Here is a 230,686-nt window from a genome sequence, read left to right on the forward strand (position 1 = left end):
ATGACGACGCCGCTCGGCGAGATGTTCATGTTCGCGATCGAAGGCGGCGATTTGACTCTGATGCAGCGCCGCGAGCTGCTCGATTGGACGATACGGCCGGCCTTGCGGACCGTTAAGGGCGTGGCGGATGTCAACGCCTTGGGCGGCGAGGTTCGCAGTTTCGAAGTGGTGCCGGACAACATTCGAATGGCGGCACGCCATATCGACATCGCACAACTCAGCGCGGCCTTGAAGAAAAACAATGCCAACGATGGCGCGGGGCGCTTGACCGAGGGCGAGGAGGCACTGATCGTCCGTGCGGAAGGCCGGATTCGCGACGAGCACGACATCGCGACGATCGTGGTCGCCGAGCGCGACGGTCTGCCGGTCAAAATCGAAGACGTCGCCGAAATCAGGATAGGCGCGCTGACTCGTTACGGCGCGGTCAGCAAGGATGGGGTCGGCGAGGCGGTCACCGCGGTGGTGCTGGGCTTGCGCGGCGCCAATGCTCGGCAGACCATCGCGCTGCTAGAGGAAAAATTGGGGCAATTGCAGCCCAGTTTGCCTGAAGGCGTTAAGATCAATGTGTTTTACAACCGGGGCGTGTTGGTCGGCAAGGCGGTCGCGACCGTATCCCAGGCGCTGCTCGAAGCGATCGTCCTGGTCGTAATTCTGCTGATTGTGTTTCTGGGCGATTTGCGGGCCGCGGTGACCGTGGCCTTGGCACTGCCGATGGCGGCGCTGATTACGTTTATCCTGATGCAGGCCTTCGGCATGTCGGCCAATCTAATGAGTCTGGGCGGCTTGGCGATTGCGATCGGCATGCTGGTGGACGGTGCCGTCGTGGTTGTCGAAAACATCATTACCCAACTCGCCGACCATCGTAAAGCCGAGCATTTGCCGCGCCTGCACCTGATTTATCGGGCGACCCGGGAAGTCGCCGCGCCGGTGACGTCGGGCATCCTGATCATTGTCATCGTATTTTTGCCGTTGTTGACGCTGCAAGGGCTGGAAGGCAAATTGTTCGGCCCGGTCGCGATGACGATCGTGTTCGCGCTGAGCGGTTCCTTGTTGTTGTCGCTGACGGTGATTCCGGTGTTGGCCTCGTTTCTGTTGAAGAATGTGTCGCACGAAGAGCCTTGGCTGCCGCGTAAATTACTGGCTTTGTATCAGCCGGTGTTGGCGTGGTGTTTGGCGAACGCCAAAACGGTGTTTATCGTCGCGGGAGGATTGTTGCTGGCAACGCTACTGGTTTTCAGTCGAATCGGCAGCACTTTCATACCGACGATGGACGAAGGCGACATTATCGTGCAACTCGAAAAATTGCCGTCGATTACGTTGGCGGATTCGGTGGCGCTGGATGTGCGGGTGCAGAAAAACATTCTCGAGCATGTTCCGGAAGTGGCTCACGTGGTGTCCAGGGTCGGCACCGACGAATTGGGTTTGGATCCGATGAGCCTCAACGACACGGATACCTTTTTAATTCTGAAACCGAAAGCCGAATGGCGGATGCATACCAAGGAAGCGCTGATCGAGGAAATCCGCAAGGTCATGCCGCACACGCCGGGTATTGCGTTCGGCTTTACCCAGCCCATCGAAATGCGGGTTTCCGAGATGTTGACCGGTACGCGCGGCGACGTGGCGATCAAGCTGTTCGGCAGCGATCTGAACGTGTTGAATCATAAGGCGGAGGAAATCGAAGCGGTATTGAAGACAATACCCGGCGCCAGCGACGTCTTCACTCGCAAAAACGAAGGCATGCAATTTCTGCAATTGAAAATCGACCGGTCGGCCGCCGGTCGTTACGGTTTGGATGCCGAAGGCATCGAGAATCTGCTCAGAGCGCAGATAGAAGGTTTGCAGCTCGGCATCGTTCAAGAAGGCGTCAAGCGCACACCGCTGTTACTGCGCGGCGCCAGCAACACCGCGAATTTCGATAATTTGCAAATCACGCTGCCGAGCGGCAGCCACATACCGATTTCGGCGGTAGCGAAAATCGAAGCGGTGGAAGGCGTGGTGTCGATAGATCGGGAAAAAGGCCAGCGCTTTGTCGTGATTCGCTGCAATGTCGAAGAGCGCGATCTGGTCGGTTTCGTCGAAGAGGCTCGCAAGACGGTCGCGGAACGTGTCCGACTGCCGACCGGTTTTCACGTCGAATTCGGCGGTCAGTTCGAGAACCAACAACGCGCCGCAGCCCGGCTCGGTTTGGTGATCCCGTTGGCGCTTGGCTTGATCTTCCTATTACTGTTTTCGACCTTCGGTTCGGTGCGGCAAGCCTTACTGGTGTTGTCTAACATTCCGTTGGCGATGGTGGGCGGCGTGTTCGGACTGTGGTTATCCGGGGAATATTTGTCGGTGCCGGCCTCGGTGGGTTTTATCGCGCTGCTCGGTATCGCGGTATTGAATGGCGTGGTGATGGTCAGTTACTTTAATCAGCTATGCGCGACCGGTCTGGAATTGTCGCGCGTCGTGATTGTCGGCTCTTGCCGTAGGCTGCGTCCGGTGCTAATGACGGCTAGTATCGCCGCGTTCGGCTTGATTCCGCTATTGTTCGCCTCGGGGCCGGGCTCGGAAGTGCAACGGCCCTTGGCCATCGTGGTCACCGGAGGGCTGGTGTCGTCGACGCTACTCACGCTGATTTTGTTGCCAATACTGTATCGTGCTTACGGGCGCGGCGAGGAGACCGCTGAATGAATCATGAGGCTTATCTGCTAATGGTCGACGTTCCACCGGATTTGGAGGAGCAATTCGTGGACTTTTTATTGGCGTTGGCGTGGCGGCAAAGTTTTTCCTGTATGCCGGCGAATATCCACGACGCGGACGACCAGGGCCTGTCGCTGGCCGAGCAGGTCAGCGGTTATCGGCGCAAGGTCCGCTTTCAAATTTTTATCGAAAAAACCAACATTTCCGGGTTATTGACTAAGCTAAAAGCGGACTTCGCGGGCGCCGGCTTAAAGTATTGGTTGTTGCCGGCATTGGAGCGCGGAAAAATCTGACCGCGAGGTATGCAGAATTCAGTACGGAATGCTACAGTTGTCTCGTATGTTTAAAAAACCGACCCTGTCACTTTGCAAGCGAACCGATGAACATATTTCTGAGAAGAATTCCGGCCAACACCAGACACTCCGAAATTACCGAATTCATTAGTCCGGCCTTGAAAAGCGGCTTTTTCCTGAAGCCGGGCCGGATAGTGGACGTGCAGATTCTGGCACTGCAAGACAGTCGCTTCGGTTCCATGGAGTATCACGGCTTGGTGACGCTGGATTCGGAGTTGACCGTGCAGCGGGTCATCAAGGGTTTGAAAAACCGGCGCTTTAACGGCCGGATGGTGGTCGTTAGACCTTATTACCATCGCAGTTGGTATAACGATCCCCGGCAGCATCAGCGAGCCGATAATGAATTTGTCGAAAAACGCAAGGGAGACCGGCGGCGCGGCAAATTTCTGCAAGTCGTCAAAAATGCGTCGGATCGATTCAATAGCGAGGACGACTTTGTCAACACGCTACAGCATCAGCAATTTTCGATTTCGTTTGTCGTGCCCGGCGATATGGAAGCGGCGGTGATGGAGTGTTTGGACGAGTTCGAAACCATGCGCTTGAACGGGGACGCGGCCAGTCACAAAATCGTCAAGCTGCCCAGCGAGCATGACGAAGCAGAGCCCAGAAATACCAGTTTTCAGATTTACTCGGAAAAAATTGTGATTTCCGCGCTTTTGGAGCGCTTAAAGGCTGAGTTCGCCGGCTCGGGTATCCATTATTGGATCATGCCGGTCGTCGAGAAAGGCGAGATTTGATGCTTTAAAGCGTTAGCCTACGTTGTTGGCGGGGAGCGCCAGCGATGTCGCGGCGCTCCCTGTATCCCGTAACGGATTATTTTTCCAGCAATTTAAATTTGTCCGGCTTGCCGTTCCATTCGTCGGCGTCCGGCATCGCGTCCTTGACTTCTGTGATCAACGGCCAGGTTTTGGCCAATTCGGCGTTCAACGCCGCGAAGTGCTCTTGGCCTTCCGGCAGCTCATCTTCGGCGTGAATCGCACCGGCCGGGCATTCCGGTTCGCACAGCGTGCAATCGATGCATTCGTCCGGATCGATAACCAGAAAATTGGGTCCTTCGTGAAAGCAGTCGACAGGGCATACGTCGACGCAATCGGTATATTTGCATTTGATGCAGTTTTCGGTAATTACAAATGCCATAGTGTTCTCCCAAAGTGGGGTGCGGGATTAAGCTGACGTACATCGCGCAAGCTTTATCGTTAAAGAGACGCCTGAAAGACAGGCGGCCAAATCGCAAAAAAGGCTGCTCGGAGACCTTGCGGTCTCGGGGCAGCCCCACTGTTTACTTGTCTTTGTTTTTGTTGCGTTCGTTGACTTCCTTGATCACTTCGTCGGCCACGTTTTTCGGGCAGGCGATGTAATGCGAGAATTCCATCGAGAATTGGCCGCGACCGGAGGTCATCGTCCGCAAGTCGCCGATGTAACCGAACATGTCGCTCAGCGGTACGTCCGCTTTGATGCGAACGCCGGTGACGCCTGGATCTTGGGATTTGATCATGCCGCGGCGGCGGTTCAAGTCGCCGATCACGTCGCCCACGTGTGCTTCCGGTGTGAACACGTCGACTTTCATGATCGGTTCCAGCAATTGCGGACCGGCTTTCGGAATCGATTGACGATACGCGGCGCGGGCGGCGATTTCGAACGCGATGGATGACGAGTCAACCGCGTGGAACGCACCGTCGGTCAGGTTGACTTTGAAGTCCAAGCAAGGGAAGCCCGCCAATACACCTTTCTCGATACTGGCTTTGAAACCTTTTTCGACGGCTGGCCAGTATTCGCGAGGTACGTTACCGCCGACAACCGAGGATTCGAATTGGAAGCCGCTGCCGGGTTCGCCGGGTTCGATGATGTAGTTGATTTTCGCGTATTGGCCTGAACCGCCGGATTGTTTTTTGTGGACGTATTCGTCTTCGATACGTTTGGTGATGGTTTCGCGGTAAGCCACCTGTGGTTTACCGACGTTCACTTCGACACCGTGGGTCCGTTTCAGGATGTCCACTTTAATATCCAAGTGCAGCTCGCCCATGCCTTTGATGATGGTTTCGCCGGATTCCTGGTCGGTTTCGACGCGGAATGACGGGTCTTCGGCGACCATTTTGCCGATCGCGATACCCATTTTTTCGTTGCTGCCCTTGTCTTTTGGCGAAATCGCAATCGAGATAACGGGGTCAGGGAATACCATCGGCTCCAATGTGGCCGGTTTGTCCGGATCGCACAAGGTGTGACCGGTTTGCACGCTTTTCAAACCGATCAACGCGACGATGTCGCCGGCTTGCGCGGTTTCGATTTCGTTACGGTCGTCGGCGTGCATTTCCACCATCCGGCCGACCCGCTCGGTTTTGCCTGTGTAGGTGTTCAGGACCGTGTCGCCTTTTTTCAGCTTGCCGGAGTAAATACGTACGAAGTTCAGCGCACCGAAACGGTCGTCCATGATTTTGAACACCAGGCCGCGGAATGGGCGCTCGGGGTCGACGATCGCGTGTTCGCCGGTCGGAACGCCTTCGATGTCGGTTTCCGGTTGCGGATTGACTTCGGTCGGGTTCGGCAGGTATTCGACGACGCCGTCCAATACCAATTGCACGCCTTTGTTTTTGAACGAAGAGCCGCAAAAGGTTGGGAAGAAATCCATCGCGATGGTGCCCTTGCGGATACACTTTTTGATTTCTTCGATGGTCGGCTCTTCGCCTTCCAGATATTTTTCCATGATGTCGTCGTCTTGATCGGCGACTTGGTCGATCAGTTTGGCGCGCCATTCTTCGACTTGCTCGACCATATCGGCCGGCACGTCTTGGATTTCATATTTCAACGGGTCGCCGGAGTTATCCCAAATCCAGGCTTTGCGGGTCAATAAGTCGATCACGCCGACAAAGTTTTCTTCCTCGCCGATCGGCAGGGTCATAACCACTGGTTTGGCGCCTAGTACGTCCTCGACTTGTTTGACGACGCGGTAGAAGTTCGCGCCCAAACGGTCCAGTTTGTTGACATAGATAACGCGAGCGACTTTGGAGTCGTTCGCATAGCGCCAGTTGGTTTCCGATTGCGGTTCAACGCCGCCGGAGCCGCAGAATACGCCGATACCGCCGTCCAACACTTTCAGCGAACGATACACTTCGATCGTAAAGTCGACGTGGCCCGGGGTGTCGATGATGTTGAAGCGGTGCGGCGGAAATTGGTTGGTACTACCCGGCCACATACAGGTGGTCGCGGCCGATTGAATGGTGATGCCGCGTTCTTGCTCTTGCACCATGAAGTCTGTGGTCGCCGCACCGTCGTGTACTTCGCCGATTTTGTGGATTTTTCCGGTCAGCTTCAAAATCCGCTCGGTCGTGGTGGTTTTACCGGCATCGACGTGAGCGAAGATCCCGATGTTTCTATAAAGCGATAGATCAGTCATGGTTATACTCTAAAAATGGACATAAAAATTCTTTAACCCCAGCACCATTGCCACGGTTTTAGTGGGTCACATAGCTGCTGTTCTAGCGAAGTATGCGGCCGGACTCCACTTTCCAAGCAACTTGGAAGTCAGCGAGCGGCTTCTTCAAAGACAAGGTCAATGAAAATCTTCACATTCTAACCGAAAAATCGGCAAAAACGGAATGTCAATTGTGTGACGGGTGTTTTCCGCCCAGGCCCGTCGCCGACTGTTGTTCCCGTAAGCGCATCAACGCATATAAGGATTGCAGGCAAGGCACATCCAAACCCAAACGTTCGGCGGCGCGGACAGTATTGCCGAGTATCGCCTCGGTTTCCATACCCTGGCCGGTTTCGAAATCCAGCAACATACTGGTTTTGTAGGGCGGCATGCTTCGAGTCATCGCGATATTTCGCTCGATAATGTCGGCAGGCAGCGGATGGCCGGCGGCTTCGGCGATGGCTTGGACTTCCGTCATGATACGTCTGATCAGCGATTCCTGGCTCTGCAGGATGGTCTGAGTCGCCAATCCGCCGGACAGCACCGACAGCGGGTTGAACGGCGCGTTCCAGACGCATTTTTGCCAACGGCCGCCGACGATGTCTTCGCAAGTTTCGGCCTCAATGCCGCTGGTCCGGTACAGGTCCGCCAGGCGGCGGGTTTTGTCCGAGACTCCGCTCGGCATATTGCCTAACAGCAGCCGGCCGTAGGCCAGATGTTGAATTTCGCCCGGTGCGATCCGGTTACAGCAAACGAAGGCCAGGCCGCTGATCAGTTCGTTATCGGGAAACGCGGCCTGCAACTCCGCTTCGATGTCGATGCCGTTTTGAATGAAGACGATCGCGGTATTTGGGCCAACCGCGTCGCGAATCAATTCGGCCCGGTCCAAATCGGGTTTGACCTTGGTACACAGCAGCAGGAAATCCGGCTCGCCGCCGTATTCGCCGGCGCGTTGCACCAGGCGCCGCGGAAAAAACCGCCAACTGCCCAGCTCCCGGCTGTCGATTCGGAAGCCTCGCCGTTTGACGGTCTCGAAATCCGAGCGGCAGGTCATCGTCACGTCGGCACCGGCCTTGGCCAGTAAGGCGCCGTAAAAGCCGCCGATCGCGCCGCTGCCCACCACCAATACTTTATTGCTCATAGCTCACCCGCCAAAATTTGTTTCAGGAACGGCACGGTCAGTTTGCGCTTCGCCGCCAGCGTCGCTTGGTCGATTTTGTCTAATAGCAGCCAAAGCGCGGGCAAATCGTGGACGTAGTGGTTCAGTAAAAACCGTCCGACCGATGCCGGAATGTCGAAACCCAGAAAATGCGCCTTGTGATTTAACGCCGCGATTAATTGATCGTCGCGCAAACTCTGGATTTTTAGCGTCAGTCCCCAACCCATTCGGGTTTTCAAATCCAGTAATTCGAAAGGCAGAAATTTAGGTGGACAATCGGCGGCTAATACCAGCTTGTTTCCGTTTTGGCGGTGGCGATTGTAGAAATTGAATAAAGCTTGCTGCCAATCGGCACGCCCTGCTAAAACAGGCAGGTCATCCAGGCAAACCAACGCCATGTCATCCAGGCCCTCCAGCACGGCCGGCGGCGGCAGACGGGCCGCGGTCAGGCACAGGTAAAATGGGTCCATGCCGATCGCCTTGGCGTGTTGGCAACATGCCTGCAGTAGATGGCTCTTGCCGCTGCCGGTATCGCCCCAAATGTACAATTGCTGTTCCCCGTTCGGTGCCGCCAAGCTTTGCAGTTGTCCGACGATTTCGGCGTTCTGGCCGGCGTAATAGCTCGCGAAGGTCTGATGGCTCTGGAATTCGAACTGAAGCGGCACTTGCATCGCGGCTAGCCTCTGATTTTCTCGGCTTTATAGACGTAAAGCCCCGCGCCGAAACACAGTAACAGGCTGAAGCCGACCTCGGCCAGTGCGTAGGTCCGGCTAGCCGGATCGACATAGGCTTCGATAATGCCATGCACGAAGTACGGCAAACTCAGGTAGCTCATCCAGGTGCAGCTTTTCAGGTCGCGGTTTAACAAGCCGCGCATCGGCAACAGCAATGGACCGGCGCTGACCAACAATACCAGTGCCGTTGGAATGTGCTTGGGCGGCGCCAGCAGCGTGGGCCAGGCCATCAATAACAAAAACAGGCCGAAAAATCCGGCCAGGCCGGCGTAGTAATAATGGATGCGTTGCATGAACGGGACAGGGCGTTGAGCGATTCGACAGGCGGCTATTATCACAGACTCGGCTCGGGAATGTTGGCCGGCTACCTTCTGCTGCCCGGGCGGCGCTAAGAAATCTTCGGTAGCAGCGCGTATAATCCCGCCATTTTACGACAAGGCAGATCCAGATGAGACCCAGCGGACGCACCCCCGAGCAACTGAGAGAAATACGCTTTACCTGCAATTACACCAAGCATGCCGAAGGCTCTGTGTTGGTAGAGTTCGGGGATACTCGGGTCTTGTGTACCGCCAGTGTCGACACTAGCGTGCCGCGCTTTCTGAAAGGCAAGGGCGAGGGCTGGATCACCGCCGAATACGGTATGTTGCCGCGTTCCACGCACAGCCGGATGGAGCGCGAAGCCGGTCGCGGCAAGCAGGGCGGGCGTACCCTGGAAATTCAACGCTTGATCGGCCGGTCGCTGCGTGCCGCTATCGACCTGAAAGCCTTGGGCGAAAACACGATCACCATCGATTGCGATGTGTTGCAGGCCGACGGCGGCACGCGCACTGCGTCGATTACCGGCGGCTTCGTGGCCTTGTCCATCGCCATCGAACATATGCTGAAAACCCAACGAATCAAGAAAAATCCGCTGCACGGCCAAGTGGCCTCGGTTTCGGTCGGAATCTACGGCGGCGTGCCGGTACTGGATTTGGATTATGCCGAGGATAGTCAGGCCGAAACCGACATGAACGTTGTGATGAACGATGCCGGTGCTTTCATTGAAATTCAGGGCACCGCCGAGGGGCATGCGTTCCGCAAGGACGAACTGAATGCGATGCTGGAGCTGGCCGAACTCGGCATACGCGAGTTACTGGACAAGCAAGCAGCGGCATTGCAAGCCGCCAAGACGCCGGCCGCCGCATGAGTTCCATCGTGCTGGCCAGTGGTAATGCCGGCAAGATTCGGGAAATTCAGGCGATTTTGCAAAACGATTTGATTCTGCCGCAATCGCAATTTCAGGTCGTCGAGCCGGAGGAAACCGGTTCGACCTTCGTCGAAAATGCCATCATCAAGGCGCGCAATGCCGCGCGGCATTGCGGGTTGCCGGCCATCGCCGATGACTCCGGCTTGGTCGTCGATGCGCTGGGCGGCGCGCCCGGTGTGCTGTCGGCCCGCTACGCCGGCGCGGCTGCGTCGGATAGCGACAACAACGCCAAGTTGCTCGATGCTCTGTCGGCTGTGCCCGACCACCAGCGCACGGCCCGCTTTGTCTGCGTAATGGTGTTCATGCGTCATGCCGACGATCCGACCCCGATCGTCGCTCAGGGCGTTTGGGAAGGGCGTATCCTACGCGAACCGCTCGGCGGCAACGGCTTTGGCTACGATCCGTTGTTTTGGGTGGAGGCCTTCGCAAGTTCTTCGGCGCAACTGGCGCCCGAGCAAAAAAATGCCGTCAGCCATCGCGGCCAGGCTCTGCAAGAGCTGCGCCGCCAACTCGGCGGCTTGTGAATAACCTACGCGGCATCGCCGAGCATTTTGCCGGCGGGCAGTCGGTGTTGGCCGTCGAATCGCTCGGCAATGGCCTGATCAACGATACTTACGCGGCGGCAACCGCAACCGGGCGGTTCGTGCTGCAGCGCTTGAATTCCGAGGTGTTCGCTCGGCCCGATTGGGTGATGGCCAACTTGCGGTGCCTGACGGCTCACGCCGCACGGTGCGCCGAAACTAGCGGCTTGCAAGTACCGGGCTTGTTGACCGGTGCGAACGGCGCCGACGTTCTAATCGACGATCAGGGATTTAGCTGGCGAGCCCTGGAGTATCTTGGCCCGTCGGAAAGCCGAGAGGCGCTCAGCCGTCCGGCCGAAGCGACAGCCGTCGGCGAGGCGCTGGCCCGGTTTCACCGCTTATGCGCGGATTTGCCGGGCGAAGCGCTGCACGATACCTTGCCCGGCTTTCACATTACGCCGACCTATTACGAGACGTATCTGCAACGCCTCGAGCTGCCGTTACGGGTGGCCGCCGACGCCGACTTTGGTGAATGCGTTGCCTATATTGAGAGCCACGCGGCCGCTATTCCGGTGCTGGAGCAAGCCAAACAGCGCGGCGAGCTGGTCGAGCGAGTGATCCACGGCGATCCCAAGCTCAATAATTTTCTGTTCCGGCCCGGTAGCGATAGCATTATCGGCCTGATCGACCTGGATACCGTCAAACCCGGCCTGCCGCACTACGACATCGGCGATTGTTTGCGCTCTTGTTGTCATACGGACGGCGACCGTTTCGATCTGTCCACCGCGCGGCGCGTTCTCGGCGGTTATTTGACGGTCTGCGGCGATCTTATCGATGCCGCCGCCGACGAAAGCCTGTATGCGGCCATCTGGTTGATTCCGTTCGAGCTGGGTTTGCGATTTTTCAGCGATTATCTGGATGGCAGTCGCTATTTCAAGGTGAGCGATCCGTTGCACAACTTGCGACGCGCCCTAGCGCAGTTTCGGCTGTGCGACAGCATCGCCGAGCAGCGCGCGGCGTTGGAAAGCAGCATTTCGAAAGCGCGGCGCGGGACGGTTTGACAATCCGCAAGGCGCGGGAACACTGGTTTATGTCAACAATCCGCCAGGAGACGATTATGACAACTACCGTGGTTTCCGGACTGCCTTCCGCCCGTTCCGAATTCTCCGACGCCGTGCTTGTCGGCGCTATCGTCGATCGCGTTTGCGAAAAGATGCTCGACGATTATCGGATCAACCGATTTTTCAACAATCGCCCGGTTGCCGAACACGCCAAGGCACTAAAGGCCTATTTGAACGTGGCCTTATCCAGCGACTTAGACGCGTCCAAGCTGTTGGATGCTTATTTCGCGGTGGCTTTCGGACGCGACAGTCCCAAGCCCAGGACGTCGGCCGGTCATAATTTCGTGCCTTTGCCGGACGTCGTCCGCGCGGAGGAAGCACGCGCGAACAACTTGTTATGTCCGGCGCATCGGTGTTTGATGAAATTCCATCCGGACGACGCGCATTACGACGTAGCGATGGCGCATTTGGCTGCCGTCTTGGGCGAGCTTAAGGTTAGCGAAGCCGGCACCTACCGCCTGACCATGCTGGCGGAATCCGTGAGGGATGCCGTGTTGGGGCGGCGCGTTTATGACCGTAAAGTGGCCTAGAATTCGCTTGAGCGGCGGCCAAAGCCCTGTCCTGATTCGGTCCGGTTCCCGCCGGGCGATTTTTTTTCTTTGGCGTCACCGCGGGAGTAAGATACGCCGCCCCGGACCGCGCGCAGCATTGGTCTCGGTCCGAAATCCACGACTCCTGGTGCTTTGCCATGGCCGTTGCCAATCTAAAATTTGCCGATCTTGTCGATGTCGCGAGTTTGCAGACATTGATGGACGGGTTATGCGAGCTGATTGGCATCGCCAACGCCGTCATCGATACCGACGGCGTCGTTATCACCCACTCCGGTTGGCAAGAAGCCTGCGCGCTCTATCATCGCGTCGATCCCCGCACTCGCGGCAATTGTTTGGACAGCGATACGGTATTGGCCGCCAGTTTGCTGAAGGGAGAGGCGTTTGCGATTTACGCTTGCCTGAACGGTTTGGTGGACTGCGCGATGCCGATTATCGTCGACGGTTATCATGTCGCGAATATTTTTACCGGCCAGTGTTTTACCGAGTCGCCCGACTCCGATTATTTCCGGGAGCGAGCACAGAATCTGAAATTCGATGAAGAAGCGTATTTGCGTGCCATCGCCAAGATTCCGGTGGTGCCTCGAGAGCGTTTGGAGAAAATCACCCGCATGTACGCCGATCTGGCGCAAATTCTCGGAGCATACGGACTGGATCGCTTGCGCCAGCGGCAGACCGCCGAGGAATTAGTGACGTTAAGTCAGCGGCTGGCTGAAAAAGTCGAGGAACGTACCCTGGAGTTGCACGAACGCAATAGTCAGTTGCAGCGCGAGAAGCAGGCATTGACGGATAGCGAGGCGCGCTTGCAGGCCTTATTCGAAAACATGAGCAGCGGTGTTGCCGTGTATTTGCCGATTGACGCCGAAGCCAGCGATTTCGTGTTTCTGGCCTTTAATAAAGCGGCCGAGGCAATTGACAAGATTCAGCGTGACCAAGTGATAGGCCGCCCGTTGAGTCAGGTGTTTCCGGGCGCCGCCGAATTCGGTTTGGCGGCGGTATTGCGCCGGGTCGCCGCGACGGGTCGGGCCGAGGCGTTTCCATCCGCGCATTACCGGGACGGACGGGTCGACGGCTGGCGCGACAACTACGTTTACCAATTGCCCAGCGGCGAATTGGTGGCGATTTACGACGATGTGACCGAACTTCGCGAGCGCGAAACCGTGCGTCAGGAACTGGATGCCCGCTTCCGCTCCACCTTCGACGCCGCCGCCATCGGCATGGCGTTGGTTTTACCGGATGGCCGTTTCATGCAAGTCAACGCCGCGTTGTGCAAGATCGTCGGTTACAGCGAGGCGGAATTGCTGGGTCTGACTTTTCAAGACATCACCCATCCCGACGATTTACAAACCGATTTGAGTCAAGTTCAAGCGCTGTTGGACGGTGACGGTACCGGCTATCAGATGGAAAAACGTTATTTTCATAAGGACGGCCGGCTGATTTGGATTTTGCTGAGCGTTTCGGCGGTTCGGGACGGCGAAGACCGGATTTTGTACTTCGTGTCGCAAGTACAGGACATCACCGATCGCCGACATTTGCTGGAACAATTGGAACGACAGGCTCATCTGGATTATCTGACCGGTATCCCCAATCGGCGGTACTTCATGGAGCAGGCCGAACTGGAACTGGCCAGGGTACAGCGTTACGGCAACCACTTGTCGGTGTTGATGCTGGATATCGATCGCTTCAAGGCCATTAACGATACTTACGGCCACGCGATCGGGGATAGGGTTTTGCAGAAAATGGGGCAAATCTTCATCGAGACGCTCCGCGAAATCGACATTCCCGGCCGCTTGGGCGGCGAGGAATTTGCGGTGTTGTTGCCTGAAACCGGTTTGCAAAAAGCGGTCGAAGTGGCCGACCGCTTGCGGGTCATCGTCGCCGCCAGCAAAATTGCGCTGGCGTCGGGGTTGCCGTTACGGTTCACCGTGTCCATCGGTATCGCTACGTTGCGCGAATCCAGCGTCAACATCGATACCTTGCTGAATCTGGCGGACCAAGCGCTATACCAAGCCAAGCAAACCGGGCGTAACAAGGTGTGCTGCCTCGAGGAATAACGGCAACGACAAACGAGAGTCGCGTCTCGCGCTAAACTTACCCGGTCCGACTTGACTTGCGTCGGTACTCTTATCGCGGATTTCGCATGTACCGATGCCATGGATCGCGACTAGCGGAATCGTGCCGGCGATTTGATCGGCGACAATTCCGGCCAATTTTCCGGCGATGCGATCGGTGATAGCATGCCGGCGCTTAGTCATCGTTGCCAACTCGAACCCAAGGATGTCATGAATTCGGAAATTTTCAGCAAGCTGCATATCGACGTCGCCCGCAACTCCACCGACGACTTCAACCTGTTTCACGACAGTAAGAAGTGGGGTCGGATCAGTCGGAATCCGTTCGCCGGCCCGATCGTGATGGGGTTTCAGTTGGAATCGCTGGTCGAGGGCAAAGTGGCGGATTTCCGCCGCGAGCTGGGTGAAGAGCGGTTGATTGCCGAGCACGGTCTGCATTTCAGCAATTACCAGTTTACTTTCGCCAACGCGGTCAAGCCGGGTCAACACGTGGCGGTCGAGATCAAACAGTCGCAATTCAAACTCGAACCCGAGCCGGTACTGAGCAACCGGATCGCGGTCAAGGCCGATGGCGGCCTGGCGTTGATGGGCTTTAAAAAGGAAACCACCCGGCCGTTGGTGACGGGCAAGCCGGATTTGCTCGGCATTGGCGAGATGCGGATCCAGCCGGATCGCTGCTTTCTGCCGAACGGCTATTTCCTGAAACGCAAGTTCATGATGAACAGCAATGCCAAGAATTTTCTGTGCGGCTCATTGCGGGATCAATCGGAATACATCGACGAAATTCAGGATGTCGTCGGTTTTCCGGAGTTGTTTCCTTGCGCGCTGTTGTCCAGTGCCTTATTGGAAAAAGCGTTGAAATGGCAGCACGACTTCGAGCGTAATCCGATGGTGTACACCTCTCACAAAATCAGCATCGACCGGCGGCTGTTGGCCGAATTACGCAGTAACGACGCTTTACATATTCTGATCAAACCGGCCGCCAATTGCGCCGAACACGATTTCGGCGATCTGCGCGCCACGCCGCTGGATTACGAATGTTACGGGCTATTTCGCGCGGACAACGCCTTGTTGTTCAGCGCCGAAATTTCGTTGGTGCCGCTGGAAACCATCTTGCAGGCCATGGCCGCTTCCGCTTGAAGCCGTATCCCGTCCAACGCCATTTCACCTCTCGAGGAAATTCAATGAAGTTTTTGTTTGCGATGTTGCCGCTGCTGATGTTGATCGGCTGCGAGCAACCGGTGCCGCCGCCGCCGCCGCCCAGGCCGGCATTGGTGACGACGGTGGGGGAACGCACTGCCGAAGCGCCGACCACGCTGGTCGGCGAGGTTCGTTCGCGATACGAAAGTGTGCAGGGTTTCAGGATCGCCGGCAAGATTATCGAACGCAACGTCGACGTCGGCGCCGTGGTCGTGGCCGGTCAGATGTTGGCGAAGTTGGATGCGGTCGATACCGGCTTGTCCACTCAGGCCGCCCAGGCCGAAGTGCGGGCCGCCGAAGCCGATCTGGCGCTGGCGCAGGCCGAATTGGACCGGCAGCGGCAATTGTACGCCCGCAAGTTTATCTCCAATCAGGCCTTGGATATTCAGGAAGCCCAGTACAAGGCCGCCGCCGCCCGCGCCAAGCAGGCACGCGCTCAGGCCGCCGTGACCGGCAATCAGTCGCGCTATACCCATCTATTGGCCGAACGCGACGGCGTGGTGACCGAGATCCGCGCCGAGCCGGGGCAGGTTGTCGCGGCTGGCGAACCCATCGTTCGGATCGCGGTGGCCGAAGCCAAGGAGGTAGCGATCGCGGTACCCGAGTCGCGGATGGCTGGAATTGCGGTCGATACGCCGGCTGAAGTCCGCTTATGGGCGTATCCGGGGGTGACGTATCAGGGCCGGGTCAGGGAGGTGGCGCCGGCCGCCGATAGCGCCACCCGCACCTTCCAGGTGCGGGTGGCGCTTCAGAATCCCGATGCGGCGGTACGCTTGGGCATGACGGCCGGGGTGCGTTTTTATCGGCAAGATACCGCCGCCTATTTGCTGCCGACGCCGGCGTTGACCGAGCGGGACGGACGGACGGTGGTTTGGGTCGTCAATCCAGCCAATGGCGAAGTGCGGCCCAGACCGGTGCGGGCCGGCGATTACCGTGAGGATGGCGTGCTGATCCTAGAGGGTTTGCAAAGTGGGGAGCAAGTCGTCGCGGCGGGTGTTCAGACCTTGGTGCCGGGCCAGATCGTCAGAGCGGTGCCGTCGCGGAGTCGGCCATGAAGGGATTCAACCTGTCCGAGTGGGCCTTGCGCCACCCGGCGCTGGTACTGTACGCGATGCTGGTAATGACGTTGGTCGGGATGGCGTCTTATACCAAGCTGGGGCAATCCGAGGACCCGCCGTTTACGTTCAAGATCATGGTGATAAGAACCGGTTGGCCTGGAGCTAGCGCGGAAGAGGTCGAGCGGCAGGTCACCGATAAACTCGAGAAAAAACTCCAGGAAGTGCCGTGGCTGGATACCTTGCGCAGCTACTCGCGAGCCGGCGAATCATTGATATTTCTGTCGGCCCTCGATTCGACGCCGCCCAGCGAAGTCCCCAATATTTTTTATCAGGCGCGGAAAAAGGTCGGCGATATTCGCTATACCCTGCCCGACGGCGTCGAAGGGCCAACCTTTAACGACGAATTCGGCGATGTCTACGGCAATTTATACGCGTTGACAGGGCCGGGTTACGACTACGCCGAATTGAAACGGCACGCCGAAACGGTACGCGCCGAATTGTTGCGGGTGCCGGACGTCGTCAAGGTGGATTTTTTCGGCGAGCAAAAACAGCGTATCTACGTCGATTTGTCGAATGCCAAGTTGGCGACGATGGGTATCGATGTGGTCAGCATGCTGCAGACCCTACAGGCCCAAAATCTGGTCACCGGCAGCGGCAGTTTCGACTCGCCCGACGAGCACGTCCGGATCGCCGTATCCGGTCGCTACGACCAGGTGGAGGCCTTGCGGGATGTGAGACTCCGGGTTAACAATCAGGAATTTCGCCTCGGCGATGTCGCGACAGTCGGCAGGGGCTACGAAGATCCGCCCAAGGACAAGGTGCGTTTTAACGGTCAAGAATCCTTATTGCTCGGTGTCGCCATGCGTGACGGCGGCGACATCATTCGGCTGGGCAAGGCTCTGGACGCCGCGGTCACCCAAATTCAAAGCCAGTTGCCGGTCGGTCTGGAACTGCATCCGGTTTCGTCTCAACCTAAAGCCGTGCAGCGATCGGTCAACGAATTCGTCAAATCGCTGGCGGAAGCGGTCGTGATCGTGTTGGCGGTTAGCTTGATGTCGCTGGGATTACGTACCGGCATCGTCGTGGCCATTAGCATACCGGTGGTATTGGCGATCACCTTTTGGCTCATGCATTTGTTCGGCGTCGGTTTGCATAAGATTTCGTTGGGCGCGTTGATTTTGGCGCTCGGCTTGCTAGTGGACGATGCCATCATCGCGGTCGAAATGATGGCTTCGAAAATGGAGCAGGGCTGGGAGCGTACCAGGGCGGCGGCCTTTGCCTATACCTCGACCGCGATGCCGATGCTCAGCGGTACCTTGGTCACCGCCGCCGGTTTTTTGCCGATCGCCACCGCCGAATCTTCGACCGGCGAATACACCCGCTCGATTTTCCAGGTGGTGGTGATTGCGTTGTTGGTGTCTTGGGTCGCTGCGGTGGTGTTTGTGCCTTATTTGGGATTTCGGCTACTGCCGAATTACCGAGATCGCCACGCCCGACCGTCGGTGTTTGCCCGCTGGTTGGCGCGCGCGGGAATCGGCAGCGAGGCGACCGGTCACGACGATTTGTACCAGACGCCTTTTTATCGCCGGTTTCGCGGGTTGGTGGCCGGCTGCGTCTCGCATCGTTGGTTGGTGATTACGATTACGTTGGCAATGTTCGTCGGGGCGATCGTCGGTTTTAAATTCGTGCAACAACAATTTTTTCCGGATTCGACCCGGCCCGAACTCGTCGTGGATCTACGTTTGGCCGAAGGCGTATCTTACGCGGCGACCGAAGCCGAGGTGAAAAAACTGGAAGATTGGTTGAGCCGGCAATCCGGCATCGAAAACTACGTGGCCTATGTGGGCAACGGCAGTCCGCGCTTTTATCTGCCGTTGGATCAACAGTTACCGCAGCGCAATTTTGCCCAATTCGTGGTTTTGACTCAGGGACCCGCGGAACGCGAGGCGCTGCGGCTTCGCTTGATTCAATTGTTCGAACAGGATTTCCCCAATTTGCGGGGCAGCGTTCTGCGTTTGGAAAACGGCCCGCCGGTCGGTTTTCCGGTGCAGTTTCGGGTATCCGGACCGGATTTGAGCGAATTGCGCCGTCTGGCTCGACAGGTGGCCGATACGATGCGCGCCACCCCTTATTTGTCCAATGTGCAATTGGACTGGGAGGAACCGGTCAAAGTCGTCAGGGTCGATGTCGATCAATCCAAGGCTCGTCTGCTCGGCATTGGCTCCAACGACATTGCCAATCTGATCAACGGCGCTTTGCAGGGATTGTACGTCACCGAGTTTCGCGAGGACATCGAGCGCATCGATTTGCTGATTCGCGGCACCAAGGTTGAGCGCCAGCATTTATCGCTATTGCAACATCTGATGTTGCCTACCAGGAGCGGGCATAGCGTGCCGCTGTCGCAAATCGCGATTCTGGAATACGGCTTTGAGGAGGGCGTGATCTGGCGCCGGAATCGGATTCCGACCGTGACGGTGCGGGCGAATCTGTACGGCGACATCCAGGCGCCGATGGTTTCGGCCCGGATCGAGGCCGATCTGGCCGAATTCAAACGTAAGCTGCCGGTCGGGTATCGCTTGGAAACCGGCGGCGCGGTCGAGGAGTCGGCGAAAGGCGGCGAGTCGGTGGCTGCCGGTATGCCGCTGTTCGTCATCAGCGTCTTGACGGTGTTGATGATTCAGTTGCAAAGTTTTTCCCGAGTCGCGTTGGTCGTATTGACCGCGCCGCTTGGCATGATAGGCGTGACACTGTTCTTGTTGCTGTTTCATCAGCCGTTCGGCTTTGTGGCGATGTTGGGCACGATCGCGTTGTCGGGCATGATCATGCGTAATTCGGTAATCCTGGTCGATCAAATCGATCAGGATAAAGCGGCCGGCCGTGCCGATTTCGATGCCATCGTCGATTCCACGGTGCGGCGTTTTCGCCCTATCGTGTTGACGGCGGCGGCGGCGATATTGGCGATGATTCCGCTGACGCGCAGCGCGTTTTTCGGCCCCATGGCGGTCGCCATCATGGGCGGGCTCACTGTGGCCACGTTGCTGACCCTATTGTTTTTGCCAGCCCTATATGCCGCCTGGTTTCGAGTCGAAATGCCGGAAGCGAGCGATTAGTCGTCGCATCTCCGTGTGCGGCGATCCTTTCAATTTTCAATGATAAACCGATTGCATGAGCAGAATTGTATCTTCGTTGCCTGGACGAATCAGAATACGCGACAAAGGCTTGCGGGACCCGGCTCGACAAACTCAACTTAGCCGGGAGTTGGCAAACATCACGGCGATTACCCAATGGCAAGCCAATCCACGCACCGGCAGTGTCGTCGTGAGTTTCGATCCCGGCGATATAGACATGGCGGTGCTGGAAACTCATCTCGATGCCGCCGTCGACAAGGTGTTGGGCGACACGTTAACGCCGCCGCTGTTGACCAAGAAGCGCATTAACCGTTACAACAAAATCGCCATGTTGGGGAGTCTGGCGGCCTCGCTGGCACTTACTACGGTGCGCCGAAAACGCTGGCGGCACTGGCATGCGGCGACGGGCTACCTGTTCGTCGCCAATTTAGGCGTGCATTTATATCTTTACCGGAAATCGCTATTTCGCTAAGTACCGCGCTCGCGGTTGTAAAAGGTGGAGCGTGCGACCTTGGAGTCCGCCGGCGACTTGGCTGGATTGCCAAAGTGATGGTGGCAATCGAGGCTGCGGGTTTTTGTATCTGAAAAAGGCATAATAGTATTCATTTTTATCATTAAAATGCCGACCGGTAACACTGGCATAATGTCCGCGCTTATCTGAATTAACGAAATAGAAGGCCGGAAATTATGAATTTAATGTATACGCTGTCGGGTTTTGTAGTCGGTTTGCTGGTGGGCGTGACCGGCGTCGGCGGCGGCTCTTTGATGACGCCGTTGTTGGTGTTCCTTTTCGGTTTCAAACCAGCCGTCGCGGTCGGTACCGATCTGTTATACGCGGCGATTACCAAAACCGCCGGCGTTTTTGTTCATCACGGTAAGCACAAGTCCGTGGATTGGCGCATCGTCGGTTGGCTCGCGCTGGGTAGCTTGCCGTTCGCGGGTATGACGCTTTACGTGCTGAAAAATCTGATGGCGGTCGGTAAGGAAACCACCGGTATGATTACTTTCACGTTGGGCGTGGCTTTGTTGCTGACGGCCTGCGCGTTGCTGGTTCGTAGCTGGATGCTACGTCATTCGGCGAAAGAAGAAATCGACGACGAGCATAGCAATCAGGATAACAGTGGCCGGTTTTCGCCGAGTTGGGAGCGATTTGCAACGGTGTTGACCGGCGCGATATTGGGCGTGTTGGTGACCCTGTCGTCGGTGGGAGCCGGTGCGCTGGGTACCGTCGCGCTGCTATTTCTATATCCGAGAATGACGACGCTGAAAATTGTCGGCACCGATCTGGCCCATGCGATTCCATTGACCGCAGTGGCCGGGCTTGGGCACTTGAGTCTCGGAAACTTCGATTTGCAATTGCTGTTGAGCTTGTTGGCGGGTTCTCTGCCGGGTATCTGGCTGGGTAGCCACTTGAGCGCGAAGATTCCGGAGCAATTTCTCCGTCCGGCCCTGGCAACCTTGTTGCTCGTGATCGGTTTGAAGTTTGTGCTGCAATAAACCGAGGTTCAACGCGTGCGGCAATACCGGTTGGCGCGTGCCGATTTTTGTCGATGATGCTGTTTGGCTGGATTGACTGAGTGCGGCAAGACGGCGTGGCGGGTCGTGGATTCGCCGGTCCGGCAATAGCGGGGTTCCGGACCACTCGATCAGATCGCCGGCCTCGAAGCGAGAAACCGGCGATTTTCAGGTTTGCGCGTGCTGGTTTATTCAGCTGAACGCGAGGCGCGTTTGCGGTCGTTCTCGGATAGCAGCTTTTTACGCAGGCGTATCGATTGCGGCGTGACTTCGACCAGTTCGTCCTCGTCGATGAATTCCAAGGCCTGTTCCAGCGTCATTTTTTGGATGCGGGTCAGGATCAGGTTTTCGTCGGTGCCGGCCGCGCGGATGTTGGTGAGCTGTTTGGCCTTGGTCGGGTTCACAACCAAATCGTTGGCGCGCGAATGAATGCCAACCAGCATGCCTTCGTAGACTTCGTCGGCATGCACGATGAACAATTCGCCGCGTTCTTGAAGGGCGAACAGCGCGTAGGCCAAAGCCTTGCCTTGAACCATCGAGACCAATACGCCGCGCTTGCGCACACCGAAGGTGCCGGGTTTGACCGGGCCGTAATGGTCGAAGACATGGTAGAACAAGCCGGAGCCGGAGGTGGCGGTCATGAACTCGGTCTGGAAACCGATCAGGCCGCGCGACGGTACCATATATTCCAGGCGGATACGGCCCTTGCCGTCCGGGACCATGTTCAGCAAATCGCCCTTGCGCTCGCCGAGTTTTTCCATGATCGCGCCCTGATGTTCGTCTTCCACTTCGATGGTGACCATTTCGAACGGTTCGGTGGTGACGCCGTCTTCTTCCTTGAAAATCACTTCAGGACGCGACACGCCTAATTCGAAGCCTTCGCGACGCATGTTTTCGATCAAAATCGACAAATGCAATTCGCCTCGGCCGGACACTTTAAATTTGTCCGGATCGCTGGTGTCCTCGACGCGCAATGCGACGTTGTGCTGCAATTCCTTGTGCAACCGATCGCGTATTTGCCGCGACGTGACGAACTTGCCTTCCTTGCCGGCGAACGGCGAGTTGTTGACCTGGAACGTCATGCTGACGGTCGGTTCGTCGACTTTCAGCGGCGGCAAGGCTTCGACCGCGTCCTGCTGACATAACGTGTCTGAAATTTCCAGTTTGTCGATACCGGTGAACGCGATGATGTCGCCGGCTTGCGCTTGCGGCACTTCGATACGTTCCAGCCCCTTGAAACCGAAGATTTGCAGCATTCGGCCGTTGCGGGTGGCGCCTTCTCGGTTGATCAAGGTCAGCGGTTGGTTGGTTTTGACGCTGCCGCGCTGGATGCGGCCGATGCCGATCACGCCGACATAGCTGTTGTAGTCCAGGCTGATGACTTGCATTTGGAACGGGCCGTCGATATTGACCGGCGGCGGACTCACCTTGTCGACGATGGTTTGGAACAGCGGGGTCATGTCGCCGCCCTCGACGGTGCTTTCCAGTTCCAGACCCGCGTAACCTTTCAGCGCCGAGGCATAGACGATCGGGAAATCCAATTGTTCGTCGGTGGCGCCGAGCCGGTCGAACAAATCGAAAGTTTGGTCGATGACCCAGTCCGGGCGGGCGCCGGGGCGGTCGACTTTGTTGATGACGACGATGGGTTTCAAGCCCAGGGCGAAGGCTTTCTGAGTCACGAAGCGGGTTTGCGGCATAGGGCCGTCCACGGCGTCGACCAGCAACAATACGCAATCGACCATGGACAGCACCCGCTCCACTTCGCCGCCGAAATCGGCGTGGCCCGGTGTGTCGACGATGTTGATGTGATAGCCGTTCCAGTCGATCGCGGTATTCTTCGCCAGAATGGTGATTCCGCGTTCTTTTTCCAGCGCGTTGGAGTCCATCACGCGTTCGTCGACTTTTTCGTGGGCGTCGAAGGTGCCGGATTGTTGCAGCAATTGATCGACGAGGGTGGTTTTGCCATGGTCAACGTGAGCGATGATGGCGATGTTTCTAAGTTTTTCTATCACAGGATTGTCGGATTTTTAGAGAATAGGGAAATCGATGTAGGTAGAGGCGCTTGCCTCGATACTGAAAAATACTTGCGACGGCTTAGCTTTGTTCCCAGGGCAGGCCGTGGAAACGCCAGCCGCCGAGTTTTCCGCGGTGTTTTTGCTCGTCCAGCGGGCCTTCGAAGCCTTCCAGGATGTTGACCAAATGCCGGTAGCCGGCCGCTTCCAGAGCTTTGGCGGCTTCGACCGAGCGGACGCCACTGCGGCATAACAACAAAATCGGCGCCGATGGGTCCGGGGCGTGTTGTTGCACCTGCTCCACGAAGGTCGGGTTGAGTTGCATGCCGGGGAATTCCTTCCAGGCGATGTGTATCGCTTTAGGCGGATGGCCGACGAAACCGTGTTCGATCGCGGTTCTAACGTCGATCAGTACTGCGGATGGGTTGTTCTGCAGTAAGGCCCAGGCTTGTTTGGGGTCGAGATTGTCTATCATGGTGTCGAGTCAAGGTTGGTATTCTGTCCGATGAAGGCCGCTTCGTTGCGTGGTCCGCGCCGCAAGTCGCCGGTGCGGGCGTATTCCCGGTAATATACCGGCGTCAGCGGGGCAAACAGTTGTAACAATTCGTTGCGGTTCAGCAGGAAAGCGGGGTTGCTGGGGCCGATCGGTTCCGGTTTGTCGCGGATAAAGGTTTGATAAAACAACAAGCCTTCGGGCTTCAAGGCCGTCATTATCGCATTACACAGGGTGCGGTCAAGAAAACGACTGATGACAATTACATCGAATAGCTGATTGCGCAAGCTGTCGGCTTCGATACGGTGTTGCCGGCAGGTGATGTCGAGCGATCTTAGCTTGGCGTGGGAGGCCAGTATTTCCAGTGCGCGCGCGGAGATGTCCCAGGCTTGGACGCGCAGGCCTTGCTCGGCTAAATACAAAGCATTTCCGCCTAATCCGCAAGCCAGATCCAGCGCAGAGCCCTCGGCCGGTAACAGGAAGGGGTGTTCAGCCAGCACTTCGGTCGGCGGTCCTGGTTGGTGGGCGGCTTGATAGATCGCGTCCCATTTTGCTTGCAGGTCGTTCACGGCGGATCCATGCCGATGCGATGCGGCAGCCAAGCTTGGATAAAGTCCAGAAAAGATCGTACCTTGGCCGACAAATATTTGCGGTGCGGATAAACCGCGTAAATTTCCAGCGGGGTGATGCCGTATTGTTCCATCACCACTTGCAAGCGACCTTGTTCGATGTCGCGGCCGACGATGTAGCGCGGCAGCATGATCAGGCCAAGGCCGTTGACGGCGGCATTGCGGATCGGGTCGGCCATATTGGCCTGCATCCGGCCGGTCACGGTCACTGTCCGTTCGCCGAGAATGCCTTTGAAACGCCATTTGTTACGTGGCGGAATCGCCCAGTTGATCAAGCAGCTATGATCCTCCAGGTCTTCCGGATCTTGAGGAGTGCCGTGCAGCTTCAGATATTCCGGCGAAGCGCAAACCACCAGCGACGAGGTGGCGATTTTGCGGGCGACCAAGCTGGTGTCGTTAAGTTGGCCCAGGTAAATCGCCAAATCGACGCCTTCGTCGATCAGGTCTACCTGGCCGCCTTTTAGCACCATATCGACCGACAGGTCCGGATAGTTTTTCAGATACTCGGTCAGTCCGGGCGAAATGTGGCTGGCGCCAATGACCGGCGGCGCCAGGATTTTCAACATGCCGCGCGGTTCGGTTTGCAAATGGGTGACCGCCGACTCCATCTCGGCGACGTCCAACAGCACCTGCTGACAGCGTTCCAAATAGGCTTCGCCGGCCTCGGTTAGACTTAGGCTGCGGGTGGTGCGGTTGAACAAGCGGGTGTTCAATTCGCTTTCGAGCTGCATGATGTGTTTGGTGGCCATCGCCCTGGAAATGTCCAAGTCCTTGGCGGCACCGGCAAAGCTACCGGCTTTGGCGACGCGTACAAACACATTCATGCTGGTCAGTTTATCCATCGAAACCTCCTTGGTCGTCTGGGGGGGATAGGCGTGCTAATACGCTAATTGTTTCTCTAATGGATACAATTTATTTAATAAATTCCGAATTGTAAACTTTTTTTTGTACTGTATAGTATGCGGCAACTGAAAAGCAAACAGATGGAATCTTGTCAAGGGCAAGGTTGAGAGGAGATGAAAGCGATGCAAGGCATGAAAAAAGATATTCTGATCGGTACTTTGTTTTTTGCCGGGATTTGGAACTTTATGTCCGGTTTGTTTTTGGTCTCGACGGTTCTGTTTGCGGCGACGTCGATGTTTAGCAATATGTCCAAAGCTCAGTCCAACGGCTGATCCCGAATTTGTAACTACCTCCTGGTGTTGTAATAACGAGCGGTAACCTCCTTCTTAAGTACTCCGCTTGGTTTTTTGCCTTCCACCGCGCAAGCGCTGGGAGGTTTTTTTTGCCCGTCGGTTTTTGCGGCGGTCGTGTTATGATTTTGACTTTATTAACCATTGTCCCTGGTTGAATGAGCGACGTTCTGCACCAACTTGCCGAAGTTCTCGAACAGCGCAAGCAACAATCCGCCGATCAGTCTTATGTGGCGGGTCTTTACGCCAAAGGTCTGGATCAAATCCTAAAAAAGATCGGCGAGGAGGCCACCGAGACGGTTATGGCCGCTAAAGACGGCGATCCGGAAAAGATTGTCTACGAAGTCGCCGACCTCTGGTTTCACAGCATGGTGTTGCTGGCGCATCAAGGGCTGGGCCCGGATGCCGTGTTGAACGAGTTGCGCCGGCGTTTCGGCTTGTCCGGACTTCAAGAAAAAGCGCAGCGTCAATCTTCCCAAACGAATTAATTAGGAGCGAGTCATGGGCTTCAGTATTCCGCATTTGTTAGTGGTGTTGGTGATCGTGGTTCTGGTCTTCGGTACCAAGCGCTTAAAAAACGTCGGTGCCGATCTGGGCGAGGCGATCAAGGGTTTTCGTTCGGCGGTCAAGGAAGGAGGTGAATCCGATAAGTCGTTAGCTAAGGAAAATGGCGAAACCCTGGAAGGCGAAGTGACTCATAAAGAAAAAGATCAGGTCTAAGCCATGTTCGAAGTCGGTTTTTCCGAGTTGCTGATGATAGGGCTAGTGGCCCTTCTGGTGCTGGGGCCCGAAAAGCTGCCTAAGGCCGCGCGCATCGCGGGTTTATGGGTGGGTAAGGCGCGCGGCATCATTTCGACCGCCAAGGCCGAAATCAAACAGGAATTGCAGGCCGAGGAAATGCGGCAATTGTTGCAACAGCGAATCGGAACCGACGAATTGCAACAGGCCTTGAGAGACACCCAGTCCGCCGTGGACGACATCAACTTTAGCTTGCAGGCGCCGACCGAGACCGATCAGCCCAATGACCCGCCCAAATCCGCAGGATAGCGAACAATCTTTTTTCAGTCATCTCGTCGAATTGCGCGACCGCCTGCTTAAGGTGGTGTTGTGCGTACTGTTGGTGTTCATCGGTACCGCCAGCTATGCCAACGAGATTTACGCCTATTTGGCGGAGCCGCTGTTGGCGCACATGCCTAAAAACAGCTCGATGATCGCTATCGACGTCGCTTCGCCGTTTTTCACGCCGTTCAAGCTGGCCTTCGTCGTCGCGGTGTTCGCCGCTATTCCGTTTATTCTCTATCAGTTTTGGGGCTTCGTCGCGCCGGGTTTATACCGCCATGAAAAGCTGATGGTATTGCCGCTATTGGTTGCCAGTACCTTGTTGTTTTACGGCGGCGCGGCATTTGCGTATTTTCTGGTGTTTCCGTTGGTGTTCGGTTATTTGACCGCGACCGCGCCGGCCGGGGTCGCTGTGATGACCGACATCGCCACCTATCTCGATTTTGTATTGGGGATGTTTTTTGCGTTCGGAGTTTGCTTCGAGGTACCGATTTTTACGATCGTACTGGTTTGGGCCGGCATCGTTTCGCCGGAAAGTTTGGCCGAAAAGCGTCCTTACGTCATCGTCGGTGTGTTTGTGGTTGCGATGTTTTTGACGCCGCCGGATGCTTTGTCGCAAACCTTGTTGGCCGTGCCTATGTGGATGCTGTTCGAGTCCGGCTTGTTGTTTTCCCGTTTGTTCGTGGGTAAGCGGAGCGATGAGTCGTCATGACGACGATAGCAGAGCGCTTCGCGGCGGTGACCGCCGAATTGCGTGCCGCCGAGATCGCCGTCGGCCGGGCGACCGGATGCGTGCGTTTGTTGGCAGTCAGTAAAACCAAACCCGCCGCCGACGTGGCCGCCGCCTATCGTTGGGGGCAGCGCCATTTCGGCGAAAATTACCTACAGGAGGCTTTGATAAAGCAGCAGGCATTGTCGGCGTTTGCGATCTCCTGGCATTTCATCGGGCCGATTCAATCCAATAAAACCAAGCCGATCGCCCAGCATTTCGCCTGGGTGCATAGCGTCGATCGACTGAAAATCGCCGAGCGGCTCAGCGAGCAGCGGCCGGATTATCTGCCGCCGTTGAATGTTTGCTTGCAAGTCAACATCAGCGGTGAAGCCAGTAAATCCGGTGTGGCGCTGGCCGAGCTGCCGGCGTTGGTCGAACAAGTGGCGAAGTTGCCCCGGTTGAGGTTGCGCGGCGTGATGGCCATACCCGAGCCGCAATCCGACTATGCCGCGCAATGCCAGCCTTACCGCTCGCTTTGCTCGGTGGTTCAGGCGTTGAATCTGCCTGGGTTGGATACCTTGTCTTATGGCATGAGTGGCGATTTGCGGGCCGCGGTCGCCGAAGGCTCGACGTTGGTGCGGATCGGCACGGCGCTGTTCGGCGAGCGTTCTAGCCTTCGCTAGGGTTTTCGTGGATAATGGCGAACATTTTTCGACGAATCCGCATCGACCGACGCAATGAAACAAACGCTGGAATCTCTGTTACAACAATCCGTTAACGCACTGAAAGCGGAAGGCATACTCGACAGCGATTTTGAAGCTCAAATCAATCTGGAGCGGACCAAGGACGCCCAGCACGGCGATTTCGCGACCAATCTAGCGATGTTGTTGGCCAAGCCGGCCAAATCCTCTCCCAGAGTTCTGGCCGAGAAAATCGTGGCAGCGTTGCCTGTCGATACGTTGGTTAGCAAAGTCGAGATCGCAGGCCCCGGCTTCATCAATTTTTTCATTAATCCCGACAGTCAGTTCGAAGTCGTCAAACAAGTCCTGGACGCCGGCGCCGGTTTCGGCTTGAGCACGATCGGCGCAGGCCAGCGGGTACAGGTCGAATTCGTTTCCGCCAATCCGACCGGGCCCTTGCATGTCGGGCACGGACGGGGAGCCGCCTACGGTTCGGCGGTGGCCGATCTGCTCGAAGCGGCCGGTTTCGAGGTCGAACGCGAGTATTACGTTAACGATGCCGGCCGACAGATGGATATTTTGGCCACCAGCGTCTGGCTACGCTATTTGGAGGCCGTAGGCGAAGTCTTGACGTTTCCGAGCAACGGCTATCGCGGCGAATACGTTCGCGACATCGCGGCGAATCTGCAGCGAAATGCCGGCGAGGCCTACCGTCGGCCAGTGGAGCAAGTGCTGGCGGATTTGCCCGCCGACGAGCCGCAAGGCGGCGATAAGGAAAAGCATATCGATGCGCTGATCGAACGCGCTAAAAGTTTGTTGGGTGCCGAGGCTTACGGCGCGGTATTCGATGCCGGCCTGAATGAGATTCTGGCTGATATCAAGGACGATCTCGAAGAATTCGGCGTTGGTTACCAGCACTGGTTTTCCGAACGCTCGCTGATGGACGACCGGTCGGTGCAAACCGCATTGAAGCGCTTGGAAGACGCCGGGTATTTGTACGTGCAGGACGGCGCCACTTGGTTCGCGTCCAGTCGGCTCGGCGACGAGAAGGATAGAGTGGTGGTGCGCGATAACGGGCAGACCACCTATTTTGCGTCCGATATTGCCTACCACATGAATAAGCTGGATCGAGGTTTCGACCGGATCGTCAACATTTGGGGTGCCGACCATCACGGTTACATTCCGAGGGTGAGGGCGGCGATGCAGGCGCTGGGCGCCGACGAGGCCAAATTGAAAGTGCTGCTGGTGCAATTCGCGGTGTTGTATCGCGGCGACGAGAAGGTGCAAATGTCCACGCGATCCGGCGAGTTCGTCACGCTACGCCAGCTTCGCGGCGAAGTCGGCAGGGATGCCTGCCGCTTTTTCTACGTCATGCGTAAGTCCGAGCAGCATATGGATTTCGACCTGAAATTGGCGACCTCGAAAACCAACGAAAATCCGGTGTACTACGTGCAATACGCGCACGCCAGGGTGTGCGCCGTGTTACGGCAGTTGGACGAGAAAGGCCGCCGCCGCGATCCGCAATTGGGCCTGGCCAATCTAAACTTGCTGACCGAGGAACAGGAAAGCGCGTTGTTGACCACCTTGGCTAAGTATCCGGAGGTGCTGGAAAAGGCCGCCGTTCAATATGAACCTCACCAATTGATTCAGTATCTACGCGAGTTGGCCAACCAGTTCCACGCTTATTACAACGCCCACCAATTCCTGGTCGATGACGAGCGCTTATGCAATGCCCGCCTGAATTTGATTTGCGCGGTCAAGCAGGTACTGGTTAATGGTTTGACCTTGCTGAAAATTAACGCTCCAGAAGCGATGTAAATGGCCAGAGATTACAAACATCGCGTCCAGTCGGCCAGTTATGCCAATAGCCGCAGGCGCCCCCAGAAAAAAGGGATAGCGCCGTGGCGTTGGTTGGTTGTGATCGGCTTGGTGGCGGCTTTTGTGGTGTTTTTGAATATGATCCGCAAAATGGTACCGGAACTGACCGCCGCCAAGCCGGAATCGGCGACGCCGCCGGCCGCCGAGATCGTCAAGCGCGAATTGCCGGTGCAAGCGCCGACGCCGGCCAAGGTGGATTCGAAAGAGACCAAGCCCGAGGAGGCTAAAGCCGAAACGGCCGCGCCGGCGGAGCCGGAAGAGCCGCGTTACGAGTTTTATACCATCCTGCCGCAGGCCGAAGTCGTGGTCCCCGATTACGAAATCAAGACACGGGTGCGCGAGCAGTTGGTCGGCAAAACCAAGGCGACCAAATACGTGATGCAGGCCGGCTCGTTTCGCGAGGCGGCGGAAGCGGAGCGGCATAAGGCCAAGCTGGCTTTGTTGGGGATAGAATCTCGCGTCGAGAAAGCGAAGGTCGGCGAAACCATTTGGCACCGTGTCAAGATTGGCCCCTATGACAACCCGGCCAGCGTATCGACGATCAAGGAATTGCTGCAGAAAAACGGCATCGGCGTGATTGTGACCGAGAACGGTCATTAGTCCGCTTATTTATTCAGATGCCGCTGCCGGCGGCGCGGCGCGATGATGCCGGTCGCCAGTGAAATTTCCCGCAAAAAGCATAACAATCCGGCAATCAATGCCAGCATCGCCGCGACGAATAGCGTCGACACCAAATTCGACAGATCCACCGTGACCTGGACGCCTAGGAACATCGTGACGATCGATAAGCAAATCAATAGCGCGCACACCGTGCACAACGTAATCGCCCAGCGAATCCAGAGGCCGCGTCTGGCCAGTGTTTGCATCTCGGCATAGTGTTTGTCGCCTTCCTCTCCGGCCAGCTTGGACAGCGTCCGAAACCGGTCTACAGCTCGGCCAAGCCGGTTAGTTAGGACACTCAACAAGCCGGCGACACCGGTCAGCAGAAACACCGGGGCAACCGCCTGTTGGATAACGTGGGCGACGGTGGGGATATTGTCTATGGCGTCCATCTGATTTTTTCCGCGAATGAATTGTATTTTGACCGAAGGTGGGGCCTGAACTATTCGGTCGGCTAAGCGATCGAACAGCTATCTTGTGGCCCGCGCATTGGTTTGGGGATTTTACAAATCCTGGTTGCATTTAGGCCAGTGCCGACTACATTGGCGGTTTAGCTTTACTCGTCGGCAGTCGTCTTTTTGGAGTTCCCCGGTGTCCTATCTTCGAATCCTCAACTTGGCGTTAATCGCTTTATTGGCGAGCGGCGTATGCTCGCGGGCCGGGCTGGCGGCGATTTCGCCGCTCTATCAGCCGTCGCCGGCGCTGGAGGCGGCCGATTTGGCGGTCATTGTAAATGACGCCGATCCGTTGAGCCGGCGCATTGGCGAATATTATCAGGTCAAGCGGCGCATCCCGGCCGATCAGATCATCCATGTCAGCTTCGCGCCGAATCGACCGGTCATGTCTAAGCAGGAATTCACGGCGCTGAAACAAAAGCTGGACCAGCGGACGCCGGAAGCCGTGCAAGCGTATGCGATCACTTGGTTGCAACCGTTCCGGGTTGAATGTATGTCGATTACGACCGCGCTGGCGGCCGGTTTCGATTCGGCGTTTTGCGCGAATGGCTGTCAGCAAACCCGTGGGAATCCGTATTACGCGTCCGAAACCGATCGTCCTTTTAAGGCGCACGGCTGGCGACCGACGATGGCGGTGGCCGGTGCGACGTTCGAGGAGGCCAAGCGCTTGATCGATACCGGTGTCGCCGCCGACTACAGTCAGCCCAAGGGCGCGGCCTATTTGCTGAAAACCTCGGATAAGGCGCGCAGCTCGCGGGCCGTTTTGTTTCCGGAAATCGCCAAGGGTTTGAGTCAGTTTTGGCCGGTGTATTATTTGGAACAGGATTACATTGCCGGTCGGCAGGATGTGATGTTTTATTTTACCGGCTTGACCAGAGTGCCGCATATTGCCGATAACCGCTATTTGCCCGGCGCGGTGGCCGATCATTTGACGTCGTCGGGCGGCGTGATGTCGGGCAGCGATCAAATGAACATTCGGGAATGGTTGCGGGCCGGGGCGACCGGCAGTTACGGCGCGGTGGTCGAGCCGTGTAATTTTCCGGCCAAGTTTTCCAATCCGGGTGTACTAATGTACTTTTATTTACGCGGCAGCAGCCTGATCGAGGCTTATTGGAAGAGCGTCGCGCAACCCGGTCAAGGTATTTTTGTCGGCGAGCCGCTGGCCAAACCGTTTGCCTACCCGCCGCGCGTCGGCGCGGAGCATTGAGTACTTTGCGTCAATCCGCGACGACAACCCGGTTGCGGCCGCCGTTTTTGGCCAGATACAGGGCCTGATCCGCGCGGGTAATCAAATCCAGGCGGTTATCGCCGTGCTCTGGATAGAGCGACATACCGATCGAGGCCGTGACGCTCGTTCTGGTCCCGGTTTCGGTTTTGTAAGACAGGCTTTCCACCGCCGACCGTAGCGAATTCAGGCGTTCGACGGCGGCGTCCACGGCGATTTCGGTCATGACGATGACGAATTCCTCGCCGCCGTATCGGCAGACGATGTCGTTGCCGCGCCGGAAGCGACTCATCAATTGCGCGACTTGCCTTAATACCTCGTCGCCGGTGTCGTGTCCGTAAGTGTCGTTCAGCCTCTTGAAGTGATCGATGTCCAGTATGGCGATTGCCAGCGTTTGGTCGGCTCGGTGCATACGGACCAGCTCCCGATCCACTGCTTCTTCTAGAAAACGGCGATTGAACAGTCCGGTCAACGGATCCCGTATCGATAGCGCATGCAATTCCTCGCGCAAGGTCAGATTGGCGAGCGCCAGACGGGCGCTGTCGGCCGCGGTTTCGGCAATCGAGAATTTGCGCTGAATTTCTTCCGGGTCCATACCGCCTAAGTGGTACTCGATGTGAATCAGGCCTAATCCGTGAGAGTGGGCCAGTAGCGGAATGCAAATATAAGCGGCGGTCGTTTGCTTAACGTGCCGGCAAATTGGATTGATGGCGCGTCCGTCGCCGGCGATATGAATTCGCCCGCGCCGCATGCCCCAGCAATCGTTCGGCATGAACAGTTTTTCCAAGTCCGTCCGGCCCCATTGATCCACCAGAGTCAGTGCGCGGGATTGCGGTTCCATGATGTAAACCCCGCCTTCGGTGTTGGGAAACAGTGCGACCAGCGCCGTTTTGATAATCGGGTAGGCTTCGTCCGTTTTCTGGCAGCTCTGCAACAAGTCCGTCATTTCCCGAATCAATTGCATTTGGGCGATCGCCGATTCGAGTTCCCGTTGGGCTTTTTTCAGCGCGGTGATGTCGCGCGCCGCCGCGAATAGGCCGGCAACATTGCCTTCCTCGTCCCGGTATACCGACGCGTTATAGAGCACCTCGGTGATTTTGCCGGAGGCGTGGCAGATTGCTAGCGGGTAGTCCATCACCGTGCCTTGCGAGAAGGCCAGCTGATAACCGTCTCGGGCTCTCTGTGGCTCGGTGAAGTAATTGGAAAAATCGCTGCCGATCAGGGCTTTTCGTGGGACGCCGGTGACTTTTTCGGTAGCTCGGTTTACATCCATGATTTTGCCGTCGGCGCTAATCGTTACCAAGGGGTCCAAACTGGCTTCTATCAGGCTGCGGGCGTAAGAGCTTCTAGAATGTTTCATGGCATGGGCTCCGGCGACGACGATATGGCGCTCCCTGCGACGCGCGACATAAGGCGGCTAGACGCGCGCTTGGTCTGGACGCGCGAAATCCTTGAGGTTTCAAGAGATTCTTCGAACGGCGATTTTACCTGCCTGGCGCCGGGATTATTCGTCCCAGTGGCCGAAGTATGCACGTTGCCGCAGTTCAGCGCGGCTCCGAACCGCCAGTTCGGCCGTTCGAAATTCCTCGGGAAGTTCCTCGGCGTCCGCTTGATAACCGATCGCCAGCATCGCCATCGGCGTGCATTGCTCGGGTAGGCCGAAAGCTTGCCGGGCCGCCGCCGCGTCGAAACCGCCCATTTGATGGCTCGCCAGGCCCAGCGCACCGGCTTGCAGGCATAGGTTTAAGGCCGCCGCCCCGGTATCGTACATCGCCCAACGGTTGGCTTGGCCGTTGTGGTTGAAGTTCGCCATCGCGACCGATAGGATTAGTACCGGCGCGTGGCGGGCCCATAGCCGATTTTTGTCGTTGATGATTTCCAAAGCCCGCGCCCAAGCGTCCGGGTGGGTGGATTTGTCGCAAACCACGAAGCGCCAGGGTTGATCGTTGAAGCAGGAGGGCGCCCAGCGCGCGGCTTCCAGTAACGCGGTCAGGTCTTCGGCCGATACCGGACGATCCGGGGCGAAAGCCCTGGGACTCCAGCGTTTGGCGATCAGTGGGTGAATGGCGACCGAGGTGAGGGCGGGTTTGTTGGACATCTCGACTCCTTGCCGCAGGTGTAGGGAAGTGACTTGCAAAAACCGAAATTAGCGCTAATATAATAGCGAATCAAAATTATAATAACGAGAAGGGGGTTCATTATGCCAAAAAGCACTCACTTTTGGACCATGATTTATTTCGGTATGGCCTTTATTGTGGCGCAGTTTGCCGAATCCGCCATCGCGATAACGGGGGATTCCGCCGCATTGCGAATGTCCAACCTTTTGGATTACGACCATCCGTTTACCGCGGTCGCCGTCAGCGCCTTGATTGCGGGCGTCTACTGGCTGTACTGGTTGCGACACAGGGTCTGACACGACTCTCTCTTTGACATCCGCGTCAAGCGGATAGCGCCCGTCGGATTCCGGCCGTCATTCGGCTGGATAACCGCAGTCCACGCTTTCTAGCGGTCAGTTAATGATGCTAGAATCGCTCGTTCAATTATGCCATTTAATTCATCAGGCTAATCGATACCGGCGCTTTTCGCTCGCTCGGCGTCGATTCGCCCATCCAGATACGAGCATGGACTACAAACAAACCCTGAACCTCCCCAAGACCGAGTTCGCGATGAAAGCCAATCTGGCCCAGCGCGAGCCGGAGATGCTGAAACAGTGGAACGAAAACCAGCTGTATCAAAAAATTCGCGAGGTTTGCGCCGGCCGGCCCAAGTTCGTGTTGCACGACGGCCCCCCTTACGCCAACGGCGCGATCCACATCGGTCATGCCGTCAATAAGGTCCTGAAAGATATCATCGTCAAATCGAAGACCCTGGCCGGTTTCGATGCACCCTATGTGCCGGGTTGGGACTGCCATGGTTTGCCTATCGAATTGATGGTTGAAAAGTCGGTCGGCAAGGCCGGCGTCAAGGTTTCGCCGGCCGAATTTCGCAAGGAATGCCGCGCTTACGCCAAGAAACAGGTTGGCATTCAAAAAGAAGAGTTCATTCGTCTCGGGGTATTGGGCGATTGGGACAATCCCTATCTGACGATGGATTTCGCCTTCGAGGCCGACATCGTCCGCGCCTTGGGTCGCATCGCCGCCAAGGGTCATCTCAGCAAGGGTTTCAAGCCGGTGCACTGGTGTACCGATTGCGGCTCGGCGCTCGCCGAGGCGGAAGTCGAATACGAGGACAAGCACTCGCCGGCGATCGATGTGCGCTTTGCCGTCGTCGACGAGCATGCCTTCATGGAAAAATGCCATCACGCCGGCGACCGCGAAGGTAAAGGCCCGCTGTCGGTGGTGATCTGGACCACCACGCCGTGGACCTTGCCCGCCAACCAGGCCGTGGCCTTGAATCCGGAGCTGGAATACGCCGTGGTGCAATGCGAGATCGACGGCCAGACCGAGCGGCTGCTATTGGCCGAGGCCTTGTTGAAAGACGCCGTGTTGCGTTACGGTATCGGCGAGCACCACATCGTCGGCTACTGCAAGGGCAACGCGCTGGAAGGCTTGTTGTTGGAGCATCCGTTCTATGACCGGCAAGTGCCTATCATCCTCGGCGAACACGTCACCACCGATGCCGGTACCGGCGCCGTGCATACCGCGCCCGGCCACGGCCAGGAAGACTACGTGGTCGGCATGAAATACGACCTGCCGGTCGATAATCCGGTCGGCGGTAACGGCGTGTTTCTGCCCGGTACCGAGTTATTCGCCGGCCTACACGTATTCAGTGCCAACGACAAAGTACTGGACGTGTTGCGCGAACGCGGAAAGCTGTTGCACCACCATGCCTTGCTACACAGCTACCCGCATTGCTGGCGGCACAAAACCCCGATCATCTTCCGCGCCACGCCGCAATGGTTTATTTCGATGAACCAAAATGGTCTGCGCGACACTGCATTGAACGAAGTCAAGCGCGTCGATTGGGTGCCGGATTGGGGCCAGGCACGCATCGAGGCGATGATTTCGAATCGCCCGGACTGGTGCGTCTCGCGCCAGCGCACCTGGGGTGTGCCGATTGCCTTTTTTGTGCATAAAGAAAGCGGCGAGCTGCATCCGCGCAGTGCCGAATTGATCGAACGAGTCGCGCAGCGTATCGAACAACACGGCATTGATGCCTGGTTCGAGCTGGATGCGGCTGAGTTATTGGGTGCCGAAGCGGAAGACTACGAAAAAGTCGCTGACACGTTGGATGTCTGGTTCGACTCCGGCGTGACCCACGCCGCCGTGTTGGAACGCCGCGAGCAACTGAAATTTCCGGCCGATTTGTATCTGGAAGGCTCGGACCAACATCGCGGTTGGTTCCAGTCGTCGCTGATGGCCTCGGTGGCGATGAACGACGTCGCGCCGTATAAGGAAGTGTTGACCCACGGCTTCACGGTCGATGCCGAAGGCAAGAAAATGTCCAAATCCAAGGGCAACGTGGTGCTGCCGCAAACGGTGATGAAATCGCTGGGCGCCGACGTGTTGCGGCTTTGGGTGGCCAGTACCGACTACCGCTACGAAATGTCGGTCTCCGACGAAATCTTGAAACGCACTTCCGACGCCTATCGCCGCTTGCGCAATACCGCGCGCTTTTTGCTGGCAAATCTGGACGGCTTCGATCCCGCGCATCATCTGGTCGCCAAGGATGACTTGCTGGCGCTGGACCGTTGGGTAGTCGACAAGGCCTGGCAGTTGCAGGAAGAAATCAAGGCCGCTTACGACAGCTACCAATTCCAGGTGATCTATCAAAAAGTGCTGAATTTTTGCAGCATAGACTTGGGTGGCTTCTATCTAGACATCGTCAAGGATAGGCAATACACCGCTAGGGAAGATTGTCTGGCGCGCCGCTCCGGCCAAACTGCGATGTATCACGTGGTGGAGGCGTTGGTACGCTGGCTGGCACCCATTACCAGCTATACCGCCGACGAAATCTGGTCTGTCATTCCCGGCCAGCGAGGCGAATCGGTATTTATGGAAACCTGGTACCAAGGCCTGTTCCCGTTGGAGGCCGATGCCACGATCAATCGCGACACTTGGGAGAAGGTCATGGCGGTGCGCGCGGCGGTTTCCAAGGAACTGGAAGCCCTGCGTAAAGACGGGGCGATTGGCGCGTCGTTGAATGCCGAAGTCGAACTTTACTGCGACGAGGTCTACGGCGCGGAATTGAACAAGCTGGGCAAGGAGCTGCACTTCATCTTCATTACGTCGAACGCCGGCGTTTCCGATATGCGATTCTGCCCGGACGATGCGGTCGCAACCGACATCGACGGCTTGAAGGTCAAGGTCAGCGTCTCCGAACAACAAAAATGCGTGCGCTGCTGGCATCAGCGCTACGACATCGGCGAACATCCGGAGCATCCGGAGTTGTGCGGCCGGTGCGTCGAGAACGTGGCGGGCGTAGGCGAGACGCGATTGTATGCTTAAGTGGTTATGGGTTTCCGTATTGGTGTTGGTGCTCGATCAGGCCAGCAAACTGGCGATCGACGCCCACTTTCAGCTCTACGAATCAATTCCGCTGTTGCCGAATTTCAATTTGACTTACGCCCGCAATACCGGCGCCGCGTTCAGTTTTCTGGCCCAGGTCGGGGGATGGCAGCGCTGGCTGTTCGCCGGACTGGCGGTAGTGATGAGCGGTATTATCGGCATTTGGCTGTACAGGCTGAAACGGCACGAAACCATGATGGCCTGGGCCTTGTCGCTGGTGTTGGGCGGCGCGATAGGCAACCTCATAGACCGAGTGGCCTATGGTTATGTGATCGATTTTCTCGATGTTTTTTACCGGGATTGGCACTGGCCCGTCTTTAATATTGCGGATTCGGCGATCTGCGTCGGCGTTGGCTTGATGGTGTTGGAGAGCTTCGGCATCGGGCGACGAACGGCGGAGGTTCTGGAGTAGCGTTGCGCCAACCAGTTGACTTGCCGCAACGAACCCTATCGGTTGCGCGATTGGTATCGGTAAATTGCGGCGTCGGTTGAGGATCTAAGGCTCGCCAGTTTGGCGAGCCTTTTTGTATCAAGCTTTCCGTAAGCGTTTGTAAGCGTTGATCAAACCATTGGTAGAAGAGTCGTGGTCGTCGATGACATCCTCATTCTTCAATTGCGGAAGAATGGCGCGAGCCAGCACTTTGCCGAGTTCCACGCCCATCTGGTCGAACGAATTGATGTTCCAGATCACGCCTTGCACAAAGATTTTGTGTTCGTAAAACGCGATCAGCATCCCTAGCGTTCTCGGCGTCAGCTTTTTGAATAAAAAGGCATTGGACGGTTTATTGCCTTCGAAAATTTTCGAGGCAATCAGCGCGTCGTCCAGATTAGGTTCGTGACTTAGGTCGTTACGGACTTCGGCTTCGGTCTTGCCGCGCATTAGCGCTTCGGCCTGCGCCAGGAAATTGGAAATCAGGATGTCGTGATGATCCGGCAAATCGTACTGGCTCTGAGCCGCCGCCAAAAAGTCGCCGGGTATCAGTTTGGTGCCTTGGTGGATCAACTGAAAAAACGCATGCTGACCGTTGGTGCCGGGCTGGCCCCAGATGATGGGGCCGGTGTTGTAATCGACTTTGTCGCCATTGACCGTCGCGCTCTTGCCGTTGCTTTCCATGTCGCCCTGCTGGAAATAGTCGGCGAAGTATTTTAGCGATTGCGCATACGGTAGGATTGCGTAGGTTTCGGCTTCGAAGAAGTTGTTATACCAAATCCCAAGTAGGCCCATGATGACCGGGATATTTTGCTGATAGGGCGCGGTACGAAAATGTTGGTCGGCCAAGTGCGCGCCCATCAACAGCTCCTCGAAGTTGTCCATCCCGATGTACAACGCGACCGACATGCCGATCACCGACCACAGCGAATAGCGGCCGCCGACCCAGTCCCAGAATTCGTACATATTCCGCGGGTCGATGCCGAATTCCTTGACCTTTTCTTCGTTGGTGGAAATCGCAATGAAGTGTTTGGCCATGTGTCCGGGGTCCCGCGCGGTTTTGAGAAACCAGTTGCGCGCCGAACGTGCGTTGGTCATGGTTTCCTGGGTCGTGAAGGTTTTGGATGAAATCAAAAACAGGGTGGTTTCCGGGTTTAGCGGCGCCAGGGTTTCGACGATGTCGGTCTGGTCGACATTCGAAACGAAGTGGGCTTTCAAGCCCTCCTTACCGTAGGGAGTTAGCGCGGTATCGACCATTTTCGGCCCCAAATCGGAGCCGCCAATGCCGATATTGACGATGTCGGTAATCGCCTTGCCGGTATAGCCGGTCCAGGCGCCGGAACGGACTTGTTCGGTGAATACCCGCATGCGCGACAACACGGCGTTGATTTCGGGCATGACGTCCTCGCCGCGAAAATAAACCGGCGTGTTGCTGCGATTTCGTAGCGCGGTATGCAAGACAGCGCGTTTTTCCGTGGTATTAATGATGGAGCCGGAGAACATCGCCTCGGTTTTTTCCTTCAGCTTGGCGCGTTCCGCAAGCTGAATCAACAGCGGCAGCGTTTCCTCGGTGATGAGATTCTTGGAGTAATCAAACAGTAAATCATTGAAGGTCACCGAGAAGTTGTCGAAGCGATGTTTATCCTTGTCGAACGCATCCTTCATGCAAAATTTGCCGGCAATTTGTTGGTGGTGTTGTTTGACGGCTTTCCATTCGGCGGATTCGATTAGTTTGGACATATATTAGTGAGACAGGATGAGAGATTCTTTCAGCTGATCAGAACAGATCGGCGCAGTTTGGGAGAGAATTCATAACCCCATTATAAAGATTGTCTTTGATTGCTGACAAAAAAAATTGAACATAGCCGGTCGCCAACTATTGCCTTTCTTTGGATAGGGTGATGTGCTAGAGTTAGCGCCGGTTTAAGGCCGATTCGAGCGGATTTCTTGCACGGCGGCTTTAACGATATTCGTGCATAAGTGCATGAATCATAATAAAAAATGATATTAGAACACGGGAAGGGTGTATATGAGAAACTCACGCATAGTTAGAAAAGGCTTGTTGGTATTGTGGGGTCTGTTTTTTTCCTCCGCGCTTTGGGCGCACGGTGGCGCGGCCGGTACCGATACGGACCAATGTAAATTCGAGCTGGAGAAAGACCACTGGATCCACTACACAGCCTATCAGCCCCAAGCTTATCCCGCCGAAGAATTCTGCGGCAATATCCCCGATACTGCTACGTTGACTCAATTGGTATTTGACTATCAAGATCAACGCTATCGCGGTATGGCGGTGGAATTCGAAGTCACCAAGGAGCCGGAAGGCAAACGGGTGTTTTTCCAGGGCGCCGAGAAACACAAATCCGGTACCGTCGTTCTGTCGTTGCCGCAGGGCGTGCCCGAGCAAGGCAAATACCTGATTCATATCACGCTGCTGCAAGATAACGGCGAGCGTTTGGACGCACACATGGGCTTTAAGGCTGGAGCAGGTCAACCGACTAGCAAAGGTAGCATGGGGTTGTACGCTTTGGTTTTGTTTGCCGGTCTGTACATTCTTTATCTGTCCAACGCCGGTTTCAAACGTCAAATCGACGGATTGTTGGGTAAAGCCAAGGAGTTTTAAGGCTTGCGGTATCCGCCATTCCGTCGGTGCTACGCGGCGGAATGGCTTGGGCATTACACACACGTGTATGCCCGCGTCGGAACAGTAGATGGACAGTATTAAGATTCGCCCCTCAGAGGTAAACCCGCCATGTTCGAAAAGAACAAACTCGCATTCCTAGCCCCGTTAATCTGCCTACTCTCGCTATCCTCGGCCCGCGCGGTCGAGATCGAGGATCACAACCAGATGATGAATCACGGCGACGGGCATCTGATGGACATGGAGGGCGCCATGGTGATGGGACAAAACACCGATACACTGCCCGGCGGCTGCGAAAAAATCGCCGCTACCAAAGAAATTACGGTTCGGGCTGGGCACAAGTATTCGGAGAAATTTCCTGGAACGATGTACGCGTTCGATCAGCAGGAGTTTCACTTCGAGCCTTGTACCAAACTCACCGTTCACTTCATCAATGAGGACCAAATTCGCCATCAATGGATGATGCACGGTCTGCCTAAGTATTTGTACCCGAAAGGCATGTTTCACCTGGAGGTCAGTGGTCCCGGTAAAGTGTCCGGCACTTTGATTTTGCCGCCCGGCGATAAAACCTATCTGGTGCATTGCGACATTGCCCAGCATATGGAAAAAGGCATGAAGGGCCAGTTGAAAGTCGGCAAGGGCAGTGAAGATTTGCCGAGTATTCCCGGCGTGACGCCAGCGGTGTTTCCGGACGATTACAGCGGAAAGGTTTACGATCCTAAAGTCGACGCTCCTGTGACGCCGGTTGCCCTCGCTCAGCCGCCGGCACAGCCTGCCGCGCCAGTCGCCGCGCCCGCTCCGGAGCCCGGCTTTATCTCCGGCGGCTCCGTGATCGGCTTGGCAATCGGTCTGGTATTGGCCCCCTGGCTGGTCAAGCGCTTTAAAGGCATGTCGGCCGGCGAAATCGTCGCGACATTGATTGAGCAAGCCGCTCATTTAGTGAGTGTCGCGATAGAGTTTATCGCTAAATTGATCAAATTGGTCGGTGGCAAAAAAGCGATTCCGCTCCCCGATAAATAATTCGTTACTTATCAAGCCCCTGAAACTTGCGGTTTCAGGGGCTTTTTTGCGGGACAAAACACCATGCCGTTCGAATCCTGGGGCCTGATCGGTTTATTCGCCAGCGCCTTTATCTCCTCGACCGTCGCGCCGGGCGGATCCGAAGCGGTGCTGGCCTATTTGGTAAGCCGGCACGGCCACTCGGTGCTAGAGCTGGTAGCGATCGCGAGTGTCGGTAATACCCTGGGGGCGCTGACCACCTGGTGGCTAGGACAGTGGGGGGCGCAAAAATACCCGGCTGAATCCCTGGTCAAAGATCGGCAAAGATCGTTGCAAACGATCCGGCGCTGGGGGGCTTGGGCCTTGCTGCTTTCTTGGTTGCCTTTAATTGGCGATGGCCTGTGTTTTGCCGCCGGCTGGTTGAGGTTATCCTTTTTGGCCTCGCTGACCGCGATATTTTTCGGTAAAGTGCTGCGCTATATTGCCGTGGCTTACGTTTTCGTTTGATCGCCTATGAGTTTTTTCTCGCTCCCTCATTTTCCGTCGGTCGACTGTCAGGCTGAACACCGCTCGCGCGACTACCAGATCGCCGCATTCACGTTCGTGACTACCACGATCTGTCTGACCACCGATGGCTTCGCGCCGCAATTCATGCAATATCTACTGGCGTTTTTCGGCTGGCTGTTTTTGTTTGCCTGGTTGCGCGGCGAATGTAAATACGTGCGGACCCAGGTTGCGGTCGCCGTGACGTTTGCGGTGATTGGCGAATATTTCGCGTCGGTCTACATGAAGGGCTACATCTACCGTTTCGGCAACGTACCGGCTTACGTGCCGGCCGGGCACGGTCTGGTCTACTTGACTGCCGTGGCTTTGGGGCGCTCCGGATTGTTTCAACGCCACGCTCGTCGGATCGCCGTGTTGGTGGTCGCTGCTTGCGGCGGTTGGGCGGCGGTCGGTCTGAGCGGCTTGGTACGGCTGGACATCATCGGCGCAGTGCTGTTTTTGGTGTTTTTAGCTTATCTGTTTAAAGGTCGCTCGCCGATGGTTTATCTCGGCGCGTTCTTTATTACCTCATGGCTGGAAATTGTCGGTACCGGCGCGGGCACCTGGGCTTGGGCCGAGATCGACCCGGCCTCGCATTTGCCCCAAGGTAATCCGCCCAGCGGCGTCGCGGCTTGGTATTGTCTGGTCGATGCGGTTGCGATTGCCGGCGCCGGGCCGGTACTGCAACTATTCGGCAAGACCGCGCAAGCCTTACAGCGGCAACGAGCTTGACGTAGTTGGGCGCGAACGTCTAGCCGAATTTATTGATTCGCCGATTCGGTCCGCACCTGGATCAAGTTAACCGAATCGCCGACGCGAATTTTGCCGCCCGTCAAGATCCGCGCCGTGACGCCGCCATGCCCTCGCAGCGCGTTATAACTCCCCATGCCCAACTCGGCCGCTATCTTTGAACAAGGATCGCAAGGACCGGTCACTTGCATGCGAACTTCCTCGCCTATCGCCCATTCCAACCAGACACCCGGAAACAGTGAGCGCATTCCGATCAGATTTATGCCGGACACCAGCAGATTTCGCCGCAAGCGAATCGGGTTCAATGTCGCAAGACCACACCAGTTGGCAACGAGAGGCAAGTGTTCGGCTTGGAACAACGTCAATTCGCGCTTCGATGCCTGCCGGCGGGTAGCGCGGTGGTCGCCGAGCAAGCCTCGTCCCGGTTCGGCGATGGCCTCGCCGACCGATAGCGCCGGTTCCCGGCGCAACGGGCGTAAGATGATCGCTTCGATACGGCCCGTGGTATTGAATTGCTGGCTGAGATCGCGGAGAGTCGTAATGGAGATCGGCGCGGATAAATTGGATGGCATAAGCCCTTGGTATTGGGGTTTCGGTAACCGGCGAGTGGTTCAGTCGGCCGTCAAGCGTTTTTGATATTCCATCGTCTATTCGTCGGCGCTTCTGGTACAAGCGTCCGCGGACGGGTGAGTAACTTCATTTCTTTTTCGGTCCGGTTAGGTTAGATTTTATCGGTCTTTATCGGCCGGAGCTCTTAGGATGTTTCATTCGGTTGCGATAGTAGCGTTGAACCTCACCCCCATCTCCATCGACCGAGAGTTGCCCCATGCCAGTCCGCTCAGTTTTGACGCCGCTCGATGTATTTTGTACCGTTTTATTGGTGGCGTTGCTAGGCGCGGTGATCTTTTTGACGCCGGTCGACATACCGGATGGCTTTCCATTCCGGGCCGAGGCCATACCGACGTCTAAGTTGGTCAAGGCGGCGCATCCGTCGGCGGCGACGTTCGCCGATCGGACCTGGGAGTCGGGATTAATGTTTTCCCATCAACAAGGCGACGAACATCTGGCCGGCATCGACGAGTCTTTAGGTTCGGGAGCGTGCGCGGCGGATTTTAATAACGACGGCTATGTGGACTTGTTTCTGGTGAACGGCTCCGGGCAAACCCGTTATTACGGCAAAGCGTATTGGTGGCAACAAGCCGAGGGTAATGCGCTTTTTTTGAATGAAGGCGGTCGTTTTAGAAATGCCACCGAAGAGAGCGGATTGGTCAGGACAATCTGGGGCATGGGCTGTTTGGCGGTTGATTTGGATAACGATGGCAACACCGATTTATTGGTGACCGGCAAAGACGGCAACCTGCTCTACCGCAATAGCGGCGCGGGGCGTTTCGTCGACGTGACGGCCGATGCCGGGTTTGCCGGCGACGGGTGGGCGACGTCGGCCGCGGCGGCCGACTTTAACCGCGACGGTCTGTTGGACCTCTACGTCGGCCAATTCGTCGATTTCGAGAAAGGTAAGAAAACCTTCGAAGCCAACAGCCAATTTGTCGGCGAAAAAAAAGGCGTGTTCGACGCTAGTCTGTATCCGGCGCTACCCAACCGTCTGTATTTGAATGACGGCGGCTTTAAATTCCGGGAAATCGCCGAGGCTGCGGGAGTTCGGGATGCCGACGGCCGCACCCTGGATGTGAGCTGGCAAGATTTGGATAGCGATGGTTGGCCGGATTTGTTGGTGAGTAACGATCGCGGCACCGGCTCTAACAGCGCTTATCTGAACCGGAGTGGTGAGCGGTTCGAAGCCGGAGGCCAAGCCTTGGGCTTGCGGTCGGCGTTGGGCAATCGCGGCATCGCCTCCGGTGACTTGGATGGCGATGGGCGTGGCGATCTGGCGGTGGCCAGCGCCGCCGGTGAAAATACGGTTGCGTTAATCCGGGAAACGGCGGCGGATGGGAGCGAGCATTTTAAGGATAAGGCCAAGGAAAACGGCATCGGCGCCAATCGCTATCTCAGTCTGTCCGGTTGGTCGCCGTTGATTCACGATTTCAATAACGATGGGTTTGACGACCTGCTTCTGGCCGCCGGACATTTGGAGCCCGATCCCGACACCGCCCGAATCAGCCAAGGGCAAGCCAAACAACTTTGGCTAAACGACGGCAACGGTCAATTTGTAGACGCGGGTAGCGAAGCGGGTTTGGCTCTGAAAGACGCTCAGTCGGCGCGCGGCGCGGTGGCTGCGGACTTCGACAACGATGGGGATATCGACGTCTACGTCAGTCATAACAACGATTTGGGCCAGTTTTTAGCGAACGAGTCGCCGCCTCGGCATTGGTTAGGCTTGAAATTGGTCGGCGAAAAATCCAACCGCGATGCAGTCGGCGCGGTCGTCCGTGTGTATGCGGCCGGACGAGTTCGAATCAAATCGGTGCTTAGCGGTGAAGGATTTTTGTCCGATAGCGACAAGCGTTTGGTGTTTGGGTTGGGAGACACCGCTGCGGTCGAAAGATTGGAAATCGCGTGGCCGAGCGGCCTTCGCCAGACGCTGCATCCAACCGTTATCGATCGTTATTGGTTGATACGCGAGGGGAGCGACGAACTCGTCGCATTGGGCGGATCGCAATCCGGTCCACCGGTGCGGCCGCAACTGAGATTGAAATTGGGGGCCGACCGTCCGGAACTGCGGATTCGCTATTTGCACCTGCTAGAGCATCGCCAGTCCGAAGCCGATATTTGGCCGGAATTGACGGCCGGCGCGCGCGATCCGGAGCCAGCGGTGCGACGCGCGGCTATCGATATCGCGGCTCGGGCCGGCAATGGGCGGGGATTAGGCCTACTGATCCAGTCCCTGGAAGATTCCGAGCCAGCCAATGCGGTCGCCGCGGTCGCCGGCCTGCGAAGTCTCGAGGACGAAGCGTCGGTGCGCTGGCTGCTCAGGGCGTTCTCGCGGGAGAGCGCCGAGGTCAAAATCGCACTCGCCGATACCTTTGCCTATTTCTTTCAGGAAGAAGAGGCGGTGGTTTACCGCAAGTATTTGGCGGTGCCGTATTTGATTCGCCTGCTGGAGGACGCCGAGCCGAGCGTGCGCGTCGCCGCCTCGCGGGCCTTGGCGAATGCTGAACGCTTTCGGGGTGTGCATGCCTTGCTTGCCGGCTTGAGCGACAGTGATGCCTCTGTCCGGGCGGAATTCGTCCGCGCCTTGGGATTGATAAGGCAGACCGAGGCTAGTCCAAAACTGGCTAAGCTACTAACCGATGAAACGCAGGAATCACAGGTTGTCGCCAATGTGTTCGTAGCTTTGAAGCGATTGGGCGATACGGAAAATGCCGGCAGATTGTCGGATTACATTGGTGGACGTGGCGATTTCTCGGGCTTGGCGCAAGACAAGCGGTTGGCGACGCTCGAATGTTTGCTGGCGCTTGGCGACGAAGCGGCGGTATTTAATGCCGATGAAATCAATTCGTTGGTTCGAGAAAGTTTCGGGCGAACGAAGCCGACTGAAACCGCGTTGCGCGCGCGTTGGATTTCTATTTGGCGGTATGTGGCCGACCCGGCGGGTTCGGCTTGGTTGGTGGCTCAAACCAGGGCCGCCGAAGCGGATATCCGCACAAGGGCTTTCTCGGCGCTATCGACTCAAAACCCTCGCGACACCGAGTTGTTGCGACAAGCCTGGCGCGACCCGGACGAGTCGATTCGCCGATGGGCGCTCATCGAGCTTCTGAAGCGAAAAATCGACCTGGCGCGCGACGAGTACCAGTCGATTTTGAAGAGTTCGGACTGGCGAGAAGTGGCTGTGGATGCCTGGATGGAGCAGGGTTTGCCCGGAGATTCGTCGCGCTTGCTAGAGGCGCTGTCGGCGGTGTTTCCAATGGCCGGCAAGCCGGCGACATTGGCATCGGTTTGCGGCAACTCCGACATGCGAATTCAAGCGCTTTGCCCGGTATTGTTGCTCGCCGATTCGAACGCCGAAAGCCGTCGGCTTGCTGGGCAACTGTTAGCAGACCGTTCGACGGCCTTATCCTTACGTCAGGCGGTGTTGGCGCGGTTGACGCCGGTCTTCGAGCCGGATGCGCTGAATGTCGTGTTTGCTCTGGCTCAGGCCAAAAAAGATCCGTTACGCCACGCGGCAATAGAGAAGTTGTTGACGTTTGATGGGGAATCGTTGGTCGCCTTTGCGCGGAAAATCGCCGACAATCCTAGCGAAGACCCTGAAATTCGATTCCTGGCCGTCGAGTTTTTACTGCGCAACGGTGATCAGGCTGCGCTGGACATACTGTACAGATAACACCACGCGGGGAAGCTTATGAACGTTTCGAATAGCCAAATGATCGCCGAGCGCCGCTTCGCCCGGCCCTTGGTCGCCGTGACGGCCGTGTTGGCGTTGAGCGGATATATCAGTTGGTGCTGGCCTGGGTTCTCGGTAACCGAGCAATGGCTGTATTTGCTGCATACCTTGTTGGGCCTGGTGGTCGCGGCGTTGCTGGCGCCATATTTGATCTTGCATTTTCGGCGCACGATAGGTCTCAGGCGTTCCTGGATTGCGTTTTCCGGCATCTTGACCGCGCTGCTGTTTTTGGCGCTTGCGCTGACCGGAGTTCAGATTGCTTGGCAAGGCCAGTCGGAAGCCGGACGCTGGATTTTCGAATCCCACGTAGGCTTGTCGGTCGGTGTGTTGCTAATGACGCTCGGACATGTGTTGTTTCACGCGGTGTCTTTGCCGGAACGCAGAAAACGAAACGAACCCAGCCGATTTCCCTCGCTAATCGGCGGAATGACAAAGGCGGTCATCGGCTCGGTGGTTGTCGCGGCGATAGCGGTGCTGGTGGCTAGCGCGGCTTATCAATGGCGCACAAGCCCTTATCGGGACGCGCCGGCCGTCGAGCCTTATCTCTACAGCTACGGCGAACATCCTTTTCGGCCCAGTCAAACCGAGACCAGTACCGGCGGTTTTTTCGATCCCCGGCGGATAGGGGCTTCCGAGCGGTGTGCCAGTTGTCATCGCGAGATCGCGGAACAGTGGAAGGCATCGATTCATTCCCAGGCCGCTTCCGACAAAACCTACCAAACCAATATCAAGCTGCTTTCAGAGCGCAAAAACATGGAAGCCACCCGCTATTGCGAAGGCTGCCACGCGCCGGCGGCATTGTTGAGCGGACAACTAACCACGGGCGGTAAGCTTGATACGCCAGGCCATCTGCAGGAAGGCGTCAGTTGCATGACTTGTCATGGCATCGAGCGCATTGAGCATCTAAAGGGCGTCGCCAGTTATCGATTCGCTCCGCCCCAACCATATTTGTTCAACGGCGCCGAGCGAGCGCTGCCGGTGTTTTTGCATAATCTGCTGATTCGCTTGAAACCCGAGCAGCACAGGGCCGATTTGGCCAGAAATGTGTTGTCGACGCCGGAAATGTGTGCGACGTGCCATGCTCAGTTTATGGACAAGGATTTTAATAACTGGGGTTGGGTGAAAATGCAGGACGATTACACGGCTTGGCTGAACGGACCGTATTCCGGCCAAACCCGACAGACTTTCGCTCATGCGCAACAACGCCGCTGTCAGGATTGCCATTTTCCGTTACAGCCGGGTAGCGACCCTTCCGCGAGTAGCAGCGGATTGATCAAGACCCATTTCAACGTCGGAGCCAACACGGCCATTCCCTGGGTGACTCGAAATCAGGCGCAACTTGAGCGAACGCGTCGGTTTTTGACGGCCGATCAAGTCAGGATCACTATTGACAAGCCGAATCGTAGTGACGCCGTTGAAAGCGCCCGTCATGTCGACCCGGCCTTGATCGCGTCTTCCGAGGCGCCGGCGTATTGCTACTTGGGCGAAGCCGTGACCTTGAAAGTCGCGGTGACTAATGCCCAAGTCGGTCATGCCTTTCCCGGTGGAACTACCGATATCAACGAAGCGTGGATACACTTTCTGGTTAAAGACGGTCAGGGCCGGACGGTCTACGAATCCGGACAATTGGATGCCGGCAACAATGTCGAACCGGCCGCGTATTTTTACCGCTCCATTCCAATCGATCGGATCGGCAACGCGGTTTGGCGCCACGACTTGTTCAACATGGTCGGCGACAGTTTCAAGCGCATCATTCCGCCTGGCGGTACCGATGTGACGAGCTACGTATTCAACGTGCCGGACGACATTAAAGGGCCACTAACCATCACGGCCGGCGTCAATTACCGCAAATTGAATAACCGTTATGCGCGTTGGGCGTTGAAGGATGAGCAAGTCGAGCTGCCCATCGTGGAAATGGCTTCGACATCGCTGGTTTTACCGGTGCGGATTAAACCGGAAGTGGTGAATAACCTCCAAGTCGATTCCGGCCGGTAAGTCATTACCGTGGCAGGGAGTTGTTGGTTTTTTTTACACTTTTTCTATATGGTTATGGTCTTCGTCTCTGTTTGAATATATAAGTTATTATTTATTCTATGGAATATTTTGAATGGAACGAAAATTGAGTGCCATTGGCTTCAACAAATTTATTCAGGATGTAGGACTATGCTGAAAACACGCCTATTCTTTTCAAGCTTAATACTCGCGGCATTGAGTTCCGCCAACCCTGCGGTGGCCGGCACCATCGTGAATGGCAGTTTTGACAACGATCTCTCCGGTTGGGCGGCATTGACCAGCGGAGGGAGTGCGCAATGGGAAGCCGGCGCCGCCGTTTTAGCGGGTGGACAAGGCGCAAATCCGTTCGCGGCCAGTCTGGTGCAAGGCGATGACGGTAGTTTTAGTTTTACTTCACCGATCATCCTTAGTGCCGGTAACGACTGGTTAAAGTTTGATGTCAGTTTCACTTCGCTAGGCGTTGATGCGCTGGAGACCCCAAGCGGATTTACCGACAATTTGACGCTTACCTTATACGACGCGGACGATATTACGGGCGCCAGCGATGCGTTGATCGCATCAATCGATTCGACGACCATTGGAGTGACCTCTATCGCTTTCGATCTGTCGGCGTTTATCGGTCGATCCGTCGCGTTTTCCTTCGAGTTTAACGACGAGAACGATGGTTTCGATTATTCGGCGGCCATAGACAACGTGCGTTTTGAAGCCAGTCCGGTACCCGTGCCGCCGTCGGTTTTATTCGAGGCCACAGCACTAGCCGGTTTCGCGGTTGCCTCTATCCGCCGTCGCAGAAACGCTTGATTTGATCTAGAAAGTTTGAATTGCCTCAGGTGTTGGCCGCTGATAGACTCGGCGGCCAATATTCGCGGGAAGTGTCGGAAGATTTTACGGATATAAATCTTCTCAGACGGCTAAGGTCGCGAATCGTAAACGACAAAGGTTCCCCTTGTAATGGGTGTCTAAGCGATCGATAAAAATTATAAAAGGAGTGAGGGATGTCGCCGAGCCAGCGAGCGATCAAGTCGAAAGTGGAGCTTGATCCAAATACGCCGATTCTAAAGTCAGGCGAGACGAGGACCGCAAATTCGGCAGTCTGGCTGTTGTTGCCTTTGCTCGTGCTGTCTTTTTTTTCCAAAACGGCTTTGAGCGTCGCGGCGACCAACTGGGAACCTGTCTCGACCAGCCAAGTGACGGTGAAGGTAGCCAACCCGGTGCGCAACCGACGTGCGGCGGACGCGACGGTGGCGGTGACGCTGAACAACGTCAGCGGCCAAAGCCTGAAAGGCCCGTTCCGGCTGGTCATCGTCGGCCTGAGCCCGGCGGCGAAAGTGGCTATCGGCAACGCCAGCGGCACCACCGCGGCCGGCGAAGCCTACTACGACCTGACCGGCTATCTCGGCAACGACTTCACGCCCGGCGGCGGCGGTCTGGTCTCGGTCATCGTCACCGGCGGCGGCCCCAATACCTTCAGCTTCACGACCCGGCTGGAACGCCAGGTGCAAAGCCCAGCCCTGGCCGTCAAAATCACCAGCCCGGCCACGCTCTTGACCGTCGGCCACACCCCGCAAACCGTCAAAGGCACCGTCAACGACCCCAGCGCCCAAGTCACCCTGAACGGCGCGCCGGTCACCCACGGCAACGGCAGCTTTCAAGCCGACGTCGCACTGGAAGAAGGCCACAACACCATCACCGCCCGAGCGGTCAACGCCCAGGGCGAAGACGTCAGCGACACCATCTCGCTATCGCTGGACATGACCCCGCCCTACCTGACCGTCGAATCGCCGAAAAATGGCGACACCGTGCGCACCGACCACATCGCCGTGTCCGGCCTGATCAACGACATCGTACGCGGCACCGTCGCCGCCGGCCAAGCCAACGTCAAAGTCAACGGCATCGCCGCCACGATCGCCAACCGCAGCTACCTGGCCCAAAACATCCCGCTCGCCGTCGGCACCAACACCCTCAAAATCGACGCCGCCGACAACGTCGGCAACACCAGCAGCCTCAGCCTGCAAGTCAGCTACCAACCGCTGGCGCCGCAACACATCGAACTGCTCGGCGGCCAAAACCAAAGCGGCAAGATCAACAGCGTGCTGGCCCAAACCCTCAAAGTCAAACTGCTGGACGGCGCCAACCAAGCGGTCGCGGGCAAACCCGTGATCTTCCGCGTCACCGAAGGCGACGGCATCGTCGGCGCCGGCAACAGCGACCAAGGCCAAGGCGTCCTGGTTCAAACCGACGCCCAAGGCATCGCCGCCACCGCCTTCAAACTCGGTAGCCGAGCCGGCAGCGGCAACCAACGGGTCCGCGCCACCTCGGTCGGCTTCGACGGCGAAGCCCTGTTTTATGCCAGCGCCACAGTCGGGGCCGGCGGCAAAGTCACCGTCAACAGCGGCAACAACCAACGCGGCGCGGTCAGCCAAGCGCTGCCGCTACCCTTCGTCGTCGCCGTGGTCGACGACGGCGCCAACGTCGTGCCCGGCGCCCAAATAGAATTCAAAGTCACCCAAGGCAGCGGCCGCTTCCAAAACGGCCAAACCACGCTGACCGCCACCACCGACAGCGACGGGCGGGCCACCGCCGAATTCACGCTGGGCAGCGAAGACGGCCTCGACGTCCACCGCGTCACCGCCACCCTGGTTGGCACCAGCCTCTACGCCGGCTTCACCGCCTCCGCGCTAAAAACCGGCAACGCCGGCCAAACCAGCATCAGCGGCGTCGTGCTCGACAACCAAGAACACCCGTTGCCGAACGTCACCGTCCGAGTCGACGGCACCACCCGCGAAGCACAAACCGACGCCCAAGGCCAATTCAAAATCAGCGAAGTCCCGGTCGGCGCGGTACGCCTGGTCGCCGACGGCAGCACCACCAGCGCCGAAGGCGAATGGCCCACGCTCGCCTTCAACCTCGTCACGATCGCCGGTGCCGACAACCCGCTGTCCGCGCCGATCTACCTGGTCAAACTCGACACCGTCAACGCCAAAACCGTCGGCGACCAAGACGTCACGCTGACCCTGCCCGACGTACCCGGCTTCGCGTTGGAAATCAAACGCGGCTCGGTCACCTTCCCGGACGGCAAGAAGACCGGGAAGCTCTCGGTCACGCCGGTCAACGCCAGCAAAATCCCGATGGCGCCGCCGAACGGCATGCAGCCGCAGTTTATTGTCACCATCCAACCGGTCGGGGCCAAATTCGACCCGCCGGCCCGGCTGACCCTGCCCAACGTCGACGGCCACAAACCCGGCGCGCAAGTGGAAATGTACTCCTACGACCACGACCTGGAAGAATTCGTAGCGATCGGCCTCGGCACGGTCAGCACCGACGGCAGCATCATTAAATCCAATGACGGCGTGGGAGTAATTAAGGCAGGGTGGCATTGTGGGAGTCAGCCGGGCGGGAGCGGGTGTGCGGCCAGTCCGGGGGAATGTCAAAAATGCGAGGGCAATTGTGTCATCGTCGATTTACCCAAGGTGCCGAACGTGGCGGGCGATTGCTTGAAACCCAAGGATTGCAAGTCCTCGGAAGCCGACCCGAGCGACGTTCCGGCTGATGTTGCCGGCGATTGTAAAAAGCCCGCTTGCCCGTCTCCAACCGTGGATACCAGCGACAAGCCGTCCGAGGAATGTAAACAATGTCAATCCGACGGCTCGATCGGTAACAAACCTGATGGTCAGTTTCCGGAATCGACAACGCGCTGTTGCTATCAAGGTGAATCGGTGCCGAAAACGCCGGCCGATTTTGCAAGCTTGGCGAAGTGCCCTCAAAAAACGCAGAACACCACACGAAATCATGAAATCGACGGTTGCTCCAATTCGCCCGACGACTTGGAGAGTTGGGACAACCTGCCGTTCGCCACGAATTACGACATGTACGTGACTAATCCGATCTGGGGTACCGTGTTGGGCACGATTTCCAATGCGACTGCCGCGACCCAGACCTTGCCGTGCAATTTGCACGACATTTGTTATCAAACCTGCGGCTCCAGCCAAGCTACTTGCGATGCCGCCTTGGGCGCCGGAATTACCGCGAGTTGCGATACCGGCTACCCCTTCCCCTGCCCTTATGCAACGGCGTCGCAATGTCTGGAATACGATGAGGAATACGCGAGTTGTCGTGGTATCGGCCCGGTCTATCAAGACGGGGTTGCCAATTTCGGTAGCTCGGCTTTTGAAGAACGGCAAACTCAGTATTGCGAGTGTTGCTAAGCGCCATGAAAACGATTAGCTGGGGAATCTTTTTAGTGCTGGCGGTGATGCTGCGAGTCGAACTCGCGGCGGCAGACGTCAAAGTCTTCGAGTCATTATTTGCTAGGTATCAGGCAAATATCGATCAACAGTTTATTCGAATGATTCCGGAGGACGCGGATTCCCCTGCGATCCTGTATAAAAAATATCTGGATCACCGCAAGGCAAAAGCGCTTCCAGGCCAGGCCGAAAGCGTCGAATATTTAATCTATGATAGCCGCGCCGGTAAATCGATTAGTTTATGGGAAGCGAGAGCGGCCGATAAAACCGTCGTTGGCAAGATCGTCAAGAGAGATGACGGATATCTGATACCTTTGCTGAACGGAAAAGATCTCAAGATATTTAAATACAGTCCGAAGCAACAAAAACTTGAATCGGTAAATTTGAAGCCGTTCGGTGTTAAGGCCGGTAATTCAGTCAAGCAACTTTTTCACATTTCTACCGGTTATATTGCCTTGGTTGACGCGGAAAAAACTTCAAAATTGGTTTTCCAGGCCTATGGCTCCGATGAGCAATTGTCCGTGGATTTTGCCTACCTCCAATTGCCGATCGTCGGAATAGAGGATGTTGCGGAGGCTAATGATACGATCTACATCGCAGCTAAGGCGAAAAAGAATTTGGATGAAGCAGCTAGCTTTCTTTTTAGAGTTAATAACAAGTTTGCGGCGGACAGCGTAAAAGTGGAAGGATTGGATGTTGATCCGAGATTAGCGCAGCATGCGTCGTTTATATCGACGACGCATGTTCAGCCCTCGCTACAAATAGTCAGTCGTAAGCGAAACCCTAGTCCGCCAAGTTTGTACTTGTATCGTGTTGGAGAGAAGGCCAAATTGATTTGGCATTTCGACTTCGATGAAATCGAAGCCGGGAGTCATTTGCAGATATCTGGAATTTGTCATGATAATTACCTGTTCGCAAGGCGAACAAAGCCAAACGGTAAAATTTCCGATACTGCTGAATTCAGATTACTGAATGCAGAGGGAAAGGAGTTGATGACTTGGACGAAGCAAATGATGACTAACGGATCACTGGTTGATGTTCGGCCTGAATCGATTGGACAAAGCGTTTTCTTAGTCAGCAATTTTTCAAAACTGGAAGATGCCCGCCGGCAGGACGGTTGGTACAGTTGGATGGGATTACAGATTGATAGAGTGCCGGTTTCAGAAGTATGTGCTACCAATCAAAAGGTTAATTGAAACAGTATTTCCGGCTCTTAACGAGTCTATGACTAATGCAGTTTTTCAAGAAATTCAGGTGTGTAAGGTATTGATTGAAGCTGAAATTCGACATGACGAATTAATCAGAGGCTTCTTAAGGTTTCAAGGTCCTAAAATTTAGCGAAGAAATTAGATTTAAAGCGCAGGATTTGATAATGCTTTCCGCGACATTAATTTAGCTTGAAGTTATTTAGGCAGGTTGCGAGGAATGACAAGTGATTAGAATTTTTCGGGGGTACTGATGTCGGTTTTTTGGCACGTATTGAGTAATACGATATCGAGAAAGTTAGTTGGCCAAGTTCGCGGTTCCGTATTGGTTAACTTTATAATGGTTCTGTCGGTAGTCTTAATTAGCTGGATCACCCCCCCGGCGGAAGCGGCGGCGAACTGGGAACCTGTCTCGACCAGCCAAGTGACGGTGAAGGTAGCCAACCCGGTGCGCAACCGACGTGCGGCGGACGCGACGGTGGCGGTGACGCTGAACAACGTCAGCGGCCAAAGCCTGAAAGGCCCGTTCCGGCTGGTCATCGTCGGCCTGAGCCCGGCGGCGAAAGTGGCTATCGGCAACGCCAGCGGCACCACCGCGGCCGGCGAAGCCTACTACGACCTGACCGGCTATCTCGGCAACGACTTCACGCCCGGCGGCGGCGGTCTGGTCTCGGTCATCGTCACCGGCGGCGGCCCCAATACCTTCAGCTTCACGACCCGGCTGGAACGCCAGGTGCAAAGCCCAGCCCTGGCCGTCAAAATCACCAGCCCGGCCACGCTCTTGACCGTCGGCCACACCCCGCAAACCGTCAAAGGCACCGTCAACGACCCCAGCGCCCAAGTCACCCTGAACGGCGCGCCGGTCACCCACGGCAACGGCAGCTTTCAAGCCGACGTCGCACTGGAAGAAGGCCACAACACCATCACCGCCCGAGCGGTCAACGCCCAGGGCGAAGACGTCAGCGACACCATCTCGCTATCGCTGGACATGACCCCGCCCTACCTGACCGTCGAATCGCCGAAAAATGGCGACACCGTGCGCACCGACCACATCGCCGTGTCCGGCCTGATCAACGACATCGTACGCGGCACCGTCGCCGCCGGCCAAGCCAACGTCAAAGTCAACGGCATCGCCGCCACGATCGCCAACCGCAGCTACCTGGCCCAAAACATCCCGCTCGCCGTCGGCACCAACACCCTCAAAATCGACGCCGCCGACAACGTCGGCAACACCAGCAGCCTCAGCCTGCAAGTCAGCTACCAACCGCTGGCGCCGCAACACATCGAACTGCTCGGCGGCCAAAACCAAAGCGGCAAGATCAACAGCGTGCTGGCCCAAACCCTCAAAGTCAAACTGCTGGACGGCGCCAACCAAGCGGTCGCGGGCAAACCCGTGATCTTCCGCGTCACCGAAGGCGACGGCATCGTCGGCGCCGGCAACAGCGACCAAGGCCAAGGCGTCCTGGTTCAAACCGACGCCCAAGGCATCGCCGCCACCGCCTTCAAACTCGGTAGCCGAGCCGGCAGCGGCAACCAACGGGTCCGCGCCACCTCGGTCGGCTTCGACGGCGAAGCCCTGTTTTATGCCAGCGCCACAGTCGGGGCCGGCGGCAAAGTCACCGTCAACAGCGGCAACAACCAACGCGGCGCGGTCAGCCAAGCGCTGCCGCTACCCTTCGTCGTCGCCGTGGTCGACGACGGCGCCAACGTCGTGCCCGGCGCCCAAATAGAATTCAAAGTCACCCAAGGCAGCGGCCGCTTCCAAAACGGCCAAACCACGCTGACCGCCACCACCGACAGCGACGGGCGGGCCACCGCCGAATTCACGCTGGGCAGCGAAGACGGCCTCGACGTCCACCGCGTCACCGCCACCCTGGTTGGCACCAGCCTCTACGCCGGCTTCACCGCCTCCGCGCTAAAAACCGGCAACGCCGGCCAAACCAGCATCAGCGGCGTCGTGCTCGACAACCAAGAACACCCGTTGCCGAACGTCACCGTCCGAGTCGACGGCACCACCCGCGAAGCACAAACCGACGCCCAAGGCCAATTCAAAATCAGCGAAGTCCCGGTCGGCGCGGTACGCCTGGTCGCCGACGGCAGCACCACCAGCGCCGAAGGCGAATGGCCCACGCTCGCCTTCAACCTCGTCACGATCGCCGGTGCCGACAACCCGCTGTCCGCGCCGATCTACCTGGTCAAACTCGACACCGTCAACGCCAAAACCGTCGGCGACCAAGACGTCACGCTGACCCTGCCCGACGTACCCGGCTTCGCGTTGGAAATCAAACGCGGCTCGGTCACCTTCCCGGACGGCAAGAAGACCGGGAAGCTCTCGGTCACGCCGGTCAACGCCAGCAAAATCCCGATGGCGCCGCCGAACGGCATGCAGCCGCAGTTTATTGTCACCATCCAACCGGTCGGGGCCAAATTCGACCCGCCGGCCCGGCTGACCCTGCCCAACGTCGACGGCCACAAACCCGGCGCGCAAGTGGAAATGTACTCCTACGACCACGACCTGGAAGAATTCGTAGCGATCGGCCTCGGCACGGTCAGCACCGACGGCAGCATCATTAAATCCAATGACGGCGTGGGAGTAATTAAGGCAGGGTGGCATTGCGGCAGTCAGCCGGGAGGGAGCGGCTGCGCATATAGCGCGGAATGCCAGACTTGTAGCGGAAACTGCCAGCTAAGCAATAAGCCGGATGGACCAATCGCTGGAGAGCCATGTGCCAGTTGTAGCAACGGCAGTAAGGTTCCTCCTCCCACGGATGGCGAATGTTGCACTCAGCCGGATATACAAAATGACTCTGATTATCAGGCGGGAACATTACTTGGCACGGTGACCTGTTGTCGAGGTGCGCCAATTTTATGTATGTATCCCGGTAATTTTCCTAGTAGAGGGAACGTTCTCGGTGACGCAATCGCTCAGCAATGCGTTGCTGTCCACGAAGGAAAGCATAAAGATCACGTTAATTGTGTTGGGGGGGACTGTAAAACTTGGCCTGGTTTCAAACCGGAAGTAAGCCAGGCTCAGGGCGAATGCGAAGCGAGTAAGGCTGAAAAGCAGTGCTTAGACAACGCTCGGTCTTCATGTAATTTGAGTCCCGATCCGGATGCCTGTAGAGCGGTAGTAGATCATTGGATTCAAGAAGCTATTTCATATGGCAATGGCTTCTTTACTCCGCCCGCCACCTGTTTCTAATGACTTTGTGAGGAACGCATAATGTTTTTTCAGAAAATAATAAATTTGGCGATTCTAGTTTTAATGGTGGATCTGGCTTGCGCGGAGCCAAACTGTACTGCTCTAGAATTATCAAAGGAACAGGTGGTGGATATTGTCAATGCCGAGAGACGGAGTAGAGGCGATTTGCCGAAAGCCTTTTCGGAAAGTCAATATACGTTGAACAGACATGGTTGTTATTATATTTTAATTGAGTCGGCGGTCCCCTTGCGTCCGGGTAAAAACATTGTTTTTAAACTGAATCAGAATGGTGTTATTGTTGATGCCATGCGCGGTCGATGACCTTGGAGATGCGATGAATAAAATTTTTCTGGTCTTGTTTGTTTTATTTTCGAATTCGGTTTTGGCGCAGGAATTAAGTTGCCCAGGTAGAGGACTTTCGGAATCTGAAATTATAGATATTGTAGAAAAGCAACGTGCGTTGAGGCCGGAGCTCCCTAAAAAATATGGCGTTTATGAAACCAGCGTCACGAGATTAAGGTGTCTATACGTGATGTACGAAAGACAGGTCCCGGTTGAGAATGGGATATACCAGACTTTTACTGTCGATCCATTTGGGGAGTTGATGGAGTATTACGTGAACAGGAAATAATGACTATTTTAAGTAGATACACCGTGGTGAATAAGTTAAGTGTGCTTGTGATTCTTTTGCTTGGATTAACAGAACTCGTTTGGGCAAAGGATGACTGGGTCGCCGACGAAATCTTTATGCAAATTTCGGAAATGCGCAAAGAAATTAGTGGGCTAAAGGAAAAAGTCGCTAATTTAGAGAAAAAATTAGCGGATGCCAAACCTAAAGTGGCACCTGTTTCCTTGTCCGATACCGAGGCAATGGCGTTGGGAAAGAGCGATGCACCCATAGCAATATTGGAGTTTTCGGATTACGAATGCCCATTTTGCGGAAAGCATTACAAAAACGTTTTCCCCAAACTGCGCGAAAGTTATATCGATAAAGGCAAGGTTAAATACGTTATGAAGGATTTCCCGCTGGATTTTCACGCGCATGCCAAAAAGGCCTCGCTGGCCGCGCGTTGCGCGGGCGAGCAGAAGCAATACTGGGCGATGCACGATGCAATTTTCGAGGCCCGCGGCCAGGCTAGCGACGAATTAATTGCCGGCGTTGCGCAACAACACAAATTGGATGAATCCGCATTGAAGAAGTGTCTTGATGACCCGGCGCAATTAACAAAGGTACAGAACGACATCGCGCTTGGCAGTCGTTTGGGCGTTAACGGTACGCCTGCGTTCTTAATTGGGCGGATCAAGGATAAACAGTTAGTCGATTACCGGCGCTTCGACGGCATGCAGTCGTTCGAAACCTTCGTCGCCGCGATCGACAGTTTAAAAAAGTAATATTCGAAGCGTCTGCGGTATCGGGAGATAAAGACGATGAACACTCAGGTCATGAAAGCTTTTTATGTGTTGGTCTTGTTGTTGGGGCTTGCTGGAAGCGGGCAATCGGCGGCCAACGTGCTGGATGAGAACTGCGTCGTCAATATTCTCAACCGAACCGTACAGGTCGGCAAGGATGGTGCTTGGTCGATGCCTAACGTGCCCTCGCAAATGGGCCGGGTCAGAGCCAGGGCGACTTGCACCAAGCTGGGCGACACCTTCTCCGGAGAAAGCGATTACTTCAATATTGTCCAAAACGGCATCGTTAACGTGCCGGACATCACGTTTGAGAATATTGAACCCATCCCTGTTAGCCTGAAGGTCAGCGAACCCACAGTCGAAACTCTCTCCAGCCAAGGCGCAACCGCGCAGTTAAAGGTTGAAGCAACCTACCGCGACGGTACCGTCAAAAACGTCACCGCCTCCTCGAACGGTACAAACTATAGTTCCAGCAACCCGGCTATTGTGTCGGTCAACGCCGAAGGCTTGGTTACCGCGGTCTCCAGCGGTAGCGTATTGATCACTGCCCGCAAGGATGAAGTCGTCGCCTTCAAACGCATCAGCGTGTCGACGACCGGAGATGCCGATAACGACGGTCTGCCGGACGATTTCGAGCTGGCCAACGGTTTGAACCCGAACGATCCTCTCGACGCGCAAGAAGACCCCGATAACGACGGTTTGACGACCAAACGCGAGTACCAGTTGGGTACTAATTTCCGTTTGGCGGATACCGACGGCGACGGCTTAAGCGACGGCATTGAAGTCGCCGGCTCCAACGGCTACACCACCGATCCGCTGAAAGCCGACAGCGACGGCGACGGCGTCAACGACAACGATGAAATCCTCGCTGGTTACAACCCGACCGACGGTACTGACGGCGGCGGTCGCAGTTTTGTCGAGCTGATCGTCGCGCCAGCTAATCCGACGATGACGTTCAATACGGTTTATAACGAGGCCAATTTACAGGTGAAAGTGTCCGGCAAGCGCGGAAACGGCACGCTTGAGGACATTACCGCTAAATCCACCGGCACTAGTTACAGCTCCAGCAACTTGAGCGTTGTTAGCTTCGGTGCCAAGGACGGTTTATTGTTTGCAGGCCAGGCCGGAACCGCGAATTTAACGGTTCGTAACGGCGGATTGGAAAAAACCGTCACAGTCACCGTCGGTTCGTTCAGCCCGACCGCGCTATCGTCGATTTCAATCCCCGGTTATGCCAACAATGTCGATGTGGCCGGCGATTTCGCTTACGTCGCCGCCGGTAGCAAGGGCTTACAAATCGTTAACGTGGCCAACCATGCCAGCCCGACGATAGTTGGCGGTTTGGATACTGCGGGTACCGCGATCGACGTCAGGGTGGTTGGTAACGTGGTTTATCTTGCCGACGGCGAAGATGGTTTGCAGATTATTGACGTCAGCGATCCGGCCAATCCTCTTCTACTCGCCTCTTACGAAACGGCGGGCGTCGCGCAAGACGTCAAAATCGACAACCAATTCGCCTACGTTGCCGACGGTAACGGTGGCCTGGAAATCGTGGATGTCCATAAACCCGCACAACCGATCGCGGCTGGCTCTCTCGGTGGACTCGGCGAAGCTAAAGGTGTGGATGCGCAAGGTAATATCGTGGCCGTGGTCGCTGGAACTTCGCTGCATATCATTGATGTAACCGACAAAGCCAATCCTGTTAAAAAAGGCAGCCTTAGTATCGGTCCGGTAAAAGACGTTGCCGTCAAGGACGGTTACGCGTATGTCTCGGCCTATACCTCCGGCTTCAAGGCAGTCAATATAGGCGATCCAACAAATCCTATCATCGTGGCTTCCGATGCGGCGTTTTATCCGTACGACGTTGAATTGACCGATAGCTTTGCGTTTTTCGCCGAAGTCTTGTTTGTCAATTCAGTCCCGTACGTCAATATCGAAGACCCGGAATCCGCGGTGTTTCAAGGCACTGTCGACTTTAGAAATTTCAACGACTACAACGGCACCGGCGTCGCGCTGGATTCCAACTACGTTTACTTGACCGCATCCAGTTCAATCTCCGATTTCGAAGCGAACGGTACCTCGACGTTATTGATCGGACAATACCGTTTGACCGAAGACAAAGGTGGCGTCGCGCCGACGATAGAAATCAGCGAGCCGCCGCAAGATACCATTGTTGTCGAGGGTAAAAAAGTTACCGTGACGGCGACCGCCGATGACGATATTGGAGTGAAGTCGGTATCGTTCATTGTAGATGGTCAGACGGTCTACACCGATACCTCTCGGCCTTATCAGTACCCGGTAACCGTGCCGTTCGGCACCGTCGGCAACACGATAACCGTGGTCGCCAAAGCAACCGATTTCGGCGGAAACCAACAAACCTCAACCAGTTTGACGCTGACCGTGCAAGCGGATACCGACCGGGATGGCTTGAGCGACGAACAAGAAGCTGTATACGGTTCGAACGTTAACGACACCGATTCCGACGACGATGGTCTTTCCGACGGCGACGAAGTCGACATGCACACCAACCCGATCGATACCGATTCCGACGACGACGGCGTTCCCGACGGGACCGAGGTGCAAAACGGTACCGATCCTTTGAATCCCGACGTAACGCCGCCGACGGTGTCCGGAACGTCGCCGGCCGACGCATCGATCGACATTCCGGAGAACAATCCGATCATTGTCAGCTTCGGCGAGCCTTTGTCCGCCAAATCGATTAATGCCGATTCTATTACCATTTTTCAAGGTTTGTTGGAAGGGGGCGCCAAGATTGCCGGGAAGGTGCGATTGTCGAGCGACGGCTTGCAACTGATTTTTACGCCCTCCGATTTATTGGCGGACTATACCGAATATAAGGTTGTAGTCGCTGGAGTGCGCGATCGCGCGGGAAATCCGATCGCGACTCCCTATTCGTTCCATTACAAAACCGGAAACACTGTCGATACGACGCCGCCCACGGTAGCGGCTATCGACCCAGCCGCCAACAGTACCGGCGTAGCAGTCAATGTTGTAGTCGGTATCCGCTTTAGCGAACCGGTGCATGGAGATACCGTTAACGATCAAAGCGTTCAACTCTACGATCAAGTCACGGGGCAACAAATTCTCGGCGTCGTAACGCTAAACGGCGACGGGCAAAGCGCGACCTTCGTTCCGAACGTCGCGTTGGCGGTTGGGCGGCAACACCGGATAGCCGTCACTAACGCCATCAAGGACTTGTTCGGAAACCCACTGGGCTACGTCAATTACTACTTCACGACCTCGTTTGACCGAGACGCGAATGGGCCACGCATCCTTGGATTCAGCGTCGGCGCAGCTCAACTCGACGTCCCGACGAACGCAGTGCTGCAAGTGCAATTCGACGAACCGGTGAGCGGTTTGAGCCTGAGTGGAGTGGAACTGCGCAAGGGCGGCGACGCGATCGCGGTGACCCGCGAGCTGAGCGGCGACCGGAAAACCCTGACGCTGAAGTTGCAACAACCGCTGCTGGCGAACACCGGCTACAGCCTGCACGTCGAAGGCGTGGAAGACCTGAGCGGCAACGTACTGGGCACGGCACAGGACAGAAGCTTCACGACCGGCGCGGGTGCCGACCTGCTCTCGACCAGTGTGGTGCAATACAGCCCGGCCAACAACACCAGCGGCATCGGCCTGAACAGCCCGGTGGTGATCACCTTTGCCGAACGGCTCAACCCGCTGGCATTGAACAGCGACACGATCGCGCTGTACGACGCGGTGACCGGGCAACGGCCGAGCGCGAGCTACGCGCTGAGCGCCGACGGCAAAACCGTCACGCTGACGCCGAACGCCGCGTTGACCGCCAACCGGCAGTATTATATTTACATCAGTAACTGGGCACCGCTACCGGACCAAGCCGGCAATCGGATCAACTACGCCAACTGGTACTTCCGGACCGGAAGCGCCAGCGACCAGGAAGTACCGCTGGTCAGCGGTCAAAACATCGTTGACGGCGCCAGCGGCATCGCGGTCAACGCCAAACTGCGCTTCGTGCTGGACGAACCGATCAGCGCCTTCAGCGTCGCCGGCAGCGTCCGGCTCAGCGTCGGCGGCGTCGACGTGGCCGGCACCGCCAGCCTGGGTAGCGACAACCGGACCATCACCTTCACCCCGAGCAGCACGCTGGCGATCAACAGCGACTACACCGTCGTGCTGGATGGCCTGTACGACTATATCGGCAACCGGCTGAGCACCGTAACCAGCCACTTCACGACCGGCGCCAGCGCCAGCGCCGACACCACCGGCGCGACGGTAACGATCAGCCCGGCCAACGCCGCCACCGGCGTTAGCGCCAGCGCGCCGATCACCTTCAGCTTCAGCGAAGCGATCGACCCGACCACCCTGGACAGCGGCATCGCCATCAGCGCCAGCGGCTATAGCGGCCAACTGGCCGGCAGCTTCGCGCAAAGCGGCAACGTCGTCACCTTCAGCCCATTGACCCCGCTGCCCGGCAACACCCAGATCAACATCACCGTCAACGGCGTCCTCGATCTGGCCGGCAACAGCAACAGCTACCGCTACCAATACTTCACCACCGGCACCGGCGGCGACAATACCGCGCCGCAACTGCTATCCATCACCCCGAACGACGGCGCGATGGACGTTTACGGCAACAACCCGATCGTCCTGACCTTCTCCGAATCGCTCAACCAAAGCACGGTCAGCAACAACGTCGGCTTGTTCGTCAACGGTGACGTCGTCAGACCGTCGATCAGCTACTCGGCCGACAGCCGCACCGTCACCCTCAACTACAACCTGCCGGCCTCGGCCCTGGTGACCGTCCTGCTGACCGACGACATCAAAGACCTCAGCGGCAACCGGCTAGCCGACACCGTCAAAGTCTTCACGACCGCGGCGGCCAACGACACCGGCCGGCCTAGCATCGCCACCGCCTTACCCGGCAACGGCGCCTACAACGTGCTGTCCAAAAACAAAATCGTGCTGTACAGCAACGAAGCGCTCAAAGCCAGCAGCCTGGCCGGCGCGCTGCACGTCTCGCAAAATGGCGTCCTGATCACCGGCAACCTGCAACTGATCGGCGACGGCCGCACCTTGGTCTACACCCCGGCGCAGCCCTGGGCGAAAGACGCGCGGATCGAAGTATTCTTGGACAGCACCGCCCAAGACCTGAGCGGCAATGCCCTGAACAGCTTCTACACCTCGTTCCGGACCGAAGAAGACCCGGCGACGAAAACCCCGTACGTCCTGGCGTTGAACACCGACGACGGCATCACGCTGCCGCTGAACCCGGCGATCGAGCTGCAATTCAACGAAGCGCTAGACCCGGCCACGGTCGACAACAGCCGCTTCGTCCTGCGCAACTACTACTACGGCGCCGAAATACCGACCACGGTCAGCCTGCTGAAAGGTAACCGCGTCGTCAGGCTCGTGCCCAACGCCGCGTTGCAAGCCAACCAAGGCTATCAAATCGGCATCCGCGCCGGGGTCAAAGACGCCAGCGGCGCCGAATCGACCTACAACAGCGACTACCTCTGGTACTTCGCGACGGCAGTCGGCGCCACGGCGGACAGCATCGCGCCGAAAGTCACGGCGCTCAGTCCGATCGACGGCGCCGGCCAAGTCGGCATCAACAACCGCGTCTCGATCCGCTTCGACGAAGCGGTCAGCCCGCTGAGCTTCCTCGGCGACGACGGCGACCAGCCGCTGGCGCAAGTGCCGAACTACGATGCGCGTAGCTACTCGCTCAGCTTCAGCGACGGCAACCGGCAAGTCAGCTACCTGCCGCACGAACCGTGGCCGGTGGACAGCGACGTCACGCTAACGGTGGATCAACCCCAAGACTACGCCGGCAACGCCGTGGTCAGCCGGAGCAGCCAATTCAGCACCGGCAACGGTCCGGATACCGCCTCGCCCAGCGTCGTGGAATGGAGCATGGCCGCGAGCGCGACCAACGTCCCGGTCAACGCCGTCTTCAAAGCACGGATGAGCGAAGCGATCGACCCGGTCACGGTCAACGACGGCGGTTTGTACCTGTACGACACCGTCACCGGCCAGCACGTCCCGGCGAGCCTCGACCTGAGCACCGACGGCCGCACGCTCACCCTCGTGCCGACGCAAGCCTTGGCGGTAGGGCGCAACTACTACTTCTACGTCTACTCCGTTCAAGACATGAACGGCAACAACGCCTATCAGAGCCGCTACTTCACGGCGGCACTGACGGCGGACAACCTGGCGCCCAACGTCGTCGGCTACAGCATCGTCGCCGACCAACTCGACGTCCCGACGAACGCAGTGCTGCAAGTGCAATTCGACGAACCGGTGAGCGGTTTGAGCTTGGGCGGAGTGGAACTGCGCAAGGGCGGCGACGCGATCGCGACGACCCGCGAGCTGAGCGGCGACCGGAAAACCCTGACGCTGAAGTTGCAACAACCGCTGCTGGCGAACACCGGCTACAGCCTGCACGTCGAAGGCGTGGAAGACCTGAGCGGCAACGTACTGGGCACGGCACAGGACAGAAGCTTCACGACCGGCGCGGGTGCCGACCTGCTCTCGACCAGTGTGGTGCAATACAGCCCGGCCAACAACACCAGCGGCATCGGCCTGAACAGCCCGGTGGTGATCACCTTTGCCGAACGGCTCAACCCGCTGGCATTGAACAGCGACACGATCGCGCTGTACGACGCGGTGACCGGGCAACGGCCGAGCGCGAGCTACGCGCTGAGCGCCGACGGCAAAACCGTCACGCTGACGCCGAACGCCGCGTTGACCGCCAACCGGCAGTATTATATTTACATCAGTAACTGGGCACCGCTACCGGACCAAGCCGGCAATCGGATCAACTACGCCAACTGGTACTTCCGGACCGGAAGCGCCAGCGACCAGGAAGTACCGCTGGTCAGCGGTCAAAACATCGTTGACGGCGCCAGCGGCATCGCGGTCAACGCCAAACTGCGCTTCGTGCTGGACGAACCGATCAGCGCCTTCAGCGTCGCCGGCAGCGTCCGGCTCAGCGTCGGCGGCGTCGACGTGGCCGGCACCGCCAGCCTGGGTAGCGACAACCGGACCATCACCTTCACCCCGAGCAGCACGCTGGCGATCAACAGCGACTACACCGTCGTGCTGGATGGCCTGTACGACTATATCGGCAACCGGCTGAGCACCGTAACCAGCCACTTCACGACCGGCGCCAGCGCCAGCGCCGACACCACCGGCGCGACGGTAACGATCAGCCCGGCCAACGCCGCCACCGGCGTTAGCGCCAGCGCGCCGATCACCTTCAGCTTCAGCGAAGCGATCGACCCGACCACCCTGGACAGCGGCATCGCCATCAGCGCCAGCGGCTATAGCGGCCAACTGGCCGGCAGCTTCGCGCAAAGCGGCAACGTCGTCACCTTCAGCCCATTGACCCCGCTGCCCGGCAACACCCAGATCAACATCACCGTCAACGGCGTCCTCGATCTGGCCGGCAACAGCAACAGCTACCGCTACCAATACTTCACCACCGGCACCGGCGGCGACAATACCGCGCCGCAACTGCTATCCATCACCCCGAACGACGGCGCGATGGACGTTTACGGCAACAACCCGATCGTCCTGACCTTCTCCGAATCGCTCAACCAAAGCACGGTCAGCAACAACGTCGGCTTGTTCGTCAACGGTGACGTCGTCAGACCGTCGATCAGCTACTCGGCCGACAGCCGCACCGTCACCCTCAACTACAACCTGCCGGCCTCGGCCCTGGTGACCGTCCTGCTGACCGACGACATCAAAGACCTCAGCGGCAACCGGCTAGCCGACACCGTCAAAGTCTTCACGACCGCGGCGGCCAACGACACCGGCCGGCCTAGCATCGCCACCGCCTTACCCGGCAACGGCGCCTACAACGTGCTGTCCAAAAACAAAATCGTGCTGTACAGCAACGAAGCGCTCAAAGCCAGCAGCCTGGCCGGCGCGCTGCACGTCTCGCAAAATGGCGTCCTGATCACCGGCAACCTGCAACTGATCGGCGACGGCCGCACCTTGGTCTACACCCCGGCGCAGCCCTGGGCGAAAGACGCGCGGATCGAAGTATTCTTGGACAGCACCGCCCAAGACCTGAGCGGCAATGCCCTGAACAGCTTCTACACCTCGTTCCGGACCGAAGAAGACCCGGCGACGAAAACCCCGTACGTCCTGGCGTTGAACACCGACGACGGCATCACGCTGCCGCTGAACCCGGCGATCGAGCTGCAATTCAACGAAGCGCTAGACCCGGCCACGGTCGACAACAGCCGCTTCGTCCTGCGCAACTACTACTACGGCGCCGAAATACCGACCACGGTCAGCCTGCTGAAAGGTAACCGCGTCGTCAGGCTCGTGCCCAACGCCGCGTTGCAAGCCAACCAAGGCTATCAAATCGGCATCCGCGCCGGGGTCAAAGACGCCAGCGGCGCCGAATCGACCTACAACAGCGACTACCTCTGGTACTTCGCGACGGCAGTCGGCGCCACGGCGGACAGCATCGCGCCGAAAGTCACGGCGCTCAGTCCGATCGACGGCGCCGGCCAAGTCGGCATCAACAACCGCGTCTCGATCCGCTTCGACGAAGCGGTCAGCCCGCTGAGCTTCCTCGGCGACGACGGCGACCAGCCGCTGGCGCAAGTGCCGAACTACGATGCGCGTAGCTACTCGCTCAGCTTCAGCGACGGCAACCGGCAAGTCAGCTACCTGCCGCACGAACCGTGGCCGGTGGACAGCGACGTCACGCTAACGGTGGATCAACCCCAAGACTACGCCGGCAACGCCGTGGTCAGCCGGAGCAGCCAATTCAGCACCGGCAACGGTCCGGATACCGCCTCGCCCAGCGTCGTGGAATGGAGCATGGCCGCGAGCGCGACCAACGTCCCGGTCAACGCCGTCTTCAAAGCACGGATGAGCGAAGCGATCGACCCGGTCACGGTCAACGACGGCGGTTTGTACCTGTACGACACCGTCACCGGCCAGCACGTCCCGGCGAGCCTCGACCTGAGCACCGACGGCCGCACGCTCACCCTCGTGCCGACGCAAGCCTTGGCGGTAGGGCGCAACTACTACTTCTACGTCTACTCCGTTCAAGACATGAACGGCAACAACGCCTATCAGAGCCGCTACTTCACGGCGGCACTGACGGCGGACAACCTGGCGCCCAACGTCGTCGGCTACAGCATCGTCGCCGACCAACTCGACGTCCCGACGAACGCAGTGCTGCAAGTGCAATTCGACGAACCGGTGAGCGGTTTGAGCTTGGGCGGAGTGGAACTGCGCAAGGGCGGCGACGCGATCGCGACGACCCGCGAGCTGAGCGGCGACCGGAAAACCCTGACGCTGAAGTTGCAACAACCGCTGCTGGCGAACACCGGCTACAGCCTGCACGTCGAAGGCGTGGAAGACCTGAGCGGCAACGTACTGGGCACGGCACAGGACAGAAGCTTCACGACCGGCGCGGGTGCCGACCTGCTCTCGACCAGTGTGGTGCAATACAGCCCGGCCAACAACACCAGCGGCATCGGCCTGAACAGCCCGGTGGTGATCACCTTTGCCGAACGGCTCAACCCGCTGGCATTGAACAGCGACACGATCGCGCTGTACGACGCGGTGACCGGGCAACGGCCGAGCGCGAGCTACGCGCTGAGCGCCGACGGCAAAACCGTCACGCTGACGCCGAACGCCGCGTTGACCGCCAACCGGCAATATTATATTTACATCAGTAACTGGGCGCCGCTACCGGACCAAGCCGGCAACCGGATCAACTACGCCAACTGGTACTTCCGGACCGGGACGGAATAGCAGAAGAGGGCAAATCGATGATGAAGTTTCCCAGGCGGGTTACCGAGCCATATGGCGTTTGGTCACCGCGCTTTAATACGCAAGCTATCGACCGGGTTGAATGACGATGAGGCTCCGGTTTAGTGTGGCTGCTTTGGCTATGTTACTAAGTGCTTGTTCGTCCGACGACAGTTCGTCGAACAAACAATCCGTACAACAGACGAGTGCAAGGCCGCCGACTTCCGGGGCGGGGGGCGGCGTGCCGCCGGTTGGGCAGAGCGTCGTACCCGGGATTTCGGATGAGCCGGTAAAACCTAACCGTAGCGAATTGCGGGTGATGACTGAAGACGCCAAGGCTACCGAAAACGCCGTCAAGAATGTTATTGAGCGCTTCGACGCTAATTTAAGCGATCATCAGGCTCGAGAATCCGCGCAAAACGAATTTAAAGCGATGCTGCCCGACTATAAGGAAAAGATGTTGCAAATCGGTAAGGCCAAAATGAAGGGCGAGTCACATCCAGTTGAAACGCCGTGAACACCCTATTTCGGAATGTCGTTAAAAATCCGCGGGGATTGATACATCGGAGTGATGATCTGTGATGGTTGCCGTTCTCGCGGCGCGTCGGCGTTCCTGCTCGGAATTCCGTAGTCGGCGCGGAGTATGCTGAGTAAGGTCTAATAATTTTTTAGGTATTGCAATAATTCCAATACGCGGCTTTTGATCAGAGCGGTTCGGTAGCCGTGACGGGAAATCGCTGAAGAAGAGCCGAATTGCTCGATGGTCCAATTTCCGTTAATAAAATCCAGTTCAGCATCGCGAAATTGTAGCCATAAGCGTTGCGAACGCAACAAGGTTTGTTTGCTCGGTTCGGGCAGATTTTTCTGCAGAGATGAATACGCGCGGTTAAGCGCCTTATCCAAAAACTCTGCGTAGTCGCGGTAAGCCTGATCGGTTTGTTCCGCGGTTTGCGCGTGTTGGTAAATTGCCTGTTCGAACGCATCGGCGCGAGATAGGAATTCCGCTGTAAGATCCGGGGTGTCGGGGTTGTCGATCGCGTGCGCGAAATTAAAACTTAAGCTCAACACAACCGCGATCAACGCGGAACGGCGACGGAATCCGATCATTTGCTCACCATTTTTTGTAAACGCCTTGTGAAAAAACCACCCATTCGCATGCGAGGCGATTCTCCAAGCCTTTCAATACCTTGCCTTGCGACTTATTCCAAGCCTTCCAGGCGGCTTCCAGATTGGGGTAATTGGTTTTCGCGGTGGGGTCGTTGATCATCTTAACCACTGAGGAACCGGCAAAGCCGTTGGCACCGGCGCCGATGTTGAAAGCCAGCATCACTAAGGCATCAAACTGGTGCTGTTCCAAGGAACTCGTAATCCCGCTACGAACCGCCGTGACAAACGGCGTGAGGTCCAGACCGAACAATGTTCTCGCGGTAAACTCGGTGATGCCGTTTTTGTACAAATTCCATTCGGCGGCTTTGATCAAATGCCCGTAACCGACGGTTGCTCCCGCGACCCATGCGTTAACCAAAAATGAGAAATCCCCCGGCTTAGCCGGGGAGACAGCAGGAGTTTGACATTTAGAGGAGTCCATCAGGAAACTCGAGAGCGTGAGCCGCCAAGCAAACGCAAGAGGAGAACCTGATGGACGAGAACGGTAAGCGATCTTTGAAGGACGCACTAGAACTGAAACGGACAATGACTTAACCGTTGGCGTACGATTAGTCCGTTAGGGCGTCGAGATTCCAAGGCAACAGCGCTTCGAACTCTTCGACAGTTTTTGCGGTGGGAAGCTTTCGGAACAGATCGACCAGATAGGTGTAAGGGTCGACGCTATTGGCCTTGCAGGTTTCGATCAACGAGTAAAGATTAGCGCTGGCACGGGCGCCGGCCACCGTATCGCAAAACAACCAATTGCGGCGGCCCACCACGAAGGGGCGTATGGCGTTTTCGCAGAGGTTGTTGTCGATGGGCCAAGCGCCGTTGTCGACGAAGCGGATCAGTTTGGACCACTGCGATGACAAGTAATGCAAAGCCTTGCCCAGCAAACTACCGGGGATTACCGCATGCAGATGTTGTAGCAGCAGGGCTTCGATTTTGACCAAAACCGGTCGGCTTTGCTCCTGGCGCCGCTGCCCACGCTGTTCGACGCTCAGGTCTTCCGTCTGAGTTTCAATCGCGTACAGTTCACCCATCGCCGCGATAAACTGCGTCGCCAGTTGCTCCGGGCCGCGCGCGGCTTTAGGAATGGCGGCTTCGGCCTCGACAAAATAACGCCGCGCATGCGCCCAACAGCCGAGGTGAATCGCACCCCGGCTGGCTGCAATGGCGTTATACACCTCATAGCCGTCGCTCATCAGTACCGCGCCGGGTTTGATGCCTTCATACAACGGCTGCGCATGCGTTCCGCCGCGCCCCGGCGTGTAGCTGAACAGCCGAATCGGCGGTCCGGAGCCGGTCATTTGTGCCCACAGATAGCTTTTGCTTTGCGCGGCTCGGCCGGATTCTTTGAGCACTTGAACCACGGTTTCATCGCCCAGGATCAGATCGGCATCGAGCAGATGGTCGCGCAGCAAGTTGATGATGGGTTGCACTGCGTCGCCAACCCGCACCATGCTAGCCGCCAGCGTGTTGCGCGACAGATCGCCGCCGAAACGGCTCAACAGCGCGGCTTGCCGATACAGCGGCAGGCTATCCTGGTATTTGGCGGTGACGACCCAGGCTAATGCCGTTTCGGTGAGTAAGCCTTTGGGGATGATGCGAACCGGTGCCGGCGTCACGCGAATGCTTTCATCGCAGCACGGGCAGGCATATTTGACGCGGTGATGTTGAATGACTCGCACCTGTTGCGGCACGATGTCGAGCTGCTCGCTGATTTCAGCGCCGATTTCCACCAGACGAGTACCGTCATGCGCACAGATGCGTTCGGCTTCCGCTAATTCATGGCGCACGATCTCACGCGGCAGATGCGGATCGAGCGGTTTGCGACCGCGTTTCTTACGGCGGTGACCGGCCACCTCGACCGCTTCGGGCGTGGCTTCCTCGGCGATTGGAGCACCGTTCGGCGCCAACACTTCGGCTTCGTTCAGGAACAGGTCGCGCTGGGCCGGATTGGCCCGCGCCTCGGATTTTGCGGCATACAGCCTATGCAGAAAGGCATCCACACGTTCTTTCAATAAATCCCGCTCGACCGTCACCAACCGCAGTTGACTCGCCAGCCGTTGCTGCTCGGCCAGCAAGGCTTGGTAGTCTTCGGTGGACAGCGTGATGGTGGGCGTCATGCCGTTATTTTACCGGCTTTACATCCGCGTTTCAGCCCACTTGGGTATAGGTTCGTGCCGGATGCGGCCGCATCGCGGCCAAGTCAATACCGGCTAACAACCAGTGGAGTTGCTCGACCGTCAACATCACAACTGCTGCCTCTTTCGGCCAGTGAAAACGGTCGGCTTCCAGCCGCTTGAGCATCAACCAAAAACCGGTGCGGTCCCACAACAGCAGTTTGATCCGATCCCGCCGGCGGTTGCTGAACACGTAGATGGCCGGCTCGAACGGATTCAAGCCTAATGCCTGCTCAACCAGCAGCGCTAAACCATTGATGGCCTTGCGGCCGTCGACCGGCTCGCGGTGCAGGTAGACCTTCAATCCTGCGTCGAAACGAAACATGGCAGCTCGGCCAACGCCTTCAAAATCACCGGCAGGTCGCTCAGTGCGACAGGCTGTAACGCGAGTTTAACGCCGTTGGGCAACTCCGCACTGAGCGCTGACTCAGCCGGTTTCTCTGCGCTCAGCGACTGAACGGGCACAAAAGCCGGCAACGTTAATGGACTGTTCGGATTCGGATGTCCTGTTTCTCGGTAATGCCCCATCCACTTGCGCAGCAGATTGGCATTGATACCGTATTGCAGAGCGATCTTGGCAACCGATGTGCCCGAATGCAAGCAAACTTTCACTAGCTCCCGCTTGGCTTCCGGATCATAAAGGCAACGGCCGTCTCGCCCGTGCCCCACGATTAATGGCCGCGATAATCGCGTGTTATGCTCCTTCATAGGTGTCCACCTGATTATAAGTGGACACTATCTTCGTTCCTTTCGAGCTGTTTATACAGATGCTGTTAAAGGACCGCTTACCGAGAACGAAAGCTTAAGCCACTCGAAATGGGAGTGCAAATATCACGTTGTGTTTATTCCCAAGTGCCGTCGCCGAACGCTGTATAGGGCGTTGCGCAAGCATTTGGGCGAGGTGTTTCGAAGGTTAGCGAGCCAGAAAGAAAGCCGAATATTGGAAGGGCATTTGATACCGGATCATGTGCATATGTTGATATCGATTCCACCGAAATATGCGGTGTCGCAGGTGATTGGCTACATCAAAGGGAAGAGTGCGATTCACTTGGCCCGTGTTTATGGTGAAAAGAAGCGTAACTTTGTCGGTCAACATTTCTGGGCGCGAGGGTATTTTGTTTCGACGGTGGGCCGGGACGAAAGGATGATACGGGAGTATATCCGTCATCAAGAACAGGAAGACCAACGAATCGAACAAATGAACCTTTGGCAATGAGTCGCCGCCTATTGGCGGCTAAAGTTAAAGGGCCGCGTTAGCGACCCTATTTACCGCTTTGAGCGGTTCACAACATAAAGCCCCCGGCTTTGCCGGGGGATATTTACTTTCCTTGCCGGTTTGGTCGTCGTATGGCTTTAAACGCAATGTTTCGATGTCTTTCAATAGCTTCAATCCGTCTCCGCTCAGGGCTAGTTCCTTGGCGGGGTTGGTGTCGCTTTGCAGCGAAGTGCCACTCAAGCTCGACCTGCCGGAGGAGACTTCCGCGAACAAGCAGGGTATCCAGTCGTGAGTATGTGCGGGCCGGGTAATGGGCTAAGCGACCGGCATAGCGTGCCTTGGTCGATATCGTTGTCGAACAATCCTTGTAACGGGCCTGGAATGCGGTAGCTCGCCATATCGAATTCTCATTGCAAAAAAGCGCGGCATACAAGCTGTCTGGAATGCGTGTTACCGGAGTATAGACCGGAATTGTTTCTCAGCAGGCATCGGGCCGATGCCGCAGTCCAAATTTTCCGGATAAAAAAACCGGTAGAGAGCCTAGCCCTCTACCGGTTTTTGCTCTACGGCCTTGGCTATTAGTGTACGTCTTTCCAGTACTCCTTCTTCAATAAGTAAGCGAGTGCGATGAACATCAGCAGGAAGAACAGCACGAATTTACCCATTTGCTGGCGTTCCAACTGCACCGGCTCGCCAACGTAGACTAGGAAGTTAACCAAGTCGGTCACCATCTTGTCGAATTCCTTGGGCGACAACTGGCCGGGTTGCTCCAATTTGAGCTCGGTGATCACGTCGCGACCGTCGACCTTATGAACCACTGCGGTCTGCGTGCCTTGCAACTGCCAGAATACGTTGGGCATGCCGACATCCGGAAAGACCGAGTTGTTGACGCCTAGCGGCTTGTTTTTGTCGTTGTAAAAGCTCCGCAGATAGGTATATAACCAGTCCGCGCCGCGTGAGCGGGCAATTAGCGACAGATCCGGCGGCGTAGTGCCAAACCACTTTTCGGCGTCGTGGGCATTCATCGCCGAATGCATCTGATCGTATATGCCGGCACCGAGCGGCGCGACGTTTTTCAGGATTTCGCTTTCATCCAGCTTTAAATCCATCGCGATGCGCTTGTAACGAATGTGCTTCGCGGAATGGCAGCCCAAGCAATAGGTGACGTAATGCTTGGCGCCGCGTTCCAACGATGCGGTGTCGCTGAGATCGATGTCCGGACTATCCAGTTCGATTCCGCTACTGGCGTTAACGCAAAAAGGCAGCAAAAACAAAAGAGTGCAGAGTATCTTTTTCATGGCTTAGTCCAGGCTCTTTTTCAGGTTTTTGACAAAACGAATCAGCACGGCTTGAACGCCGGCCCAATTCGGCCTTTTCTTGGCGATGGTTCCTCCTAAATTGTCGGGAACATGATGAACTTCGACGACTTCGTCTATCAGTGCCAATACCGCTGGAATGCGGTCTTCCAGCGTTGGTTGCTCCGTCAGGCGCTCGGGCAGCGGTTTGGTCTTCTCCCAGCGGGTATATAACGGCATCAGAAGGAAGAAGCCGAAGTAGATCGCGGTCAGGAAGCGGGCTACCGTCGTCGCCGCCGGCGTGGCCGGTTGGGTGCCCAAATAACCCAAGCCGATGAAGCTAATCACGAACAGCAACAGTGCTTTCTTGAACATACCGCCGCGATAGCGGATGGATTTGACCGGGCTGCGATCCAGCCAAGGCAGCATGAACAGCACTACGATCGCGCCGCCCATCGCGATGACGCCGGCGAACTTGTCGGGAACCGCGCGCAGAATCGCGTAGAACGGCGTGAAGTACCAGACCGGCGCGATGTGTTCCGGGGTCTTCAGCGGATCGGCCGGGATAAAGTTGGCGTGCTCCAAAAAGAATCCACCCATTTCCGGCATATAAAAAATTACCGTCGCGAAAAAGAACATGAACACGCCGACGCCAACGATGTCCTTGACGGTGTAGTACGGATGGAAGGGGATGCCGTCAATCGGATGTTCTTTCCAGTTCAGATTTTCCTTGATTTCGATGCCGTCCGGATTGTTCGAACCTACTTCGTGCAGTGCGACGATGTGCAGGAATACCAGAATCAGCAAAACCAGCGGCACCGCAATGACGTGGAACGCGAAGAAGCGGTTCAAGGTAGCGTCGGAAACCACGTAGTCGCCGCGGATCCACAGCGACAATTCGTCGCCGACTACCGGTATCGCGCTAAACAGCGAGATGATGACCTGCGCGCCCCAGTAGGACATTTGGCCCCAAGGCAGTAGATAGCCCATGAAAGCTTCGGCCATCAGGCACACGAAGATCAGCATGCCGAAAATCCAAATCAGCTCGCGCGGTTGTTTGAACGAGCCGTACATCAGGCCGCGGAACATGTGCAGATAGACGACGATGAAGAAGGCCGAGGCACCGGTGGAATGCATGTAACGCACCAGCCAGCCCCAGTTGACGTCGCGCATGATGTATTCGACCGAGTCGAAGGCCAGTTTGGCATCCGGTTTGTAATTCATTGTCAGCAGAATGCCGGTTATGAACTGGTTGACGAGTACGAACAGCGCCAGCGAGCCGAAGAAATACCAGACGTTGAAATTTTTCGGCGCGTAGTAATGCGCCATGTGTTCGTTCCACAAATCGGAGAGTGGAAAACGCTCCAGCAGCCAGTCGCTGCATTGATTCATTTTTTGCTTCATGCTGATTTCGCCTCGTTGTCTTCGCCGATCATGATCAGGCTGTCGGTCACATAACGGTAGGGTGGAATCTCGAGATTGGTCGGAGCCGGCACGCCGCGATAGACGCGGCCGGCTAAATCGAACCAGGAGCCGTGGCAAGGGCAGAAAAATCCGCCTTTCCAATCGGGGCCTAGATCGTTAGGGGCGATTTCCGGGCGAAACGTGGGCGAGCAGCCCAGATGGGTACACAGGCCGACCGCGACGAAAATTTCAGGTTTCAGCGCGCGCAACGAGTTTTTGGCGTAATCAGGTTGATGAGATTCGTTGGAGACAGGGTCTGCGAGTTTGCTGTCCAAAGTCGCCAGCGTAGATAAAACCTCCGGGGTTCGATTCAAAACCCAAACGGGTTTGCCGCGCCAAGCGACGCGGATCAATTGGCCGGACTCCATTTTGCTGATATCGACCTCGACCGGCGCGCCGGCGGCCATGGCCTTGGCGCTCGGCTGCATTTGCGAGAGAAAGGGAACGGCCAGATAGCCGGCCCCCACGGCTCCGACCACCGACAAAGCCGAGGTCAGAAACTGGCGTTTTGAATGATCGACGCCTTCTTGGTTCATAGGTAACACTCCTGCGTGATGTGCGGTGTATCGGGCAATACACCGATTATTATAGTTTTTGGCAAATATACCTTACTGGCCCGGATTAATGAAATGGTTCTTGGGCTGGCGGCCGCGCCTGGCGTGGGTTGCTGGCGGTTTTGGCCCAAACGGGGAGCTGGCGCCTTCAGCGCGGTAATTCGGCCAGAGCAGCGGCCAGCGCGTTCAGAAAACTCTGGTTTTCTTCGGGTTTGCCTATCGTGACACGTAGGCAGTCGCTTAGCACGCCGCCTTGGCCGGACAGATTCTTGATTAAAATTCCGCGGGCTTTCAGTCCGGCGAACAATTGGTCGGCTGTGCCAACCGGTGTGCGAAACAGGATGAAATTGGCCGAGCTGGGATAGACGGTCAGCGTCGGCCAGGCTTTTAAGGCCTTGGCCATTGCAGTTCGCTCGGCACGGATGGCTTGGGTTTGTTGCGCGAGGAAATCGCCGTGTTCCAACGCGAAGCCGACCGTCGCTTGGGTCAGGCTGTTGATGTTGTAAGGTAGACGGACTTTGTCAAGTTCGGCGACGATCTCGGCCGGGCCGGCCAAATAGCCCAGACGTAAACCCGCCAGACCGAGTTTGGAGACGGTACGCATCACTAGCAGATTGGGATAATTCCCTAATTCGCCGACGAAGCTGGCGTCGGCGAACGGCGCGTAAGCCTCGTCAACGACAACCAATCCCGGCGCCGCGGCGATGATGGTTTTGATGGCTTGGGCGTCGAACAGATTGCCGGTTGGGTTGTTCGGATAGGCGATGAAAATCGCCGCCGGCCGGGTGTCGGCGATGGCTGCCAGCATCGCGGACAAGTCCAACGCGAAATCGGTCGCCAACGGTACGCCGACATAATTTAGTCCCAGGCTACGGGCGATTTGTCGGTACATCACAAAGCCGGGTTCCGGAGCCAGTACCGTGGCATCGGCGGATAGCGCCATCAGCAGAATCTGGATGATTTCGTCCGAACCGTTCCCGAGCAATAGCGCGGCATGATCCGGAATCGCGTTCGCGCGTCTTAATTGTTCGCACAAGGCGGAACCGGTCGGGTCCGGATAGCGGTTGATCGGGCAGGCTTTCAACGATTCCAACCAGCGTTGCTGAATGTCTTCCGGCCAGGTGTACGGATTTTCCATCGCGTCGAGTTTGATCAAGTTGCGGGCATCGGCGACATGATAGGCCGACATGGCGAGAACTTCGGGGCGGAACAGCTTGGTAAGCGCGTGGTTAGGCATGGTGTCGAAATCGGCGAAATCGGAATGGGCGGCGAGGTACTAGGTCCGGTCAATCGGACGGCCGCAGGCAAATTGGGCCGATTCTACCAAAGCGGAGAGCGAAAGCCTAACCTCGGAAAACCGACGGTCCAGCGTCCCCGTTGACGCACATCGTTCGCTTCGGCGCGAGATCGATGCCGCGCGGATTCTAACACCGCTGGCGATAAGCAGGCAAAGCCCGGCCGCACCCTTCACAGAGTTCCAGAAGGTATGCGCGCAAATGGCCGAAAGCGAACGCCTCCATGCACAAATTCGAACACCGACTACATTTTTAGGCCTGGTTCTAAAGTAGCAAGTCAAGGCTCCGTCGTGCACAAACAAACCCACATTAGCTATCTCGACACGATTCGCGGCTTGGCGGCGTTGACCGTGGTCAGCGAGCATTATGTGATTGCTTATGGCTTGCCCTGTCAAACACCGTTATGCGAACAAATTTTGGATTTTTCGCCGTTGCATTTTTGGTGGGAAGGTTCCGCGGCGGTGTCGATGTTCTTCGTGTTGAGCGGTCTGGTGCTTTCCCTAAAGTACTTCCAGCATGGCCACATGCCGGACTTGACGCGCTTCGATTTGACACGGTTTTTGATCGGTCGAGTGTTTCGAATTTGGTTTCCTTACCTATTGGTGTTGGGGCTCAGCGCCGGATTGTTCAATCACACCTTCGGTCGCCCGGTACCGGTTACCGCGCTGGCGCCGACCGACTGGATCGTAAATATGTGGCATAAATTTCCGTTGGATGCGTCGGCGATGGTCAGGGAGGGCTTTTTGCTGGATATGCCGGATCTTATCGTGCTGTTGCCGCAATCCTGGACCCTGGGCGTCGAGTTGGTGTTGTCCCTGTTACTGCCGGTTGGCTTGCTGCTGGTCGATCGTGGCACGTCCTGGGTAGTCTTTTTCAGCGTGTTGGCCATTGCTTTGTTGGGCGTATCGGCCTTTTTGCTGCATTTTTTGTTGGGTTTGACCATTGCCCGCTATCTGCCTACGATCAAAGCCTATCTGGTCGGATCTCCGGCGCTACGGCGTTTCTTGTTAGGCGTGGGGGTTTTGTTTTATACCGGAGCAACTTTGCTACCCAAGCCGTGGATAGCGTGGAGCGACGGTCAATTGGTGTGGTTAGGAACCGGTCTGGGTGCCGGCATGATCTTGCTGTTCGTGCTTGCGTCGGTCCGCGTGCAGGCCATTTTGTCGAAGGCCTCGCTGCGGCAAATCGGCAAGGTTTCCTACAGCACCTACCTGATTCACATGGCGGTCCTGATATGTCTGACCCCTTACGTTTTGATGGGTCTGCAAGCGTTTAGCGAGAACCGCCTGTTCTTGTGGTTGGGGGGATGGTTGCTGACGATGTTGATCGTGCAAGGCTTGGCCTTGCTTTGTTATCGTCTTGTGGAGATCCCCAGTATAGTGGTCGGTCGTTGGTTGGCGGACCGCGTCGTGCTCGCAAGACACTGATCGTACCTCGGGCAATTGGAGCTTAGGAAGGCCGGAACGTCGCCTGGGATGGTTTGACTCGGTCCGGTGTTTTACGAAAAACACTGAGGCGAACGGGCCGTCGATGGCAAACGGCTCTGCCTCGGGTACTATGTTAACTATCATCGTAACCACTCAGCGCGACCATGTCTCTACTCAGATCGGTGCACACCGACATTGATGCCCGAGTCGCCGCGACCCGTACCGCGTATTCCGGTTGGCTGTGTCGGCGTGGTTGCGAAGGCTGCTGTCACAGGCTGGCGGACATCCCCAAAATCAGCCGTGCCGAGTGGGAGCTGCTGGCCGAAGGGCTAGCGTTGTTGCCGCCGGACGTGATGCGGACGGTGGGTCAAGAGATCGTTGATCTTGCTAAACAAGTCAATCGTCCGTTAGTTTGCCCGCTACTCGATCGCTCAACCGGCAGTTGCCGGGTTTACCTTCAGCGCCCGGTCGCCTGCCGCACTTACGGCTACTATGTGCAACGCGACAAAGGTTTGTACTGCAAAGATATCCAAGCTCAAGCCGACAGCGGCGTTTTAAACGATGTGGTTTGGGGTAATCACGATGCGATCGATAGACGGCTTGACGCGATGGGTGTGGCCAAGGCGTTAACGGAGTGGTTTCAAGAGTCGTTGCTTGCTGAGAATTCTGGATGATGTTTGAGTTGTGCCTGTCGCTGGGATGTAACTCCTACTGATTTGACGAAGCATTTGCGTGCGTTTCGAGGGAAATTAAGCAACTTCATGAGCTCTGTGCCGACCTTTCTTCGGCGAATCTCAACCGGTCCTGGTCTTGGACTCCAGTCGGCCATTCGAGCGGTCGACCATCTATTGCGGTCACTTAAAGGAACTTTCCCCAGTCTTGCATTGACTTAAGCTCGAGGACTCATGGAAAATAACCCGTTTAAATCTAATATCCGCCGGCGAACTCCGCAAATGCCCAGCAGCGCAAGCCCCGAAAACCATATCGTTTCCGTCAGCAACTTGAGCTTTGCCAGGGGCACTAGAAAAATTTTCGACGGCGTCGATCTGTCCATACAGCGCGGCAAAATCACTGCGATCATGGGGCCCAGTGGCACCGGTAAAACCACTTTGCTGAAACTGATCGGCGGCCAACTGGCGCCGGACCGGGGTCAAATTCTGGTCGATGGTCAAAACGTGCATCGCCTGAAAACCCGCGAGCTTTACGAATTGCGCAAGCGGATGGGCATGCTGTTTCAAAGCGGTGCCTTGCTGACCGACATGAACGTTTACGATAACGTGGCGTTTCCGTTGCGCGAGCACACTCATCTGCCGGAATCCATGATACGTACGCTGGTGCTGATGAAGTTGCATGCGGTCGGCTTGCGCGGTGCTCACCGTCTGATGCCCAACGAATTATCGGGCGGCATGGCGCGCCGGGTGGCTCTGGCTCGGGCCATCGCCCTCGATCCGTTGATGATTATGTACGACGAACCGTTTACCGGCCAGGACCCGATTTCGATGGGCGCATTAGTGCATTTGATCAAGTCGCTGAACGTGACATTGGGATTGACCAGCATCATCGTATCGCACGACGTGCAGGAAACCGCCGCGATCGCTGATTACATCTACGTCTTGTCGGAAGGCAAAATCGTCGGCCAGGGCACGCCGCAACAGTTGCGACAGTCGGACTCGGCTTGGGTGCAACAGTTTATGCACGGCGACGCGGACGGTCCGGTACACTTCCACTACCCAGCGCCCGATTACCTGGACGACCTGCTGGCCGGCAAAACTACCTTGTAATTAGCGATGCTAGAATTTTTGCAAAACCTGGGCAAAACCACCCGCGACAGCTTTGCCAAGCTCGGTCGCGGCGCGTTTTTCCTGTCCCATACCTTGACCGGCATCGGCGACGTGTTGCCGCGTCCCAATTTGCTGCTCAAACAACTGTATTCGGTCGGCGTTTTGTCCTTCCTAATCATCACCATTTCCGGTCTGTTCGTCGGCATGGTGCTCGGCTTGCAAGGCTTTAATATCCTGTCGGACTTCGGCGCCGAAGAGTCGCTGGGCGTGATGGTCGCCGCATCGCTGGTTCGAGAGTTGGGGCCGGTGGTGTCCGCTCTGTTGTTCGCCGGCCGGGCCGGTTCGGCGCTGACCGCCGAGATCGGTCTGATGAAGGCTACTGAACAACTGTCCGGCATGGAAATGATGGCGGTCGACCCGATCAAGCGCATCATTTCGCCGCGTTTTCTAGCCGGCTTCCTGTCGATGCCGCTGTTGGCGGCTTTGTTCAGCGCGATCGGCGTGATGGGCGGCCATCTGGTTGGCGTCGGCATGCTTGGCGTGGACGACGGCGCGTTTTGGGCGCAGATGCAAGCCAGCATCGATTTTCAGGAAGACATCGTCAACGGTGTCATCAAAAGCGTGGTATTCGGCTTCGTGGTGTCGTGGATTGCGCTATTCGAAGGTTACGACGCTATCCCAACGTCGGAGGGCGTCAGTCGCGCCACCACCCGTACCGTGGTCAACTCGGCGTTCTCGGTACTGGCTCTCGATTTCATACTAACCGCACTGATGTTTGGAGACATTTAACATGCAGCATTCCAAGACACAGGACACCTTGGTCGGCCTGTTCGTCGCTTGCGGCATTGCCGCACTGTTTTACATGGCCTTGCAGGTCAGCAACCTGGGTACTTATACCAGCGACGACAGCTATACCGTGATTGCCCGCTTTCAAAACTCCGGTGGTCTGAAAGTCAAGTCGCCGGTGTCCATCGCTGGGGTCCGCATCGGCAGGGTGTCGGCGATTACGTTGGACCACGAAAGCCACGAGTCTGTCGTGGAAATGCGCATAGAAGCCAAGTACGACAATCTGCCCGAAGATTCCGGTGCCAGTATTTATACGGCGGGTCTGCTAGGCGAGCAGTACATCAATATCGATCCGGGTTCGTCGGACAGTTTTTTAAAGGACAAGAGTAAGCTCGATATCACCAGCTCGGCCATCGTATTGGAGGAAATGATCAGTAAATTCATGATGAATAAGGCGGAAGGCAAGTAATGGCCGTATTGACGCTGAGCGAACTGGCGCCCGGTCACTACGCCGTCACCGGCAATTTGACCTTTGCCAGCATCGACAGACAATCCCTGAAATCGTTTAAGTTCCTGAAAGGCATGGACAGTATCTGCATCGACCTGGCTCAAGTCGGTACCACCGACAGTGCCGGTTTGGCTTTGATGATCGAATGGATCAAGCAGAGCCGGGCCAGCCGGGTGCGCCTGACTTTCAAAAACGTGCCGGCGCAACTGCTGGCGCTCGCCAAACTCAGCGGTTTCGACGAAACCGAATATTTTGCCAACCGCGGCTGATCGCGCCGCCAAACCATCGCATACACCCATGGATAAATTGTTAATAACCGGCGGTAAACCGCTGACCGGCGAACTGAGAATCTCCGGCGCCAAGAACGCCGCTTTGCCGATTCTAGCCGCCACCTTGCTGTCCGAAGTGCCGGTCAGCGTCGGCAACATTCCGCATTTGCACGACATCACCACCACAATGGAATTGCTGGGGCAAATGGGCGTCGGCTTGACCGTCGATGAGAAAATGAACATCGAAGTCGATTCCAGCACCATTCATAAGTACGAAGCGCCCTACGAATTGGTAAAAACCATGCGCGCGTCGATCCTGGTACTGGGCCCCTTGCTGGCTCGCTTCGGCGAGGCTTACGTGTCATTGCCGGGCGGTTGCGCGATCGGTACTCGGCCAGTCGATATTCACATCGATTCTCTGATCAAAATGGGCGCGGACATTACTGTCGAATCCGGTTACATCCACGCCAAAGCCAAGCGCCTGCAAGGCTGCAGGCTGGTGCTGGACAAAATCACCGTGACCGGTACCGAAAATATTCTGATGGCCGCCACGTTGGCCGAAGGCGTGACGATTATTGAAAACGCCGCCAAGGAACCGGAAGTCACCGATCTTGCACACTTTCTCAATAAAATGGGCGCCAAGATCACCGGCATTGGCACCGACATTCTGACAGTGGAAGGTGTCGAAAAGCTGGGCGTGGCCGGCCTGCACTACGACATCCTGCCGGACCGCATCGAGACCGGCACCTATCTGGTGGCCGGCGCGATCAGCCGCGGCCGGGTTAAACTGAAAAACACCGATCCGACGATTCTTGACGCGGTACTGGTCAAACTCAAGGAAGCCGGCGCCGACATCACCTGCGGCGAGAATTGGATCGAACTGGACATGCACGGCAAGCGACCCAAGGCGGTCACGGTGCGTACCGCGCCCTACCCCGCCTTCCCGACCGATATGCAGGCCCAGTTCACCGCGCTGAATTCGGTGGCCGAAGGCGTGGGCTTGATCACCGAGACCGTGTTCGAAAACCGCTTCATGCACGTCCAGGAATTGCAGCGGATGGGGGCGCAAATCAAATTGGAGTCCAATACCGCGATCTGTACCGGTATCGAACAAATGAAGGCCGCGCCGGTGATGGCGACAGATTTGCGGGCCTCGGCCAGCTTGGTTTTGGCCGGTTTGGCCGCCGAGGGCGAAACGCTGGTGGATCGGATCTATCATATCGACCGCGGCTACGACCACATTGAGGAAAAGCTGGCGCAACTGGGCGCCACCATTCGCCGCGTTCCCAACTAGCCAAGACATCCGCCATGCTGACCATCGCCGTATCCAAGGGCCGAATTTACGAAGAAGCCTTGCCGTTTTTGGAACAAGCCGGTATCACGCCGACCGACGATCCTGACAAAAGTCGCAAGCTGATTTTGCAAACTACCCGGTCCGACGTGCAATTGGTGATCATCCGCGCCACCGACGTGCCGACCTTCGTTGAATACGGCGCGGCGGATCTGGGCATTGCCGGCAAGGACGTGTTGCTGGAGCACGGCGCGGAAAGCCTGTACGAGCCGTTGGATTTAGGTATCGCCGGCTGCCGGCTGATGACCGCCGCGCCGGTCGGGGCCCCGGCCTTGAAGGCTAACTTGCGGGTGGCGACCAAATATGTCAAAACCGCCCGACGTTATTACGCCGACTTAGGGGTGCAAGCCGAAATCATTAAGCTCTACGGCTCGATGGAGCTGGCGCCGCTGGTAGGTTTGGCCGATTGCATAGTCGATCTGGTCGATACCGGGAACACGTTGAAAGCTAACGGTTTGGAGCCGCGCGAATTGATCGCTAACATCACCTCGCGGTTGGTGGTCAACAAGGCCGCGATGAAAATGAAACATCAGGCTATCCAGGCGTTAATCGACCAGTTCGAAACCACCTTAGCGCGGAGGTCCGCATGACCGCGATCAAGATGCTCAGACTCGACGGCAACTCCGCCGACTTTGAAAAACGCCTGCAAGCCCGTTTGGCTTGGGATGCCAGTGAAGACCTGGAGATCCACAAGCGCGTGTTGGACATTATCGGCGATGTCCGCAACCGCGGAGATCGGGCGTTAATAGACTACACCAACCGCTTCGACCGAACCGCCTTTAAATCCGGTGCGGAACTGGAGCTGTCCAGCGGCGAGCTGAAACTAGCTTGGGACACGCTGCCCAGCGCTCAAGCCATCGCCTTGCAAACCGCCGCCGACCGGGTAAGCGCCTACGCCGAGCATCAGAAGCTGCAATCCTGGCAATTCACCGAACTCGACGGCACGTTGTTGGGCCAAAAGGTCACTCCACTGGATAGGGCTGGTCTGTACGTGCCGGGCGGCAAGGCGGCGTATCCGTCGTCGGTATTGATGAACGCGATACCGGCCAAAGTGGCAGGCGTCGGCGAACTGGTCATGGTGGTGCCGACACCGGGCGGCGAAACTAATCCGTTGGTGCTGGCAGCCGCTTACGTGGCAAGGGTCGACCGGGTGTTCACGATCGGCGGCGCTCAAGCCGTCGCCGCACTGGCCTACGGCACCGAAACCGTGCCGGCCGTCGATAAGATCGTCGGCCCCGGCAATATTTACGTCGCGACCGCAAAAAAACTAGTGTTTGGCCAGGTCGGCATCGACATGATTGCCGGACCTTCCGAGATTTTGATCATTTGCGACGGTCAGACTAATCCGGATTGGATTGCGATGGATCTGTTTTCTCAAGCCGAGCACGACGAAAACGCCCAAGCCATTCTGATTAGTCAGGATGCGGTTTTTCTAGATAAGGTTGAAGCCAGCATTAACCAACTATTGCCGACGATGGAGCGGGCCGACATTATCCGTGCTTCCTTGACCGGTCGCGGCGCCTTCATCAAAGTCGCCGACTTGGCTCAAGCGGCCGAGGTTGCCAATCGCATCGCGCCGGAACATCTGGAGTTGTCGGTTGAAAACCCGGAGGCGCTGGCCGATAACATCCGTAACGCCGGGGCTATCTTCATGGGCCGCTACACCGCGGAAGCACTGGGTGACTATTGCGCCGGGCCTAATCACGTATTACCCACTTCGAGCACTGCCCGTTACTCGTCGCCGCTAGGCGTTTACGACTTCCAAAAGCGCAGCAGCCTGATCAACTGTTCCGCCGCCGGCGCGCACAATTTAGGCAAGATTGCGTCCGTGCTGGCGCGCGGGGAAAGTTTGACGGCACACGCGAGGTCGGCGGAGTTCAGGGTTTGATCCGGCGGTTGACACTCCGCACAGGGTCATTTTGCGGGTAATTCCATTGCATTGTTCCGTGCGTTCGGCGGTAGCAGGTTGCGTGGCTTGCGATTACGTCGTATCATAAGCGGCTGTCTATCAAGTTAAGTGGCCCCAAGCGGGTATGTGAGCGCTATGAAACCAGAAATCCACCCTCAATATAAACAAATTACAGTGACCTGCGGTTGCGGCAACACGTTCGAAACCGGTTCGGTTTTGGGTAATGACCTGCATATCGAGGTCTGTTCGTCTTGCCACCCTTTTTACACCGGCAAACAACGTGTCGTTGATACTTCTGGCCGGGTAGATAAGTTCCGTAAAAAATTCGGTAAGTAATTTGTTGTGTCCCTCGAGCCTCGGTAAGCGTTATTTGTAATTTGTACGCTTGCCGACGGTTCGCTGATGTTTGGCTGGGTTTTCCTCCGCCCTCTTTCAGTTAAAACAGCGCGTCTTCCGGGGTGAAGTCCTCAAACTCAGGTTCAAGTTTGGGTGTGGACATCGCGGTTGGCGCGGTCTCCTTCGCGAAATATTCCCAAATCCCGCCTTTTTGGTCTTGCGGTAACAGTAAGCCGTCCGAAGGATTGATGTAGGCTTGGACGATGCCTTCCGGTACCGTTAGCGGTTTTTCCGGAAAATGGTGCTGTATCGCTTTCATGAATTTTATCCACATCGGCAGCGCCGCTTTGCCGCCGGTTTCGCCGTGTCCAAGCGGCGCGGAGTTATCGAATCCAATCCATGCGGAGGCAACGATGCCGGTCGCAAAGCCATTAAACCAAGCGTCTCGTTGCGCGTTGGTTGTGCCGGTCTTACCCGCTAAATCTGCCCGGTTCAGTTGCTTGGCTTGAGTGGCGGTGCCGCGCTGTACCACGTCGCGTAGCAGGCTGTTCATCAAAAAATTGGTTTTCTCGGAAATAACTCGCGTGGCCATGTTCGGCCGGATTTCGCCGGTCGTCGCGCAGTCCTGGCAGGCCGTCGCCGGTTTCGCGGAGTATATCAGTCGATTCTCGCGATCTTCGATGCGTTCGATTAAATAAGGTTGAATCGAAAACCCGCCGTTGGCGAACACTGAATAGGCGGCCGCCATCTTTAGCGGTGACGCCGAGCCGCTACCCAGCGCGAGCGAAAACGTGGTCGGCAGTTGGTCCTTGTCGAATCCGAAGCGTTGGGCGGTATCGATAGCGTGAGGGATGCCGACTTCTTGCAACAAGCGTATCGAAACCAGATTGATCGATTCCCTTAGCGCCACTCGCAATGAGGTTGGCCCCAAATACCGGCGATTGTAGTTTTCAGGGCGCCAGTCGTTTTCCTGAGAGGGGTCTTCTATGACGATGGGAGCGTCGTTGATGATACTGGCCAGGGTGTAACCTTTTTCCAGCGCGGCCGTGTAGATGATGGGCTTGAAGCCCGAGCCGGGTTGTCGTTTGGATTGGGTCGCCCGGTTATACTTGCTGTGGTAAAAATCGAAGCCGCCGGCCAGGGCCAAAATAGCACCGTCATCGGGGTTCAAGGCTACGAACGCGCCTTCCACGGTGGGGATTTGGGTCAACGCCCAGCTTTGGTTTTCGAGTTGTCTGACCCAGATCAAGTCGTTGGTTTTAATAATGTCGCGGCTTTCCCGTGCAGTTTTTGCCGATGCCTTTGCCCAATTCACAGATTCCCAAGCCAGTTCGATATTGGTGCCATCGTGGAGCTTGGCCGCAACGCCGCTGTCAGTCAGACCGGTAACGATGGCTCGATGCGCGTCGCCGACCAGGGTGTCGCCGTCGCCCTGGCCATTTATATGAGGAGCATTTCGGTAGCCGTGACGTTCTTCGTACTCATGTAGCGTCGCTTGCAGGGCGCGATCAGCGGCAAGCTGAAATTCTTGGGTGATAGTCGTGTAAATTTTCAATCCTTGCGTGTAGGCATCTTCGCCGTATTTGGCCATGATCTCCTGTCTAGCCATTTCCGCGGCGTAGGGGGCCTGCATTGCGATGCCTGACGGTTGTTGGGCGGCGTCATCGCTCGTGCTTAGCGCCGCATCGTAGGCGCGCTGGCCGATATACCCAAGTTCCAGCATTCGTCTGAGTACGTAATTGCGACGCTGCAGCGCACGTTCCGGGTTCGTTAGCGGGTTATAAATTGACGGAGCCTTGGGAAGGCCGGCGATCATGGCCTGTTGCGCTAGCGTGAGCTGGTTTAGTTCCTTGCCGTAGTAGGTTTGCGCCGCGGCCGCCAGGCCATACGCGCGTTGCCCCATGTAAATTTTGTTTAAATACAGCTCGAGTATCTGATCTTTTGAATAGCGCTGTTCGATCTTTAGCGCCAGCATGATTTCCTTTAACTTGCGTAGGTAAGTCTTCTCATTACTCAGCAGGAAGTTTCTGGCGACCTGCATCGTAATCGTACTGCCGCCTTGACGCTTTTGTCCGGTCGAAATCAAGCGATTCGCGGCCCTGGCCAAGCCTTTGAAATCCACGCCGCCATGCTTGTAAAACCGGTCGTCTTCAGCGGCGATGAACGCCTGTAATTGGCGTTGAGGGACTTCGGCGATTTCGATAGGGATGCGGCGCTTTTCGCCGAATTGGCCGATCAACAAGCCCTCGCGGCTGTAGATGCTGATTGGTGTTTGATATTGGACGTTATCGAGCAGGGATATGTCAGGCAATTCTTTATCAAGCTCCAATAGGAAGTAGTAGCAGGCTACCGCCAGGGTGCCGACGAACGTGAAGATGACCAACATCAGCCATTTGAACAAGGTTTTGAGCAATGACTTCGGTTTGGGGGGCTTTTTTAACGGCACTGGCGGCGGGGCGTTTGGAGTTTACCGGAAATCGGCAAATATCAGCGTATAAGATCTTAGGAACAACTTAAAGTATGTTCTATAACTTACTGTCATAAATGTGTGAAAATCAAAAAATCTAACTATACTTCGGCTTTAAACGGGTGGCGCGTTGCGGCGCTGCTCCCGAATTGACTTTCAATGTTTGGTAAGGGTTTGTTCATGAGCTGGTTTAGCAGTGGTCAATCGGCTGTGCTCGGTGTGGATATTAGCACCGCGGCGGTAAAATTGTTGGAGTTAAGCCGGGTGGGCGCGCGTTACAAAGTCGAGAGCTATGCGGTGGCGCCTTTGCCGCAAGACGCTATCGTCGATAAGAACATTACTAACGTAGAGCAAATCGGCAGTGTGATCAAGACCGCCGTCAAGCAATCCGGAACGCGCGCCAAGCACGCTTGCGTGGCGGTGGCCGGTTCGTCGGTGATGACTAAAATCATTTCCATGCCGGCGTCGTTGTCGGAGGCGGAAATGGAAGAGCAAATCATGGTCGAGGCCGATCAGTACATTCCGTATTCCTTGGACGAGGTTAATCTCGATTTCGAAGTGCAGGGCGCTACCAAGGCCAACCCGCAAATGGTCGATGTGTTGTTAGCGGCGTCCAGACGTGAAAATATCGAAGACCGAGTGGCGGCCTTGGCTTACGCCGGGCTAAAGGCGGTCGTTGTCGATGTCGAGGCTTTTGCGATGGAAAACGCTTTCAAATTGTTGGCCGATCAATTGCCGGAGGCTGTCGAACACAAGACGGTTGCGATTGCCGATATCGGCGCCACGATGACCTCGCTGAATATTCTGCATGACGGCAAGACCGTCTATACCCGGGAACAAGGCTTTGGCGGCAAACAGTTAACCGAGGAAATACAGCGTCGCTACGGCTTGTCTTACGAAGAGGCGGGGTTGGCGAAAAAGCACGGCGGCTTGCCGGACAACTACGTCAGCGATGTTCTGGAACCTTTCAAAAAAGCCATGCTGCAACAAATTGCCAGATCGTTACAGTTTTTTGTGTCTTCCAGCGCTAACCGGGATGTCGATGCGTTGATCTTGGCTGGCGGTTGCGCCTCGATAGCCGGTTTGGACAAATTGGTGGAACGTGATTTGGGCATCGCTTCCTATATCGCCAACCCCTTCATCAACATGGCTCTGTCCAACAAGGTTAAGCCGCAGAGCCTGAATAACGATACTCCGGCGATGATGATCGCTTGCGGTTTGGCGCTGAGGAGCTTCGACTGATGGCGAAAATCAATTTACTGCCCTGGCGGGAAGAATTAAGGAAAAAGAAGCAGCAAGAGTTCGTCGCCGGTATCGGCGCGGGTGTGGCGGCGGCGTGCGCTATTTTGGGTTTGGTTTACCTCTATATCGAAGGATTGAAGGAATACCAAACCCGCCGCAATACTTTGTTGCAGAACGAGATCGCGATTTTGGATAAGCGGATTCAGGAGATCAAGGACATTGAAGACAAGAAAAACAAACTGTTGACCAAAATCGAAGTGATTCAAAAATTGCAAGAAAGTCGGCCGGAAGTGGTGCATTTGTTTGACGAGCTGGCCAGGACGACGCCGGAAGGGATCAATCTGAGTAAATTCAGTCAGGCCGGCAGCGATTTGACGTTGGTTGGCAAGGCGGAATCGAACGCCAGGGTCTCGGCCTATATGCGGGCTATCGACAATTCGCAATGGATCAATAGCTCGGTACTCACCGTGATTAAAGGTGAAGGCAAATCCGGCGGACAAATGAACGACTTCACGTTGACGGCAAAGCAAGGCCGAAAAACCGACAAGCCGGCGGGAGGTGCGGGCAAATGAATCTTTCCGAAATCAATTGGGATGTCAACGCGGCTGGAACTTGGCCAACGCCGTTAAAAGCGATTGCTATTCTGCTGATCGCGTTGGTCACCGGCGGTATCGGCGTGTATTTGTTGACGGTACCGCAACTGGAAGAACTCGATACGCTTGAGAAGCAGGAAGAAAGTCTGAAAACCGCATTCGAAGCCAAGCAAAAAAAGGCTGCGAATTTGCAGGATTATCGGGATCAGCTGGATCAGATCGAAGCATCGTTGGGCGAGATGCTCAAGCAAATGCCCACCAAAGCGGAGGTTGCCAGTTTGTTGGTGGATATTTCGCAGACCGGTTTGGCTAGTGGTTTGGAGTTCAAGTTGTTTCAACCAAGCGGCGAGATTAACCGCGAGTTCTATTCCGAGCTTCCCATTGCGATACAGGTTGTCGGCAAATACGAGGAATTGGGGTTGTTTGTCAGCGGATTGGCATCGTTGCCCCGAATTGTCACCGTTCATGACGTGGTGATGACGCCGCTCGGCAAGGACGGCATGATGACGATGAATGCGACGATCAAGACCTACAACGAAGGCGAGAGCGCTAGTAAGGGTCAACCCGCCAAACGACGGAGAGGCTGATGATGGGAAATCGGACGGCAAGGCCGAAATGGTCTGGCGCCTGTTTAGCGGGCATGACGCTACTGATGCTGGCGGGCTGCGATAACGACGACTTCAGTGATTTGAACAAATACATTCAAGAAATCAAAGCCAGGCCCAAGGGGGCAATTGAGCCGCTGCCGGAAATCAAAGTGGTCGAATCCTTTATTTTTAAACCGGATGGACTGCGTGATCCGTTCCAGCCGATTGAGCGTAAGGACAGCGAAGACAGTATCGATGTGTCCGGAGTTACCGGCGTCAAACCCGATGTCGAGCGGCGGAAGGAAGAGTTGGAAGCCTATCCGCTGGATTCTTTGCGGATGGTGGGTACCTTGCGCGACCCCAAAGGATTTTGGGGGTTAGTCCGGGCTCGCGACGGCACGATACATCGGGTTCAGGTGGGCAATCACCTGGGGCAGAATTACGGCAAGATCATTCGTATTGTCGAAGATAAGATTGAATTGATGGAAATTGTTCCGGATAAGCCGGGTACGTGGCGCGAACAACCGACTTCATTAGCGCTGGCTGGCGACAAAGGGTTATAAACATGGCGAAATTACGAAACACCTTAGAATCTCAATCCGCCGGCGCGGGGCGCCTATGGCCGCTGTTGCTGGTCTTGTTGTTGAGCTTGTCCTTGTCCTTGGCGAACGCCGAAGATGCCGCCATCAACAATCTTGAGTTTTCGACGTTAGCGGGTAATCAGGTGCAAATTCAATTGGATATGGTCGGAGAGGTTGTGACGCCGAAAATATTCGAAACCGATAATCCGAATCGGATCGCGCTGGATTTTGCCGGGGTCAAGAGTAATTTGGCCAAGAAAAGCTTTCCAATCAACCAAGGCGCGGTGGGTACGGTCTACGCGGTAGAGGCGTCGGGAAGGACGCGCGTCGTGGTTAATCTGCTGGAGAAGGTGCCTTATGAAATCAAGGCGGAAGCCGGCAAATTCTATTTGGTCTTAAAGTCGGCCGCCACCGTGGCGTCGGTCAGTCAGGTGTCGCCGTTAAAGCAAGCAGCCAAGGATTCGGTCGTCAGCAAATTTTTGCCCGAACAAACGATAAAAACCCTCGACTTTAGACGCGGCCCCAATGGCGAGGGGCGCTTGTTGTTGGGCCTGTCGAACGCGAACACGGTGGTCGATACCAAGCAGAACGCCGGCAAGGTGGTCCTCAACTTTTTGAACACCAAGCTGCCCGACTCATTGACCAAGAATTTCGATGTCTCCGATTTTGCCACTCCGGTGCAAAAGATCGAGGCCTTGCCCAAGGGCGAAAATGTGAGGCTGACGATTACCCCGAATAATGAAAATTACGAATATTCGTCCTATCAAGCGGACAACCTGCTGACGGTCGAGTTCCGGCCATTGACGCCCGCCGAGAAAGAGGCGCAGCAAAAGGAAAAATTTCCTTATATCGGCAATAAGTTGTCTTTAAATTTTCAGGACATTGAAGTCAGGTCCGTATTGCAAATTCTGGCCGATTTCACCGAACTCAATATTATTGCCGCCGACTCGGTAGCCGGCAACGTGACATTGCGTTTAAACGACGTGCCTTGGGATCAAGCGTTGGAGCTGATTCTGAAATCCAAGGGCTTGGCCAAACGTCAAAGCGGGAATGTGGTGATGGTGGCTCCTGTTGCGGAGATCATGAAAATCGAGCAGGAAGAGCTGGATTCCAAAAAAATCTTCGAAGAGCTCGAGCCTCTGAAGACCGAAAACATTCAAATCAATTACGCGAAGGCTGGAGAGATTTGCGGTGTGCTGATGGGGGTGGGCAATAGCTCGCAGGGCGGACAATCCGGCGCGGCAGGCAGTTCAGCAGGGAGCGGCGGTGGCGGCGGAGGTGGTTGCGGCGGTGGCGGTGGCGGAGGAAGCGGCGCGGGCGGTCAGTCTGGCGGAGCTGGTCAAGGCGGCGCTACCAGCATGCGTCTATTGTCCCCGCGCGGTACAGCTATCGTCGATGCTAGAACCAATACGCTGATTGTCAAGGATACCGCGAAGGCGATGGAGGACATTCACAAAATGGTTAAGTTGTTGGATGTGCCGGTTAGACAAGTGCTGATCGAATCTCGGATAGTGATTGCCGACACTAGTTTCGCGCAAAATTTGGGAACTAAGTTCGGAGTCGCCAACAAAGGCGCGGCGGGTGGCGGCAAGCAATATGGATTTACGGCATCCGGTGCGGAGACCAGTGAAAACTCGCAAATTCTGTCCGACTTGGGTACTGCTTTGGCGGCCTCCAGCGGAGGCTCTCTGGCCATGACCCTGGCTCGCGGCGCGGATTACATGCTGAATCTTGAAATTAGCGCGTTGCAAGACGATGGCAAGGGTGAGCTGGTATCGAATCCTCGGGTGATGACCAGCGATCGGGTGTTGGCCTCGATCAAACAGGGGGTGCAAATTCCCTATCAGACTCAGAGTCAGGCGACCGGTCCGGTGACGCAATTGGTCGATGCGGTTCTGGAGCTTAGTGTAACGCCGCAAATCACCCCCAGCGGTAGCGTCATTATGCAATTGGACATCAAAAAAGATTCGCCGGGTACGCCATTGGCAACCGGTGGCAATTCTACCGTGCCTATCGATACCCGGCAGTTGAAGACCAAGGTGCAAGTTGAGGACGGCGAGACAGTCGTGCTTGGCGGTATCTACGAGTCGACGGTTCAAGATTCCTACAATAGCGTGCCTTGGTTGGTCGATTTGCCGGTGGTTGGATGGATGTTCAAGAAAACCGTCAAGACCGACAACAAGAAGGAATTGCTAGTATTTATTACGCCTAAAGTCGTTAAGGAATCGTTGACGATCAAATAATCGGCGACTGCTTCGTAGGCTTGGGAGCGGGCCCGTATGGCCAATGGCAGGTGAATATTTGCGGACGGCCTATGTTATATTGGTCTACGTTGATCTTTTGATGTCTAACCTATGATTGTCTTTCGGCTTTTAATTGCTGTATTCGGGTGGTTGTTGTTGCAGGGCTGCGGTCAGACTGGCCCCTTGTACCACCCGGACAGTCCGCCGCCTATCTACGTACCCAAATAAGCCTCTATCCATGGATTTTTTTAATTATCGGCAGAGTACGCTCTACGCCGAAGGCGTGCCTGTCGATCAAATTGCGGCCGAGTACGGAACGCCTTGCTATATCTACTCGCGAGCGACATTGGAGCGCCACTGGCTAGCCTTCGATCAGGCCTTGGAAGGGCGCCGGCATTTAATCTGCTATGCGGTAAAAGCGAACTCCAATCTGGCGGTCCTTAATCTCCTGGCCAGATTGGGGTCGGGCTTCGATATCGTGTCGCAAGGTGAAATGCGGCGTGTTTTAGAGGCGGGTGGAAGTGCCGACCGAATTGTATTCTCCGGGGTTGGCAAGCGCGAAGACGAGATAGTCGCAGCGCTCAAGGTTGGAATTCGCTGTTTCAATGTCGAGGTTAGTGGTGAATTAGATCGGATTAACCGGCTAGCGGGAGAGTTGGGTGTAATTGCACCGGTGTCGTTCCGGGTCAATCCGGATGTGGATGCCAAAACTCACCCGTACATTTCCACCGGACTAAAGGAAAATAAATTCGGTGTTGATATTGCTTCGGCGCGGGATGAATACCTCCGCGCGGCCCGGATGCCTCATATTCGGGTGGTCGGCGTTGATTGCCATATTGGATCGCAATTGACCGAAACCGCGCCGTTTTTGGATGCCTTGGATAAAGTACTCGAATTGGTCGATCAGTTGGCTGGCGACGGCATTGTGCTTGAACATCTGGATTTGGGCGGTGGCTTGGGCATTTGTTACCGCAACGAGCAGCCACCGGAACCGGGAGAATATATTTCCGCCGTGTTAAGTCGCTTAGGCAATCGGAACATCGAAATCATGCTCGAACCGGGCCGTGCAATCGTCGGAAATGCCGGCATTCTGGTGACTCGGGTCGAATACTTAAAGCCGACCGAGAACAAAAATTTTGCGATCGTCGACGCAGCGATGAACGACCTGATCAGGCCGGCGTTGTATAGCGCTTGGCAAGACATTATCCCGGTACTCGCTGGGAGTGGTGCCGAGGAGCAGGTTTGGGATGTTGTCGGTCCGGTTTGCGAGACCGGGGACTTTCTCGGAAAGGAACGTCGATTGGGTTTAAGTCCAGGCGACTTGCTGGTGGTTCGGTCGTCGGGAGCGTATGGTTTCACGATGAGTTCGAATTACAATTCCCGTCCCAGGGTCGCCGAGGTCATGGTCGACGGCGATCGTTGTCATTTGATTCGGCAACGGGAACCCGTCGAAATGCTCTGGGCCGGTGAGCAAATATTGCCTTAGAAGCGCCCATGCGAATTCACTTCACCAAAATGCAGGGGCTGGGTAACGATTTTGTAGTTATCGATGCCATCAATCAGTCGGTACGGCTGGACGCGCGGCAAATTCGCTTTATCGCGGATCGGCATTTTGGCGTTGGTTGCGATCAGTTATTGTTGGTCGAGCCGCCTGTTAGCGAAAATGCCGATTTCAAATACCGGATTTTTAATGCCGATGGTAGCGAAGTTGCGCAATGCGGAAACGGCGCGCGTTGCTTCGCTCGTTTCGTGCTTGATCAAAGCTTAACCTCGAAACGTTCTATCGTCGTCGATACCGACGCCGGTCAGCTAGTGTTGAACGCGAATGAGGATGGCGACATCACCGTTAATATGGGCGTTCCGCGGTTCGAGCCTAAGCAAATTCCGTTGCTGATGCCGGAGGAAGCGCTGGTATACACCGTCTTTCTCAATGGAGATCAGGTAGCATTTTCCGCTCTGTCTATGGGGAATCCTCACGCGATCATTTGTGTTGAGGATATCGAAACGGCTCCGGTGAGTGCTCTAGGGAAAGTTCTGGAAAGTCATCCGCTGTTTCCCGAACGCGTCAATGTTGGCTTTATGAAGATCATGGATCGCCAGAGTGTTAAGCTCCGCGTGTATGAGCGAGGCGCCGCTGAAACCTTGGCATGCGGTAGTGGTGCTTGCGCGGCGGTGGTCGCGGGAATCGAGCGGGGGGCATTGGAACGGGTGGTTTCCGTGCAGTTGCCGGGAGGATCGTTAAAGATTGCTTGGCAAGGTCGCGGTCATTCCGTTTTTATGACGGGTCCTGCCGTTTCAGTATATGAGGGGCAAATTGAATTATGACTGGTGAAGCATTAACGGATCAGCAAGTGGAGGCGTATTTGCAAGCGCATCCCGATTTTTTTCAACACCATTTGTCGTTGCTGGAAAGAATGCAGATACCGCATCCCAGTGGAAATGCCGTTTCGTTGATCGCAAAGCAGTTGGAGATTTTTCGCGTTAAACACCAAGAGCAGGAAAACCAGCTGACCGCGTTGATCGAAATCGCCAGGGAAAACGACGCTTCGTTCGGGCGTATGCACGAATTAACGTTGGCAATGTTGGAGGCGAATTCGCTGGAGGATGTCGTAGCGAATTTAAGCGAAGTGCTAGCGGAGTGCTTTTTGACCGACTTTGTAGCGGTCAAGATTATCCGGGAGTACGCCGACAGTCCCATCGGGCAATTGTTTGTTTCGCCGGGGGACGAAGGGTTAAAGCTGTTTTCCGCCGAAATGTCCGGAGAGCTGCCTAAGTGCGGTCGGCCGACTCTGGCTCAGGCCAAATTCTTGTTTGGGGATATAGCGCCAGAGGTCAAGTCCTGCGCAATTATTCCGATGATGTACACCCAGCTGGAAGGATTGCTAGCTATCGGAAGTCGTGATGAAGGGCGTTTCCATTACAGTCTGGGAAGTCTTTTTTTAACCCAAATGGGAGAGATTGTAGGTACCCGTCTAATCTCGTTGATGCAGCGTGTGGAGTAAGCTGCGTGGAAGAGTCCTGCGAGGCAGTTTTACAAGCCTACCTTGACTATCTCTCTTCTGAGAGGCGATTAGCAGCGAATACGCTAAGTAGCTATCAGCGAGATTTGTCGCGGTTTGTAGGTTACTGTGGCCAAAAGCAGATTCCAGTATACGGCGTCAAAACGTCAGATGTTCGTCGTTATATTGCCGGTCGGCACCGCGACGGGTTGGACGCTAAGACCATTCAACGCGAATTGGCTGCCATTCGGGGATATTATCGGTACTTGGTGAGGACGGGAGTCTTGGATCAAAACCCTGCTTTGTCGGTTCGCGCGCCGAAGGGTGAGCGAAAAATGCCGAAGGTGCTGGATGTTGATCAGATGTGCGGTTTGCTCAGCGTCAACCCGAATTCGATATTGGAGATTCGGGACTTGGCAATGTTTGAATTATTCTATTCATCGGGGCTGCGGCTGACTGAGTTGGTCGGGCTGGATGTTCGCGATCTTGATTTAAACAGCGGAATGTTAAGGGTGCGTTTCGGTAAGGGAGGCAGGCAACGATTGCTGCCGATGGGAATGCGTGCCGTATCGGCGGTAAGGCATTGGCTGGAATATAGACCGTCTTCGGAGTGTCAGTCCCTTTTTGTAGGTTTAAAAGGTAATCGTTTAAGCCCTCGAAGTATTCAGTCTCGGTTAGATAGATGGGGTAAGAAGCAGGGCGCTGCTGAGCGCTTGCATCCTCATATGTTAAGGCATTCGTTTGCTAGTCATATGTTGGAAGCCAGTCACGATATTCGCGCTGTTCAAGAGTTGTTAGGGCACAGCAATTTAGGAACTACACAGATATATACCCATTTGGACTTTCGCTATTTGGCTGACATCTACGACAATGCGCACCCAAGAGCTAGGAAAGTGAAAAATAGTTGACAGATGATGGTATCTGGCTATAATGAGCGGCTCTTCGTTACTGACTGAGTTAGCGACGAAGAGCGGCAAGATTTGCCGGGCTTGCGGTAGTGTTGTGGTGGCTGGTTTTTCGGAAGTTGTTGGTTTCTGGCTTCGAAAATAAAGTGTTGACACTTTCTGAAAGTTCTGTAGAATATGTCGGCTCAACAGGGCGAGATGCTCTGGCTCTTTAACAAGATGAATCGAAATAATTTGTGTGGGTATGTGTGGCGATACGTTTCTGTTAGAAATTATCGGCGCAGAGAATCCACGTCAATTCGCAAGAAACGACGTTCTGTAGTCGAGCCAAGATTGGATACTAATCTTATTTAGTATCAAGCATTATTAAACTGAAGAGTTTGATCATGGCTCAGATTGAACGCTGGCGGTATGCTTAACACATGCAAGTCGAACGCTGAAGGGTGCTTGCACCCGGATGAGTGGCGGACGGGTGAGTAATGCATAGGAATCTGCCTATTAGTGGGGGATAACGTGGGGAAACTCACGCTAATACCGCATACGATCTACGGATGAAAGCCGGGGACCTTCGGGCCTGGCGCTAATAGATGAGCCTATGTCGGATTAGCTAGTTGGTGGGGTAAAGGCCTACCAAGGCGACGATCCGTAGCTGGTCTGAGAGGATGATCAGCCACACTGGGACTGAGACACGGCCCAGACTCCTACGGGAGGCAGCAGTGGGGAATATTGGACAATGGGCGAAAGCCTGATCCAGCAATACCGCGTGTGTGAAGAAGGCCTGAGGGTTGTAAAGCACTTTCAATAGGAAGGAATACCTATCGGTTAATACCCGATAGACTGACATTACCTATACAAGAAGCACCGGCTAACTCCGTGCCAGCAGCCGCGGTAATACGGAGGGTGCAAGCGTTAATCGGAATTACTGGGCGTAAAGCGTGCGTAGGCGGTTTTTTAAGTCAGATGTGAAAGCCCTGGGCTTAACCTGGGAACTGCATTTGATACTGGAAGACTAGAGTTGAGTAGAGGAGAGTGGAATTTCAGGTGTAGCGGTGAAATGCGTAGAGATCTGAAGGAACACCAGTGGCGAAGGCGGCTCTCTGGACTCAAACTGACGCTGAGGTACGAAAGCGTGGGTAGCAAACAGGATTAGATACCCTGGTAGTCCACGCCGTAAACGATGTCAACTAACTGTTGGGTTCTTAAAGAACTTAGTAGTGGAGCTAACGTATTAAGTTGACCGCCTGGGGAGTACGGCCGCAAGGCTAAAACTCAAATGAATTGACGGGGGCCCGCACAAGCGGTGGAGCATGTGGTTTAATTCGATGCAACGCGAAGAACCTTACCTACCCTTGACATCCTCGGAACTTGTCAGAGATGACTTGGTGCCTTCGGGAACCGAGAGACAGGTGCTGCATGGCTGTCGTCAGCTCGTGTTGTGAAATGTTGGGTTAAGTCCCGTAACGAGCGCAACCCTTATCCTTAGTTGCCAGCGAGTCAAGTCGGGAACTCTAGGGAGACTGCCGGTGATAAACCGGAGGAAGGTGGGGACGACGTCAAGTCATCATGGCCCTTATGGGTAGGGCTACACACGTGCTACAATGGTCGGTACAGAGGGCAGCAAACTCGCGAGAGCCAGCAAATCCCAAAAAGCCGATCCTAGTCCGGATTGCAGTCTGCAACTCGACTGCATGAAGTCGGAATCGCTAGTAATCGCGGATCAGAATGCCGCGGTGAATACGTTCCCGGGCCTTGTACACACCGCCCGTCACACCATGGGAGTGGGTTGCAAAAGAAGTAGGTAGTTTAACCTTCGGGAGGGCGCTTACCACTTTGTGATTCATGACTGGGGTGAAGTCGTAACAAGGTAGCCCTAGGGGAACCTGGGGCTGGATCACCTCCTTACAAAGACAGAACACTGTCACACGTACTCACAACAAATTATTTCGATTGAAAGACGCACCTGGGTCTGTAGCTCAGTTGGTTAGAGCGCACCCCTGATAAGGGTGAGGTCGGAGGTTCAAATCCTCCCAGACCCACCAACTAACGAAAAGGCGAAAGTCTGAATCTATTCGGGGCCATAGCTCAGCTGGGAGAGCGCCTGCCTTGCACGCAGGAGGTCGGGAGTTCGATCCTCCCTGGCTCCACCATCACGTGACGTCGATCTTAAGCCAAGATATCAACATCAACGCTATACAGCTTTTCGGTTAATAACCCAAGGCTCGATAGCATTGATATTCGTATCAATACGCTCTTTAACAATATGGAAATCTGTAACCTAAGTCTTGATCGGCTAACGATCAATACTTAAAAACGAGTTGCGGGCGGTAGCCAGCGGCTTTCGAAAGAAAGCGGCCCAAAACCTCCGTAAAACGTTCTCAAGCAACATCAGCGAACATGTCAGCGACTAAAAACCTTAATACAGACGTATTCGGGTTATATGGTCAAGTGAATAAGCGCATACGGTGGATGCCTAGGCAGTAAGAGGCGATGAAAGACGTGGTAGCCTGCGAAAAGCGTCGGGGAGGTGGCAAACAACCTGTGATCCGGCGATGTCTGAATGGGGAAACCCGGCGAGGATAACCTCGTCATCTTTGAGTGAATACATAGCTCACTGAAGCGAACCCGGAGAACTGAAACATCTAAGTACCCGGAGGAAAAGAAATCAACCGAGATTCCCTAAGTAGTGGCGAGCGAACGGGGACTAGCCCTTAAGCTAGGATAAGGTTAGTGGAACGGTCTGGAAAGTCCGGCGATACAGGGTGATAGCCCCGTACACGAAAACCTTTTTTTAGTGAAATCGAGTAGGTCGGCGCACGTGAAACGTTGACTGAATATGGGGGGACCATCCTCCAAGGCTAAATACTCCTTACTGACCGATAGTGAACCAGTACCGTGAGGGAAAGGCGAAAAGAACCGCGGAGAGCGGAGTGAAATAGAACCTGAAACCGTATGCGTACAAGCAGTGGGAGCCCCTTCGTGGGGTGACTGCGTACCTTTTGTATAATGGGTCAGCGACTTACATTTTGTGGCAAGCTTAACCGAATAGGGGAGGCGTAGGGAAACCGAGTCTTAATAGGGCGTTGAGTCGCAAGGTGTAGACCCGAAACCGGGCGATCTATCCATGACCAGGTTGAAGGTGTGGTAACACACACTGGAGGACCGAACCCACTCCCGTTGAAAAGGTAGGGGATGAGTTGTGGATCGGAGTGAAAGGCTAATCAAGCTCGGAGATAGCTGGTTCTCCTCGAAAGCTATTTAGGTAGCGCCTCGTGTATCACTGCTGGGGGTAGAGCACTGTTTCGGCTAGGGGGTCATCCCGACTTACCAACCCGATGCAAACTCCGAATACCAGCAAGTGTCAGCACGGGAGACACACGGCGGGTGATAAGGTCCGTCGTGAAAAGGGAAACAGCCCAGACCGTCAGCTAAGGTCCCCAAATCATAGCTCAGTGGGAAACGATGTGGAAAGGCACAGACAGCCAGGAGGTTGGCTTAGAAGCAGCCATCCTTTAAAGAAAGCGTAATAGCTCACTGGTCGAGTCGGTCTGCGCGGAAGATTTACCGGGGCTAAGCTATGTACCGAAGCTACGGATTCACGCTTTGCGTGAGTGGTAGAGGAGCGTTCCGTACGCCTGCGAAGGTCGATTGAGAAGTCGGCTGGAGGTATCGGAAGTGCGAATGCTGACATAAGTAACGATAAAGGGGGTGAAAAACCCCCTCGCCGTAAACCCAAGGTTTCCTGCGCAACGTTAATCGACGCAGGGTTAGTCGGCACCTAAGGCGAGGCCGAAAGGCGTAGTCGATGGAAAACAGGTTAATATTCCTGTACCAGTTGTAACTGCGATGGGGTGACGGAGAAGGCTATATCAGCGGTCGGTTGGAAGTGGCCGTTTAAGCGTGTAGGCAGGCATCTTAGGCAAATCCGGGATGCTATATGCTGAGGCGTGATGACGAGTGTCTCGAAAGAAACGCGAAGTGATAGATGCCCTGCTTCCAGGAAAAACCTCTAAGCTTCAGGTTACAAGTGGCCGTACCCTAAACCGACACAGGTGGGTGGGATGAAAATTCTAAGGCGCTTGAGAGAACCCAGGTGAAGGAACTAGGCAAAATGATACCGTAACTTCGGGAGAAGGTATGCCGTTGATAAGTGAAGTCCCTCGCGGATGGAGCGTAAGGCGGTTGCAAAAAATCGGTGGCTGCGACTGTTTAGCAAAAACATAGCACTCTGCAAACACGAAAGTGGACGTATAGGGTGTGACGCCTGCCCGGTGCTGGAAGGTTAATTGATGGGGTTAGCGTAAGCGAAGCTCTTGATCGAAGCCCCAGTAAACGGCGGCCGTAACTATAACGGTCCTAAGGTAGCGAAATTCCTTGTCGGGTAAGTTCCGACCTGCACGAATGGCGTAACGATGGCCACACTGTCTCCACCTGGGACTCAGTGAAATTGAAATCGCTGTGAAGATGCAGTGTACCCGCGGCTAGACGGAAAGACCCCGTGCACCTTTACTATAGCTTGACACTGGACTTTGAACCTACTTGTGTAGGATAGGTGGGAGGCTTTGAAGCAGGAACGCCAGTTCTTGTGGAGCCAACCTTGAAATACCACCCTGGTATGTTTGGAGTTCTAACCTCGATCCATTATCTGGATTAGGGACAGTGTCTGGTGGGTAGTTTGACTGGGGCGGTCTCCTCCCAAAGAGTAACGGAGGAGCACGAAGGTACCCTCAGCCTGGTCGGAAATCAGGCAATGAGTGCAAAGGCATAAGGGTGCTTGACTGCGAGACGGACAAGTCGAGCAGGTACGAAAGTAGGTCTTAGTGATCCGGTGGTTCTGTATGGAAGGGCCATCGCTCAACGGATAAAAGGTACGCCGGGGATAACAGGCTGATACCGCCCAAGAGTTCATATCGACGGCGGTGTTTGGCACCTCGATGTCGGCTCATCACATCCTGGGGCTGAAGCAGGTCCCAAGGGTATGGCTGTTCGCCATTTAAAGTGGTACGCGAGCTGGGTTCAGAACGTCGTGAGACAGTTCGGTCCCTATCTGCCGTGGGCGTTTGAGATTTGAGGGAAGCTGCTTCTAGTACGAGAGGACCGAAGTGGACGAACCTCTGGTGTTCCAGTTGTCCTGCCAAGGGCATTGCTGGGTAGCCACGTTCGGACAGGATAACCGCTGAAAGCATCTAAGCGGGAAGCCCCTCCCAAGATGAGATCTCACTGGGACTTTAAGTCCCCTGAAGGGCCGTTGGAGACGACAACGTTGATAGGCACGGTGTGGAAGTCCAGTAATGGGCGTAGCTAACGTGTACTAATTGCCCGTGAGGCTTGACCATATAACACCCAATGCGTTTGGGTTGTCTAAGACAATCGCTGAAAACAACGCAAGAGAACGAACTCGATACAGATTTCCATGAAAAGCAGGTCAAAGGCAAAACCACGTAAGCGCGAATGTCCGCACAAGCTGTGGTTAGATTAAATAATGCCTGAAGGCTAAGCCAAACGGCTTAACCGACCTGTTGCATGACAGTTGGTCAACAACCGACTTAACCAGTTTGCTTGGTGAACATAGCAAGCGTGAACCACCCGATCCCATCCCGAACTCGGAAGTGAAACCGCTTAGCGCCGATGATAGTGTGGCAGGTTGCCATGTGAAAGTAGGTCATCGCCAAGCGCCTATACCAAAAGCCCGCTTATTAATCTAATAGGCGGGCTTTTTTTGTCTTGCTCGATTAGTAACTGTCTATTTGGCGACTTATTCTGAACGATAGCCCATCGCTCGTTCCAACGCCCTTGAGCGCAAGGTGAAATAAGCTTCAAGCCGCGCTACTAGATTTTTATAAGGTGTGGCTAGGTATTCGGTTGGGAATGCTTCGTTAAGACGCGCAGATGGCACAACAACAAGCGAATTCAAGCCAGATCCAAAAAGACTGAAATAATCTCCATCTGCCGGCCTAAAATGCTTTTCTTGCGATTTCCATCGACCACATGCCAAGAATACCAGAATAAGAGCGATTTCATGTATGTAATGCTGTATGGACTCTAGAAGCGGTCTAACCCCTGCCAACTGGGCGTTTTCATTTGCCAATTCGCCAACAGAGCGATGCGTTAAGTATCCAAATTTATGGTCGGAGAGCTAAACCAGATTTAACGATATGGCTGAACGTAATATGCTGCTTAGGCGGGCGCAAGCACTTATTGTAGGAAACGATGAATTGACTTGACAAGGATTTGCAAGATGGTAGACTGCCTCGCACCTCAAGGGAGGGGGTGTCTTCTTAATTTAGAAGGCTTGAATTCAGGAAAAACAAAGAACTCCCGATATGATCGGGGATTTAGACAATCTTTTAGGAGGTAGAAATGGCTGCTACAACTGAATCAGTTAAGGCTGATGCTGCGGAAGCACCGCTTTTAAATCAAAAAAACCTGTGGGCAGGCATCGCACTGTACTTGGGTTTTTATTCATTCATTCGTTGGTACGAAGGCGTTTACGGCTGGTCAGCTGGTCTGGACTCATTCGCGCCTGAGTTCGAAACATACTGGATGAATATGCTGTACATCGAGATCGTAGTCGAAGTTATCCTGTTCGCAGGTATCAACGGCTATATCTGGAAAACTCGTGACCGTAAAGTAATGTCGATCACTCCACGTGAAGAGTTGCGTCGTCACTTTACTCACTGGACTTGGTTGGTTTGCTACGGTTGGGCAATCTACTGGGGTGCTTCTTACTTTACCGAGCAAGACGGCACATGGCACCAAACCATCGTTCGTGATACCGACTTTACCCCAAGTCACATCATCGAGTTCTATCTGTCTTACCCAATCTACATCATTACTGGTTCTGCTTCTTTCATGTACGCAAAAACCAGACTGCCTACCTATCAAGAAGGTTTGCACCTGATGTATTTGATCGCAGTTATCGGTCCATTCATGATTCTGCCAAACGTTGGTTTGAATGAATGGGGTCACACATTCTGGTTTATGGAAGAGTTGTTCGTTGCACCTTTGCACTACGGTTTCGTATTCTTTGGTTGGGCTGCTCTGGCTATAATGGGTGTTGTGAACACCGAAGTAATGGCAATTACCAAATTGCTGAAAAAAGACCTGGCTTAATTCAGGCTTTTAAAAGTAAAAACTATCTCCTTTCTTGCTCCGGTCCGCCATTGGTCGGAGCAGGATAAGAGAGTGGTAAAAAATATAATTTTAATTCTTTAGGAGGTAAGCTAATGAGCGCATCTCAATCAGCTGTACGTTCTCGTGCGGAAGCGGTACAAGTTTCCCGTACGTTTGACTGGATGATTCTTTTTACACTGTTCACAGCGGTTCTGGGCGGTTATCACATTCACTACATGTTGACCGGTGGTGACTGGGACTTCTGGACCGACTGGAAAGATAGACGTCTGTGGGTAACCGTGGCGCCTATCGTTTCTATTACTTTCCCTGCGGCTGTTCAAGCATGCTTGTGGTGGAGATACCGTTTGCCAGTCGGCGCAACTCTGTCTGTTGTTGCTCTGATGATTGGTGAGTGGATTAACCGTTACATGAACTTCTGGGGTTGGACATACTTCCCAGTCAATATCTGCTTCCCTTCAAACCTGATTCCTGGCGCAATCGTGCTGGATACAATCCTGATGTTGGGCAACAGCATGACTTTGACTGCGGTAGTTGGTGGCCTTGCTTATGGTCTGTTGTTCTACCCAGGTAACTGGCCAGTAATCGCACCTCTGCACGTTCCTGTAGAGTACAACGGTATGATGATGACTTTGGCTGACTTGCAAGGTTATCACTATGTTCGTACCGGTACTCCTGAGTACATCCGGATGGTTGAGAAAGGTACTTTAAGAACTTTCGGTAAAGACGTTGCTCCTGTATCAGCGTTCTTCTCCGGTTTCGTTTCTATCATCATCTACTTCTTGTGGCATTTCTTCGGCAGATGGTTTGCTAAAACCGATTTCATCGCTGACGACGCTTCTTAATTAGAACGGTTCGATAAAAATGAAGCTGGCAATTTAATTGCATATAGATTGCCAGAAAGTCTTAATTTAAATTCTCTAGTGATAGAGGAGGAAATATGAAAATAATAAAAGACAAAGTTGCAAAACTGTCCTTTGTCGCACTGTTGGTCGCAATGACAGCAGCGATGTTTTACGCTCCAACGGCATCTGCTCATGGTGAAAAGTCACAGGCTGCGTTTATGCGGATGCGGACTATTCACTGGTTTGACTTGAACTGGTCAAAAGAAGAAGTACCCGTTAACGAAACGATGACCATTTCTGGTAAGTTCCTGGTATTCGCAGGCTGGCCTGAAACCGTTGATAAACCAGAAGTTTCGTTCTTGAACGTTGGTATTCCTGGTCCAGTATTTATCCGTGCTGGTTCTTGGATTGGTGGCCAACTGGTTCCTCGTTCAGTTTCCTTGGAATTGGGTGAAGTATACGAATTTAAAGTTCTGCTGAAAGCTCGTCGTCCTGGTGACTGGCACGTTCATTCCATGATGAACGTACAAGGCGGTGGTCCTATCATCGGTCCTGGTAAATGGGTAACCATTACCGGTTCAATGAAAGAATTCGTAAACCCTGTTACCACTCTGACCGGTCAAACCATAGACCTGGAACACTACGCTCTGGATAACGTCTATTTCTGGCACGCAGTATGGTTCGTAATTGCGTTCGCTTGGTTGCTGTTCTGGATCAAACGTCCTCTGTTCGTTCCACGTCATATCGCTGTAAGCACCGGCAAAGCAGATTCTTTGATCTCAGCTGGTGACAAAAAAGTTGGTATGCTGTTCGCAGTTGGTACTATGGTTATCGTTGCCGCCTCAATGGGCACAACCAACGAAAAATACCCTGTAACAACTCCGCTGCAAGCTGGTTTGTTGCGTGGTATGAAAACTTATCAAATGCCAGAAGCTACTGTTTCTGTAAAAGTTGATGACGCTTCTTACCGTGTACCTGGTCGTGCGATGCAAATGACCTTGACTATCACCAACAACGGTGATTCTCCTGTTCGTTTGGGCGAGTTCAACACAGCGGGTGTTCGCTTCCTGGATCCTGCGGTTCATGAAGACGATACAGCTTATCCTGACGACTTGTTGGCTGAAGAAGGTCTGACTGTTAGCGATAACAGCCCTCTGGCTCCAGGCGAAACCCGCACTGTCGAAGTTACAGCTTCTGACGCTGCTTGGGAAGTATACCGTCTGGCCGACTTGATCTACGATCCAGACAGCCGCTTCGCTGGTCTGTTGTTCTTCTGGGATGCTAACGGCAGCCGTCAATTGGTAACTATTGACGCTCCGCTGATCCCGACTTTCATCTAATTAATGAAAGTCTAAGCGTAAAAGCTTAGAGGATTGAAAGCCCTCGCTATTGAAAAATAGCGGGGGTTTTTTTTTAATCTGTGTATTTAATTTGCCAGGCAACGCAATGCCCAAGGCTTAAATGTGTAGCACGGATTGAGGTTGTAACAGGATTATTTAAGAGCAAGGCATGAAAAAAATCTTATTAATTGTACTGTCAGTAACTATCTTGGCAGGATGTTCGGAAAAAGAAGACTATAAACTAGCCGTATTAGAACAAATGAAAGCAGATAAGGACATACAGGATTACAGAATATCACCGGAGATTATGACTAATTGCGTAGTAGCTTCAACGTCAAGCAATATGCCTGGATTGTTCTTATTAGATCCAGTACGTCGAGTAGCCTACAAAAATTACACAAAAATGTTGAGCTTGAATAAATCTCCTGATCCTAAAAAAACGCTATCGGAATTGAGAAGCGACTTTGGTGATCCAAAAAAACTTGCGGATGCACATTCAAATTACACCGAGAGCATAGTTGAATGTATGTCGAATCAGGTGACCAGCACCGAAGAGAGTAATCCGCAAAAATAAGATTTGCCGATAACTCAGTAGCCAAGCTTGTATCTGGTTAATACGTATCGCACAGGGGATAAAATGTGCACTACACTTTACGACGCAGAAAAATGAAGAACAAACCTTCGGCTATGTTTCGAAGCAAGCCGTCGTTCACAATTTGGATATTTTGTCAAAGTTAGGTAAACGCAAACTTTATGAACCTCACTCTGCAAGTGCTGACTTATAAAGGGGTGCCTATTGCTCAACCGCTGAACGCGGAATTCGATGAGAAAGGCGGGACGATAGGCAGAAAGCCGGGAAATACGTTAGTCTTGGTTGATCCAGAGAGCTTTATATCCGGTCACCACGCGAATATCTCTTTTCAAGCCAACTGCTTTTATATCCAAGATGCCAGTAAAAATGGCACACACTTGGTCAATGAGGGACTAACGTTAAATAATGAATTACACTTATTGCCTGATAATTCCTTAATACGTATCGGTGAGTACGAGCTTATCGCTAACTATCGAGTTAGCGAGCCAATTACTTCGCCGGTAACTGAAAACACAAGCGGAGCGTTTGAGTTTTCAATGCCGGGCCCTTTCAGTGCGGATAATTCTCCGTTTGCCGCAGTGCAAGATGACATTGCTCCGTTTCAAAAAAATGCGTTCGCCGAAGAGCTAATATCTTCTACCTTTAATGATAGCTTTACACCTCCTCCGGCATTAAGTGTTGGAGATGCGCCTAAGGATATTGGAGATTTATTGAAGGGACTCGATGCGCTGGCAAAAAGTAGTGACGAATCGGAACTATCACCCTTTCAGAGTGCCCCTGATTTCTGTATTGACGCACCAAGGGAGATACCTGAGATTAAGCAGTTTGAGGTAGAGGCACCGAAATCCAGTGTCGCGCAACCTTCGCCTTCTTTCCCCGAGGCTCCAAAACCGTTTACCGTAGCAAAGTCTGCAGATGAAGATGCTGTATACGGAACGGCAACTGACACGAAACACCTACTCTCATGTTTTTTGGAAGGCGCAGGTGTGCACGAAGCGGCGTTTTCAACGCCCGAGCAATGGCCCGAGGTTATGCGGACAGCTGGGATATTATTCCGGAGTTTAACTGTAGGCCTTATGGACGTGTTAAGGGCCCGGGCAGAAATGAAAAGCGAATTCAGAGTTTCGGTGACGACTATCAAATCATTCGACAACAACCCGTTAAAATTTAACCCGGATGTCGAAAGCGTGCTGAAACTAATGTTAATGCCTGGAAATCCAGCGTTTATCGACCCGAAATCAGCGGTGGATGAGGCGTATAACGACATTAGTTCGCATCAAATGGCCATGACTGCCGGAATACAGGCATCGCTTGTCGCGATATTAAAACGTTTCGATCCAGATTTATTCGAAAAGTCACTCGGTGAAGGTATCGTGTTTCAAAAGAAAGCGAAATGTTGGGATCAATACTGCGAAGCCTATCCGCATTTGACAAAATCGGCACAAGAGGATTTCTTCGGTGAAGAATTCGCTAACGCGTATGAAATGCAAATGAAATTGCTCATGCGCCGGTAAAAGGCCGGGAGCGGAGCGCTAAACGACTTCCCTGTAACTAGCAAAATGTTTGACTAAATATGTCTAATAACAACAGGATCGTTTGGTCCGAGGGTATGTTTCTTCGCCCGCAACATTTCCAGCAGCATGATCGCTATTTGGAAGCGCGGATAGACGGACGCTGTCATGGCATTCGTGCATTCGATTGGGGTTATTCTGCCCTGGAAATTGATCACGGATCATTGGCGATTGGAAAAATCTGCCTGTTAAGGGCAAGGGGAATCTTCCAAGACGGTACACCATATAATCTGCCTACGGAAGACGAATTACCGTTACCACTGGATATACCATCAGGGACTACTGACGAAAGGGTCTATTTAGCCTTGCCTATGCGTCGGTCAGAAGCTGCGGAAACCGATGACGAGTATACGCCCGATTCATTGGCTCGTTACCGGATAGCAACTAGGGATGTGAGAGATAGCAATGCTGGGAATGATGGACGCTACCCGGTTCAAATTGGGGTTATTCGCCCGCGCTTAATGTTGGAAAGCGAGGAGCGCTCGGGTTTTTTGTGTTTGGGCGTTGCTCGAATAATTGAAGTTCGCGCGGATAAAACTGTGCTACTGGATGAAAACTATATACCCCCTGTTTTAAAGGCGGGTGCGTGCGGCTTATTATCCGGCTTTTTACGAGAACTGAATGGTTTGTTACACACTCGTGGGGAAGCTTTGGCCTCGCGAGTATCCGGCGCATCGCAAGGTGCCGGGGTTGCGGAAGTCGCCGATTTCATGTTGCTGCAAACCATCAATCGCTACCAACCGCTGCTTCAGCACTTAGCCAACGAAACGAGTCTCCACCCGGAAAGCATGTTTAGTCTAAGCTTGCAAATCATGGGAGACCTCTCAACTTTTTACAGGCAGAACAAGCGTCCGGCGAAAATGCCGGACTACCAGCATGACGATTTACGGTTAAGCTTCATTCCGTTGATCGAAGAATTACGTCGGTTACTGAGTATGGTGCTTGAGCAGAACGCCATCCAGATTCCGCTAAACAAACATAGTCAATCCGTTTACTACTCCGGTCGTCCAGACGTCAAACTGTTGGATAGTGCGATATACGTGTTGGCGGCAGGCGCGCAGATTTCGTCGGAAATGCTACGTACTCACTTTCCGCCACAAGTCAAAATAGGTCCCGTCGAAGAAATCACTCAACTAGTGACAGCGGCGCTACCTGGAATCTCTATTCACCCACTACCGGTCGCCCCAAGACAGCTGCCCTATCACGCCGGCTATTCATATTTCGAACTCGACAAACATAGTCCGTACTGGAAGAAGATGGCGGATTCAGGTGGTTTCGCTTTCCATATCGGCGGTAATTTTCCAGGCTTGGAATTGGAATTTTGGGCCATCAAAAAAGGGTGATGATTATGGTGCAAGGTGGACCTTTCGGTGACGACGACAAAACCGTACTTCGGCCCATGCCTGGCGGGCGATCACCGGATGTCGGCGCCAGCCGGCCAGCCGCTCAGATTCAGCCCCCCCTAAATATTCAGGCGCCTGTCAACTTGATAGAGGCCTTGCCGTTTAGGCAATCCGGCTCCTTGGTCGATTTGGCTGCGGGCTTGTTGTCACTAGCGTCCAGATTGAAACAAACGGTAAGCTACCCTGCGGTTGATGAACTCAAGCAAAAATTGGGAAAGGAGGTGCGCGAGTTCGAAAACCGCACCTTGGCCGCCGGCATTCCGACTGAACAAGGCCGAATGGCCAGCTATTGTTTATGTACGTTTCTGGATGAAATCATTCAAAACACCCCTTGGGGCAGTCAAAGTAACTGGGGGCACCAGAGCTTGTTAATCGTGTTTCATAAGGAGGCCTGGGGTGGAGAGCGTTTTTTTCAAATCGTCGATTATCTGGTCAAGCAGCCGGCGCAAAGCTTGTCATTATTGGAGTTTTGCTATGTATTAATGAGTTTTGGGTTCGAAGGGAAATACCGAGTTATTCCGAATGGTTTAAACGATATAGAGCGCCAGCGCTTGGAGTTATATCAGCTCATCCAACGAGTTCGGGGCGACTTTGAACCGGAGTTGTCGCCACGCTGGCGCGGCCAAAATACTGGAAAAAGCAACTTGATGAAGCAGGTTCCCCTCTGGATATTCGGAGCGGTGGCGGCGGGTTTGCTGATACTGTGCTATCTAGGGTTTGCCTATTGGATCAATTCGACTTCAGACCCGGTATACCGAGATTTATTAACGTTGACCGCCGCGCCAGCCCAAACTACCGTTGATACGTCCGCGGCGCAATCTGCTCAAACGCAAGTAAAAGCCGTGCCGCATCTGGAGAGGTTCAAGCCGCTGCTGAAGGACGAAATCGCCGCGAATATGGTAGAAGTTGTCGATGATAGCGTCATTCGCGTCCGTAATTCGTTTCCATCCGGTAGCGATCAGGTGAAACCCGAGTTTCTGCCAATGCTCAAGAAAATCGCCAAGGAGCTGGAAAATGGTCAGGAGAGTATATTAGTAACCGGCCACACCGATGATAAGCCCATTGTGTCGGCCAAATTCCCGTCCAATTGGAGTCTGTCCACCGCTAGGGCAAAAAACGTATTGACTATTTTGCAACAGTCGGCCCAATTGGCAGGCACTGCCCGAGCCGAAGGCCGGGCTGACGGAGAGCCGCTGGAGCCTAACGATAGCCCGGAACACCGGGCGTTCAATCGTCGTGTCGATATTTTGGTGAAGTGAGATAGCCGCGTGGGACGGATTATGGTTTTCTTGAAAACAAAATGGGTGCTGGAACTGCTTGGCGTGCTTGCCGTTGCGCTGCTGATCTGGTTTATCGGTCCGTTGATTGCGATAGCCGGAGCAGTTCCGTTGGAGTCCGAATGGGCTCGCTGGTTGGCGATAGGGATTTTGGTCGCTGTCTGGTTGGCATATCGTATGCTGCATAAGGTACTCTCGACCAACCGCGAGAAAAAACTGATCGCGGACTTAGCGACGGCCGATGCCAACGACGCGGCTTCCGCCAGCGAAGCGGAATTGGACGTGCTGCGGCGCGGTTTTGAGGATGCCCTACAGCTATTAAAAACGCCGACCGGTAAATCGCGCGGTAGCCAGTATTTGTACGAGCTACCCTGGTACGCCATCATCGGTGCGCCGGGCTCCGGTAAAACTACCGCACTAATCAACTCCGGCTTGCATTTTCCTCTGGCCGAGCGCTTGGGCAAACATGCGATTAAAGGCGTCAGCGGGACCCGAGATTGTGATTGGTGGTTTAGCGACGAAGCAGTGCTGTTAGATACCGCCGGTCGATACACAACCCAAGATAGCCATCAGCAGGTCGATGCATCGGCTTGGCACGGCTTTTTGCAGTTGTTAAAAAAATACCGGCCGCGTAGGCCGTTAAACGGGGTTTTCGTCGCCGTCAGCGTCGGCGATTTAATGCGGCAAACCGAGGAAGAAATTCGCCAGCATGCCACGGCTGTGCGCCAGCGTATCATGGAACTAAACGGCCAATTGGGCGTGCAGTTGCCCGTTTATGTATTGTTCACCAAAACTGATTTGCTGGCCGGGTTTACCGACTTTTATGCCAATCTGAGCGAGGACGGGCGTGGACAGGTATGGGGTGAAACTTTTGCGCCGGGAGCGGGCGTTCAAGACCTGCCGCAGCACCTCGATCAATTTCGGCTCGCGTACGACGAATTGGTGGACCGCTTGCTGCAGCGCCGCCTGAAGCGCATGCAAGAAGAGCGCGACCTACAACGCCGTGCGGCGATATTCGATTTTCCGCAGCAAATGATGTTGTTGAAATCGTCAGCTTTGCAATTTCTCGAAACCACGTTTGCGGTTAGCCGATACGAGGAGCCGTTTTTACTACGCGGGGTTTATTTCAGTAGCGGTACTCAAGAAGGCACGCCTATCGACCGGGTGTTGTCAGCCTTGGCGAGCAGCTTTCGCTTGGAACGTCAGGCCGTGCCGATGATGAGCGGACGCGGCAAGAGTTTCTTTCTCGGCAAATTGCTCAAACAGGTCGTATTCCCGGAAGCCGATTTGGTGGGTGTCGATCCGAAGATCGAACGCCGCTATCGATTGTTGTCGCTTGGCGCTTACGCCGCCACGGCGGGCGTCGTCGCTATTGCCGTGGTTTGCTGGTTTGTTAGTCTGACCGCAAATAAACTGGCGCTGGCTGAAGTCGAGAAACATGTAGCCGCGTTTCGCGCCAGCAATGCGGTCGGCACGGACACCCGCAGCGGATTTATCGCGTTGTTGCCCAAACTCAATGCTCTTACCGATGCACGAGAGGTTTATCGCCAAGTGGGTTGGAGTGGGGGGGGCGGCCTCTACCAGGGCGACAAGATCGAAGCCGGTGTCAATGTGGCCTACGAAAAACTGCTTAGGGATAACTTCTTGCCGTTAGTTGTCGTGCGCTTAAAGGAACGTATGCAGGGCGACGAAGGCGCTAATCTGGATGTGTTATATCAGTTGTTGCGCGTATACCTGATGTTCGGCGATCCGAAGCGCATGGATATCAAGGTCGCGCAACCCTGGGTTAAGCTGGATTGGGAGCATCAGTTTTCCACGGACCCCGAAACGCAGGCCCAGTTGCTGACTCACTTGGACAATTTACTGGCGCTCGACTTGGATTCGGCGCCGATTGATAACAGCTTCGTCACGTCGGTTCGTAACAAACTAACCCAGGTGCCGCTGGTCAACCAAGTTTATAGCCGCTTCAAAAGCGAAGCCCTATTCGATCACGATCACGATGTCATATTGGCCGGCCAATTGGCGCCGAACGGCGATCGCGTATTTTCCGCCGCCAATGGCAAGGGCCTGGATAGTCTGATTGTGCCCGGTTTGTTTACCGGGTACGGCTATACTGACTGGTTTTTAAAGAAAGGCATGGATTACGTCAAGGAAGCCGCCTCGCAAAATTGGGTGCTGGGTGTCAGTGCCACCGATACGGTGTTGGAATTGGATCGCCTGTACGGCGACTTCAAACGCCTGTATCTGGCCGATTATCAAAAGATGTGGGATGGCGTGCTGACGGCGGTCAAGTTTCGACCGCAACCGAGCACGACGCAACTGGTCGATACCTTGGATCTGCTGTCCCGACCCGATTCGCCGTTAAAACTGCTGCTGGAGTTGGTCGAGAAAAATACCTCGTTGAGCAAGCTGTCGGCCAATCTGGCGGATAGTTTGACCAAAGCGGCCGGCGGCGGGTTAGCCGTTCCGGAAGCGGCAACCCAAAAGTTGCTTGCCATGGCCAAGCAAGGCGACAGCGGTATTGATCCGGTTAAAGCTTTGGAGGCTTATTTCGAGCCCTTCAACTTACAAGTGCGTGGCGCGGCCGATAGGCCTGCGCCGATAGCATCTACCCTGACCAGTCTGAAGAATTTGCACGACTATCTGATGCAGATCGGCGCGGCCAGTAATGCCGGAGGCCAGGCACTGTCCACCGAGGCCGCCAAAGCCGCCGGCGGCGGCATCGATCCCATCCAAGCCGCCAAAATGGAGTTCGCGCGTTTGCCAGGTCCGATCGCCGCGTCGTTGAACGCATTGACCGCGACTGGCGGCCAGCAAATCAAGACGGGCGCCAAGGGCCAGTTGAACGATTTGTTGAAGACTTCGGTCAGTTTGCCGTGCAAAGCCGCATTGACCGGTCGCTACCCGTTCGCAAAAAACACTCCGCAAGACGTGTTGATGGCCGACTTCGGCAAGGTCTTTGCCGCGAACGGCGTGGTAGATCAATTTTTCAACACCAATCTGAAGGCCTTTGTCGATACCGCGCAGGTGCAATGGCGGGAGTTGGCCTCCGATAACGCGCTGGGCTTGGCGCCGGCGAGCATCCGCCAATTCCAAATTGCCGCCAAAATTCGCGACGCGTTTTTCCCGAACGGCGGGGCGGTGCCGCAAGTGCAATTCGAGTTAAAACCGTTGACCCTGGACGACCGGATCGGGACTTTTCGGCTGAATGTCGAAGGCCAGGAGCTGGTTTACCGCCATGGTCCGGAGCAGTTGACCAAATTCCAATGGCCCGGCACCAACAACAGTGCCGGGGTTCGGGTCGTGTTCGAAGCCTTGGACGGCAAGCAAGTCAGTCGGACTAAGGAAGGGGCATGGGCTTTATTTCGGATGCTGGACGAATTCAATATCGAGCCGACTAGTCTGCCGGACCGCTTCAATTTGACCGTGCAATTGGAGGGTTATAGCGCCCGTTTCGAGCTGCGTGCCGCTAGCGTCAATAACCCGTTCGGCATCAGCGAGTACCAAACTTTTCGTTGTCCGGAGTCGTTGTGAGCGTTCCGGAAAATCACCGCGTCGGTTTTTTCGGCAAAGTACCGGCGCTGGGTGATTTTGTCAGTCGGCGCTTGCCCAGACAGTTTATCGATCCCTGGGATCAATGGCTGCAAGGATCGTTGCGTGCCAGCCAGGAAATGTTGGGCGACCAGTGGCTTTCGCTATTTCTGGTCAGCCCGATTTGGCGCTTTACACTTAGTCCCGGCCTTTGCGGGCCGTCGGCTTGGGCCGGCGTGATGATGCCCAGCGTCGACCGGGTGGGGCGTTATTATCCGCTGACCTTGGCGCAGGCGGTCGATGCCAATGCCGTTTCAGCTTTGTTTTTGCCGGAGTCCGATTGGTTTTCCCGTTTGGAGGAGGCGGCTTTGGCCGGCTTGGCCGAACAGTTTGATCTGGATGGCTTTGATCGCGAGATTCTGGCGATCGATGCGGCGTCGGCCGGTCAGTTCGCGCTGGATTCCCCGGGAGAACGCGTAGGTTCCGCTAAGCAAGCGGTTCGCTTCGACCTGGACTCATTGGCGCAGGTGGGCAACGTGTTCCCGCGCTTGAGTCAGTTGTTGCTTGACCGCTATTTGGGCAATTACAGCCTATGGGCTTGTCATGGCACTCAACAGGGCCGGCCGAATTTTTTGTATTGCGAAGGTTTGCCGCCACTCGATGCCTACGCTGGTTTCCTACAAGGCGCGCCGCGCCGCAGCAATGCTTGGCAGTGCCAGGTTTTCAGTCTTGCGACGCCGCCGGTTTCCGAGGCCGTCGGTGGCGTGAATTCGGAGCCGCCGCCGCTGCCACCGCTGCCGGAGTTATCCGGCGTTGTGCCGAGTTTGGCTTGGAATTCTCACGGGATTACCGTGGTGGGCAACAAGCGTAAACACAACGAGGACGCGATGCTGTGTCGACCAGGCCAGGGTTTATGGGTGGTGGCCGACGGTATGGGCGGCCACCAGTCCGGCGATTTGGCTAGCCGCCTGTTGGTAGACAGTCTCGCGGAAATGCCTGAATTGGCCGACTTGGATGCGGAAATTGCCTGGGTCGGTAGTCGTTTGATTAAGGTCAACGACGATTTGTGCCGTTTTGCGCTAAGTTTGCAGCAAGGTGCGGTGATCGGTACCACCGTGGTAGTGCTGCTGGCCAGGGGGCGCCAGTGCGCGGCGGTCTGGGCCGGGGACAGCCGCTTGTACCGGTTTCGGGCCGGCCGGATAGAGCAGGTCACCCGCGACCACACATTATTGGACGAATTGATGGAAACCGGTTTGATGAGCCGAGAAGACGCCTTGCAGCAAGTCGGCGCCAACGTAATTACTCGGGCAGTCGGCGGTCAGAGCAAGTTGGAACTGGATACACTGCGCTTCGTTGCCGAAGCCGGTGACCGCTATCTGTTATGTAGCGACGGATTGGATAAGGAGCTGGCTGACGATGAAATTGCCGACATGTTGGCCGGTGCCAGCTGCCAAACGGTTGCGGAAGCCTTGATCAATGCCGCGCTAAATCGCACGGGTCGGGACAATATTACCGTCGTCGTCGCCGAGTGGGCATGACTGCGGTTGAGTGGCTTCGCGAGCGGTGATAGTTTTATACTCATTTTTTGGAAAGCAGGGGGAAGGCCATGAACAATAACGCCAGTTGGTTGGGTTTAACGGTAATTGCCGGATTGCTGGCTACCGAGGTCTGGGCCGAAGACAAAAACTTCGGTAAGGCTACTCCCAATCCCAACGAGATTATCGAACATTTCAAGGAACCGGCGGCGCAGCCGGCACCGGCGGATGCCGACGATTACCAGGACGTACCCGAGTCCGAGTTAGAGAATGTCAGGGGGCTGAAGAAAATCAGCAATATCGACAAAGCCACCGGTCGTAAGGTGCAGTTACCGACGACGGTGGCCGAGAAGGCTATTTCGATGGAGATTTTGTTCGACTATAACTCAGCGACCCTGAATGCCCAGGCCAAGACTCAGTTGGAGCCGGTCGGTAAGGCCTTGGCTTCCGGCGAACTGGAAGGGATCAAATATCGGATCGAAGGTCATACGGATGTTGTCGGGGGTGATCAATTCAATATCGAATTGTCGAGGCGGCGCGCGGAGGCGGTTAAGGCGTATTTGATCGATAAATTCGGTGTTGCCGGCAATGCGATTCAGATTGAAGGGCGCGGAAGACAGGAATTGGCCGACGCCAAAAATCCAACCGCCGAGGCGAATCGACGGGTACGTATCGTCAGTCTGGGTAAGCAATAGCCACGATTTCGGCGGGACGAGAAGAGAATTCACTTGAGCGTAAGCAATCTGCCCGCTACTGATGCCGTGCCGGTCGAAATGACAGCCGTTGACGGAGAGCGTCCGTGACGCCTGCTGAAGACGACGACAAAACTCACTTGTTTACCGCAAGCGCGGGTCAGGGCGTGCCAGTCGCCGATGCGCCTAATTCCGACGCCACGGTATTGGCCAACGAGGCCACCGAACTCGCCAACGACAGGCTACCTCCGGCGTTTCAGCAAATCGCCCGCCCCCCGGCTATCGGCGATTTGCTGAAAGACCGTTTCGAGCTCATTCAAAGTTTGGGCGAGGGCGGTATGGGTATGGTGTTCAAGGCCGTTGATCGACGCAAAGTTGAAGCCAGGTCGAAAAACCCCTATGTCGCGATCAAGGTATTGAATCCCGCACTGGCGCTGAACGAAATGCTGGTGGCAGGTTTACAGCGCGAATGCGAAAAGGCCCAGGAACTCTCGCATCCCAACATCATCACGGTCTACGATTTCGATAGAGACGGCGATCACGTGTTCATGTCCATGGAATACCTGGCTGGTCGGTCTTTAAGCCAGTTGATCCGCGACGCCTCGGCGTCCGGTGGTGTTGCATTAAAGAGGGCCTGGCCGTTGATATTGAGCATGGGCGAGGCCTTGGCCTACGCGCATCGCAAGGGAATCGTGCATAGCGACTTCAAGCCGGCCAACGTGTTCGTCACCGAGGGCGGTGACGTCAAGGTGCTGGATTTCGGCATCGCTACCCGCACCAAACAAAGCGGCGATCCGGACGCAACGGTTTTCAATGCCCGGGTCGAAGGCGGGCACACGCCACCCTACGCCAGTTTCGAGATGATGAACGGTGCCCAGGCCGATCCGCGCGACGACATCTACGCTTTTGGGTTAGTGGTTTACGAATTATTAACCGGCCGGCATCCCTACGGCCGCAAACCAGCGTCTACCGTGTTCATCGGGCAGCAACGCGGGGAGAAGCTCGCGCCGGCACCGGTCAAGGGCCTGAATCGCCGCCAATGGCAATTGTTGAAATCGACCATCGAAATACTGCAGGAGCGTCGGCCCAAGGCGCTGGAAGAGTGGTTGGAACAATTCGATCCGGAAGCAGGTTGGTCGCCGCAATTGGTCGGTGGCAGCGTGGCGATCGCTTTGGTTTTGGCGGGCGGACTCGCCAATTGGTGGTTGACCCGGCAGTCGCCGGAACCGTTGCCCGCCTCCGACGCCCAACGTTGGCAGATCGCCGCTCCGCCTCAGGTTGCGGCGCCGCCTTCGGCCGATGCCGGCGCCGATCGGCAAGCGACCGTCGGCGACAGCGTCAAACTTGACGCTAGTGCTTCCAGATCCGGCGACGGGCAGCCGCTGACTTATACCTGGAAACTGGCGCAAATGCCGGATGGCAGTGCCGTTTCTTTGCAAAATGCGGATACAGCGCATCCCGAGTTGACTCCCGACAAAGCCGGCGATTACCGCGTGGAGTTGACGGTCATGGACGGCCATACCCGTTCGGCCGTCGATGTTGTCGAAGTCAGAGCGGAGGCGGTTAAGGCCGCAGAACCGAAGCATCAGGCGGCTAGTGCCGACGGCGTTCTCAGTTTGGCATCCAGTAAACCGCAGTATCGGATTGGAGAGGAGCTGAAGCTGACGCTCTATACGGCCAAGTCCGGCTATCTGCGCGTGGCTTACATCGGTGCGACCGGCGAAATCAGCGAGCTGTTGCCCAACCAATACCAGAATGGCAAAGTCAAGGCGGACACCGAATACCGAATTCCGCCGCGGCCCGACAAATTCAAGCTGGAAATCACCGGCCCGGTCGGTACCGACAACATCGTCGCCGTTTTCAGCGAGCAAGCCTTGCCAAATGTCGAGAGTATCGCCAATAGCGATGGTTCGTTAGTCCCGGCGATGCAGGTACCAGGCATTATATGGGTCCGGATTCAATACGAAGTCGCCAAGCGAAAATAGCCACCAGTGGATGCATTGTTTAAGTGGGTTGATGCGTGTCTTGGAAACATAACTTAGATTGACCGGATTCGTGCTTTTGGATAAAGTTACCTAAAGTTTTTTTCAAAAATGTGAGCTAATTAATAAAAGAGGGTTCGGTTGGGGATGGATGCCGTGTTTGCGTCAGTTCTGCCGACCGGGCGTTAAACCCGCATTCCCGAGCCGAAAAACTAAGGTTCCGCAACACTTTTATTAAACCTTAGGTGAGGCGCCGGCAACTTTTAATCCCAATGAGGTGTTTCGTTGTGGCAATCCATCGTAAGCACCCCGCGGATTTGGGTCTCGTAGCTGGGCTAGCGCTGGTGTGGTATGGCGTGGATGCTTACGCGGTCGGGGAAGTGGTTGTCGATTCGACGCTGAGAGCCGGACATACCCTCACGCCGAGCTCAGGCGTGACGACCATTACTGGTGAAACGGATGGTGTCAAATCCGGATCCAATCTGTTCTTCAGTTTTTCTAAGTTCAATCTCCCCGCAAATACCGATGAGGCGCGTTTCGTTTGTTCCGGCGCCAATTGCGGTGCCGGTTCAAGTGTGGATAACGTTATTGCCCGCGTAAATTTTGACGGCACTAATGGGGCATCCACGATCAACGGTATTGTTAGTTTTGGCAATCAACTGACCAATGCTAACTTTTGGTTGTTCAATCCCGAAGGAGTAGTGATTGGCGCGGGCGCTTCGATAAACGTGCCCGGATCGTTTCACGTTGGTAATGCCACGCAGGTTAGTTTTTCATCTAGCGAATTTAGTCTGGCCACGACGGATGTTAGTTCATTGAGCATCGCTCCTACCGGGTTCGGTTTCACCAGTGTTGATCCCGACGGCGCAGGGGTCAAGTCGAGTGTTTCCCCCTCCGGAAGCGTCAGTCTTAGCGGCGGTGCGATTAATACCGCCTCAGGATCGGTGGATATTCAAGGCTCCCAGGTTCTTTTAAATGGTTCGACGGTGACAGCGGGCGGTGCCGGTACTATTTCGATTTCAGGCACGAATTTATTAATTCAAGACGGATCGACGACGACATTGACGGGAGGAGGCGCGACACTTGTCAGTTCTAGCGGTGCGATCCAAATCGGGAGCGGCACCAACCTGCAAGCCGACAGCGTGACGGCCGGCACGACCTTAAGCAATGCCGGCACGCTCAGCGGTTCCGCCACGGCCGGCACCGACCTGACCAACTCCGGCGACATCGGCGGCAACGCCAGCGCCGGCACGGTACTGACCAATAGTGGCACCATCGACGGCAACGCGACAGGCGGCACCTCGGCCGGCGGCGTTGCGGGCCTGACCGCCGACGGCAACGGCAAGATTTACACCGTGGTGAACCAATTCGGCGGGACATTGGGCGACGCCGGCGGCGATACCGTCAGCAGCCAGAACGGCACGGATATTCAAAACTTCGGCGTGACCGGCGGCGCGGTGACAGCGGCGCGCTATCTGGACAACAGCGGCACGATCGGCGGCCTGGCCCGCGCCAATAACGGCGGCAGTCTCAGCGGCGTGACCAGCTTGACCAACGCCGTGGGCGGCAGTATCAACGGCGGCGCCCAAAGCCAAAACGCCACCGATCTGAACAACCAGGGATCGATCACCGGCACAGTCACCGCGTCGCGCAACTTGAGCAACAGCGGCACGATCACCGGCGACGCGACCGCTACCAGCGGAACGCTGAGCAATGCGGCAAGCCAAACCATCGCCGGCAACGCCAGCGCCGGCACGGTGCTGACCAACGCCGGTACGATCGGTGGCAGTGCCACAGCCGGCACCGACCTGACCAACAGCGCGACCGGTACGATCAACGGCAGCGCCGTGGCTACAACCGGAGACTTGCTCAACCAAGGCCTGATCGCGCTGACTGGGTCCACCGATCAAAGCGTGACAGCCGGCGGCGCACTGACCCTGGACGGCAACGGCAGCAGTACCGGCGTGGTCACCGTCAACAAAACCTCCGGTACGGTCACCGTCTCGTCCGGCGGCGCGCTGAACCTGGGCGACACCAACGTCGGAGCGATTCTTAAGAACGCTGGCAGCGGCGATTTGACCGTGACCAGCGGCACGACGCTGAGTATGACTGATGGCTCCAAAATCGAATCGAATAGCGGTGTACTACAAATTCAGGATGCGGTTGTTGACGTTGCCACCGCGTCAGGCAATGCGTCACTGTTACAAAGTGCTGGCCTGCGAACCTTGACGGCAAACGTGGATATCAGTAACCAGGGACAGTTTTCTGGGAATCTGGTCTCAACGGCAGGCAGTTTAACCAACGACGGCATGATCAACGGCTCCGCCACGGCCGACGTCGACCTGACCAATAGCGCGACCGGTACGATCAACGGCAGCGCCGTGGCGACAACCGGCAACTTGCTCAACCAAGGCCTGATCGCGCTGACTGGGTCCACCGATCAAAGCGTGACAGCCGGCGGCGCACTGACCCTGGACGGCAACGGCAGCAGTACCGGCGTGGTCACCGTCAACAAAACCTCCGGTACGGTCACCGTCTCGTCCGGCGGCGCGCTGAACCTGGGCGACACCAGCAGCGTCGGTGCGATCCGCAAGAGCGCCGGCAGTGGCGCTTTGACCGTGACCAGCGGCACGAGCCTGGGCGTGACCGCCGGATCGGCGATAGAGGACAGTAGCGGCGGGGCGGGGAATCTGACGGTAACGGTTGGCAGCGGCAACTTGGTGCTAAGCGGCGGTAGCGCCGTGACCAAAACTGGTGGCGGCGCGCTGAGCGTGGACGTGCAAGCCGGCGACCTGCAAATCAGCGGGGTCGGCAGCGAAATCAGCGCCGATCAATCGGGCGCTAGCGACAGCATCCGAGCCAGCGGCGCGATCCAAATCGGGAGCGACACCAACCTGCAAGCCGACAGCGTGACGGCCGGCACGACCTTAAGCAATGCCGGCACGCTCAGCGGTTCCGCGACAGCCGGTACCGATTTGACCAACACCAGCGACATCAGCGGCGACGCCAGCGCCGGCACGGTACTGACCAACAGCGGCACCATCAATGGCAACGCGACAGGCGGCACCTCGGTCGTTGGCGTCGCGGGCCTGAGCGCCGACGTCAACGGCAAGATTTACACCGTGGTGAACCAAAACGGCGCGACATTGGGCAATGCCGTCGGCGATACCGTCAGCAGCCAGAACGGCACGGATATTCAAAACCTCGGCGTGACCGGCGGCGCGGTGACAGCGGCGCGCTATCTGGACAACAGCGGCACGATCGGCGGCCTGGCCCGCGCCAACAACGGCGGCAGTCTCAGCGGCGTGACCAGCCTGACCAACGCCGTGGGCGGCAGTATCAACGGCGGCGCCCAAAGCCAAAACGCCACCGATCTGAACAACCAGGGATCGATCACCGGCACAGTCACCGCGTCGCGCAACTTGAGCAACAGCGGTACGATCACCGGCGACGCGACCGCCACCACCGGAACGCTGAGCAATGCGGCAAGCCAAACCATCACCGGCAACGCCAGCGCCGGCACGGTGCTGACCAACGCCGGTACGATCGGAGGTTCTGCCACGGCCGGCACCAATTTGAGCAACACTGGCGGTATCAGCGGCGCCGCGACGGCAACCGCCGGCACCTTGACCAATGCGGCCAACAAAACCATCGGCGGCAACGCCAGTGCCGGCACCGTGCTGACCAATAGCGGCACCATCAATGGCAATGCGACCGGCGGTATCTCGGCCGTTGGCGTCGCGGGCCTGACCGCCGACGGCAACGGCAAGATTTACACCGTGGTGAACCAAAACGGCGCGATATTGGGCAATGCCGACGGCGATACCGTCAGCAGCCAGAACGGTACGGATATTCAAAACTTCGGCGTGACCGGCGGTGCGGTGACAGCGGCGCGCTATCTGGACAACAGCGGCACGATCGGCGGCCTGGCCCGCGCCAATACCGGCGGCGGTCTCAGCGGCGTGACCAGCTTGACCAATGCCGGCATCATTAACGGTGGCGCCCAGAGCCAAACTAACACTGATTTGAACAACCAGGGATCGATTACCGGCACAGTCACCGCGTCGCGCAACTTGAGCAACAGCGGCACGATCACCGGCGACGCGACTGCCACCACCGGAACGCTGAGCAATGCGGCAAGCCAAACCATCACCGGCAACGCCAGCGCCGGCACGGTGCTGACCAACGCCGGTACGATCGGTGGCAGTGCCACGGCTGGCACCGACCTGACCAACAGCGCGACCGGTACGATCAACGGCAGCGCCGTGGCGACAACCGGCAACTTGCTCAACCAAGGCCTGATCGCGCTGACTGGGTCCGCCAATCAAAGCGTGACAGCCGGCGGCGCACTGACCTTGGACGGCAACGGTGCCAGCACTGGCGTGATCACCGTCAACAAAACCTCCGGTACGGTCACCGTCTCGTCCGGCGGCGCGCTGAACCTGGGCGACACCAGCAGCGTCGGTGCGATCCGCAAGAGCGCCGGCAGCGGCGCTTTGACCGTGACCAGCGGCACGAGCCTGGGCATGACCGCCGGCTCGGCGATAGAGGACAGTAGCGGCGGGGCGGGGAATCTGACGGTAACGGTTGGCAGCGGCAACTTGGTGCTAAGCGGCGGTAGCGCCGTGACCAAAACTGGTGGCGGCGCGCTGAGCGTGGACGTGCAAGCCGGCGACCTGCAAATCAGCGGAGTCGGCAGCGAAATCAGCGCCGATCAATCGGGCGCTAGCGACACCATCCACGCCAGCGGCGCGATCCAAATCGGGAGCGACACCAACCTGCAAGCCGACAGCGTGACGGCCGGCACGACCTTGAACAACGCCGGCACGATTACCGGTTCCGCGACAGCCGGCACCGACTTGACCAATACCGGCGACATTACCGGCAACGCCACGGCCAGCGTCGGCGGCTTGAACAACGCGGTGGGTAGCAGCATCGGCGGCAACGCCAGCGCCGGCACCAGTTTGAGCAACGATAGTACGATCGGCGGCAGCGCTACTGCCGGTACTGATTTGACTAACAACGGCGACATCGGCGGCGATGCTACCGCGACGGCGGGGGCTTTGACCAACGCGAGCGGCAAAACCATCGGCGGCAACGCCAGCGCCGGCACGGTGCTGACCAACGACGGGACGATCGGCAGTTCCGCGACGGCCGGTACCGACCTGACCAACACCGGCGGCATTACCGGCAACGCCACGGCCACCGCCGGTGGTTTGAGCAACGCGTTGGGCAGCAGCATCGGCGGCAACGCCAGCGCGGGCACCGGTTTGACCAACGATGGCATAATCAGCGGCAGCGCCACGGCGGGTAGCGATCTAACCAATAACGGAGGCATTGGCGGCAGTGCCGTCGCAAACGTCGGCAACTTAATCAATGGCTTGACTAGCGAGATAGGCGGCGACGCCAGTGCCGGAGCGGTATTGGACAATAGCGGCACGATCACCGGGAAAGCGACCGCGAATACCGGCGGTAGCCTGAATGGTGCCGTCGCGCTGACGAATAACGCGGCAGGCCGAATCGAGGGCGGCGCGGAAACTCGGAACGGCGGCCATCTCGACAATTTGGGTACTATCGTTGGCAGCGTGACGGCTGGCGGAGACTTAACTAACGACGGTGCGATTACCGGCGACGTCAATGCGAGCGGCAGCGTGTTTAATTTCGCCAGTCGTACGATTTCCGGCAACGTCGAAACTGGAACGAGTTTGATCAACGAAACCGGTGCCAGTATTTCGGGGTCGGCCAACGCCGGAAGCGACTTGACCAACGATGGGACGATAGGCGGTAACGCCAGCGCGGCGACCGGTACGTTGGCCAACGCCGGCAGCGTCGGCGGAAATGCGACGGCTACGTCAGGCGCACTGACCAATGCCGCGGCCGGTTCAATCAACGGTAACGCCAGCGCCGGGACGACGCTGGTTAACGCTGGCGACGTCGCTGGCTCCGCCACGGCGGGTACCGATCTAGTCAACACCGGCACGGTCGGTGCCGCCGCCATAGCCGGTGCGGGAGCGTTAACCAACAGCGGTAGCGTCGGCGCGTTCGCTAACGCCGCGAGTTCGCTAAGCAATACCGGAAGTATTTCCGGCAATGCCGATGCCGCTGACATCGATAATGCCGGCCAAATTGGCGGCGATGCGAGCGCCGGTAACGACCTGATCAATTCCGGCGCGATCTCAGGTAGCGCCAGGGCCGACCGCGATGTCGACAACCGGACCGGCGGCGTGGTCGGAAGCGGTATTCATGCCGGCCGGGATGCATTTAACAACGGCACTGTCCAGGCCGGGGGTATCTCCGCCGACCAGGATATTGCCAGCCTAGCCGACGGCGATATTACCGGTGCCGCGGCTGCCGGACGGGATTTGAGCAACGCCGGCCGAATTCGTGGCGGCGCTCAGGCCGGCGGAGCCTTGAATAACGCCGGACGGCTGGACGGGGACGCGGTGGCCGGTGGCAAAATCACGAATACCGGTACGATCAACGGTCGTGCGGACGCGGCCGGTTCCAGCAGTCAAGCGTTGTTAATCTCGCTCGAAGCCGACGGAAACCGCATCGGCTTGCTGAATACCGGTACGATCGACGACGGCGCGGAAAGCCTAAACGCTACCGATATCGACAATCGCGGCCGTATCGGCGGCGATGTCGCCGCCGCCGGCAATCTGACCAATGACGGCACCATTGGCGGCGACGCGGTGGCGCGAGGCGGTTATCTGCTGAACAATCGCGGCATCGTCGCGGGCGCCGACGTTGAAATCGACGGCGATGCCGAGGCTGCCAGTTATTTGGTCAATGCCGGCCGCATCGGCGGTCAGGCCTGGGCCAAGGCAGGCGATTTGACCAATGCCGAAGGCGGGCGGATCGGCGGCTTGGCCTTAGTCGGAGACGGGGCGCCGGCGGCGGGCGACACGGCCCATGCCGCGTTGACGATGGCGGCGCCGCCGGCCGACGCCGCCTACAATATCGTCAATGCCGGCAGGATCGACGGCGATACCAGCGCGCCGGGCAATATCGTCAATAGCGGCACGATAGGCGGGCGGACGACGGCCGGCGGCAACGTCGAAAATACCGGCACATTGGACGGCCGAGTTCGCGCCGGCGGTAGCGTCACCAACTCCGGTAACATCGACGGCGATATCATCGCCGGCGGCGATATCGACATCGGCGGCCGCGTGAATGCGGCCTTGCTGCAAGCTGGGAACAACATCCTGGTTTCCGGCAGTTTGACCGGTAGGGCCGATAGCGGCCTGACCCTACAGGCGGTGCAACTGATTTTGGCCGGCGCGCGGATTTACAGTCCGGCCGCAATGAACATCGGCACGCCGTTGCAAATCACCCAAGTGATTTTTTCAGGCGGAGGTACGACGGTTTGGGTGCATGGCGATTTGGGCGTTAAAAACGAGGTTTACTATCGGCTGCCGGAAGGCGGCGATTACGGCAATATTCTGGGTAGCGAGACCGGAAAACTTTGGGTGCAGGCCGACAATTTGAAAGCGATCAAAGCTAATCCGCAATACCAGGGCTATTTGGCACCGGCCGGTAGCAGCCGCTCCGATTGGACGCCGGCCGCCGGGTTGAACCTGTTCGTCAACGGTTTCCAAAGTGGACAGCCCGGTAATTTGGTCAATGTCGATGTCTCCATCGTCGCCAAACCGGTGGATTTGCCGGATGTTCCGAACGATCCCTGCGGTAACGGCAGTTCGCTGGAGTTTAAGCAGAGCAACGGCGTTGTTCTGGCTTACGAGCAAATTCTGCCGTTTTCGGTATTCGGCGATGCGCCGCTCTCGCTGAGTTTGGCGGCGGCCGATCGCTTAAGCGTAACTTTCGACGCCCCTTCGACCGGCCGTTCTTGCGGTAAGGCATAAGCGATGGCGATACGGCGAAAGCTTGGGATGTTGGACGGTCGCGGTTTGGTACAACGCGGAGCCAAGCCGGCGCCGGATGCGGGGACTGTCGGCCCGGACAGATTGAAGGCCGCCACGGCGCTCGCTAAGCGAAACCCGATTTGGTCTCGCCGCTTGGGAATTGGATTAGTGATTGCCGCCTTCGCGACCAAGACCGTGGCGGACGAACCGCCGCCGCTGAATGCCGACCCGACCAAGTCCCGACAGCCGACCTTGGCCCAGCCGGAGCGGCCGGCTGTTGGCAGCGGCGGTTTCGTGTTGCCGGAACTGCCTAAGTCGGGAGCCCCGGCGTCGACCGGCGGCAGCGTCGAGCTGCAGCGTGTCATTTTCGACGGAAATACTGTTTTCGAAGACGCGGAACTACAGAGCGTCGCGGCGGCATTTTTGCACCGTCGAATCGGCGCCGCCGACATCGAAATGCTACGACGCGCGGTCAGCCAATACTACATCGATCACGGCTATATCAATTCCGGCGCCGTGCTGGCGAGTCAGTCGCTGGCCGACGGCGTGCTGCACTTGAATATCGTCGAAGGGCGGTTGACCGAAGTCCGGCAGAGCGGGCAACAGCGTTTGCGCGAGGGGTATTTGCGAGACCGCTTGTTGGTTGGGGCCGGCGAACCGTTAAGGGTCGAGGATTTACAAGACAGTTATCGGCAATTGCTGGCCGACCCGCTGATTCAACAACTGAATGGTCGCTTGGTGCCGGGGGAAAAGCTGGGCGAGGCGATTTTGGATTTGCGAGTCGAGCGGGCCAGGCCTTACCAGTTATATTTGGGCGCCGACGATTACCAGACGCCGGCCGTGGGCGCATATACCGGCCGGGTCGGCGGTTGGGTCGACAACCTGTTGACTCTCGGCGAGCGGATCGACGGTCAGTTCATCGTCAATGAAGGCGTGCAGGGTTACAACACCGGTATCAGTGTGCCGCTGACCGCGCGCGATTTGCGGGCCAGTTTTCGCTACAGCGACACCTACAGCAGCATCGTCGAACCGCCGCTGGAGACTCTGAACATTACCAATCACATCGTCGGTTTCGAAGCCGGACTTAGCCATCCGATCTATCGGCGCTTTAACGACGATCTGACATTCAGCGTGAATATGGCGTTTCGCGAAAATCGCAGCCAAGTCAGTAATACTTGCCAACCGATTTCCGGCGGCGAAGGCTTGGGGTGCGCGACCCAAGCCAGCGTCATGCGAATTGCCCAGCATTTTTCGCATCGCGGCGAGGACACGGGATTGGTGTTTTGGTCTACCTTCAACGTCGGTTTGGATATGTTGGGGGCGACGACTAATCGACCGGGTTTGCCCAGCGGCCAATTTTTCAGTTGGTTGGGCCAGAGTTTGTTTTCGGTGAAGTTGCTGGAGAACGGCGCCGCCCTGTTGGTGAAGGCGAATATTCAGTTGGCGGATAAGCCGCTACTAAACTTGGAACGTTACGCGTTGGGCGGGGCCTACACGGTCAGAGGTTATCGGGAAAATACGTACGTGCGCGACAACGGCTTCAATGTCGGCGCTGAAGTCAAATATCCGCTTTACCTAGATGTCGGCGGCCGCGACGGCCTGCATTTGGTGCCGTTTATCCAATACGGCGGCGCTTGGGACAGCCCGACCGCGACCAATGCTCGGCCATCCACTCATTATCTGTATTCGGCCGGTATCGGCTTGCAGTGGCAGTTTCGAGGTTTGACGACCGAATTTTATTGGGCGCATGCGTTTACGCCGGTGCCGAATCGGCAGCGCAGCAGCCACAGTATTCAAGACGACGGTATCCATTTTCGGGTCAATTTCAACGTTTTTTAGCGGAATAGACCCTAGCGGAGTGGCGATATATCGCGAGTCTTACGAAATCCCGTGCCGATTTCGGTAGGCGAATGGCGGTTCTGACGTTCGGCGCTCCGCGAGATATTCGTTAAATCCTTTTCAGAACAAGTTGTTATCGGAAACGAGGCGGCTTTGGTCGTGGTTGGCACGCTTGTTGACATATTAAGCTGGTTGGAGACGCCAACCTCGACGCCGGAGCGACGATAGCGAAATCGGTTCTCGGCGGATCGGCAGGGGGATCGGTCGAATAGCCGCGATAGCGATTGCCGAAAATCCGGTCCAGCCATGGCCAATCCAAGACGAGGAAATCGAATTGCCAAATTTAATGCTAGAAGCGCAAATGCGGCTAGACTTGATTGCCATAACTGTTCTGGCGCTGGGAGTGGCGGTCGGAAATGCCGCGTCGGCCGAGATGCCGGTGCCGGTTTCCGCCGCCGAGATTCGATCGGTAGTCTTGCGCGGCGAGCAACTGCGAGACAACGGTGAGTTGCAAGCGGCGCAACAACAGTTCGATGCCGCGCTGCAAGCGGTGGTCGATGTTAAGGGCGATATAGGTTTATTGGCGGCGGTCGAGGCGGCGGCGGGTTACAACCTGTTCTTGTTGAACAGTAAAGAGGCCGCCGAACCCTTGCTCAAAGCCGCTTATCGGAATACCGAGACCGGGCCGGACTATTTACGCGGATTAGTTGGGCTCTATTTGAGCGAACTGGCTCTAGCCGGGGGCGATCGGCAACAGGCCTTGCAATACGCAGATCAGGCTGAAGCGGCATTGCGGAGCCAGGGCGACAGCCCGTTACGAATGAGCGTGGCGTTGAGTCGGACGGCGGCGGGTGAAGATAAAAGCGGTCGAGTTGCCGCATTGCTTGAGCTGGCTGCCAGAAGTGAAGGTTTGCCGAACGATTTTCCGGCGGCCAAGGTACGGCTGAAAACCGCCGAGGCTTTGCTGGCCGAGGCGGCGCCGAGCGATGGCCAGGGCTGGGTTGGCGCGGCGTATGCCGCACTGGACAAGGTGTTGGTGGGCGCTAACCCGCCGCCGCGCATGCGGGTGGAGGCCTTGTTGGGGATGGCTAGATTATATCGCCAGCAAAACCGCGATCGCGAGGCCCTGGCACTGACCGAGCAAGCGTTGGCCTTGGCCGGAGATCGACGCTACCTGGAATTGCTGGCCGAGCTTGAAGCACTGCAAGGCGACTTGTTGCTGCGTTTGGGACAACAGGTACCGGCGCTACGCGCCTACGAGCAGGCGGTGAACGATTTGTTGGCGATTCGGGGCGATTTGCCGATCAATTTACCCGATGGTCGCAGCGCGATCGATACCGTGATCGATCCGTTACACCGTGGCTACGTCGATTTGTTGTTACGGCAAGCCGGCACCGGCGATTCCGAGCAACAGGCGCTGAACAAGGCCATGTCCAGCATGGAAGCGATCAAGGAAGCCGATTTGCAGGACTTTTTTTTGGGGCGGTGTTCGATCTCGGTGCAAACCCGGGACGATTGGCGAGAACTGGCGTTTCCGGAAACCGTCATCGTTTACCCGATTTTGTTGACCGACAGGCTGGAGTTGTTGATGAAGCATGGCCCGCTCGTTGTGCGACGTAGCGTGCCGGTGTCGGCCGAGCGGGTACGCGAACAGGCGCAAATCCTGACGCAGCGCTTGCATGCCGGCAAGGACTACCGGGCTGCGGCCAAACAGCTTTACCAGTGGCTGTTCGAACCGATTGCCAACGATGTCGCGGCGGCCGGCGCGAAATTGCTGCTCTACGTGCCCGACCGCAATTTGCGGGCGGTGCCGTACTCGGTGTTACAGGATGGCGGCCGGTTTTTGGTCGAACAATACGCGATCGTGACATTGCCGGGTTTGACGTTTCAAAATTGGGACAAGCAGGTCGCGAAACGGAAGAACTTGCGGGCCCTGGTCGCCGGTTTGAGCCGGCCGGACGGCGCCGCGATCGACACGCTGCCAGACAACGTCGTCGAACGTTTGATCGGCAATAAACCCGCCGATGTCGCGCAGAAAGCCATGGACCGTTCGCGCTTGGTCGAAGAATTGAGCTTGCCCAATATCGAGCGGGAAATCGATTCGGTCGCGAAACGACAGAACAGCACGATGTTATTGAATAATCAATTCACGGCGTCGGCGTTGAAGAGGGATATAGAAACCGGCGATTACGCGAAGGTGCATATCGCTTCGCACGGGTATTTCGGTAAGAACGCCAAGGAAAGTTTCGTGATGGCTTACGATCAGAATCTGACCTTGCTGGATTTCGAGGGCAGCTTGGGTGGCGATCGGTTGAAGAGCGAACCTATCGATTTATTGACGCTGAGTGCTTGCGAAACGGCCGAAGGCGACGACCGGATGCTATTGGGTTTCAGCGGATTGGCGGTCAAGAGCAACGTTTTAAGCGCGGTCGGCAGCTTGTGGTCGATCAACGATCAGGCCGCCACCGAATTCATGCATTTGTTTTACGACGGATTGGGCAATTCCTTGAACAAGGCGGAAGCGATGCGCCAGGCGCAGATCGCGATGATCAAGTCCAAACGTTTTAAACACCCGTTTTTTTGGTCGCCGTTCATTCTGATCGGCGGGTGGCAATAACCGACCCTAACAGGAGCAGGACTGAACCATGGCCGATTTATCCGGTTTACTGGACGAGATTTCCGCCGACAACCCTTGCGGCGACAATCTGGAATACGACAACGCCAGGGTGGCGTTGGATACCGATATTCTAGGGACGCCGGAGAATCAATTTTCCGGCGAAAAAGCCATGCCGCCCAATTGGCGGCAAGTGCAAAAGGATGCGTTGGCCTTATTGGGGCGGTCTAAGGATCTGCAGGTCGCCCTATATTTAATCCGTTGTCTGATTCCGACCGAAGGCGTGCGCGGTTTTCGAGACGGTTTAAACCTGTTGACCGAGTGGATAGATCGCTACTGGGAGCACCTGCATCCCCAACTCGATCCCGACGATGGCCTCGATCCGACCCTCAGGATCAATATCATCGAAGAACTGAACAATTTCGATTGGGTGCTCAGGCCCTTAAGTCAGACGATGTTGGTTGAGTCAAAATCGGTGGGTCGGTTTTGTTTGCGCGATATGCAATACGCCACCGACAAGCTCGACCTCCCGGCTGGCCAGACCAAGCCGGAAATCAGCGCGATCAACGCGGCTTTTCTGGATGTCGAACTCGAGGAGCTCGCGGCCAATTTTCAAGCCATCAATGACAGCATGGCGCTATTGGACCGCTTGGATGCGGCCGTTGTCGATCGAGTAGGCAATAGCCAGGCGGCCAGTTTGAGCGCGGCCAAGGCCTTGTTTAAAGAGATTCGGCATTTTTTCGAGCAATTTGCCGGTAGCCGCTTGGCTGACCAAGCCGAGCCGGAAAGCGACGTTGCCGAGGAGGATGTGGCGGATGCCGGCGAAACGGTCCGAGTGTCCGCCAAGCCCAAGGCGGGGGTAGGCGAAATAGCGACGCGCCAGGATGTTTTGAAATCGCTGGATTTGATTTGCAAGTATTACGCGGAGAACGAACCCTCCAGTCCGGTACCGATTTTATTGTTGCGGGCAAAACACCTGGTGACCGCCGATTTTCGCGAAATTGTCCTAAATTTGATGCCGGATGCCCTGACGCATATCGATGCGTTGAAAGGCCCCGATCCACACTAACCTTTTTTGTAGTCGTTAAATATCTCAAGCGGAGAATATCATGGCAGAAAGCAGTCAAAAGTTTATTCAAAGGAACCGGGCGCCCCGGGTCCAGATCGAGTACGACGTCGAGTTGTACGGCTCGGAAAAAAAGGTGCAGTTGCCGTTCGTGATGGGCGTCATGTCCGATTTGTCCGGCAAGCCGGCGGAACCGTTGGCGCCGGTGGCGGATCGTAAGTTACTGGAAATCGATGTCGATAATTTCAACGAACGCTTGAAATCGATGAAGCCGCGCGTGGCTTTCCAGGTGGCGAATACTCTGACCGGCGAAGGAAACCTGAATGTCGATATTACCTTCGAAAGCATGGATGACTTTTCGCCGGCCGCCGTCGCCAAACGGGTCGCCGGCCTGGATAAAATCGTCGAAGCCCGCACGCAGTTGTCCAATCTGATCACTTATATGGACGGCAAGACCGGAGCGGAGGAATTGATTGCCAAATTGATCAACGATCCAGCGTTGCTGCAAACCTTGGCCGCCTCGGCCAAACCGGCCGACGCCGAAGGCAGCGAGGGTTAAGTCATGGCGGAATTGGAAAATCAAGCCGCGCAAGGCGCAACCCAAACTCTGGAACTGGACGACTTTTCGGCGCTGTTGGCGAAGGAATTCAAACCGGGCACCGAAGCCGCCAGCCAAGTCAATACCGCGGTCGGCACCTTGGCTCAATACGCGTTACAGGACGTCACCAAGGTCTCCGACGATGCGATCAAGAGTATCCAAGCCATCATTGCCGGCTTGGATCAAAAAATCACCGAGCAGCTTAACCTGGTTCTGCACCACCCGGATTTTCAAAAACTGGAAGGGGCTTGGCGAGGCCTGCACTATTTGGTGAACAACACCGAAACCGACGAGATGTTGAAAATCAAGGTATTGAACATCTCGAAAAACGAATTGGGTAAAACCCTGAAAAAATTCAAGGGAACGGCCTGGGATCAAAGCCCCTTGTTTAAAAAGATGTACGAAGAGGAATACGGCACCTTTGGCGGCGAACCCTTCGGCTGTCTGGTGGGCGACTACCACTTCGACCACAGCCCGCAAGATGTCGAGTTGTTAGGCGAGATGGCGAAAGTCAGCGCCGCCGCGCACGCGCCGTTCATCTCCGGCGTCGCGCCTTCGGTGTTGCAGATGGAAAGTTGGTCGGAGCTCGCCAATCCCCGCGATCTAACCAAGATTTTCCAAACGCCGGAGTATGCGGCCTGGCGCTCGTTGCGGGAGTCCGAGGACTCGCGTTACATCGGTCTGGCGATGCCGCGTTTCCTGAGCCGCTTGCCTTACGGTTCGAAAACCGATCCGGTCGAGGAGTTCGATTTCGAAGAAGATACGTCCGGCGCCGACAGCAGCAAGTACACCTGGGCCAACGCCGCGTACGCAATGGCGGTCAACATCAACCGCTCGTTCAAGCTTTACGGCTGGTGTTCGCAAATTCGCGGCATCGAGTCCGGCGGCGCGGTCGAAGGTTTGCCGGTGCACTCGTTCCCGACCGACGACGGCGGTGTCGATATGAAATGCCCGACCGAAATCGCAATCACCGACCGGCGCGAGGCCGAATTGGCGAAAAGCGGTTTCATGCCGTTGTTGCATAAGAAAAATACCGATTTCGCGGCCTTCATCGGCGCGCAGTCCTTGCAAAAACCGTTCGAATACCAGGACCCCGACGCGACGGCCAACGCCAACTTGGCGGCCCGCTTGCCTTACTTGTTCGCGACCTGTCGCTTCGCGCATTATTTGAAGTGCATCGTCCGCGATAAAGTCGGATCTTTCAAGGAGCGTCAAGACATGCAGGCTTGGCTGAATACTTGGATTAGTCAGTACGTGTTGACCAATCCGGCGGTAGCCACCGAAAAAGACAAGGCGCGCAGGCCGTTGGCGGGCGCGGAGGTGATTGTCGAGGAAGTGGAAGGCAACCCAGGCTACTATCAGTCCAAGTTCTTTCTGCGGCCGCATTATCAATTGGAAGGGTTGACGGTGTCCTTGCGCTTGACCTCTAAATTACCGTCACAAAAAGGTTAGACCGGTTCGGCGAACCGAGTTTGGTATGCGTTGGCGGCGGCCGCCTATTTGGTCGCCGCCAGCGGCAGATGTTTTATACATCCCGGCGCGCCGGGGCTATAAATCTCAGGGTAAAGATACCCGTTAAATTTTTTCTTAAAACTTGATCGGAAAGGAGAGCACCATGATTTTATTAAAATTCGCAACCGAAATTAAAGGCGACAGCACCGTAGCCAGCCACAAGGACTGGATTACGCTGGACAGCCTGCAAATGGGCGTGGGCCGGGCGATTTCGCAAAGTGGCGGCGGTAAGGACCGCGATACCAGTAATCCATCGTTTTCGGAAGTAACTTTTACCAAAAATATGGACGTGGCGTCGGTGGATTTGTGGATGCAAGCCATTTGCGGCAAAAGTTTGGGAACCGCAACCATTCACTTCATCCAAACCGGCGGCAGCGATGCCAAGGGCCAGGTTTATTTGGAAATCGAACTCGCGGATGCGATTATCAGCAGCTACAGTCAAGGTAGCGGCGGCGATCGTCCGACCGAGAGTATCTCGATCAATTTCAACGAAATTAAAATGAAATACAACTCGTTCGGCGAAGGCGAGGCACCGATTACCGGTGCGTTCAAAGGTTGGAGCGTCAAAGCCAACGAAACCGTTTAAGGGCCTATCCCCGGCGGTTTTCCGCCGGGGTTTTTCCATCTTTTGGAGTCATCCATGCAGGACGTTTCACGCTTGATTGCCGACGGCGACTTGGACGAGGCGTTGCGGAACACGCAACAACTCATCCGGCAAAACCCAGCGGAGCCTAAATCCCGCATCTTGCTGTTCCAGCTTTATTGCCTGATTGGTCAATGGGACAAAGCCCTGACCCAATTGAACGTGTTAAGGGACCTGGACAAGTCCACCCTGCTGATGGTCGGCACTTACGAACAAGTATTGCAATGCGAGGCATTGCGCAAGGATGTTTTCGCCGGACTGAAAACACCACTGATTTTCGGCGAGCCGCGGGAATGGCTGGCTTTGTTGCTGGAAGCGCTAAAGCTGGAAAATAACGGCAACTATCAACAGGCCGCCCAGATGCGCGGACAGGCCCTGGAGCAGGCGCCAGCCACCTCGGGGAGTGTCGACGGTACGCCGTTTGCGTGGATCGCCGATGCCGATAGCCGGCTTGGGCCGTGTTTGGAAGCGATCATGAATGGTCGCTATTACTGGATTCCTTTTTTGCAAATCGGCAAGATTCAGTTGGAGCCGCCCACGGATTTACGCGATTTGGTTTGGGTCCCTGCCCACTTTACCTGGGTCAACGGCGGCGAAGCGGACGGTTTGATTCCGACCCGTTATTCCGGTTCGGACGCATCCGACGACCCGCGGATACGCCTGTCGCGGCTGACCGACTGGCAAGCGGTCGCCGACGGAATCGTTCACGGACTTGGGCAACGTTTGTTGGCCACCGATGTCGACGATTACGCATTGCTGGATTTGCGCCTGATCGAATTGGCTAGCGAGTAGGGGCACGCGAAATGGCTGAATTGTTGCATTCCGAGCGCCTGCAACCCTCGTTACTGGATCGTCTGACCGACGATGCGCCGGAGAATCGGACCGAGGCGCGCGAGCAGCGGGTGATGTCGTTGCGTCAGTTGCGGCAAAGCGTGCTGCGCGATTTGAGTTGGTTGCTCAACACGGCGGCACTGGAGAGCATGGTGGATTTGTCCGAAGTGCCGCATGCCGCGCGTTCGGTGATCAATTTCGGTTCGCCGGTGTTTTCCGGCGTGGCGGTGACCGGCATCGACGTGCGTAAGGTCGAAACCAAGGTTCGGCAAGCCATCGCTCAGTTCGAACCGCGCATTTTGGCCGACAGCCTCAGCGTCGAATTGATCAAGGACAGCGAACAAATGAGCAATAAAGCGCTGTCGTTTCGAATAGAAGGCGATTTGTGGGCGCAACCGCTACCCGTGCATTTGTATATCCGTAGCGATCTGGATTTGGAAACCGGGGAAATCACCGTGAAGGATTGGGACGGTTAGGCGATGGACCCCAAGTTGCTGAAATATTACAACCGCGAGCTGCAATACGTGCGCGAGGTCGGTGCGGAATTCGCGGCCGAATATCCCAAGATTGCCAGCCGTCTCGGTCTAGACACTTTCGAATGCTCCGATCCCTATGTCGAACGCTTGTTCGAAGGCTTCGCCTTTATGGCGGCGCGGGTGCAGCTTAAGGTCGATGCCGAGTTTCCCAATTTTACTCAGCAATTGCTGCAAATCGTTTACCCGCATTATTTGTCGGCAACGCCGTCGATGGCGGTCGTCGAGTTCAAACCGGATTTTGCCGAAGCGGCCTTGGCCGACGGTGCGACGATTCCCAAGGGGACGGTGCTGCGTTCGCAAATTGCCAAGGGCGAACAGACGGCTTGCGAATATCGCACCTCGCAAGCGGTGGAATTGTTGCCGCTACAGATTGGCCAACTCGAATACCTGCCGACCCTGGCGGCGGTTTCGAGTCATGGCGTGTCGGCCGGCAAATATGCCGTGCCGGTCAAGGCGGCCTTTCGCATCGTGCTACGCAGCTTGGGCGGCGCCAAATTCAATAAAATCGCGCTCGACCGCTTGCCGCTGTTTCTGCGCGGGGCCGGCAATATTCCCTATCGGCTCTACGAACAATTGTTGGCCAATGTCGTCGGCATTGCCGGAAAACACACCCGAGCCAATGCTTCCACGGTGCGTTATTTGGACGGCGGTCGTCATTGGGTGCGAGGAATGGGCTTCGAGCCGGAAGAGGCCTTACTGCAACAAACGCCGAGGTCGTTCGACGGCTACCGGATTTTGCAGGAATATTTCGCGTTTCCGGAGCGGTATCTGTTTATCGAATTGGATGGCTTGACCGAACTGGCGGCGGCTTGCGACGGCGAGGAACTCGAATTGTTCGTGTTGCTGGACCGTAGCGACGCTCAATTGATTAACGTGCTGGATCAAAACAATCTAGCCTTATTTTGCGCGCCGGCCATCAATCTGTTCCCGAAGCGGACCGATCGGTTGCAGATCGATCAGCGCCAATCCGAATATCACATTGTCGTCGACCGCAGTCGCCCGATGGATTACGAAGTCTACAGCGTCGCCGAAGTGACCGGTTATAGCAAGGATCAGGGCAGCGAACGCGCGTTCCTGCCGTTCTACGGCTCGAAAACCGCTTACCAGGGCCACGGCGAGACCGCCTTCTACTCGCTCAGGCGCGTGAAACGGGTGCTGTCATCGAGACAGCGGCGTAAGGGCGTGCGCTCCAGCTATATCGGCAGCGAGGTGTTCGTCGCGTTGGTGGACGCCGCCGAAGCGCCGTATGCCGGCAATTTGGCGCAATTGGGGCTGGAGACGCTATGCACCAATCGCGACTTGCCGTTGGTGATGCCGGTCGGTCTCGGCGATACCGATTTTACGTTGCAGATTAGCGCCCCAGTCAAGGCGATACGTTGCATCGTCGGGCCTACCCGGCCGTTGCCGGCGGCCTACGAAGCGGACTCGGTCTGGCGTTTGGTAAACCATTTATCGCTGAATTATCTGTCGCTGATCGATACCGATCCGAAAGTCGGCGCCGGCGCGTTACGCGAACTATTAAGTCTGTACGCCGACCAGCGCGAGCCGGCCGTCAAAAAGCAGATCGAGGGCGTGATATCGGTCAACGCTAAAAACGTGGTCAGGCGTATCGACGCCAACGGCCCCATGGTCTTCGGCCGCGGGCTGGAAATTACCGTGGTGCTGGACGAGTCCGCCTTCGAGGGTGGCGGTTATTTTCTACTGGGTACGGTACTGGAACGCTTCTTCAGCCGTTATGTGTCGATCAATTCGTTCGTCGAAACCGTGATTCGCAGCACCGATAGAGGCGAGGTGGCGCGTTGGCCTGCGAGGATGGGATGTCGTCACACGATTTGATGGCCGAATTGATCAAGGACGCGTCGCGATTCGATTTTTTCGAGGCGATGCGCTTGATCGAGTGCGCCAATCCCGACAAGCCTCGGCTGGGAACCAGCGTTAAAGCCGTGGACGATCCGGTGCATTTATCGCAAGAGCCGGAGTTGGAATTCCCGGCTTCGACGGTGGCTCGCTACCACGCCGACGGCGCCAAGCCACGCTTGGCCGTGAATTTCATGGGTTTGTTCGGTCCCAACGGACCGTTACCCTTGCATTTGACCGAGTACGCCCGCGAACGTCTCCGACATCATCACGACCCGACCTTCGCGCGCTTTGTCGACGTGTTTCACCACCGGATGATAGGCCTGTTCTACCGGGCCTGGGCCAATGCTCGGCCGGAGGTGAGCTACGACAGGCCCGAGACCGACCGCTTCGGTTTCTACGTGGCGGCCCTGCAAGGCACGGCCGGCAACGCTTTTCAGGATCGCGACGCGCTGCCGGATCGGGCTCGGCTATTTTATGCCGGCCATTTTTCGGGACAGGCCAAGCACCCGGATGGGTTGCGGTCTATTCTTTCCGATATTTTGCGGGTTCCGGTGCGGATCGCCGAATTCGTCGGCGAATGGATGGATATACAGCCGCGCGAACAGACTCGTCTGGGCTTGAGCATGGTCACCGCCGCGCTGGGACAGTCCGCCGTGATCGGTGCCAGCGTGTTCGGTTGTCAGCACAAGTTCAGAGTCGTGCTGGGGCCGTTGCCGTTGGTTTTGTATTTGGCGCTGCTGCCGGGCGGGATCTTGCTGCCGCAACTGGTGGCCATCGTCCGGCAATACGCCGGCGACGAGTGGGTGTGGGATGCTCAACTGAGTTTGCAGGCCGATCAAGTGCCGGCCGAGCTCTGCTTGGGGCAACCGGCCCAGCCGGCCGTTCTGGCCGAGCGCGGTGGCGGGCAGCTGGGCTGGAGTCTGTGGTTGGGGCCACGCTCGACCTGCGCCGATGCCGACGATTTAACGCTTAACCCGTTCATCGCCGCTGTCGGCGCCCGATGAGCGATATCTAAAACGATAACGATGGGAACCAACGATGGCGGAAATTAGCCGAGTCAAGCTGTTCGGGAAGTTAAATAAGGTTTGCTACAAAGCCGTGGAAAGCGCGACGGTGTTTTGCAAATTACGCGGTAACCCTTATGTCGAACTGGTGCATTGGTTGAGCCAGTTGCTGCAATTGCCGGACTCCGATATTCACCGTCTGCTCAAGCATTACGGCTTGGACGGTTCGGTGATCGCCAAGGAAGTGACAGCGGCGTTGGACAAATTGCCGCGCGGTTCCACCGCCATTTCCGACTTCTCGCCGCACATTGAGGACAGTGTCGAGCGCGGCTGGGTTTACGGCACCTTGCTGTATGGCGAAAATCAAGTGCGTAGCGGGCATCTGTTGATCGGCATGTTGAAAACCAAGGCGCTACGCAACGAATTAATCGGCATTTCCCGCGAGTTCGACAAACTGAAACCGGACACCGTTACCGACGAATTTCCGAAAATCACCGCCGGTTCCCCGGAAGAAGGTTTGGCGGCCAGCGACGGCTCGCATATCGCCGCGACGCCCGGCGAGGCCAGCGGCGCGATCGCGCCGGCGGCGATGGGCAAGCAAGAAGCATTGAAGCAGTTTACCGTCGATCTGACCGAACAGGCCCGTAACGGCAAGATCGATCCGATTGTCGGTCGCGACGAGGAAATCCGCCAGGTTATCGACATCCTGATGCGCCGCCGCCAGAACAACCCGATCCTGACCGGCGAGGCGGGCGTCGGCAAGACCGCCGTCGTCGAAGGCTTCGCGCTGAAAATCGTTGCCGGCGACGTGCCGCCGTCGTTGCGGGACGTCAGTTTGCGCACCTTGGATGTCGGCTTGCTGCAAGCCGGCGCCAGCATGAAGGGCGAATTCGAAAACCGTTTGCGTCAAGTGATCGAAGAAGTTCAGGCTTCGCCGAAACCGATCATTTTGTTCATCGACGAAGCCCATACCCTGGTCGGCGCCGGCGGCGCGGCGGGTACCGGCGACGCGGCCAACCTGCTGAAACCGGCATTGGCGCGCGGCGCATTGCGTACCGTCGCGGCCACGACCTGGGCCGAATACAAAAAACATATCGAAAAAGATCCGGCCTTGACCCGCCGCTTTCAAGTCGTGCAAGTTCACGAACCCGACGAAGCCAAAGCCATCGGCATGATGCGCGGTGTCGTATCGGTGCAGGAGAAGCACCATCAAGTCTTGATTCTGGACGAGGCGCTGGAAGCCGCCGTCAAACTGTCGCATCGCTACATTCCGGCTCGGCAATTGCCGGATAAAGCGGTCAGCTTGCTGGATACCGCCTGCGCCCGTGTCGGCGTCAGTCAACACGCGGTGCCTGCGGAAGTCGACGATTGCCGCAAGCGCATCGACGCGCTGGAAACCGAACTGGCGATCATCGGCCGCGAGAAAGCCGTCGGCGTCGAAGTGGCGGGGCGCGAGGAACTGGCCAACGAAAAACTGGCCGCCGAACGCGAGCGCCTAGTCGGTTTGGAAGAGCGCTGGAATGCGGAGAAAGCATTGGTCGAACAGATTCTGGCGCTGCGCGGCAAGCTACGCGCAGCCGGGCACGCGGTGGACGGGGCCAGTGACGCCGAGGCCGGCGGCGAGGATCGCGACGCGTTGCTCGCCGAATTGAAAGCCCTGCAAACCCAGTTGCACGAACAACAAGGCGAATCGCCGTTGATTTTGCCGACCGTCGATCACCAGGCCGTGGCTTCGGTGGTGCAGGATTGGACCGGCATTCCGGTCGGCCGGATGGTCAAAAACGAAATCGAGACCGTGCTGAAATTGGCGGACAATCTGGAGCAACGCATCATCGGCCAACGCCACGCGTTGGAGATGATCGCCAAGCGCATCCAGACCTCGCGCGCCGGTCTCGACAACCCCAACAAACCGATCGGCGTGTTCATGCTGGCGGGTACCTCCGGCGTCGGCAAGACCGAAACCGCGCTGGCGCTGGCCGAAGCGCTCTACGGCGGCGAGCAAAACGTCATCACCATCAACATGAGCGAATACCAGGAAGCGCACACTGTCTCCACGCTGAAAGGCGCGCCTCCCGGCTACGTCGGTTACGGCGAGGGCGGCGTATTGACCGAAGCGGTCCGGCGGCGGCCCTACAGCGTCGTGTTGCTGGACGAAGTCGAAAAAGCTCATCCGGACGTGCACGAAATCTTCTTTCAAGTGTTCGACAAGGGCTGGATGGAAGACGGCGAGGGCCGGGTCATCGACTTCAAAAACACGCTGATCCTGCTGACCACCAACGCCGGTACCGATTTGATCGCGAACCTGTGCAAGGACCCGGACCTAATGCCGGAACCGGAAGGCATCGCCAAAGCCTTGCGCGAGCCCTTGTTGAAAGTGTTCCCGCCGGCGTTGTTGGGCCGTCTGGTTGTGATTCCGTACTACCCGCTCAGCGACGAAATGATAGGCGCGATCGCCCGCTTGCAGTTAAACCGGATCAAAAAGCGGGTGGAAGAATCCCACAAAGTGCCGTTCAGCTACGACGACGAGGTGATCAAACTCATCGCCAGCCGCTGCACAGAACTGGAAAGCGGCGGTCGAATGATAGACGCGATCCTGACCAATACCGTGTTGCCGAAAATCAGCGAGGAATTTTTGATCCGGATGATGGAAGGCACGCCGATCGAGCGAGTGCATGTCAAGGTCGAGGACGGGGAGTTTGGGTATGGGTTCCAGTGAATGGCCAAATCGGGTAGATATTATTTATTAACAAGTACTATTTGAAAATTGTGGCTAATTGAATATGTAGTGGAAATATCCATTCTTGAATATTGTTTTATTCAGGAGTGTTTCGCCTCGGGCTAGCAAGAGGTTTCAATTTCTGGGCTGAAGATTATTAGGGGGGATGATGTGTGACTTTGTCGATTTTAGTTGGGGGCGGTTGCCCAAATACTATTTGAATGCGCAGGTTGATAAACCGGATGCGAATATGTATTTCTATGAGTTGGAAACGCCTATTAAGGGCGGGAAGGGGTTTTTGGTCGATGATGAGAAAGTATCGGCGTTTGGGCGAACCGGCCAAAATAAGATCCAAAAGCCGCTTCATATTAACGTGACAAGGCAAAAGCATAGCTTTCAGGCTGGTTTTCATTTGACGTGGAAGATTAGAGGTGTTGGTGGTTTTCCTGGTATGCAAAAAGCATATTTTTTCTGGGATCTCGTGCCTGCTAGAAATGGGAATAGATCATTTGAGTACCGAAGTGGGAATTCCGGGAAGGTTTGTGTATCGGCAAATGGGTTCTACGAAGGAACTGATTCTCCGTTCGACGAGGCTTCGGACGCAAAAGTGTTAGAAGAACACTCCTTTAGAATAGCGTATGGATTCATTGAAAAAATTTGTAAATTAAATGGAGATATAATACATCCTGATTTGGCCTAATGAGCAATCTGGATGAAGCCTAATGATAGTCTGAGTAAGGGCTCTTCAAAATTGGCGGGGCTGATTAATAGATTATTCGATCGAGGCCTTTTTCTGAAATCGCACTAAATAAAAAGAAATATATTCAGCTAGTGGTCGGTATAGAGTATGGTTGCGAATTTTTTGGTGCTAATAAACCAGAGGGGGCTGCTGTTCGGATGCATTTAAGCGAATAAGCTAATAGAGAAGTTTAAAAGCCTAGTGCTTTGGAGTGTCTACGGGCGCTGTTTCTTTAGATATTTTCAATAAATCGAGTTTTAGGTAGTCTCTGATTTATTCGCAATATTAAATTTCAATAACAATTAAATCAATGGCTTAAGCATCAGTTTGTCTTGAAAAACTGAATTAATCAGAAGTTCCTTAGGCGCTTGGTTTTAAAGGTGTAGTGCTTTTGTTAAATGATTTCGGCGCCTACGCAGTAGGATACTGAGGGACATGTCACTGTGCTAAGTCTTTTTAAAATTATCCTCTTTCTTGGTCGAAAGATATATATGGGAGTCTGTTCATGCAAATGAGCAAAACGTTGGTACTTAACACGCTTTCCGGTTTAGGGGCTACCAATAATAATTGGGGTATTTGTGGAATCAATGCTTGCATGATGTTGCTGTTTGATTTTAGAGCCGGCCCGAGGAGACGTGAACTAATCAATCATACGCAATTTCATACGGTATTGATTGCCATCAGCAAATGGTTGGAAAAAATCGAGCAAACGGGTGACCCAATTAAGCAGAGTATCATCGCGTTTGCCGGCGATTTCGGTATGCCGAATGGGACTAAGTTGGTGTGGGACTATCAAAAAACCAGGGGAGAAATCCTGAAGGTTTTGTCTGGTGACAAATCTCAAGTCACCGAAGAGAATTTAGCGAAATTGGAAATTAATCTTCCGCTGCCGCCGGAAGCCGTGACGCACTTTTTAAATAGCATGTATGGCGTGGACGCCGCTTGGGAATCAACGAGTAGTCAGACGGCAACCGGTATTATCGGTGTCAAGAGTCCTTTAGCAAAAGGCAATACCAGTTATGGCGGATTGGGGCATTGGATTTATGGCGGAAGAGGTAAGTATTATACTTGGGGCTCGGGATACGACTCTATTAAAGAAATAAAGCCTTGGGATTTTGAAGCCGTGTATAGGGTTTATTTGAAGAGTAATTTGAACGTTAGGACGACAACCCAATCTCTGGGCTAGATTTGTCGATGTTTTGGGTTTGTCCTTGCGGAGTTAGACAAATGGTTCCACGACTCGGGTGTTTTCGGTGGGGGCGTAAATTACGATTGTTGTGTTATTTCTGGGTTCAGACTGAGTGACTCAATTGAGGTGGGGTAGCGTTAAATGGATTTCTTGTTTCTTTAATATGGTGCGTGTTTTAAAAATTATATATTCGGAGCAGTTAGATGGCTAATTGGATTATTTCTTGTCACGGTTACAGCGACGTTAAGTCAGGGAACAAATTAGCGCTTACCACGAGACAATCTTACGAGAATTGCGCTATACCCATGGGTGTCGAGTTGGTGACTTATACCGAGCAAGACCAGAATCTTTCGATGGCCGATGGTTGGGATCTTTGGACTAAACTGACCGGCAATCAGGAAGCGGCCGCTTATGCTCTTAGGCATAAAGGTAAAAAATGGCCGACGTCGATCATCAATTACGGTCTTAGTGGTCCCCACGACGCTTCGGATTACCAAGGGTGGCTTGATGCAAACGGCGACTACGCGTGCGGATTGTTTGAAGTTGGTAACCGGCAGCCGTTTTGGGCATTTCAAATTGGCGTGCAGGTTACCACGCTAAAGGATGTATTAAATCAAGCTAAGACGGCGAAGGTTGCCCGCGTTTATTATCTGGCCTGCCAGGAGTTGGGGTAGGCTTTTCGAACGTAGTGAGAATTGGCTGAATCGACTACGGAAAATGTAGTTCGTTGCTGGGCAAATTGAATTTTGAACGGATGGAAAGGCGACGAAACACCGTTGTTTGCTTGTTCGATGATTGGAAGGTTACGTTTCCATTTTTCCCACATATACAATCGACTGAAGAAAATATATGGCCACCTGTCTAGACTACGCAAAAATCGCCATCGCCGCTTATTACAAAAGCGCCAACCAATATTACGCCGAACCTCCCGGTCATATGGTGGACGATTGGCAGGTGCAGAAATGGGAATCGGGGACTTGGTACGGCGATGGTTTTCAAGGCGGCATATGGTGCAATAGCACCGACGTCGTGGTTGGTTGCTGCGGCACGAATCCGGGGCAAAAAGGAAAACTATTCTCCGATATTGGGGCGGATCTGAGAATCGGTTTGCGCATCCTGCCCAACCAATGTTCGTCGGCGCGGCAGATGCTGAAGGCCGCCAAGCAAATCGCCAACGGCCGGCGGTTGTCGTTAACCGGCCATTCGTTGGGCGGCGGTTTGGCGCAAGTGGTTGGCGTTTGGGAAGGCGTGCCGTTCGTGACGTTCAATGCGCCGGCGATGGCGCAAGTGATTAAGGCCGCGCACGTGAATATTCTAAAACCGCAAATGATGATTCGGACTTGGCAATCGAAAAGTGCGTCCGATTGCCCCGGCGTCAATTTTCGGATCGCCGGCGATCTAGTCAGCATCGAAGGTCTGGCCGGCGATCATGTCGGCATGGTGGTCGATTTGCCCAATGCCACCGGCGGCGGCGCTCACGGCAAAACCAATTGCTGGCAGGCGGTTTTGCAGACCGATTGGGCGAATATCGATCCTTTCGAAGCGCTGTAATGTTCGGCGCCCGCCAAGCGTATCCGGAGTGGCTCGAGAAATGCCAAGCACGTTTTGATTTCACTTGCTGGGATGACTTTTTGCAATCATTCGCCATCGGATTAGATCGACGTCGGCGACAGGAGACAACATGACAGGTGCGGTTACTTTACAAAAAGTGACGATACCCAAGGCGGTGCAAATCTGCCAGGATATTCAGCTCGACCCGGCGGCGATGCAATGCCTGGCGGCCGACACGACGCCGGTGGCGTTTTTGTTGGCTTTGATCGAACTGAAATTATTTCCGGACGCCGTACGTTTTCTGGCCCGGGCCTTACCCAAGCGCGAGGCGGCCTGGTGGGCCTGTGTCTGCGCGCGTAGCTCGATTGACGACAAAACGCCGCCTGAAGTCGTAAAGGCTCTGGAGGCCGCCGAGCTTTGGGTTTACAAACCGACCGAGCCCAACCGGCGCAACGCGAACGCGGCCGCTCACAGCGCGTCGTTCGAGAATCCGGCGGCTTGGGCGGCGATGGCCGCGTTCTGGAGCGACGGCAGCATGGCGCCGGAAGACGCGCCGTCGGTTCCGCCCGCCGACAACTTGACCGCCAAGGCCGTCGCCGGAGCGGTGATGCTGGCGGCGGTGCTCACTTATCCGGAGAAGGCCCAGGAGAAATACCGGTTTTTCCTGGAACAAGGCATCGACATCGCCAACGGCGGCAACGGCCGCATTTGGCAACCGACTTAATCAGGAGTAAAACCATGGGTCAGCCCGCCGCGCGCATCACCGATATGCATGTTTGCCCGATGTTTACCGGTCCGGTGCCGCACGTCGGCGGTCCGATATTGCCGCCGGGCGCGCCTACCGTGTTGATCGGCAAGATGCCGGCGGCGCGCGCGACCGACATGGCCGTCTGCGTCGGTCCGCCCGATACCATCGTCAAGGGCTCGGCGACAGTGATGATTGCCAACATGCCGGCCGCCCGGATGGGCGATAGTTGCGCTCACGGCGGAACGATCATCCTGGGCTGCCCAACGGTATTGATTGGCGGTTGATTCGCGCTCCAACCATTAAAACAGCGTTAGTTTTAGGATTTCAACATGGCTCTCATACAATCTCAACGTGCCGCAAAGGTGACTACCGCGCTCGGCGAAGGAGCCTTCGTGCTTTACCGGATGACCGGCACCGAACCGGTCAGCCGGTTGTTCGAATACGAGCTGGAATTACTGAGCGAAAGCGAAACTCTGGATTCTCAGGCCTTACTCGGTACCGGAGTGACGGTCGAACTGGCGCTGGAAGACAATGCCAGCCGGATCTTCAACGGTATCGTTACCCGGGTAAATCAGTTCGGCATGATAGGCGATTTGTATTACTACCGAGCCACCGTGCATCCCAAGCTATGGTTGCTGACGCGGGCCGCCAATTGTCGGGTGTTATCGCCGGCCATCGACGCCGATAGCGGTGCCAGCGAAGCCGCGCCGACCACGGTGCCGGAGATTGTCAAGAAAGTCTTGGCCCAGCACCAAGTCACCGATGTAATCCTGGATTTGCAGGAGACCTATCAGCCGCGCGAATTTTGCGTGCAATATCGGGAGACCGATTTCAATTTCATCAGCCGACTTCTGGAAGAAGAGGGTATCTATTACTACCACCGGCATAGCGTCGCCGGCCATACCCTGGTGTTATGCGACAACATGCTCGCCCACTTGCCCAGGCCGGTTAGCGCGACCGTCAAATACTACCCGCTGGCGAATCAAGGGGGGCGCGACGAGGAACACATGTTCGAATGGAGCATTAGCCGGCAAATCCAAACCGGCAAGTACTCGTTGAACGACTACAACTTCGAGACCCCCTCCGCCGATTTAAAAAACTCGACCACCATCGCGGGGACGCATGCCGGCGCGGACAAGGAGGTTTACGATTACCCTGGCGAATTTGCCGTGGGATCGGCCGGCGAGCGCTATTCCAAATTGCGGATGGAAGAAGTCCGCGCCGAACATGAACAAATCGTCGCTAGGGGTAATGTGCGAAATTTGGCGACCGGCTTGACCTTTACCTTGTCGCAATTCCCGCGCGACGATCAAAACCGCGAATATCTGGTTTTGGCCACGCAATTTCAGATTCAGAACAACGATTTCGGCGCGGGCGGCGGTGGCGATCCCGAAGAGTTTCAATGCACGTACACCTTGATCCCGACCAGCTACGTGTACCGTCCGCCCAGGATGACCAGAGTCCCCGTGGTACAGGGCGTGCAGACCGCCGTGGTGGTCGGCGCGGACGGAGACGAAATCCTGACCGACTCGTATGGTCGGGTCAAAATCCAGTTTTATTGGGATAGATTGGGTGTCAGGAACGAAAACAGCTCTTGCTGGGTTAGGGTCGCGCAAATCTGGGCCGGTAAGAACTGGGGTGGAATATTCATTCCGCGGGTTGGTCAGGAAGTGATCGTCGATTTTCTGGAAGGCAATCCGGACGCGCCGATCATTACCGGCCGGGTGTATAACAACGAAAATATGCCGCCCTACGCTCTGGATGCCAACAAGACGCAGAGCGGCATCAAAACGCGCAGCACGCCGGGAGGCTCCGACCAAAACTTTAACGAAATCCGCTTCGAGGACAAGAAAGACGAAGAAGAACTTTACGTCCACGCCGAGAAGAATTGTACCCGCATCGTCGAGAACAACGATGTCCAAAAAATCGGCTTCGAAAAGACAGACGCCGGCGACCAGACGATAGACATCTACAATCACCGCACCGTCACGCTGGATCAAGGCAACGATACGCTGACGATCAAAACCGGCAACCGCGTGGTCGAGGTCAAGCAAGGTAACGATAATTTGACCATCAGCACCGGCAATCGAACCGTCAAGCTCGATCAAGGTAACGATGATCTGACGATTAGTTCGGGAAACCGGACCGTATCGCTGGGCACGGGCAATCTGACGGTGAAATTGGATGGCGGTAGTATTTCGAACGAAGCCGCGCAAGGCATCGAACTCGTGGTCGGCTCTAACAGCGTCAAAATCGATCAGAGCGGCGTGACGATCAAGGGTGTGATGGTTAAGATTGAAGCCGATGCGCAGGCCGAACTGAAAAGCCCGATGACGACGGTCAGTGGCGACGGCATGATGACGGTCAAGGGCGGTATGGTGATGATCAACTGAGGCGGTCGCCGGCAACCTTGTTCGGTTCCGTTCGGAAATGGTTGCGCCAATTCATACTCACGATCATGAAAATACGGCATCGTCCCGGAACATGAAAGCCAGTGGAGTGGGAGCGGCTTTAGCCGCGATTGACAGGGCTCCGACCCTGGATTCGGTAGCGGCTCCTCTGACTTTTATATTACCGCTCGGGCGAGAAGGAATACCCGCAATGCATACATCGGTAACGGACCGCCAAAATCCCTCAATGTTGAAATTCGATCCCATCCAGGCTCTGTCGTGTTTCGCTCGACAAGCCGGGAGCTTCGACCGTGACTAGCTCTCGCGATCCCCGACCAACCGGCGCGGAACTCAGGCTCCGCAATTTGAACGACGGTACCACGACTCGCGACTTGTCGCCGCGGCCATTACCGGTCGGCGTCAAGTCGGCCAAACCCGGCGCTAGCCTTAAGTCTCCCCGCGTCCGCGTCGCGAAATCCGCGCCACCGACGCTCAAGCAGGGCCAGCAAGGCGACGACGTTCGCCGCCTGCAACGATTACTTAATGCCTGTCTGAAGCCCAGTCCGCAGTTGGACGATGGCATTTTTAATTTGGCCACGCTGCAAGCCGTGCGGCAATTTCAAACCGGCGTTGGCCTGACCGCCGACGGCATTGTCGGCATCGACACCTGGTTTTATTTGTTCAAGGGCGAATCGGTTCAAGGCGCGGCGTTGGCGGCGCCCAAGCCGGTTGCTCCCGGCAACGTGACGGCCGTATCGGCGGTGCCGGTCAAGCCCGGCGTCGCGGACTGGCCGCTGGCCGATAAATTTGCCGAGGTACTGCGCCGCACCTTGCCGTTGTTGCCGGCCGGTGTGCGCGGCGAATTCGAGGCGATGATCAGCCCGCAAAATTTGGGGATTACCGCCGGTGTATTGGTGGTTTGGGCGGGCTCCCATGCGTTTGGCGTCGGCGAGGTGGTCGATGTCGTGATGCTGATCGGCGGCGCGTTTTTCCTGGGAATGGCGGTATTCGACGTGGCGGCCGATATTGGCGACTTCTTGACGTTGACGATAGACGCCGGCAGCGACCGCGAACTCGACGAAGCCGCCCGCCATCTCGCGAGCGTGATCGCGGTAATCGGCGTCGCGGCGTTCTTTGCGCTGTTGGCGAAGGTGCGGGCCATGAAAGGACGCAAGGCCCAGGCGAGGGTGTCGGCGTCCGAGTCGCCCGGCAACGCCGTCACGCCCTCGGAAGCCGCACGCGGATCGGGCGGTACCGGCAACGCGAAGAGCCGAAGCCCAGCGCCACCGGCCGATGCGAATTCAGGACCGCCGACATCTAATCAGACGGCCAATACTCCGAGCAATTTATGCAAGAAAGAAGGTTGCCCGATTAGCATGGTCACCGGCGAGGAAATGCTGGAAAAGGTCGACTTTACCTGGGAAGGTCCGCTACCTCTCGACTGGCGACGGTTTTACCGTAGCGGCCAGTCCGACATCGACCGGCAACTGGGTTACGGTTGGCTGACGCCGCTGGACGAATGGCTGGAAATCGGCCAACGCGCAACCTTTTGCAATGCCGACGGCCAACGCATCGATTTGCCGCTGCCAGCGGTGGGTGGCTACAGCATCAATCTGCCGGAACAATTGCGCTTGTACCGGGAAAATGATCATTTTCGCCTGGTCGAGCAAAGCGGATTGGCGAAAACCTTCACCGGTCGGTCTGGCCGTTGCCCTCTGCGGGCCTGGCACAACAGCCAAGGCCAAAGCCTGTATTTTCATCGCGACGCCAACGGTGATGTCGAGCGCATCTCCTCTAGCTGGAACAAACATTTACTGTTCGAGCGCCAAGGCCGGCGCATCGTCGCGATTCGTCCCGGCAAACGTGTCGGAAGCGGATTCGAAGCGGCCGGCGAGCCGTTGGTGAGCTATCGGTATAGCGACGCAGGCGATTTAATCGGTGCTCGCGACCGGCTCGAGCAAGGCGAAACCTACGCCTATCGCAATCATGTCATCGCCCGCCGTACTCTGGCTAGCGGCTTTAACTTTTATTTCGAATGGGATCAAGACACGCCGCAAGGCAAATGTCTGCACAACTGGGGCGATAACGGCGTTTACGATTACCGCTTCGAATGGTTGCCGGACGGCGTCAGTCATGCCATCGACTCGCGCGGCGGCGTCGCGGTGTATCGGCACGATCCGCAAGGTTTGTTGCTGCTGGAACGTAGCTCGGAAGGCCGCGAAACCCGCCACAGTTACAATGTCGATAACCAACTGGCGCAAACCGTGGCGCCGGACGGCGGTATCACCCGGTTTAGCTACGATAAGGAAGGCCGCTTGATCGGCGTCTCCGATGCGCTGGGTTTTAGCCAGCGCGTCAAATACGACAAACAAGGCAATCCGGTCGAACTGATCGATGCCTTGGATCAGCGTTGGCTACGCCGCTACGACGCCAGCGGCCGACTGGAAGAAATCGTTGCCGCCAACGGCGCGATCACCCAATACCAATACAATGCCCAAGGCGTGCCGGTACGCATCACCGATGCGCTGGGCCGGACGCGCTCGCTGTTGTGGGACGAACAGTTGCGCCTGGTCGGCGAGATCGGCTTCGACGGCATCAAGACCCGCTACCAATACGACGATGACGATCGTATCGTCGCCATCGTCGATCAGGACAAACGCACCACGCGTTACGGCTACGATGCCGCAGGTCGGGTCACGGCCGTGCAACACGCGGACGGCAGCACTGTGCAATTGCGCTACAACGCTGCCGGCTTGTTGACCCATTACATCGACGGCCTGGGCAACACCACTGAATATCGCTACGACGACGGCCTGTCCCAGCCCACCGCCCGCATCGATCCGCTGGGTCATGAAATGCGTTATCGCTACGACAGCGAACGCAATCTGATCGGCCTGATCAACCCGAAAGGCGAAACCTACAGCCTCAACTACGACCGCGACGAAAACCTCATCGAAGAAATCGGCTTCGACGGCCGTATCCAGCGTTACCGCTACAACGCCGCCGGTGCGCTGGAAGCCTACCTGCAACCCGGCGCCGACGGCGATTGGAGCGTCACCCGCTTCGAACGCGACCGTCTCGGTCGGCTGCTAAAAAAGCGTGCCGCCGACGGCAGCCTGAGCCAATACGGCTACGATCCGCTGGGCCGCTTGCAACTAGCCAAAAATGCCGACAGCCTAGTGCTGTTGGGTTACAACGCCCTGGGCCAGATCAACCAGGAAAACCAGAACGGCGCCATCGTCCGCCACAAATACGACTTGCTGGGCCGGCGCATCCACACCGAAACACCGGACCGGCATCGCATCGACTACCGTTTCGGCGAGCGTTACCTGGACAGCATCGAATTCGACGGCCAAACCCTCACCAGCCACCGCTACGACGAACTGGGCCGGGAAATCGGCCGTAGCCAAGGCCAACTCAACACCGACTACGACTACGATCCGCTGGGCCGCTTGTTGCAGCAACGCGCCGCGCTCAAAGGCCAAGCGGTGCTCATCGGTCGCCAGTACAACTACGATGCGGCCGGTAAGCTCCGCGAACTGGACGACCTGCGCCAGGGCCGCAGCCAATACCACTACGATCCCGCCGCCCGGCTGATCCGCAGCGAAGGCCTTAGCCCGGAAAGCTTCGTCCACGATCCGGCCGGCAACCTGCTGGGCGCCAGTGCGGAAGGCGGCCGAATCGAAGGCGACCGCTTGCTGATGATGGGCGACCGGCACTACAGCTACGACGCCGCCGGCAACCTGATCGAAGAAAAACGCGGCAAGGCCGGCCAAATCGTCACCCGCTACCAGTACGATAGCGACAACCGCCTGATCCGCGCCGAAACCCCGCAAGGCGCCGCCCAATACCGCTACGACGCCCTGGGCCGGCGCATTGCCAAACACACCGCGCAAGGCGAAACCCGTTTTCAATACGACGGCCCGCGCCTGCTCGCAGAAACCGATAGCCAGCGCAGCCGTATCTACCTATTCGAACCCGGCAGCTTCCGGCCCTTGTTGCTGCACGAACAGGACAACACCCAAGCCAGCGGCACCACCTACCACTACCACCTGGATCATCTCGGCACCCCTAGGGAGTTGACCGACGGTCAAGGCCACATCGTCTGGTCTGCCCGCTACCGCGCCTACGGCAACCTAGCCCTGGCAGATATTGAGGAAATCGACAATCCGCTACGCTTTCAAGGCCAGTACTACGACGCCGAAACCGGTTTGCATTACAACCTGAACCGGTATTACGATCCGAATGCTGGAAGGTTTATTCATCAGGATCCGATTGGGTTGGAGGGTGGCACTAACGTTTACCGGTATGCGCCTAATCCTTTGAATTGGGTTGATCCTTTAGGCCTAGTTAATTTAAACACCAACTCGGCAACGGGAAATTTTGGAGTTTATGAAATTCAGATTGATGATGTGCTTTACAAATATGGGAAAGCTGACTTGAGTAGGGTAACGCAAAGCTCCGGCCTCCCTACTAGGTTGCATCAGCAAGTTGTAAAATTGGGAAAACAAAACCCCGATTCTGAGGTGGTTGGTAGAGTTATTGATAAAGGTATGTCTACGACAAAAGAGGCAAAGGCCGTGGAGACTAAGAAATTACAAGAGTATTTTGATCAGACTGGTAATATACCGGAAGGTAATAAGAAAAGCTTTAAGCCGACAAAAACTAAGGATTGTTGAAGCAATGAATATATCTACATGTCAAGTTTATCCGGAAGTTGATGTCAGTTATAAAATTCCTAGTTTTCTTATGAAAGAGTTGCGTAAAGGATTAAACTCCTTGGGTAAGGAAATAACTTCTTTTAAGGAAAAATTCAAAGGACAAGATTTTGAGCTTGGCATTGTTATTTCGGCAACGCGTGAAAAAGATAAGCCTTTAGTCATGGGGCCTACATTTTTTAATCGATATAGGCGTGTTGATTTTGTATTACATATTCCTTATAAAAAATTCGATAGCTCTTATGATGAGTTTTCTTATATTGTCGAAAACCTGCGAAGTGGATTGGTGAGTATTTTTGACAAATATAGTGAGGATAGCTCTGGTATAAATGAAGTCTTGCAGGGTATATTGGAAATGGCGCCGCATCCCTAAATCGGAATAGCCCGAATAGAAAGTGTTAGCGTCAGCGTAATCGCAGGCCTGGAAGTGTACTGATTCGCTGCAAAGTCCTGAATCAGAAAGTTTCGTCCTCGCTGGGCCGGCAACCTGATCGAAGAAAAGCGCGGCAAGGCCGGCCAAATCGTCACCCGCTACCAATACGACAGCGACAATCGCCTGATCTGCGCGGAAACCCCGCAAGGGACCGCCCGGTACCGCTACGACGCCCTGGGCCGGCGCATCGCCAAACACACCGCGCAAGGCGAAACCCGGTTTCAATACGACGGCTCGCGCCTGCTGGCGGAAACCGATAGCCAGCGCAGTCGTACCTATTTATTCGAACCCGGCTGCTTCCGGCCCTTGGCGCTGCACGAAAAAGACAACACCCAAGCCAGCGGCAGCACCTACCGCTACCACCTGGACCATCTCGGCACGCCTAGGGAACTGACCAACAACCAAGGCCACATCGTCTGGTCCGCCCGCTACCACGCCTACGGCAACCCCTGGCAGCCGTCGAAGCCATCGACAACCCGCTACGTATCCAAGGCAAGTATTACGACCAAGAAACCGGTTTGCAGGACACGCTTACGCGGATGGGGTTTTGCCGGCGCGGCGGATATTCGAAACCGATCCGTCTGTATCGCTCCGAGAGCCGACTCGTAACGTGTTTTACGGTTAAAATACTCCTTCTGTTTTCAATGCAAGCTGATCCGACACACCTCATGGACAAAACCTATTCCCCGCACGCGATCGAACAACGCTGGTACCAACATTGGGAAGACAGCGGCTATTTTGCCGCCAAGCGCGAAGGCGCATCGTATTGCATCATGATTCCGCCGCCCAACGTCACCGGCAGCTTGCACATGGGGCATGCGTTTCAAGACACCATTATGGATGCCTTGACCCGCTATCATCGGATGAAGGGACACAACGCCTTGTGGCAACCCGGCACCGATCACGCCGGCATCGCCACGCAAATGGTGGTGGAGCGCATCATTAACGCCGACGGCAAGACCCGCCACGATTACGGTCGCGACGCCTTCATCGAAAAAGTCTGGGAATGGAAGGAACAATCCGGCGGCACCATTACCCGCCAATTGCGGCGCATGGGTTCGTCGCTGGATTGGGAAAAAGAACGCTTCACGATGGACGACGGCATGTCGGCCGCAGTGCAGGAAGTGTTCATCAAATTGTACGAAGAGGGTTTGATCTATCGCGGTAAGCGTCTGGTGAACTGGGATCCGGTGTTGCACACCGCCGTTTCCGATCTGGAAGTATTGTCCGAGGAAGAAGCCGGCTCAATGTGGCACATGCGCTATCCGCTGTCCAACGGCACCGGTTATTTGATCGTAGCGACCACGCGCCCGGAAACCCTGCTCGGCGATGCGGCGGTGGCGGTGCATCCGGACGACGAGCGTTACAAACATTTGATCGGCGAGTTGGTGGAACTGCCGCTGACCGGCCGCTTGATCCCGATCATCGCCGACGATTATGTCGATCCCGAATTCGGTACCGGTTGCGTCAAGATTACCCCGGCCCACGACTTCAACGACTACGAAGTTTGGTCGCGGCACAAGCAGATGACCGTCATCGCCGATCAGCCGCACGGCGGCTTGATCAACATCTTCACCGTCGACGCGGCGATCAGAGCCAACGATGATGGTTTTGCAATCCTTCCGGAAGCTTACGTCGGCCTGGACCGCTTCGAAGCCCGCAAACGCATCGTGGCCGATCTGGACGCCCAAGGTCTGCTGGAAAAAATCGCCGATCATAAGTTGATGGTGCCGCGCGGCGACCGCACCGGCGCGGTGATCGAACCGTTTTTGACCAATCAGTGGTACGTCAAAATCGCACCATTAGCCAAGCCGGCCATCGAAGCCGTCGAAACCGGCGCGATCAAATTCGTGCCGGACAATTGGAAAAACACTTATTTCGAGTGGATGCGCAATATCCAGGATTGGTGTATCTCCCGGCAAATCTGGTGGGGCCACCGCATTCCGGCCTGGTACGACGATAAGGGCAATACATACGTCGGCCATAACGAAGCCGAAATTCGCGCCAAGCACGGTTTGGCCGCCGATTACCCGCTGTTCCAAGACGAAGACGTGCTGGATACCTGGTTCTCGTCCGCGTTGTGGCCGTTCTCGACGCTGGGCTGGCCGGACAAAACCCCTGAGCTGGCCGCCCATTATCCGACCAGCGTGTTGGTGACCGGTTTTGACATCATCTTCTTCTGGGTGGCGCGGATGATTATGATGGGTCTGAAGTTCATGGGCGACGTACCGTTCAAGGAAGTCTACATCCACGGTCTGGTGCGCGATGCCGAAGGCCAGAAGATGTCCAAGTCCAAGGGCAACGTACTCGACCCGATCGACATCATCGACGGTATCGAACTGGATGCCTTGGTCGAAAAACGCGTGTCGGGCATGATGCAACCGCATCTGGCCAAGAAAATCGAGCAAGCCACCCGCAAACAATTTCCGGACGGCATTCCGTCCTACGGCACCGACGCCTTGCGCTTTACCTTCGCTTCGCTAGCATCCACCGGTCGCGACATTCGCTTCGATTTGCAGCGCACCGAAGGCTACCGCAACTTCTGCAACAAGCTGTGGAACGCGGCGCGTTACGTGTTGATGAACACTGAAGAGCAAGATAACGGCGTCGATTGCGCCGAGTGCCGCTACAGCCAGGCGGATTTGTGGATTTTGTCGCGGTTGAACAAAACGATAGCCGCAACCACGGATGCCATCGACAGCTACCGCTTCGATCTGGCCGCGCAAGCGATCTACGAGTTTACCTGGAACGAATACTGCGACTGGTATCTGGAGCTGGCGAAAATCTCGTTGCAAAGCGACGATGCGCTATTGCAGCGTGGTACCCGGCAGACCCTGGTCAGGGTGCTGGAGACCGTGTTGCGCTTGGCGCACCCGATCATGCCGTTCATCACCGAGGAAATCTGGCAACGCGTAGCGCCGTTGGCCGGTGTCACCGCCGCGACCATCATGTTGCAATCCTATCCGGAAACGGATGCCGAAGCGGTTAACGCCGCCGCCGAAACTCAGGTGCAATGGGCGATGGCCTTCATTCTCGGCATCCGCCGTATCCGCGGTGAAATGAACATCGCACCGGGCAAGCCGCTGAACGTGTTGCTGCAAAACGGCTCCGTCACCGACCAAGCCAACCTCAAAGAGCTGGAAAGCTATTTGCTGAAACTGGGTCGCCTGGAAAACATCACTTGGCTGAACGCCGGCGATAACGCGCCGGAATCGGCGATTGCGCTGGTCGGCGATATGAAAATCCTGATCCCGATGGCCGGCTTGATCGACAAGGACGCCGAACTGGCAAGACTGGATAAAGAAATCCAGCGCATCGAAAAAGAACTGCCGCGCATCGAAGGCAAATTAGGCAACGCCGCCTTCGTCGACAAGGCGCCTGCCGACGTGATTGCCAAGGAACGGGAAAAACTGGCCGGTTTGCAATCATCATTAACGAATCTGAAGGAACAGTACGCGAAGATCAACGCGCTGTAGCGGATGCCCGGCAACATGCCAACGCCGCCTAAAACCCTGGACGAATGGGCCGAAATGCTCCGAGTCCAGGAAATGCCGATCTTTTCCAATACCGCCAGCCATATCTACGCTTATCTGGACGATCGCAATAAGGGGGCGATGGAGTTGGCGGCCATCATCCTGCAAGATCCCAACTTGACCGCGAAATTGCTCAAGGTCGGCAATAGCCCTTATTACAACCCGTCCAAGCAGAAAATGAACACGATCTCGCGCGCCATCGTGGTGTTGGGCGCCGAGGTGATTCGCGAACTGACTTTGGCCTGTTCGTTTTTCGAAGCGATACTGACGTCGTCCAACAAGGAGCGCGCCAACCGGGAAATCGCGTTGGCGCTGCATGCCGCCGTGCAGGCGCGGGAGTTGGCGGTCATCGTCGGCGATACTTCGCCGGAGGAAGTGTTCATCGCGGCGCTGTTGCACAACATTGGTCACATTGCGTTTTGGTGTTCGAATAATCCGCAGGCGCGTAAAATTCACGAATTGATCGAGCGTAGCGGTTTGCGGTCGAGTGAAGCGGAAAAGCAGGTGCTGGGCTTTTCATTACGCGATTTGGGCAAGCGCCTGGGCAAGTCCTGGCACTTAGGTGGACTGATAGAGGAGGCGATGAGCCGGCCGGAGGCGGCCGATTCGCGCATTCGTGCCGTAACGATGGGGCATAAGATCTGCGAAGCCTTGAAAGCCGGCGGCGATTCGGCATCGATGCGCGATTGTCTGAGTAAACTGGCCGGCATGACCGGTAAAACCACCGACGAACTTAGCGAACGCATCGAGAAAAGCACTCGGCAAGCGATACAGATTGCCCGCCAGTTCGGCGCCAACGATGCGTCGCGCTTTATCGGCGGCGGGTTGGCGGTCGCCAGGGCCGCCGACGAAGAAGCCGACGCCAAGCCTGACAAGAAACAACTGCAAATTCAAATTTTGCAAGACATCAGCAGCCACATCAGCGGCGCCATTGATTTGAACGTGTTGTTTCAGATGGTCTTGGAAGGCATACACCGCGGCGTCGAAATGGATAGAACGCTGTTTATGTTGCTGACGCCGGACAAGCACACGCTGAAGGAGAAGTTTTCGCTGGGATGGCAAAAGCCGGTCGGTGGCGAGAAAATCCAAGTGCACAACAGCGAAGCCCAGGCCAATTTGCTGTTCGGCGCGCTGAATCAATCCGAAGGCGTCTGGCAGTATCCGGATCAACAGCCCACCTTGTACACGGCGCAAATCGTCGAGCGTATCGGTCGCCATCCGTGCTTTGTTTTTCCGGTCCATGCCGAAAACAAAGCCATAGGCTTGATTTATTGCGACCGTTCGATTAATGGACTACCCTTATCCGGCGAAGATTTTACCGCCGCCAAGCACTTCGCCAAACAGGCTCATATCGGCCTTACGCTTTATCGGATGAAAGCCCATTAGCGAATGAACAGTCCAATACTCAGCAACTTGCGCGTCTTTCTGGTCGAGCCTTCCCACACTCAGCAGCACATTATTGTTCAGTATCTCAACCGTTGCGATATTCACGATATCGACATGATAGGCAGCGGTGCCGAGCTGTTCGAACGCCTGCGTCAGGAACGGCCGGATTTAATCATCAGCGCGATGTATTTACCGGATATGACCGGGGTCGAACTGGTTCACGAACTGCGGCAGGACTCGGCGTCCTACGAAATGGCTTTCTTGCTGATTTCCAGCGAAACCAACATCAAGTACTTGGAACCGATCCGGCAGGCCGGCGCGATTGCCATATTGCCCAAACCGTTCACGCTGCAAGCCTTGTCAACGGCTTTGCATTCGACGCTGGATTATGTCCATCCGGAAAAAGCGGCGTTGGAACATCTCGATATCGAGGACTTGCGAGTATTGCTGGTGGACGACAGCGAGTTCTCGTTGAAATATCTGACCAAGGTTTTCAACAACATCGGCATCGATCAAATCAGCACCGCGACCGACGGTCGTGAAGCGCTGGACTTGTTCAACCAGCAATATTTCGATTTGATCGTTACCGATCTGAACATGCCGGACATGGATGGCTTGCAGCTCGTCGATCATGTCCGCAAGCATCCGGAGCGCGGTAGCGTGCCGATTCTGATGGTCACCAGCGAGCAAAACCAGAATCGGCTCGCCGCCATTGAAAAATCGGAGGTTTCGGCAATACTGGACAAGCCGTTCGAGCCAATGTCGATAAAACGCCTACTGATCAATTTGCTGAATTAGATCGCGCATTTGGCGGCCGCGCCTTTGCGGAGGGCGTGGCATCAAATAATAACATTACAAATTTCGAGGCATTTTCAGCCTTCAGGCACGGTCAAATGAAACCAGCGATCACCCCGATCAATCAAGAACGCAAACTTGCCGAAGACGACTTTATCGTTTCCAAGACCGATACGGCGGGACGCATCACCTATGCCAACCGGATCTTCATGGAAATCGCCGGCTACCCCGAGCAAGAATTACTCGGGGTGCAGCACAACATCATCCGTCATCCCGAGATGCCGCGCGGCGTATTCCGGTTTATGTGGAATACCTTAAAAGCCGGCAACGAATTCTTTGGGTTCGCCAAAAACCTGTGCTCCGATGGTAGCTTTTATTGGGTTTTTGCCAATATTACGCCGGATTACGACAAGAATGGCAAATTGCAGGGCTACTATTCCGTGCGCCGTAATCCGCCGCGTTCGGCGCTCGAGGCGTTGATCCCAGTATACCAAGAGATGTTGGCGATCGAGAAAGCCAGTTCCGTAAAGGACGCTCCAGACAAATCGTTGGAATATCTACTGGATTTCGTTCAACAAACCGGTGCGAAGAATTATGACAGCCTGGTTCTGAGCCTCTACAAACCGCACGGAGTTTAAGTCATGAAGAAAAGGGCCAATTCCAACGCGAATATTCCGTTTCTGCGTACTCGCCTCAATTTTGCGGTAGCGATTATCCTGGTTTCGTCGATCGGACTTTTTCTCTACCACCTGCTTAGCGACGGATTCTCGATAGTCACGCTCGGTTTGACGCTGCCTTTACCGGCGGTGGCTTACTACCTTTGGAAAACCGGCAAGCAAAGTTTGACGGTGCTGGAAAGGATAGAAGACGTGTTGCGACTGACCAATAACGGCGAACTTTATCATCGCGTCACTCAAGTCCACGGCATGGGTGAAATCGGTAAGGTGGCCTGGGAGTTGAATGAAGCGCTGGATTTAATGGAAGCCTATTTCAAGGAGGTCAACTCCTGTTTCAAACATTCGGCGGAAGGCAATCACGGCCGTTACGCGTTGGTGGATGGCTTTCCGGGCCTGTTGAAGCAGTCGGCGGTTAGCGTTAACGACGCTATCAAACACATGCGGGAAAACGAGCGCTTGATGATTCGGCGGCGCTTGTCCGCTGGACTGCACGCCTTGAATACCACTAACTTGCTGGGCAATCTGAAGGGCAATCAAAGCGATTTGCTCAATATCACCGAACAGCTGGAAAAGGTCGAGATCATTGCCGCCGACACCGGCCGCAATGCCGATGCCAGCTTGTCGACCGTCGAAACCATCAGCGGGTCGCTGACCGACATCAACGCCAACGTCCACTCGGTGTCGGAAGTGATCGGCGCCTTGATCGCCGATAGCAAGAAAATCACCGAATCGCTGTCAATGATTACCGGCATTGCCGATCAAACCAACTTGTTGGCGCTGAACGCCTCTATCGAAGCCGCGCGTGCCGGCGAGCACGGTCGAGGCTTCGCGGTGGTGGCCGACGAAGTGAAGAATTTGTCCGAGCATACCAAGAATGCCGCGCTGGAGGTGTCGAAAACTTTGAACGCCTTCAACAAGCGGGTGCAACAGATGCACGCTGAAGCCGAAAATTCGGCAGGCCTGTCCCAGCAAATTCTCGAGCAGGTCAGCGCGTTTCGTCACCAATTCTCGAATCTGTCCGAATCCGCCAAGGCTTCCGTTGGCTACATAGCTTATGCCAAGGATAAATCTTTCGGGCTACTGACCAAGCTCGATCATATCGTTTACAAGCAAAACGGCTACATTTCGATCGAAGCCGCTGGAGAGTGTCCGCAGCAGCAAGCCATACTGGTCGACCATCACAATTGCCGTTTGGGCAAGTGGTATTACGAGGGCATGGGCCATCAAAGCTTCCGGACCACCCAGGCCTACGCGAAACTGTCGTTGCCGCACGGCGATGTCCATGACGCAACGCAAGCCGCTTTCAAAATTTCCAGGGATCGCTGGATGGAAGATCCCAGGCTACTCGACGAAATTATCAATCAAATGCGCCGAGCCGAGGACGCCAGCGCCATCGTGATGCAATGCATAGATGAAATGGTTCGCGAAAAACACGTCGACGATAAATATTAAAAAACCGTTGAGGCTTGCGAGAAAACTCGGCGGGCAACACATTCGGTCGCGCGGACGGATACGCCTATTCGCCTGCTCCGCGCCAAATCCCCCCAACGGACCAACACAACCAAGCCCAACGCAGCCAGTTGAGCAAGGCTCTGGCCAGCCACAGCGCCCAGGCCAGCATCAGCAGATGGTAGGCGAAAATCGGTAGGCTGACCACGCCGGCCGTCGGCAATCGCGCTGGATTGCGGTCTTGATACCAGTTCAGTCGATAGGCGTCGGAGTGATTTCCGGCAATTTGCATGTCCGGGGTGCCCAGCAATCCCTGTCGCACCGCTAGGCCTAGCAGGGTCAGCGCCAGCAAGCCTAACAAGGCCAAGCCGATCTGGCTGGCGTTAAAGGCCAGTCGGGAATGGGCCGGCCGTCGGGCGCGCCAATCCAGTGCAAACAAGCAAGCGACCACGGTCAGCGCGGCGGCGATATGTAGCTGGCTCAGGCCCACCAGCAACAAAAACCAGGCGCCGCCGCCGAGCGGCACGCGGCCAATTTTCGCTAAGCCCCAGGCCGCGCCGGCCAGCACGACCAATAAGCCCCAAATCAGCGCGGCCGGTCCGAAACGCGGTCCAACCGTCCAGACTGGCCAGCGATCACGAGGTATAGTCATATGGATATCGCTGTTGACGCTAGGCGTGCCCAAGTCCATCGGCGGGGTTTCCAACCAAAAGCCGGGCTCGGCGGCGGCTTGCCAATGGACTTCGATCCGTTGTTCGCCCGGATGAATCGGCAGACTCAGCGTCGCGCCTTGTTGGCGTATCGGTTGACTGGCGCCGTCTATCGTTACGCCTTGCAATTCAGCGCCGGCCGGCAGCGTCAGCTTATGCTGGCCGCCCTTGGAGCTACGTAAGTGCAGATTTAAGCGGCTATCGACGCCGCGTTGGCCAGGCGTAACCTCCAGATCGCTATGATCGATGGTCAGCGTATCGCCCGCTAGGGCCGCCGGCCTGTCTATGCTCAATTCGACCGTTTCGCCCGGCCACGGCCGCCACTCCGGCAGCCAGACGCCGGCATCGCCGTGATGAACCACCGCGATGCCGGCGATTCGTAAATGCCAAACCGGGCTGACGTCGGCTCGCCAGACTTCGGTCCATTGAGTCGTGTCCGGCGCCTTCAGCGTCAAATGCGCGGATTTTTCCAACAGCGATTCCCAAACCAAACCCTCTTGGCCGGCGGCCATATTGATCAGTACCTTGCCGTCCTTGACGCGGACCTCCGAGCTGGTGACCGCTTCGCCCGGCAATAGCGGCAACTCCAGCAAAACCGGCTGACCACTGGCAACCAATGGCTCGATGCGGGTGGTGACGCGCCAATCCAAGCCCAGATGCAAGGTCCGTTCGACTCGGACGAAAGCCGGTAGCGGTTTGGCCGCTTTTTGGCCTGGTTCGCCGGACTCGCGCGGCTCACGGCTAAATTCCAGCTGCGGTCCGGCCAAGCCGTCTTCATAGACGCCGCCGATCGTCCAGCCTAGGGCTTCCAGCGTGACATGGCGCGGCGCCAACGGTAGTGGTAGCGCGAACTTGTCCAGGTTGGCGTAGCGACCTTGCAATTTGAAAACATGCACGCCGGCCGGCACCAGCACGCTCAAGCCGCCATCTTCGCGGCGAATTGCTGTCCGGGCGGCGCTGCCGTCGACATCAATGCGTTCGGGAAACCAGATGCCCAACTTGGCGGGCAGCGGCACGGCCACTTCGCGCTCGGCGGCGATTCTCAGTTCGATGGTCAAGGTGTCCTGGCGGGCAAACACCTGCATCTCGGCAATCTGCGCGCATTGCGGGACGCAGGCTGGCGGCTCCAGCAGGCGAGTTTTCAGTTGTTCCAGCAAGGCCTGATCCGGCCAATCAGCGGCATGGACCGGTGGCTGGGGGGCGATCAGCAGGATCAAGATCAATGACGCGACCGAGCCTTTGCCCAGGCGCCAGGCGGGCAGTGTGAAGCCGGCCAGACGTAGGACCAATAAGGCCGCGATAGCCGTTTGCAGCACGCGTAGCAGCGCGGTGGCCCACGGCGGTAGATACCAGAACCGCAAGTGCTCGGTGCTATCGACCGGACCGTTCCAGTTTAAACGGACCCGTTGCCAATGCCAATTCGGCAAACCGGGGCCGGTTTGTAGATTGGCGTCCGGATCGATGCGGTCCAGGCCGGCGGCCGACGAGAGTGGCGCCGACATCGGCAAGGCTTTGCTCAAATACGCGCGCCTCGGCGCCTGCTCGGCAGCGGCGGTTTCGGCCAGTTCGGCGGGCGCCGCGGCCGTTATCGCGTCGGCGCCGGCCGGCACCTCGGAGTAGCCGAAATCATTGAAGGCCGCCGGCTCGGCCAGCTGCGGATAGACGGCCGCGCGCAATTGGTCAATCGCGAACGGCACCGCGACAATCACCAGAGCCGCCAAGCTGGCGCCGCGATACCAAGTCAGCCAGCGGGCCAAGCGTCCGCTCGGTACCACGCGAAGGAGTCCGGCGATGGCCAGACCGTTCGGCCACAACCAGCGCGGCGCATCGGCTTCGTGCCAGATCAAGACCAATCCGAGCAAGGCCAAGCCGCCCCAAGCCGGCGACCAGAGCCTGCCGGCCGCGATCGCGGCCAGCGCGACCAGAAACAAGTCCAGCAAAGTCCAGCGCGCCAGCCAGGTGTCCGAGCTGTTGTCGACGCCGGTCACGGCCAATAGTCGCCAACCCGGCGGCAGGTTGAGTTCGGCGCGCAGCGATTGAAAACGTTGCTGCCAGCCGTCGGCGGCTATTTCAGAGATGCCGTTTTCGATGCGGCTATCCGCGCTGAGCTCGATCGCGCCGCGCCGGACTTCGATGCCGTCGGATTGATCGAGCCGGGTCAGCAGTTGGTTTTGGCCGTTCAATTGCACCTGCCCGAGCCGGGTTTCCGGCAGCGCGTTCAGCCGCCAATCTCGGCTCATCGTGCCGCTGATCTTGTCGTTAACGGTGTAGCCGCCGCCGTCGAAATCCAGCCACAAGGTCCGGACCAGGGACAGTTGATTGGGTTCCGGCTCCGGATCGCCTCGACGCAGCAGTTTGAAATGCAGACTTTGCCCCGGTGTTACTTGATAGGTCGGCAAGTGCCGCCAGTCTTCGGGTAAATTGGTCTGGCTGCCGTCGATCGCCGGCAGATTGTCGATTTCCACCAGGCGCAGGGCAGGCATGGCTTGAAAGGTCCACAGTTCGGCGCTCGGCCATGAGGCTTCGCCGGTCGGCAAGGCCATCTCTTCGACGGGGCCGGGATGGCGGGCGAGCAATTCGACGCGCCAGCGTCCAGGGCGCAGTTGTAGCCAAAGCCGGCCGTCGCCGTCCAGCCGGGCCGGCAATGGGCTGGTCAGCTCGACGGGAATTAGGCCGGGCAGCAAGGCCAGCGGCAGCGCGATTTCCCGGGCGGCGCCGGATACTTCCAGATCGAGGCGAGTGAGCACTTGCAAGGGGATATCGTCGATGATTTGGCGGAATACTTGCACGTCCAAGCGATCCTGACCGGTGCCGCCGGCATCGGCGCGCGGCCAAACCGCGCCTTGCTCGATGGTCGGATAAGGAATGGTTAGTCCGGCCACGCTGAGTTGCAGCGGACCCACAATCTCCGGTAGCGCTAACTGTTCGGGTAGCTGTTGCCAGCGAAACTCGCCGGCGATCCGATAGCGTCCGGCCGGCAGATAGACCGCCGGCTTGCCGTTGCGAATCAATACCGGCAAGGCTTGCCGGTCGGCGCTTACCGCTTGCGGCCAATGGCGTTCGTCGCCGGGCAGTTCCAGCCAGTCGCGGCGATACAGGGTCCAGTCGCCGGCGAACCGGCCGCCGTCGCTTTCCAGTTGCAATTGCAACGGTCCCGGCCATAGGCACTGCTTGGATTGAAAGTCGTCGTGGGCGAACGGACAGCCGTGTTCGGGCTGGTCGTGCAGCACCCACTCGGCCCAGGGTACCAATGGGGCTGGCAGCGCATCGGGCGGGATGGCGCCGGCCGTACGCCAGAACCAGAGTCCGAAACATAACACCACGCACATCAATCGCCACATTCTTGCCTCCCGAATCAATTCCCGCTCAAGCGCCGATAACGGCGTCATTATGCGGCATGGATTGGTGCTTGTGAAAATCCGCGGTCGGTTTCAGAATGCCCAGCTTGTTTCCACTCTCCGCAAGGCAATTTCCGCGATGGCAAGTACGCTACTGGTAGTCGACGACCTTTCCGACTGGGGACCTTATTATCCCAGCGAACATGTCATCACTTTCGAAACCTATCTGGCAACCGCGTATGCCGATCCGGATCGGCGGATGCGGATCATCAATTTGTGCGGCGACTATGCCTATCTATCGGACGGGTACTACTGTTCGCTGCTCGCGGAAGCGCGCAATCACCATGTGATTCCGTCGGTAAAAGTCATCAACGATTTGGGCAAGAATGCCTTGTACCGTCTGCAACTGGAAGATTTTACCGAGCCTTTGCTGCGAGCATTCAAGAAGCAGAACAAGGATGGCGAGTTCGCGCTGTACAGCTATTTCGGCACCACACCCGATCCGGCGTTTCAAGAGTTGGCGCGCTTGCTGTTCGAGCGCTTTCCCTGCCCGATTCTCAAGATTACGCTCCGCCCGCAACAGCAATGGGAAATCACCGATTTGACCGCAGTATCGCCGCGGCAGTTGAACGACGACATGCAAACCTTGTTCGCCGACGCGCTGGACAAATTCAGCAAGAAAGTCTGGCGCAAGAGCCGGGCCCGAAAGTCCGCGCGATTCGATCTGGCGGTGCTGATCAACCCGGCCGAAACCTTGCCGCCCAGTAATCGCGGCGCGTTGAAGAAATTTATCCACGTCGGGCGGCGGATGGGCATCGACGTGGAACTGATCACCCAGAATCACTACGGCCGGATTCCCGAGTTCGACGGCTTGTTCATCCGCGAAACCACCGCCATAGACCACCACACTTACCGCTTCGCAAAAAAAGCCGAGGCCGAAGGCTTGGTGGTGATCGACGATCCCAATTCGATTTTGCGTTGCGCCAACAAAGTCTATTTGGCCGACCTGTTCCGTACCCACCGCGTGCCGTCGCCGCGCACGTGGATTTTGCACAAAGGCAATGCCGCGCATCTGGACCAATTGGAAGCCGCCGCCGGTTTCCCGGTGGTGATCAAGATTCCGGACGGTTCGTTCTCGCGGGGTATCGTCAAGGTGAATAATCGGGCGGAATTGGATCAAAAAGTCGCGGAACTATTTCAGCAATCGGCGTTGCTGTTGGCTCAGGAGTTTTTGTATACCGATTTCGACTGGCGTATCGGCGTGTTCAACCACAAGGCTTTGTACGCTTGCCGTTATTTCATGGTGAAAAATCATTGGCAGATTTACCGGCACGGCGCTAACCGCACCGATAGCGGCAGTTTCGCGACGTTACCGACCTTCGAAGTACCGAGGGTGGTGCTGGAGGCCGCGCTGAAAGCCACCCAGCCGATAGGCAACGGATTGTACGGCGTGGATGTCAAGGAAGTGGCCGGCAAGGGCTATGTCATCGAGGTCAACGACAATCCCAGCATCGACAGCGGCGTCGAGGACCAGTATCTGGGCGACGAACTTTACCGCGCCATCATGGCGGAATTTCTGCGGCGGATGGAAAACCGTGGTAAGGGTTTGGCGTGAATGCCCTGCTCGGCTTATTGGCGAGGCAGGGCTACGTAGAGTTAACCGCAAGTTAAAAAAGGCGGGAATAAAATCGATTCAGACAGGCTTCAATACCGTCCGTTGTTAACGTTTCTTCGCCACAATTCTCGCCCAGCGTGCAACTCAGGTTGCGCCAGCGATGCTTTTTGCTATAGGACTCTCCAGTCTGGGTTTTGATCCAGTCTAGAAAGCTAATACCTTCTAACGCCGACGTATAAAACTCACTGTAGCTTAATATCGTATGGTCACAACCGGGGTCGATATAGCTGCGATAATTGTGTGGCAGGTTGGTTTGATTAGCTACAGTCATTTCCAGCATACGAGTGCTCCAGGTCGCCAGGTCTGGTAAAGGTTGCGGGATTGGTTGCATAAGATTCCAAAATATTGCTTGAACATAATCGTATGCGTTGGTGTATTGGCTGAATCGATCTTCGGGATATTGATTAGCGAGTATCCTCAGTGCTGAAGGTATAAAATTTAAACCTTCAGTTACCTTCGATAATCGCCTTAATGCGGGGTGCAAGGTTTGCTCTATCGACCAGGATGTATTTGTTCCAAACAGTGAGTCTTGGATGAATTCATCGGTCAGTACTCCGATACTGCCGTCACTGACCAGAGAAGTTTTCGCATTGCGGCCCAGAATTTTCTTAATCCAGGGATAGTTCAGCGTACTACCGTATCCGCCAGCACTGGAGCCGGATACCAAAATTTTATCAAGATGTCTGTATCGGCTATCCAGGTAGTTCATCACGTACAGGAAGTTATCGAAACCGCGGTGATGAACAGTAAACACATCGGGAACGGCGTTGTTCGGACTGAGCTGCGGGTTGCTGTAAACGGTTTCTTTCGCCCCGATGAACACGTCGCCCGTACAGTAAGGTAGAAAGACTATTGTCCAGTCCTTGTATGGGTTGCTAGGGTTGTCTATCGCAAGAAGGCCATCCCAAGTTGCCGGATTATTGGCGAGATTGGTGCTCGGTATAAAAGTTGCCTGACTCGGATCGTTGCCGAATGCGGTGGAACAGGTGCTGTAATTCCAGCAAGCGCCACCTCCGTTGAAATACACCACCAACTTTTCAGAGTTGCCTGGCTTCAAATAAAACTTGTACCCATCCTCAAACGCGCAGCTCGGATGAATTCGCCGCGCTTGGCCGGTTACATTAACCCGATAGTCTCCAGGAGCAACGACAACTTCTTGCCAAGTGTCCTTGGCTTGCACACAGGTGGTGGCCAATAATGCGGCGGCACCAAAATAGCGCCAAAACTTCGAATTCATAGTTTTTCCTCGTAGTTATTGAACAAATTAAGAAACACCCCGATTCGCATCGAGTGGTTATAGGTTCGGTTCGACAAGTCATTCCGCCGGCTTGACCGCTAGCGCGGGCGGCGGCTCGGCGGATGCATCGGCAGCCAGTGTATTCCCCTTGATTTTCAAAGTCACCATGTTGTTTTGATGCGCGACCACCGGCGCGACGGCGCGCCATTGAGCGTTATCCAGCTTTCGAAAAGCCGCGAAAAACCCTAGTGAGCGAGTGTCGCCGGCGGGTTCGATATGTATCGCTTTGTTCTCGCCGGGTTTGATCAGCAATTCCTGCTTACGGACCAAATCGGCGGCCAGCGTGGCCTGATCTTTATCGAACAGTGCAAAAAAGTCCGCGCCATTGAACGAGCTTTGTTCACGCAGCTCGTAAACCCGCAGCAAAACCGGGGCGGCCTTGCCGTCGGTATCGGGGTTGATCATCGGCGCGCTTTCGATCTTCAGATCGACCTGAGTCGGCGGTAAGGGCGCCGGTTGCTCCGGGGTTTCGGCACATCCGAGAACCAGGAGTAAGGGCAAGTTGAACAACAGTCTGGTTAACCACATATTGAAAGTCTCATCGGTGTTGGTAGACGCCGAACGCCGCTTAGGATACGGCGTCAGGGTTTGCGGACAGTATAGTCCTATCCGGTGTTTCGGTGGATGGTAGGCGTCGGAGCCGGTTAGGCGAATCGCGCGCGGAAAATTTCTCTGCAACGGTCTGCAATCGCGGCACACTGGCGGAAACTTTTGCGGTGCTTTTGTCATCGCTGGCGCAAAGAACAAGGTTGCTGGCGAGGTTCGGACCGGGGGAGGAATGGAGGTTTCAAACGAGTGTCGTCTCAGTACTCGGTAGACCAATTTGCCGATATCAATGCCTGAACGCCTAGCAATGCGCAGGTTTTGTCGCGGGAACCTCTCCCTCCCTGGTGTCGCCGTTCGCGACGTATGTTAGTGGGTCGCGACGCCACCAAATCTCTAAGGACATCGAATGAAAACGATGAACACTCACTTGTTACTGGTCGCGCACGGCAGTCGCCGAGAACAAGCTAACGACGAGATTCGTCGATTGGCGGACACCTTGGCCATCGGCAGCCGTTATGCCGGTGTCGCGTGCGCATTCCTGGAAATTGCCGAACCGAGCATCTCGGACGGTTTACGTAGGCAAATTGCGGCCGGCGCGCGGCGTATTGTCGTCTTACCTTACTTTTTGGCGGCCGGTCGTCATGTTGGCATCGATATTCCGGCGCAAGTAGAGGGCATGCGCTGTCAGGCGCCGGAGGTCGAAATTCTGATTGCCGAGCATTTAGGCAGCGCGGCCGCGATGCGGCCGGTGTTACTCGATTTGGCGTTCGATTGTCTGGGCGAGCTTTCGTGAAAACATAGCGGATGAGAACAGCGATTTCGGTCGTTCCGGCGTGCTAGCGATTTTCATTTTTTTCGCTGATTTTGCTCGGGGCATAAAAAAGCCCGCATATTGCGGGCTTCGTCCGGTTTATTATTGTGTTTTGGACGTCTGTCGAATTGATTTCGACAGCTTAACTTGCTGCGCTTATTGTTGTTGTTTTACCAGCGAACTGGCCGCTCTCCTCCCCCGTTGAAAGATGACGATTCTTGCCAATCGCATCGACCTAATTCAAGGTGAATGCATTCTAAGAGATTAAAACCGGGTTGTCCAGAAAAACTGCGACAAATTGCCGCAGTTTTTTCCCGATTCCTCGCGGTCAATAGGCGGCGTCGTGATAAACGTTTTGCACGTCATCCAGTTCATTCAGCATATCTAAAAATTTTTCGAATAACACCGCGTCGTCGCCCGCGATCGGCGTTGAACCCTTCGGTAAAAACTGAATTTCATCGACTTCGAAATCGATTTCACCTAGCAAGTCGGTCAGCGCCTGCTTGGCTTTGAAATAGTCGGCTTGCGGCGTGAATACCGTTAACTTGCCTTCGTCGTTTTCAATATCGCTGACATCGACGTCGGCGCTCAGTAGGGCTTCGAGAACGCTGTCTTCGTCATCGTGGCGAAACGCCAGAATCGCGGCGTGATCGAACATGTGGCTGACGGTGCCCTGCGTACCTATCTTGCATTTGGTTTTAGTAAAACACAGACGTACGTCGCCGAAAGTGCGATTCGGATTATCGGTCAAGCAATCGACGATCACCATGCAACCGCCCGGGCCAAAACCTTCATAGCGAGCCGGCGCGAAATCCTCGCCGCCGCCGCCCTTGGCTTTGTCTAGGGCTTTGTCGATGACGTGGCCGGGGACCTGATCCTTTTTAGCCCGGTCGATAAGTCCGCGTAAGGTCAAATTGCCGGACGGGTCGACGCCGCCGGACTTGGCGCAGACATAAATTTCGCGGCCGTATTTGCTGTATACCTTGGTCTTCGCATCGGCCGTTTTGGCCATCGACACCTTTCTGTTCTGGTAGGCTCTACCCATCGGACTGCTGCTCCATAGACAACGCGGTTAAAGGCGCGGATTTTAACGCCAAGTATTTTTTCGCGGGAAACTTTTCGCTGTCGGCTGGTCAGCGGGGCGCGGTCGAGCCGATTGGCGAGGATGGCCTTGATGAATCTTCTTTGTATCCGACTCCGGCAAAAATACCGCAATCCGGTCCAACGTAGCCGAAAACCGGAAAAACTCCCGCACGATATTGAAATTTAATTTACTTTAACAATGAATTTTAACGGCTTGTTTTAAATTGTATTGTTGTTGTACTTCATTGATTGTGTTGCCAAAACCCCTGAAAGGGGCTATTGAGTTTTATCGGGAAAGTGGCAAACTCGCCAAACGGGAGGCTTTAATTGGGAGGTACTATGAAAATACTAGCTATCTTGGTCTTGGCGGGGCTCGGCTACGGCGCGGTCAGATTTATTCTTACAGTGGTTAAAGAACTGGCGTTGTTTGCCGTCGAAGCTTGGCGCGATATCGAGGTTGAGCAATAACGCTAACCAAAAATCAATTCATACAAAAGGGCTACGGGCCTATTATTGCAGATCAGCAAACAGCCGGGTAAAACCGGCTTTTTTGTGCCCTAGAGTCCGAGAAAGCCGAGCTTGGCTAATAAAGGAAGACGTAGCGTAAAACAGCTGTCGCAGTGTTGTTGGTGGTCAATTGCCGGTGAGATGTGGGTAGGCCCTGACAAAATTGAAACCGCTAGTCGTCCGAGATGTATTGGTACGCGGCCTACTCGCCGAACGATATACTTTGCATTTTCCGTCGGCATGCGACGTCGTCGCCATCAGTCTGTCCGAGTAGTTAGCCGGTTATAATGCGCGGCCAGTATTCGCCCTTTCCGTTGCCATGTCCGAAGATTATTACTTTTCTCCCGATCAAGCCGTCGAGTCTCTGAAAGTCCCGCCGCATTCGATCCAGGCCGAACAATCCGTGCTGGGTGGCCTGCTGCTGGATAATCGCACCTGGGATTCGGTGGCCGATAAAATCGTCGAGGGCGATTTTTACCGACGCGACCATCGTTTGATCTTTCGCGCGATCGCTCAATTGGCCGAGAAACAGGATCCGTTCGATGTCGTGACGATTTCGGAAGTCTTGGAAGCCACCGGCGAACTGCAGGACGGTGGCGGCCTCGCGTATCTGGCTTCACTGGCGCGCGACACGCCCAGCGCCGCCAATATCGTCGCCTATGCCAACATCGTCCGCGACCGCTCGGTCTTGCGGCAGCTGATTCATGTCGGTACCGAAATTTCCGACTCGGCCTTCACCACCGAAGGCCGGGAAACCGCCGATTTGTTGGAAAACGCCGAGCGCAAGGTATTCGAAATCGCCGAGCAACGCCAACGCGGTCAAGGCGGTTTTGCGTCGATCAAATCCTTGCTGGCCAAGGCGGTGGACAAGATCGAAATGCTGTACGAGCAGGACGGCGACATCACCGGCGCCAGTACCGGCTTCACCGACCTCGACGAAAAAACTTCCGGACTGCAACCGTCCGACTTGATTATCGTCGCCGGCAGGCCTTCGATGGGCAAGACCACGATCGCGATGAACATGGCCGAAAACGTGGCTTTGAAAAGCGGGATGCCGGTCGCCGTATTCAGTATGGAGATGCCGGGTGAAGCCCTGGCGATGCGGATGATGTCGTCGCTGGGCAGGATCGATCAGCACAAGGTGAGGACCGGCAAGCTCGACGACGACGATTGGCCCAGACTGACCTCGGCGATCAATCTGCTGGCCGAGACCAAAATGTTTATCGACGACACCCCGGCGCTGACGCCGACCGAGGTGCGTTCCCGCGCCCGCCGTTTGACCCGCGAGCACGGCCAACTGGGTTTGATCGTGCTCGATTACCTGCAGCTGATGCAATCGCCGTCCAGCGGCGATAACCGCGTCCAGCAGATTTCCGACATCTCGCGCGGCCTGAAGGCGCTGGCCAAGGAGCTGAACGTGCCGGTGATCGCTTTATCGCAGCTCAACCGGAATCTGGAGCAACGCCCGAATAAACGGCCGGTGATGTCGGATTTGCGCGAATCCGGCGCGATCGAGCAGGATGCCGATTTGATCATTTTCGTGTATCGCGACGAGGTGTATCACGAGGACAGTCCGGACAAAGGTATTGCCGAAGTCATCATCGGCAAGCAGCGGAACGGTCCGCTAGGCACGGTGCGACTGACCTTCCTCGGCCAATACACCCGCTTCGAAAACTTCGCGGGCGTTTATACCGGTAGCGAGGATTACGAATGACGCCGGCCGCTTACGTGCATCTGGATCTGGACGCCGCCCGCCACAATCTGGCCCAGGTTAAACGCTATGCGCCGAACAACCGGATCATGGCGGTCATCAAGGCCAACGGCTACGGCCACGGTATGGATAGAGTGGCGGCGGCGTTGGCCGAGGCCGACGGTTTCGCGGTGGCGCGGGTCGATGAAGGCGTGCGCTTGCGCGAGGCCGGATTCACGCAAGCGATTACGGTCTTGCAGGGCTTTGTCTGTCTGGACGAGCTGCGTTTGATGGTACGCCACAAACTAGCGGCGGTGATTCATACGCCGCAGCAAATCGGCATTTTGCGGCAACTGGCGCCGGAATCCGAAAAATTACCGGTTTGGTTGAAAATGGATACCGGTATGAACCGCCTGGGTTTCAAGGGCGGCGACTTTTTGGCCGCTTATCAGGCGCTGGCCGATTGTGTCGCCGTCGCGCAACCGATCAATCTGATTACCCATTTCGCCAACGCCGACGACTTGCTCGACGACAAAACCCGCCGCCAGATCGACGTATTCAACCATGCGGTCAAAGACTTCCCCGGTCAGCGTAGTATCGCTAATTCGGCCGGCATCATTGGCTGGCCCAACGTGTCTTCCAACTCGGCACAGGTTAGGGGGGGGGATTGGGTCAGGCCGGGATTGATGCTGTACGGCTGCTCGCCGTTTGCCGGTAAAACCGGCGCGGATTTCGGTCTGCGACCGGTGATGAGTCTGCATTCGCGGTTGATCGCGGTCAAGTATGTCGCCGCCGGCGAATCGGTCGGTTACAGCGGCACCTGGACTTGCCGGCAACCGACCCGGCTGGGCGTGGCGTCGATAGGCTATGGCGACGGCTATCACCGTCACACCCAAAGCGGCGCGCCGGTGTTGGTCAATGGTCGGCGTGTGCCGTTGATAGGCCGGGTGTCGATGGACATGATCACCGTCGATCTTAATAGCCAGCCGGACGCCCAGCCCGGCGATCCGGTCACGTTGTGGGGCGAGGCCTTGCCGGTCGAGGAAATCGCCCGTCACGCCGACACGATACCTTATACCTTACTCTGCGGGATTACCCAGCGGGTGCAAGTGATAGAACGAAGCCCGGCGGAAACTTTTGTCTCCGCGACGACCATGGCCGGTTGAGTTGGCCGTTGCATCGTGGACAGCCAGGCTTAACGCTGCTTATGCCCTTTGAAAAACGCCAGCGCGCTGGTCGGACCCGGTGCGCGAGGTAGCTCGCGATGTGCCGACACGAGGCGGTGCGGCTTGGCGAGGCTGTAGGCCTTGATCGCCGCCTGAAATCCCAAAGATGGATGATCCCAGTTTCAGGTGGTCGAGATGCGCTCGATTCGAGTTTCAGGCGATCAAAGCATGTCGTACAAACTGCGGAGTGCCACCGGCGAGAACTGTCCGAACCGGTTCTGTTCGATTGCGAACGACCGGTTCTTGACTAACGGGCTCTCGACCAGTTTGGTTCACGCTGCCGTCGCTAAGCGGCAATCCCGTTGTGCCGTAGCAAGGCGTCAATCCGTGGTTCGCGGCCGCGGAAGTTTTTAAATAAAGTCATCGCGTCGCTGCTGCCGCCTTGTTCCAGGATATTGCGCAGGAAGGATTCACCGGTAGCGCGATCGAAAATGCCTTTTTCCTCGAACAGCGAGAAGGCGTCGGCCGACAGGACTTCCGCCCATTTATAGCTGTAATAACCGGCCGCGTAACCGCCCGCGAAGATGTGCGAGAAGCTGTGGGCGAAGCGGTTGAATTCGGGCGGCTTGACCACCGCGACTTGCTCTCGCACTTGTTGCAAGGTCTGATATATCCGTCCGCCCTTGGCCGGGTCGTAGTGCTGGTGAATTTTGAAGTCGAACAGGCTGAATTCCAGTTGCCGCACCATCATCATGCCGGCCTGAAAGTTTTTCGCGGCCAGCATCTTATCGTACAGCGCATCCGGCAATGCCTCTCCGGTTTGGTAATGGCCGGAAATCAGGCCCAGGGCTTCCCTGTCCCAGCACCAGTTTTCCATGAACTGGCTGGGCAGTTCCACCGCGTCCCATTCCACGCCGTTGATGCCGGACACGCCGAGGTGGTCGATCCGGGTCAGCATGTGATGCAGACCGTGGCCGAATTCGTGGAACAGGGTTTCCACTTCGTCGTGAGTTAGCAGGGCGGGGGCGTTGCCGGACGGCGGTACGAGTTCCATACTCGTTACCGCACCCCCACCATCCCTGGCGATCGGCGGCGTGAAGTTGCAGGTCAGGTAGGCGACTGGCGTTTGCAGGCCGGTCGAGGTTTTCTTGCGGCAGACGCAATCGTCCATCCAGGCGCCGCCGCGCTTCTTGGCGCGGGCGTACAAGTCCAGGAAGAAGCGGCCGCGTAGTGCGCCGTCCTTGTCGGCGATTTGATAAAAGCGCACATCCGGGTGCCAGGCGTCGAACTCCTGGATTTCGCTGATTTGCAGACCATACAGGCGTTCGACGATCGCGAACAAGCCAGGTACGACTTTGTTGTCCGGAAAGTAGGTCTTCACTTCTTCTTGCGACAATTGATAGTAGTGCTGGCGCATTTTTTCCGAGTAGTAGCCGATGTCCCAGGCTTGCAGATCGTGCAGGCCGTGTTCCTGGGCGGCGTATTCCTTCAGCTCGGTCAGGTCGCGGCGCGCCTGGCGCCAGGATTTGTCGGCCAGGTCTTCCAGAAATTTGACCACATCGTCGGTGGACTTGGCCATTTTGGTGGCCAGCGAATATTCCGCGTAATTGCTGAATCCCAGCAATTGGGCCTTTTCGTGGCGCAGAGCCAAAATCTGCTCCATGATGTCGGTGTTGTCCCATTGGCCGGCGTGCGGACCCTGGTCGGATGCGCGGGTGCAGAAGGCTTCGTAATGCTCGCGCCGCAGTTCCCGATTGTCGGCGTAGGTCATGATCGCCAGATAGGACGGAAATTGTAGATTGATCAACCAGCCGTCCTTGCCTTCGGCTTCGGCAGCCTGCTTGGCTTGGGCAATGGCCGACTCGGGCAGGCCGGCCAAATCGTCGAGATGGGTAATTTGCTTGTGCCAGGCGTTGGTGGCGTCGAGCAGGTTTTCCTCGAACTGGCTGGCCAACTTGGACAGTTGCTGACTGATCTCCTTGTAGCGCGCTTGTTGCTCGGCTGGAAGGTCGACACCGGACAAATGAAAATCGCGTAGTGCGTTATCGATAATCTTTTGTTGGGCGGGTTCGAGATTGGCGAATTCATCGCTGTCGCGAATGGCTTTGTAGGCTTGTTGCAGCGCCTTGTTTTGGCCGGTTTCGGTGGCGTAGGCGCTGAGTTTGCCAAGGCAGGCGTTGTAGGCGTCGCGCATGGCGTCGCTGTTCACGACCGAATTCATGTGGCTGACCGGCGACCAAGCCTTGTTCAAGCGGTCTTCGGCTTCCTCGATGGGCTCGATCAGGTTATGCCAAGTGTAGGGGCCGCCGCCTGCTAGCTGGGTATCAATGGCGGCGCGAGCATTGGCCAGTAATTGATCGATCGCCGGTTCGACATGTTCGGGCAGAATTTTGGAAAATTGCGGGAGTTCGGTACGTTCTAATAAAGGATTGGTCATTACGGTAGCCGGAAAGTAATCGGAAAAAATCAGGATAACAGTTGCATCGCCACCTGCACGCGGGCCTGAGCCTTTTGTAACACGGAAAGCGAAAAATCGGGGTTGAGCTTGCCCTCGCTGAGTTTGGCGTAGGCCGGTATCGAGCAAATATAGGGTAGGTCGCGGGATTTGCCGCTACCGAAATAGCTGTGTAATTTGGCTAGCATGACAATGTCGCTCAGCGTCAGTTCCGAGCCGCTGTCATACAGCCAATTTTCGGCGAGTGGCGGAATGCCGGTTAGGGTTTCCGAGAAGCCCAAGGTATGCAGTACCAGAGTGCCGACCGGAGCGCGCAGATAGGTTAGCGAGGCTTGTAACTCCTCCAGGCTGGGGCTGGCGTCCGGGAAGTGTTCGGCAAAATGCAGTAGCGGTATCGCGCCAATGTCGGCGACCAAACCGGCCAGCAATGCGTCTTCCGGGTTGATGCGGCTGCACGCCTGGGCCAGCACGAAGCTGAGGCTGGAGACGTACAAACTGCTCCGCCATAACGCTTGCATGGCTTTCATCAGCGCTGGGTCCTTGCAATGGAACAGTTGCTTCAAGCTGATGCCCAGAACCAAGTTGCGAGTCGCGTTGAGGCCGATGCGCGATACCGCGTCGTGGCAATTGTGGATCGTGTTGCCGGTGGAATACAGAGCGCTGTTGGCAACCTGAATCAGTTTGGCGACGATGGGCGGATCGAGTTGAATAATTTCGACGGCGTCGGCTATCCCTATCTCCTTGCGCATCGCTTCCTTGAGTTTAAGCGCGACGTCGGGTAACGAGGGCAACCTTAACTGATTTTCCCGGTAGGCTTGGGCAAAGCTGACAAAGAACTGGTGGCCGTTCAACGACTCGGGGAGTTCGATATCCACCAGTTCAACACAGCTGGTCGATTCTCGGCAGTGGTCGGACCATAGCCGGTTCAGCTCTATCGAGACTTCCAGGATCAAGACGTCGTCGAGCGCGGTGGCGGTGGCGCCGCAACGCGTGGCGCTGTTTAACGGCAGATGGGCTCGCGGGGTGTCGGCGACGATTTCGTAGCTGCTTTCGCTGTCGGGTTGCATGTTGAGCCGCCCTCGCACTAAATAAAACACGCTGTCGGTGCGCTGGTCGAAGGTGAAAATCACCGAATGTTTGGCGTAGCGGAGGGTTTGGCGCGGCAGCGCGGCCAAATGCGCATCGTCGAGATTGCGTAGCGGAACGAATTGCTTGAGTTCCGCTGGAGGCAGGGATTGTTTGAGCCTCGACATCGGCGGTGTCACGCCCGGTATTTCCACCGGTATGTTTACGTTTTTCGCGGCGATGTTGGTTGGCGCCGAAGACGTTGGCGGCGGCGTTTTTTTGAAGAGGCGCGTGAACCAGTTCATGTCAGGCCCGGAAAAATGCCAAGGCCTCGGCGATTTGCTGTTTGGCGTCCTGCAGTACTTGCAGGGACATGTCGGGCGTTAACGCGCAGTCGTCCAGTTTATGAAAAGCCGGCAAGGTGTTCAGCGGCGGCAACTTGTGCATCCGGATGCCCCCCAACTGACTGTGAAATTTGGCTAACAATACAATGTCGTGCAATTGCAGGCCCTCGCCGGCGTCGTAATACCAGTTTCCGGTTTGCGCCGGAATTTGGATCAGCGTGTCCGGAAAATGCCATTTTTTCAGTATGAAAGTGCCGAATAGCCCCTGTAGGTAGTCGATGCAAGCGTCGAGTTCGGCCTCGGTGTACTCTGAAGCGGGCAGGCTACCAGCCAATGTAATGATAGGCAAGACGCCGATATTGTGAGTCAGGCCGGCAAGCAAGGCTTCGTCGGCGTTGATCTTTTTACCGAGACCGGCCAAGGTACAACTCAAACTGGCGATTTGTATGCTCTGCTTCCAGGCTTGCTGGGATTTTTGCTGAAGCACTTTATTGGTGCTGCGGAACAATTGGTGCAGGCTGACGCTGGTGACCAGATTTTGAGTAATTTTGAAGCCCAGATGATTGACCGCATCGTGGCTATTGCTGACCTGCTTTAAGCCTCGGTAGATCGGACTGTTGGCGACCTGTACCAGTTTGGACGAAATCGCCGGGTCCAGATTGACGATTTTCACCGCATCGGCGACGCTGATGTCTTTTTGCAATGCACTACGCAGCCTTAAGGCGACGTCGGGCAGGCTGGGGACTTGCAGCGCGTCGGCGTCGTAGGCCGCGCAAAGTTTCGCGAATAGCCGGCTATTACGCAGTTCGGCGGGCGGATTGGCGCGGTTTGCCAGCGGATTGTGTGGCTGAGCGCTGCTTTGTCGCAGTAACGATAGTGGTAGGTAAATCAGCTGGGATGGGGTTTGGGCAATGGCGCTGACGCTATGTTCGCCGTGAGCCGCCAACGGATAGCAGGCCTTGAAGGTATTCTCTTCAACCGTGTATCCGCCGTTGGCCGACTCCAGAAACACTTTGCCGCTGTAGAGATAAATCAAGGTGTCGGAGGCTTCGCCGCGATTGAAGACGATGTCCCCGGCATTGAACTGGCATAACGCAATCGGCAGTTTTATCAGTTCTTTGCTGTCCAGCTCGCCGATCGGGATCAGTTTGCGTAAAAACTCGATGGGCAGACGGTGGGCCGGACGTTCGCCGTTGCTTGCCGCGGCGACGGGTTTGGTCGCCGCCCGTTTAAATAACTTGCCGAACATATCAAGTGATGAAGGTGTTCAAAGCTTCCTGAATCTTGGCTTTGGCGTCGTGCAGGATCGCCAGCGTGTTTTCCGGCGATAGCGAAAAGGTTTTCAGTTTGGCCGCCGCCGGGATCGCGCTGATTGCGGGCAGATCGGCGTTGGCCTTTTTGCCGATCAAGGCATGTAGTCGAGAGAGCACGACAATGTCGGTCAGTGTTAACGTGTCACCGCTAGCGTGAAACCAATCGCTGGAATGTTTGGCCGCCTGAATGAACTCATCGGCAAAATCCCATTCCTTGAGCACGACCGCGCCGACGGGCGCTCTGACGACGGGGATCGCTTGTTCGATTTCGGTCTCATTGTGGTACTCGAGCGGCAAGTCCGCCACGAAGCTGAGAAACGGAATCACGCCAATGTCGCAGGTTAACCCGGCCAACAGCGCATCTTCCGGATTTTGTTGCTGGCTATGGCTGGCCAGCACGTGACAAAGGCTGGACAAATACAGGCTTTGTTTCCACAAATCTTCGAGGTAAGTCTTCAGCAGCGGCGATTTGGATTTGAAAATCTGCTTGATACTCAGTGCCGTGACCAAGCTGCGCGTGGCGTTCAGGCCGATGCGGATCACCGCATCCTTACAGTTTTTGGCGGGGACAGTGGTCAAGTACAACGGGCAGTTGGCCACTTCGATCAGTTTGGCCGAGATAGCCGGGTCGAGTTGAATGATCTTGACCGCGTCATCGATATTGACGTCTTTTTGGATGGCTTGGCGCAACTTGATCGCCACTTCCGGCAGCGACGGAATTTCCAGTTCGTGGTGGTGGTGCTGGAAATGGTCGGCGAACAGCGATAACAGGCGGTTACCTTGCAAGTCTTCCGGTACGTCCAGTTTGCCGTGGTCGAAGCGGCCGGAGGTGAGCATGATTTTTAACGACACCCGCAGAATACTAATGTCGGTTTTGGCGGTGGCCGTCGCGGTTTGTTTGGCGCCGCTACAGATCGGAAACTTGGCTTGCGCGCTGCCGGCGCTGATTTCGTAACCTTTACCGTGCTGATCGGCCAAAATCACGGTTCCGTCAAGCAAGAAAATCGCGCAGGTCGAAGGCTCGTTGACCGAAAACAGGGTTCGACCGGCTGAGTAGGTTTCGACGTGGTTCTCGGCCGCGAAGGTTTGCAGGATTTCTTCGCTCAGGTTTCTGATTGGGAAGAGTTGCCGCAAGGTTTCGGTCGTGATGGGCTGTGTTCCCAGCGGGGCTGGGGATTTGCCGGAGACTTTGCCGAATAATGATTTGATGGCCTTCATGTTGGTCCGTTAAGCAATGATGGATCGTGGAAGAGTGATTGTCGTTGGGGTGGACGGAGGTCAATCGTTTCGAAGCGGAGGCAGCGTTCGCTCGCGGTTCAGCAAATCGATGACCGGACGGGTGTCCGGTCTGACGCCCCGCCAAAGATAGAAGGCTTCGGCGGCCTGCTCCACCAGCATGCCCAAGCCGTCGAGGCAGAGCGAGGCGCCGTGCCGAAGGCCCCAGTTTACGAATGCGGTAGGCTGGTTGGCATAAGCCAAATCGTAGCAGCAGCCGCCGTCGGCGAGAATATCGTCGGCCAGCGGCGGCAGGTCGCCGCCCAAACTGGCGGAGGTTGCATTCAAAATGACGTCGAAGCGGCTGTTCAAATCGGCGTAGCCGCAGGCGTGCAACTCTCCAAGATCGGCAAACTCATCGGCAATGGCCTCGGCTTTTTCGAGTGTCCGATTGGCGATGACGAGCTGCGCCGGTGCCTGTTCCAGCAGCGGCGCGACGATACCGCGTGTCGCGCCGCCGGCCCCGAGCACTAAGATCCGGCTGGCACGCAACGGAATGCGATGGTTGATGGTCAAGTCGTTGAGCAGACCGACGCCGTCGGTATTGTCGCCGAGGATGCGGCCGTCGGCCTGGCGCGCCAGGGTGTTGACGGCTTTGGCGAGCAGGGCGCGGTCGCCGAGGCGGTCCGCGAATTGCCAGGCGAGTTCCTTGAGCGGCACCGTGCAATTGAGACCTTTGCCGCCGTCGGCAAAGAAGGTCTCGACCGCGGAACGAAATTGCTCGGCCGGTACGTCCGCCGCCCGGTATTGCAGACGTTGACCGGTTTGTTCGGCGAATAGGCCGTGGATGCGCGGCGATTTGCTGTGGTTAATCGGGTGGCCGAATACGGCGTATTGGTCGATGGCTGTCATTGGTCGGCTTGTTTGCGGGATTTGAATTCCCAATACAGGGTGACGATGACGAGCAGGCCGGCGAGCACGCTGACGGGCAACATGAACTGTTCAACGTAGGCGATAATAATTGCGCATGCGCCGAGAAACAGGCCGATCAAACCCAGTTGCCAGCCGATACGGATGCCGTCCAGCATCGTGGCCAACGACAGAATCAGCAACACCACCAGCGTCGCGGCGTTTTCGTCGATACGGCCCGATTTCTGCAGCAGAAACGCGCCGCCGGCGACCAATACCGCACTGGCCCAATGCAGCAATTGTTCCTTGAACGCAGCGGCGAAGTCGAACGTGTGGTTTTTGGCTTTCATCCGGCCGATGGCGATCGAAATGCCGGCGAATACGGTGACCATGAACAACCAGAAAGCGTAACCGTCTTCCGGCGAAAAGCGGGTGACGGCGATACCCAGCATGGACAGCAGCAGGAGCAGAATAAATACACCTTCCTCCAGCCGTGATTGCCGACGCTGTTCGGCATTGCGGATGTCGCGCGCGGTCGCCATGGCTTGTCGATCTAGGTTTGTTGCAGCCATTGTGCCGCCGGTTTGGCGAAGTAGGTCAAAATTGCGTCGCAGCCGGCCCGTTTGAAGGCGAGTAAGGATTCCAGCACGACCTGACGTTCGTCTAGCCAGCCGTTTTGGGCGGCGGCTTTCAGCATCGCGTATTCGCCGCTGACTTGGTAAGCGAACGTCGGAACGCCGAAACGATCCTTGGCGCGGCGAATGATGTCCAGATAGGGCATGCCCGGTTTAACCATGATCATGTCGGCGCCTTCTTGTAAATCGAGCGCGATTTCGCGGATCGCTTCGTCGGAATTGGCGGGGTCCATTTGGTAGCTGTATTTGTTGCCGCCGCCCAGATTGCCGGCCGAGCCGACCGCGTCGCGGAACGGGCCGTAGAAACTGGAGGCATATTTGGCCGAATAGGCCAGAATGCGGGTGTTTGGGTGGCCCTGGGACTCCAGGACGTTGCGGATCGCACCGATTCTGCCGTCCATCATGTCGGACGGCGCGACGATGTCGGCACCGGCCTCGGCATGGGATAGGGCTTGTTTGCGCAGCACGTCGACGGTGGCGTCGTTGACGACGTATCCGTCAGCGTCAATCAGGCCGTCCTGGCCGTGCGTGGTGAACGGGTCGAGCGCGACGTCGGTAATTACGCCGAGCTCCGGAAATTCAGATTTCAGCGCTCGCGTACAACGTTGCGCCAGGCCGTCGGGATTGTAGGCTTCTTCTGCGTTCAGCGATTTTTGACCGGGGTCGACGACCGGAAAGAGCGCGACGGCGGGGATACCCAACTTGACTAAGGATTCGGCTTCCCGCAACAGCCGGTCGATGGACAGGCGGCTGACGCCGGGCATCGACGCCACGGCTTGTTGGACGGATTGGCCTTCGACGACAAATAATGGGCAGATCAAGTCGTCGGTAGTCAGGCGGTTTTCCCGCATTAATCGGCGGGAAAAATTCTGGGAGCGCATGCGGCGCATCCGGGTGGTTGGGAAAAAGTCGTTAGGGGTAGACATCTTTTCCATAGTAAAATAGTGAGGTGTTTGCCGATCCTCCGCGGGTTGGTCGAGCCTGAGGCTGGGTTTTCCGCTTCGGACCTTAATTGTAGCAGTGTATGGTTTGGGAAGGCTGAAATTAGCGCCCTGTATCCTTATTAAGAGATGGTTTATATGTATATCAAACGTTATTTGCAGTTTTTATTGATGGCGATTTGGGCGGCGACGGCGTTGGGCTGGGCTTCCGGCGCGGCGGCGGAAGGCGAGCCGCAGAAGATTATCGAGGACGCCTCGAACAAGCTGAAGCAACGCATGCAGGAGCCTGGGTTTACGCAGGATTTCAAAAAAATCACGGTGTTCGTACACGACGTGATCTACCCGCATGTCGATTTCGACCTAATTTCGACGTTGGTGCTCGGCAAAATGTGGAAAGACGCTACGCCGGCCGAGAAGGACGGTTTTAAGAAGGAGTTCCAAACCCTGTTGATTCGCACCTATTCCAGAGCGTTTGTCGAGTTCAAGGACTGGTCGGTGCGTTTTCTGCCGGTTAGCAGCGAAGGCGACGATAAAAAGGTATTGATCAAAACCGAAATCTTGCAACCTGGCTTGCAACCGATTGCGGTCAACTACCGTATGCTGAACGAGAAAGGGGCTTGGAAAGTCTACGACATCCTGATCGAGGGTGTTAGCTTGGTCACCAACTATCGGACCAGCTTTAAAAACGAGGTCGAACGTTCCGGATCGTTGCAGGAAGTGATCAATCAGTTGGCCAAGCGCAATACCGAGGCGCTCAGCAACAACAACGTCCCCAACAATTCTTAAGCATTCGCCAGTCTTGCTTGGCCGCGCTTGTTCAAACCAGCGCGGTCGCTCCTCATGCCAGCTTCGAAAGATTCTTTATACGCCAGTCCGCTAGGCGAAATCGCGGCATTTAGCTTCGACGAGAACGTCGTCAAGGTCTTTCCGGACATGATTCGACGCTCGGTGCCGGGCTACGGCACGATGATTTCCGCAATTGGTTTGTTGGCCGGCCGTTACGCCCGCGAAAACAGTCGATGTTACGACTTGGGATGTTCGTTAGGTGCGGCGGCATTGGCCATGCGCGCCAACATTGCTGTCCGAAACTGCAAAATCGTCGCGGTCGACTGTTCGGAGGCGATGATCGAGCAATGTCGGCGCGATATTGAGCTGGCCCCGGCGGAGGTCGACATCGAATGGCGTTGCGCCGATATTCGCGATATTGAAATTCGCGATGCATCGGTGGTTGTGCTGAATTTCACGCTGCAATTCATACCTCTCGAAGACCGTGGTCGCTTTATCGCTGGGCTTTACGACGGCCTACTGCCTGGCGGCGTGTTGATCTTGTCCGAGAAGCTGGCGTTCGATGACAAACGTCAGCAGGATCTGCAAACCGAAATGCATCATCTGTTCAAGAAAGCGCAAGGGTATAGCGAACTGGAGATCAGTCAAAAGCGAACTGCGTTGGAGAACGTCTTGATACCGGAGACTTTCTCCGAGCATCGCGCGCGCCTGGAAGCAGCGGGGTTTTCCAGTGTCGAGGTTTGGTTCCAGTACTTCAATTTCGCGTCAATGATCGCGTTGAAATGATCGATTACCGGCCTTTATTCAACTTGCTTGTCGAGGCGGGAGGTCAGCGCTGGGCGGCATTATTGCCGAGGCAGTTAGCTACGGCATTCGATGAAACCGGGCATGGCGATTTGCGACGCTGGCGGAGCGTGGTCGATGCATTGCCGCCTCTGACACCGAGCGTTTGCGACTTGCTCGATCAAGTACAAATCGGCGGCGACTCGGACATTTCCGAAACGGCACGCTCCGAGTTACGCGAGCGGTTGATGGCCTTGCATCCTTGGCGGAAGGGGCCGTATCGTCTTTTCGGTATCGAGATCGACACCGAATGGCGCTCCGATTGGAAGTGGTGTCGTGTTAAAGATGCCATTGCGCCGTTGCGCAACCGATTGGTGCTGGATGTCGGTTGCGGAAACGGTTACTACGCCTGGCGGATGTGGGGCGCCGGCGCCAGAATGGTGATCGGTATCGATCCGACTCTGTTGAGCGTGATGCAATTTCAGGCGGTTCGTCGTCTGCACGGCGGCGATGCGCCAGTCTTCGTTTTGCCGCTGGGTATAGAGGATGTGCCGGCGGACTTGGGAATTTTCGATACGGTATTTTCGATGGGGGTTTTATATCACCGGCGTTCGCCGATCGATCATTTGCTGGAATTGAAAGGTTGCCTGAGGTCGGGTGGCGAGTTGGTGTTGGAAACGTTGGTGATCGACGGCGGGCCGGACCGCGTACTGTTGCCGGAACGACGTTATGCCAGCATGCGCAATGTTTGGTTTTTGCCGAGTTGTGAAGCAATGTTGGTTTGGTTGCGTCGTTGCGGTTTTCGAGACGTGCGATTAACGAGCGTTGAAAAAACGCGTGTGGAAGAGCAGCGTTCGACAGATTGGATGCGCTTTCAGTCGCTGACGGACTTTTTGGATCCTAACGACTCGGATAAGACTATCGAAGGCCTGCCGGCTCCTGTCAGAGCTGTGTTTGTCGCCACGGCATAGGGGTTAGTTATTTTCGGAATTTCGTATTGAAAAAATAGGTTTAGCTTCTACAATCGACTAGCTTTTCAAGTCATTCTTAATGGAATGAGCCGATTAAGCCTAATCTCTAACTAAATTACGAGGTCGAATTATGAAAAAGCTATTTCTGGTTCTATTGCTTTGTTCGTTTTGGGTGAATGCTGAACCCATCAATATCAATCAGGCAGACGCGGAAGCAATTTCCACTGCCTTAACCGGAGTCGGCCCGAAAAAAGCCGAGGCCATCGTGCAGTATCGCAAGGAGCATGGTGATTTTAAAAGTTTGAAGGATTTAGAGGCGGTCAAAGGCATTGGCGAAAAAACCGCTATGGCGAACGAGAAAAATATTCTGTTTGGCGATGGTGTGCCAGTTCCATCTGATACTAAAACGGAAAAAACGGAAAAAGCCGGTAAGGCAGCAAGCGCCGAGAAGCCGGACAAGGGTAAATCCGAAGTTAAGCCTAAATAACGCGACTGAACCGGCGCGCTTGCGCGCCGGATTTTGCGCTGTCAGCCGAACGTCGAGCTGTTCCAGCCCCAAAACTCAGCCGGACAATTACTGAACTCAATGTAAATTCGGTCGCCAGCGATGCCGAGTTCCTCGGACAATATTTGGCAGAGGGACGCTGAAAGCTTTGTGGCTTGGCTGGCGCTGAGCCCTATGCTTTTGCACTCCAAATAAGCTAAAGGAGAATCGCTGCCGGTAAACAGCATGAAGTGATTTCCGGAAATGTCGATCATGACATAGCGTTCCGGTTTTCCGGTCTCCTGGGCTAGCAAGCGCGAGAAGGCTTTCAGCAGGTTAGGAGATTGTTCGGCGGTAATAGGGATGTTAGTGCGCAGTTTCAGCATGGGCATGGTCGGTTCTCCTCAGGTTTGTATCGGCTGCTTATGACAATGATGGCCACTCCTCGAGAACCCGATATTGGCGGCGTCCGGAGTTTGATACCGACTCGGCCAGGCAAAAGCCGGTGGCGCGCCAAGTTATCGGTTCGAATTCGGTATCGAGTGGGCGTTTGATTTTACGACATAGCGTGATGTGTGGAGTGAAGGGGCGGTTGTCGATTGGTATGTCCAGCCCCTTGCTGATTCTGGTCAATTGTTCGGAAAGTTCGCTCGCGGCTGTTAATCCGTCGGTGGAGGTCAGGCAAAGTATGCTGGGTTTTTGCCAAAAATCGAGTCGGTCGAACGTCAGTTCGGCGCCGTGAAATTTGATGGTGTTGGCTCGTCTGCGCAGTTCCCGTTCTTGTTTGTGATTTACGGTGCCTAAAAACACCAACGTAACGTGCAAGTTGGAGATAGCCAGAGGAGTTATTGGGCGATCAAGGTGTTGAATTAGCTGCTGGAGTTTGGCTAGGGCGTCAAGTGGTGGCCAGAGCGCGAAAAATAAGCGTTTCATAGACAGTGCTAGGGTGAGCGGGTTGGTGTTTTAGAGTCAACTATCGTCCTGAAAAGGCGATTTCCCATCGGGAAATTTCGCGGTTTGCGATGTTGGGTTTTTCGGCTGATAAAATCATTGGTCCGAGTGCCCTGAAGCTTTGTATTTGGCGGCAGTCAAGCATTGACAGCCGTGCTATTTCTATCTTACAGTTACAGATGCATCACACGTACGTGACTAGCCTAGCGGGTTGTGGCAATTTGCGAGAATCAGCTATCAATAAAATAAAACTTTTCGGAGCACATCACATGGCAAGACCATTAATTCAAATGGCGTTGGACTCACTGGATTTCAACCAAACCGTCGCGCTGGCTGACCAAGTAGCCCCTTACGTCGACATTTTCGAAATTGGCACCCCTTGCATCAAATACAACGGTGTCAATTTGGTCAAAGAACTGAGACAACGTTACCCCGATAAATTGTTGTTGGTTGACCTGAAAACCATGGATGCCGGCGAATACGAAGCTGGTGCTTTCTACGCTGCCGGCGCGGACATCTGCACCGTATTGGGTGTTTCCGGTCTGGCTACTATTGGTGGCGTGATCAAGGCGGCTAAAAAATATGCTGCCGAAGTGCAAGTCGACTTGATTAACGTGCCTAACAAAGGCGAGTGCGCTCGCGAATCCGCGAAGCTGGGCGCCCAAATCATGGGTGTACACACCGGTCTGGACGCACAAGCGGCCGGTCAAACGCCTTTCACCGACTTGGCCGAAGTCGCCAACCTGGGCTTGAACGTTCGCGTTTCCGTTGCTGGCGGTATCAAACCAGCCACTATCGATCAAACCGTTAAAGCTGGAGCCAATATTATAGTTGTCGGCGCGGCTATCTACGGCGCTCCATCACCTGCCGAAGCGGCTCGTGAAATCCGTGAATTGGTCGACGTGGCGGCGGTGTAAGTCATGCATCAAGAGTTAGTCTTAAGCAAAATTTCCAGCATTCTGGAAGCGACACCCGATTCGCACGACAAAACTTTGGTCGACATGTTGGACCAGGCCAAGCGCGTGTTCATTTCTGGTGCTGGTCGCTCTAAATTGGTCGGTAATTTTTTCGCGATGCGGCTGATGCATGGTGGCTATGATGTCAGCGTTGTCGGTGAAATCGTCACGCCTAGTATTAAAGCCGGCGACTTGTTGATCATTATTTCCGGCTCCGGAGAAACTGAGCAGCTGGTGGCCTTCACCAAGAAAGCTAAAGAAGTGGGTGCGAAAATCGCGCTGATTTCGGCCAAAGACGATTCGACTATCGGCGATTTGGCCGACGTTACGTTGCAAATCGGTCGTGCCGAACAATACGGTAAAGTCAGAGGCATGCCTATGGGTACCGTATTTGAATTGTCTACTCTGCTTTTCCTCGAGGCTACGATTTCCCATGTCATTCATGAGAAGGGTATCCCGGAAGAAGAAATGAGATCGAGACACGCCAACTTGGAATAAGGACGGCGTCAAAGCCGCGGGCGTCACTTGTCGGTCGCGGCTTTGGACATTTACAAGGTATCAAGGTGATGCCAATTCCGGCAGTCTGTTAAACAGTAGCGTCGTGTTGGTTTTCCTTGCAATTACCAAGCCCCAGCCAGAGCGATGTTCTAGTTTACGGGCATCGTACCTAAAATAACAAAATAAAGGAGACCAACATGCCTTCGCGCCGAGACTTAGCGAACGCCATACGCGCACTCAGCATGGACGCCGTCCAAAAAGCCAACTCCGGCCACCCTGGTGCGCCGATGGGCATGGCCGACATCGCTGAAGTATTGTGGAACGATTTTCTGAGCCACAACCCCACCAACCCCAAATGGCCGAATCGCGACCGCTTTGTCCTGTCCAACGGTCACGGCTCCATGCTGATTTACTCGCTGTTGCACCTGAGCGGCTATAACCTGCCGATCGACCAGTTGAAACAGTTCCGGCAACTGCACTCCAAAACCCCGGGTCACCCGGAATACGGCTACACCGACGGCGTCGAAACCACCACCGGCCCGCTCGGCCAAGGCATCACCAATGCCGTCGGTTTCGCCATCGCCGAACGCGCGCTGGCCGGTCAATTCAACCGTCCGGGTCACGACATCGTCGACCACCACACCTACGTGTTCCTGGGCGACGGCTGCTTGATGGAAGGCATTTCCCACGAAGCCTGCTCGCTGGCCGGCTCCATGGGCCTGGGTAAACTGATCGCCATCTACGACGACAACAACATCTCCATCGACGGCGAAGTGCGCGGCCACGGCGACGTCCACGGCTGGTTCCTGGACGACACCCCGAAACGCTTCGAAGCCTACGGCTGGCACGTCATCCCCAAAGTCGACGGCCACGACCCGGAAGCCGTGAAGAAAGCCATCGAGGCCGCCAAAAGCGTCACCGATAAGCCCTCCATCCTCTGCTGCCAAACCATCATCGGTTTCGGCTCGCCGAACAAACAAGGCAAGGAAGAATGCCACGGAGCCGCCCTCGGTGAAGCCGAAGTCGCCGCCACCCGCGAAAAACTCGGTTGGCCGCACGCCCCATTCGAAATCCCCGCCGACATCTACGCCGGATGGGACGCCAAAGCCAAGGGCGCCGAACGCGAAGCCGCCTGGAACGCCCAATTCGCCGCCTACCAAGCCGCGCATCCGGCCCTGGCCGCCGAATTCGAACGCCGCGTCGTCAAAGGCCAACTGCCCGGCGACTGGAGCGAAAAAGCCAACGCCTTCATCGCCGACGTCAACGCCAAAGCCGAAACCATCGCCAGCCGCAAAGCCTCGCAAAACACCCTGAACGGCTTCGGCCCACTGTTGCCCGAACTCTTGGGCGGCTCCGCCGACCTGGCCGGTTCCAACCTGACCCTGTGGAAAGGCTGCAAAGACATCAACGCTGCGGGCCACGACGGCAACTACGCCTACTACGGCGTGCGCGAATTCGGCATGAGCGCCATCATGAACGGCATCGCCCTGCACGGCGGCTTCAAACCCTACGGCGCCACCTTCCTGATGTTCTCGGAATACGCCCGTAACGCGTTGCGGATGGCCGCGCTGATGAAAGCGCCGACCATCTTCGTCTACACCCACGACTCCATCGGTCTGGGCGAAGACGGCCCGACCCACCAACCGATCGAACAAACCGCCACGTTGCGCATGATCCCCAACATGCAAGTCTGGCGTCCGTGCGACGCGGTGGAATCGGCGGTCAGCTGGAAAGCCGCGATCGAACGCACCGACGGCCCGAGCACCCTGATCTTCTCCCGGCAAAACCTGCCGCACATGCCGCGCAGCCAAGCCCAGATCGACGCGATCGCCAAAGGCGGCTACATCCTGAGCGGCGAAGGCAATCCGGACGCCATCATCATCGCCACCGGCTCCGAAGTCGAACTGGCGGCGAAAGCGGCCGAAGCGTTGAGCGCCAAAGGCAAAAACATCCGCGTGGTGTCCATGCCGTCGACCAACGTGTTCGAAGCGCAAGATCAGGCGTACAAAGACAGCGTACTGCCGCCGAGCGTGACCGCGCGAGTGGTAGTCGAAGCCGGCGTGACCGATAGCTGGTGGAAATACGCGGGCAGCCAAGGCCGAGTGGTTGGCCTGGACCGCTTCGGCGAATCGGCCCCGGCCGGCCAACTCTTCAAAGAGTTCGGCTTTACCGTGGATAATGTCGTCGCTAATGTGGAAGCCGTACTTTAATTTTTATAAACAGTAGCAGGGGTTTAAATTGTTGGTTCGTCAATGATTTAAACCCTGTGTTTCTAACAGCATAGGTGAAAGACGTGAAAACAAGTGAATTGACGAAAGGTGTGATGGCAGCCCTGCTGCTGAGCAGCTCCATGGTCGTGGCTCAGGATTATCCCGCCGCCGACTATCAGCCTAAGGTGCTATACAGCAACCCGGACTACGCCAACAGTAGCTCGGCTAGCAATGTTGCCGCGCCGGCTGCTAAAGTGGTGGAAACTGTGGAGGCGGATCCTAATTATCCCGCTACCAATTTCCAGCCGAAAGTGTTGTATTCCGATTCGGCTTACAAGCATGACAAAACGGCTCCTTCGATAGGCGGAGCCGCGACAAGTGTTAGCAGTGCGAGTTCGGATGCTGTGGTCGAATCGGCCAGTGCCGAACCAGCCAAGGAATCGTCTAACAACGCCTTGTTGGGCTTGGTTGGGTTGGCTGCGGTTGGTTTTTTCTTGTACAGCAGGAAGTCAGGGTCCTCTTCGTCCGGAGCCGGTTCTTCATCCGATAGTTCGGCTACCTCCGGTGAGGCCACCGGTGTTGAAAAATACATCGATCGCCTGGGTATGAATAAAACCGGGGTTGCTAAATACTTGGAAAAACAAGGTTCCAACCAAACTACCGGTGTGGCCAGATACATGGCTAAGCAAATCGTGAAAGACCGGGAAGCGGCGGCAGCCAAAGCTACCGGCGTGGAAAAATATCTGCGCGACCGCGGCTAATATAATCTGCGATAGCCGATAGATGTTGGCGAGTTAGTTTTCGCGCCCGCGAAATCGATCGTCGGCTTTCTCCGAGTCGCCACTTCTCAAGGATGGACGCAAGCTATTTGCGTTGAACCTTGTGGAGTGGCGATTTGGTCTTTACCGGTCTTATTAATCAACCATCCTTTCGCGAGTTCGATGCGCCCGCTTTTCCGAGCTTGGGGCTTTCCGATAGCGAAAGACGAGTTTCATTTCAATCTGAGGATATTTTCATGGCAAAAAATTTATTGGAACAATTGCGCGAAATGACCGTCGTGGTCGCGGATACCGGCGACATTCAAGCGATCGAAACTTTCAAACCGCGCGACGCGACTACCAACCCGTCGTTGATTACCGCCGCCGCGCAGATGCCGCAATACCAAGGTATCGTTGACGATACGCTGAAGGGTGCTCGCGTAACCTTGGGTGCCGGTGCGTCTGCTGCTGAAGTAGCTTCACTGGCCTTCGATCGCTTGGCGGTTTCGTTCGGTTTGAAAATTCTGGAAATCATCGAGGGCCGCGTTTCAACCGAAGTGGACGCTCGCTTGTCCTACGATGTTGAAGGAACGATTGCCAAAGGCCGTGACATCATCGCTCAGTACAAAGCCGCCGGCATCGACACCGAAAAACGCATTCTGATCAAGATCGCCGCGACTTGGGAAGGTATTCAAGCTGCCGCCGTACTGGAAAAAGAAAACATTCATACTAATCTGACACTGTTGTTCGGCATCCACCAAGCAATTGCGTGCGCCGAAAATGGTATCCAACTGATCTCGCCATTCGTTGGCCGTATTCTGGATTGGTACAAAAAAGATACCGGCCGTGACTCGTACGCACCGTCCGAAGACCCTGGTGTATTGTCGGTCACCGAAATCTATAACTACTACAAAAAATTTGGTTATAAGACCGAAGTTATGGGCGCCAGCTTCCGTAACATTGGCGAAATCACCGAATTGGCGGGCTGCGATTTGTTGACGATTGCCCCTTCTCTGTTGGCCGAATTGCAATCAGTTGAAGGCGAATTACCACGTAAACTGGACGCAGCTAAAGCGGCGAGCGCGAATATCGAAAAGATTAGCGTGGACAAAGCGACTTTCGAACGTATGCATGAAGAAAACCGCATGGCGAACGATAAACTGAAGGAAGGTATTGACGGTTTTGCCAAGGCTCTGGAAGCTTTGGAGAAACTGCTGGCCGATCGTTTGGCCGTGCTGGAAGCTTAATTCCAGACATCGGATTTGCGCGTCGTAATTTGCGCGCGATCTTTTTCCGATACGAAAGGCCGCCGAATCGAGTAAGCGGCCTTTGTTCATTAATATAGGTAAGTTAAATGGCAAAAATTTTTGATGTAGTAAAACCCGGTGTCGTAACCGGAGAAGATGTGCAAAAAGTCTTCGCGATTTGCAAGGAAAACAAATTTGCGTTGCCAGCGGTCAATGTTATTAGTACGGATACGATCAACTCTGTGCTGGAAGCCGCCGCGAAAGCCAAGTCTCCGGTTATTGTGCAATTTTCTAATGGCGGTGCCGCGTTTGTTGCCGGTAAAGGCCTGAAGTTGGAAGGCCAAGGTTGCTCCATCGCCGGCGCTATTTCCGGTGCGCGCCACGTTCACGCGATGGCCGAGTTGTACGGCGTACCCGTCATCCTGCACACCGACCACGCGGCGAAAAAACTGCTGCCTTGGGTTGACGGCATGCTGGACGAGGGCGAGAAACATTTTGCGGCAACCGGTAAACCGTTGTTTAGCTCGCATATGCTGGATCTTTCAGAAGAGAGTTTGGCGGAAAACATCGAGATCTGCGGCAAATACTTGGAGCGGATGTCTAAAATGGGCATGACGCTGGAGATCGAACTGGGCTGCACCGGCGGCGAGGAAGACGGGGTTGACAATTCCGGAATGGACCACTCCGCGCTGTATACCCAACCGGAAGACGTGGCTTATGCTTACGAGCATTTGAGCAAAATCAGCCACCGTTTCACGATTGCTGCATCATTCGGGAACGTGCACGGCGTCTACTCGCCAGGTAACGTTAAACTGACCCCGAAAATTTTGGACAACTCGCAAAAATATGTGTCCGAAAAATTCGGTTTGCCGAACAACGCACTGACCTTCGTTTTCCACGGCGGATCGGGTTCTTCTCCGGAAGAAATTAAAGAATCCATCAGCTACGGCGTCGTCAAAATGAACATCGACACCGATACCCAATGGGCGTCTTGGGAAGGGGTGATGAATTATTACAAGAAAAACGAAGGCTATTTGCAAGGCCAAATCGGTAATCCGGAAGGCGCTGACAAACCGAACAAAAAATACTACGATCCGCGTGTGTGGCAACGTGCAGGCCAAGAAGGCATGGTGACCCGTTTGTTGCAAGCATTCCGCGAATTGAACGCGGTCGACTCGTTGTAATCCGTTCGTCCGGCTGCAAAGGTACTCGCGACCTTTGCAGTCTCGTCGCTTCACCTCCGTCAACTAATTGACGGCAAATCCCCGCAAAATCTATTTACGGCCATTCTTTAGGCTCGGCTGACGACATCCGCAGGCTATACTATCTTTTCGCGACCCCGGTGTTTCTTATATTATCCGGTGCCTCGACAGCGGTCCGGCGAGCTACGTTAGGACTTGAAGCAGTTCTTGGCACGACCGGTGCTTATTCAATTCAACAGGTGGAATATGGCAGAAGAGCAAGGTAAATCGGAAGGAAAAAAGTCGCCTTTAAAGTTGATTTTAATCATCGTGGTAGTGTTGTTGGCGATGGTGGCTGGCGCTGCAGGTGGCTATTTTTACATGGCGAAAAAAGCAGAATCCGAGCACGGTAAACCGGATAACGAAGTAAAGCACGAAGAGGAAAAACACGACGAGGAACACGCCGAAGCGGTTCCGGAGGTTTATTATGAATTACCCAGCCCCCTGTTGGTCAATTTCCCGGCGGGGGCTAGCGCTAAGGTCATCAAGATTTCCTTGACGATTTTGACCAAGGGCGAGGCTAGTATCGAAGCGATGAAAAAGCACGAGCCGATGATACGCAACAATTTGTTGATGGCGATCAGCACGATTGGCGCCGATAAGGCCAAAACCACCGAGGGTAAGCAGGAGTTGCGGGCGATGATGCTGGCGGAAATCGGCAAGGTATTGGAAAAAATGGCCGGTAAGAATACGGTCAAAGATGTCTATTTCACTGAATTTGTAATGCAATAAATGTCTACTGCCGATCTGTTATCGCAAGACGAAATAGATGCGCTGTTGCACGGCGTCGACGATGGCGACGTTGAAACCGGGCCCGATGACGACGACTTAAGTCGAGGTGCGGCCAGACCTTACGACTTTAACAGTCAGGAACGCATCGTTCGGGGGCGGATGCCGACCCTGGAAATGGTTAATGAGCGTTTCGCGCGGCATTTTAGGATTGCATTGTTTAATTTCTTGCGGCGGGCTGCGGAAATTTCGGTATCGGGCATTCAAGTACAAAAGTTTTCGGAGTTTATCCAGGGCTTGTTCGTACCGACCAATCTGAATGTTATCCGCATGTCGCCATTGCGGGGCCGAGCCTTGATTGTCATGGAGCCGAGGTTGGTATTTACCGCGGTGGACAACTTCTTTGGGGGGGGCGGGCAGTTTTACAACAAGGTTGAAGGCCGCGAGTTTACCCCGACAGAAATGCGGATTATTCGTCTGATCATCGATATGATCTTCAAGGATCTGGCTGAGGCCTGGAGACCGGTGATGGACATCGATTTCGAATACATCAATTCAGAGGTCAACCCGCAGTTCGCCAACATCGTCAGTCCTTCGGAAATCGTTGTGATTTCGACGATACACGTTGAACTGGAAGGCGGCGGAGGGGATATTAATATCGCGATGCCGTATTCGATGATAGAGCCTATCCGCGAATTGTTGGATGCGGTGACCAGTGATCGCGGCGAAGTGGACGGTCGTTGGCAAGAGTCTTTGCGTATCGAGGTGATGCGTAGCGAAGTGACCTTGAACAGCAATCTGATCGAAAAGGAAATGTTGATCAGCGATGTGATCGAATTAAAGAAGGGCGACGTGATACCGATCGATATGCCCGAAACCGTGGTCCTGGAAGTGGAGAGGGTGCCGGTTTTTCGCGGAAAGTTGGGTTTGTCCGATGGCAATTACGCGATCGAAATTACCGAAAAAATGAATTTGGACAACATTTAAACGATTGTAGGTTGTGGTCATGAGCGAAAACGACGAATTGGGCGACGACTGGGCGGCCGCGCTGAACGAGCAATCGGAAGCAGAGGCCGAAGCCGACTGGGGCGATGCGCTCAAGGAGCAAGCTGCCTCGGGGGCCGGAGGGTATACGGCTGCGGAGTTCCCGGAATTAGACGGAAAAGCCGGCCCGAAGGACGGCGCGCGCGGGGATGAAGTTAAACTGGATGTGATTCTGGATGTGCCGGTTACGGTTTCGTTGGAGATTGGCCGGACCAAGATCAACATCCGCAATTTGTTACAGCTTAACCAGGGGTCCGTGGTCGAACTGGACCGTTTCGCCGGCGAGCCGATGGACGTTTTGGTCAACGGAACCTTGGTCGCTCACGGCGAAGTAGTAGTGGTTAACGATAAGTTCGGTATACGTCTGACCGATATTATCAGTCCGTCCGAACGAGTTAGAAAGCTAGGCTGAGTGCCGTGCGGATTGCTTGCATGATCGGGTTGACGCTATCGGCGGGAGCGGCCGGCGCCGACGACGCCGCATCGCTGGCCCGAGCCGGCGGGCGCGTGGTTTCCCCGGCCGATGTCGGGCAGTGGTTGTTGGCATTATTGATTGTATTGGCGGTATTTTTTTTGGCGGCTTGGCTGTTGCGCAAGACCGGCGGTTTCGGAATATCCGCGAAGGGGCCGTTGGCTGTAGTCGCCGGCTTGCCGCTAGGTGTGCGCGAAAAGTTGGTGTTGGTCAGGGTCGGCGAAAAACAACTATTGTTGGGCGTCAGTAACGGCCGCATCGACAAATTATTGGAACTGGAAGGCGATCAGCGCTTGTTTCTGGGGGGCGCCGATACGGCAGATACCTCGCCCTTCGCGAAGAAATTGCTGGAAGTGCTACAAGGTAGGGTGGGCTGATGCGGTGGCGGCTGTGGGTCGGGCTGGTTGGCGCTGCCTTGCTGATGCTGGGGCCGGTCGCCGCGGACGCGGCGGGTATCGACGCGGTGACGGTGACGACCAATCCCAAGGGCGGAGAAACCTATTCGGTGACGATCCAAATCCTGGCGCTGATGACGATGCTGACCGTGTTGCCGGCATTGTTGCTGTCGATGACGGCATTTACCCGGATCATGATCGTGCTCGGTCTGTTAAGGCAAGCCATCGGCGCCGCCCAGGCGCCGAGCAATCAAGTGTTGCTGGGGCTGTCATTGTTTCTGACGATATTCATCATGATGCCGGTGTTCGAAAAGGTTAACGAAACCGCGGTACAGCCCTACCTGGAAGAAAAAATCGATACGCTGACCGCGTTGCAAAAAGCCTCCGAACCGTTCAGGCAGTTCATGCTCAAGCAGACGCGCGAGGCCGATTTGGACACCTTCGTGCGGATTTCCGGCCGGCAACAGATCGATAAGCCCGAGGATGTGCCGTTTTCGTTGCTGGTGCCGGCTTACCTGACCAGCGAGTTGAAGACCGCATTTCAAATCGGTTTCCTGATCTTTCTACCGTTTCTGGTGATCGATTTGGTGGTTGCCAGCGTGCTAATGTCGATGGGGATGATGATGCTGTCGCCGATGATCGTGGCTTTGCCGTTCAAGATCATGTTGTTCGTGTTGGCGGACGGTTGGACGATGGTGTTGGAAATGCTGGCTGCCAGTTTTTACGTTTAATGCGGGGGCGGCAATGACTAACGAGACTATTTCAATCATTGCCCAGGAAACCGTCTGGGTTTCTTTAAAATTGATGGGGCCGGTGCTGCTGACGTCGTTGTGCGTCGGCTTGTTGATTTCGATGTTTCAGGCCGCGACGTCGATACAGGAGCAAACCCTGACTTTTATCCCTAAATTGGCCTCCATCATTGTTGTGTTGATGATCGCCGGCCCCGGCATGTTGCAGACCCTGATCGATTACTTTCAGGATTTGATGCGAGACATTCCAACGCTGATAGGATGAATGTTCGCGAAGACGAATTGCTGGCTTATTTGACGACCTTTATTTGGCCGTTTTTTCGGATCAGTTCGATGTTCGTGACGATACCGGTATTCAGCGTTCGCGCCTTGCCGGCCAGAATTCGTGTGCTGGCCAGCTTATTGATTACCTTCACTTTATTACCGGCGTTGCCGGCGATGCCCGATGTCGAACTGTTCGGGTACGATGGCTTGGTCGTCGCGGTGCAACAGGTGGCATTAGGTATGACGACCGGTTTCATTCTGCAAATGGTCTTCTCGGTGATGTTGTTTGCCGGGCAAACCATCGCCTACAGCATGGGCTTGGGCTTTGCGTCGATGGTTGACCCTGCCACCGGTGTGCAAGTACCGGTTATCGCGCAGCTGTTTGTCATTGCCGGCAGCTTCAGTTTTTTGGCGGTGGACGGGCATTTATTGTTGATCGAGATGCTGGCGCGTAGCTTCCATGCCCTGCCGGTTTCGACCGAGGGCTTACGCAAGGAAGATCTGTGGTTGATCGTGATGTGGAGCGGTCAAATCTTTGCCGAGGGCTTGTTGTTGGCGCTGCCGGTGATGGCCGCGTTGCTGTTCGTCAATATCAGCTTCGGCGTTGCCTCCAAGGCGGCTCCGCAATTGCAAGTATTCGGCGTGGGTTTTCCAATCACGATATTGTTGGGCATGATCCTGGTCTGGATCGGTTTGCCGGTGTTGCTGGAAGGCTTTGGCGAAAGTTTGCGGGACGGCTTTGCTCTGGTTGGGCAAATCTTGAGGCTGGGCTGATGGCTGAAGATTCCGGCCAAGACAAAACCGAAGACCCTACTGGCAAGCGGCTCTCCGAGTCGCGTAAAAAAGGCCAGCTACCGCGGTCCAAGGAGCTTAACACCTTTGTCACGTTAATCGTGGCATCGGCGCTGTTCGTTTACATCGGCCGACATATGGCGGAGGGCCTGTTGGCGATGATGAAGCAACAATTCCGACTTAGCCGCGATCAGGTGTTCGATCCGGCGACACCGGTCGCCCACCTTAAGCTGGCCTTGGTCGACGGCTTCACGGTCGTGGCTCCGTTTATGCTGATTCTTCTGGTCGCCGATTTTTTGGCATCGCTACTCCTCGGCGGCTGGAATTTCGCCAGCGAAGCCTATCACCCCAAGTTTTCCAAGTTGAATCCGCTCGCCGGCATGAAACGTTTGGTCGGTATTCAGGGCGTTGTCGAATTGATCAAAGCCGTCATTAAAACGCTGCTGGTGGCGATCGTGGCGTGGAATTTATTCAAATTGCATTTCGACGACTTCATGGGTATTAGCCGGATACCGGTCGATCAAGCCATCTACCGGGTCGGCGATATTATCGTGGTCGGCCTGTTGATCATGAGCTCGACGCTAGCCTTGGTGGTGATGCTGGACGTGCCTTACCAGCTCTGGAACAACCAGCGCCATTTGAAAATGACTAAGCAGGAAGTGCGCGAGGAAGCCAAGGATCAGGAGGGCAGTCCAGAGGTTAAGGGCAAGATCCGGCGCATGCAAATGGAAGCGGCGCGGCGGCGCATGATGGACGCAGTGCCTAGCGCCGATGTCATCGTCACCAATCCGACGCATTTCGCGGTGGCGCTGAAATACGATCCCAGCGGGGCCGGCGCGCCGATTTTGGTCGCAAAAGGGACGGACTTGATTGCCAGCCAAATCCGCGAATTGGCGCTGGCGGCCAAAGTGCCGCTGGTGGCAGCCCCCGCGCTCGCGCGCGCCTTGTACTACTCTACCGAACTGAACCAAGAGGTGCCGCGCGGCCTGTTTTTGGCGGTCGCGCAAGTGCTGGCCTACGTGTTTCAATTGCGGGCCTCCACTCAACAAGGCTGGGGACGGCCGACGCCGCCGACCGACGTATATGTCCCAGACGATTTCAAGCAATAACTTATTCCGATGGATTTCAGCAAAATTCTTGCTACGCTAAAGTCGCTGACCGGCCTGGGGCTGGGCGCGCCACTATTGATTGTCATGTTGTTGGCGCTGCTGATATTGCCGCTGCCGCCGTTTTTGCTGGATCTGTTCTTCACCTTTAACATCGCGTTTTCGCTGATTATCCTGCTGGTTGTCATTTATACGCTGAAACCGCTGGAATTCGCGTCGTTTCCGACCGTGATTCTGATCGCCACTTTGTTACGGCTGGCCTTGAACGTCGCATCGACTCGTGTGGTGTTGATCCGCGGTCACGAGGGTGGCGATGCGGCGGGCAAGGTCATCGAAGCCTTCGGCTCGTTCGTGATCGGCGGCAATTTCGCGGTCGGTATCGTCGTGTTCGTGATTTTGGTCGTCATCAATTTTGTCGTCGTGACCAAGGGCGCCGGCCGGGTCGCCGAGGTGAGCGCCCGCTTTACGTTGGATGCGATGCCCGGCAAACAAATGGCGATCGACGCCGATTTGAATTCGGGTTTGATCAATCAGGACGAGGCTCGCGCTCGCCGTGAGGAAGTCGCCGCCGAGGCGGATTTTTACGGGTCGATGGACGGTGCCAGCAAGTTCGTACGCGGTGACGCGGTCGCGGGCATCATCATCTTGTTCGTCAACATGATCGGCGGTTTGGCGATCGGCGTCGGCCAGCACGACATGAGCTTCGCCAACGCGGCCAATGTTTACGTGTTGCTGACGATAGGCGACGGTTTGGTGGCGCAGATTCCGTCGTTGCTGTTGTCGGTGGCCTCGGCGATGGTAGTGACGCGGGTGCGCGGCTCCAAACAGGACATAGGCAAGCAGGTCACCTCGCAGTTGTTCGAGGACCCGCGTACCTTGCTGGTGACGGCGGCGGTGATGGGTTTGTTGGGCATTATCCCCGGCATGCCCAATCTGGTGTTCATACTGCTGGCCTTGTCCCTGGTGGGAGCCGCTTATTTGATCGATCGGCGCCGCAAGCTCGAGGAAGAAAAAGCGCTGGAAATGGAGCGGATGGTCTCGCCGCAGCAATTGGCCAAAACCGAAATCAAGGAGTTGGGTTGGGATGATGTGATGCCGGTCGATGCGATCGGCCTGGAAGTCGGTTATCGGTTGATTCCGTTGGTGGATCGCAACCAAGGCGGTCAATTGATGATGCGCATCAAGGGCGTGCGCAAGAAGCTGTCTCAGGAGCTGGGCTTTTTGATTCCGTCGGTGCATATTCGCGACAACTTGGATTTGTCGCCGACCGAATACCGGATTTCGTTGATGGGGGTGACGGTCGGCGAAGCCAGCATCATGCCGGAGAAAGAAATGGCGATCAATCCAGGGCGGGTGTTTGGCACGGTGCAAGGCACGGCCTGTAAGGACCCGGCGTTCGGTTTGGATGCTGTCTGGATCGACGCCGGCCAAAAGGATCAGGCGCAAACGCTGGGATACACTGTCGTCGATCCCAGCACCGTGGTCGCGACCCATTTAAGCCATATTCTGCAAAGCAACGCGCACGAACTGTTCGGGTACGAAGAAGCGCAGCAATTGCTCGACAATCTAAGCAAGTTGGCGCCGAAACTGGTCGAGGATTTGGTGCCTAAGACCCTGCCACTGGGAATCCTGGTTAAAGTGCTGCAAAACCTGCTGCAAGAGCGGGTGTCGATCCGGGATATGCGGACGATCGCCGAAACTTTGGCGGAGTACGGGGTCAAGAGTCAAGATCCGGACATCTTGACCTCCGCGGTTCGGGTGGCCTTGGGCCGATCTATTGTCCATGAAATCAATGGTGCGCAGGCCGAGATCCCGGTGATTACTCTCGATCCTGGCTTGGAACAGATATTGCATAAGTCATTGCAGACGGCGGGCGATGGCGGCGCGGGTTTGGAACCGGGCTTGGCCGAGCAGATGCACAGGTCGTTGGAGGAAAGTGCCCAGCACATGGAATTGGAAGGCCAAGTGCCGATATTGCTGGTGTCCTCCTTCATCAGGCCTTGGCTGGCGCGCTTCGTCCGTCATTCGATATCCGGCTTACATGTGCTGGCCTATAATGAAATTCCTCAAGATCGGCAGATCAGAGTGGTTTCCACGGTTGGGCAGCGTGCAAAATGAATTGAGGTTGCGCGATGAAAATTAAACGCTTTTTTGCGGCAGATATACGTCAGGCCATGCGTATGGTCAAAGAAGAGCTGGGAGCCGACGCGGTGATTATGTCGAACCGCTCAGTGGATGGTGGTGTCGAAATTGTGGCGGCCCGCGATTTTGATGAACAAGTCATTCATAAAAATCTGAAGCAGCGGGAACAAGAGAAACAGGCGGTCGCCGAACCCAAGAAGTTGGAGTTGCCGGATTTCGACGCTGAACAAAAGCCCGTCCACTTAGTCAGCAGCGCCAGAAAGCGCGGCGCCGAAAATTCGACACCAGTCAATCCGATCCGCCGCCATCTCGATCAATATATCGGCTACGCTGAAAAGCTGCAGGTTGCCAACGTTAATGCCCAAAAAATCGGCGAAAAACTGAAAGCCGCCGACAAACCAGCCGAGAAACCGGCTTGGGCGGGCGGTGACCCGAAAATCCGAACCGTCGCGGAAGCCAAGCCGGCCGCCCCCGCCAAACCAGCGGTCGCCGACCAGTTCATGGCCGAGATGCGTGGCGAGATGAAAGAGCTGAGGGCCATGCTGGATGCCAAATTGTCCGGTTTAGTCACGCAGTTGCCGCAATCGGCGGCGCCGGTTCGGCAAGCCTTGCAGGATCGGTTGATGGATAGCGGTTTTTCCCGGACGCTGGCCGGCAAGATCGCCAATCGATTGGGCGGTCACCAACAATTGGATACCGCCTTCGCTAAGTCGCGGGACATGTTGGCCGGCTTGCTGCCGATCGCCGACGACGATTTGCTGGAGTGCGGCGGTATCGCCGCCCTGGTCGGTTCCACCGGCGTCGGCAAGACCACGACGATCGCTAAACTGGCCGCCCAGTTTATTTTGAAACACGGTACCCGCCAGATCGCGCTGATTACCACCGACAACTTCCGAATCGGCGCCCACGAGCAGATCAACACCTATGGCCGTATTCTGGACGTGCCGGTGCGCGTCGCCAACGACGCCAACGAATTGCGGCGGCATATCGACAGTTTTTCAGACAAGCGTCTGATTTTGATCGATACCGCCGGCATGAGCCAGCGCGACATGCGCCTAGCCGAGCAACTGAAAACCCTCCAGCACGGCGATTTGCCGATACGCACGTATTTGGTGATGTCGGCGACAACCCAATACAAATCGATGTTGGAAATTATCGAGGCGTTCCGGATACTGGAACCGCAAGCGACTATACTTACCAAATTGGATGAGGCGGTCAGTAAGGCGACGGCGTTGTCGGCGATAATCGAGCGACGCATGCCGTTATCGTTCGTCACCGACGGTCAGCAAGTGCCGGAAGATATATTTCTGCCCGATGCCGGTGCTTTGATACGGCAATGTCTGGCCGACGCCGAAGAGGCGCCGGCGTACGAGGGCGAGAACCAAGACGACTGGATGGCGGAAAGCCATGCATAAGCCACTCGATCAGGCAGCCGGAATTAGACAAATGAGACAGATGAAACCAGTACGAGTAATCGCCGTGACTAGCGGCAAGGGTGGCGTCGGCAAAACCAACTTGTCCGTCAACATTGGTGTGGCCCTGGCCAAAATGGGACGGCGGGTGGCCATACTCGACGCCGACATGGGCTTGGCGAACGTCGATATTTTGTTGGGGATGTTTCCCGAATACAACCTGTCGCATGTTCTAAACGGCGAAAAGACGTTGCGGGAAATCATGATGACCGGACCCGCCGGCCTGAAGATTATCCCGGCGTCGTCGGGCATCCAGCGCATGTCCGATCTGTCGAATGTCGAACAGGCTGGCGTGATTAGGGCTTTTAGCGACATCGACAAGGATCTCGATGTGCTGATCGTCGATACGGCGGCCGGTATTTCGTCGAGCGTGGTCAATTTCGCTCGTGCCTGCCAGGAAGTGATCGTAGTGGTCTGCGACGAACCGACTTCGTTGGCCGATGCGTATGCCTATATCAAGTTGTTGAACCGTGACTACGGCTTGAACAGTTTTCATATTGTCACGAATATGGTGCAGTCCGCCGAACACGGGCAGGCCCTATTTACCAAACTGAGCAAGGTTACCGATCGCTATCTGGACGTGGCGCTACAATTTGTCGGCGCGGTTCCGCAAGATGAATATCTGCGGAAATCGGTACAGAAACAGCAGCCAGTCGTCGAAGCCTTTCCGCAGAGCAAGGCGGCCTTGGCGATTAAAAATCTAGCGAGAAAAATCGACAGTTGGCCGATCAAGCCCAAGGCCGGCGGCTATTTGGAGTTCTTTGTCGAGCGGATGATTCAATATAGCGCCAAAGAGGATGTTGCATGAGTGGAGCGGCAATGTACGCTGCCGTGCAGGCCGGAAATCTGGATAACTTGGTTATCCAGCACGCGCCGCTCGTCAAACGCATTGCCTACCATTTAATGGGTCGTTTGCCAGACACTGTACAAATCGATGACATGATTCAGTCCGGCATGCTCGGACTGTTGGAAGCGCTAAAGCATTACGACGCTGCTCAGGGTGCCAGTTTCGAAACCTACGCCGGCATCCGAATCCGCGGAGCGATGCTTGACGAATTACGCCGCTCCGATTGGACGCCGCGCTCGGTCCATAAAAAAGCCAGGGCGGCGGCCGAAGCGATTCGCGATGTGGAGAGCCGCCTGGGTCGAGATGCCAAGGATAGCGAAGTCGCCCGGCAGATGGGCATCAGCCTGGAGGAATACGGCCGGATTTTGCAGGACGCGATGTCTTGCAAAACCTTTAGCGTCGAAGAATTGGTGCAGGGCGAAGACGGCGTCATCGACGCGGTACACGATGGATTTCAGCCGGAAGAAGCGTTAATCCGGCAAAGTTTTCAACAAGCGCTGGCCAAGGCGATTGCCGAGTTGCCGGAGCGTGAGCGGTTGGTTATATCGTTGTATTACGACGACGAACTGAATTTGCGCGAGATTGGCAAGGTATTGGATGTCAGCGAATCCCGGGTCAGTCAAATATGCAGTCAAGCCCTGCTGCGGCTCCGGGCTAGGCTTGCAGATTGGCTGGAAGGAACAGATAATGAAAAGTCGGGTTAATTTGTGGTTATTGCCGAACGTTGGTTCGGTTTTTTCAGCGAATCGCCTCTTTCTCAAATGAATTAAGTAGTCAGGGTGGAGATTTTCCTTGGATAAGAATATGCGCATTCTGGTTGTCGACGACTTTTCGACAATGCGGAGAATTGTAAAAAACCTTTTGAAAGATCTGGGGTTTACGAACACTGTGGAAGCCGACGATGGCCGAACGGCGTTGCCGATACTCGAGAAGGGCGGTATCGATTTTCTGATTACCGACTGGAATATGCCGGGGATGACCGGTATCGATCTGCTAAGAGCGGTGCGAGCCCACCCGAGCCTGGCCAATCTACCGGTGCTGATGGTGACGGCGGAAGCCAAGCGGGAGCAGATTATCACCGCGGCCCAAGCCGGTGTGAACGGTTATGTGATCAAACCGTTTACGGCGGCAACGTTGAAAGAAAAAATCGAAAAGATTTTCGAGCGTATCGAAGGCTAATTGTCCGGAACGAGGCCCATGAATAGTGATTTGCTGAATTTGACCCGGAATTTGGTCGCGGCGCTGGAAAAGCAGGATGAAAACGAGGCGGATCGCCTGTTGGATCAAGTCGCCGGGCTCCGGGAGACGCAATTGTTCAAGGAAGTCGGTCGTTTGACTCGGCAGCTTCACGACACCATGGTCAGCTTTTCCGTCGACTCGAAAATTACCGAATTGACTGCCCACGACATTCCGGATGCCAAGGAGCGCTTGCATTATGTGATCGCGATGACCGAGCAGGCCGCCGACCAGACCTTGACCGCCGTCGAAGAATTGCTGCCGGTTTCCGATGAGTTGAGCGATAGGGCCAAACAATTGGCGCAACAGTGGAACCGGTTTTTAGATAGGGAAATGCCTTTCGAAGAGTTCAAGGCCATGAGCGTGGAACTCAGCCAGTATTTCAATCAAACCCAAGGTTCGTTTGAGCGGATTCAACAAGGTTTGAACGATATTCTGATGGCTCAAGGCTTTCAGGACATCACGGGCCAAATCATTCGTCGCGTCATCGACTTGGTTCAGGAATTGGAAACCAGCATGGTCAATTTGATCAGTATTTCCAGCTCGCGGGTCGTGCCGCATGCCGCTCGCGCCGAGTCGGCATCGCACGAATTGCCGGGGCCTGTAGTGCCGGGCGTGGACGACAAGGCTGGCGATGTCGCCACCAGTCAAGTGGATGTCGATGATTTGCTCTCCAGCTTGGGTTTCTGAGGAAAGACTATGGCGATCGATTTGGACGACGAAATTTTGCAGGATTTCTTGGTCGAAGCCGGAGAAATTCTGGAGTCACTTGGCGAACAATTGGTTGAACTAGAGCAATCGCCCAGTGATTTCGAACTGCTAAACGCGATTTTTCGCGGCTTTCATACCATCAAGGGTGGCGCCGGTTTTCTGTCGATTTCCGCACTGGTCGATATTTGTCACAGTGCCGAGGATGTATTCAATGTCTTGAGGCAGGGCGATCGCCAAGTTACTCCGGATTTGATGGATGCAATTCTGCAAGTCATCGACATCGTCAATGAGATGTTCAATATTGTGCGTACCGGCAACATGCCGAAAGCCGCCGATCAGGGGTTATTGCAGCGTTTGCACGGTTTCGCGACAGCTTCTTCCTCTGAAGATACGCTCCCGGAGCCGGAGCCGGAGCCGGAGCCGGAGCCGGAGTCTGATGCTGAGCAGGAGTCCGACCATTTGGAAGTCGTCGACCCACAGGGTTTGACGCCGCAGGAATTGGTTGCGCAAGAATTCGAGGCGATGCTGGATCCAGAGGAAATGGACGAATCCGAGACCGGAGCCAGCGACTTAATTACCGAACAAGAGTTCGAAGAACTGCTCGACGCATTGCACGGGAAGGGCGGTTCACCGACGGTGCCCGCATCCGCCAAGCCGGTTGCCGACGACGAAATCACCGAAGACGAGTTCGAAAATTTACTTGATGAGTTGCACGGCAAAGGCAAGTTTTCTGCCGCTCCCGTTGAGAACCCAAGCCCGGCCACCGATTCCGGAGACATCACCGACGAAGAATTCGAGCAGGTCCTGGACTCATTGCACGGAAAAGGTAGGTTCGATGCCGCGAATTTACCGTTAGGCGACATCGAGCCTATGGTTATCGATCCGGAACCGGTCGTGGAAGCCCCCAAACCGGAAACGGCAAAACCGGTCGTGCCCCGAGCCGAGGTCAGCAAACCCCTTTCGGACAACGAGCGGACCCCGGCCGCCAAGGTAGTCGGTGTTGAAAACGGCAATGCCAAGGCGACTCCTCAAGCCGATACCACGGTTAGGGTAGACACCCAGATCCTCGACGATATTATGAATATGGTGGGCGAGTTGGTCTTGGTCCGTAACCGGTTTCAGACCTTGAAGGCGACCGCCGAAGCCAACGAACAGCTTTCCAAGGCAATTTCCAATCTGGATGTCGTGACCGCCGATCTGCAACTTGCGGTGATGAAGACCCGAATGCAACCGATTAAAAAAGTGTTCGGTCGCTTTCCTCGGGTGGTACGCGATTTGGCCAGAAATTTGAAAAAGGAAATTCGCTTGGACTTGGTCGGCGAAGACACCGATCTGGATAAAAACTTGGTGGAGGCTTTGGCCGATCCGTTGGTGCATTTAGTTAGAAACGCCGTCGACCATGGCATAGAGTCTCCCAGCGAGCGCGAAGCGCAAGGCAAGCCCAGAGAGGGTGTCGTGGTATTGAAAGCGTCGCAGGAGGGCGACCACATCCAACTGTCGATCACCGATGACGGTAAGGGCATGAATGCCAACGTGCTGCGAGCGAAAGCGGTCGAAAAAGGTCTGATGGATGAAGAAAGCGCGGCCAGGCTGGACGACAAGGAGTGCTACAACCTGATCTTCGTGCCCGGTTTTTCGACGAAAAGCGAAATTTCCGATGTGTCCGGTCGCGGTGTCGGCATGGACGTTGTCAAAACCCGGATCGCCCAAATGAACGGTATCGTCGAGATCGATTCGGTCGAGGGGCGCGGCAGTACCATTATTATTAAAGTTCCGCTGACGCTGGCGATCATGCCGACTCTCATGGTCAAACTGGGCGGGCAGGCCTTTGCATTACCGTTGGCCAGCGTGTTGGAAATCCTCGATCTGGATTTGAGCAAAACCAACAAAGTGGACGGGCAGTTGGTCGTCATGGTTCGTAATAAGGCCTTGCCCTTGTTTTATCTTAGCGAATGGTTGGTGCAGACGCCTTATTACCGGACGTCGGAGGCGCAGGGTACCAGTCACGTCGTCGTGGTGAACGCCGGCGGTCGTCAGGTCGGCTTCGTCGTCGACCAGCTGGTCGGCCAGGAAGAGGTGGTTATCAAGGCATTAGGCGCAAAGTTGCACGGCTTGGATGGCTTATCGGGAGCTACGATCACCGGGGACGGAAAAATCGCGTTGATACTTGACGTGCCGGGTCTGGTGAAAAAATACGCGATCTGACGACTGCCATGACCATACGGGTTTTGGTGGTGGATGACTCCGACTTTATCTGCAAACGTATCCGGGACATTTTAGAGGAAGAGTCCGACTTTAAAGTGGTTGGGATTGCCGCAAACGGCAAGGAAGCGGTTCGGATGGCGGCCCTGTTAATGCCTGATGTGATCACGATGGATGTCGACATGCCGGTCATGGACGGCATCACCGCCGTCAGGCAAATCATGGCGACCCGGCCTTGCCCGATTCTGATGTTCTCGGCAATGACGCAGGTCGGCGCGAAGGCGACGCTGGATGCGCTGGAAGCCGGGGCCCTGGATTTTCTGCCGAAGCAGCTCGAAGATATCGACGCCAATCGCAAGCTTGCCTGTCAAACCTTGCGCTTGCGTCTGCGGCTATTGGCCGCGCAAGCGCGGCGAATGCCCGCCAAACCCGTCGCGGGTCCGGGTTACAGCTCTCCTACCGCACCCCGGCCCACCGATGTCGAGCGCCACCCGGCGGCGTCGCTCCGCGCTGAACATGGCGGCGAGTCGATCGAGCGTATTGATTTACTGGTTATCGCGGCTTCCACCGGCGGCCCGATGGCTATCCAGGACATTTTGACGCACTTGCCGCCAGCTTGCCGTTTTCCGATTGTGTTGATTCAGCATATGCCGGCGCATTTCACCAAGAGTTACGCCGATCGCTTGAATCAACTATGCGGTGTCGGGGTCAGGGAGGCCCAGGACCACGACGAACTGCAAAACGGCGTGGCTTTATTGGCGCCGGGGGGCGTACAGACCGAGTTCGTTCGCACCGCCGGCAAATTGACGGTGGCGTTGCGAAATAAAACGCCCGGTGAACTCTACGCGCCGGGGGTGGATATCGCCTTCGCCTCGTTGGCGGCTGAATTCAAAGGGCGTATGTTGGCGGTCGTATTGACCGGCATGGGGTCGGACGGGCGCGAAGGTGCCAAGCAACTCAAACGAGCGGGCGCCGCGATTTGGGCTCAGGATGAACGCAGTTGCGTGGTTTACGGCATGCCCAGAGCGATCGCCGAAGCCGGTTTGGCCGACAAAATTTATTCGTTGAGCGAAATCGCCAATCAATTCAAAAGACTGCATTAATGGATATTCTCAGCATTTTCGGAGTTCTGATAGGGTTTGCCGCGATCATCGGTGGCAACCTGATGGGTGGCGGCGAAATCGGATCGCTGGTCAACGTCCATGCCTTCGTGATTGTGGTTGGTGGTACGCTGGGAGCGACTCTGTTGCAGTTCCCCCCCAAGGTTTTTCTACGTAGCGTGCGCATCTTCGGTTGGATATTCGTGCCGCAGAACTTACAGCTGAAAAAGCAGATCGACAAAATCGTGCGCTGGAGCACCTTGGCCAGAAAAGAGGGCTTGCTGGGTTTGGAATCGGTGATAGAGTCCGAGAAGGACGGGTTCGCCAAGAAGGGTTTGCAACTGTTGGTGGACGGCAACGAGCCGGAAGTGATCCGCGATTGTCTGGACGTGGAATTAACCACTAAGGAACATCTGGACATGCAAGCCGCCAGGGTGTTCGAAGCGATGGGCGGTTACGCTCCGACGATAGGCATTATCGGCGCGGTGATCGGCTTGATCCATGTCATGCAGAATCTGGCCAAGCCCGAGCTGTTGGGCAGTGGTATCGCCACCGCCTTCGTGGCCACGATTTACGGCGTCGGCTTGGCGAACTTGTTGTTCATTCCGATTGCCAATAAGCTGAAAGCGTTGGTGTTCGAAGTCACTCAGGCCAGGGAAATGGTCATCGAAGGGATTTCGTCGATCGCCGAGGGTGAAAACCCGCGCAACATCGAATTGAAACTCTCCGGTTTTTTGCTGGATAAGTAACGATGGTACGCCGCCGCCGCAAACCGCCGCATCAGTCCGATAACCACGATCGCTGGATGGTGTCCTACGCCGATTTCGTCACGTTGCTGTTCGCGTTTTTCGTCGTGATGTACTCGATTTCGTCGGTCAACAAAGGCAAATACGAAACCTTTTCCGAATCTCTGGATCAGGCGCTGTTCCACAACGAGAAAGTCCAGCGCGACGCCGAGCCGATTCAAATCGGCGCCATTCCGACCACGGTTCAACCGATCGAGTTGCCCAACCTCGTTACGGCCGAGGAGCGTGAGCTGAGCGAGGAGATTATGCAGGAAAAGCGCCGTCTGGACGAAGTCTCCCAAGAATTTCAACGCGCGCTGCAACCCTTTGTCGAAAGCCAATTAGTCGGTATTAAAAAGCACGATTTTTGGGTGGAGCTGGAAATGAACAGCGAGTTGCTGTTTGCCAGCGGCAAGGCCGAATTGTCGGCGAAGGCGATCCCGGTGCTGCAAAAGGTCGCCGAGGCCATACGCGATGTGCCCAATGTCATCAATGTCGAGGGTTATACCGATAACGTGCCGATTTCGACCGGTTACTTTCCGTCCAACTGGGACCTGTCGTCGGCCAGGGCCACCAGCGTCGTCAAGGAATTGGTCAAGAACAACATACCGTCGACCCGTTTATCGGCGGTCGGCTATGGAGAATTTCATCCGATTGCCGATAACAATCACGAGGAAGGCCGCTTCAAGAATCGCCGCGTCGTATTGGTGTTGATGTCCCAGGCATTTGCCCGCTACGGTATGAGTGACGACGAACGCGCCAAGGCCTTGAATTTGGCGCCGCAGCCACCGGCGCCTCCCGAAGCGCCGGTCGCTCAACCGGCTCCATAAGCGGCGAATGTATGAAAATCTGGTCAGTATCCAATCAAAAAGGCGGGGTCGGTAAAACCACCACGGTCGTCACCTTGGGTGGATTGCTCAGCACTTGGGGCTTTCGCACGCTGTTGGTCGATCTCGATCCGCACGGCTCGTTGACCAGTTATTTCGGCATGAATCCGGAGGAAGTCGAACACGGCGTTTACAACTTGTTTCGGGATGCCAGCGAGAAAAAGAAGAATATCGATCCGGAGCTGTATGTCGCCCGCACCGATTTCGACGGAATCTCGGTGATGCCGGCTTCCACCGCGATTGCCACGCTGGATCGGCAGGTCGCGGCGATCGGCGGCATGGGCTTGGTGATTTCCACCGCGTTGCACAAACTTTCCGACCGTTACGATTACGTGATTATCGACAGCCCGCCAATGCTGGGTGTGTTGATGATCAACGCAATGGCGGCCTGCGAGCAACTGATCGTGCCGGTGTTGGCCGAGTTTTTGGCCCTGAAGGGGCTGGACCGTATGGTGCATACCATTCAAATGGTGTTTCATTCGCGCAAGACGCCGCCGCGTTTTACCATCGTGCCGACGATGTTCGACAAACGCACCAAGGCCGCCCGCGACGCGTTGGCGGCGCTGTATCGGCAATATCCCGACAACGTCTGGCCATCGGTGATTCCTGTCGATACTAAAGTCCGCGAAGCCAGCCGAGTCGGCGCTCCGCTGCCTTTGTTCGACAAAACCGCGCGGGCGGCCGAAGCCTATACCGAATTATTGGAATTGTTATTGCTTGAAAAAAGCGGCGACAACTCTTCGACACCGCATTCATGAAACAAGCAAAACCGCCTCCGCGCATCGTCCAGCAGCAACTTGCGCTGGACGCCTATCTGCAAACCTTATTGGAAGTCGTTCCGGAGGCGGACGAGGCCGATCTGGCTACCGTCGCGCCAGCAGAACAGCGGTCGGCGCAGACACTGGCGCCCGCTGTGGCGGTCCAAGCCGAGAAAGCGCTCATTCACTTGCCGGAGCCCGCGCTTGTCGCGCTAGAAAATCCGGCTAAACTTCAGGCATTGACGGTAATGCCCGATTGGGCGCTGACTGAATTCCAGGCTTTGTTTTTCAAGGTCGATCAATTGATATTGGCGGCGCCGCTGGTCGATTTGGCCAGAACCATCCGCCTTGAACGCAAACCCGGTAAAATTCCGGGCCAGCCCTCCTGGTTTCTGGGATTGCTCGACGATCAGGATAGCCGGATCGGCGTGCTCGACACCGGGCAATTGGTGTTCGGCAAGACGCGTGGTCAGCAACGCAATTTGGAGGAACGGCCGTTCAAGTGCGTGTTGGTGACTCAAGATAAAAAATGGGGTCTGGCTTGCGACGAAATTTTGTCGATAGGCAAACTGAAACCGGAAAAAGTTCGGTGGCGAACGGTCAGGCGCAAGCGCCCTTGGCTGATAGGCACCGTGATCGAAGAATTGACCGCGATCGTCGACGTCAAACAATTGGTGCCGCACCGCAAACCTCAGTAATCAATCCGGATGGAACAACATGAGCGAAGATAGAAAACAAAGCGATCCGATCATGCAATGGGTGACTTTTTGCCTGGGCGACGAAAAATACGGCATCAACGTGATGCAGGTTCAGGAAGTGCTGCGGGTAACCGAAATTGCTCCGGTGCCCGGCGCGCCGTCCTACGTGTTGGGTATCATCAATTTGCGCGGCAATGTCGTCACGGTTATCGACACCCGAAACCGGTTCGGTCTGCCGTCCAAGGAAACCGACGACGCCTCGCGGGTCGTCATCATCGAAACCGACCGACACATCATCGGTATCTTGGTGGATAGCGTTGCCGAAGTCGTCGAGATGCGGGCCTCCGAAATCGAGACCGCGCCGAATGTCGGTAACGAAGAGAGTTCCAAATACATCCAGGGCGTCACCAGCCGCGACAACCAGTTGTTGATCTTGGTCGATTTGAACAAATTCCTCAGCGACGACGAAAAAGCCGAATTGGACATGTTCTAGTTCGCCTAGTCGGTAAGGACCGGCGGCGATCGTTACCGAATAGCATTGCAGCCTCGGGAGGCTGGCCATGACTGAAATCACTCCGATTAGTCCCAACCCGCCGGTCATTGTCGTTCCTCGGGTCGAGCGCGACGAGCGCCAGCGTCGCGAGCAACGGCAACAACCGCCGACCAAGCCCAAATTGCCGCCAAACCGACAACCGGCCGAACACATAGACGAAAGAGTGTGATGAGCGAATATCTGCTTTGGGCTTTGACCGTAGCGGTCGTCGCGATGTTGTTGCTGATGCTCCGGTTGTTGCACGACCACCGCAAGCTCAGGCAAGCCTATGGTTTGCTGGAGGCGCAGATTCAGCGTAACCACGACGATTTGGCCGGATTGTGTTCGGCGGCGGTTGCGGTAGACCGGCGCTTGGCGAATGCCGACGCCAGACTGAATAGTATCGCCGAACGGGTTGCCGAGCGGCCGCGAGCCGCCCTGGACACGCCGGCGGTGGCCGAAGCCGTTGAGCGTCCCGCCCAAGGTTACGAAGATGTGATAGCGAAAATTCGCCGGGGTGTCGGCGTCGAGGATTTAGTGCGCGATTGCGGCTTGACGCGCGACGAAGCGGTGCTATTGACCCGCTTGCACGGCGGCCGGAGTCGTTTGTAATTCAAAGGTGTCGCCTACGCCGCGTTCGGCTCGAATCACAGCGGGGTCGGCGACTCGCGCCAACAGTCGTTGGTAGTTTTGGTCGTGGCGGCTCCGGTCGTTTTGGCGATGCCATAAATGCAGCACCGGTGCCGCGAAGCGGCCTTCCTTGCGGCGAATGCCGCAGTGCAGCAAACGGATCACCAAGTCCGAATCCTCGTACCCCCAGCCTTCGTAGATTTCATCGAAGCCGTTCACCCTGAAAAAGTCATCTTTCCAGACCGCCAGATTGCAAGTCATCGCGTTTTGCCAATGTTCGGCGCGCGCGTAGCGCCAAGCGGTCAATGGCAAATACAGCAAGGGCAGCCAGCGGTTGATCCGGCCGCACAGGCGTTGCACCAAGAAATACGCCTTGCTTCGACTGTGTAACGGCAAGCCTTGCCTTAACACCTGCTCGGTATAAGCCTGACTCAGCAGGCAGCGGTTCCCCGGCACGAAATAGCCGGTTTCGGCGAGTTGGCGGTGGCGGGCGACAAAGTCCGGCAAAGTCACACAGTCGCCGTCGACGAACAGCAGATAATCGCCCCGGCTGACCGCAACCGCCCGGTTACGTATCGTTCCGGCCCGGAAGCCGCGATCTTCGTGCCACACATGGCGGATCGGCCGGCTCGCAACGGCTTGCCATGCGGCAATCCGAGCGGCGGTTTCCGGTTGCGAGCCATCGTCGGCGACCAAGATTTCGAATTGACTGTCCGATTGCGCCAGTAAACCGGCCAAACAGGCATCCAGTGCCTCGGGCCAGTTGTAGGTGGCGACGATGACCGAAATCAGACCGTTCATCGATGTAAGCGGTGCAGTTCCCGCAATTTCAGATATTTGTAATACGCGCCCTCGGCATTGGAAATCGCCAGCATCAAGCCTTGCGGGCCGTCGAGAAAGCCGGCCTTGAGCACGTAGCCGCGGAAAAAAGTCCACAGCCCCTTGGCGATGGCCTTGCCAAGGCTGGCGCGCGCGCCGGCTTTGAACAGTTTCTCGGCACCCAGCGTCGAATAACTGTTGATTTTGTGCAGTACCTCTTCCGGATCGACGAAAGCCTCGTGTAACAACGGTTGGTTCAAACGGCCGATCGGGCCTTGCACTTCGACCCGTTCGTGAACTACCTCGTTGCTGAATCGGCCCGCGTCGCGCCGGAACAATCGCAAGACATAATCCGGCCACCAGCCGCTATGTTTAATCGGCCGGCCGCAGTAGCTGGACAGCCGGGGAATTTCGAAGCCTCGGATAGCATTTTGCCGGATGGCCTGTTGAATTTCCTCGGCCAAGGCCGGGCCGACTTCTTCGTCGGCGTCTAGCGATAACACCCAGTCGTGAGAGGCTTTATCCAAGGCCCGTTGCTTTTGCGGGCCGAAGCCGGGCCAGTCGGTCACGAACACTTGGTCGGTAAACTGCCGGGCTATCGCGACAGTGTCGTCGCTACTGCCCGAGTCGAGAACGACGATTTCGTCGGCCCAGGCCACCGAGGCCAGGCAGCGGCCGATATGGCCGGCTTCGTTTTTGGTGATGACGATGACGCTAAGCATCGTCAAGCTCGGCCGGTCGGCTCAGCAACGCGCCCAGAAAGAACGCCAACAGATAGCCCTCGGCGAACGTTTTGAAATGGGAATTGAACAGGCTGGAAGCACTGATCGCCACCAAAAAACTCGCGGCGATCGCGCCGTAAGGCCGATTCGCCAAGCCTTCCCGCAAGCCGACGCCGATGTAGGCTAAAAACAGCAGTACGCCGAAAATCCCGTTTTCGACCCAGATAAACAGATATTGGTTGTGCGGGTCGCCGGTACTCATCGCGTGCCAACCCTGACCGTTGAGTTTCGCCACTTGCTCGTAAGCCGGTTTGAAACCCGAGGTGCCATAGCCCAGCCAGGGATGCTCGCGGATCAATTGCCAGGTATTTCGGTAAAACACCACTCGCAGACCGATCGAGGTCTCGCTGGCGCTGGTTTGATAATGGGCTTGTTCGTCCAGCGTGACCTGTATCCGCTGTTGCACGGTGTCGGAGGTCGCGACGAACAGTGCAACCGCGACCGCCGCCGCACCGATGAAATACGGCAATTTCCGAAAACCGTACAGCGAGCCGAAAGCAAACACCGCCGCGACCGGCAGCGCCAGATAGCCGCTACGGGCGGTGCTGACGAAGAAAATATTGAACACGAACAGCGCGGCGGCGCTCCAGACCGCGATTTTCCAGCGCGGCGACAGTGGTTCGTGCAACACAAATATCGTACCCAGCAGCGCGGCCGTGAACGCCATGCTTTGCGTCGAATGATTGGTCATGAAGATGCCGGCGCCGCGGCCGCTACGCACCACCCAATCGGTCGCCCATAGTGGAATAGCGACGATAGCGGCGACGGCCATAACGCCGACGAAATAATAGACGAAGCTTTGTTGCCAGCGCCGCGATTGAAACAGGCCCAGCAGCATAAAGGCGTAAGCTAGTTTCTTCCAACTCGACAGGGTTTGCAGTTTGGCCGGCCAGTCCGTGTCGGCATAAAAGGTGCCGACGACCAGCCAGGCGTAAAACGCGACAATCATTTTGCCCAGCGGATGCCGCCACGATTGCCGCAGCGTGGCGAAGGCCTTTCCGGAAGCCAGCCAAGCCGCCAGCATGGCCACGCAAGCGATGCTGGTCGCGGCGGTGGACATCGGTACCGCGACGACCGCGAAAATCGCCAGTCCGCGGCTGACGTTCAGCGCGGTGTCGGAATAAGCGTGAGTCATGGAGTTAACGCCACAGTTGATAAATATATTTGCGTTTGAGTTTTTCCCAGCGGAATAGCCAACCTTTCAGCAACGGCGGCGGATCGCTTTCCAACGCGCTTCGAAACAAGCCGTTCTTGCTGCCTTGCTCGACGACCGGCTCTTCCAGCCATAGGATTTGAATGCCTAATTGCTTGTCGATGGTCTCGAACTGATTGTCGATCGGTTGCGCGATACGATTTTCGGTAATCCAATTCAGGCGTTTTTGCGCGGTGGCGGAGTCGATGATGTACGAATCGGCAAAGCGGCCGCGATGGCCGGGGTACAAATACTGGCCGGGGCGGCGCTGGCTTTTTGGCGTGAAAAAATTGCCGCCGGAACCGATGTAAATGACCTTGTGGCCTGGAAACCGCTCGCTTTGTTGCAGAGCCCGCGTTATGCCCAGCCGGAAGTCGGGACTGAACACCGCGTCGTCTTCCAATACCAGTGCGTGGCGGTCACCGGCGGCGGCGATGCGGCGTAGGGCTTCGACGTGCTTTAACGCGCACGATTGTTGGCCCGGCGTCAGGCCATCGGTGCTGAAGGTTTGACTTAGCATCTCGGTGGTCAATTCCTCGATATCCCAGTCCGTGACGAATTCGGCGCTCAAGCCGAATTCGGCCAATTGGCGTTCCATGAATTGGCGGCGCCCGGTGAAGGCTTTGACATTCAGTACCAGGATGCGGTCGAGCGTCGGCGATTCGGTCATGCAAAAGTCGAAAGTCATGGCTAAGGGACGATTATCGACGGTTTTACGTCAAAACACATCCGATTGTTCTCGTGATGCCGGACGATGGTCGCGGCTTCGCTGCTCCAGTCGGCGTCGATTGCGGCAATGACGCGCTCGGCCGGCAATTGTTCCAGGCAGTCGCTGCGGCTATCCCGGCGGCGCTCGCAACCTTCCAGTTGGCAGGGCAGGCAAGCGCGCGGCGCGGCGTCTTGAATCAGATGCACGTTGCCGACTTGGCCGGAGCCACACTTGGCAAACGGCGGCCTGTTTTCGGCGTAACCGGTCGGCCAGGGCGCCCATTTGCCGGGGTCGGTCGGCCCGAATAGCGCGAATACCGGCACGCCGGTCGCGGCGGCCAAATGGGTGATGCCGGTATCCGGGCCGACGAACAACGCAGCGTTGCCGATCAGCCGGCTCAGTTCGGCCAGGCTTGGACCACCGCTCAAATCCAAGACATCGCAAGCCAGGCCGGATTTGAATTCCGCCAAGACCTGGCGCTCGGCCGGCTGGCCGCTGCCGGTTAATACGATGCGATAGCCGCGATCGGCTAAAAATTCAGCCAGTTGCCGCCACTGCGCCAGCGGCCAGGCCTTGTAGCGCCATTGCGGTTGAATGTGCAGTACCGCATAGGCTTGGTTCGCTAGATCCGTGGGTAAGTCGAACGATGACTCGGAATAGGGCGGCGTCAGCCGGAATACCGGCGGAATGCCGAGGGGCGCGCAAAATCTCAGGTTTTCCAGCACCGCATGGCCGTAATCGTCGCCGAACACCAGCCAGCGGGTCAGCAAGCATTGCTTCCACCAAGCCTTGCCGGTTTGCTCCGGTACGAAGCCCAAACGGACTTTGCCGGCCGCCCAGGCATACAGCGTCGGCCGGTCGCCGGTCTGAGTCGAGATCGCCAAGTCGTAGCGGCGACATAATCGAGCCAGAATCGCCAATAATTCGAAAACCTTGGGTTTGGCCGGCACCGGAATCAGTGCGCTCACGTCCGGGTTGCCTTCCAGCATGCCGACGTTGCCGCGCGACAGCAGCACGTCGATGGCCGCGTCCGGATATGCCTGCTTTAGCGCGCTGAGCAAGGGCGTGGTCAACAGCGTGTCGCCCAGATAGCGCAGCGTTATCACCAAAATGCGTTTAGGTTGTATATTGAGCGGTTCGGGCGCCGGCATGCATTGTTGTGTCGATAATAAAGCCGTTATTTTAAAGGTAAACCGCATTGAGCAAGTCACAGAAATCACGCCAGACCATGACCGACAGTCAAGTCTACCAGCGCTTGATGCGCTTTGTGTTGCCGTACTGGCGGATGTTTCTGGTCAGCGCGTTCGGCTTTGCGATTTACGCCGCGACCGAGCCGGCCCTGGCGATGATCGTGCAGCGCATCATCGACAGTTTCAATCGCGAAGACCGCACCGGTATCGAATACCTGCCGCTACTGTTCGTCGGCTTGTTTCTAGTGCGCGGCGTCGGCTCCTTCCTCGGCAACTATTATCTGGCGCGGATTTCCGGCAACTTGATACACCGGTTGCGCTGCGACATCTTCGATCATTACACCGGTTTGTCGGTGCAGTATTTCGACAGCCATAACAGCGGTTACATGATTTCGCGGATCACCAACAACATCGGCGAAGTCACCCGTGCTACCTCGGATTCGATCCGTTCCTTCGTGCGGGAAGGCTTTACCGCGATAGGCTTGTTGGCCTATCTGGCGCACACCAATCTGCAGTTGTCGTTGGTGTTCCTGGCGATAGCGCCGGTGGTCGCGACGATGGTGCGCTACGTCGGCAAACGCTTGAAGCGCCTGAGCCGCAACATGCAGGACACCGTCGGCGATATTACTCACATTACCTCGGAAGTGGTGTCCGGCAATCGCATCGTCAAGAGTTTCGGCGGCGAAGATTACGAGCGCCGCCGCTTTCGCGACGCCAGCCTGGAAAATCGCCGCCAATACCGTAAGTTGATCATGACGGTGTCGCTGAACAACCCGTTGATGCAGTTGTTGATTTCGATCGCGCTGGCCGGCATGGTTTATCTGGCCTTGATCGTAATGCGCGACTCGACGCCGGGCGAATTCGCCGGCTTTTTCATGGCGGCGATTTTGTTGCCCAAGCCGATCCGCCAACTCAGCGACGCCAATTCCGAGATTCTGCGCGGCATCGCCGCCGCCGAATCCTTGTTCGAAGTGTTGGACGAACCGTTGGAACGGGATGGCGGGGATTACCAAACCGAGCGAGTTCAAGGCCGCATCGAGTTCAAAAACTTGCGCTTCAGTTACCCCGGCGCCGAGGTGCCTGCGCTGGGCGGCATCGACCTGACCATAGAACCCGGCCAGACCGTAGCCTTGGTTGGCGCGTCCGGCGGCGGCAAGAGTACCTTGATTAATCTGCTGCCGCGCTTTTACGACTATAGCGAGGGCGAGATCCTGATCGACGGCGTGGAGTTGAAACGCTATCAACTGGGCTGTCTGCGCCGGCAAATTGCGCTGGTGACCCAGCATGTCACGCTGTTCAACGCCAGCGTCGCCAACAATATCGCCTACGGCGCGTTGCAGGGCGCCGACCGCGCGGCGATCGAGCGGGCCGCCCGCGATGCTTACGCCACCGATTTCATCGAGCGGATGCCGGAAGGTCTGGATACCGAGATCGGCGAAAACGGCGTCAAATTGTCCGGCGGCCAACGCCAGCGCCTGGCCTTGGCGCGGGCGCTGCTAAAGGATGCGCCGATTTTGATTTTGGACGAAGCCACCTCGGCGTTGGATACCGAGTCCGAACGTTACATTCAAGCCGCGTTGAGCCGGGTGATACAGGGTCGAACCACGCTGGTGGTCGCGCATCGGCTATCGACGATCGAGGCCGCCGACGTGATTTTGGTGATGGACAAGGGCCGGATTGTCGAACGCGGCAGTCACGCCGAGTTGCTGGCCCGCGACGGTGCCTACGCCAAACTGCACCGGATGCAGTTCCAGCACGCCGACGCCGAAGGCGCCGGATAAATCCCCAACCGGCCGAACCCACCGGGTTCGGCCGTTCGCCCTCAATCCGCGCTTGTGAAAATCCACCTCGCCGGCCGGGTATTAGTTAACAGCCGCGCCACTCTCCGCTCTCTATAGTCGTACCGGGTAGAATCGAGGCAGGGGTGCTCTCCGATACCGGACTTTCAGTTCGCCACAAAACGCCAATTCGTTGGCGCGCCGGCCGCCGTCGTTGTTGGTGGCCATCGGCCATTTTCTCCGCCTCGTTCACGCCGCGTTCCGGCCGGTTCGCCCAACGAACCCGGCCGCCGACCATGTTTACGACGAGGGTACGACAATGGCTAAGTCCAATGAAAAAATGCAATTGCAGGTCAATTTCGAAAAGGCGCCGTGCCAGGAAATCCCGCTGGTCGGCTTCCTGTTCTCGCGGGGCGGACGCTTGCTGGAAAAGGCACCGGTCCAAAAAGGCCAGCTCGAACTCAAAACGCCCGACAAGAATCCTCGGGAATTGCGGCTGTTGATCGCCCCGGCGGCGGACGGTCGCATCGACGCGGTGACCACGCTGGCGGCCTTGGAAAAATTCAAGCCCTACGAGGCGAGTCTGGTTGCCAATCCGCGCGGCGGTTGGCTGGCGCTGACGATTCCCGACTTCGTCGCGTCGTTCTGGCGCTTGCGCATGTGCCGGATACGCGGTCGGGTCATCAAACAGTTCAGCATCGGCGACCTGACTCAGGATCGCGGTATCTGCAACGCGCGGGTACACGTTTGCGAAGTGGACAGAGTTCGCTGGTGGATAGACCGGATTCCGGACTGGGTGATTTTGAAAATTCCGGAAATCATCGTCGAACCGCAGTGGCCTATCCCGGTGCCGGAACCCGGTCCGGACTGGAGCGCGGTCGCCTTGAATCCGCAGCCCTTGCCGCCGGTGGAAAAGCCCGCATTCGGCGCGGTATCGGAACTGCGCCGCGACTGGTCCAGCCGCATCACCTTGGCGCAATCGGAGCGTTTGGCGGCCGTCTTGGACAGTAATGTCAGCCAGCGGCTGTTGTCGGGCAATGCACAGGCAATCCGCGGCGTGCTGGTCGAGCAGTTTCCGGTCTTCCACCCTTATTTTTGCGGCATCCCCTGGTTGTGGCCGTATTTTTACCGTTGCGACGAAATTGCGCTGACCTACACCGACCTTAACGGCGGCTTCGAAACCCAATACTGGTATTGGGACGACGGCGATCAACCGGATATCTATTTGTGGGTGGAATATCTGATCGACGGCGTTTGGACTACGGTCTATAAACCGGCAATTCCGTGCCATACCTACTGGAATTACGCCTGCGGCAGCTCGCTGACGGTGCGGATCACCGACCCGCGCGTGCGTTGGGAATGCAATGACGTGGTCGACGGCGACATCGTCTGGATCAAAACCATTGGCAGCAGCGCCAGCGTCGTGCATATTCAGCAAACCGATCTGAATGTGCCGGTACAGGGCAAAAACTTCAATCGGATCGGCTTGAGCGACGTGTCGGTGTGGGCCAGTCCGAATCCGGTCGGCGAGTTCCGGCGGCCGTTCGGCGGCGGATTGAGTTTTGTCGTGCAGTTCGGTAGCGGCTTGCCGAGCAACGGCATGTATTACTACCGCTGGAACTATCGCAAATTGCGCAACGCCGATCTGTCGCCGGCCGCGCCGATGTTGCCGGCATCGCTGCACGGCGGTCAGGCGCTTTACAAATCCTATACCTACGAATTCTTCGATGCCGCGCTGCATAAACACATCGGTGTCAATAGCTTCAAATTGGGGCCGGTGACGAAAAACGGCCATGACGATTTGTTCGTGATTCCGCCGGCCTATCCCAGCGCGGCGCCGGTCAGCGCGCCGGAATTGAATCCGCTGTGGGATCAGAACACCGTCACGGTCAGCTTCGATTCGGCCAAATTTGCCGACGGTTTGTACGAATTCACGTTGGAATTGTTCGACGTTAACGGCAACAAACTGACCGCGATCCCGCGCCAGTTATTCCAAGTGCCGGACTATGCGAGTTTCGCGCCGTCGCTGGATGCGCCCGACGCTTATGTCCAACTCAGCGCGCCGGGCAGCGCGTCCGCTTATCGGATGAACGCGCGGATCGACAATCAACGTTGCGAGGCGCAAATTTACCAAATCAAGGTTAACGGCAGCGAAGTGGCCAGCAATTGTTGCGGATTCGTGCCGTATCCGCCGAATGCCAACATCGAAGTGGCATTCCGGGCCTACCATCCGCACAACTTCGCGACCTTCGATTTCGTCGTGCAGAAAGGGACTTGCGACGATCCGGTGCAATCGGCGTTAACCCACGCCGCCGGCCTGGTGATCGGCGATGTCGGCGTTTACGGCCGAGATGCCAGCAGCATTTACCGCCACGGTTTTACCCCGGCGCAATTGTTGGGAATCTGTAGCGCGGAAGGCAAGGCCGCGTTTGCCGAGCAACTCGGCGTTTCGGTGTTGACCACCGACGGCAGTTATCGGTTGTACACGCTGGATGCCTCGGCGCTGGCGGCGTTCGCACTGGAGCCGGTGTAAGCGCTTAACCGGGCGAGTTCGTCGAATCACGCTCGGACAACGCGATGCCGGACGACGCTTAGCCGATGTTTTACCGTTCGCACGGCGCGCCGCGCACGAACAGCAGCGCGCCGGACTCGGATTCGGCGTTGCCGTGCCGGCTGCCGGCCGGCGCCATCTGATAGTCGCCCGGCAGCAGCAAAATGTCGCCCAAATACAGGTCGCCGGATAGCAGGATGCACTCTTCATCGATCGGATGAGCATGACCGCTAATGCGGCTGCCGGGGGCGAAGCGGTAGTAACTGGATTCCAGTTCGCCGTCGCGATACAGCACCCATTGTTCTATGCCGGGCGCCAGTTCGCGCCAGTCCGCCGCCGAATTCAGGTAACAGCTTTGCGAGCGGTCCGCGCCCGGCAGCAGGCCGCCCAAGACTTCCCGGATCACGCCGGGCGTATCGCCGAGCGAGGTGCCGCGCAGAAAGGCCAGCGCTCCGGTTTCGGAATGGATGGCGCCGTGCCGGCTGCCGGCCGGCGACACATGGTAGTCGAATTGGCCCAATCGCAGGTCGTCCATCGTCAATTCGCCGTGCAGTACGATTCCTTCCTCCAGCCAGTTATGGCGGTGCGGCATCAGCGAGGCTCCCGCCGCGAAGTCAATCAACACCGATCCGCCTCGAGGCCCGTCCCACAGGGTTTTGTAACGCACGCCGGATTTCAAATCCCGCCAGACGCCGTGGCGGGTGCGTACCGTCAACAAACCGGCGTGACTCGCCAGACTGTCGGCGACTTTGGTCAGCAAACCTTGACGCATCGCTTCGCGTTGCGGCGCGGCGACCGGCAGCGGCGTCAGCGCGTCCAGCAGTTGCGCGGCAATCGGCTCGGCGGCGTCGGTGGGCTTGCGGGGTGGGTTGTCGGTCATTCGCGATAATCCTCGCCTAGGTTGATCGATAAAGACTGTTGCATGCCGAGCAAGGCTCGACGGATGTGCGACTTGACCGTGCCCAACGGCAAACCGCTGCACTGCGCGATTTCCTCGTGGCTCAGCCCGCGCAGAAATGCCAGCGACACCAATTGCCGGGGTATCGGGTCCAGGGCGGCGAGCGCGGCATGCACGCGATGGCCTTGTTGGGTGGCGGCCAACACGTCGATCGGTGCTTGCCCGCCTGGCCCTTCGATCGCCGCCCATGCTTCCGGTTCCAAGTCGGTCAGGTCCGAGTCGAATTGGCGCAGCAAGTCCAAGGCCCGACTGCGCGCGATGGTCAGGACCCAGGCCTTGACCGTGCCGCGTTCCGGATCGAAGCGCGGCGCTTGCCGCCAGACCTGCCAGAAGGTGTCCTGCACCACTTCTTCCGCGCTGGCCGGTTGTTTCAGAATACGCAAGGCCACACCGTAAACCTGCTCGACCATCGCGTCGTACAAGATTCCCAGCGCCGCCTGATCTTGATCGACGATGCCGGCCAACGCTTGCCGCAACGCGGTATCGGCGGCCATGTTGGCATCGAGGTCGGGAATCGGGTGGGTTTCGGTCATGTCGCCGTCGTGGTGGTTATAAGTGCTATACGCCATTCGTCCGAGTTTGGATGCAGCGGGGCCAAGTTGGCTTCGGCAGTCGCGATGAACTCATCGCATCGGCGTATCGCGCGGAGGGCGGCAAATGCCGGGAAATTTCGGCGTTTTTGTCTCCCGTACGGCCATAAGCCGGCGCTATCCAAAAATTTATCACCGCTGTTGCATCCAAATCAGCGGAGTCCCCGTAGTAGTCATTGCAGGCCAGGCACCGATGCGCGTTAGCGCGGTTGGTCGCCGAAGAGGCTTGCATTTTGACCCATGACGAGGACATTCCTATGAAAACACAACTCTACGCGGCGATCCTGAGCGGCTGCCTGATCGGCGGGCCGGCCGGGGCCGCCGATTTCGATTTTGCCGGCAATTTCAGCCGGGACAACTCGGTGGTCCGCTTCGATTTCAGTATCGCCAATCCCGGCAACGTCACGTTGTTTACGGCGTCGTGGCTGACGGGCGGTTTCGATCCGATTTTGACGCTTTGGGACGCCAGCGGTCAACTGCTGGCCGAACAGGACGACGGCAACGGCGGCGGAATCGCATTCTCGAACGGCGTGCCGCTGAGCTACGGCGAATTCGACAGCTATCTGACGACCAATTTGGTGGCCGGCGATTACATCGCCACGTTGACGCAATACGACAACTTGGCGGTTTCCAGCGCGCTGGCCGACGGATTTTTACGCGATGCCGATCCCTGGTTCACCCAGGTGTTCGGATGCGGTAACGCTCAGTTCTGCGAGGGTTCGCTAGTCGATGGCAACGGCGATTTGGTCGATGCCAATCGCACGTCGGCCTGGGACTTTCATATCGTCGGCGTCGATGCCGCGCAAGCCGCGACGGTTCCGGAGCCGCCGACCGCGATGCTTTTGCTGGCGTCGGCGATGTTTTTTGGCTTGGGCCGCTGGGCGCAACCGCGTAACCGGGGCGGCATGACCTCGGCCATTGTTTAAACGTTTGGGAGCATGACCATGAAATCGATAAATCGCTATAGCCTAAGTCTGATCGCCACGTTGCTCGCCTGCGGCGCATCGTCCACGCAAGCCGCCAACCACCGCGAAGCACCGTTGACCGCGCTGGATGCCAAGGCCGACATCACCGATTGGTTTGCGTTCGTCAGTTACGACGATCCCAGCAAAGTCACGATGATTTTGAATGTCGATCCCTTGCTGGACCCGAGCAACGGCCCGAATTATTTTCCGTTCGATCCGGAAATCCTCTACGAAATGAAAGTGGACAACGATTTCGACGCCGACGAAGACCTAACCTTGCAATTCCGTTTTAAAACCGAATCCCGCTTGCCGGGCGTGTTTACCGGCTTCGTCGGCATCGGCGACGGTCTGAACACACCGTTCAATTCGCCGGTGCCGCTGCCGGCCGGCACGCCGCTGGTACCGGCGGCGATTTCCGCGTTGGATGGGCCGGGCTCGGAAGGCTTGGGCTTGCGGCAGAGCTACACGGTGACGCTGATCAAGGGTAAGGGTAAAAACCGTCAGGTGCTCGAGTTGAACGGCGGGCAAAAACTCTATGCGGTGCCGTCCAACGTCGGGCCGCGCACGATGCCGGATTATCCGGCGCTGGCCAAACAAGGTATTTACGACTTGGCTGGCGGTATTAAAGTGTTTGCCGGCACCGTCGACGATCCGTTTTACATCGATTTGGGTGCGGCCTTCGATACCTTGAATTTTCGGAGCGGCGCTTCCGGAGTCGGCGTGGCCGGCGTGTTGAGCGACGCGCAAAGCGCCGACGACGCGCGTAACTTCGCGCCCGACGACGTGGCCGGTTTCAACGTCAATGCTATCGCCATCGAACTGCCGATCGCAATGTTGACCCAGGACGGCAAATTGCACGGCGCCAACGAGGCTTTCGCGGTCGTCGGTACTTATGCCACCACATCGCGGCCGCGTACCAAATCCTATGCCGAAAAACCCGGCGGCCGGCCCAAATTGGCCAACGCTTATACGCAAATTCAGCGGATGGGCAATCCTTTGGTCAACGAATTGCTGATCGGTACCGGCGACAAGGACAAGTTCAGCATGAGCGAACCCAAGCAAGACGGCGATTACGCCGCCTACGTCGTTGATCCGTTGATCGCGCGGGTCCTTAATGCCGCGACGGCCGGCGTGCTGCCGGTGCCGGCGCCGCCGCGCGTCAATCCGGACCAACCGGCGTTCGATTTAGGCCCGTTGGTGTTTTACTCGGCGCCGATTTGTCCGGCCTGCACCAGCGAGCAACGCGGGCCGATCGCCGATTTACTCAGGCTGAACACCGGCATCGCCCCCGCATCCGCGACCGCGCGTAAACGGATGGGTTTTCTGGCGGGCGATAGCGCGGGTTTTCCGAACGGCCGGCGGGTATCCGACGACGTCCTGGACATCACCGCGCAAGTCGCGGTCGGCGTGCTGCGCGCCGGTTTCGGCGCGTTTCCCAACAACCGGGTCGGCGATGGGGTCAACGCCAACGACCGAAATTATCAGGAGGGTTTTCCCTACGTGGCCTTCGCCAATAGCGGCCGGCAAAGTCGGCACGTCGATCCCGGCGAAGCCGGTTGCGCCGACAGTTTGACCTCGGCGGCGGCCAATTGCCCGGAGCAATAGTCGTTGGTCGGTCGGGCGCCGAAGTTTGGCGCCCCCATGATGCTAACCAACGATCATGAATCGTTTTTGGAAGCGAAATAAGGCGTTGGCTGAGCGGAGTCGAAATAAGGCGGTGGCTGAGCGGAGTCGAAGCCAGGGATTTCGCTCGACGCCGCTCAGCGAACGGCATAGCTGACATTGAGGTGTTCATCCCCTCACTCCGTCGGGAGAGGGTGTGTTTACTTCGCGTTGAATAGTTAGCCAATTTGAATGCAAACAGGAGCTATCGATGAGACATTTACTATTGACGGTGCTACTGGCGTTCGGACCGATTGCCTTGGGTCAAGCCTTCGTACCGGCGGACGACGATCGGGTTTTGGAAGTACTGCCTGAGCGCGGCGGCGATGCGCAACTTCGCGCGTTGCGCGAACAACTGCGGGCGATGCCGGACGACCGGGCGCGGGCTTTGCAGTTAGTGGAGCGTTACATCGCGTTGGGACGGGCGGAGGCCGATCCGCGTTATTTCGGCCGTGCCGAGGCGGTGTTGGCACCGTTGGCTCGCGCTAACCCGTCTCCCGAGATTCTGACCTTGCGCGCCGTGCTGGCCCAGAATCGCCACGATTTTTCGGCGGCTCTGGCCGATTTGCGGCGAGCGCTGGCTTTAAGACCCAGGCTGATTGGGGCCTGGCTGACGCAGGCGGCAATTCATCAGGTGCAGGGACGTTATCCCGAGGCGCTGCAAAGCTGTTTGACCGTCAGCCGCCTGGCGGCCGGTTGGTCCGGGCGGGTGTGCGTCGAGTCCGTGTTGGCCGACAGCGGCCAGCTCGAACCGGCTTACCGGCGCTTGGCGGCGTTGTTGTCGGTTGCCGGCCCGGAGTCGGCCGACGAAAGGCAATGGGCCTGGACCGTGCTCGCTGAAATGGCGGAGCGGCTGGGCGATACCGGTGCGGCCGAACGCCACTACCGGCGGGCCTTGGCTATCGGCCGGTTGAGTGCGTACCCATTGGCCGGTTTTGCCGATTTTTTGCTGGATAGACAGCGCTATGCCGAAGTGCTTGAGTTGTTGACCGGCGAGCAGCGCGCCGACGGCTTGTTGTTGAGGTTGGCCTTGGCGGAGCGGCAGTTGGGGCATTCCGAAGCCGAAGGGCACCGGCGGACGCTGGCGGCGCGTTTTGCCGACAGTCGTCGCAGGGGCGATACCAGTCACCAGGGCGAAGAAGCCCGGTTTGAATTGCAATTGAATAGCGAACCCGAACAGGCTTTGGCGCTGGCCGCCGCCAATTGGCAAGTGCAGCGCGAGCCGCGCGATGCCCGTATCTTGCTGGAAGCGGCGATTGCGGCCGGCAAGTTCGACGCCGCTCGCGACGTATTGACGTTTTTGGCGCGAACCGGCTTGGAAGATGTGCGTTTGCGGGACCTGGCGGCACAGCTCGCCGGGAGGGCGACATGAGACGCTGGCTCGTATTTCTGATATTGATCCTCGGCAATTGCGCCGCTTCGGCGCACAAGGCCAGCGATGCGTATTTGAGCTTGACCTGGAACGGCGAACGCTGGGTCGGCCGCTGGGACATGGCGCTACGCGATTTGCAGGAAGCGGTCGGTCTGGACCAGGACGATGACGGCCGCATTACCTGGCGGGAGTTGCGCGAGCACGGCGATGCCGTCACGGCGCATGCGTTAAGCCGTTTGGACATCAGCGGCGACGGCCGGGTCTGCCGCTTGGACGGCGAGGGCTTGCGGGTCGACGAACACAGCGATGGCGGTTACGCGGTACTGGATTTTCGGGTGGATTGTCCGGCGACCGTGCGGCAATGGGTGGTCGATTACCGCTGGTTTTTCGAATTCGACGCGCGCCATCGCGGCTTGTTCAGTCTAGTTGCACCCAGCGGCACGCGCGGCGCGATGTTTAGTCCCGAGCAACCGACGCAGACCTTCGAGCTTGCCGGCAAAGGTGGCATCTGGCCTGAGCTGGCGGCGTTTGTCCAAGAGGGGATGACGCACATCTGGGCCGGCTACGATCATCTGCTGTTTTTGTTGAGTTTGCTATTGCCGGCGGCGTTGGCGCGCGACGGTTTGACCTGGCGGCGCAAGGGGAATCTCGCCGAAATTGGCACCGATGTGTTGGCGGTGGTGACGGCGTTTACGCTGGCCCACTCGCTGACGCTGGCGTTGACGGTTTGGCAATATTTGGCGCTGCCTAGTCGTTGGGTCGAAGCGGCGATTGCCGCTTCGGTGGCGGTCGCCGCGCTGAACAACATCTATGCCTGGTTTACCGAACGCCGGGTGTGGTTGGCCTTTGGTTTCGGATTGATTCACGGCATGGGCATCGCCGGCGTGCTGTTGGATCTGGCGTTGCCGAAATCCGGGCAAGCGTTGGCCTTGCTGGGGTTTAATCTCGGCGTCGAATTGGGGCAATTGGCGATTATCGCGGTTGCTTTGCCGTTGATCTATTGGGGTAGCCGGCAGCGCTATTATCCGGTTTGGGTCTTGAAATACGGCTCGACCGGTATTGTAGGGCTAGCGCTGATTTGGTTGGTCGAGCGCGGTTTGGATGTGGCGATATTGCCGAGTTGACCAAGTCGCGATTGTCGTCGGCGGAACTGGGTATGTCGTTGGGAACCGGTTGAGGCCGGTAATCGATTCGTAATCTTGGCGTAAAGCAGCCGCGCGGATTCGATTAGGTTTTAACTTCGATGACCAGATTTTTTTGCGGCGACTGCGGCGGGATGGGGTGGGTGGCATTGGGATACCACGCCAGGATTTGCTTCACATAGTTCTGAGTTTCGGTATAAGGCGGAATGCCCTTATAGCGCTCGACGGCTTTCTCGCCGGCATTGTATGCGGCCAGAACCAGATCGACCTTGCCTTCGAAATGGCGCAACAGCCAATGCAGATAAGCCGTGCC

189 protein-coding genes, 2 tRNA genes and 3 rRNA genes (2 of these 194 only partly in view) are annotated in these 230,686 nt (G+C 56.2%); 148 read left to right on the top strand and 46 right to left on the bottom strand.

Annotated features, from left to right (window positions below):
• The 3 genes from ACQE3D_RS01520 to ACQE3D_RS01530 all read left to right on the top strand — a co-directional run.
• Nucleotides 1–2,673, top strand: the 3' portion of a protein-coding gene (locus tag ACQE3D_RS01520) for an efflux RND transporter permease subunit (protein WP_313729286.1). It extends 390 nt beyond the left edge of the window; the window shows 2,673 of its 3,063 coding nt (coding positions 391–3,063); its start codon lies off the left edge, out of view; the stop codon is at nt 2,671–2,673.
• Nucleotides 2,670–2,975, top strand: coding sequence for a DUF3240 family protein (locus ACQE3D_RS01525; RefSeq protein ID WP_064025324.1), 306 nt, complete (start codon nt 2,670–2,672; stop codon nt 2,973–2,975). The genes ACQE3D_RS01520 and ACQE3D_RS01525 overlap by 4 nt, the downstream gene beginning before the upstream one ends.
• Nucleotides 2,976–3,061: 86 nt before the next feature.
• Nucleotides 3,062–3,772, top strand: coding sequence for a DUF3240 family protein (locus tag ACQE3D_RS01530; protein WP_064025322.1), 711 nt, complete (start codon nt 3,062–3,064; stop codon nt 3,770–3,772).
• A 76-nt stretch (nt 3,773–3,848) separates the two neighbouring features.
• Here the strand turns inward: ACQE3D_RS01530 and fdxA are convergent, their stop codons facing one another.
• The 5 genes from fdxA to ACQE3D_RS01555 form a co-directional block, all read right to left on the bottom strand.
• The gene (gene fdxA, locus ACQE3D_RS01535; protein ID WP_064025319.1) at nt 3,849–4,172 is read right to left on the bottom strand and encodes a ferredoxin FdxA; all 324 of its coding nucleotides are present in this window, start codon (nt 4,170–4,172) and stop codon (nt 3,849–3,851) included.
• Nucleotides 4,173–4,314: 142 nt separating this feature from the next.
• Nucleotides 4,315–6,426 (bottom strand): elongation factor G, encoded by a 2,112-nt coding sequence (fusA, locus tag ACQE3D_RS01540; protein ID WP_071160258.1) that lies wholly within the window; start codon nt 6,424–6,426, stop codon nt 4,315–4,317.
• 205 nt (nt 6,427–6,631) lie between these two features.
• Nucleotides 6,632–7,585 carry a ketopantoate reductase family protein gene (locus ACQE3D_RS01545; protein ID WP_313729285.1) on the bottom strand — a complete coding sequence of 318 codons (954 nt, stop codon included), beginning with the start codon at nt 7,583–7,585 and terminating at the stop codon, nt 6,632–6,634.
• Nucleotides 7,582–8,274 (bottom strand): DnaA regulatory inactivator Hda, encoded by a 693-nt coding sequence (gene hda, locus ACQE3D_RS01550; protein ID WP_071160262.1) that lies wholly within the window; start codon nt 8,272–8,274, stop codon nt 7,582–7,584. Before hda ends, ACQE3D_RS01545 begins: the two co-directional genes overlap by 4 nt.
• 5 nt (nt 8,275–8,279) lie before the next feature.
• Nucleotides 8,280–8,630 carry a DUF2069 domain-containing protein gene (locus tag ACQE3D_RS01555; protein WP_064025311.1) on the bottom strand — a complete coding sequence of 117 codons (351 nt, stop codon included), beginning with the start codon at nt 8,628–8,630 and terminating at the stop codon, nt 8,280–8,282.
• Between the two features lie 155 nt (nt 8,631–8,785).
• On the opposite strand from ACQE3D_RS01555, the gene rph reads away from it, so the two are divergent.
• From rph to ACQE3D_RS01605, 10 genes are all read left to right on the top strand, one after another.
• The gene (gene rph, locus ACQE3D_RS01560) at nt 8,786–9,523 is read left to right on the top strand and encodes a ribonuclease PH (protein ID WP_064025309.1); all 738 of its coding nucleotides are present in this window, start codon (nt 8,786–8,788) and stop codon (nt 9,521–9,523) included.
• Complete coding sequence (gene rdgB / locus ACQE3D_RS01565) at nt 9,520–10,107, top strand: RdgB/HAM1 family non-canonical purine NTP pyrophosphatase (protein WP_281022029.1); 588 nt, start codon at nt 9,520–9,522, stop codon at nt 10,105–10,107. The genes rph and rdgB overlap by 4 nt, the downstream gene beginning before the upstream one ends.
• Complete coding sequence (locus ACQE3D_RS01570) at nt 10,104–11,165, top strand: phosphotransferase enzyme family protein (RefSeq protein WP_313729284.1); 1,062 nt, start codon at nt 10,104–10,106, stop codon at nt 11,163–11,165. The genes rdgB and ACQE3D_RS01570 overlap by 4 nt, the downstream gene beginning before the upstream one ends.
• Nucleotides 11,166–11,221: 56 nt before the next feature.
• The gene (locus ACQE3D_RS01575; RefSeq protein ID WP_281022031.1) at nt 11,222–11,755 is read left to right on the top strand and encodes a hypothetical protein; all 534 of its coding nucleotides are present in this window, start codon (nt 11,222–11,224) and stop codon (nt 11,753–11,755) included.
• Nucleotides 11,756–11,913: 158 nt separating this feature from the next.
• Nucleotides 11,914–13,827, top strand: coding sequence for a diguanylate cyclase (locus tag ACQE3D_RS01580; protein ID WP_313729283.1), 1,914 nt, complete (start codon nt 11,914–11,916; stop codon nt 13,825–13,827).
• Nucleotides 13,828–14,055: 228 nt separating this feature from the next.
• Complete coding sequence (locus tag ACQE3D_RS01585; protein ID WP_427501175.1) at nt 14,056–14,982, top strand: hypothetical protein; 927 nt, start codon at nt 14,056–14,058, stop codon at nt 14,980–14,982.
• A 44-nt stretch (nt 14,983–15,026) separates the two neighbouring features.
• On the top strand, nt 15,027–16,097 hold the full coding sequence (locus ACQE3D_RS01590) for an efflux RND transporter periplasmic adaptor subunit (protein WP_064025301.1): 1,071 nt from the start codon (nt 15,027–15,029) through the stop codon (nt 16,095–16,097).
• A complete protein-coding gene (locus ACQE3D_RS01595) occupies nt 16,094–19,210 on the top strand; it encodes an efflux RND transporter permease subunit (protein WP_071160274.1) in 3,117 nt (1,038 codons plus the stop codon). Before ACQE3D_RS01590 ends, ACQE3D_RS01595 begins: the two co-directional genes overlap by 4 nt.
• A 55-nt stretch (nt 19,211–19,265) precedes the next feature.
• Nucleotides 19,266–19,700: an HMA2 domain-containing protein gene (locus tag ACQE3D_RS01600; protein WP_313729281.1), complete on the top strand. Its 435-nt coding sequence runs from the start codon at nt 19,266–19,268 to the stop codon at nt 19,698–19,700.
• 215 nt (nt 19,701–19,915) lie between these two features.
• Complete coding sequence (locus tag ACQE3D_RS01605; protein WP_064029022.1) at nt 19,916–20,725, top strand: sulfite exporter TauE/SafE family protein; 810 nt, start codon at nt 19,916–19,918, stop codon at nt 20,723–20,725.
• A gap of 206 nt (nt 20,726–20,931) precedes the next feature.
• Here the strand turns inward: ACQE3D_RS01605 and typA are convergent, their stop codons facing one another.
• From typA to ACQE3D_RS01625, 4 genes are all read right to left on the bottom strand, one after another.
• Nucleotides 20,932–22,755: a translational GTPase TypA gene (gene typA, locus ACQE3D_RS01610; RefSeq protein WP_064029024.1), complete on the bottom strand. Its 1,824-nt coding sequence runs from the start codon at nt 22,753–22,755 to the stop codon at nt 20,932–20,934.
• Nucleotides 22,756–22,837: 82 nt separating this feature from the next.
• Nucleotides 22,838–23,230 (bottom strand): rhodanese-like domain-containing protein, encoded by a 393-nt coding sequence (locus tag ACQE3D_RS01615; RefSeq protein ID WP_064029026.1) that lies wholly within the window; start codon nt 23,228–23,230, stop codon nt 22,838–22,840.
• A complete protein-coding gene (locus ACQE3D_RS01620) occupies nt 23,227–23,817 on the bottom strand; it encodes a class I SAM-dependent methyltransferase (RefSeq protein ID WP_313729280.1) in 591 nt (196 codons plus the stop codon). The genes ACQE3D_RS01615 and ACQE3D_RS01620 overlap by 4 nt, the downstream gene beginning before the upstream one ends.
• The gene (locus ACQE3D_RS01625) at nt 23,814–24,719 is read right to left on the bottom strand and encodes a LysR family transcriptional regulator (RefSeq protein ID WP_064029030.1); all 906 of its coding nucleotides are present in this window, start codon (nt 24,717–24,719) and stop codon (nt 23,814–23,816) included. Before ACQE3D_RS01625 ends, ACQE3D_RS01620 begins: the two co-directional genes overlap by 4 nt.
• A gap of 174 nt (nt 24,720–24,893) precedes the next feature.
• Between ACQE3D_RS01625 and ACQE3D_RS01630 the strand changes: the two genes are divergently transcribed.
• From ACQE3D_RS01630 to ACQE3D_RS01665, 8 genes are all read left to right on the top strand, one after another.
• Entirely contained in the window at nt 24,894–25,052 is a 159-nt protein-coding gene (locus ACQE3D_RS01630; protein WP_313729279.1) for a hypothetical protein, read from the top strand.
• 176 nt (nt 25,053–25,228) lie between these two features.
• A complete protein-coding gene (locus ACQE3D_RS01635; protein ID WP_064029032.1) occupies nt 25,229–25,558 on the top strand; it encodes a phosphoribosyl-ATP diphosphatase in 330 nt (109 codons plus the stop codon).
• Nucleotides 25,559–25,571: 13 nt separating this feature from the next.
• A complete protein-coding gene (gene tatA / locus ACQE3D_RS01640) occupies nt 25,572–25,790 on the top strand; it encodes a Sec-independent protein translocase subunit TatA (protein WP_064029034.1) in 219 nt (72 codons plus the stop codon).
• A gap of 3 nt (nt 25,791–25,793) precedes the next feature.
• A complete protein-coding gene (gene tatB / locus ACQE3D_RS01645; RefSeq protein WP_313729278.1) occupies nt 25,794–26,117 on the top strand; it encodes a Sec-independent protein translocase protein TatB in 324 nt (107 codons plus the stop codon).
• Nucleotides 26,092–26,841, top strand: a complete 750-nt coding sequence (gene tatC, locus ACQE3D_RS01650) for a twin-arginine translocase subunit TatC (RefSeq protein WP_064029038.1) — start codon at nt 26,092–26,094, stop codon at nt 26,839–26,841. The genes tatB and tatC overlap by 26 nt, the downstream gene beginning before the upstream one ends.
• Entirely contained in the window at nt 26,838–27,524 is a 687-nt protein-coding gene (locus tag ACQE3D_RS01655) for a YggS family pyridoxal phosphate-dependent enzyme (protein ID WP_313729277.1), read from the top strand. The genes tatC and ACQE3D_RS01655 overlap by 4 nt, the downstream gene beginning before the upstream one ends.
• A 54-nt stretch (nt 27,525–27,578) precedes the next feature.
• Nucleotides 27,579–29,339: an arginine--tRNA ligase gene (gene argS / locus ACQE3D_RS01660; RefSeq protein ID WP_313729276.1), complete on the top strand. Its 1,761-nt coding sequence runs from the start codon at nt 27,579–27,581 to the stop codon at nt 29,337–29,339.
• The gene (locus tag ACQE3D_RS01665) at nt 29,340–29,999 is read left to right on the top strand and encodes an SPOR domain-containing protein (RefSeq protein ID WP_313729275.1); all 660 of its coding nucleotides are present in this window, start codon (nt 29,340–29,342) and stop codon (nt 29,997–29,999) included.
• Nucleotides 30,000–30,004: 5 nt separating this feature from the next.
• On the opposite strand, the gene ACQE3D_RS01670 is transcribed toward ACQE3D_RS01665, so the two are convergent.
• On the bottom strand, nt 30,005–30,451 hold the full coding sequence (locus ACQE3D_RS01670) for a DUF2721 domain-containing protein (RefSeq protein ID WP_064029046.1): 447 nt from the start codon (nt 30,449–30,451) through the stop codon (nt 30,005–30,007).
• A gap of 199 nt (nt 30,452–30,650) precedes the next feature.
• Between ACQE3D_RS01670 and ACQE3D_RS01675 the strand changes: the two genes are divergently transcribed.
• The gene (locus ACQE3D_RS01675) at nt 30,651–31,721 is read left to right on the top strand and encodes a TIGR03790 family protein (protein ID WP_313729274.1); all 1,071 of its coding nucleotides are present in this window, start codon (nt 30,651–30,653) and stop codon (nt 31,719–31,721) included.
• 10 nt (nt 31,722–31,731) lie between these two features.
• Here ACQE3D_RS01675 and ACQE3D_RS01680 read toward each other — a convergent pair whose 3' ends face one another.
• A complete protein-coding gene (locus ACQE3D_RS01680) occupies nt 31,732–33,099 on the bottom strand; it encodes a sensor domain-containing diguanylate cyclase (protein WP_064029048.1) in 1,368 nt (455 codons plus the stop codon).
• 144 nt (nt 33,100–33,243) lie between these two features.
• Nucleotides 33,244–33,837, bottom strand: a complete 594-nt coding sequence (locus tag ACQE3D_RS01685) for a nitroreductase family protein (RefSeq protein ID WP_313729273.1) — start codon at nt 33,835–33,837, stop codon at nt 33,244–33,246.
• Nucleotides 33,838–33,939: 102 nt separating this feature from the next.
• Between ACQE3D_RS01685 and ACQE3D_RS01690 the strand changes: the two genes are divergently transcribed.
• From ACQE3D_RS01690 to lspA, 3 genes are all read left to right on the top strand, one after another.
• Nucleotides 33,940–34,152, top strand: a complete 213-nt coding sequence (locus tag ACQE3D_RS01690) for a hypothetical protein (protein WP_139306337.1) — start codon at nt 33,940–33,942, stop codon at nt 34,150–34,152.
• A 208-nt stretch (nt 34,153–34,360) separates the two neighbouring features.
• Nucleotides 34,361–37,186: an isoleucine--tRNA ligase gene (gene ileS, locus ACQE3D_RS01695; RefSeq protein ID WP_313729272.1), complete on the top strand. Its 2,826-nt coding sequence runs from the start codon at nt 34,361–34,363 to the stop codon at nt 37,184–37,186.
• Complete coding sequence (gene lspA, locus ACQE3D_RS01700; RefSeq protein WP_071160292.1) at nt 37,179–37,658, top strand: signal peptidase II; 480 nt, start codon at nt 37,179–37,181, stop codon at nt 37,656–37,658. The genes ileS and lspA overlap by 8 nt, the downstream gene beginning before the upstream one ends.
• Nucleotides 37,659–37,775: 117 nt before the next feature.
• On the opposite strand, the gene pgi is transcribed toward lspA, so the two are convergent.
• Entirely contained in the window at nt 37,776–39,416 is a 1,641-nt protein-coding gene (gene pgi / locus ACQE3D_RS01705) for a glucose-6-phosphate isomerase (protein ID WP_064029058.1), read from the bottom strand.
• Nucleotides 39,417–39,705: 289 nt separating this feature from the next.
• Here pgi and ACQE3D_RS01710 point away from each other — a divergent pair, with 289 nt between their 5' ends.
• The 4 genes from ACQE3D_RS01710 (at nt 39,706) to ACQE3D_RS01725 (ending at nt 42,591) form a co-directional block, all read left to right on the top strand.
• On the top strand, nt 39,706–40,299 hold the full coding sequence (locus tag ACQE3D_RS01710; RefSeq protein ID WP_064029060.1) for a hypothetical protein: 594 nt from the start codon (nt 39,706–39,708) through the stop codon (nt 40,297–40,299).
• 129 nt (nt 40,300–40,428) lie between these two features.
• The gene (locus tag ACQE3D_RS01715) at nt 40,429–41,337 is read left to right on the top strand and encodes a cupredoxin domain-containing protein (protein ID WP_313729271.1); all 909 of its coding nucleotides are present in this window, start codon (nt 40,429–40,431) and stop codon (nt 41,335–41,337) included.
• Nucleotides 41,338–41,400: 63 nt separating this feature from the next.
• A complete protein-coding gene (locus ACQE3D_RS01720; protein WP_064029063.1) occupies nt 41,401–41,823 on the top strand; it encodes a YqaA family protein in 423 nt (140 codons plus the stop codon).
• Between the two features lie 6 nt (nt 41,824–41,829).
• Entirely contained in the window at nt 41,830–42,591 is a 762-nt protein-coding gene (locus ACQE3D_RS01725; RefSeq protein ID WP_064029065.1) for a hypothetical protein, read from the top strand.
• A gap of 29 nt (nt 42,592–42,620) precedes the next feature.
• Here the strand turns inward: ACQE3D_RS01725 and ACQE3D_RS01730 are convergent, their stop codons facing one another.
• On the bottom strand, nt 42,621–43,181 hold the full coding sequence (locus ACQE3D_RS01730; protein ID WP_313729270.1) for an MOSC domain-containing protein: 561 nt from the start codon (nt 43,179–43,181) through the stop codon (nt 42,621–42,623).
• 254 nt (nt 43,182–43,435) lie between these two features.
• Between ACQE3D_RS01730 and ACQE3D_RS01735 the strand changes: the two genes are divergently transcribed.
• The 11 genes from ACQE3D_RS01735 to ACQE3D_RS01785 all read left to right on the top strand — a co-directional run bounded on the left by ACQE3D_RS01735 (nt 43,436) and on the right by ACQE3D_RS01785 (nt 69,319).
• Entirely contained in the window at nt 43,436–46,888 is a 3,453-nt protein-coding gene (locus tag ACQE3D_RS01735) for an FG-GAP-like repeat-containing protein (protein ID WP_313729269.1), read from the top strand.
• An 18-nt stretch (nt 46,889–46,906) separates the two neighbouring features.
• A complete protein-coding gene (locus ACQE3D_RS01740; protein ID WP_313729268.1) occupies nt 46,907–48,943 on the top strand; it encodes a cytochrome c family protein in 2,037 nt (678 codons plus the stop codon).
• A 108-nt stretch (nt 48,944–49,051) separates the two neighbouring features.
• Nucleotides 49,052–49,762, top strand: a complete 711-nt coding sequence (locus ACQE3D_RS01745) for a hypothetical protein (RefSeq protein ID WP_313729267.1) — start codon at nt 49,052–49,054, stop codon at nt 49,760–49,762.
• Nucleotides 49,763–49,956: 194 nt separating this feature from the next.
• Nucleotides 49,957–53,166: a carboxypeptidase regulatory-like domain-containing protein gene (locus ACQE3D_RS01750; RefSeq protein ID WP_313729266.1), complete on the top strand. Its 3,210-nt coding sequence runs from the start codon at nt 49,957–49,959 to the stop codon at nt 53,164–53,166.
• 5 nt (nt 53,167–53,171) lie between these two features.
• Nucleotides 53,172–54,401: a hypothetical protein gene (locus tag ACQE3D_RS01755; RefSeq protein ID WP_313729265.1), complete on the top strand. Its 1,230-nt coding sequence runs from the start codon at nt 53,172–53,174 to the stop codon at nt 54,399–54,401.
• Between the two features lie 349 nt (nt 54,402–54,750).
• Nucleotides 54,751–57,612, top strand: coding sequence for a carboxypeptidase regulatory-like domain-containing protein (locus ACQE3D_RS01760; RefSeq protein ID WP_313729264.1), 2,862 nt, complete (start codon nt 54,751–54,753; stop codon nt 57,610–57,612).
• A gap of 21 nt (nt 57,613–57,633) precedes the next feature.
• Nucleotides 57,634–57,933: a hypothetical protein gene (locus ACQE3D_RS01765; protein ID WP_071159947.1), complete on the top strand. Its 300-nt coding sequence runs from the start codon at nt 57,634–57,636 to the stop codon at nt 57,931–57,933.
• Between the two features lie 13 nt (nt 57,934–57,946).
• The gene (locus ACQE3D_RS01770) at nt 57,947–58,243 is read left to right on the top strand and encodes a hypothetical protein (RefSeq protein ID WP_139306314.1); all 297 of its coding nucleotides are present in this window, start codon (nt 57,947–57,949) and stop codon (nt 58,241–58,243) included.
• On the top strand, nt 58,243–59,004 hold the full coding sequence (locus ACQE3D_RS01775; RefSeq protein ID WP_313729263.1) for a DsbA family protein: 762 nt from the start codon (nt 58,243–58,245) through the stop codon (nt 59,002–59,004). The genes ACQE3D_RS01770 and ACQE3D_RS01775 overlap by 1 nt, the downstream gene beginning before the upstream one ends.
• 36 nt (nt 59,005–59,040) lie before the next feature.
• A complete protein-coding gene (locus ACQE3D_RS01780; RefSeq protein ID WP_427551378.1) occupies nt 59,041–68,805 on the top strand; it encodes an Ig-like domain-containing protein in 9,765 nt (3,254 codons plus the stop codon).
• 316 nt (nt 68,806–69,121) lie between these two features.
• Nucleotides 69,122–69,319 (top strand): hypothetical protein, encoded by a 198-nt coding sequence (locus ACQE3D_RS01785; RefSeq protein ID WP_313729261.1) that lies wholly within the window; start codon nt 69,122–69,124, stop codon nt 69,317–69,319.
• Between the two features lie 140 nt (nt 69,320–69,459).
• Here the strand turns inward: ACQE3D_RS01785 and ACQE3D_RS01790 are convergent, their stop codons facing one another.
• The 5 genes from ACQE3D_RS01790 to ACQE3D_RS01810 are packed head-to-tail and all read right to left on the bottom strand — an operon-like array spanning nt 69,460 to nt 72,842.
• The gene (locus ACQE3D_RS01790) at nt 69,460–69,909 is read right to left on the bottom strand and encodes a lysozyme inhibitor LprI family protein (protein WP_313729260.1); all 450 of its coding nucleotides are present in this window, start codon (nt 69,907–69,909) and stop codon (nt 69,460–69,462) included.
• A 4-nt stretch (nt 69,910–69,913) separates the two neighbouring features.
• Nucleotides 69,914–70,495: a lysozyme gene (locus ACQE3D_RS01795; RefSeq protein ID WP_313729259.1), complete on the bottom strand. Its 582-nt coding sequence runs from the start codon at nt 70,493–70,495 to the stop codon at nt 69,914–69,916.
• 22 nt (nt 70,496–70,517) lie between these two features.
• On the bottom strand, nt 70,518–72,077 hold the full coding sequence (gene tnpC, locus ACQE3D_RS01800) for an IS66 family transposase (RefSeq protein WP_313728405.1): 1,560 nt from the start codon (nt 72,075–72,077) through the stop codon (nt 70,518–70,520).
• A 31-nt stretch (nt 72,078–72,108) separates the two neighbouring features.
• Nucleotides 72,109–72,459, bottom strand: coding sequence for an IS66 family insertion sequence element accessory protein TnpB (gene tnpB, locus ACQE3D_RS01805; protein WP_313727828.1), 351 nt, complete (start codon nt 72,457–72,459; stop codon nt 72,109–72,111).
• Nucleotides 72,435–72,842: a transposase gene (locus ACQE3D_RS01810; protein WP_231883784.1), complete on the bottom strand. Its 408-nt coding sequence runs from the start codon at nt 72,840–72,842 to the stop codon at nt 72,435–72,437. The genes tnpB and ACQE3D_RS01810 overlap by 25 nt, the downstream gene beginning before the upstream one ends.
• Before the next feature lie 16 nt (nt 72,843–72,858).
• On the opposite strand from ACQE3D_RS01810, the gene tnpA reads away from it, so the two are divergent.
• Nucleotides 72,859–73,350, top strand: a complete 492-nt coding sequence (gene tnpA / locus ACQE3D_RS01815; RefSeq protein WP_313729469.1) for an IS200/IS605 family transposase — start codon at nt 72,859–72,861, stop codon at nt 73,348–73,350.
• Nucleotides 73,351–73,374: 24 nt separating this feature from the next.
• Here tnpA and ACQE3D_RS01820 read toward each other — a convergent pair whose 3' ends face one another.
• The 5 genes from ACQE3D_RS01820 to hisC all read right to left on the bottom strand — a co-directional run bounded on the left by ACQE3D_RS01820 (nt 73,375) and on the right by hisC (nt 77,900).
• Nucleotides 73,375–73,623 carry a hypothetical protein gene (locus tag ACQE3D_RS01820; protein ID WP_313729258.1) on the bottom strand — a complete coding sequence of 83 codons (249 nt, stop codon included), beginning with the start codon at nt 73,621–73,623 and terminating at the stop codon, nt 73,375–73,377.
• 305 nt (nt 73,624–73,928) lie between these two features.
• Nucleotides 73,929–74,648 (bottom strand): cytochrome c1, encoded by a 720-nt coding sequence (locus ACQE3D_RS01825; RefSeq protein WP_064031248.1) that lies wholly within the window; start codon nt 74,646–74,648, stop codon nt 73,929–73,931.
• A gap of 3 nt (nt 74,649–74,651) precedes the next feature.
• Entirely contained in the window at nt 74,652–76,049 is a 1,398-nt protein-coding gene (locus tag ACQE3D_RS01830; protein WP_313729257.1) for a cytochrome b, read from the bottom strand.
• Nucleotides 76,046–76,645: a ubiquinol-cytochrome c reductase iron-sulfur subunit gene (petA, locus tag ACQE3D_RS01835; RefSeq protein ID WP_064031250.1), complete on the bottom strand. Its 600-nt coding sequence runs from the start codon at nt 76,643–76,645 to the stop codon at nt 76,046–76,048. The genes ACQE3D_RS01830 and petA overlap by 4 nt, the downstream gene beginning before the upstream one ends.
• 166 nt (nt 76,646–76,811) lie before the next feature.
• Nucleotides 76,812–77,900: a histidinol-phosphate transaminase gene (gene hisC, locus ACQE3D_RS01840; protein ID WP_313729256.1), complete on the bottom strand. Its 1,089-nt coding sequence runs from the start codon at nt 77,898–77,900 to the stop codon at nt 76,812–76,814.
• 348 nt (nt 77,901–78,248) lie between these two features.
• Here hisC and ACQE3D_RS01845 point away from each other — a divergent pair, with 348 nt between their 5' ends.
• The 10 genes from ACQE3D_RS01845 to rpmE all read left to right on the top strand — a co-directional run bounded on the left by ACQE3D_RS01845 (nt 78,249) and on the right by rpmE (nt 86,325).
• A complete protein-coding gene (locus tag ACQE3D_RS01845; protein WP_313729255.1) occupies nt 78,249–79,385 on the top strand; it encodes an acyltransferase family protein in 1,137 nt (378 codons plus the stop codon).
• 164 nt (nt 79,386–79,549) lie between these two features.
• Complete coding sequence (locus tag ACQE3D_RS01850) at nt 79,550–80,059, top strand: YkgJ family cysteine cluster protein (protein ID WP_313729254.1); 510 nt, start codon at nt 79,550–79,552, stop codon at nt 80,057–80,059.
• 279 nt (nt 80,060–80,338) lie between these two features.
• Entirely contained in the window at nt 80,339–81,166 is an 828-nt protein-coding gene (locus ACQE3D_RS01855) for an ABC transporter ATP-binding protein (protein ID WP_071158608.1), read from the top strand.
• A 6-nt stretch (nt 81,167–81,172) separates the two neighbouring features.
• Nucleotides 81,173–81,955: a lipid asymmetry maintenance ABC transporter permease subunit MlaE gene (gene mlaE, locus ACQE3D_RS01860; RefSeq protein WP_064031254.1), complete on the top strand. Its 783-nt coding sequence runs from the start codon at nt 81,173–81,175 to the stop codon at nt 81,953–81,955.
• 1 nt (nt 81,956) lies between these two features.
• Nucleotides 81,957–82,421 carry an outer membrane lipid asymmetry maintenance protein MlaD gene (gene mlaD / locus ACQE3D_RS01865; protein ID WP_071158594.1) on the top strand — a complete coding sequence of 155 codons (465 nt, stop codon included), beginning with the start codon at nt 81,957–81,959 and terminating at the stop codon, nt 82,419–82,421.
• The gene (locus ACQE3D_RS01870) at nt 82,421–82,729 is read left to right on the top strand and encodes an STAS domain-containing protein (RefSeq protein WP_064031256.1); all 309 of its coding nucleotides are present in this window, start codon (nt 82,421–82,423) and stop codon (nt 82,727–82,729) included. Before mlaD ends, ACQE3D_RS01870 begins: the two co-directional genes overlap by 1 nt.
• A gap of 28 nt (nt 82,730–82,757) precedes the next feature.
• A complete protein-coding gene (murA, locus tag ACQE3D_RS01875; RefSeq protein ID WP_313729253.1) occupies nt 82,758–84,023 on the top strand; it encodes a UDP-N-acetylglucosamine 1-carboxyvinyltransferase in 1,266 nt (421 codons plus the stop codon).
• Between the two features lie 14 nt (nt 84,024–84,037).
• A complete protein-coding gene (gene hisG / locus ACQE3D_RS01880) occupies nt 84,038–84,670 on the top strand; it encodes an ATP phosphoribosyltransferase (RefSeq protein ID WP_071158592.1) in 633 nt (210 codons plus the stop codon).
• The gene (hisD, locus tag ACQE3D_RS01885) at nt 84,667–85,968 is read left to right on the top strand and encodes a histidinol dehydrogenase (protein ID WP_409521096.1); all 1,302 of its coding nucleotides are present in this window, start codon (nt 84,667–84,669) and stop codon (nt 85,966–85,968) included. The genes hisG and hisD overlap by 4 nt, the downstream gene beginning before the upstream one ends.
• Before the next feature lie 156 nt (nt 85,969–86,124).
• A complete protein-coding gene (rpmE, locus tag ACQE3D_RS01890; protein ID WP_082885273.1) occupies nt 86,125–86,325 on the top strand; it encodes a 50S ribosomal protein L31 in 201 nt (66 codons plus the stop codon).
• 100 nt (nt 86,326–86,425) lie between these two features.
• On the opposite strand, the gene ACQE3D_RS01895 is transcribed toward rpmE, so the two are convergent.
• Nucleotides 86,426–88,738, bottom strand: coding sequence for a penicillin-binding protein 1A (locus tag ACQE3D_RS01895; RefSeq protein WP_313729252.1), 2,313 nt, complete (start codon nt 88,736–88,738; stop codon nt 86,426–86,428).
• Nucleotides 88,739–88,972: 234 nt separating this feature from the next.
• On the opposite strand from ACQE3D_RS01895, the gene ACQE3D_RS01900 reads away from it, so the two are divergent.
• From ACQE3D_RS01900 to ACQE3D_RS02160, 53 genes are all read left to right on the top strand, one after another.
• The gene (locus tag ACQE3D_RS01900; protein ID WP_064024049.1) at nt 88,973–90,034 is read left to right on the top strand and encodes a pilus assembly protein PilM; all 1,062 of its coding nucleotides are present in this window, start codon (nt 88,973–88,975) and stop codon (nt 90,032–90,034) included.
• Nucleotides 90,034–90,606: a PilN domain-containing protein gene (locus ACQE3D_RS01905; RefSeq protein ID WP_064024031.1), complete on the top strand. Its 573-nt coding sequence runs from the start codon at nt 90,034–90,036 to the stop codon at nt 90,604–90,606. The genes ACQE3D_RS01900 and ACQE3D_RS01905 overlap by 1 nt, the downstream gene beginning before the upstream one ends.
• On the top strand, nt 90,603–91,214 hold the full coding sequence (locus tag ACQE3D_RS01910) for a type 4a pilus biogenesis protein PilO (protein ID WP_064024033.1): 612 nt from the start codon (nt 90,603–90,605) through the stop codon (nt 91,212–91,214). The genes ACQE3D_RS01905 and ACQE3D_RS01910 overlap by 4 nt, the downstream gene beginning before the upstream one ends.
• A 2-nt stretch (nt 91,215–91,216) precedes the next feature.
• Nucleotides 91,217–91,777: a pilus assembly protein PilP gene (locus ACQE3D_RS01915; protein ID WP_082885274.1), complete on the top strand. Its 561-nt coding sequence runs from the start codon at nt 91,217–91,219 to the stop codon at nt 91,775–91,777.
• 2 nt (nt 91,778–91,779) lie between these two features.
• Complete coding sequence (gene pilQ, locus ACQE3D_RS01920; RefSeq protein ID WP_313729251.1) at nt 91,780–94,038, top strand: type IV pilus secretin PilQ; 2,259 nt, start codon at nt 91,780–91,782, stop codon at nt 94,036–94,038.
• Between the two features lie 111 nt (nt 94,039–94,149).
• Nucleotides 94,150–94,266, top strand: coding sequence for an LPS translocon maturation chaperone LptM (lptM, locus tag ACQE3D_RS01925; protein WP_139306267.1), 117 nt, complete (start codon nt 94,150–94,152; stop codon nt 94,264–94,266).
• 10 nt (nt 94,267–94,276) lie between these two features.
• The gene (lysA, locus tag ACQE3D_RS01930) at nt 94,277–95,524 is read left to right on the top strand and encodes a diaminopimelate decarboxylase (protein WP_313729250.1); all 1,248 of its coding nucleotides are present in this window, start codon (nt 94,277–94,279) and stop codon (nt 95,522–95,524) included.
• 8 nt (nt 95,525–95,532) lie between these two features.
• Nucleotides 95,533–96,363, top strand: a complete 831-nt coding sequence (gene dapF, locus ACQE3D_RS01935) for a diaminopimelate epimerase (protein ID WP_313729249.1) — start codon at nt 95,533–95,535, stop codon at nt 96,361–96,363.
• Entirely contained in the window at nt 96,360–97,040 is a 681-nt protein-coding gene (locus ACQE3D_RS01940) for a DUF484 family protein (protein ID WP_064024044.1), read from the top strand. The genes dapF and ACQE3D_RS01940 overlap by 4 nt, the downstream gene beginning before the upstream one ends.
• Before the next feature lie 5 nt (nt 97,041–97,045).
• Nucleotides 97,046–97,945, top strand: a complete 900-nt coding sequence (gene xerC / locus ACQE3D_RS01945; protein WP_313729248.1) for a tyrosine recombinase XerC — start codon at nt 97,046–97,048, stop codon at nt 97,943–97,945.
• A 365-nt stretch (nt 97,946–98,310) separates the two neighbouring features.
• Nucleotides 98,311–99,844, top strand: a 16S ribosomal RNA gene (locus ACQE3D_RS01950).
• 60 nt (nt 99,845–99,904) lie between these two features.
• Nucleotides 99,905–99,981 (top strand) — tRNA-Ile (locus ACQE3D_RS01955).
• 32 nt (nt 99,982–100,013) lie between these two features.
• Nucleotides 100,014–100,089: transfer RNA gene (locus ACQE3D_RS01960), tRNA-Ala, on the top strand.
• A gap of 292 nt (nt 100,090–100,381) precedes the next feature.
• Nucleotides 100,382–103,275, top strand: a 23S ribosomal RNA gene (locus tag ACQE3D_RS01965).
• 222 nt (nt 103,276–103,497) lie between these two features.
• Nucleotides 103,498–103,613: ribosomal RNA gene (rrf, locus tag ACQE3D_RS01970) — 5S ribosomal RNA — on the top strand.
• The 16S, 23S and 5S rRNA genes sit together here with 2 tRNA genes alongside, the layout of an rRNA operon.
• A gap of 686 nt (nt 103,614–104,299) precedes the next feature.
• On the top strand, nt 104,300–105,052 hold the full coding sequence (gene amoC / locus ACQE3D_RS01975) for a bacterial ammonia monooxygenase, subunit AmoC (RefSeq protein WP_064028760.1): 753 nt from the start codon (nt 104,300–104,302) through the stop codon (nt 105,050–105,052).
• 113 nt (nt 105,053–105,165) lie between these two features.
• Nucleotides 105,166–105,915 (top strand): bacterial ammonia monooxygenase, subunit AmoA, encoded by a 750-nt coding sequence (amoA, locus tag ACQE3D_RS01980; protein WP_064028762.1) that lies wholly within the window; start codon nt 105,166–105,168, stop codon nt 105,913–105,915.
• A 95-nt stretch (nt 105,916–106,010) separates the two neighbouring features.
• The gene (gene amoB / locus ACQE3D_RS01985) at nt 106,011–107,255 is read left to right on the top strand and encodes a bacterial ammonia monooxygenase, subunit AmoB (protein ID WP_064028764.1); all 1,245 of its coding nucleotides are present in this window, start codon (nt 106,011–106,013) and stop codon (nt 107,253–107,255) included.
• Between the two features lie 169 nt (nt 107,256–107,424).
• Nucleotides 107,425–107,829: a hypothetical protein gene (locus tag ACQE3D_RS01990; RefSeq protein ID WP_313729247.1), complete on the top strand. Its 405-nt coding sequence runs from the start codon at nt 107,425–107,427 to the stop codon at nt 107,827–107,829.
• Nucleotides 107,830–108,008: 179 nt separating this feature from the next.
• Nucleotides 108,009–109,361: a type VI secretion system-associated FHA domain protein TagH gene (tagH, locus tag ACQE3D_RS01995; RefSeq protein ID WP_313729246.1), complete on the top strand. Its 1,353-nt coding sequence runs from the start codon at nt 108,009–108,011 to the stop codon at nt 109,359–109,361.
• Between the two features lie 59 nt (nt 109,362–109,420).
• Nucleotides 109,421–110,761: a type VI secretion system baseplate subunit TssK gene (gene tssK, locus ACQE3D_RS02000; RefSeq protein WP_071156213.1), complete on the top strand. Its 1,341-nt coding sequence runs from the start codon at nt 109,421–109,423 to the stop codon at nt 110,759–110,761.
• Nucleotides 110,762–110,817: 56 nt separating this feature from the next.
• On the top strand, nt 110,818–112,080 hold the full coding sequence (gene icmH, locus ACQE3D_RS02005) for a type IVB secretion system protein IcmH/DotU (RefSeq protein ID WP_231883660.1): 1,263 nt from the start codon (nt 110,818–110,820) through the stop codon (nt 112,078–112,080).
• 21 nt (nt 112,081–112,101) lie between these two features.
• The gene (tssM, locus tag ACQE3D_RS02010) at nt 112,102–115,632 is read left to right on the top strand and encodes a type VI secretion system membrane subunit TssM (protein ID WP_313729244.1); all 3,531 of its coding nucleotides are present in this window, start codon (nt 112,102–112,104) and stop codon (nt 115,630–115,632) included.
• Nucleotides 115,629–117,167 carry a type VI secretion system-associated protein TagF gene (gene tagF, locus ACQE3D_RS02015; protein ID WP_313729243.1) on the top strand — a complete coding sequence of 513 codons (1,539 nt, stop codon included), beginning with the start codon at nt 115,629–115,631 and terminating at the stop codon, nt 117,165–117,167. The genes tssM and tagF overlap by 4 nt, the downstream gene beginning before the upstream one ends.
• 68 nt (nt 117,168–117,235) lie before the next feature.
• On the top strand, nt 117,236–117,859 hold the full coding sequence (locus ACQE3D_RS02020) for an OmpA family protein (protein ID WP_313729242.1): 624 nt from the start codon (nt 117,236–117,238) through the stop codon (nt 117,857–117,859).
• Between the two features lie 104 nt (nt 117,860–117,963).
• Nucleotides 117,964–119,841, top strand: coding sequence for a protein kinase domain-containing protein (locus ACQE3D_RS02025; protein ID WP_313729241.1), 1,878 nt, complete (start codon nt 117,964–117,966; stop codon nt 119,839–119,841).
• 812 nt (nt 119,842–120,653) lie between these two features.
• Nucleotides 120,654–127,700, top strand: a complete 7,047-nt coding sequence (locus ACQE3D_RS02030; protein WP_313729240.1) for a hypothetical protein — start codon at nt 120,654–120,656, stop codon at nt 127,698–127,700.
• Between the two features lie 3 nt (nt 127,701–127,703).
• A complete protein-coding gene (locus ACQE3D_RS02035; RefSeq protein WP_281022071.1) occupies nt 127,704–129,539 on the top strand; it encodes a ShlB/FhaC/HecB family hemolysin secretion/activation protein in 1,836 nt (611 codons plus the stop codon).
• Between the two features lie 334 nt (nt 129,540–129,873).
• Nucleotides 129,874–132,156 carry a CHAT domain-containing protein gene (locus ACQE3D_RS02040; protein ID WP_313729239.1) on the top strand — a complete coding sequence of 761 codons (2,283 nt, stop codon included), beginning with the start codon at nt 129,874–129,876 and terminating at the stop codon, nt 132,154–132,156.
• 28 nt (nt 132,157–132,184) lie between these two features.
• Nucleotides 132,185–133,222 (top strand): type VI secretion system protein TssA, encoded by a 1,038-nt coding sequence (gene tssA, locus ACQE3D_RS02045; RefSeq protein ID WP_281022073.1) that lies wholly within the window; start codon nt 132,185–132,187, stop codon nt 133,220–133,222.
• Between the two features lie 40 nt (nt 133,223–133,262).
• The gene (gene tssB / locus ACQE3D_RS02050; protein ID WP_064030005.1) at nt 133,263–133,778 is read left to right on the top strand and encodes a type VI secretion system contractile sheath small subunit; all 516 of its coding nucleotides are present in this window, start codon (nt 133,263–133,265) and stop codon (nt 133,776–133,778) included.
• A 3-nt stretch (nt 133,779–133,781) separates the two neighbouring features.
• Nucleotides 133,782–135,269, top strand: a complete 1,488-nt coding sequence (gene tssC, locus ACQE3D_RS02055; protein WP_064030003.1) for a type VI secretion system contractile sheath large subunit — start codon at nt 133,782–133,784, stop codon at nt 135,267–135,269.
• Between the two features lie 163 nt (nt 135,270–135,432).
• Nucleotides 135,433–135,915 carry a type VI secretion system tube protein Hcp gene (locus ACQE3D_RS02060; RefSeq protein WP_064030001.1) on the top strand — a complete coding sequence of 161 codons (483 nt, stop codon included), beginning with the start codon at nt 135,433–135,435 and terminating at the stop codon, nt 135,913–135,915.
• A gap of 54 nt (nt 135,916–135,969) precedes the next feature.
• A complete protein-coding gene (locus tag ACQE3D_RS02065) occupies nt 135,970–136,764 on the top strand; it encodes a type VI secretion system accessory protein TagJ (protein WP_313729237.1) in 795 nt (264 codons plus the stop codon).
• Between the two features lie 11 nt (nt 136,765–136,775).
• Nucleotides 136,776–137,279, top strand: coding sequence for a type VI secretion system baseplate subunit TssE (tssE, locus tag ACQE3D_RS02070; protein ID WP_071156198.1), 504 nt, complete (start codon nt 136,776–136,778; stop codon nt 137,277–137,279).
• Between the two features lie 3 nt (nt 137,280–137,282).
• The gene (gene tssF, locus ACQE3D_RS02075; RefSeq protein WP_281022076.1) at nt 137,283–139,175 is read left to right on the top strand and encodes a type VI secretion system baseplate subunit TssF; all 1,893 of its coding nucleotides are present in this window, start codon (nt 137,283–137,285) and stop codon (nt 139,173–139,175) included.
• Nucleotides 139,157–140,203, top strand: a complete 1,047-nt coding sequence (tssG, locus tag ACQE3D_RS02080; RefSeq protein ID WP_064029991.1) for a type VI secretion system baseplate subunit TssG — start codon at nt 139,157–139,159, stop codon at nt 140,201–140,203. Before tssF ends, tssG begins: the two co-directional genes overlap by 19 nt.
• A gap of 34 nt (nt 140,204–140,237) precedes the next feature.
• Nucleotides 140,238–142,919, top strand: a complete 2,682-nt coding sequence (tssH, locus tag ACQE3D_RS02085) for a type VI secretion system ATPase TssH (RefSeq protein ID WP_313729236.1) — start codon at nt 140,238–140,240, stop codon at nt 142,917–142,919.
• Between the two features lie 169 nt (nt 142,920–143,088).
• Nucleotides 143,089–143,619 (top strand): hypothetical protein, encoded by a 531-nt coding sequence (locus tag ACQE3D_RS02090; protein ID WP_313729235.1) that lies wholly within the window; start codon nt 143,089–143,091, stop codon nt 143,617–143,619.
• A 544-nt stretch (nt 143,620–144,163) separates the two neighbouring features.
• Nucleotides 144,164–144,844: a hypothetical protein gene (locus ACQE3D_RS02095; protein ID WP_313729234.1), complete on the top strand. Its 681-nt coding sequence runs from the start codon at nt 144,164–144,166 to the stop codon at nt 144,842–144,844.
• A 206-nt stretch (nt 144,845–145,050) separates the two neighbouring features.
• Nucleotides 145,051–145,521 carry a putative adhesin gene (locus tag ACQE3D_RS02100; protein WP_281022082.1) on the top strand — a complete coding sequence of 157 codons (471 nt, stop codon included), beginning with the start codon at nt 145,051–145,053 and terminating at the stop codon, nt 145,519–145,521.
• A 175-nt stretch (nt 145,522–145,696) separates the two neighbouring features.
• Entirely contained in the window at nt 145,697–146,398 is a 702-nt protein-coding gene (locus ACQE3D_RS02105; protein WP_313729233.1) for a hypothetical protein, read from the top strand.
• A gap of 130 nt (nt 146,399–146,528) precedes the next feature.
• On the top strand, nt 146,529–147,122 hold the full coding sequence (locus ACQE3D_RS02110) for a DUF6931 family protein (protein WP_064029981.1): 594 nt from the start codon (nt 146,529–146,531) through the stop codon (nt 147,120–147,122).
• Between the two features lie 14 nt (nt 147,123–147,136).
• The gene (locus ACQE3D_RS02115; RefSeq protein WP_064029979.1) at nt 147,137–147,430 is read left to right on the top strand and encodes a PAAR domain-containing protein; all 294 of its coding nucleotides are present in this window, start codon (nt 147,137–147,139) and stop codon (nt 147,428–147,430) included.
• A gap of 45 nt (nt 147,431–147,475) precedes the next feature.
• The gene (locus ACQE3D_RS02120; protein WP_313729232.1) at nt 147,476–149,539 is read left to right on the top strand and encodes a type VI secretion system Vgr family protein; all 2,064 of its coding nucleotides are present in this window, start codon (nt 147,476–147,478) and stop codon (nt 149,537–149,539) included.
• 308 nt (nt 149,540–149,847) lie between these two features.
• A complete protein-coding gene (locus ACQE3D_RS02125) occupies nt 149,848–154,215 on the top strand; it encodes an RHS repeat-associated core domain-containing protein (protein ID WP_313729231.1) in 4,368 nt (1,455 codons plus the stop codon).
• A 4-nt stretch (nt 154,216–154,219) separates the two neighbouring features.
• On the top strand, nt 154,220–154,627 hold the full coding sequence (locus tag ACQE3D_RS02130) for a hypothetical protein (protein WP_157197912.1): 408 nt from the start codon (nt 154,220–154,222) through the stop codon (nt 154,625–154,627).
• 366 nt (nt 154,628–154,993) lie between these two features.
• Nucleotides 154,994–155,296, top strand: coding sequence for an RHS domain-containing protein (locus ACQE3D_RS02135; protein ID WP_313729230.1), 303 nt, complete (start codon nt 154,994–154,996; stop codon nt 155,294–155,296).
• Between the two features lie 59 nt (nt 155,297–155,355).
• Entirely contained in the window at nt 155,356–158,163 is a 2,808-nt protein-coding gene (locus ACQE3D_RS02140; protein WP_313729229.1) for a valine--tRNA ligase, read from the top strand.
• Between the two features lie 15 nt (nt 158,164–158,178).
• Nucleotides 158,179–159,606, top strand: coding sequence for an HDOD domain-containing protein (locus ACQE3D_RS02145; RefSeq protein ID WP_231883693.1), 1,428 nt, complete (start codon nt 158,179–158,181; stop codon nt 159,604–159,606).
• 3 nt (nt 159,607–159,609) lie between these two features.
• Entirely contained in the window at nt 159,610–160,404 is a 795-nt protein-coding gene (locus ACQE3D_RS02150; protein WP_064029959.1) for a response regulator, read from the top strand.
• A 95-nt stretch (nt 160,405–160,499) separates the two neighbouring features.
• Complete coding sequence (locus ACQE3D_RS02155; RefSeq protein WP_313729228.1) at nt 160,500–161,039, top strand: PAS domain-containing protein; 540 nt, start codon at nt 160,500–160,502, stop codon at nt 161,037–161,039.
• Nucleotides 161,040–161,042: 3 nt separating this feature from the next.
• Complete coding sequence (locus tag ACQE3D_RS02160) at nt 161,043–162,530, top strand: methyl-accepting chemotaxis protein (protein WP_064029955.1); 1,488 nt, start codon at nt 161,043–161,045, stop codon at nt 162,528–162,530.
• Between the two features lie 64 nt (nt 162,531–162,594).
• On the opposite strand, the gene ACQE3D_RS02165 is transcribed toward ACQE3D_RS02160, so the two are convergent.
• On the bottom strand, nt 162,595–166,578 hold the full coding sequence (locus ACQE3D_RS02165) for a hypothetical protein (RefSeq protein ID WP_313729227.1): 3,984 nt from the start codon (nt 166,576–166,578) through the stop codon (nt 162,595–162,597).
• Nucleotides 166,579–166,714: 136 nt separating this feature from the next.
• Between ACQE3D_RS02165 and ACQE3D_RS02170 the strand changes: the two genes are divergently transcribed.
• Entirely contained in the window at nt 166,715–168,190 is a 1,476-nt protein-coding gene (locus ACQE3D_RS02170) for a RimK family protein (RefSeq protein ID WP_313729226.1), read from the top strand.
• A 52-nt stretch (nt 168,191–168,242) separates the two neighbouring features.
• Here ACQE3D_RS02170 and ACQE3D_RS02175 read toward each other — a convergent pair whose 3' ends face one another.
• Both ACQE3D_RS02175 and tssJ read right to left on the bottom strand, forming a co-directional pair.
• On the bottom strand, nt 168,243–169,487 hold the full coding sequence (locus ACQE3D_RS02175) for a pectin acetylesterase-family hydrolase (RefSeq protein ID WP_071156173.1): 1,245 nt from the start codon (nt 169,485–169,487) through the stop codon (nt 168,243–168,245).
• A gap of 78 nt (nt 169,488–169,565) precedes the next feature.
• The gene (tssJ, locus tag ACQE3D_RS02180; RefSeq protein WP_064029949.1) at nt 169,566–170,075 is read right to left on the bottom strand and encodes a type VI secretion system lipoprotein TssJ; all 510 of its coding nucleotides are present in this window, start codon (nt 170,073–170,075) and stop codon (nt 169,566–169,568) included.
• 424 nt (nt 170,076–170,499) lie between these two features.
• On the opposite strand from tssJ, the gene ACQE3D_RS02185 reads away from it, so the two are divergent.
• Nucleotides 170,500–170,886, top strand: coding sequence for a sirohydrochlorin chelatase (locus tag ACQE3D_RS02185; RefSeq protein ID WP_313729225.1), 387 nt, complete (start codon nt 170,500–170,502; stop codon nt 170,884–170,886).
• A 346-nt stretch (nt 170,887–171,232) separates the two neighbouring features.
• Here the strand turns inward: ACQE3D_RS02185 and ACQE3D_RS02190 are convergent, their stop codons facing one another.
• Nucleotides 171,233–171,949, bottom strand: coding sequence for a YebC/PmpR family DNA-binding transcriptional regulator (locus ACQE3D_RS02190; protein WP_064029947.1), 717 nt, complete (start codon nt 171,947–171,949; stop codon nt 171,233–171,235).
• A 377-nt stretch (nt 171,950–172,326) separates the two neighbouring features.
• Here ACQE3D_RS02190 and ACQE3D_RS02195 point away from each other — a divergent pair, with 377 nt between their 5' ends.
• The 3 genes from ACQE3D_RS02195 (at nt 172,327) to alr (ending at nt 175,350) form a co-directional block, all read left to right on the top strand.
• Entirely contained in the window at nt 172,327–172,455 is a 129-nt protein-coding gene (locus ACQE3D_RS02195) for a hypothetical protein (protein ID WP_313729224.1), read from the top strand.
• A gap of 358 nt (nt 172,456–172,813) precedes the next feature.
• Nucleotides 172,814–174,208, top strand: a complete 1,395-nt coding sequence (gene dnaB, locus ACQE3D_RS02200) for a replicative DNA helicase (protein WP_064029946.1) — start codon at nt 172,814–172,816, stop codon at nt 174,206–174,208.
• Nucleotides 174,205–175,350: an alanine racemase gene (alr, locus tag ACQE3D_RS02205; protein WP_071156165.1), complete on the top strand. Its 1,146-nt coding sequence runs from the start codon at nt 174,205–174,207 to the stop codon at nt 175,348–175,350. Before dnaB ends, alr begins: the two co-directional genes overlap by 4 nt.
• Before the next feature lie 346 nt (nt 175,351–175,696).
• On the opposite strand, the gene prlC is transcribed toward alr, so the two are convergent.
• The 7 genes from prlC to hemB are packed head-to-tail and all read right to left on the bottom strand — an operon-like array spanning nt 175,697 to nt 184,221.
• On the bottom strand, nt 175,697–177,787 hold the full coding sequence (prlC, locus tag ACQE3D_RS02210) for an oligopeptidase A (protein WP_313729223.1): 2,091 nt from the start codon (nt 177,785–177,787) through the stop codon (nt 175,697–175,699).
• Nucleotides 177,788–177,816: 29 nt separating this feature from the next.
• Nucleotides 177,817–179,175, bottom strand: coding sequence for an HDOD domain-containing protein (locus ACQE3D_RS02215; RefSeq protein WP_313729222.1), 1,359 nt, complete (start codon nt 179,173–179,175; stop codon nt 177,817–177,819).
• Nucleotide 179,176: 1 nt separating this feature from the next.
• Nucleotides 179,177–180,463, bottom strand: a complete 1,287-nt coding sequence (locus ACQE3D_RS02220; RefSeq protein WP_281022097.1) for an HDOD domain-containing protein — start codon at nt 180,461–180,463, stop codon at nt 179,177–179,179.
• A gap of 1 nt (nt 180,464) precedes the next feature.
• Nucleotides 180,465–181,745 carry an HDOD domain-containing protein gene (locus tag ACQE3D_RS02225; RefSeq protein WP_071156157.1) on the bottom strand — a complete coding sequence of 427 codons (1,281 nt, stop codon included), beginning with the start codon at nt 181,743–181,745 and terminating at the stop codon, nt 180,465–180,467.
• A gap of 60 nt (nt 181,746–181,805) precedes the next feature.
• Nucleotides 181,806–182,654 carry a shikimate dehydrogenase gene (gene aroE, locus ACQE3D_RS02230; protein WP_071156155.1) on the bottom strand — a complete coding sequence of 283 codons (849 nt, stop codon included), beginning with the start codon at nt 182,652–182,654 and terminating at the stop codon, nt 181,806–181,808.
• On the bottom strand, nt 182,651–183,223 hold the full coding sequence (locus tag ACQE3D_RS02235; protein WP_313729221.1) for a hypothetical protein: 573 nt from the start codon (nt 183,221–183,223) through the stop codon (nt 182,651–182,653). The genes aroE and ACQE3D_RS02235 overlap by 4 nt, the downstream gene beginning before the upstream one ends.
• A complete protein-coding gene (gene hemB, locus ACQE3D_RS02240; protein WP_313729220.1) occupies nt 183,205–184,221 on the bottom strand; it encodes a porphobilinogen synthase in 1,017 nt (338 codons plus the stop codon). The genes ACQE3D_RS02235 and hemB overlap by 19 nt, the downstream gene beginning before the upstream one ends.
• Nucleotides 184,222–184,365: 144 nt before the next feature.
• Between hemB and ACQE3D_RS02245 the strand changes: the two genes are divergently transcribed.
• The 4 genes from ACQE3D_RS02245 to ACQE3D_RS02260 all read left to right on the top strand — a co-directional run bounded on the left by ACQE3D_RS02245 (nt 184,366) and on the right by ACQE3D_RS02260 (nt 187,254).
• Complete coding sequence (locus tag ACQE3D_RS02245) at nt 184,366–185,013, top strand: MlaC/ttg2D family ABC transporter substrate-binding protein (protein WP_064029930.1); 648 nt, start codon at nt 184,366–184,368, stop codon at nt 185,011–185,013.
• A 54-nt stretch (nt 185,014–185,067) separates the two neighbouring features.
• Nucleotides 185,068–185,799 (top strand): carboxy-S-adenosyl-L-methionine synthase CmoA, encoded by a 732-nt coding sequence (cmoA, locus tag ACQE3D_RS02250; protein ID WP_064029928.1) that lies wholly within the window; start codon nt 185,068–185,070, stop codon nt 185,797–185,799.
• The gene (cmoB, locus tag ACQE3D_RS02255; RefSeq protein ID WP_409521104.1) at nt 185,799–186,767 is read left to right on the top strand and encodes a tRNA 5-methoxyuridine(34)/uridine 5-oxyacetic acid(34) synthase CmoB; all 969 of its coding nucleotides are present in this window, start codon (nt 185,799–185,801) and stop codon (nt 186,765–186,767) included. Before cmoA ends, cmoB begins: the two co-directional genes overlap by 1 nt.
• Before the next feature lie 130 nt (nt 186,768–186,897).
• A complete protein-coding gene (locus ACQE3D_RS02260; protein ID WP_071156151.1) occupies nt 186,898–187,254 on the top strand; it encodes a ComEA family DNA-binding protein in 357 nt (118 codons plus the stop codon).
• 41 nt (nt 187,255–187,295) lie between these two features.
• On the opposite strand, the gene ACQE3D_RS02265 is transcribed toward ACQE3D_RS02260, so the two are convergent.
• Both ACQE3D_RS02265 and thpR read right to left on the bottom strand, forming a co-directional pair.
• Entirely contained in the window at nt 187,296–187,643 is a 348-nt protein-coding gene (locus ACQE3D_RS02265; protein WP_313729218.1) for a phenylpyruvate tautomerase MIF-related protein, read from the bottom strand.
• 31 nt (nt 187,644–187,674) lie between these two features.
• Nucleotides 187,675–188,184: an RNA 2',3'-cyclic phosphodiesterase gene (thpR, locus tag ACQE3D_RS02270; protein ID WP_313729217.1), complete on the bottom strand. Its 510-nt coding sequence runs from the start codon at nt 188,182–188,184 to the stop codon at nt 187,675–187,677.
• A gap of 287 nt (nt 188,185–188,471) precedes the next feature.
• On the opposite strand from thpR, the gene hxlA reads away from it, so the two are divergent.
• The 29 genes from hxlA to ACQE3D_RS02415 all read left to right on the top strand — a co-directional run bounded on the left by hxlA (nt 188,472) and on the right by ACQE3D_RS02415 (nt 214,645).
• Entirely contained in the window at nt 188,472–189,119 is a 648-nt protein-coding gene (gene hxlA / locus ACQE3D_RS02275; RefSeq protein WP_064029921.1) for a 3-hexulose-6-phosphate synthase, read from the top strand.
• Between the two features lie 3 nt (nt 189,120–189,122).
• Entirely contained in the window at nt 189,123–189,656 is a 534-nt protein-coding gene (hxlB, locus tag ACQE3D_RS02280) for a 6-phospho-3-hexuloisomerase (RefSeq protein ID WP_071156145.1), read from the top strand.
• Between the two features lie 182 nt (nt 189,657–189,838).
• On the top strand, nt 189,839–191,866 hold the full coding sequence (tkt, locus tag ACQE3D_RS02285; RefSeq protein WP_313729465.1) for a transketolase: 2,028 nt from the start codon (nt 189,839–189,841) through the stop codon (nt 191,864–191,866).
• A 74-nt stretch (nt 191,867–191,940) separates the two neighbouring features.
• On the top strand, nt 191,941–192,627 hold the full coding sequence (locus ACQE3D_RS02290; RefSeq protein ID WP_313729216.1) for a hypothetical protein: 687 nt from the start codon (nt 191,941–191,943) through the stop codon (nt 192,625–192,627).
• Nucleotides 192,628–192,881: 254 nt separating this feature from the next.
• Nucleotides 192,882–193,871, top strand: a complete 990-nt coding sequence (locus ACQE3D_RS02295) for a transaldolase (RefSeq protein ID WP_064025095.1) — start codon at nt 192,882–192,884, stop codon at nt 193,869–193,871.
• 107 nt (nt 193,872–193,978) lie between these two features.
• Nucleotides 193,979–195,055: a class II fructose-bisphosphate aldolase gene (gene fbaA / locus ACQE3D_RS02300; protein ID WP_064025093.1), complete on the top strand. Its 1,077-nt coding sequence runs from the start codon at nt 193,979–193,981 to the stop codon at nt 195,053–195,055.
• Nucleotides 195,056–195,319: 264 nt separating this feature from the next.
• Nucleotides 195,320–195,844 (top strand): flagellar basal body-associated FliL family protein, encoded by a 525-nt coding sequence (locus tag ACQE3D_RS02305; protein WP_071154989.1) that lies wholly within the window; start codon nt 195,320–195,322, stop codon nt 195,842–195,844.
• The gene (fliM, locus tag ACQE3D_RS02310; protein ID WP_071154988.1) at nt 195,845–196,828 is read left to right on the top strand and encodes a flagellar motor switch protein FliM; all 984 of its coding nucleotides are present in this window, start codon (nt 195,845–195,847) and stop codon (nt 196,826–196,828) included.
• A 19-nt stretch (nt 196,829–196,847) separates the two neighbouring features.
• A complete protein-coding gene (gene fliN, locus ACQE3D_RS02315) occupies nt 196,848–197,297 on the top strand; it encodes a flagellar motor switch protein FliN (RefSeq protein WP_064025086.1) in 450 nt (149 codons plus the stop codon).
• Nucleotides 197,298–197,317: 20 nt separating this feature from the next.
• Entirely contained in the window at nt 197,318–197,734 is a 417-nt protein-coding gene (fliO, locus tag ACQE3D_RS02320) for a flagellar biosynthetic protein FliO (protein ID WP_313729215.1), read from the top strand.
• A 44-nt stretch (nt 197,735–197,778) separates the two neighbouring features.
• The gene (gene fliP / locus ACQE3D_RS02325) at nt 197,779–198,483 is read left to right on the top strand and encodes a flagellar type III secretion system pore protein FliP (RefSeq protein WP_254786662.1); all 705 of its coding nucleotides are present in this window, start codon (nt 197,779–197,781) and stop codon (nt 198,481–198,483) included.
• Nucleotides 198,484–198,496: 13 nt separating this feature from the next.
• Complete coding sequence (fliQ, locus tag ACQE3D_RS02330) at nt 198,497–198,766, top strand: flagellar biosynthesis protein FliQ (protein WP_064025080.1); 270 nt, start codon at nt 198,497–198,499, stop codon at nt 198,764–198,766.
• A complete protein-coding gene (gene fliR, locus ACQE3D_RS02335; protein ID WP_064025078.1) occupies nt 198,763–199,539 on the top strand; it encodes a flagellar biosynthetic protein FliR in 777 nt (258 codons plus the stop codon). The genes fliQ and fliR overlap by 4 nt, the downstream gene beginning before the upstream one ends.
• Nucleotides 199,539–200,666 (top strand): flagellar biosynthesis protein FlhB, encoded by a 1,128-nt coding sequence (flhB, locus tag ACQE3D_RS02340; protein ID WP_281022104.1) that lies wholly within the window; start codon nt 199,539–199,541, stop codon nt 200,664–200,666. The genes fliR and flhB overlap by 1 nt, the downstream gene beginning before the upstream one ends.
• 9 nt (nt 200,667–200,675) lie before the next feature.
• Nucleotides 200,676–202,781, top strand: a complete 2,106-nt coding sequence (gene flhA / locus ACQE3D_RS02345) for a flagellar biosynthesis protein FlhA (protein WP_064025074.1) — start codon at nt 200,676–200,678, stop codon at nt 202,779–202,781.
• 14 nt (nt 202,782–202,795) lie between these two features.
• A complete protein-coding gene (gene flhF, locus ACQE3D_RS02350) occupies nt 202,796–204,220 on the top strand; it encodes a flagellar biosynthesis protein FlhF (protein ID WP_168033614.1) in 1,425 nt (474 codons plus the stop codon).
• Between the two features lie 31 nt (nt 204,221–204,251).
• Complete coding sequence (locus tag ACQE3D_RS02355; RefSeq protein WP_064025070.1) at nt 204,252–205,085, top strand: MinD/ParA family protein; 834 nt, start codon at nt 204,252–204,254, stop codon at nt 205,083–205,085.
• Complete coding sequence (locus tag ACQE3D_RS02360; protein ID WP_071154984.1) at nt 205,082–205,828, top strand: RNA polymerase sigma factor FliA; 747 nt, start codon at nt 205,082–205,084, stop codon at nt 205,826–205,828. Before ACQE3D_RS02355 ends, ACQE3D_RS02360 begins: the two co-directional genes overlap by 4 nt.
• A gap of 100 nt (nt 205,829–205,928) precedes the next feature.
• The gene (locus ACQE3D_RS02365) at nt 205,929–206,303 is read left to right on the top strand and encodes a chemotaxis response regulator CheY (RefSeq protein ID WP_064025066.1); all 375 of its coding nucleotides are present in this window, start codon (nt 205,929–205,931) and stop codon (nt 206,301–206,303) included.
• Nucleotides 206,304–206,321: 18 nt separating this feature from the next.
• The gene (locus ACQE3D_RS02370; RefSeq protein WP_064025064.1) at nt 206,322–207,050 is read left to right on the top strand and encodes a protein phosphatase CheZ; all 729 of its coding nucleotides are present in this window, start codon (nt 206,322–206,324) and stop codon (nt 207,048–207,050) included.
• Between the two features lie 9 nt (nt 207,051–207,059).
• A complete protein-coding gene (locus ACQE3D_RS02375) occupies nt 207,060–209,276 on the top strand; it encodes a chemotaxis protein CheA (protein ID WP_313729214.1) in 2,217 nt (738 codons plus the stop codon).
• An 8-nt stretch (nt 209,277–209,284) separates the two neighbouring features.
• Entirely contained in the window at nt 209,285–210,376 is a 1,092-nt protein-coding gene (locus tag ACQE3D_RS02380) for a protein-glutamate methylesterase/protein-glutamine glutaminase (RefSeq protein ID WP_313729213.1), read from the top strand.
• Nucleotides 210,376–211,122 carry a flagellar motor protein gene (locus tag ACQE3D_RS02385; RefSeq protein ID WP_064025057.1) on the top strand — a complete coding sequence of 249 codons (747 nt, stop codon included), beginning with the start codon at nt 210,376–210,378 and terminating at the stop codon, nt 211,120–211,122. The genes ACQE3D_RS02380 and ACQE3D_RS02385 overlap by 1 nt, the downstream gene beginning before the upstream one ends.
• Before the next feature lie 2 nt (nt 211,123–211,124).
• Nucleotides 211,125–211,988 (top strand): flagellar motor protein MotD, encoded by an 864-nt coding sequence (gene motD, locus ACQE3D_RS02390; RefSeq protein ID WP_064025055.1) that lies wholly within the window; start codon nt 211,125–211,127, stop codon nt 211,986–211,988.
• A gap of 11 nt (nt 211,989–211,999) precedes the next feature.
• Nucleotides 212,000–212,803: a ParA family protein gene (locus tag ACQE3D_RS02395; RefSeq protein ID WP_064025053.1), complete on the top strand. Its 804-nt coding sequence runs from the start codon at nt 212,000–212,002 to the stop codon at nt 212,801–212,803.
• The gene (locus tag ACQE3D_RS02400; protein WP_064025051.1) at nt 212,800–213,501 is read left to right on the top strand and encodes a chemotaxis protein CheW; all 702 of its coding nucleotides are present in this window, start codon (nt 212,800–212,802) and stop codon (nt 213,499–213,501) included. The genes ACQE3D_RS02395 and ACQE3D_RS02400 overlap by 4 nt, the downstream gene beginning before the upstream one ends.
• Before the next feature lie 19 nt (nt 213,502–213,520).
• Nucleotides 213,521–213,994 carry a chemotaxis protein CheW gene (locus ACQE3D_RS02405; RefSeq protein ID WP_064025049.1) on the top strand — a complete coding sequence of 158 codons (474 nt, stop codon included), beginning with the start codon at nt 213,521–213,523 and terminating at the stop codon, nt 213,992–213,994.
• 67 nt (nt 213,995–214,061) lie between these two features.
• A complete protein-coding gene (locus ACQE3D_RS02410) occupies nt 214,062–214,223 on the top strand; it encodes a hypothetical protein (RefSeq protein ID WP_168033604.1) in 162 nt (53 codons plus the stop codon).
• Nucleotides 214,223–214,645 carry a DUF2802 domain-containing protein gene (locus ACQE3D_RS02415; protein ID WP_071154979.1) on the top strand — a complete coding sequence of 141 codons (423 nt, stop codon included), beginning with the start codon at nt 214,223–214,225 and terminating at the stop codon, nt 214,643–214,645. Before ACQE3D_RS02410 ends, ACQE3D_RS02415 begins: the two co-directional genes overlap by 1 nt.
• Here the strand turns inward: ACQE3D_RS02415 and ACQE3D_RS02420 are convergent.
• From ACQE3D_RS02420 to ACQE3D_RS02440, 5 genes are read right to left on the bottom strand one after another with little or no spacing between them, the layout of a single operon-like run.
• Nucleotides 214,607–215,464, bottom strand: coding sequence for a glycosyltransferase family 2 protein (locus ACQE3D_RS02420; protein ID WP_071154978.1), 858 nt, complete (start codon nt 215,462–215,464; stop codon nt 214,607–214,609). The genes ACQE3D_RS02415 and ACQE3D_RS02420 overlap by 39 nt on opposite strands.
• Nucleotides 215,461–216,204, bottom strand: coding sequence for a glycosyltransferase family 2 protein (locus tag ACQE3D_RS02425; RefSeq protein ID WP_071154977.1), 744 nt, complete (start codon nt 216,202–216,204; stop codon nt 215,461–215,463). Before ACQE3D_RS02425 ends, ACQE3D_RS02420 begins: the two co-directional genes overlap by 4 nt.
• Entirely contained in the window at nt 216,197–217,399 is a 1,203-nt protein-coding gene (locus ACQE3D_RS02430; RefSeq protein WP_313729212.1) for an O-antigen ligase family protein, read from the bottom strand. Before ACQE3D_RS02430 ends, ACQE3D_RS02425 begins: the two co-directional genes overlap by 8 nt.
• A gap of 4 nt (nt 217,400–217,403) precedes the next feature.
• A complete protein-coding gene (locus ACQE3D_RS02435) occupies nt 217,404–218,126 on the bottom strand; it encodes a glycosyltransferase family 25 protein (protein WP_313729211.1) in 723 nt (240 codons plus the stop codon).
• A gap of 20 nt (nt 218,127–218,146) precedes the next feature.
• The gene (locus tag ACQE3D_RS02440) at nt 218,147–219,316 is read right to left on the bottom strand and encodes a glycosyltransferase family 9 protein (protein WP_313729210.1); all 1,170 of its coding nucleotides are present in this window, start codon (nt 219,314–219,316) and stop codon (nt 218,147–218,149) included.
• 77 nt (nt 219,317–219,393) lie between these two features.
• On the opposite strand from ACQE3D_RS02440, the gene msbA reads away from it, so the two are divergent.
• Both msbA and ACQE3D_RS02450 read left to right on the top strand, forming a co-directional pair.
• Nucleotides 219,394–221,136, top strand: a complete 1,743-nt coding sequence (gene msbA, locus ACQE3D_RS02445) for a lipid A export permease/ATP-binding protein MsbA (RefSeq protein WP_313729209.1) — start codon at nt 219,394–219,396, stop codon at nt 221,134–221,136.
• 316 nt (nt 221,137–221,452) lie between these two features.
• Entirely contained in the window at nt 221,453–223,666 is a 2,214-nt protein-coding gene (locus tag ACQE3D_RS02450; RefSeq protein WP_313729208.1) for a hypothetical protein, read from the top strand.
• A gap of 70 nt (nt 223,667–223,736) precedes the next feature.
• Here ACQE3D_RS02450 and ACQE3D_RS02455 read toward each other — a convergent pair whose 3' ends face one another.
• Complete coding sequence (locus tag ACQE3D_RS02455) at nt 223,737–224,564, bottom strand: cupin domain-containing protein (RefSeq protein WP_313729207.1); 828 nt, start codon at nt 224,562–224,564, stop codon at nt 223,737–223,739.
• The gene (locus tag ACQE3D_RS02460) at nt 224,561–225,211 is read right to left on the bottom strand and encodes a sigma-70 family RNA polymerase sigma factor (RefSeq protein WP_313729206.1); all 651 of its coding nucleotides are present in this window, start codon (nt 225,209–225,211) and stop codon (nt 224,561–224,563) included. The genes ACQE3D_RS02455 and ACQE3D_RS02460 overlap by 4 nt, the downstream gene beginning before the upstream one ends.
• Nucleotides 225,212–225,489: 278 nt before the next feature.
• Here ACQE3D_RS02460 and ACQE3D_RS02465 point away from each other — a divergent pair, with 278 nt between their 5' ends.
• The 4 genes from ACQE3D_RS02465 (at nt 225,490) to ACQE3D_RS02480 (ending at nt 230,355) form a co-directional block, all read left to right on the top strand.
• Nucleotides 225,490–226,158, top strand: coding sequence for a DVUA0089 family protein (locus ACQE3D_RS02465; RefSeq protein WP_313729205.1), 669 nt, complete (start codon nt 225,490–225,492; stop codon nt 226,156–226,158).
• Between the two features lie 18 nt (nt 226,159–226,176).
• Complete coding sequence (locus tag ACQE3D_RS02470; RefSeq protein ID WP_313729204.1) at nt 226,177–227,802, top strand: DUF4331 domain-containing protein; 1,626 nt, start codon at nt 226,177–226,179, stop codon at nt 227,800–227,802.
• Nucleotides 227,803–228,070: 268 nt separating this feature from the next.
• On the top strand, nt 228,071–229,231 hold the full coding sequence (locus ACQE3D_RS02475; protein ID WP_313729203.1) for a hypothetical protein: 1,161 nt from the start codon (nt 228,071–228,073) through the stop codon (nt 229,229–229,231).
• A complete protein-coding gene (locus ACQE3D_RS02480; RefSeq protein ID WP_427551384.1) occupies nt 229,228–230,355 on the top strand; it encodes a HupE/UreJ family protein in 1,128 nt (375 codons plus the stop codon). The genes ACQE3D_RS02475 and ACQE3D_RS02480 overlap by 4 nt, the downstream gene beginning before the upstream one ends.
• A gap of 103 nt (nt 230,356–230,458) precedes the next feature.
• Here ACQE3D_RS02480 and ACQE3D_RS02485 read toward each other — a convergent pair whose 3' ends face one another.
• Nucleotides 230,459–230,686: the final stretch of a transglycosylase SLT domain-containing protein gene (locus tag ACQE3D_RS02485; RefSeq protein ID WP_427551386.1), read on the bottom strand. 624 nt of this gene lie beyond the right edge of the window; 228 of the gene's 852 nt are visible here — the last part of the coding sequence; the start codon falls outside the window, past its right edge; it ends in the stop codon at nt 230,459–230,461.

Source organism: Methylomonas sp. MS20 (assembly GCF_050275925.1).
Taxonomy (GTDB): domain Bacteria; phylum Pseudomonadota; class Gammaproteobacteria; order Methylococcales; family Methylomonadaceae; genus Methylomonas; species Methylomonas koyamae_A.

Coding starts and splice junctions, on each gene's coding strand:
- ACQE3D_RS01525 (WP_064025324.1), top strand. CDS start 2,670: ATGAATCATGAGGCTTATCTGCTAATGGTCGACGTTCCACCGGATTTG.
- ACQE3D_RS01530 (WP_064025322.1), top strand. CDS start 3,062: ATGAACATATTTCTGAGAAGAATTCCGGCCAACACCAGACACTCCGAA.
- fdxA (WP_064025319.1), bottom strand. CDS start 4,172: ATGGCATTTGTAATTACCGAAAACTGCATCAAATGCAAATATACCGAT.
- fusA (WP_071160258.1), bottom strand. CDS start 6,426: ATGACTGATCTATCGCTTTATAGAAACATCGGGATCTTCGCTCACGTC.
- ACQE3D_RS01545 (WP_313729285.1), bottom strand. CDS start 7,585: ATGAGCAATAAAGTATTGGTGGTGGGCAGCGGCGCGATCGGCGGCTTT.
- hda (WP_071160262.1), bottom strand. CDS start 8,274: ATGCAAGTGCCGCTTCAGTTCGAATTCCAGAGCCATCAGACCTTCGCG.
- ACQE3D_RS01555 (WP_064025311.1), bottom strand. CDS start 8,630: ATGCAACGCATCCATTATTACTACGCCGGCCTGGCCGGATTTTTCGGC.
- rph (WP_064025309.1), top strand. CDS start 8,786: ATGAGACCCAGCGGACGCACCCCCGAGCAACTGAGAGAAATACGCTTT.
- rdgB (WP_281022029.1), top strand. CDS start 9,520: ATGAGTTCCATCGTGCTGGCCAGTGGTAATGCCGGCAAGATTCGGGAA.
- ACQE3D_RS01575 (WP_281022031.1), top strand. CDS start 11,222: ATGACAACTACCGTGGTTTCCGGACTGCCTTCCGCCCGTTCCGAATTC.
- ACQE3D_RS01580 (WP_313729283.1), top strand. CDS start 11,914: ATGGCCGTTGCCAATCTAAAATTTGCCGATCTTGTCGATGTCGCGAGT.
- ACQE3D_RS01585 (WP_427501175.1), top strand. CDS start 14,056: ATGAATTCGGAAATTTTCAGCAAGCTGCATATCGACGTCGCCCGCAAC.
- ACQE3D_RS01590 (WP_064025301.1), top strand. CDS start 15,027: ATGAAGTTTTTGTTTGCGATGTTGCCGCTGCTGATGTTGATCGGCTGC.
- ACQE3D_RS01595 (WP_071160274.1), top strand. CDS start 16,094: ATGAAGGGATTCAACCTGTCCGAGTGGGCCTTGCGCCACCCGGCGCTG.
- ACQE3D_RS01600 (WP_313729281.1), top strand. CDS start 19,266: ATGAGCAGAATTGTATCTTCGTTGCCTGGACGAATCAGAATACGCGAC.
- ACQE3D_RS01605 (WP_064029022.1), top strand. CDS start 19,916: ATGAATTTAATGTATACGCTGTCGGGTTTTGTAGTCGGTTTGCTGGTG.
- ACQE3D_RS01615 (WP_064029026.1), bottom strand. CDS start 23,230: ATGATAGACAATCTCGACCCCAAACAAGCCTGGGCCTTACTGCAGAAC.
- ACQE3D_RS01625 (WP_064029030.1), bottom strand. CDS start 24,719: ATGGATAAACTGACCAGCATGAATGTGTTTGTACGCGTCGCCAAAGCC.
- ACQE3D_RS01630 (WP_313729279.1), top strand. CDS start 24,894: ATGAAAGCGATGCAAGGCATGAAAAAAGATATTCTGATCGGTACTTTG.
- ACQE3D_RS01635 (WP_064029032.1), top strand. CDS start 25,229: ATGAGCGACGTTCTGCACCAACTTGCCGAAGTTCTCGAACAGCGCAAG.
- tatA (WP_064029034.1), top strand. CDS start 25,572: ATGGGCTTCAGTATTCCGCATTTGTTAGTGGTGTTGGTGATCGTGGTT.
- tatB (WP_313729278.1), top strand. CDS start 25,794: ATGTTCGAAGTCGGTTTTTCCGAGTTGCTGATGATAGGGCTAGTGGCC.
- tatC (WP_064029038.1), top strand. CDS start 26,092: ATGACCCGCCCAAATCCGCAGGATAGCGAACAATCTTTTTTCAGTCAT.
- ACQE3D_RS01655 (WP_313729277.1), top strand. CDS start 26,838: ATGACGACGATAGCAGAGCGCTTCGCGGCGGTGACCGCCGAATTGCGT.
- argS (WP_313729276.1), top strand. CDS start 27,579: ATGAAACAAACGCTGGAATCTCTGTTACAACAATCCGTTAACGCACTG.
- ACQE3D_RS01665 (WP_313729275.1), top strand. CDS start 29,340: ATGGCCAGAGATTACAAACATCGCGTCCAGTCGGCCAGTTATGCCAAT.
- ACQE3D_RS01670 (WP_064029046.1), bottom strand. CDS start 30,451: ATGGACGCCATAGACAATATCCCCACCGTCGCCCACGTTATCCAACAG.
- ACQE3D_RS01680 (WP_064029048.1), bottom strand. CDS start 33,099: ATGAAACATTCTAGAAGCTCTTACGCCCGCAGCCTGATAGAAGCCAGT.
- ACQE3D_RS01685 (WP_313729273.1), bottom strand. CDS start 33,837: ATGTCCAACAAACCCGCCCTCACCTCGGTCGCCATTCACCCACTGATC.
- ACQE3D_RS01690 (WP_139306337.1), top strand. CDS start 33,940: ATGCCAAAAAGCACTCACTTTTGGACCATGATTTATTTCGGTATGGCC.
- ileS (WP_313729272.1), top strand. CDS start 34,361: ATGGACTACAAACAAACCCTGAACCTCCCCAAGACCGAGTTCGCGATG.
- lspA (WP_071160292.1), top strand. CDS start 37,179: ATGCTTAAGTGGTTATGGGTTTCCGTATTGGTGTTGGTGCTCGATCAG.
- pgi (WP_064029058.1), bottom strand. CDS start 39,416: ATGTCCAAACTAATCGAATCCGCCGAATGGAAAGCCGTCAAACAACAC.
- ACQE3D_RS01710 (WP_064029060.1), top strand. CDS start 39,706: ATGAGAAACTCACGCATAGTTAGAAAAGGCTTGTTGGTATTGTGGGGT.
- ACQE3D_RS01715 (WP_313729271.1), top strand. CDS start 40,429: ATGTTCGAAAAGAACAAACTCGCATTCCTAGCCCCGTTAATCTGCCTA.
- ACQE3D_RS01720 (WP_064029063.1), top strand. CDS start 41,401: ATGCCGTTCGAATCCTGGGGCCTGATCGGTTTATTCGCCAGCGCCTTT.
- ACQE3D_RS01725 (WP_064029065.1), top strand. CDS start 41,830: ATGAGTTTTTTCTCGCTCCCTCATTTTCCGTCGGTCGACTGTCAGGCT.
- ACQE3D_RS01730 (WP_313729270.1), bottom strand. CDS start 43,181: ATGCCATCCAATTTATCCGCGCCGATCTCCATTACGACTCTCCGCGAT.
- ACQE3D_RS01735 (WP_313729269.1), top strand. CDS start 43,436: ATGCCAGTCCGCTCAGTTTTGACGCCGCTCGATGTATTTTGTACCGTT.
- ACQE3D_RS01740 (WP_313729268.1), top strand. CDS start 46,907: ATGAACGTTTCGAATAGCCAAATGATCGCCGAGCGCCGCTTCGCCCGG.
- ACQE3D_RS01750 (WP_313729266.1), top strand. CDS start 49,957: ATGTCGCCGAGCCAGCGAGCGATCAAGTCGAAAGTGGAGCTTGATCCA.
- ACQE3D_RS01755 (WP_313729265.1), top strand. CDS start 53,172: ATGAAAACGATTAGCTGGGGAATCTTTTTAGTGCTGGCGGTGATGCTG.
- ACQE3D_RS01760 (WP_313729264.1), top strand. CDS start 54,751: ATGGTTCTGTCGGTAGTCTTAATTAGCTGGATCACCCCCCCGGCGGAA.
- ACQE3D_RS01765 (WP_071159947.1), top strand. CDS start 57,634: ATGTTTTTTCAGAAAATAATAAATTTGGCGATTCTAGTTTTAATGGTG.
- ACQE3D_RS01770 (WP_139306314.1), top strand. CDS start 57,947: ATGAATAAAATTTTTCTGGTCTTGTTTGTTTTATTTTCGAATTCGGTT.
- ACQE3D_RS01775 (WP_313729263.1), top strand. CDS start 58,243: ATGACTATTTTAAGTAGATACACCGTGGTGAATAAGTTAAGTGTGCTT.
- ACQE3D_RS01780 (WP_427551378.1), top strand. CDS start 59,041: ATGAACACTCAGGTCATGAAAGCTTTTTATGTGTTGGTCTTGTTGTTG.
- ACQE3D_RS01785 (WP_313729261.1), top strand. CDS start 69,122: ATGACTGAAGACGCCAAGGCTACCGAAAACGCCGTCAAGAATGTTATT.
- ACQE3D_RS01790 (WP_313729260.1), bottom strand. CDS start 69,909: ATGATCGGATTCCGTCGCCGTTCCGCGTTGATCGCGGTTGTGTTGAGC.
- tnpC (WP_313728405.1), bottom strand. CDS start 72,077: ATGACGCCCACCATCACGCTGTCCACCGAAGACTACCAAGCCTTGCTG.
- tnpB (WP_313727828.1), bottom strand. CDS start 72,459: ATGTTTCGTTTCGACGCAGGATTGAAGGTCTACCTGCACCGCGAGCCG.
- ACQE3D_RS01810 (WP_231883784.1), bottom strand. CDS start 72,842: ATGAAGGAGCATAACACGCGATTATCGCGGCCATTAATCGTGGGGCAC.
- ACQE3D_RS01825 (WP_064031248.1), bottom strand. CDS start 74,648: ATGAAAAAGATACTCTGCACTCTTTTGTTTTTGCTGCCTTTTTGCGTT.
- ACQE3D_RS01830 (WP_313729257.1), bottom strand. CDS start 76,049: ATGAAGCAAAAAATGAATCAATGCAGCGACTGGCTGCTGGAGCGTTTT.
- petA (WP_064031250.1), bottom strand. CDS start 76,645: ATGAACCAAGAAGGCGTCGATCATTCAAAACGCCAGTTTCTGACCTCG.
- hisC (WP_313729256.1), bottom strand. CDS start 77,900: ATGCCTAACCACGCGCTTACCAAGCTGTTCCGCCCCGAAGTTCTCGCC.
- ACQE3D_RS01850 (WP_313729254.1), top strand. CDS start 79,550: ATGTCTCTACTCAGATCGGTGCACACCGACATTGATGCCCGAGTCGCC.
- ACQE3D_RS01855 (WP_071158608.1), top strand. CDS start 80,339: ATGCCCAGCAGCGCAAGCCCCGAAAACCATATCGTTTCCGTCAGCAAC.
- mlaE (WP_064031254.1), top strand. CDS start 81,173: ATGCTAGAATTTTTGCAAAACCTGGGCAAAACCACCCGCGACAGCTTT.
- mlaD (WP_071158594.1), top strand. CDS start 81,957: ATGCAGCATTCCAAGACACAGGACACCTTGGTCGGCCTGTTCGTCGCT.
- ACQE3D_RS01870 (WP_064031256.1), top strand. CDS start 82,421: ATGGCCGTATTGACGCTGAGCGAACTGGCGCCCGGTCACTACGCCGTC.
- murA (WP_313729253.1), top strand. CDS start 82,758: ATGGATAAATTGTTAATAACCGGCGGTAAACCGCTGACCGGCGAACTG.
- hisG (WP_071158592.1), top strand. CDS start 84,038: ATGCTGACCATCGCCGTATCCAAGGGCCGAATTTACGAAGAAGCCTTG.
- hisD (WP_409521096.1), top strand. CDS start 84,667: ATGACCGCGATCAAGATGCTCAGACTCGACGGCAACTCCGCCGACTTT.
- rpmE (WP_082885273.1), top strand. CDS start 86,125: ATGAAACCAGAAATCCACCCTCAATATAAACAAATTACAGTGACCTGC.
- ACQE3D_RS01900 (WP_064024049.1), top strand. CDS start 88,973: ATGAGCTGGTTTAGCAGTGGTCAATCGGCTGTGCTCGGTGTGGATATT.
- ACQE3D_RS01905 (WP_064024031.1), top strand. CDS start 90,034: ATGGCGAAAATCAATTTACTGCCCTGGCGGGAAGAATTAAGGAAAAAG.
- ACQE3D_RS01910 (WP_064024033.1), top strand. CDS start 90,603: ATGAATCTTTCCGAAATCAATTGGGATGTCAACGCGGCTGGAACTTGG.
- ACQE3D_RS01915 (WP_082885274.1), top strand. CDS start 91,217: ATGGGAAATCGGACGGCAAGGCCGAAATGGTCTGGCGCCTGTTTAGCG.
- pilQ (WP_313729251.1), top strand. CDS start 91,780: ATGGCGAAATTACGAAACACCTTAGAATCTCAATCCGCCGGCGCGGGG.
- lptM (WP_139306267.1), top strand. CDS start 94,150: ATGATTGTCTTTCGGCTTTTAATTGCTGTATTCGGGTGGTTGTTGTTG.
- lysA (WP_313729250.1), top strand. CDS start 94,277: ATGGATTTTTTTAATTATCGGCAGAGTACGCTCTACGCCGAAGGCGTG.
- dapF (WP_313729249.1), top strand. CDS start 95,533: ATGCGAATTCACTTCACCAAAATGCAGGGGCTGGGTAACGATTTTGTA.
- ACQE3D_RS01940 (WP_064024044.1), top strand. CDS start 96,360: ATGACTGGTGAAGCATTAACGGATCAGCAAGTGGAGGCGTATTTGCAA.
- amoC (WP_064028760.1), top strand. CDS start 104,300: ATGGCTGCTACAACTGAATCAGTTAAGGCTGATGCTGCGGAAGCACCG.
- amoA (WP_064028762.1), top strand. CDS start 105,166: ATGAGCGCATCTCAATCAGCTGTACGTTCTCGTGCGGAAGCGGTACAA.
- amoB (WP_064028764.1), top strand. CDS start 106,011: ATGAAAATAATAAAAGACAAAGTTGCAAAACTGTCCTTTGTCGCACTG.
- ACQE3D_RS01990 (WP_313729247.1), top strand. CDS start 107,425: ATGAAAAAAATCTTATTAATTGTACTGTCAGTAACTATCTTGGCAGGA.
- tagH (WP_313729246.1), top strand. CDS start 108,009: ATGAACCTCACTCTGCAAGTGCTGACTTATAAAGGGGTGCCTATTGCT.
- tssK (WP_071156213.1), top strand. CDS start 109,421: ATGTCTAATAACAACAGGATCGTTTGGTCCGAGGGTATGTTTCTTCGC.
- icmH (WP_231883660.1), top strand. CDS start 110,818: ATGCCTGGCGGGCGATCACCGGATGTCGGCGCCAGCCGGCCAGCCGCT.
- tssM (WP_313729244.1), top strand. CDS start 112,102: ATGGTTTTCTTGAAAACAAAATGGGTGCTGGAACTGCTTGGCGTGCTT.
- ACQE3D_RS02020 (WP_313729242.1), top strand. CDS start 117,236: ATGAACAATAACGCCAGTTGGTTGGGTTTAACGGTAATTGCCGGATTG.
- ACQE3D_RS02035 (WP_281022071.1), top strand. CDS start 127,704: ATGGCGATACGGCGAAAGCTTGGGATGTTGGACGGTCGCGGTTTGGTA.
- tssA (WP_281022073.1), top strand. CDS start 132,185: ATGGCCGATTTATCCGGTTTACTGGACGAGATTTCCGCCGACAACCCT.
- tssB (WP_064030005.1), top strand. CDS start 133,263: ATGGCAGAAAGCAGTCAAAAGTTTATTCAAAGGAACCGGGCGCCCCGG.
- tssC (WP_064030003.1), top strand. CDS start 133,782: ATGGCGGAATTGGAAAATCAAGCCGCGCAAGGCGCAACCCAAACTCTG.
- ACQE3D_RS02060 (WP_064030001.1), top strand. CDS start 135,433: ATGATTTTATTAAAATTCGCAACCGAAATTAAAGGCGACAGCACCGTA.
- ACQE3D_RS02065 (WP_313729237.1), top strand. CDS start 135,970: ATGCAGGACGTTTCACGCTTGATTGCCGACGGCGACTTGGACGAGGCG.
- tssE (WP_071156198.1), top strand. CDS start 136,776: ATGGCTGAATTGTTGCATTCCGAGCGCCTGCAACCCTCGTTACTGGAT.
- tssF (WP_281022076.1), top strand. CDS start 137,283: ATGGACCCCAAGTTGCTGAAATATTACAACCGCGAGCTGCAATACGTG.
- tssG (WP_064029991.1), top strand. CDS start 139,157: ATGTCGTCACACGATTTGATGGCCGAATTGATCAAGGACGCGTCGCGA.
- tssH (WP_313729236.1), top strand. CDS start 140,238: ATGGCGGAAATTAGCCGAGTCAAGCTGTTCGGGAAGTTAAATAAGGTT.
- ACQE3D_RS02090 (WP_313729235.1), top strand. CDS start 143,089: ATGTGTGACTTTGTCGATTTTAGTTGGGGGCGGTTGCCCAAATACTAT.
- ACQE3D_RS02095 (WP_313729234.1), top strand. CDS start 144,164: ATGCAAATGAGCAAAACGTTGGTACTTAACACGCTTTCCGGTTTAGGG.
- ACQE3D_RS02100 (WP_281022082.1), top strand. CDS start 145,051: ATGGCTAATTGGATTATTTCTTGTCACGGTTACAGCGACGTTAAGTCA.
- ACQE3D_RS02105 (WP_313729233.1), top strand. CDS start 145,697: ATGGCCACCTGTCTAGACTACGCAAAAATCGCCATCGCCGCTTATTAC.
- ACQE3D_RS02110 (WP_064029981.1), top strand. CDS start 146,529: ATGACAGGTGCGGTTACTTTACAAAAAGTGACGATACCCAAGGCGGTG.
- ACQE3D_RS02115 (WP_064029979.1), top strand. CDS start 147,137: ATGGGTCAGCCCGCCGCGCGCATCACCGATATGCATGTTTGCCCGATG.
- ACQE3D_RS02120 (WP_313729232.1), top strand. CDS start 147,476: ATGGCTCTCATACAATCTCAACGTGCCGCAAAGGTGACTACCGCGCTC.
- ACQE3D_RS02130 (WP_157197912.1), top strand. CDS start 154,220: ATGAATATATCTACATGTCAAGTTTATCCGGAAGTTGATGTCAGTTAT.
- ACQE3D_RS02140 (WP_313729229.1), top strand. CDS start 155,356: ATGGACAAAACCTATTCCCCGCACGCGATCGAACAACGCTGGTACCAA.
- ACQE3D_RS02145 (WP_231883693.1), top strand. CDS start 158,179: ATGCCAACGCCGCCTAAAACCCTGGACGAATGGGCCGAAATGCTCCGA.
- ACQE3D_RS02150 (WP_064029959.1), top strand. CDS start 159,610: ATGAACAGTCCAATACTCAGCAACTTGCGCGTCTTTCTGGTCGAGCCT.
- ACQE3D_RS02155 (WP_313729228.1), top strand. CDS start 160,500: ATGAAACCAGCGATCACCCCGATCAATCAAGAACGCAAACTTGCCGAA.
- ACQE3D_RS02160 (WP_064029955.1), top strand. CDS start 161,043: ATGAAGAAAAGGGCCAATTCCAACGCGAATATTCCGTTTCTGCGTACT.
- ACQE3D_RS02165 (WP_313729227.1), bottom strand. CDS start 166,578: ATGTGGCGATTGATGTGCGTGGTGTTATGTTTCGGACTCTGGTTCTGG.
- ACQE3D_RS02170 (WP_313729226.1), top strand. CDS start 166,715: ATGGCAAGTACGCTACTGGTAGTCGACGACCTTTCCGACTGGGGACCT.
- ACQE3D_RS02175 (WP_071156173.1), bottom strand. CDS start 169,487: ATGAATTCGAAGTTTTGGCGCTATTTTGGTGCCGCCGCATTATTGGCC.
- tssJ (WP_064029949.1), bottom strand. CDS start 170,075: ATGTGGTTAACCAGACTGTTGTTCAACTTGCCCTTACTCCTGGTTCTC.
- ACQE3D_RS02185 (WP_313729225.1), top strand. CDS start 170,500: ATGAAAACGATGAACACTCACTTGTTACTGGTCGCGCACGGCAGTCGC.
- ACQE3D_RS02190 (WP_064029947.1), bottom strand. CDS start 171,949: ATGGGTAGAGCCTACCAGAACAGAAAGGTGTCGATGGCCAAAACGGCC.
- ACQE3D_RS02195 (WP_313729224.1), top strand. CDS start 172,327: ATGAAAATACTAGCTATCTTGGTCTTGGCGGGGCTCGGCTACGGCGCG.
- dnaB (WP_064029946.1), top strand. CDS start 172,814: ATGTCCGAAGATTATTACTTTTCTCCCGATCAAGCCGTCGAGTCTCTG.
- alr (WP_071156165.1), top strand. CDS start 174,205: ATGACGCCGGCCGCTTACGTGCATCTGGATCTGGACGCCGCCCGCCAC.
- prlC (WP_313729223.1), bottom strand. CDS start 177,787: ATGACCAATCCTTTATTAGAACGTACCGAACTCCCGCAATTTTCCAAA.
- ACQE3D_RS02215 (WP_313729222.1), bottom strand. CDS start 179,175: ATGAACTGGTTCACGCGCCTCTTCAAAAAAACGCCGCCGCCAACGTCT.
- ACQE3D_RS02220 (WP_281022097.1), bottom strand. CDS start 180,463: ATGTTCGGCAAGTTATTTAAACGGGCGGCGACCAAACCCGTCGCCGCG.
- ACQE3D_RS02225 (WP_071156157.1), bottom strand. CDS start 181,745: ATGAAGGCCATCAAATCATTATTCGGCAAAGTCTCCGGCAAATCCCCA.
- aroE (WP_071156155.1), bottom strand. CDS start 182,654: ATGACAGCCATCGACCAATACGCCGTATTCGGCCACCCGATTAACCAC.
- ACQE3D_RS02235 (WP_313729221.1), bottom strand. CDS start 183,223: ATGGCTGCAACAAACCTAGATCGACAAGCCATGGCGACCGCGCGCGAC.
- hemB (WP_313729220.1), bottom strand. CDS start 184,221: ATGGAAAAGATGTCTACCCCTAACGACTTTTTCCCAACCACCCGGATG.
- ACQE3D_RS02245 (WP_064029930.1), top strand. CDS start 184,366: ATGTATATCAAACGTTATTTGCAGTTTTTATTGATGGCGATTTGGGCG.
- cmoA (WP_064029928.1), top strand. CDS start 185,068: ATGCCAGCTTCGAAAGATTCTTTATACGCCAGTCCGCTAGGCGAAATC.
- ACQE3D_RS02260 (WP_071156151.1), top strand. CDS start 186,898: ATGAAAAAGCTATTTCTGGTTCTATTGCTTTGTTCGTTTTGGGTGAAT.
- ACQE3D_RS02265 (WP_313729218.1), bottom strand. CDS start 187,643: ATGCCCATGCTGAAACTGCGCACTAACATCCCTATTACCGCCGAACAA.
- thpR (WP_313729217.1), bottom strand. CDS start 188,184: ATGAAACGCTTATTTTTCGCGCTCTGGCCACCACTTGACGCCCTAGCC.
- hxlA (WP_064029921.1), top strand. CDS start 188,472: ATGGCAAGACCATTAATTCAAATGGCGTTGGACTCACTGGATTTCAAC.
- hxlB (WP_071156145.1), top strand. CDS start 189,123: ATGCATCAAGAGTTAGTCTTAAGCAAAATTTCCAGCATTCTGGAAGCG.
- ACQE3D_RS02295 (WP_064025095.1), top strand. CDS start 192,882: ATGGCAAAAAATTTATTGGAACAATTGCGCGAAATGACCGTCGTGGTC.
- fbaA (WP_064025093.1), top strand. CDS start 193,979: ATGGCAAAAATTTTTGATGTAGTAAAACCCGGTGTCGTAACCGGAGAA.
- ACQE3D_RS02305 (WP_071154989.1), top strand. CDS start 195,320: ATGGCAGAAGAGCAAGGTAAATCGGAAGGAAAAAAGTCGCCTTTAAAG.
- fliM (WP_071154988.1), top strand. CDS start 195,845: ATGTCTACTGCCGATCTGTTATCGCAAGACGAAATAGATGCGCTGTTG.
- fliN (WP_064025086.1), top strand. CDS start 196,848: ATGAGCGAAAACGACGAATTGGGCGACGACTGGGCGGCCGCGCTGAAC.
- fliO (WP_313729215.1), top strand. CDS start 197,318: ATGATCGGGTTGACGCTATCGGCGGGAGCGGCCGGCGCCGACGACGCC.
- fliP (WP_254786662.1), top strand. CDS start 197,779: ATGCTGGGGCCGGTCGCCGCGGACGCGGCGGGTATCGACGCGGTGACG.
- fliQ (WP_064025080.1), top strand. CDS start 198,497: ATGACTAACGAGACTATTTCAATCATTGCCCAGGAAACCGTCTGGGTT.
- fliR (WP_064025078.1), top strand. CDS start 198,763: ATGAATGTTCGCGAAGACGAATTGCTGGCTTATTTGACGACCTTTATT.
- flhB (WP_281022104.1), top strand. CDS start 199,539: ATGGCTGAAGATTCCGGCCAAGACAAAACCGAAGACCCTACTGGCAAG.
- flhA (WP_064025074.1), top strand. CDS start 200,676: ATGGATTTCAGCAAAATTCTTGCTACGCTAAAGTCGCTGACCGGCCTG.
- flhF (WP_168033614.1), top strand. CDS start 202,796: ATGAAAATTAAACGCTTTTTTGCGGCAGATATACGTCAGGCCATGCGT.
- ACQE3D_RS02355 (WP_064025070.1), top strand. CDS start 204,252: ATGAGACAGATGAAACCAGTACGAGTAATCGCCGTGACTAGCGGCAAG.
- ACQE3D_RS02360 (WP_071154984.1), top strand. CDS start 205,082: ATGAGTGGAGCGGCAATGTACGCTGCCGTGCAGGCCGGAAATCTGGAT.
- ACQE3D_RS02365 (WP_064025066.1), top strand. CDS start 205,929: ATGCGCATTCTGGTTGTCGACGACTTTTCGACAATGCGGAGAATTGTA.
- ACQE3D_RS02370 (WP_064025064.1), top strand. CDS start 206,322: ATGAATAGTGATTTGCTGAATTTGACCCGGAATTTGGTCGCGGCGCTG.
- ACQE3D_RS02375 (WP_313729214.1), top strand. CDS start 207,060: ATGGCGATCGATTTGGACGACGAAATTTTGCAGGATTTCTTGGTCGAA.
- ACQE3D_RS02380 (WP_313729213.1), top strand. CDS start 209,285: ATGACCATACGGGTTTTGGTGGTGGATGACTCCGACTTTATCTGCAAA.
- ACQE3D_RS02385 (WP_064025057.1), top strand. CDS start 210,376: ATGGATATTCTCAGCATTTTCGGAGTTCTGATAGGGTTTGCCGCGATC.
- motD (WP_064025055.1), top strand. CDS start 211,125: ATGGTACGCCGCCGCCGCAAACCGCCGCATCAGTCCGATAACCACGAT.
- ACQE3D_RS02395 (WP_064025053.1), top strand. CDS start 212,000: ATGAAAATCTGGTCAGTATCCAATCAAAAAGGCGGGGTCGGTAAAACC.
- ACQE3D_RS02400 (WP_064025051.1), top strand. CDS start 212,800: ATGAAACAAGCAAAACCGCCTCCGCGCATCGTCCAGCAGCAACTTGCG.
- ACQE3D_RS02405 (WP_064025049.1), top strand. CDS start 213,521: ATGAGCGAAGATAGAAAACAAAGCGATCCGATCATGCAATGGGTGACT.
- ACQE3D_RS02410 (WP_168033604.1), top strand. CDS start 214,062: ATGACTGAAATCACTCCGATTAGTCCCAACCCGCCGGTCATTGTCGTT.
- ACQE3D_RS02415 (WP_071154979.1), top strand. CDS start 214,223: ATGAGCGAATATCTGCTTTGGGCTTTGACCGTAGCGGTCGTCGCGATG.
- ACQE3D_RS02420 (WP_071154978.1), bottom strand. CDS start 215,464: ATGAACGGTCTGATTTCGGTCATCGTCGCCACCTACAACTGGCCCGAG.
- ACQE3D_RS02425 (WP_071154977.1), bottom strand. CDS start 216,204: ATGCTTAGCGTCATCGTCATCACCAAAAACGAAGCCGGCCATATCGGC.
- ACQE3D_RS02430 (WP_313729212.1), bottom strand. CDS start 217,399: ATGACTCACGCTTATTCCGACACCGCGCTGAACGTCAGCCGCGGACTG.
- ACQE3D_RS02435 (WP_313729211.1), bottom strand. CDS start 218,126: ATGACCGAATCGCCGACGCTCGACCGCATCCTGGTACTGAATGTCAAA.
- ACQE3D_RS02440 (WP_313729210.1), bottom strand. CDS start 219,316: ATGCCGGCGCCCGAACCGCTCAATATACAACCTAAACGCATTTTGGTG.
- msbA (WP_313729209.1), top strand. CDS start 219,394: ATGACCGACAGTCAAGTCTACCAGCGCTTGATGCGCTTTGTGTTGCCG.
- ACQE3D_RS02450 (WP_313729208.1), top strand. CDS start 221,453: ATGGCTAAGTCCAATGAAAAAATGCAATTGCAGGTCAATTTCGAAAAG.
- ACQE3D_RS02455 (WP_313729207.1), bottom strand. CDS start 224,564: ATGACCGACAACCCACCCCGCAAGCCCACCGACGCCGCCGAGCCGATT.
- ACQE3D_RS02460 (WP_313729206.1), bottom strand. CDS start 225,211: ATGGCGTATAGCACTTATAACCACCACGACGGCGACATGACCGAAACC.
- ACQE3D_RS02465 (WP_313729205.1), top strand. CDS start 225,490: ATGAAAACACAACTCTACGCGGCGATCCTGAGCGGCTGCCTGATCGGC.
- ACQE3D_RS02470 (WP_313729204.1), top strand. CDS start 226,177: ATGAAATCGATAAATCGCTATAGCCTAAGTCTGATCGCCACGTTGCTC.
- ACQE3D_RS02475 (WP_313729203.1), top strand. CDS start 228,071: ATGAGACATTTACTATTGACGGTGCTACTGGCGTTCGGACCGATTGCC.
- ACQE3D_RS02480 (WP_427551384.1), top strand. CDS start 229,228: ATGAGACGCTGGCTCGTATTTCTGATATTGATCCTCGGCAATTGCGCC.